General features: G+C 39.7%; 173 protein-coding genes, 3 tRNA genes, 2 pseudogenes and 1 riboswitch (2 of these 179 running past the window's edge). Of the genes and pseudogenes, 80 read left to right on the top strand and 98 right to left on the bottom strand.

What is annotated here, in order from left to right; all coding sequences use genetic code 11:
• The 7 genes from QUE35_RS11380 to QUE35_RS11350 form a co-directional block, all read right to left on the bottom strand.
• On the bottom strand, window positions 1–320 hold the 5' portion of the coding sequence (locus QUE35_RS11380; protein ID WP_022600791.1) for a GNAT family N-acetyltransferase. It extends 190 nt beyond the left edge of the window; only the first 320 of its 510 coding nucleotides appear in the window; it begins with the start codon at window positions 318–320; its stop codon lies beyond the left edge, outside the window.
• A 10-nt stretch (window positions 321–330) separates the two neighbouring features.
• A complete protein-coding gene (locus QUE35_RS11375; RefSeq protein ID WP_009318944.1) occupies window positions 331–1,362 on the bottom strand; it encodes an FAD:protein FMN transferase in 1,032 nt (343 codons plus the stop codon).
• Window positions 1,363–1,406: 44 nt separating this feature from the next.
• On the bottom strand, window positions 1,407–1,973 hold the full coding sequence (locus QUE35_RS11370; RefSeq protein WP_022600792.1) for a manganese efflux pump MntP: 567 nt from the start codon (window positions 1,971–1,973) through the stop codon (window positions 1,407–1,409).
• A 4-nt stretch (window positions 1,974–1,977) separates the two neighbouring features.
• Window positions 1,978–3,219: an anaerobic sulfatase-maturation protein gene (locus QUE35_RS11365; RefSeq protein ID WP_022600793.1), complete on the bottom strand. Its 1,242-nt coding sequence runs from the start codon at window positions 3,217–3,219 to the stop codon at window positions 1,978–1,980.
• A gap of 90 nt (window positions 3,220–3,309) precedes the next feature.
• Window positions 3,310–6,060, bottom strand: coding sequence for an outer membrane beta-barrel protein (locus QUE35_RS11360; RefSeq protein ID WP_022600795.1), 2,751 nt, complete (start codon window positions 6,058–6,060; stop codon window positions 3,310–3,312).
• Between the two features lie 46 nt (window positions 6,061–6,106).
• Complete coding sequence (locus tag QUE35_RS11355; RefSeq protein WP_081705630.1) at window positions 6,107–8,986, bottom strand: TonB-dependent receptor; 2,880 nt, start codon at window positions 8,984–8,986, stop codon at window positions 6,107–6,109.
• 342 nt (window positions 8,987–9,328) lie between these two features.
• Window positions 9,329–10,231 (bottom strand): NAD(P)-dependent oxidoreductase, encoded by a 903-nt coding sequence (locus QUE35_RS11350; protein ID WP_022600797.1) that lies wholly within the window; start codon window positions 10,229–10,231, stop codon window positions 9,329–9,331.
• A 248-nt stretch (window positions 10,232–10,479) separates the two neighbouring features.
• On the opposite strand from QUE35_RS11350, the gene QUE35_RS11345 reads away from it, so the two are divergent.
• The 6 genes from QUE35_RS11345 (at window position 10,480) to QUE35_RS11320 (ending at window position 19,202) form a co-directional block, all read left to right on the top strand.
• The gene (locus tag QUE35_RS11345; protein WP_022600798.1) at window positions 10,480–12,312 is read left to right on the top strand and encodes an ABC transporter ATP-binding protein; all 1,833 of its coding nucleotides are present in this window, start codon (window positions 10,480–10,482) and stop codon (window positions 12,310–12,312) included.
• Window positions 12,313–12,372: 60 nt separating this feature from the next.
• Window positions 12,373–12,756 carry a hypothetical protein gene (locus tag QUE35_RS11340; RefSeq protein ID WP_022600799.1) on the top strand — a complete coding sequence of 128 codons (384 nt, stop codon included), beginning with the start codon at window positions 12,373–12,375 and terminating at the stop codon, window positions 12,754–12,756.
• Between the two features lie 208 nt (window positions 12,757–12,964).
• Entirely contained in the window at window positions 12,965–13,486 is a 522-nt protein-coding gene (locus tag QUE35_RS11335) for a hypothetical protein (RefSeq protein WP_022600801.1), read from the top strand.
• A gap of 299 nt (window positions 13,487–13,785) precedes the next feature.
• Window positions 13,786–16,761: a SusC/RagA family TonB-linked outer membrane protein gene (locus tag QUE35_RS11330; RefSeq protein ID WP_022600802.1), complete on the top strand. Its 2,976-nt coding sequence runs from the start codon at window positions 13,786–13,788 to the stop codon at window positions 16,759–16,761.
• 14 nt (window positions 16,762–16,775) lie between these two features.
• On the top strand, window positions 16,776–18,380 hold the full coding sequence (locus QUE35_RS11325) for a RagB/SusD family nutrient uptake outer membrane protein (RefSeq protein WP_022600803.1): 1,605 nt from the start codon (window positions 16,776–16,778) through the stop codon (window positions 18,378–18,380).
• A gap of 18 nt (window positions 18,381–18,398) precedes the next feature.
• Window positions 18,399–19,202, top strand: coding sequence for a SusE domain-containing protein (locus QUE35_RS11320; protein ID WP_022600804.1), 804 nt, complete (start codon window positions 18,399–18,401; stop codon window positions 19,200–19,202).
• Between the two features lie 94 nt (window positions 19,203–19,296).
• Here QUE35_RS11320 and QUE35_RS11315 read toward each other — a convergent pair whose 3' ends face one another.
• The gene (locus QUE35_RS11315) at window positions 19,297–20,358 is read right to left on the bottom strand and encodes an asparaginase (protein WP_022600805.1); all 1,062 of its coding nucleotides are present in this window, start codon (window positions 20,356–20,358) and stop codon (window positions 19,297–19,299) included.
• 628 nt (window positions 20,359–20,986) lie between these two features.
• Between QUE35_RS11315 and QUE35_RS11310 the strand changes: the two genes are divergently transcribed.
• From QUE35_RS11310 to QUE35_RS11300, 3 genes are all read left to right on the top strand, one after another.
• Entirely contained in the window at window positions 20,987–24,055 is a 3,069-nt protein-coding gene (locus QUE35_RS11310) for a hypothetical protein (RefSeq protein ID WP_147404886.1), read from the top strand.
• Window positions 24,056–24,087: 32 nt separating this feature from the next.
• Window positions 24,088–25,503: a DUF5723 family protein gene (locus QUE35_RS11305; protein ID WP_022600808.1), complete on the top strand. Its 1,416-nt coding sequence runs from the start codon at window positions 24,088–24,090 to the stop codon at window positions 25,501–25,503.
• Window positions 25,504–25,623: 120 nt separating this feature from the next.
• Window positions 25,624–26,289 (top strand): hypothetical protein, encoded by a 666-nt coding sequence (locus QUE35_RS11300; protein ID WP_147404888.1) that lies wholly within the window; start codon window positions 25,624–25,626, stop codon window positions 26,287–26,289.
• 133 nt (window positions 26,290–26,422) lie between these two features.
• On the opposite strand, the gene QUE35_RS11295 is transcribed toward QUE35_RS11300, so the two are convergent.
• A complete protein-coding gene (locus QUE35_RS11295; protein WP_022600810.1) occupies window positions 26,423–27,328 on the bottom strand; it encodes a glucosaminidase domain-containing protein in 906 nt (301 codons plus the stop codon).
• A 152-nt stretch (window positions 27,329–27,480) separates the two neighbouring features.
• Between QUE35_RS11295 and QUE35_RS11290 the strand changes: the two genes are divergently transcribed.
• Together QUE35_RS11290 and QUE35_RS11285 are read left to right on the top strand one after the other, a co-directional pair.
• Window positions 27,481–27,963 carry a cytidine deaminase gene (locus QUE35_RS11290; protein ID WP_022600811.1) on the top strand — a complete coding sequence of 161 codons (483 nt, stop codon included), beginning with the start codon at window positions 27,481–27,483 and terminating at the stop codon, window positions 27,961–27,963.
• Window positions 27,964–28,059: 96 nt separating this feature from the next.
• Complete coding sequence (locus tag QUE35_RS11285) at window positions 28,060–29,874, top strand: DNA polymerase III subunit gamma/tau (protein WP_022600812.1); 1,815 nt, start codon at window positions 28,060–28,062, stop codon at window positions 29,872–29,874.
• Window positions 29,875–29,910: 36 nt separating this feature from the next.
• Here QUE35_RS11285 and QUE35_RS11280 read toward each other — a convergent pair whose 3' ends face one another.
• Complete coding sequence (locus tag QUE35_RS11280; protein WP_022600813.1) at window positions 29,911–31,326, bottom strand: hypothetical protein; 1,416 nt, start codon at window positions 31,324–31,326, stop codon at window positions 29,911–29,913.
• A 164-nt stretch (window positions 31,327–31,490) separates the two neighbouring features.
• Here QUE35_RS11280 and lpxB point away from each other — a divergent pair, with 164 nt between their 5' ends.
• Window positions 31,491–32,624 (top strand): lipid-A-disaccharide synthase, encoded by a 1,134-nt coding sequence (lpxB, locus tag QUE35_RS11275; RefSeq protein WP_009318965.1) that lies wholly within the window; start codon window positions 31,491–31,493, stop codon window positions 32,622–32,624.
• 45 nt (window positions 32,625–32,669) lie between these two features.
• Here lpxB and QUE35_RS11270 read toward each other — a convergent pair whose 3' ends face one another.
• From QUE35_RS11270 to QUE35_RS11260, 3 genes are read right to left on the bottom strand one after another with little or no spacing between them, the layout of a single operon-like run.
• Window positions 32,670–33,689, bottom strand: coding sequence for an ABC transporter ATP-binding protein (locus tag QUE35_RS11270; protein WP_022600814.1), 1,020 nt, complete (start codon window positions 33,687–33,689; stop codon window positions 32,670–32,672).
• Window positions 33,689–34,717, bottom strand: a complete 1,029-nt coding sequence (locus QUE35_RS11265) for an iron chelate uptake ABC transporter family permease subunit (protein ID WP_022600815.1) — start codon at window positions 34,715–34,717, stop codon at window positions 33,689–33,691. The genes QUE35_RS11270 and QUE35_RS11265 overlap by 1 nt, the downstream gene beginning before the upstream one ends.
• Window positions 34,717–35,844, bottom strand: coding sequence for an ABC transporter substrate-binding protein (locus tag QUE35_RS11260; protein ID WP_022600816.1), 1,128 nt, complete (start codon window positions 35,842–35,844; stop codon window positions 34,717–34,719). Before QUE35_RS11260 ends, QUE35_RS11265 begins: the two co-directional genes overlap by 1 nt.
• A 112-nt stretch (window positions 35,845–35,956) precedes the next feature.
• On the opposite strand from QUE35_RS11260, the gene QUE35_RS11255 reads away from it, so the two are divergent.
• Both QUE35_RS11255 and QUE35_RS11250 read left to right on the top strand, forming a co-directional pair.
• On the top strand, window positions 35,957–36,280 hold the full coding sequence (locus QUE35_RS11255) for a hypothetical protein (protein WP_147404890.1): 324 nt from the start codon (window positions 35,957–35,959) through the stop codon (window positions 36,278–36,280).
• 254 nt (window positions 36,281–36,534) lie between these two features.
• A complete protein-coding gene (locus QUE35_RS11250; RefSeq protein WP_031258424.1) occupies window positions 36,535–38,610 on the top strand; it encodes a TonB-dependent receptor in 2,076 nt (691 codons plus the stop codon).
• Window positions 38,611–38,743: 133 nt separating this feature from the next.
• Here QUE35_RS11250 and QUE35_RS11245 read toward each other — a convergent pair whose 3' ends face one another.
• The gene (locus QUE35_RS11245) at window positions 38,744–40,711 is read right to left on the bottom strand and encodes an LTA synthase family protein (protein WP_009318970.1); all 1,968 of its coding nucleotides are present in this window, start codon (window positions 40,709–40,711) and stop codon (window positions 38,744–38,746) included.
• Between the two features lie 352 nt (window positions 40,712–41,063).
• Between QUE35_RS11245 and QUE35_RS11240 the strand changes: the two genes are divergently transcribed.
• The 5 genes from QUE35_RS11240 (at window position 41,064) to QUE35_RS11220 (ending at window position 52,218) form a co-directional block, all read left to right on the top strand.
• Window positions 41,064–42,497 (top strand): pectate lyase, encoded by a 1,434-nt coding sequence (locus QUE35_RS11240; protein ID WP_022600820.1) that lies wholly within the window; start codon window positions 41,064–41,066, stop codon window positions 42,495–42,497.
• A 108-nt stretch (window positions 42,498–42,605) separates the two neighbouring features.
• The gene (locus tag QUE35_RS11235; RefSeq protein ID WP_009318972.1) at window positions 42,606–44,291 is read left to right on the top strand and encodes a glycoside hydrolase family 28 protein; all 1,686 of its coding nucleotides are present in this window, start codon (window positions 42,606–42,608) and stop codon (window positions 44,289–44,291) included.
• 116 nt (window positions 44,292–44,407) lie between these two features.
• Complete coding sequence (locus QUE35_RS11230; RefSeq protein ID WP_022600822.1) at window positions 44,408–45,634, top strand: DUF4861 domain-containing protein; 1,227 nt, start codon at window positions 44,408–44,410, stop codon at window positions 45,632–45,634.
• 29 nt (window positions 45,635–45,663) lie between these two features.
• On the top strand, window positions 45,664–50,091 hold the full coding sequence (locus tag QUE35_RS11225) for a hybrid sensor histidine kinase/response regulator transcription factor (protein WP_031258429.1): 4,428 nt from the start codon (window positions 45,664–45,666) through the stop codon (window positions 50,089–50,091).
• Window positions 50,092–50,241: 150 nt separating this feature from the next.
• Window positions 50,242–52,218 carry a right-handed parallel beta-helix repeat-containing protein gene (locus tag QUE35_RS11220; RefSeq protein ID WP_022600824.1) on the top strand — a complete coding sequence of 659 codons (1,977 nt, stop codon included), beginning with the start codon at window positions 50,242–50,244 and terminating at the stop codon, window positions 52,216–52,218.
• Window positions 52,219–52,771: 553 nt separating this feature from the next.
• Here the strand turns inward: QUE35_RS11220 and QUE35_RS11215 are convergent.
• The 5 genes and pseudogenes from QUE35_RS11215 to aroC form a co-directional block, all read right to left on the bottom strand.
• On the bottom strand, window positions 52,772–53,878 hold the full coding sequence (locus QUE35_RS11215; RefSeq protein WP_031258433.1) for a DUF4932 domain-containing protein: 1,107 nt from the start codon (window positions 53,876–53,878) through the stop codon (window positions 52,772–52,774).
• Between the two features lie 155 nt (window positions 53,879–54,033).
• Window positions 54,034–55,152, bottom strand: a pseudogene (locus QUE35_RS11210) (DUF362 domain-containing protein).
• 42 nt (window positions 55,153–55,194) lie between these two features.
• Window positions 55,195–56,127: a tRNA modification radical SAM protein MnmL/YtqA gene (mnmL, locus tag QUE35_RS11205; RefSeq protein ID WP_022600828.1), complete on the bottom strand. Its 933-nt coding sequence runs from the start codon at window positions 56,125–56,127 to the stop codon at window positions 55,195–55,197.
• A gap of 2 nt (window positions 56,128–56,129) precedes the next feature.
• A complete protein-coding gene (locus QUE35_RS11200; RefSeq protein ID WP_022600829.1) occupies window positions 56,130–57,488 on the bottom strand; it encodes a dipeptidase in 1,359 nt (452 codons plus the stop codon).
• A gap of 29 nt (window positions 57,489–57,517) precedes the next feature.
• Entirely contained in the window at window positions 57,518–58,594 is a 1,077-nt protein-coding gene (aroC, locus tag QUE35_RS11195; protein WP_022600830.1) for a chorismate synthase, read from the bottom strand.
• A gap of 269 nt (window positions 58,595–58,863) precedes the next feature.
• On the opposite strand from aroC, the gene QUE35_RS11190 reads away from it, so the two are divergent.
• Both QUE35_RS11190 and QUE35_RS11185 read left to right on the top strand, forming a co-directional pair.
• Window positions 58,864–59,553, top strand: a complete 690-nt coding sequence (locus tag QUE35_RS11190; protein ID WP_009318985.1) for a YiaD family glycine zipper/OmpA-like lipoprotein — start codon at window positions 58,864–58,866, stop codon at window positions 59,551–59,553.
• 226 nt (window positions 59,554–59,779) lie between these two features.
• Entirely contained in the window at window positions 59,780–60,337 is a 558-nt protein-coding gene (locus QUE35_RS11185) for a DJ-1 family glyoxalase III (protein ID WP_022600832.1), read from the top strand.
• Between the two features lie 252 nt (window positions 60,338–60,589).
• Here the strand turns inward: QUE35_RS11185 and QUE35_RS11180 are convergent, their stop codons facing one another.
• The gene (locus tag QUE35_RS11180) at window positions 60,590–61,534 is read right to left on the bottom strand and encodes a hypothetical protein (RefSeq protein WP_022600833.1); all 945 of its coding nucleotides are present in this window, start codon (window positions 61,532–61,534) and stop codon (window positions 60,590–60,592) included.
• Between the two features lie 111 nt (window positions 61,535–61,645).
• Window positions 61,646–62,533 (bottom strand): class A beta-lactamase, subclass A2, encoded by an 888-nt coding sequence (gene bla, locus QUE35_RS11175; RefSeq protein ID WP_022600834.1) that lies wholly within the window; start codon window positions 62,531–62,533, stop codon window positions 61,646–61,648.
• Window positions 62,534–62,771: 238 nt separating this feature from the next.
• Here bla and QUE35_RS11170 point away from each other — a divergent pair, with 238 nt between their 5' ends.
• Window positions 62,772–63,452, top strand: a complete 681-nt coding sequence (locus QUE35_RS11170) for a queuosine precursor transporter (RefSeq protein WP_031258434.1) — start codon at window positions 62,772–62,774, stop codon at window positions 63,450–63,452.
• Window positions 63,453–63,460: 8 nt separating this feature from the next.
• Window positions 63,461–63,910, top strand: a complete 450-nt coding sequence (gene queF / locus QUE35_RS11165) for a preQ(1) synthase (RefSeq protein ID WP_009318997.1) — start codon at window positions 63,461–63,463, stop codon at window positions 63,908–63,910.
• A gap of 127 nt (window positions 63,911–64,037) precedes the next feature.
• On the opposite strand, the gene QUE35_RS11160 is transcribed toward queF, so the two are convergent.
• Both QUE35_RS11160 and QUE35_RS11155 read right to left on the bottom strand, forming a co-directional pair.
• Window positions 64,038–64,886, bottom strand: a complete 849-nt coding sequence (locus tag QUE35_RS11160) for a hypothetical protein (protein ID WP_022600836.1) — start codon at window positions 64,884–64,886, stop codon at window positions 64,038–64,040.
• A gap of 311 nt (window positions 64,887–65,197) precedes the next feature.
• Window positions 65,198–70,864: an alpha-2-macroglobulin family protein gene (locus QUE35_RS11155; RefSeq protein ID WP_022600838.1), complete on the bottom strand. Its 5,667-nt coding sequence runs from the start codon at window positions 70,862–70,864 to the stop codon at window positions 65,198–65,200.
• A 400-nt stretch (window positions 70,865–71,264) separates the two neighbouring features.
• Between QUE35_RS11155 and QUE35_RS11150 the strand changes: the two genes are divergently transcribed.
• Together QUE35_RS11150 and QUE35_RS11145 are read left to right on the top strand one after the other, a co-directional pair.
• On the top strand, window positions 71,265–71,456 hold the full coding sequence (locus tag QUE35_RS11150) for an N-6 DNA methylase (RefSeq protein WP_218918430.1): 192 nt from the start codon (window positions 71,265–71,267) through the stop codon (window positions 71,454–71,456).
• A gap of 97 nt (window positions 71,457–71,553) precedes the next feature.
• Entirely contained in the window at window positions 71,554–72,687 is a 1,134-nt protein-coding gene (locus tag QUE35_RS11145) for an AbiH family protein (RefSeq protein WP_022600839.1), read from the top strand.
• Window positions 72,688–72,762: 75 nt separating this feature from the next.
• Here the strand turns inward: QUE35_RS11145 and QUE35_RS11140 are convergent.
• Window positions 72,763–72,836, bottom strand: a tRNA-Asp gene (locus QUE35_RS11140).
• Between the two features lie 365 nt (window positions 72,837–73,201).
• On the opposite strand from QUE35_RS11140, the gene QUE35_RS11135 reads away from it, so the two are divergent.
• Window positions 73,202–74,632, top strand: a complete 1,431-nt coding sequence (locus tag QUE35_RS11135) for a CCA tRNA nucleotidyltransferase (RefSeq protein WP_022600840.1) — start codon at window positions 73,202–73,204, stop codon at window positions 74,630–74,632.
• Between the two features lie 14 nt (window positions 74,633–74,646).
• On the opposite strand, the gene QUE35_RS11130 is transcribed toward QUE35_RS11135, so the two are convergent.
• Genes QUE35_RS11130 through QUE35_RS11120 form a run of 3 tightly spaced genes read right to left on the bottom strand, consistent with a single transcriptional unit; the run spans window position 74,647 to window position 78,112 of the window.
• Window positions 74,647–75,837: a transporter gene (locus QUE35_RS11130; RefSeq protein ID WP_031258439.1), complete on the bottom strand. Its 1,191-nt coding sequence runs from the start codon at window positions 75,835–75,837 to the stop codon at window positions 74,647–74,649.
• 49 nt (window positions 75,838–75,886) lie between these two features.
• Window positions 75,887–76,534 (bottom strand): ATP-binding cassette domain-containing protein, encoded by a 648-nt coding sequence (locus QUE35_RS11125; RefSeq protein ID WP_022600842.1) that lies wholly within the window; start codon window positions 76,532–76,534, stop codon window positions 75,887–75,889.
• A gap of 12 nt (window positions 76,535–76,546) precedes the next feature.
• On the bottom strand, window positions 76,547–78,112 hold the full coding sequence (locus QUE35_RS11120) for a DUF4836 family protein (RefSeq protein WP_081705637.1): 1,566 nt from the start codon (window positions 78,110–78,112) through the stop codon (window positions 76,547–76,549).
• A 431-nt stretch (window positions 78,113–78,543) separates the two neighbouring features.
• On the opposite strand from QUE35_RS11120, the pseudogene QUE35_RS11115 reads away from it, so the two are divergent.
• Window positions 78,544–80,109, top strand: a pseudogene (locus QUE35_RS11115) (exo-alpha-sialidase); the annotation flags it as partial.
• A gap of 75 nt (window positions 80,110–80,184) precedes the next feature.
• Window positions 80,185–80,832: a GDSL-type esterase/lipase family protein gene (locus QUE35_RS13710; protein WP_044261564.1), complete on the top strand. Its 648-nt coding sequence runs from the start codon at window positions 80,185–80,187 to the stop codon at window positions 80,830–80,832.
• A gap of 85 nt (window positions 80,833–80,917) precedes the next feature.
• Here QUE35_RS13710 and QUE35_RS11110 read toward each other — a convergent pair whose 3' ends face one another.
• The 5 genes from QUE35_RS11110 to QUE35_RS11090 are packed head-to-tail and all read right to left on the bottom strand — an operon-like array spanning window position 80,918 to window position 85,087.
• Entirely contained in the window at window positions 80,918–82,387 is a 1,470-nt protein-coding gene (locus tag QUE35_RS11110; RefSeq protein WP_009319013.1) for a sodium:solute symporter, read from the bottom strand.
• A gap of 34 nt (window positions 82,388–82,421) precedes the next feature.
• Window positions 82,422–83,198: a hypothetical protein gene (locus QUE35_RS11105; RefSeq protein WP_031258443.1), complete on the bottom strand. Its 777-nt coding sequence runs from the start codon at window positions 83,196–83,198 to the stop codon at window positions 82,422–82,424.
• An 18-nt stretch (window positions 83,199–83,216) separates the two neighbouring features.
• Window positions 83,217–83,630, bottom strand: coding sequence for an ExbD/TolR family protein (locus tag QUE35_RS11100; RefSeq protein WP_022600846.1), 414 nt, complete (start codon window positions 83,628–83,630; stop codon window positions 83,217–83,219).
• 15 nt (window positions 83,631–83,645) lie between these two features.
• A complete protein-coding gene (locus tag QUE35_RS11095) occupies window positions 83,646–84,347 on the bottom strand; it encodes a MotA/TolQ/ExbB proton channel family protein (protein WP_009319019.1) in 702 nt (233 codons plus the stop codon).
• Between the two features lie 26 nt (window positions 84,348–84,373).
• Window positions 84,374–85,087 (bottom strand): pyridoxine 5'-phosphate synthase, encoded by a 714-nt coding sequence (locus tag QUE35_RS11090; RefSeq protein WP_031258445.1) that lies wholly within the window; start codon window positions 85,085–85,087, stop codon window positions 84,374–84,376.
• A gap of 196 nt (window positions 85,088–85,283) precedes the next feature.
• Here QUE35_RS11090 and QUE35_RS11085 point away from each other — a divergent pair, with 196 nt between their 5' ends.
• Window positions 85,284–86,162, top strand: a complete 879-nt coding sequence (locus QUE35_RS11085) for an NAD kinase (RefSeq protein ID WP_022600848.1) — start codon at window positions 85,284–85,286, stop codon at window positions 86,160–86,162.
• Window positions 86,163–86,242: 80 nt separating this feature from the next.
• Window positions 86,243–87,088, top strand: coding sequence for a helix-turn-helix domain-containing protein (locus tag QUE35_RS11080; protein WP_022391098.1), 846 nt, complete (start codon window positions 86,243–86,245; stop codon window positions 87,086–87,088).
• 90 nt (window positions 87,089–87,178) lie between these two features.
• On the opposite strand, the gene QUE35_RS11075 is transcribed toward QUE35_RS11080, so the two are convergent.
• On the bottom strand, window positions 87,179–88,276 hold the full coding sequence (locus tag QUE35_RS11075) for a PspC domain-containing protein (protein ID WP_022600849.1): 1,098 nt from the start codon (window positions 88,274–88,276) through the stop codon (window positions 87,179–87,181).
• A gap of 35 nt (window positions 88,277–88,311) precedes the next feature.
• Window positions 88,312–88,638, bottom strand: coding sequence for a PadR family transcriptional regulator (locus QUE35_RS11070; protein WP_022600850.1), 327 nt, complete (start codon window positions 88,636–88,638; stop codon window positions 88,312–88,314).
• Window positions 88,639–89,050: 412 nt separating this feature from the next.
• Between QUE35_RS11070 and QUE35_RS11065 the strand changes: the two genes are divergently transcribed.
• From QUE35_RS11065 to QUE35_RS11010, 12 genes are all read left to right on the top strand, one after another.
• On the top strand, window positions 89,051–89,755 hold the full coding sequence (locus QUE35_RS11065; RefSeq protein WP_022600852.1) for a M48 family metallopeptidase: 705 nt from the start codon (window positions 89,051–89,053) through the stop codon (window positions 89,753–89,755).
• A gap of 231 nt (window positions 89,756–89,986) precedes the next feature.
• Complete coding sequence (gene rimP / locus QUE35_RS11060) at window positions 89,987–90,454, top strand: ribosome assembly cofactor RimP (RefSeq protein WP_022600854.1); 468 nt, start codon at window positions 89,987–89,989, stop codon at window positions 90,452–90,454.
• 2 nt (window positions 90,455–90,456) lie between these two features.
• Window positions 90,457–91,713 (top strand): transcription termination factor NusA, encoded by a 1,257-nt coding sequence (gene nusA, locus QUE35_RS11055; protein ID WP_022391095.1) that lies wholly within the window; start codon window positions 90,457–90,459, stop codon window positions 91,711–91,713.
• 118 nt (window positions 91,714–91,831) lie between these two features.
• A complete protein-coding gene (gene infB / locus QUE35_RS11050) occupies window positions 91,832–94,726 on the top strand; it encodes a translation initiation factor IF-2 (RefSeq protein WP_022600855.1) in 2,895 nt (964 codons plus the stop codon).
• Window positions 94,727–94,871: 145 nt separating this feature from the next.
• Window positions 94,872–95,510, top strand: coding sequence for a CvpA family protein (locus QUE35_RS11045; protein WP_009319029.1), 639 nt, complete (start codon window positions 94,872–94,874; stop codon window positions 95,508–95,510).
• The gene (sufB, locus tag QUE35_RS11040) at window positions 95,491–96,942 is read left to right on the top strand and encodes a Fe-S cluster assembly protein SufB (RefSeq protein WP_022600856.1); all 1,452 of its coding nucleotides are present in this window, start codon (window positions 95,491–95,493) and stop codon (window positions 96,940–96,942) included. The genes QUE35_RS11045 and sufB overlap by 20 nt, the downstream gene beginning before the upstream one ends.
• 39 nt (window positions 96,943–96,981) lie before the next feature.
• Window positions 96,982–97,740 carry a Fe-S cluster assembly ATPase SufC gene (sufC, locus tag QUE35_RS11035; protein WP_009319031.1) on the top strand — a complete coding sequence of 253 codons (759 nt, stop codon included), beginning with the start codon at window positions 96,982–96,984 and terminating at the stop codon, window positions 97,738–97,740.
• 36 nt (window positions 97,741–97,776) lie between these two features.
• On the top strand, window positions 97,777–99,120 hold the full coding sequence (gene sufD, locus QUE35_RS11030; RefSeq protein ID WP_022600857.1) for a Fe-S cluster assembly protein SufD: 1,344 nt from the start codon (window positions 97,777–97,779) through the stop codon (window positions 99,118–99,120).
• A gap of 21 nt (window positions 99,121–99,141) precedes the next feature.
• Window positions 99,142–100,356: an aminotransferase class V-fold PLP-dependent enzyme gene (locus QUE35_RS11025; protein ID WP_022600858.1), complete on the top strand. Its 1,215-nt coding sequence runs from the start codon at window positions 99,142–99,144 to the stop codon at window positions 100,354–100,356.
• A gap of 203 nt (window positions 100,357–100,559) precedes the next feature.
• The gene (locus QUE35_RS11020) at window positions 100,560–101,732 is read left to right on the top strand and encodes an efflux RND transporter periplasmic adaptor subunit (RefSeq protein WP_423767135.1); all 1,173 of its coding nucleotides are present in this window, start codon (window positions 100,560–100,562) and stop codon (window positions 101,730–101,732) included.
• Window positions 101,729–104,836, top strand: coding sequence for an efflux RND transporter permease subunit (locus tag QUE35_RS11015; RefSeq protein ID WP_022600860.1), 3,108 nt, complete (start codon window positions 101,729–101,731; stop codon window positions 104,834–104,836). The genes QUE35_RS11020 and QUE35_RS11015 overlap by 4 nt, the downstream gene beginning before the upstream one ends.
• Window positions 104,833–106,248, top strand: coding sequence for an efflux transporter outer membrane subunit (locus tag QUE35_RS11010; protein WP_031258447.1), 1,416 nt, complete (start codon window positions 104,833–104,835; stop codon window positions 106,246–106,248). Before QUE35_RS11015 ends, QUE35_RS11010 begins: the two co-directional genes overlap by 4 nt.
• 51 nt (window positions 106,249–106,299) lie before the next feature.
• Here the strand turns inward: QUE35_RS11010 and QUE35_RS11005 are convergent, their stop codons facing one another.
• The gene (locus QUE35_RS11005) at window positions 106,300–108,888 is read right to left on the bottom strand and encodes a hypothetical protein (protein ID WP_147404893.1); all 2,589 of its coding nucleotides are present in this window, start codon (window positions 108,886–108,888) and stop codon (window positions 106,300–106,302) included.
• 248 nt (window positions 108,889–109,136) lie between these two features.
• Here QUE35_RS11005 and QUE35_RS11000 point away from each other — a divergent pair, with 248 nt between their 5' ends.
• From QUE35_RS11000 to QUE35_RS10985, 4 genes are all read left to right on the top strand, one after another.
• Complete coding sequence (locus tag QUE35_RS11000) at window positions 109,137–111,038, top strand: portal protein (protein ID WP_031258449.1); 1,902 nt, start codon at window positions 109,137–109,139, stop codon at window positions 111,036–111,038.
• Between the two features lie 316 nt (window positions 111,039–111,354).
• On the top strand, window positions 111,355–112,578 hold the full coding sequence (locus QUE35_RS10995) for a sugar MFS transporter (RefSeq protein WP_022600865.1): 1,224 nt from the start codon (window positions 111,355–111,357) through the stop codon (window positions 112,576–112,578).
• A 133-nt stretch (window positions 112,579–112,711) separates the two neighbouring features.
• Window positions 112,712–112,913: riboswitch (cobalamin riboswitch) on the top strand.
• A gap of 44 nt (window positions 112,914–112,957) precedes the next feature.
• On the top strand, window positions 112,958–114,985 hold the full coding sequence (locus QUE35_RS10990) for a TonB-dependent receptor (protein WP_022600866.1): 2,028 nt from the start codon (window positions 112,958–112,960) through the stop codon (window positions 114,983–114,985).
• A 12-nt stretch (window positions 114,986–114,997) separates the two neighbouring features.
• Window positions 114,998–116,140 (top strand): DUF5074 domain-containing protein, encoded by a 1,143-nt coding sequence (locus QUE35_RS10985; RefSeq protein WP_022600867.1) that lies wholly within the window; start codon window positions 114,998–115,000, stop codon window positions 116,138–116,140.
• A 256-nt stretch (window positions 116,141–116,396) separates the two neighbouring features.
• Here QUE35_RS10985 and QUE35_RS10980 read toward each other — a convergent pair whose 3' ends face one another.
• Window positions 116,397–117,032: a hypothetical protein gene (locus QUE35_RS10980; protein WP_022600869.1), complete on the bottom strand. Its 636-nt coding sequence runs from the start codon at window positions 117,030–117,032 to the stop codon at window positions 116,397–116,399.
• A gap of 1,064 nt (window positions 117,033–118,096) precedes the next feature.
• Between QUE35_RS10980 and QUE35_RS10975 the strand changes: the two genes are divergently transcribed.
• On the top strand, window positions 118,097–120,784 hold the full coding sequence (locus QUE35_RS10975) for an ATP-binding protein (RefSeq protein WP_022600871.1): 2,688 nt from the start codon (window positions 118,097–118,099) through the stop codon (window positions 120,782–120,784).
• Window positions 120,785–120,818: 34 nt separating this feature from the next.
• Window positions 120,819–122,783 (top strand): sensor histidine kinase, encoded by a 1,965-nt coding sequence (locus QUE35_RS10970; RefSeq protein WP_244925460.1) that lies wholly within the window; start codon window positions 120,819–120,821, stop codon window positions 122,781–122,783.
• A 32-nt stretch (window positions 122,784–122,815) separates the two neighbouring features.
• Here QUE35_RS10970 and QUE35_RS10965 read toward each other — a convergent pair whose 3' ends face one another.
• On the bottom strand, window positions 122,816–124,801 hold the full coding sequence (locus QUE35_RS10965) for a terminase large subunit (RefSeq protein ID WP_022600874.1): 1,986 nt from the start codon (window positions 124,799–124,801) through the stop codon (window positions 122,816–122,818).
• 81 nt (window positions 124,802–124,882) lie between these two features.
• Complete coding sequence (locus QUE35_RS10960; protein WP_009319048.1) at window positions 124,883–125,134, bottom strand: hypothetical protein; 252 nt, start codon at window positions 125,132–125,134, stop codon at window positions 124,883–124,885.
• Window positions 125,135–125,258: 124 nt separating this feature from the next.
• Here QUE35_RS10960 and QUE35_RS10955 point away from each other — a divergent pair, with 124 nt between their 5' ends.
• From QUE35_RS10955 to QUE35_RS10945, 3 genes are read left to right on the top strand one after another with little or no spacing between them, the layout of a single operon-like run.
• The gene (locus QUE35_RS10955) at window positions 125,259–125,783 is read left to right on the top strand and encodes a hypothetical protein (RefSeq protein WP_009319049.1); all 525 of its coding nucleotides are present in this window, start codon (window positions 125,259–125,261) and stop codon (window positions 125,781–125,783) included.
• Between the two features lie 35 nt (window positions 125,784–125,818).
• The gene (locus QUE35_RS10950) at window positions 125,819–126,385 is read left to right on the top strand and encodes a hypothetical protein (protein ID WP_147404894.1); all 567 of its coding nucleotides are present in this window, start codon (window positions 125,819–125,821) and stop codon (window positions 126,383–126,385) included.
• Window positions 126,378–128,744 carry a hypothetical protein gene (locus QUE35_RS10945; protein WP_022600876.1) on the top strand — a complete coding sequence of 789 codons (2,367 nt, stop codon included), beginning with the start codon at window positions 126,378–126,380 and terminating at the stop codon, window positions 128,742–128,744. Before QUE35_RS10950 ends, QUE35_RS10945 begins: the two co-directional genes overlap by 8 nt.
• A 77-nt stretch (window positions 128,745–128,821) precedes the next feature.
• Here the strand turns inward: QUE35_RS10945 and QUE35_RS13760 are convergent, their stop codons facing one another.
• The 7 genes from QUE35_RS13760 to QUE35_RS10915 all read right to left on the bottom strand — a co-directional run bounded on the left by QUE35_RS13760 (window position 128,822) and on the right by QUE35_RS10915 (window position 140,003).
• Window positions 128,822–129,796 (bottom strand): SEC-C metal-binding domain-containing protein, encoded by a 975-nt coding sequence (locus QUE35_RS13760; protein WP_433996958.1) that lies wholly within the window; start codon window positions 129,794–129,796, stop codon window positions 128,822–128,824.
• Complete coding sequence (gene secA / locus QUE35_RS10940; RefSeq protein ID WP_433996957.1) at window positions 129,747–132,119, bottom strand: preprotein translocase subunit SecA; 2,373 nt, start codon at window positions 132,117–132,119, stop codon at window positions 129,747–129,749. The genes QUE35_RS13760 and secA overlap by 50 nt, the downstream gene beginning before the upstream one ends.
• A 197-nt stretch (window positions 132,120–132,316) precedes the next feature.
• On the bottom strand, window positions 132,317–133,897 hold the full coding sequence (locus QUE35_RS10935; protein WP_009319053.1) for an alkaline phosphatase family protein: 1,581 nt from the start codon (window positions 133,895–133,897) through the stop codon (window positions 132,317–132,319).
• On the bottom strand, window positions 133,894–135,108 hold the full coding sequence (locus tag QUE35_RS10930) for a lipoprotein N-acyltransferase Lnb domain-containing protein (RefSeq protein WP_022600879.1): 1,215 nt from the start codon (window positions 135,106–135,108) through the stop codon (window positions 133,894–133,896). The genes QUE35_RS10935 and QUE35_RS10930 overlap by 4 nt, the downstream gene beginning before the upstream one ends.
• Before the next feature lie 111 nt (window positions 135,109–135,219).
• Window positions 135,220–136,443 carry a mechanosensitive ion channel family protein gene (locus tag QUE35_RS10925; RefSeq protein ID WP_022600880.1) on the bottom strand — a complete coding sequence of 408 codons (1,224 nt, stop codon included), beginning with the start codon at window positions 136,441–136,443 and terminating at the stop codon, window positions 135,220–135,222.
• Between the two features lie 845 nt (window positions 136,444–137,288).
• Window positions 137,289–138,554 (bottom strand): DEAD/DEAH box helicase, encoded by a 1,266-nt coding sequence (locus QUE35_RS10920; RefSeq protein WP_031258453.1) that lies wholly within the window; start codon window positions 138,552–138,554, stop codon window positions 137,289–137,291.
• 123 nt (window positions 138,555–138,677) lie between these two features.
• Window positions 138,678–140,003 carry an MATE family efflux transporter gene (locus tag QUE35_RS10915; protein ID WP_022600882.1) on the bottom strand — a complete coding sequence of 442 codons (1,326 nt, stop codon included), beginning with the start codon at window positions 140,001–140,003 and terminating at the stop codon, window positions 138,678–138,680.
• 178 nt (window positions 140,004–140,181) lie between these two features.
• Here QUE35_RS10915 and QUE35_RS10910 point away from each other — a divergent pair, with 178 nt between their 5' ends.
• The 7 genes from QUE35_RS10910 to QUE35_RS10880 all read left to right on the top strand — a co-directional run bounded on the left by QUE35_RS10910 (window position 140,182) and on the right by QUE35_RS10880 (window position 146,907).
• Window positions 140,182–141,525, top strand: a complete 1,344-nt coding sequence (locus tag QUE35_RS10910; RefSeq protein WP_009319058.1) for a glucose-6-phosphate isomerase — start codon at window positions 140,182–140,184, stop codon at window positions 141,523–141,525.
• Window positions 141,526–141,736: 211 nt separating this feature from the next.
• Complete coding sequence (gene rplU, locus QUE35_RS10905) at window positions 141,737–142,048, top strand: 50S ribosomal protein L21 (RefSeq protein WP_009319059.1); 312 nt, start codon at window positions 141,737–141,739, stop codon at window positions 142,046–142,048.
• Between the two features lie 20 nt (window positions 142,049–142,068).
• Window positions 142,069–142,326 (top strand): 50S ribosomal protein L27, encoded by a 258-nt coding sequence (rpmA, locus tag QUE35_RS10900; RefSeq protein WP_009319060.1) that lies wholly within the window; start codon window positions 142,069–142,071, stop codon window positions 142,324–142,326.
• Between the two features lie 105 nt (window positions 142,327–142,431).
• Complete coding sequence (locus tag QUE35_RS10895; RefSeq protein ID WP_009319061.1) at window positions 142,432–142,911, top strand: low molecular weight protein-tyrosine-phosphatase; 480 nt, start codon at window positions 142,432–142,434, stop codon at window positions 142,909–142,911.
• Between the two features lie 172 nt (window positions 142,912–143,083).
• On the top strand, window positions 143,084–143,779 hold the full coding sequence (locus QUE35_RS10890) for a DUF4919 domain-containing protein (RefSeq protein ID WP_009319062.1): 696 nt from the start codon (window positions 143,084–143,086) through the stop codon (window positions 143,777–143,779).
• Between the two features lie 390 nt (window positions 143,780–144,169).
• Complete coding sequence (gene lysS / locus QUE35_RS10885) at window positions 144,170–145,897, top strand: lysine--tRNA ligase (protein WP_031258456.1); 1,728 nt, start codon at window positions 144,170–144,172, stop codon at window positions 145,895–145,897.
• Window positions 145,898–145,911: 14 nt separating this feature from the next.
• The gene (locus tag QUE35_RS10880) at window positions 145,912–146,907 is read left to right on the top strand and encodes an NAD(P)H-dependent glycerol-3-phosphate dehydrogenase (RefSeq protein WP_022600884.1); all 996 of its coding nucleotides are present in this window, start codon (window positions 145,912–145,914) and stop codon (window positions 146,905–146,907) included.
• 354 nt (window positions 146,908–147,261) lie between these two features.
• Here the strand turns inward: QUE35_RS10880 and QUE35_RS10875 are convergent, their stop codons facing one another.
• On the bottom strand, window positions 147,262–147,810 hold the full coding sequence (locus QUE35_RS10875; RefSeq protein WP_009319066.1) for an FKBP-type peptidyl-prolyl cis-trans isomerase: 549 nt from the start codon (window positions 147,808–147,810) through the stop codon (window positions 147,262–147,264).
• A 325-nt stretch (window positions 147,811–148,135) separates the two neighbouring features.
• Between QUE35_RS10875 and QUE35_RS10870 the strand changes: the two genes are divergently transcribed.
• Together QUE35_RS10870 and asnS are read left to right on the top strand one after the other, a co-directional pair.
• Window positions 148,136–149,416 carry a pseudouridine synthase gene (locus tag QUE35_RS10870; RefSeq protein ID WP_009319067.1) on the top strand — a complete coding sequence of 427 codons (1,281 nt, stop codon included), beginning with the start codon at window positions 148,136–148,138 and terminating at the stop codon, window positions 149,414–149,416.
• An 84-nt stretch (window positions 149,417–149,500) separates the two neighbouring features.
• Window positions 149,501–150,907, top strand: a complete 1,407-nt coding sequence (gene asnS / locus QUE35_RS10865) for an asparagine--tRNA ligase (RefSeq protein WP_009319068.1) — start codon at window positions 149,501–149,503, stop codon at window positions 150,905–150,907.
• Window positions 150,908–151,006: 99 nt separating this feature from the next.
• On the opposite strand, the gene QUE35_RS10860 is transcribed toward asnS, so the two are convergent.
• The 11 genes from QUE35_RS10860 to QUE35_RS10810 all read right to left on the bottom strand — a co-directional run bounded on the left by QUE35_RS10860 (window position 151,007) and on the right by QUE35_RS10810 (window position 158,865).
• On the bottom strand, window positions 151,007–151,447 hold the full coding sequence (locus QUE35_RS10860; RefSeq protein ID WP_022600885.1) for a hypothetical protein: 441 nt from the start codon (window positions 151,445–151,447) through the stop codon (window positions 151,007–151,009).
• Window positions 151,434–151,895 (bottom strand): phage holin family protein, encoded by a 462-nt coding sequence (locus QUE35_RS10855; RefSeq protein ID WP_009319070.1) that lies wholly within the window; start codon window positions 151,893–151,895, stop codon window positions 151,434–151,436. Before QUE35_RS10855 ends, QUE35_RS10860 begins: the two co-directional genes overlap by 14 nt.
• Window positions 151,880–152,110: a hypothetical protein gene (locus QUE35_RS10850; protein ID WP_022600886.1), complete on the bottom strand. Its 231-nt coding sequence runs from the start codon at window positions 152,108–152,110 to the stop codon at window positions 151,880–151,882. Before QUE35_RS10850 ends, QUE35_RS10855 begins: the two co-directional genes overlap by 16 nt.
• Window positions 152,107–152,373, bottom strand: a complete 267-nt coding sequence (locus QUE35_RS10845; RefSeq protein WP_009319072.1) for a hypothetical protein — start codon at window positions 152,371–152,373, stop codon at window positions 152,107–152,109. Before QUE35_RS10845 ends, QUE35_RS10850 begins: the two co-directional genes overlap by 4 nt.
• Window positions 152,374–152,386: 13 nt before the next feature.
• A complete protein-coding gene (locus tag QUE35_RS10840) occupies window positions 152,387–153,847 on the bottom strand; it encodes a hypothetical protein (protein WP_286260833.1) in 1,461 nt (486 codons plus the stop codon).
• Window positions 153,844–154,110, bottom strand: coding sequence for a hypothetical protein (locus QUE35_RS10835; protein ID WP_022600723.1), 267 nt, complete (start codon window positions 154,108–154,110; stop codon window positions 153,844–153,846). The genes QUE35_RS10840 and QUE35_RS10835 overlap by 4 nt, the downstream gene beginning before the upstream one ends.
• A gap of 18 nt (window positions 154,111–154,128) precedes the next feature.
• On the bottom strand, window positions 154,129–155,493 hold the full coding sequence (locus QUE35_RS10830) for a hypothetical protein (RefSeq protein WP_022600722.1): 1,365 nt from the start codon (window positions 155,491–155,493) through the stop codon (window positions 154,129–154,131).
• Window positions 155,494–155,524: 31 nt separating this feature from the next.
• Complete coding sequence (locus QUE35_RS10825) at window positions 155,525–156,160, bottom strand: hypothetical protein (RefSeq protein WP_022600721.1); 636 nt, start codon at window positions 156,158–156,160, stop codon at window positions 155,525–155,527.
• A gap of 14 nt (window positions 156,161–156,174) precedes the next feature.
• Entirely contained in the window at window positions 156,175–156,561 is a 387-nt protein-coding gene (locus QUE35_RS10820) for a hypothetical protein (protein WP_009319077.1), read from the bottom strand.
• Between the two features lie 71 nt (window positions 156,562–156,632).
• Window positions 156,633–158,021, bottom strand: coding sequence for an SU10 major capsid protein (locus QUE35_RS10815; RefSeq protein ID WP_022600720.1), 1,389 nt, complete (start codon window positions 158,019–158,021; stop codon window positions 156,633–156,635).
• A 76-nt stretch (window positions 158,022–158,097) separates the two neighbouring features.
• Entirely contained in the window at window positions 158,098–158,865 is a 768-nt protein-coding gene (locus tag QUE35_RS10810) for a hypothetical protein (protein WP_244925468.1), read from the bottom strand.
• A gap of 456 nt (window positions 158,866–159,321) precedes the next feature.
• Between QUE35_RS10810 and QUE35_RS10805 the strand changes: the two genes are divergently transcribed.
• Window positions 159,322–160,968 (top strand): fumarate hydratase, encoded by a 1,647-nt coding sequence (locus QUE35_RS10805; protein ID WP_022600718.1) that lies wholly within the window; start codon window positions 159,322–159,324, stop codon window positions 160,966–160,968.
• A gap of 114 nt (window positions 160,969–161,082) precedes the next feature.
• On the opposite strand, the gene QUE35_RS10800 is transcribed toward QUE35_RS10805, so the two are convergent.
• The 12 genes from QUE35_RS10800 to QUE35_RS10745 all read right to left on the bottom strand — a co-directional run bounded on the left by QUE35_RS10800 (window position 161,083) and on the right by QUE35_RS10745 (window position 171,520).
• Window positions 161,083–161,775, bottom strand: coding sequence for a Bax inhibitor-1/YccA family protein (locus QUE35_RS10800; RefSeq protein WP_009319081.1), 693 nt, complete (start codon window positions 161,773–161,775; stop codon window positions 161,083–161,085).
• Window positions 161,776–161,901: 126 nt separating this feature from the next.
• Window positions 161,902–162,384 carry a hypothetical protein gene (locus QUE35_RS10795; protein ID WP_022600717.1) on the bottom strand — a complete coding sequence of 161 codons (483 nt, stop codon included), beginning with the start codon at window positions 162,382–162,384 and terminating at the stop codon, window positions 161,902–161,904.
• A gap of 11 nt (window positions 162,385–162,395) precedes the next feature.
• Window positions 162,396–162,860 carry a hypothetical protein gene (locus tag QUE35_RS10790; protein WP_022600716.1) on the bottom strand — a complete coding sequence of 155 codons (465 nt, stop codon included), beginning with the start codon at window positions 162,858–162,860 and terminating at the stop codon, window positions 162,396–162,398.
• Window positions 162,857–163,264 carry a hypothetical protein gene (locus QUE35_RS10785; protein ID WP_009319084.1) on the bottom strand — a complete coding sequence of 136 codons (408 nt, stop codon included), beginning with the start codon at window positions 163,262–163,264 and terminating at the stop codon, window positions 162,857–162,859. The genes QUE35_RS10790 and QUE35_RS10785 overlap by 4 nt, the downstream gene beginning before the upstream one ends.
• A 271-nt stretch (window positions 163,265–163,535) precedes the next feature.
• Entirely contained in the window at window positions 163,536–164,423 is an 888-nt protein-coding gene (locus QUE35_RS10780; protein ID WP_022600715.1) for a carbohydrate kinase family protein, read from the bottom strand.
• Window positions 164,424–164,427: 4 nt separating this feature from the next.
• Window positions 164,428–165,189 (bottom strand): NYN domain-containing protein, encoded by a 762-nt coding sequence (locus tag QUE35_RS10775; protein WP_009319086.1) that lies wholly within the window; start codon window positions 165,187–165,189, stop codon window positions 164,428–164,430.
• 691 nt (window positions 165,190–165,880) lie between these two features.
• A complete protein-coding gene (locus tag QUE35_RS10770) occupies window positions 165,881–167,263 on the bottom strand; it encodes an ATP-binding protein (RefSeq protein WP_031258379.1) in 1,383 nt (460 codons plus the stop codon).
• Between the two features lie 4 nt (window positions 167,264–167,267).
• A complete protein-coding gene (locus tag QUE35_RS10765) occupies window positions 167,268–168,017 on the bottom strand; it encodes a DUF4145 domain-containing protein (RefSeq protein ID WP_022600713.1) in 750 nt (249 codons plus the stop codon).
• Entirely contained in the window at window positions 168,014–169,147 is a 1,134-nt protein-coding gene (locus QUE35_RS10760; protein ID WP_286260825.1) for a zinc ribbon domain-containing protein, read from the bottom strand. Before QUE35_RS10760 ends, QUE35_RS10765 begins: the two co-directional genes overlap by 4 nt.
• A gap of 2 nt (window positions 169,148–169,149) precedes the next feature.
• A complete protein-coding gene (locus tag QUE35_RS10755) occupies window positions 169,150–170,259 on the bottom strand; it encodes an HNH endonuclease family protein (protein WP_022600711.1) in 1,110 nt (369 codons plus the stop codon).
• The gene (locus QUE35_RS10750; RefSeq protein ID WP_022600710.1) at window positions 170,256–171,302 is read right to left on the bottom strand and encodes an adenine-specific methyltransferase EcoRI family protein; all 1,047 of its coding nucleotides are present in this window, start codon (window positions 171,300–171,302) and stop codon (window positions 170,256–170,258) included. The genes QUE35_RS10755 and QUE35_RS10750 overlap by 4 nt, the downstream gene beginning before the upstream one ends.
• Window positions 171,303–171,307: 5 nt before the next feature.
• Window positions 171,308–171,520, bottom strand: coding sequence for a helix-turn-helix transcriptional regulator (locus tag QUE35_RS10745; RefSeq protein WP_022600709.1), 213 nt, complete (start codon window positions 171,518–171,520; stop codon window positions 171,308–171,310).
• A 244-nt stretch (window positions 171,521–171,764) separates the two neighbouring features.
• On the opposite strand from QUE35_RS10745, the gene istA reads away from it, so the two are divergent.
• Window positions 171,765–173,330 (top strand): IS21 family transposase, encoded by a 1,566-nt coding sequence (istA, locus tag QUE35_RS10740; RefSeq protein WP_031258373.1) that lies wholly within the window; start codon window positions 171,765–171,767, stop codon window positions 173,328–173,330.
• A complete protein-coding gene (gene istB / locus QUE35_RS10735) occupies window positions 173,320–174,093 on the top strand; it encodes an IS21-like element helper ATPase IstB (RefSeq protein WP_031258371.1) in 774 nt (257 codons plus the stop codon). The genes istA and istB overlap by 11 nt, the downstream gene beginning before the upstream one ends.
• Before the next feature lie 260 nt (window positions 174,094–174,353).
• On the opposite strand, the gene QUE35_RS10730 is transcribed toward istB, so the two are convergent.
• Window positions 174,354–174,426, bottom strand: a tRNA-Phe gene (locus QUE35_RS10730).
• 184 nt (window positions 174,427–174,610) lie between these two features.
• Between QUE35_RS10730 and QUE35_RS10725 the strand changes: the two genes are divergently transcribed.
• Window positions 174,611–174,683 (top strand) — tRNA-Pro (locus QUE35_RS10725).
• A 173-nt stretch (window positions 174,684–174,856) separates the two neighbouring features.
• On the opposite strand, the gene QUE35_RS10720 is transcribed toward QUE35_RS10725, so the two are convergent.
• The 4 genes from QUE35_RS10720 to QUE35_RS10705 form a co-directional block, all read right to left on the bottom strand.
• The gene (locus QUE35_RS10720) at window positions 174,857–175,267 is read right to left on the bottom strand and encodes a hypothetical protein (RefSeq protein WP_022390576.1); all 411 of its coding nucleotides are present in this window, start codon (window positions 175,265–175,267) and stop codon (window positions 174,857–174,859) included.
• Between the two features lie 246 nt (window positions 175,268–175,513).
• Entirely contained in the window at window positions 175,514–176,491 is a 978-nt protein-coding gene (locus QUE35_RS10715; RefSeq protein WP_022600706.1) for a metallophosphoesterase, read from the bottom strand.
• Between the two features lie 253 nt (window positions 176,492–176,744).
• On the bottom strand, window positions 176,745–177,656 hold the full coding sequence (locus tag QUE35_RS10710) for a DMT family transporter (protein ID WP_022600705.1): 912 nt from the start codon (window positions 177,654–177,656) through the stop codon (window positions 176,745–176,747).
• Window positions 177,657–177,694: 38 nt separating this feature from the next.
• Complete coding sequence (locus tag QUE35_RS10705; protein ID WP_022600704.1) at window positions 177,695–178,921, bottom strand: MFS transporter; 1,227 nt, start codon at window positions 178,919–178,921, stop codon at window positions 177,695–177,697.
• A 344-nt stretch (window positions 178,922–179,265) separates the two neighbouring features.
• Here QUE35_RS10705 and gad point away from each other — a divergent pair, with 344 nt between their 5' ends.
• Both gad and glsA read left to right on the top strand, forming a co-directional pair.
• On the top strand, window positions 179,266–180,705 hold the full coding sequence (gene gad / locus QUE35_RS10700; RefSeq protein ID WP_009319109.1) for a glutamate decarboxylase: 1,440 nt from the start codon (window positions 179,266–179,268) through the stop codon (window positions 180,703–180,705).
• Between the two features lie 152 nt (window positions 180,706–180,857).
• Complete coding sequence (gene glsA, locus QUE35_RS10695; RefSeq protein WP_022600702.1) at window positions 180,858–181,823, top strand: glutaminase A; 966 nt, start codon at window positions 180,858–180,860, stop codon at window positions 181,821–181,823.
• A 45-nt stretch (window positions 181,824–181,868) separates the two neighbouring features.
• Here the strand turns inward: glsA and QUE35_RS10690 are convergent, their stop codons facing one another.
• Window positions 181,869–182,636 (bottom strand): potassium channel family protein, encoded by a 768-nt coding sequence (locus QUE35_RS10690; protein ID WP_009319111.1) that lies wholly within the window; start codon window positions 182,634–182,636, stop codon window positions 181,869–181,871.
• Window positions 182,637–182,963: 327 nt separating this feature from the next.
• Between QUE35_RS10690 and gadC the strand changes: the two genes are divergently transcribed.
• Window positions 182,964–184,493, top strand: a complete 1,530-nt coding sequence (gadC, locus tag QUE35_RS10685; RefSeq protein WP_022600701.1) for a glutamine/gamma-aminobutyrate antiporter GadC — start codon at window positions 182,964–182,966, stop codon at window positions 184,491–184,493.
• A 73-nt stretch (window positions 184,494–184,566) separates the two neighbouring features.
• Here gadC and QUE35_RS10680 read toward each other — a convergent pair whose 3' ends face one another.
• The 6 genes from QUE35_RS10680 to QUE35_RS10655 all read right to left on the bottom strand — a co-directional run bounded on the left by QUE35_RS10680 (window position 184,567) and on the right by QUE35_RS10655 (window position 192,962).
• The gene (locus QUE35_RS10680) at window positions 184,567–185,508 is read right to left on the bottom strand and encodes a family 43 glycosylhydrolase (RefSeq protein ID WP_432416278.1); all 942 of its coding nucleotides are present in this window, start codon (window positions 185,506–185,508) and stop codon (window positions 184,567–184,569) included.
• Between the two features lie 89 nt (window positions 185,509–185,597).
• On the bottom strand, window positions 185,598–187,868 hold the full coding sequence (locus tag QUE35_RS10675) for a glycosyl hydrolase family 95 catalytic domain-containing protein (RefSeq protein ID WP_022600699.1): 2,271 nt from the start codon (window positions 187,866–187,868) through the stop codon (window positions 185,598–185,600).
• Window positions 187,869–188,214: 346 nt separating this feature from the next.
• On the bottom strand, window positions 188,215–190,254 hold the full coding sequence (locus tag QUE35_RS10670; RefSeq protein WP_022600698.1) for a cation:proton antiporter: 2,040 nt from the start codon (window positions 190,252–190,254) through the stop codon (window positions 188,215–188,217).
• An 81-nt stretch (window positions 190,255–190,335) separates the two neighbouring features.
• Entirely contained in the window at window positions 190,336–191,433 is a 1,098-nt protein-coding gene (meaB, locus tag QUE35_RS10665) for a methylmalonyl Co-A mutase-associated GTPase MeaB (RefSeq protein ID WP_009319116.1), read from the bottom strand.
• Window positions 191,434–191,471: 38 nt separating this feature from the next.
• Window positions 191,472–192,560: a DUF1573 domain-containing protein gene (locus tag QUE35_RS10660; RefSeq protein WP_081705616.1), complete on the bottom strand. Its 1,089-nt coding sequence runs from the start codon at window positions 192,558–192,560 to the stop codon at window positions 191,472–191,474.
• Window positions 192,561–192,575: 15 nt separating this feature from the next.
• Entirely contained in the window at window positions 192,576–192,962 is a 387-nt protein-coding gene (locus tag QUE35_RS10655) for a DUF1573 domain-containing protein (protein WP_022600696.1), read from the bottom strand.
• 223 nt (window positions 192,963–193,185) lie between these two features.
• Here QUE35_RS10655 and QUE35_RS10650 point away from each other — a divergent pair, with 223 nt between their 5' ends.
• On the top strand, window positions 193,186–194,991 hold the full coding sequence (locus tag QUE35_RS10650; RefSeq protein WP_022600695.1) for a MutS family DNA mismatch repair protein: 1,806 nt from the start codon (window positions 193,186–193,188) through the stop codon (window positions 194,989–194,991).
• A 69-nt stretch (window positions 194,992–195,060) separates the two neighbouring features.
• Here QUE35_RS10650 and QUE35_RS10645 read toward each other — a convergent pair whose 3' ends face one another.
• Together QUE35_RS10645 and hisS are read right to left on the bottom strand one after the other, a co-directional pair.
• Window positions 195,061–195,561: a GNAT family N-acetyltransferase gene (locus QUE35_RS10645; RefSeq protein WP_022600694.1), complete on the bottom strand. Its 501-nt coding sequence runs from the start codon at window positions 195,559–195,561 to the stop codon at window positions 195,061–195,063.
• Window positions 195,562–195,567: 6 nt separating this feature from the next.
• Window positions 195,568–196,929, bottom strand: coding sequence for a histidine--tRNA ligase (gene hisS, locus QUE35_RS10640; protein WP_022600693.1), 1,362 nt, complete (start codon window positions 196,927–196,929; stop codon window positions 195,568–195,570).
• A gap of 389 nt (window positions 196,930–197,318) precedes the next feature.
• Here hisS and QUE35_RS10635 point away from each other — a divergent pair, with 389 nt between their 5' ends.
• Window positions 197,319–198,191 (top strand): nucleoside phosphorylase, encoded by an 873-nt coding sequence (locus tag QUE35_RS10635; RefSeq protein WP_022600691.1) that lies wholly within the window; start codon window positions 197,319–197,321, stop codon window positions 198,189–198,191.
• Between the two features lie 60 nt (window positions 198,192–198,251).
• Here the strand turns inward: QUE35_RS10635 and QUE35_RS10630 are convergent, their stop codons facing one another.
• Window positions 198,252–199,823, bottom strand: coding sequence for an Rne/Rng family ribonuclease (locus QUE35_RS10630; protein ID WP_031258368.1), 1,572 nt, complete (start codon window positions 199,821–199,823; stop codon window positions 198,252–198,254).
• 279 nt (window positions 199,824–200,102) lie between these two features.
• Window positions 200,103–200,375 (bottom strand): HU family DNA-binding protein, encoded by a 273-nt coding sequence (locus QUE35_RS10625; protein ID WP_009319124.1) that lies wholly within the window; start codon window positions 200,373–200,375, stop codon window positions 200,103–200,105.
• A gap of 487 nt (window positions 200,376–200,862) precedes the next feature.
• Between QUE35_RS10625 and QUE35_RS10620 the strand changes: the two genes are divergently transcribed.
• Window positions 200,863–202,149 (top strand): hemolysin family protein, encoded by a 1,287-nt coding sequence (locus QUE35_RS10620; protein WP_022600688.1) that lies wholly within the window; start codon window positions 200,863–200,865, stop codon window positions 202,147–202,149.
• 18 nt (window positions 202,150–202,167) lie between these two features.
• Here the strand turns inward: QUE35_RS10620 and QUE35_RS10615 are convergent, their stop codons facing one another.
• The 4 genes from QUE35_RS10615 to speA all read right to left on the bottom strand — a co-directional run bounded on the left by QUE35_RS10615 (window position 202,168) and on the right by speA (window position 206,631).
• The gene (locus QUE35_RS10615) at window positions 202,168–202,797 is read right to left on the bottom strand and encodes a DUF3256 family protein (RefSeq protein ID WP_169721119.1); all 630 of its coding nucleotides are present in this window, start codon (window positions 202,795–202,797) and stop codon (window positions 202,168–202,170) included.
• Between the two features lie 136 nt (window positions 202,798–202,933).
• Complete coding sequence (locus QUE35_RS10610; protein WP_022600686.1) at window positions 202,934–203,836, bottom strand: EamA family transporter; 903 nt, start codon at window positions 203,834–203,836, stop codon at window positions 202,934–202,936.
• A 107-nt stretch (window positions 203,837–203,943) separates the two neighbouring features.
• Window positions 203,944–204,702, bottom strand: coding sequence for a tRNA pseudouridine(38-40) synthase TruA (gene truA, locus QUE35_RS10605; RefSeq protein WP_031258367.1), 759 nt, complete (start codon window positions 204,700–204,702; stop codon window positions 203,944–203,946).
• Window positions 204,703–204,735: 33 nt separating this feature from the next.
• Window positions 204,736–206,631, bottom strand: a complete 1,896-nt coding sequence (speA, locus tag QUE35_RS10600; protein WP_009319137.1) for a biosynthetic arginine decarboxylase — start codon at window positions 206,629–206,631, stop codon at window positions 204,736–204,738.
• Between the two features lie 277 nt (window positions 206,632–206,908).
• Here speA and QUE35_RS10595 point away from each other — a divergent pair, with 277 nt between their 5' ends.
• The gene (locus tag QUE35_RS10595) at window positions 206,909–207,916 is read left to right on the top strand and encodes a class II fructose-bisphosphate aldolase (protein WP_022600684.1); all 1,008 of its coding nucleotides are present in this window, start codon (window positions 206,909–206,911) and stop codon (window positions 207,914–207,916) included.
• 101 nt (window positions 207,917–208,017) lie between these two features.
• On the opposite strand, the gene QUE35_RS10590 is transcribed toward QUE35_RS10595, so the two are convergent.
• Window positions 208,018–210,327: a two-component regulator propeller domain-containing protein gene (locus QUE35_RS10590; RefSeq protein WP_022600683.1), complete on the bottom strand. Its 2,310-nt coding sequence runs from the start codon at window positions 210,325–210,327 to the stop codon at window positions 208,018–208,020.
• 297 nt (window positions 210,328–210,624) lie between these two features.
• Here QUE35_RS10590 and QUE35_RS10585 point away from each other — a divergent pair, with 297 nt between their 5' ends.
• Window positions 210,625–211,608 carry an aminodeoxychorismate synthase component I gene (locus QUE35_RS10585; protein WP_022389804.1) on the top strand — a complete coding sequence of 328 codons (984 nt, stop codon included), beginning with the start codon at window positions 210,625–210,627 and terminating at the stop codon, window positions 211,606–211,608.
• Window positions 211,592–212,182, top strand: coding sequence for an aminotransferase class IV (locus QUE35_RS10580; RefSeq protein ID WP_009319141.1), 591 nt, complete (start codon window positions 211,592–211,594; stop codon window positions 212,180–212,182). The genes QUE35_RS10585 and QUE35_RS10580 overlap by 17 nt, the downstream gene beginning before the upstream one ends.
• Window positions 212,183–212,257: 75 nt before the next feature.
• Here the strand turns inward: QUE35_RS10580 and QUE35_RS10575 are convergent, their stop codons facing one another.
• The 6 genes from QUE35_RS10575 to QUE35_RS10550 form a co-directional block, all read right to left on the bottom strand.
• Window positions 212,258–213,910 (bottom strand): tetratricopeptide repeat protein, encoded by a 1,653-nt coding sequence (locus QUE35_RS10575; protein ID WP_286260790.1) that lies wholly within the window; start codon window positions 213,908–213,910, stop codon window positions 212,258–212,260.
• Between the two features lie 31 nt (window positions 213,911–213,941).
• A complete protein-coding gene (locus QUE35_RS10570; RefSeq protein WP_022600682.1) occupies window positions 213,942–214,901 on the bottom strand; it encodes a PstS family phosphate ABC transporter substrate-binding protein in 960 nt (319 codons plus the stop codon).
• Between the two features lie 347 nt (window positions 214,902–215,248).
• Window positions 215,249–216,079 (bottom strand): energy transducer TonB, encoded by an 831-nt coding sequence (locus QUE35_RS10565; RefSeq protein WP_009319145.1) that lies wholly within the window; start codon window positions 216,077–216,079, stop codon window positions 215,249–215,251.
• 23 nt (window positions 216,080–216,102) lie between these two features.
• Window positions 216,103–216,771, bottom strand: a complete 669-nt coding sequence (locus QUE35_RS10560; RefSeq protein WP_022390511.1) for an ExbD/TolR family protein — start codon at window positions 216,769–216,771, stop codon at window positions 216,103–216,105.
• Between the two features lie 24 nt (window positions 216,772–216,795).
• Complete coding sequence (locus QUE35_RS10555; protein WP_009319147.1) at window positions 216,796–217,413, bottom strand: ExbD/TolR family protein; 618 nt, start codon at window positions 217,411–217,413, stop codon at window positions 216,796–216,798.
• Between the two features lie 19 nt (window positions 217,414–217,432).
• Window positions 217,433–218,263, bottom strand: a complete 831-nt coding sequence (locus QUE35_RS10550) for a MotA/TolQ/ExbB proton channel family protein (protein ID WP_022390510.1) — start codon at window positions 218,261–218,263, stop codon at window positions 217,433–217,435.
• A 614-nt stretch (window positions 218,264–218,877) separates the two neighbouring features.
• Between QUE35_RS10550 and QUE35_RS10545 the strand changes: the two genes are divergently transcribed.
• The 7 genes from QUE35_RS10545 to creD all read left to right on the top strand — a co-directional run bounded on the left by QUE35_RS10545 (window position 218,878) and on the right by creD (window position 227,578).
• The gene (locus QUE35_RS10545) at window positions 218,878–219,264 is read left to right on the top strand and encodes a DUF6769 family protein (protein ID WP_022600680.1); all 387 of its coding nucleotides are present in this window, start codon (window positions 218,878–218,880) and stop codon (window positions 219,262–219,264) included.
• A gap of 109 nt (window positions 219,265–219,373) precedes the next feature.
• On the top strand, window positions 219,374–220,525 hold the full coding sequence (locus QUE35_RS10540; RefSeq protein ID WP_022600679.1) for an efflux RND transporter periplasmic adaptor subunit: 1,152 nt from the start codon (window positions 219,374–219,376) through the stop codon (window positions 220,523–220,525).
• A gap of 15 nt (window positions 220,526–220,540) precedes the next feature.
• Window positions 220,541–223,630 carry an efflux RND transporter permease subunit gene (locus tag QUE35_RS10535; protein ID WP_022600678.1) on the top strand — a complete coding sequence of 1,030 codons (3,090 nt, stop codon included), beginning with the start codon at window positions 220,541–220,543 and terminating at the stop codon, window positions 223,628–223,630.
• On the top strand, window positions 223,627–224,802 hold the full coding sequence (locus QUE35_RS10530; protein ID WP_022600677.1) for a TolC family protein: 1,176 nt from the start codon (window positions 223,627–223,629) through the stop codon (window positions 224,800–224,802). The genes QUE35_RS10535 and QUE35_RS10530 overlap by 4 nt, the downstream gene beginning before the upstream one ends.
• A gap of 446 nt (window positions 224,803–225,248) precedes the next feature.
• Window positions 225,249–225,866, top strand: a complete 618-nt coding sequence (locus QUE35_RS10525; protein ID WP_031258362.1) for a hypothetical protein — start codon at window positions 225,249–225,251, stop codon at window positions 225,864–225,866.
• The gene (locus tag QUE35_RS10520) at window positions 225,866–226,168 is read left to right on the top strand and encodes a winged helix-turn-helix domain-containing protein (RefSeq protein WP_009319153.1); all 303 of its coding nucleotides are present in this window, start codon (window positions 225,866–225,868) and stop codon (window positions 226,166–226,168) included. The genes QUE35_RS10525 and QUE35_RS10520 overlap by 1 nt, the downstream gene beginning before the upstream one ends.
• Window positions 226,169–226,231: 63 nt before the next feature.
• Window positions 226,232–227,578: a cell envelope integrity protein CreD gene (creD, locus tag QUE35_RS10515; RefSeq protein ID WP_022600676.1), complete on the top strand. Its 1,347-nt coding sequence runs from the start codon at window positions 226,232–226,234 to the stop codon at window positions 227,576–227,578.
• Between the two features lie 66 nt (window positions 227,579–227,644).
• Here the strand turns inward: creD and phoU are convergent, their stop codons facing one another.
• Entirely contained in the window at window positions 227,645–228,313 is a 669-nt protein-coding gene (gene phoU / locus QUE35_RS10510; RefSeq protein ID WP_031258360.1) for a phosphate signaling complex protein PhoU, read from the bottom strand.
• A 162-nt stretch (window positions 228,314–228,475) separates the two neighbouring features.
• Window positions 228,476–230,686, bottom strand: the 3' portion of a protein-coding gene (locus tag QUE35_RS10505) for a glycoside hydrolase family 95 protein (protein ID WP_432416277.1). It continues 195 nt past the right edge of the window; only the last 2,211 of its 2,406 coding nucleotides appear in the window; the start codon falls outside the window, past its right edge — the gene reads right to left on this strand; the stop codon is at window positions 228,476–228,478.

Genomic DNA, 230,686 nt, shown 5'->3' with positions numbered 1-230,686 from the left:
CCATACCCTTTCCCCCAATAAACAAAGTCTAAAATATACCCTAACTCAAAAATTCTATTTTCCCGATCGAAAGAAAACAATCCGGCCTCACCGATAACCTCACCCGAATCTTTAAGCTCAACTATAAAAATACCGTATCCATAAGAATAGCTTTTGTTTATCCGGGAATATTTATCCCTAAGCTCGAATATTGTCCAATCATACCTACCGTCAGAAATATACCTCATATTTTTTTCTTGCGTATAAATAGAGAACATAATATCCATATCTCCCTCTACCACATCCCTGACAACCGCCCGATCTGTTTCAAATCTGACCATGAGAAAATTATCAATGAGTATCCCGAACAATAAGGTCTTTCATACCCGGAGTCATTTTAACTTGCGTATTTACAGAATCGACTGCATAAATAAAATAAGCATTCAATTGCAACTTTTCTGCTAATTGCAGGCTTTTATCAATCCCCATAACCATGAAAGCCGTAGCATAAGCATCGGCTGTCATGCAATCGGGCGCAATCACCGTAGCGCTGAGTAAAGAATGCTGCACAGGATATCCGCTGACCGGATCTATCGTATGGGCTACTCTTTTACCGTTTTCATATCTGAAATTACGATAATTACCCGAAGTAGCCATCGCCCCGTCGCAAATCGCCACAATCTCTTCTATTTCACCCATTACACTTTCACTATCTTCTTCAGGCTTATTGATTCCCACCTGCCAGCACTCGCCTTTGGGATTACGCCCTTTGCCGACCAACTCGCCTCCGATTTCTACCAAGAAATTCTCGATGCCTTTCGACTCTAAAAGTTCAGCAACGACATCAACGGCATACCCCTTGGCTATTGCCGAGAAATTAAGCGACATGCGCGGATCTTGTTTTATCACCTTCCCGTTATCTAAAGATATCTTATCCATCCCGACAAATTGAAGCAGACTGTCTATATCGTGCGATGATAACGAATACCCTTGTTTAAATCCGAATCCCCAAGCATTGATCAAAGGCGACACCGTAGGATCGAAAGCTCCGTCCGTCTGCGTCCAGATTTCCCGAGAACGGCTGAAAACATTGACAAACCATTCATTCAGCACTACGGTAGAATCATTTTCATTTACCCGAGTTATGACCGATGTTTTATTAAACGGGGAGAGCGTCGCATCGAAAAGATGCAGCTCATCTTCTATTTCTGCTTGCAAATCAGAATCATACTGATAAGTTATATGATAAATCGTATTGAAGATAATTCCTTCATTCTGTTGATAAACGGCTTCTTTTGTCTGTTTTGTTTCCCGATATATTGTCACTATGGCAAAAACGATAAGAAACAATATGCATGCAACCAATCCTCTCTTATTCTTCATTCGATAAATTATTTATCCGGCAGAAAACCGGCAAAAAGATACTTTTACTGAAAAAATAAATGCTCTATTAAAATTTTAGTTCCGATCAAAATCAAAATAACTCCGCCCAGCATTTCTGCTCTATGTTTCAACCGTCTTCCACAATATCTGCCCAAATAAAGGGCTATCATAGAACAGGCAAAAGTAACTCCGATAATAATAGCCGTAGGCGTAAGCATATTCATGCTCAAAAATGCAAACGATACCCCGACTGCCAATGCATCGATACTCGTCGCAACCGACAAACCGAGCAAAGTTTTTGTCTTTGCAGGATTAAAACAACAAGGAGTCTCTTCGTCTTTAGAACGCCCCTCACGAATCATATTTATCCCGAGTATGAGCAGCACCCCGAAAGCGACCCAATGATCATAATCTTGTATATATTTTTGAAACTCTCGCCCAATAAACCAACCTATCAAAGGCATAGCCCCCTGAAATAAAGCTAAAAAAGAAGCTATTTTTAATGCCGAAGATGTCCGGAAAGGCTTTAACACCACCCCTGAAGTCACCGATACGGCAAAACTGTCCATCGAAAGTCCGATTGCCAATATTAGTAATTCAAAAATACTCATCCGTTCATTTTTTGTTTAAATGTTCCCGGGCATATTGCATCACATTTGCAGGAGGCCGTTGATTTTTTAATTCCTCCGCCATATAATTCATATAAGGCATGACATGCGCATAATATTTTTGTAATCCGGCACAAAGATAGTTCAATCCCGGCTCTCCTGTTACAGTTTTCGAAATCCTGTTTTTAGGACATTCTCCGTTACATAAATTCAAGAAACGACATTCACGACACTGCCGGGGCAAAGTATTTCGTTTGGCATTGCCAAATGCCATTTGTTCAGGAGACAACATCATACTTACCAAAGTATCTGTTTTTATATTCCCTCGCTTATATTCGGGAAAAACAAAATGATCGCAAGCATACACGTCGCCGTTATACTCCATAGCTGCCGCATGTCCGCAAGTCTTCCCGTAAATGCAAACTCCCGGAGCTGCTCCGACAACGCCCGCTAACGTGGCATCGAACATCTGTACAAAATAACGTCCGACATCATTGCAAACCCATTCATCGAAAATGTCACAATAAAACTGGCCGTAATCCAGCGGATCAACACACCAAGGAGGCATTTCCGTATCCGGAAATTCGCCCGGAGGAAGCAATTCCAGCCCATCGGGACGATCTCCCCAACGCTCTACAATAGGAGAAAATTGCATATAACAGCTTCCTATTTCTTTAAAAAAACGATACGTTTCCAGTGCATAATGAGCATTATAATCATTGACGACCGACAAAGTGTTAAATTCGACTTGGTGCTTCTGCAACAGTTCGATTCCTTTCATCACCCGGGCAAAAGAACCTCTTCCTCCTTTATCTTTACGATAACGGTCATGCACATGTTCGGGTCCATCGATAGAAATACCGACAAGAAAATTATTCTCTTTAAAGAAACGACACCACTCATCATTGAGCAGAATTCCATTGGTTTGTATCGAGTTAGCGATAGGACGACCTTTTGCATAACGTTTTTGCAGAGCAACTGCCTTTCGGAAAAAATCGAGACCTCTCAACAACGTTTCACCACCGTGCCATGTAAACAAAACTTCAGGTGTAGTCTGACAATTGATATATTCCTCCGTAAATTTTTCCAGCATTTCATCTGTCATCCGATTAGACCGTTGTCCCCGATAAAGTTCTCCTTTCTCCAAATAGTAACAATAACTGCAATCGAGATTACACATCGCTCCTACCGGTTTTGCCATAACATATATCGGATAATCCAAAGGATTATACGCAATTGTTTTTCCCATGTAGATTCCTCTTCTTTGAAAGGTCAAAGATACTAATTTGTCCCGACATTAATAGAAATCCGGATTCAAAACAAAGAATATCTGCAAATTTTATTTCTGACGTGCAAAATAATTGAACCGATAACTGAACTGCAACATAAAATAACGAGGCTGGGTACTATAAGCTATATCCTCGATATAATTAGACCGAACGACACGAGATACGGATATTCTCTGATTCAACAGATCAAATCCTTTCAAACTGATCGTTCCTTGTTTCTTTTTAAATACCGACACATTGAATTGTGCTCCCAAAAGATGTTGCGGACGATCAAATCCATCTGTATACCCGGTTTTAAAATTATAGTCATAATCAAGCGATAACGTAATATCTTTAGGAAAACGTATCTCGACATTTCCGCCATTGCTTATATCGAATGCGTTGACATTCATATTCGACTGAAGCGAATACTTTGCCGTATTATATCGTATAAGACTTTTTATCCCTACTTCCAGCCACTCATTCGTATAGGTAACACGCAAACGCTCATACAACCGCATTTCATTGCTGATGCTTTTTTCTCCCAACACATCCTTATCCGATAAAAAACTTATGCCACGACTATAATTTCCGGTCGTATAAGAACTCAATCGAAAATAGGGGTTTAACGGCATACTGTACATAAAATTAAAATAGCCGTCACAAACGCCGTTTACATTGATCGGCATTGTTTTCTGCACTCCCTCTTCTATATACTCGGTACGGTTTGCTATAGAATTCTGCTTAAAATTCATACCCATGTTCAAAACTATAGTCCGCTGAGTAACTTTATTATAATCATTATAGCGAAGCCTGAAACGAGTAGTAAAGGATTGTTTCAAGTCGGGATTACCTACTCTCAAATGATTCGGATTGGCATCATCGACAATAGGCTGCAACTGAGAGGGAGAGGGCTGCTGACTATTTCCCCACACATCGATTCTCAAAATCCGCTCTTTACTGAACGGACAGACAAAATTTACATAAGGCGCTATATTGAAACTTTTGTTCGCAATCGTATAAAATAGAGTATCGGCTCTGAAACTGGAACTTCTCATATCGGTAGGTTCTAATGTCGCACCGATCCTTAAATTTATTTTTTTCCAAAATTTCCGGATTCCCGCTTCTATTCGATGAATGTAAAAAATGTTTTCGGAACGGTTAGTCTGATTCGGAGATAATTCGAACTCACCCGTTTCTCTATCCATGCTTTCCGTGCGCCTGTCCTCTTCCGAATTATTTCGCTGGAACTGATACGACACATTTATTTGCCATGTAGGAGATAAAGGTTCGGTATAATAAAAACGGACACGATAATCATTTCGACTTATATCTCTATTCATGAGCTGATAAGTAGGTTCGGGATTCTGCATCTCCGTACCATTCTTGAATTTCCATTTATCCGTACGACTATCTGAACTAATGTTCGTATTTGAACGAGTTCCCGAAATATCGACCGAAAAATTCCTCCCGCGTTTATCAAAATTATGCCCGTACGAAAGAGTCCCCTGCAAATAATAATTTTTCTCTTTCGCCCAATAATCTACATAAGAACTATCGAGTAACATCGTATCTCCTTTTAACGTTCTATAATCAGCCCACTCTTTGCGATTACCGTCCCCCCAAACGATATTAGGACGGAAATACAAACGGTTCTTCTTATCTATCTGATATTCCCATTTCCAATTTGTACGGAACTGTGTAGATTTATTGTTATTCCACTGATTCCGATGCAAGGTATTAAATCCCGATGTTTGAAAATTCTCGCGATAAAGAGAGCGAGATTCATCTTGATTGAAATTCGCCACAAAAATATTCCCGTTCAGTTTCATTTTTCCATCAAGATAACGATCGGCATAATTGACCCCTCCCATGTGCGTACGCATAATTCCTCGTCCAGTACGGGCTGCTTGAGACGCTTGAGCTGCAACTTGAGAAGGAATGCCTTTCAACATATCCGAAAAGCCCATATTATTCGTGTTGTTCGATCCCCCGAGTACGGTCAACTGTGTCTCTTTTGAAAATTTATTAATCAAGGCATTCGCTTCATATTTTTCCTGAGTCCCGCCTCCGGCAAGAGCCGTACCGAACACTCCCCGCTTCTTATCTCGTTTTACCTTCAAATTGATAATATATTGTCTGTTTCCATCATCGATTCCGGTCAACTCTTCCATGTCCGACTTTTTCTCTACAACTTGTAAACGTTCGATCATATCGACCGGCAAATTTTTCGTCGCAACCTTAGGATCATTTCCGAAAAACTCTTTACCATCCACCATCACTTGAGTTATCTCCTGCCCGTTTACCAGAATTTTTCCTTCCTCATCAATTTCTACACCCGGAAGTTTTTTAAGCAAATCCTCGATAACAGCATTTTTCGTCGTTCTAAATGCAGTCGGCGAATACTCTAACGTGTCGTTATTAACCATCACGCCCGGTTGTTTTCCTACAACGACAGCCTCCTTTAATTGCGTATCAGCCGAATACAGTACCAATCGGCCCAAATCGACCCTATCCGAAAGAGCTTTAATCTCGATATTTTTATAAACAGACTGATATCCCAAATAAGTAATATGAATAAAATATTTTCCGGGAACGAGCCCGGACAATTTAAATAATCCGTCTTTATCCGAAGCCGTACCCGATATAAAAGTACTGTCCGGTAAATGAGAAAGGCGTACGGTCGCCATTTCGACCGGTATCTTCAACGAAGCATCGAATAGAGTTCCTTTAACCTCCGCATCTTTAGAAAATGCAGAAAACGGTATAAGCAAAAAAAACGATATAATCCAATATTCTATATAATGGCATGTGCGTGTCATGGAAATTTGTGTATGTGTGTGTTATGTGTGTTTCGTACAATCAGTATCAGAAAGGTCTCATTCCACCGACCGGTGGCCTGCCCCCTCCCCTTTCTCTCATCATTCCGGGAGGGCCGTCCGGTCTTCCCGATCGTTGCTGTCTTTTTCCCATCGTATTGAAACGATAAGAGAAATAAAGCATACAATAACTGGACAACGTATTATATTCTACATCCTGAATATAGTTTCCGGTTGCTGTTCTTGAAATATTAGAAACCTGTCTCAAAATATCATATATCTTAAACATGAGAGTAGCCTGTTTTCCCTTTAAAAATTGCCATGAAACCTGAGCATTCCACATCCACTGATTCCGGTCATAGCCGGCAGAATATCCCGAACTTCCCGAATAACGAAGATCTGTACCGACCGTTACATTCCCCGGAATATAGACAGCGACATCCATCCCTCCTCCAAAGTTCATGGTTTGCTGTCTCTCTCGACTTTGAATACTGTTTCCGGTAAGAGCATACGAATAATTTCCGGTTATTCCGACATCAAACAAATCAGAATTATAATTCAACCCCAGGTTTTCATACACGTTCACAGTCCTCGAAATATTTCTTTCACTCTCTTTCCCCCCGGTATTCACAAAGCCTATATTATGGTTATACGATGCGTTCGTCATGGTATTGAAGCGGAACTTTTTATTCTTAAACGGCATATTATACATTACCATGCCATTTACATTCCAGACACCGTTTACATTGACCGGCATAGTCGTTTGAACTCCCGTATTATTATCATAAGTCGTCTGATTGACAATACTGTTTAAAGTAAAACTTCCGTTCACAAAAGCCATTAATCCCCGCTGTTTTTCGGGTTCGAAAGAGTTATATCGCAACCTGAAATTATTGCTGTATGATGGATTTAAATCAGGATTACCTTTACTGATCCTCAAAGGATTCGTAATATTTTGCACCGGTTGCAATTGGCTGACGCTCGGCTGCCGGGTTCTTCCCCGATATTCAAGATTAAGGCTTTTCTGCTTACTGATACGATATGCGGCATTGAACAGCGGAGAATAATTAAATACCATTTTACCCGGCACATCCCGTGCATGATCCATGAGATTCTCCGACTCCGAACTGGACGGATTCATGTCGAATCCGACATTGTATCTAAATTTGGGATATGTTCCTCTCAATCCCACACTAATGCGATGCGACTGAAAGACATTCCGGAAACGGTTACTGTACAGAGAATCCAATTGCAACTCTCCAGAACCGTCAGCCGGTATATTATAAGCCATTCGGTCGGCATTGCTATAATTGTAGTTATAGTTATAAGCAAATGTCAAAAAATGATTTTTAAATATCGGCTCTACATAAGTTACCCTCACTCCGAAACTTCCGCCCCAATTGCGGTTATCATCTTTTTGATCTACAACACTGACACTATCATTCAGATAGAACAAGTTTCTACTATAACTCATTCCATCCTCTTCATTACGATTAGAACTGAAGTTAAAAGAGAAAGTCATCTGTCGCCCTTGCTTAGAACGAAAACGGCGGCTCAGGCTCAAACGACCAGAAAAATTATATCCGTGACCGTCGCTTGACGATAACATCTCTCCGCTGTTGATGCTATCACGCAGGCTTTCCTCTTCACCCGAGTGTCCTCCCAATGTAGCAGATGTACTGTGATTATACATTTTCGATTTATTATAACCGAAAGTCGGCATAAATTCCAATACGGTAAGGGTATCTATTTCCCAATGCAAACGAAAATTCATATTTATATTATGACTTTTCGTATTGTATGTTTTCTCCGAATTATCATAAGAAATACTGTCTTTCAGAAAGTTTTGTTGTTCGCTTTTTTGCCAAACATCGTTATTCGAGTAACCATACCGAATATCTCCTCCAAACCGCAATTGATCGGTTTTACCCATATTGAAATTAGCGCCTGTAGTAGTAGATGTCGTTGTTCCCTTTCCTCCTCCACCGCCAAAACGGCGAGAACTTCCCGAAAACATCGACGCTCCCATATCTCCCGCACCCATATTTCCGGTATTGTTAGTTCCTCCTAAAAGCGAAATTTGAGTCTCATCCACCAATCGGTTCAGCATTCCGTTGAATTCATACCGTTTATCAGTACCTGCACCACCCATCACATGGCCGAACCAGCCTTTTTTCATTCCCTTCTTTACGGTCAAATTAATAATGGTTTCATCCTCCCCGTCATCTACTCCGGAAAAACGGGCTTCGTCCGATTTCCGGTCTATCACCTGTAATTTCTCTATAATATTAGCCGGGAGATTTTTAGATGCAACTTTAGGATCATCCGAAAAAAACTCTTTACCGTCCAACAATATTTTCTTAACCTCTTTTCCCTGAGCTTTTATCTTTCCGTCTTTATCGACCTCTACTCCGGGAAGTTTTTTCAAAAGATCCTCGATAACCGCATTGGGTTGTGTTTTAAATGACCCGGCATTATACTCTACAGTATCTTCTTTTGTGACAATATCCGGAACTTTTCCGACAACAACAGCTTCTTTCAACTCTATATTCGCAGGCTCCATCATAACAGTCCCCAAAGAGACAGAAGAGTCTTGAACAGAAAATTTTACTAATTTAGAAATAGTTTTATATCCCAAATAAGAAAATACGATCCTATAATTTCCCGCATTTATCCTGGACAGTAAAAAACGACCGTTTGCTCCTGTAACGCCACCGGTAACCATAGAGCTGTCCTTTTGTACCAATAGTTTGACGACAACAGCTTCCATCGGTTGCCCCGACTCATCTTTTACGAGTCCGTTAACCGATATTTTCCCCACTTTTGCATTTTGCGTTACCTTTCCGGAAGATTGAGATTGCTGAGCTGTCACAGAAACAATCATCAATAAACAAAGTAAAGCCGCGATTAATCTTTTTCCTTTCATCATTTATTTACTCACAAGACATATTGTCATTATATTGTGTTGTGTAGTATATTGTGTAGAATCGTGATCTTTTTAAACTTAAATTTCTCTTAACCGCACCGATCTCCTCAAAAAAAATCAATTCCGAACTATTGGACAAAAATAAATTATAAAGGTTTAAGAGACTGTTTAAATTTTCCGATAAAAAAATATTATCAGATCATTTTTGCGTTCTCTTCCGGTCTATAACGATGTCGACGATATCGGTACGCCTCCCCTTTCGAGAAAGAAACGACTATTTATGAGGCTTCCCCTCAAACTTCATCCGCGCAAAATTTAGACAGATTTTCTACAAGATATAGTGAATTAATGAGAAGAGAGATAATCCTTCATATTAGCCAGAACTTTTTGGGACAAGCGCTCAATACTTTGTATTGATTTGCCAGAAATATAAGGCGTATAAAGCACATTAGGAAAGCCATTCAGTCTATCTTGCAAACCTCCCATACCCGTTGCATCGCACAAATAAAAACTATCCGGACAATTTCTCAACCAATTACAAATCGCCTCCGTTTGAAAAGTTTGACCCACTGATGTATTTACCAATATTTTGCCATTTCCCATTAATTCAAATTCCTTTTCACCCAATATATAATTATTTCGAGGTAAACAAGTACAAACGATTTCTACATCTGCAAGTAATTCTTCTAACGGTCTATAGACTATACCGACTTTCTCTGCTTCAGGTTTTCGAGTTCTGCTATAATAACTAACATCCGCACCTAAAAACGACAGCGCATCGGCGATCATTCTACCTGTCTTTCCTAAACCGACAATCCCGATTTTACGTTGCGTCAGTTCGGTACTCTCCTTCAACCATCGTACCCCTCCGAAACCATGTAACAAACGAACCAACTCACAAATTACATACTCGACAACCCCCTCATCTCCATAATCTTTCACCCCCAATACAGTAATGCCTCTCCTATATGCTTCTATGACATCAACATTGCAACTACTCGGATCATAAAGTGTACAACACATGCCTATATAACGAATATTAGGACAAGCATCAAGAACAGCACGTGTAATTAATGTTCTAAAAGAAACCAACAAGCAATCGGCATTACCAATGCGATCAATAATCTCTTTTTCTTGAAGAGGAAAATCATGATACATAAAAACTTCTTCTCCTAAAGAACGCAATTGTTCAAGAGCACAAGCATTTAATAAAGTTTCATCAACTCCGACTATTTTCTTAAATTTCATAATTACAGCTATTCTTTAAAATAGGTTTTAATAAAAAAACAAGTAAAAATACGATTTTCATATTTAATTATGGCTTCTGCCAAAAAAATTTTTATACATTTTTCCCAAAATCAAATTTATCAAATACTATATAGAAAACCAAACCGTAATATTCTTTCCGTAATCTACATTTCTTCTCGTTTCTTTGTTGTATCTTTACCACCGAATAATCAAAAACAAGAACTCACAATCAGATCTCAAATTTTATGATGAAAGATTTTATACAGATACTCAGACGTTTTGTTCCTCCTTATAAAAAATATCTGTTTCTAAATATTTTCTTTAATATATTTTCTACCGTTCTAAGTCTATTCTCTTTTGCTCTGATCATCCCGATTCTAGAAATTCTGTTCAAGATGAAAGAGATTTCCTATAATTTCATTCCATGGGAAACTACAGGTATGGATTTGAAAGATATAGCAATAAATAATTTTTATTGGTTTATCACCGAACAGATAAATACCCATAGCGAAGCATGGGCTTTAATGATATTAGGGGCTTTTTTGGTTGTCATGACATTCGCCAAAACATGTACCAGCTATCTGAGCTCATACTTTATGATACCGATCCGTTCTGGCGTAGTTCGGGATATCCGCACATTCGTATTTAAAAAAGTAATAAGCTTACCTATCGGATTCTTTACAACCGAACGAAAAGGAGATGTAATGTCGAGAATGACAGGAGATGTAGCCGAAATAGAAAATTCCATTATGGCTTCATTGGACATGATGTTTAAAAACCCGATCATGATTATCATATATTTAAGCACCATGTTCGCCATAAGCTGGCAGTTGACTATTTTCGTTTTAATCTTACTGCCTGTTGCCGGATTTGTAATGGGACAAATCGGGAAAAAACTGAAACGGACATCTCTTGAGGCACAGCAACAATGGGGCGGTTTAATGTCCCAAATCGAAGAAACTCTCGGAGGGTTGCGCATCATCAAAGCTTTCAATGCAGAACATAAGATTTTAGATCGGTTTATCAAATCGAACAATAAATTTTTCAAAATTACGAACCGGATCAGCCGAAGGCAAGCAATGGCTCATCCGATGAGCGAATTTTTAGGAACTTGCACTATCGCCATCGTCCTCTGGTATGGAGGTTCTTTAATTTTATCGGGCGACAACACAATAAGCGCAGCAGACTTTATTTACTATTTAGTTATATTTTATAGCATTATCAATCCGGCAAAAGATTTGTCAAAAGCAGCTTATGCCGTTCAACGGGGGCTTGCATCCATGCAACGGGTCGATAAAATCTTATCAGCAGAAAACCCCATCAAAAGTCCGACCAATCCGGTACGCATCGACTCGCTCAACGACAAAATCGAATATCGAGACATATCATTCAAATACAATGCCGACTGGGTTATTAAAGATGTCAACTTAACCATAAAAAAAGGACAGACCGTCGCCCTTGTGGGACAGTCAGGATCCGGTAAATCGACAATGGCCGATTTATTGCCGCGGTTCTATGATGTAGAAAAAGGAGGAATATTCATAGACGGAGTCAATATTAAAGATATGGCAGTATTCGATCTTCGTGAAATGATGGGAAACGTCAATCAAGAAGCGATACTGTTCAACGATTCCTTTTATAATAATATCACTTTCGGAGTGGAACATGCAACGAAAGAGCAAGTGATAGAAGCAGCAAAAATAGCCAATGCTCACGATTTTATCATGGCAACGGAAGAACAATACAACACTAATATCGGAGACAGAGGATGCCGTCTTTCCGGAGGACAACGCCAACGGATCAGCATAGCCAGAGCCATTCTTAAAAATCCTCCGATATTAATATTGGACGAAGCCACATCCGCTCTCGACACCGAGTCTGAACGACTGGTACAAGAAGCCTTGGAAAATTTGATGAAAAACCGGACAACTTTAGTCATAGCTCACAGATTATCTACTATTAAAGACGCCGATCTGATATGTGTCATGCATGAAGGAAAGATCGTAGAGTCAGGACGTCATGACGAGCTGATAGCTCTCAACCGTTACTATAAACGGCTGGTCGATATGCAAAAATTCTGACAAAACCCAAAGTAAAAATTGTTATTACAGTAAAAATTGATATTTTTGCGACCAGAGTATATGAAACGGAAATACAGACATATCGTAATCTTAATAATAGCCATGCTGGTAAGCAGTATGGCGGGTATTACGAATGCTGTGTTGAATTCGAAAATACAGGATTCCATAGCCGTTTCCCAAGACCTTTCGCATCATAATACTCACACGACTATCGATGTATTGGTACATCATACACTATACATCCTTACTTCCCATGAACACTTTTCGTCTTTTTTGTTTCAATGCGGATCAAAATTTCAGACTACATATCGAGCAGATGCCCTACATCTGCAAACATATTTATACACAGCCTATAAGACAAGACTACAAGAAAATGCCCAATACTTTTCTCAACTGAGAAGTGACGGACATTATCTTTATGCCCTCTGTCAAATGCGCATTTAGAGTTTATTTTTATTTTGTTTTTGAAGTAACTTATTCGGTGTACTTCTTGTTATCCAATAACCATAACTCCTGAAGAACAGAGATTTTCTTAATCTCCCATTACAGGTATAGGTCTTTTTGGATATACGATTTATTACATCATGATATTCACTTCCCTTTTGGATATCTATAAAAACAATTATAAAAATAAACTCTAATTATATTAAAAATGGAAACAAACAAAAAAAAAGAATTTATCAACGATAATATCATTTACAAAAAAACTCTCTCTATTTCAGGGATTATTTACTTGGCGGTGGCTATAGCCATATTTTTCGGAAATACGCTTATACAAGGTGACAATACTTCATTAAAAATGGCTATGATGATTGCCGGATCTGTCTTTGCAATCGTAGGTCTCGTAAAACTCATGGCCGGGAAAAAGAAGATTATATATAAAGCGAACGGATGTCCGATGAAAAGATGCGATTTGTACTTCGACAATCATGAAATGCATCGATTGCAGCAATCATTGGAAAACAAACAATTCGACGTATTGCCCAAATTAAAACCTGCAGAAGGGAATAAAGCCGGGATCAAGCTTAATTTATTCATTTCCGAAGACAAAAAATATGCATCGGCACAAGTGCTACAATTCATCCCGTTCGATTATGAACCGGTTTCCGCTCCTATCAGTTTCTACGATGAAGATGTAGTAGCTTTGACTCAAGCCATACCTAACGGCAAATAAGCTTATGTGATTACTATATAAAATAAACCATAAAATCGGGGCAAGGGAATTTAAAATTCCCTTGCCCCGATTTTATAACTAATCCTTATAGTAGATAAAACATATAACAACCCTTCGTCTTTCTTTATATAGTCTTAAATAAGCGACATACAAAAACAAAATCTGTACAAACAGTGTTCTAAGGAAGAATAAGAACCTCCCGCGTGTCTGTTTTTCATACAAATCCCGGGAACATAAACCCAACACACGTTTTTTTGATTTACTTAATTAATTTATAAACTTTAAAACGTAATTCTTGCATGGAGCACATGAATTTTAAACCGGGATGGAAAATTTTCCTTATTTTATTATCCGGGATTTTTCTTTCTCTCGACATCCAAGCACAACGAATCAAAGTGCATGGTAATGTAAAAGATTCCTATGGAGAACCTGTGGTAGGAGCGAATGTTATAGTAAAAGGCACAACATCCGGAACAGTAACTGACATTGACGGAAATTACCAGATAGAAGCGCCTAAAGACAGCACTCTTATATTTTCTTTTGTCGGATACATTTCTCAAAGTATCCCTATAAAAAATAGGGCTGAAATATCTGTTATTCTTGAAGAAGATGTTATTACTTTAGGAGAAGTGGTCGCTATCGGATACGGAACCGTAAAGAAAAGCGATGCCACAGGAGCAGTTACACAGGTCAAACCGGATGAAATAAACAAAGGTATGGCAACATCTGCACAAGATTTGCTGGTAGGTCAAACTCCGGGCGTTGTCGTCACCTTGACCGGAGGCAAACCTGAAGCCGGAGGAGAAATCCGTATTCGAGGAGGTTCATCTTTAAATGCGACAAACGACCCGCTGATCGTTATAGACGGTGTTCCAGTAGATAATTCAGGAGTCACCGGAATGTCGAATCCTCTCAGTATGATTCCACCCGATAATATAGAAAGTTTTACGATTCTAAAGGACGCGTCGGCAACCGCAATTTACGGATCAAGAGCATCGAATGGCGTTATCATCATTACAACTAAAAAGGGAATGAGCGGAAAACCTCAAATAAATTTCAATGCAAACATGTCGGTCAGTACTTCCCGCAGAACTACCGGAGTTCTAAATGCCGATGAATTCAGAAGACTGATTGCCGAACAGACCGGAACTTCCAGTCAGGCATACCAGTTATTGGGAAATGCCAATACGAACTGGCAAGATGAAGTACTGAGAACGACTGTCAGCTCAGACTACAATTTAAGCGTAGGCGGACAATATAAAATACTGCCTTACCGTGTATCGGCAACTTTTACAAATCAAAACGGTATCTTAAAGACATCTTCGATGAACCGTACTACGGCATCTATTTCCCTTACTCCTAAATTTTTCAACAACACGCTAAGTGTAAATATGAATGTCAAGGGATTATATATACGCAACGAATTTCCTGACGAGGCCGCTATCGGAGGAGCTGTAAGTTTCGACCCGACTCAACCGGTTAAAGTTCCGGGACAAGAAATCGGAAATGGATATTTCATGTGGTTGCAACAAAATACAGGAGCAGTTATAGGAATTGCCCCTCTTAATCCAGTTTCTTTACTGGACGATCGTTCTATGATCTCTCATGTTTACCGCAGTTTGGGAAACATCCAACTCGATTATATCATGCCTTTCCTCCCTGAGTTGAGAGCAAATCTGAACTTAGGATATGATGTGTCGAAAAGCCGACAATGGAACAAAATGTTCCCTAACTCTCCTATAACTTATAAAGAAAACAAAAAGTTGGGGATCGGACAAACCGAAACGCTGAAACAATTAAAGAGAAATCAATTACTGGATTTTTATTTGAATTACAATAACGATTTCCGCCAAATATACAGTAAAGTAGAGGTCATGGCAGGTTATTCATGGCAAAAATTCTATAAAGACGGAAGTACCATAACAACACTTATGCCCGATAATGAACCTTGGTATGACAAAACTTATGCCGACCACCTGCAATTACTTTCGTTTTTCGGACGAATCAACTATACATTCAAAGATACATATCTGCTAACATTCACTTTACGGGGTGATGCGACTTCCCGTTTTTCTAAAGATCACCGTTGGGGAACATTCCCGGCTTTGGCTTTGGGTTGGAAAATTATCAACGAACCGTTTATGCAACCTGTTGCTAATGTAATGAACGAATTAAAATTACGGTTAGGATATGGTATCACCGGACAGCAAGACATCAGTGACAACTATTTTCCGTATATGCCATTATATTCGATGGGATTTCCAACAGCTTCTTATCCATTCGGAGACCGATATTACAATACTCTACGACCAAACGGATATGACCCGAACATAAAATGGGAAGAAACGACTACATGGAACATCGGTTTGGATTTTGCTTTTCTGGATAATAGGATCAGCGGATCTTTCGACTATTATTATCGAGAAACGAATGATCTGATCAGTCGTATTCCTGTTCCGGCAGGATCGAATCTGACAAATGAAATATACACGAATATCGGAAGTTTGAGAAATGAAGGCGTAGAGTTCAGCATCAGTTCAAAACCAATTGTAACAAACAAATTTATTTGGGATCTGGGATTTAACATTGCCTATAATTCGAACAAAATTACAAAGTTAAATAAAAGTAACGATGCCGATTATTATATACCTGTCGGAGGTATCAGCGGAGGAACAGGAAATACCGTACAGGCTCATAAGGTCGGATACCCGGCATTCAGTTATCTTCTATATGAGCAGGTATATGACAAGGATGGAAACCCGATAGAAGGACTTTATGTCGATAGAAACGGAGACGGGGTTATCGATGAAGCGGACAAACGATTATATAAAAGCAGAGATCCAAAAGTCGTAATGAGTTTCACATCACGGATGGAATATAAAAATTTCGATTTCGGATTTTCTCTTCGCGCCAATCTCGGAAATTATGTCTATGATAATGTGCAATCCAATAATTCAAGTTATTCGGCAATATATAACAGTGCCGGATATTTGAACAATTTGATAAGTCGCGGAACAAAATTTCAAAATCCGCAATACATGAGCGATTACTATCTGCACAATGCAGGATTTTTGCGCTGCGATAACATCACACTCGGTTATACATGGAATGAGTTGGTACAAAATAAACTGAAACTCAGACTATACGGAGCTGTACAAAACCCCTTTGTCATCACCAAATACAAAGGACTCGATCCTGAAGTATTTTCGGGTATCGACAATAATGTGTACCCTCGTCCCGTAACCTTTTTGCTGGGAGTTATAATCACTTACTAATAAAAAAATACGATATGAAAAAAACAATATATAGCTGTCTTATTGCACTGTTCGTTGCAGGCTCATCTACTCTTGTATCGTGTTTAGGAGATCTTGACCTAAAACCCATCGATAAAAACCTGATCCAAGACTCCGATTTCAAATCACATCACGAATACTATACTCAGTTTTTGGCAAAAGTATATGCAGGATTAGCAGTTTCCGGTCAAGAAGGCCCTGCCGGAAAACCCGATATAGAAGGCTTCGATGAAGGCATGGCACAATATATCCGGTCATACTGGAATCTTCAGGAATTGCCGACCGACGAAGCTTTATTAGGATGGAACGATGCAGGCGTACCCGAATTAAGCACTTCAAAATGGTCTGCTGCAAACGGGTTTATATATGTCATGTATAGCCGCATCTTTTTTCAAATAGCTCTTTGCAACTCTTTCTTAAAAGCTACCACACCTCAAGCTTTAGCTCAAAACAATATTACAGGAGAGCTTGCAGAACAAATATCCAAATACCGTTCAGAAGCCCGCTTCCTACGTGCATTTTCTTACTGGCATGCAATAGATATGTTCGGGAATGTGGCTTTCGTAACCGAAAATGATCAAATTATGGAAGCTCCTAAACAAAAATCGAGAGCCGAAATATTTCAATTTCTACTGAACGAACTGAATGCCATTGAAAACGATCTACCTGTAAATCCGGAATACGGACGTGCAGGAAAGGGTGCTCTATGGATGCTAAAAGCCAAATTATACTTGAACGCATCTGTTTATACAGGAACTCCGATGTATTCCGAATGTGCTTCAACTTGCCAGCAAATTATCGGACAGTACGGAAGCGGTACTAATCACGGATTGGCGCAAACATATAAATTTTTATTCTGTGCCGATAATGATCAATTCGCAAGAGGCGGAGAACAGGGTGAAATTCTGATGGTCGTCCCATACGATCGAGACCGGACGAGAACATACGGCGGAACGACATATCTTACTATCGGTGCTTATGGAGGCACCATGATAAAAGAAAATTATGGAGTCAATGACGGATGGGCAGGACCAAGATCGACATCAAATCTGGTAAAAAGTTTTGAAGACGGAGATTCCAGATATGCATTCTACAGCGACGGAGCAAATATCGAAAATACCGATCTGGGAAATTTTCAAGATGGGTTTGCCGTTACTAAATTTACGAATCTGCTATCGACCGACTGGGAAAACACGAGCAAACGTGCATATCCTTATCCAGACACGGACTTTCCCATTTTCCGACTTGCAGATACTTACCTAATGTACGCAGAATGTGCCTACCGAGGTTATGGAGACCAGAATTTAGCCAAAACTTATATGAATTACCTGAGAACTCGGGCAGGTATCTCCACTTACACTTCTACTACGGATATTACTTTAGATGAAATTCTCGCAGAAAGAATGAGAGAACTTTATTGGGAAGGTCACCGACGTACCGATCTGATACGTTTCGGAGTCTTTACATCCGGAAGTTATTTATGGGCATGGAAAGGCGGAGTACTGACAGGAAAGTCTCTTGAAACCAAATATAATTTGTATCCGATTCCGGCAAAAGAAATAGCAGCGAATCCGGGTACTCAACAAAATTATGGATACTAAATATAACTTTATACGATTATGAATCATACGATAAAATACTGGCTATTTTTCAGCATCGGAATATTTCTGCTATTGCAATCTTGTAATGACGATAAATCTCCTGTATATGAATTTACAGCCGCCCCGGAATTAAGCCCGCTTGATAATTCCAGCCTTGTACTCAACGAAGAAGCTGAAAATTTCATCGCTGAAACATTTTCATGGAGTGCCGGGAAATACGGATTTCAAGCTGCACCTCTCTACACTCTCCAAATAGACAATACCGAGTCGTTTTCCGACCCTATTTCATTGGCAGAAACTCACAACTTATACCTTCCTGTCAATGTAGGGAAACTAAACATGGCAACTCTGATTTTAGGAGGAGAAAGCGGCATTCCTCTCGAAACATACGTACGGTTGAAAAGCGAACTTACCTCCAGTATTATCGTTTACTCCGGGTACGTTACATTAGAAATTACACCATATCCTATGGTAATCGTCTATCCCAAATTATATGTTCCGGGATCTTATCAAGGATGGAACATTGCCAATGCTCCTACCCTGCTTTCTTACCGAATGAACAACAAATACGAAGGTTATCTGAATCTCGTCGATGAAAATAATCCCGATGCACCGATTACATTCAAATTAACTACAGAACCGGTATGGAACAAAGGTGAAGAATATGGCAGCGGAGGCGCTCCGGGAACTTTAGCATTGAAAGGGGGCGATATTTCTATCTCTCCACAAGGTTATTACCATATAAGTGTCGATCTCAATACGCTAACCTATACTTTGACTCCGGCAACCCCGGGAGAAAAAATGACAACGACTGACAAATAAAATACATCTTGGGAGGAGACGAGATGTATAAACTGAAAGAGCTGCTTACAACTCCGATAAGTTGCAGATGCAGCTCTTTCTTTATAAAAAACATTCAAGCTTCTATCTGATCTTCCAAATGTTGGGTAGAATATTCACCGGTCAACGGTAAACGCATTCTGTCTTTCACCTCTTCCGAAGATAAACCATGCCCGAATAGAAACATCAGTTTCGTTATTGCAGCCTCCGTAGTCGAATCATATCCGCTTATTATCCCCGCTTGAGCCAACTTATTTCCAGGCCCATATAAACTCATCTGTACACTACCGCTGGAGCATTGAGTCACATTCACGATCACGATTCCCCGAGCAACCGCAGCCCTTAACATATCCAAAAACCAAGGTTTTGAAGGGGCGTTTCCCGTACCGTATGTTTCCAAAACGACACCTTTTAAATGAGGGATATTCAAAATACTATCTACCGTTTGCGGAGTAATGCCCGGAAAAATTTTAAGAATCACAACATTAGTATCCATTAAATAATGCGGTTTCAGCGGTTTGGGAACACGTACTTTGTTAATAAGATTATTGTCATACCGTATATGCATCCCGACCCGCGCCAACGCCGGATAATTCAGAGAACGGAAAGCATTGAAATTTTCAGCGCTAATTTTCGAGGTTCGGTTTCCTCTCATCAAATGATTTTGAAAAAAGATACACACTTCCGGAACAACAGGAAATCCGTTTTCTTTTGCCGCTGCAATCTCAATAGCCGTAATCAGATTTTCTTTTCCGTCCGTCCTCAGCATGCCGATAGGTAATTGAGATCCGGTCAGAATAACAGGTTTTGCCAGATTCTCAAGCATAAAGCTAAGCGCTGAAGCCGTATATGCCATTGTATCAGTTCCGTGCAGAACGACAAAACCGTCATAAGTATCATAATTGTCTGCTATGATTTTTACCAAACGAATCCAAGATGCAGGATCGATTTCCGAAGAATCTATCGGAGGTTCAAATTGAATTGATGAAATCAAAAAACCCAAACGCTTCAACTCCGGAACATTATCTAACAAATGATCAAAATTAAACGGCATCAAAGCTCCGGTCTCAGGGTCTTGTATCATACCGATTGTCCCGCCCGTGTAGATAATCAATACGGAAATTTTCTTTTCGGACATATTCCTCAGAATTATTTTCTGACAAAAATAGCAAATAATACCATAATAAATAACCTTTTGCCGGTTAAAATTATCACATATCGATTATATGAGTATTCATTCATAGCAAAAAGTCAATATCAATACCTAAACGGGAGCTTAGCAACAGGGTTCATCGTTTTCAAAACTTGTTAAAAAATTTATTCGAGATAAAATAGAAACATCTTTACCAAAGTTCCGAATCATTTGAAACAAAAAAATTACCGGACTATTTCGAATTTTAAAAACTTAAAGAATTCGAAAACCATCTTATCACAACCAGAACAGCAATTAAAAATATTTCTATTAAATTTAAACAGTCTCTAATATTCATTTAGAAATCTTTATTGTAAAATCTCACAAATCGATTATTTTATATTCAAAAAGATTCCATAATAACACAAAAACCGATTATCTGAAAACCCGGAAAATTCAATAAATGAAAGGTATATGAAAATTTCAATACTCGTAAAGTTAAAAAGTTAATATACGGGATCATCCATAAAATTTTACAAGAATGTTACATTACTTAATAAAAAAAATACTATGTTTGCAAAACATTGATTTATATCAAAATTAAAATCATCAATTATCAAAAATGAGATTACGCATGAATGCGAAAAAATTTACTATCGGCAAGATAATTATGTTATCTCTGTGCCCAAGTTTCCTTATTTTCGGATATTCTTGTATAGACAAAAAGTATGATCTTACCAAAGACATTTCTACAATCGTAGGAATTGGGGGCGAATTAGGGTTTCCTTTAGGAGAGACCGAAACAAAGCTCCTCAGCGATTTATTAAAACCGGAAGATATAGAAGATTTAACCACCGATGACGATCAATACGGCATCCACAAAAAAGAAAATGTAAAAGCTGATATTCCGACATTCGATCCGGTATCGATCAATGCTATAAACACATCTACCGACTTTAACATTTCGTTCGAAAAGCTGACAATAGATCCTATAAAAATCGATGAGACTCAACCGGATATATTGTTGAAAAAAAATATAATCGACAAACCTGAGATCAATCAGTCTTTTACAGGAAGCGTACCGATGATGATCACGGAAAACGTTCCGATAAACGTTCCTAACAACGGAGAAGTTAGTATAATGGATAAAGAATTCCGGCTCGATGAGCATCAGACTTCTTTTGTTGTTGCAAAAGGAACGTGCCCTGTAGAAGTAACACACATCTCCAATATCAAATTCAATGCTACAACCGCACAACTGAAAATGGATATGGACCAGCTGAAAAATACACTAAATCTGTCCGAGGCAACCGTAACATTGAAAAATTTTACAATAACATTTCCCAATACATTCGAGATTTCAAACCCGACAAAAGGCTCACTGACCAATAGTCATACTTTGAGTCTCGACAATGTAAATCTGACACTAACCGATAACATAGTAAACTTCAACCTGATAAGTTATAACAAAGAAATCGATGCTGCACAAGGCGAATTTTCGGGATTCGAAGAAAAGATCAACTATTCTCAGTCAGGATATATCAGCATAAAAGGTATTACAAAAGGGGTTAATCTATCATCAATAGATGTCTCTATGCCTATAAGCATAAGCAGCTCTAATATCAATATCGATGATATGGATCTTGCCATCTCAGATGTAAAAATAGATGTAGAACAGACAAATTTCAGTACCGATATCAACGTTACCAATATAAACAAAGATGTAAAAAAGATAAACAAGGTATATTTTGACGGCAATTCTATACTTACTTTGAAGTCCGAACCCATTACTCTTGCCGGATTAGACCTTTCCGGTGGAGAGGTAACGATTAACCTGAACGATCCGAATACCCCTTTCGAATTTGATAAAACAGGTAACACATGGAATGGAGATAACCTCGTTATTACGATCGACGAACTGAAAAACGGATTTACCAAACAAGTAAAATTAAAATCGATAAATCTCTCTCAAAAAGTACTAAAGTCCGAAACAGACGGAACAAAATCACTGTCTTTCGAGCCACAATTTAAAGTTAATACCTTTACTACATATGCTAAGGGCAACACAACATTCAAGAAAATAGAAAGCTTCAACAACAATTCGAAAATTAATTTCAAACTTCAGAAAAGTATATTGAATATTGCTGACGCCGATGTCGAAACAGAATCGTTTACCGCCGATCTCGGAAATAATACAGCCAAAATAGAAGTTGATGAAACTGATGTTCCTAAAGAACTAAAAGCCCTAAAATGGGTTAAGCTGAAAGGGAACACTGCCGTAAATCTGCAAGCGAACATCAATATAACAGACGGAGCTGGAGATTTACAATTCGATGAATTGATAATCGATTTTCCTCAATACATTATTTTTGATGAAAATTCAGGTGTAATAAACTATACTAATCCTGAAACCGGAGAAAAAAGCCAACGCCTGATTTTGAAAAACCAAAAATTTATCAAAGGTTCTTCTACGGAACGGACATGGAAATATAATAATCAACTGCATATTACAAAGCTTGATTTCACAGACAGTGAATTCCAAAACATTCTGACAGAAGATCACAAACTCATATTACCTGAAAAGAACGCGGTAATAACCGGTCGAGCTTCCGTATCGTCCGGAAACGTCAGCCTCGACGATCTTCAAAATCTAAATGTCAAAACATCTGTAAATGTAGAACAGATGAACATACAATTGGCAGCCGGAGAAGTCAACGAAGACGTTATCTCCGATAATCCGCACACATCGATAAATTTAGGAGATCTTTCAGACTACCTGAAAGAAGGATCAGCCTTGTACCTTCCGAATGCTAATTTCCAATTGACTACGACAAACCCGATCGGAGTACCTATCAACGTCGATCTGATTTTTACTCCCTATAAAAACGGAAATCCTTTAGCTTCAGGCGGATTAAGACCCGATAAAACCATGACCATCGCAGCTTATGACGATTTAAATTCTTCAGAAGAAGAAACAGCTAAAACTTCAAAATTCATATTAGCGACACCCGAATACATAGCAAAAGGTATTCCTGAAGGATTCGAAGCAATTCCGTTCAGTCAACTGCAAAGCGTAATCAAAGACGTTCCGGACAGTATAGTAATAGACGCTATTCCGACTCCAAAAGCCGTAGAAGGAGAAAACTGGCACACGGTAGATCTCTCAAAAGGAGGCTCTCAAGTACTGATCGACTGCAACGCAGATGTACCTTTCGTTTTAGGTAAAGATGTCAATATCGTATATAAAGACACGATCGATAACATACAAGACGATACAGACGACATTTTTGAAAAAGCGACAGCGAGCGAAATTTCGATAAAAGCAACCGTATATAACGGCCTGCCTTTAGAATTGGCATTGAAAGTTATCCCGCTATCGACAGGTTGTGTCAGCACTATTGATTCAAACGATCTATCTTTCACGTTCGACAACGGAAAAGAAGAAGGGTATGTTGCTGCAGGCACATATAATAGCGAAACAGGATCGACAAATACTTCTGAAACTACTCTTTTAATTAAAGTCAGAGAGCGAGAAGGCTCAGGAGCTTTAAGACGTCTGGACGGTTTGGAACTGTTAATTACAGGTGGACTGGGGGCAAATGAAGGTACTGTAGGCGGTGTTCCGTTAAAACCCAGCCAATCCATTAAAGCGAAAGTCGCCTTAAAGGTAAAAGGTATTCAAGCTGATATCGATAACTTCTAAAATCAATGTCGAACTCTTTACAAATACATAAAATGAAAAAGAAAATCATCATATTCATCCTATGTTTGGTCTCTGCAGGAGTATCGGCACAGACCTTATATTCATCATATTTTTTAGAACGGATGCCCTATCGCCATAGATTGAATCCGGCTTTAATAAATGATTACGGATACTTCAGTTTTCCCGGATTAGGAAATCTCGATATTCAAATAAACGGCAACATGGCCTTATCTCACTTTTTGTATCCGTCAGGAGACGAATTATTAACAGGATTCCACCCGAGCATCTCATCAAACGAGTTTATAGGATCGTTAAAGAACCGAAACAACCTGAGTTTAAATATCGATGAAACGATTTTATCATTCGGATTTTTCGCATTTAACGGATTCAATACTTTTGATTTATCAGTAAAAAGCAGTACTGATATATTCTTGCCTAAAGACTTATTTGCCTTTTTGAAAAATGGCCAAACCGGAGAGGTTACTCAATACGAAATGAAAGATATACGGGCGAAAAGCAACAATTATGTCGAGCTGGCATTAGGACATGCTCACCGCATAAACGACAGGTTAACGATAGGGGCTAAACTGAAAGCGTTAATCGGTGCAGGGAATCTGGATGCAAGAATAGACCGCATGACTATGACATTATCCGATGAACGATGGATGATACAAAGTAAAGGTATAGCCGACTTGTCTCTTGCCGGAGTGACCCTGGAAACCGACAGTAACGGTGAAATCGACGGATTCGATTTTGACACAGGAAAATTAGGAATCGCCGGTATCGGTGGTGCTATCGATCTCGGTGCAACTTATAAAATCTTTGACAACCTTACTGTGTCCATGGCTTTAACAGATATAGGTTTTATCCGCTGGAATAAAAATAAAAAAGCAGAAACCCCTGAAGGAGAATTCGTATTCGACGGATTCAAACACTTAGGAGCTGAAGATGATGATAACGGCAATAACGCCTTTGACGACGAAACCGATAAAATCGGAGATGATCTCGAAGCTTTATTCAAATTTAAAGAAACTCGAGCTTCTTCCAGAAGTACTTGGTTGAAAACGACTATGAATATAGGGGCAGAATATGGCATTTTAAATAACAAAATATCATTCGGATTATTATCCTCGACCCGATTCAGTACTCCAAAAACATGGACAAAACTGATGGCGACAGCCAATTTCCGCCCGGCAAAATGGTTCATGGCAGCACTCAACGGAGCGGTATCGAATACCGGATGCACATGGGGAGCTTTGATAAATTTATGCCCCAGAGGATTTAACCTTTTCTTGGGAGCTGATTATATCGCTGCAAAATATACTCCGCAATATGTACCTGTAAATACGACAAACATGAGTTTCAGTTTTGGTATAAATTTCCCGTTAGGAACCGACCCGAAACTGAAAAATAAAAAAGTCTATAATCCCGTACCTGCAGCATATTAATAAAATAAATAAAGCGAAAACGGCAGATGATTTCGTCTGTCGTTTTCGCTTTAATATCTATAATCTCTCTGTTAAACAGTGAATATCCGCACTTTTTTAATTAAAATAAGATTGAGAAATATGAAGAAACTCTTTTTATCAGCATTTATCGCGATTCTTTGCCTTTTATGGTATTACTATTTTATGAACAGCTCAAAAGAAGTTATAAATGAAGAACAGAAAGAGGTGGCTATAAACGTAGAAGAAGATGATGCAACTATGAAAAAAAGCACTCATCTTAAATTTAAAGGCGTACCCATTGACGGAAAATTGGACGAGTTTAAGTCACGCATGAAGCGCAAGGGATTCAAACATATAGGTACACAAGACAATGCAGAGATACTGCAAGGTGATTTTGCCGACTTCAAAGAATGTATGATCTATGTAAGCACACTCGATAATAAGGACTTAGTTTCAAAAATCTCCGTTGTTTTTCCGGAACAAAAACAGTGGAAATACCTTTATGGAGATTACACGCATTTGAAAGAATTGTTGACAGAAAAATACGGCAAGCCATCAGCATGCACAGAAAAATTCCAATTTTTCCATGAACCTCGTAACGATAGCGAAAAAATGAGTTATGCCCTATTGGGAGGATGCCAGTACGAGAGTCGATTTACAACCGACAATGGTGAAATCACCCTTTGGATCGAACATGAAAGTTCCTTATCATGTTTCGTAATGCTTTCTTATAAAGATAAAGATAATAGCAACATCATTAGAGAACACGCAAAAGATGATTTATAATAAATTTTGAAGCACTCCAATACCAATAAACGATAGACACAAAAGCCGATCATTATTATTTAGAACCTATCTAAATTTTATCTATGTCATTTTTGTGTCGGAAAATTTAGACAGGCTTTTAGGTGTATTGAAATCAACGAAGGATCAACACATCCCCTTCTGACGGGACATAGTCTTTATCTTTATGATTCATTTTATACAAATATTTCATACGAATGCCATAAATCTGAGAAATATCATGCATCGACTCACCTGCCGAAACGATATGTCGCGTATAGGCTTTGTCCGCTTTTTTATTCTTCTTCTCAAGATAAATCACCATTCCCGGATCTAAAGGATAATCTTTGGGAATCTCATTATAACTACACAGTTTTTTTACGCTGATACCGAACTCCTTCCCTATATTTTTAAGATTATCTCCCACACGAACTTCGATGTAATACAAGCCCGAAGAACGATACACCTGATGAGGCTTATATCCTACCGGTAATTCAGAAACTTCTTGTGAAGAACGCCCCTTACGGTCATATCGATACAAATCATACAATTCTATAATCTGAATCAATTTACTTGCATACGCCTTATCGGTCGCATATCCGCAACGCTGCAAGCCTCTTGCCCAACCTTTATAATCGGTACTTTTCAGTTCAAATAACTGAGCATAACGCATATTCCGAGTCAAGAATAAAGAATGATCTTCGTATGAATCTTTAGGATGCTTATATTTACGAAAGCACTCTCCTTTAGCATCATCATCGTGATAAACCCGAGCTCCGGTCCATTTATTGTGACATTTTATACCGAAATGATTATTCGATTTACGTGCTAATGTTCCTCTTCCAGCGCCAGATTCCAATAGCCCCTGAGCCAAAGTAATACTGGCCGGTATTTTATATTTTTTCTGATGACTGATTGCCAAATCCTTATACGTATCTATATACTGCATATAAAGACGATTCCGACTCTGAGCACTCACATCCCCCCCCCAAAAAACAGAAATGGCAAAAAGCGAAAACAGTGTTAATCTTTTAAAACTCATACTCAATATCCTTATTATAACTCGAAAAAAGAACGTAAAACTCGCACGAATATTTCAAAACTTCTTTATATTTGTATTATTACCGAATTATTTTACCAATTAGTGATAAGCATATATTCGAATAACCTTAACGCTATAAAATTAGTCCTGATATGAAAAAGTTAAATCTCGATACAAAGATAACAGTTTGTTCTTATGAAGAATTGAGCCCCGAAGAAAAAATTCTGATCGATCGGGCAAAAGAGGCGAGCAACCTCTCATACGCACCCTATTCTCAATTCCAAGTAGGAGCAGCAGCCCTACTGAATAATGGAGAAATAATACAAGGAAACAATCAGGAAAATGCCGCATATCCTTCGGGATTATGCGCAGAACGCGTAACACTTTTTTTCACCAATGCCAACTATCCCGATATTCCTGTGAAAATGCTGGCATTGGCAGCTCAGACAGGCGGGAGCTACACAGACGGTCAAGTTGCTCCGTGCGGAGCTTGCCGACAGGTAATTTTAGAAACAGAAAATCGTTTTAATCAACCTATACGGATACTGATGTACGGTAAAGACGACATTTATATCGTAGATTCTATAAAAGCGCTATTACCGTTGCATTTCGATAAATCGAGTATGGAAAGATAAAATGAATTTCACTTTTTAAATTTTTTCAAGATACAAACCTGTTACTTTTTATTACTTTTGTAAATACAGAATTACAAGACAGAACTTTCAAGATAAATGGATAATTATATTGTTTCGGCACGGAAATACCGCCCGTCCACATTTCACTCCGTCATAGGACAAAAAGCGTTGACCCAGACTTTAAAAAACGCGATCAGTTCAGGGAAATTAGCTCACGCTTATCTTTTTTGCGGTCCGCGGGGAGTAGGAAAAACAACGTGCGCCCGAATCTTTGCCAAAACAATCAATTGTTTACATCCTACAGCCGATGGAGAGGCTTGTAACGAATGCGAATCCTGCAAAGCATTCAATGAACAGCGATCTTACAATATTTTAGAATTAGACGCTGCATCTAACAATTCGGTCGACGATATACGGCAACTGACCGAACAAGTCCGCATTCCGCCTCAAATAGGAAAATACAAAGTATTCATCATCGATGAGGTACACATGCTATCGACCGCCGCATTCAATGCATTTCTAAAGACATTGGAAGAACCGCCTCATCATGCACTATTTATATTGGCAACTACCGAGAAACACAAAATTCTGCCGACGATACTGTCTCGATGTCAAATTTACGATTTTCAAAGAATCACGACAGCCGATACCGTAGAACACCTGCAATATGTAGCTTCTCAAGAGGGGGTTGCCGCCGAACCGGAAGCGTTGAGCGTCATTGCCCAAAAAGCTGATGGAGGAATGCGGGACGCATTATCTATATTCGACCAAGTTGTTAGTTTTTCTAACGGAAACATTACTTATCAATCGGTGATAGAGAACCTGAATGTCCTCGATTATGAATACTATTTCAGCTTGACCGATACATTTTTACGGAATGCTGTTCCCGAAGCACTAATTCTTTTTGACAAAATACTGAAAAAAGGATTCGAGGCTCAATATTTTATAAGCGGATTAAGTAATCATTTCAGAGATCTGTTAGTCTGCAAAGATCCTATAACCCTACCTCTACTCGAAGTAGGTCCGGCAACAGCACAACGCTATGCCGAACAAGCGAAGCAATGCAGCAACGAGTTTTTGTATAAAGCAATCGAGTTGAGTAACCGATGCGATTTGAACTACCGGAACAGTAATAATAAAAAATTATTGGTAGAATTGACACTGATACAGCTCTGCCAATTAACTGCGGCAAAAAATTCACAGCCCGAACAACAGCCAACGTTGCAAAAGGTTTCTCCTGCGGCACAGACTGTCCCCCAAAGAAGTTTTTCACCGATCCAGAATGCTCCGACAGAACAAAAGAGGACCGTTACGACAAATGCTACTGTCGCATCATCAGCCCAAACAAGCACCGGTACTCGGGCAACAGAAACAATACAGACCGATAAAACGGTGGTAAATAAAGCTCAATTAAACGAGTTACCGAATAATCAACATCCTGCACAAAAGCCGAAACCCCGAACGATTCCGATCCCTTCTATATCGATAAAAAAACCGATTATCGAAACAAAAGAACAGGTTCAGGAGACAAGGAAAGATGTGGACATGAATAATTCTTTCTCTGAAGAGGATCTGCAAAAAGCGTGGATTAAATTCACCAACACGATTCCTACCGAAACCGTTCTGGTGAATACGATGCGCACTTGTCCGCCTAAAATGCTGAATGCAACAGACTTCGAAGTTGTAGTCGATAACAAAGAACAATTAGACCGGCTGAACGAAAGAGGAACGGACTTAATGCAATTCTTGAAAAAAGAATTAAAAAACACCCGTATCTCCATGCGTCCAAGAGAAAGCGAGAAACAAGAAAAGCACAAGGCATTCAGCCAACGGGAACGATTTGACCTTATGGTTCAGAAAAATCCTAACATTATGCATTTAAAAGACAAATTCGGCTTAGAACTGGCATGACGATATCCCCAATAGGCTTTGACTAAGAGTGTATTTTTATTCTGTCGGAGTCATATACTGATAAGCGCCTACGTCCGGATTTACCCCTTCAGGGCGAGGATTGCCTAAAAGATCCGTACGTGTATTCTCATCGACAAATTCAGGATTTCCTGCTCTGTAAGCTGCCGAAGACTCTGAAGCCAATCTGAAATCATACTGATAGTTATCTCCTGTAGCCACAAACATCGGATCTCCATTCCATATACACTGAATGAAATTCTCATCGTCCGAACCATTCACCCTGAAAAGACAAGTTTTAAAATAAATCTGGGTATTCAACAATTCTAAAGGCTGCATCAACGTGTTGTTACCGATAATAATACAATTTTCAAATGATGCTTTCAACGGCAAATTTTCTTCTGTCTGAGTATATCTGTCAAAAACCAGTAAAGGGGATTTTATGACATCCATCAATTGAAAATAATTGGCAAATGTACAATGAACAAATTTTGCTTCTCCTCCCGACAAACTCATTAAAGCACCGCTGGCATTAGAAAATTGACAATTCCAGGCCTCAATCCTGCTTTCCGTCGAAGAAACCAGATTATTGCTGGAGTTATGAATCACCGAATTGCTGAATATGATTTTAGTTCTCGAAACATCAGACGAATCAATAACGATTCCGGTAGAAGTGCCCCTCATGGCAACATGGTCGAAACGGTTATCGTAACTATCCGTATGGATACGAATTCCTCCCCACTGTCCAGGCAAATAGTCATACGGCAAATCAGCGAACATACGGTCGAGACGATCTCCTCGAAAAGTTACAGGACGCGAAGCCGTGCCGCGAGCGTCTATCTTTCCCTTGACCTCAAGCGTCGCCTTACTATGAAAATAAAGCGTAGTGCCTTCGGACAATGCCAAAGACGATGATGCCGGAATCACAAGACTGTCATAAACCAAATAAGGTTTTTCTCCGGTAAATACATTCTCTCCATCCGGCAATACTTCACCCCGTAAAACATTGACATCTTGTCCGTATGCCTCTAATTTGACATCCTGACGAATTCCATTCGTAACAAATACGATAGAATCTTTTATCAATAGAGGAGAGTTTTGGTTTGTCGGATCGACATTTGCTTCCACAAAAACATATAAACTATCTTTACCCCTTATTTCCAAATCTCGTATTACCGGACCTTTAGAACCATCCACATTAATAAAGAATCCAGAATTAGCGGCATCTGCCAACGTAACGGACTCTATTTTCAACGATTTTTTCGCATGGTTATAAACTTTAAAAGATAGTGTAGCCGTACCGCGCTGCGTAAAAATCGTATCAAACTTTACAATGTTTGTAGAAAAAGTCAAACGATCGTTAGGATCATTCGAAAAACTCTCGTCGAAACATCCTGATAAAACAAATGAAAAAATGAACAGGACAAAAACTATATGGAAAATATTTTTCTTCATTGTTGTATATTAACGGAAAAATCCGGTTGTTATTGCAAAATATCAGATTAAGAGAAACAATATTCCGGAAACAAAGGTAATCAAATCGACAAAAACAACCTTATTTTCAGATAAAATGAGAAAGTTAATGTACATTTGTAAAAAGAATTTATACGATTTGCGCAATGAAGTATTATCTGATAGCCGGTGAAGCTTCTGGAGATTTACACGCCTCCAAACTTATGAATGCCCTTAAAAAAGAAGATCCGCAAGCTCAATTCCGTTTTTTCGGAGGCGACCTGATGCAGGCAGAAGGCGGAACACTGGTCAAACATTATAGTGAAATGGCCTATATGGGATTTATTCCCGTATTGCTGAATATCGACAAAGTACTGCACAATATTCGTTTATGTAAGTCAGATATAGAAGAGTTTCATCCTGATGTACTGATACTTGTCGATTATCCCGGATTTAACCTGAGAATGGCAAAATTTGCTAAAACCCGGCTCAATATTCCGGTACATTATTACATTTCGCCTAAAATATGGGCATGGAAAGAGTATCGTATCAAGGACATTAAACGGTATGTAGATAAAATGTACTCGATACTTCCGTTCGAAATTCCGTTTTATCAAAAACATCTTTATCAGATCGACTATGTAGGAAATCCCACTGTCGATGAAATGGCGGTGAGACCGTTTGCCGATGAAAAGTTCGACTCTTTCATTTCCGAAAATAATCTTGAAAACAAACCTATCATTGCTCTATTAGCCGGTAGCCGGAAAGCTGAAATCACAGCAAATTTGCCGACTATGATCGATGCGGCCTCCTCATTTACAGATTATCAATTAGTCATTGCTGGAGCTCCGGGCATATCTCCCGATTTTTATCATACATTTATTTCAGGCAAACGGGTTTCCATCGTCTTTGAAAAAACATACAGATTGCTCCAACAATCCTCGGCAGCATTGGTAACTTCAGGAACAGCAACCCTCGAAACCGCTATACTGAAAGTTCCTCAAGTCGTATGTTACAAAATGGGAGGAGGAAAAATCGCATATAATCTTTTTAAGCATATACTGAAAGTAAAGTTCGTGTCGTTAGTAAATCTGATTGCCGACCGGGAAATCGTAAAAGAACTGCTGGTACATTTGTTCACTACGGAAAATGTAAAAAACGAACTGGACAAAATATTAAACGATCCGGACAAACGGAAACAGATGTTGCAAGGATATGCCGAAGTAGCCGAACGATTAGGAAATCCGGGTGCTCCTCAAAATGCAGCAAAAAAAATTGTCGCAACCATAAAAAGTTTATAAAAGGCTTTCGATCTACCGCTTTAAAGTGTATTTCGAATAAAATTTTCAAACTGAAAGATCACCGAGCGCTGTCTTCAAAGCAGCAAATGAAGACAGCGATAGTTCCTCTCCTCCTTTATACATCAGCCTGATCTTCTCAGGAGATACGAAAAAAAGAGAAACATCAGTACCGGGAGTTCCCGCAGGCAAACATTCATATCCCGCCCTCATCAGACAGTTACGAACCCAAAAAGCCATATTATCCGGAACTGAAATTGCAGCTCTCTTGTTTAACTCGTATCGTGGGAAAAAACTCCCGGTAGAGACATCAAAATTTACGGACGAGTGAGAAAAAAGGTCACCGACTGCTCCGGATAGAACCATATCTTCCGTAACACCGCATTGCAATCCGTTCTGACGGGACAAAAGCCACAAGCGATCGCTCAATAACAATGCCTGTTCCATATCATGTGTCGAGAAGAGAATTGTCTTTTTTTCGGCAGTAGCAAGTTCACGCAATAAAGATATAATCTCTATACGACTCGGAACATCCAAAAAAGCCGTAGGCTCATCTAACAGTACGACAGGACACTCTTGAGCCAAGGCCTTAGCAATCATCACTTTTTGTCGTTCACCGTCAGAAAGTTCCGAAAAATAATCCGATGCCTTATGTTTAATGCCTACCCGATCGAGAGAATACTCCACGATTTTTTCATCCGAGCGGTTTAGCCGTCCGAAAAAACCGGTATAAGGATAACGACCCAAAGCTACCAGTTCCCTGACTCGGAGTCCTCCCGCCAAAGAACGATCAGTCAACACCAGACCTATTCTTCGGGAAATTTCAGTTGCCGAATAATCATATAATGATCTTCCCTCTAAAAACAATGTCCCAGACAATGCCGGTTGCGAAGCGCCTAATGTTCGCAACAGTGTCGATTTCCCGGCTCCGTTAGTTCCCAACAGGCAAGTAAGTTCTCCCCGATAAAGAGAAAATGTCAAACTGTCATACAGTTCCTGACGTGCTTTACTCCCGTCTCGATAACCAATCGATAAATTTTCTGCTTCAATAACCGGTACTCTGTTCATCAATTGAAATATTGTATTTTCTTTTGGTTTACAATCACATAAATAATTACAGGAGCCCCCAACACCGGAGTTATTGCATTCAAAGGAATAATCCCTGCTTCTCCCGGAAGCACACACAACAAATTGCAAATCAATGCAATTACAGCACCGATAAGAATCGTTACCGGTAACAAGATTTTATGATTGGAAGATCCCAAAACAAGTCTGGCAATATGGGGTACAGCCAACCCTATAAAGGAGACCGGGCCGCAAAATGCCGTAACCACAGCAGTCAACAATCCGGTCGTTAATAACAATACAATCCTGACACGACGGACATTCACCCCAAGATTTTCGGCATATCTTTCTCCTAACAAAAGAGCATTCAAAGGCTTTATCAGCAATAACGAAAAAACAAGACCTACCGTAACGGCAATACAGAAAAAAGGTAATCTCTTCACCGATATTCCTGAAAAATCTCCCATTCCCCACAATGTATAAGAAAAAACATTTTCAGCCGTAGCAAAAAAATTCAACAGAGATATTGCCGAAGAAGTTATGTATCCAACCATAATCCCGACAATAAGCAACATTACGTTACTGCGTACGATCGTAGAAAAAAGAATAATAATGCCTAATATTAATACAGCTCCGATAAAAGCACCTGCCAAAACCGCCATCGTCCCGGAAAGAGCGAATGACCCCAAAGAACCTAACGAACCACCTAAAAACAACATCACCAAGGCTACTCCCAAACTCGCTCCGGAGTTGATTCCTAAAATCGACGGTCCGGCCAACGGATTATTGAATGCAGTCTGCAACATCAAACCTGAAACTGCCAAAGCCGCTCCGGCAAAAAATGCCGTAACCGCCTGAGGAAAACGAGACTGCAATACGATATAAGACCAACTGCTTTTCTCCACCTCATTTCCCAAACAAATATCCCAAACCGCACTCGCCGGAATAGAGACAGATCCCCAAAACAGATTTCCGATAAACAGGCAAAAAGCCAAAAACAATAATCCTCCGATATAAAAATAAGGCTTCATCACTTCAACAAGTTAAAATAACGAAGTGTATCACCGGGTAACAAATCCGGATGAAATATCAAAATAAAATCTCTCAACAAATAATCAGGATGTAAGGGAACTTCTTCATAAAAAGGCACTTTCGCACTATTACTACCCCACACATTCTTATCTTTAAACGCTTTGAAATTAGCATTAGCGGCATAATCTTTTCTCAAATCATCCAATGTCATATCCCGATCCCGATTATATTTTACCAGCCAAAAATCAGCCTGCTGAGCTTTGTCGAAGACAGCTTCGAAAGAGAGAGACATAGATCCCGTTTGCGGAACATCCTTCCAAAAATAATCTGCCCCCGCATCGGCAAAAAAACGTGCCATATAGCTATTTCCTCCGGGCACATACCAAACAGGACCAGTTTTCATCTCCGAAACAACGGTAGGGCGCTTAGAGACGTTCTCAACTTTCTCTTTTAAAGTAAGATATGACCTTTCCGTCTTTTCAAATATCGAATCAGAAAGCGATTCTTTTCCGAAAAACAACCCCAAAAAACGAATCCATTCGGCACGTCCCAAAGGCGTAGTTTCCATATAATCAACACCCTCTATAATGGGAATACCCAGTTTTTCGACTTTTCCGTAACCCATATTCTGAAAAGGAGAAGAGATTATCGCTTCAGGATTCAGATCTATAATTTTTTCTATATCCGGAGCATACGATTCTCCTAAATCTATAATTTTCCCTTCTGAGACGCCTTTCTTTATTTCCGGGATAATTATATAACGAGATTCGCAAACTCCCGCAATATCGGAGAGATTTCCCAATTGCGCCAACATACTGCAATGCACCGATGAATACACGGCCACACGAGACAAAGGTGTACGTACGACTGTTCCTTCAGGCAAAGATGCCGGTAAAGAAGAAGCTTTCGGTATCAATATATATTTTTGAAGCAAGCGAGTCGTATCCCAAGGATCTCGCACCTGCACTTCCGTATAATCGGGAAAACGGTTCACACGGAACATCTCTGCATAATTCACCCGATAAGAAGCCGTATCGACCTCATTACCGGAAGAGGTATTCCCTTTTTTATTACAGGAAATTAATAAAGAAATTAAAATTAAACCGCCGAATATTTTATTTCTCATTTTTATATTTTTAATCTCCAAACTTACATAAAATCGAAGAAATAATCTAAAAACAGACACAAATATACTGTATTTGTCTTTTTATATTTACCTTCGCAGCCAAAGGATAACTATGGCAAGAGGGGGCAAACATATCGTATTAGTATGGCTTTTGATCGCATCACTAATGCCTGTACACATTGTGAAGGCTCTTCATTTCCACAATGTAACAGAAGATATTTCCTCCCATTCGAATATTCCACACAGCCATGATCCGGATAATTGCTGTATTTGCCAATTTTTCTTGTCTCCTTTCATCGAATCCGAACGAATACAAACAGACTTTATTCTTCCGTTTATTTCCTTTGAATGGATTTCACCTGAAACTAAAGTCCGTAATTCCTATATATGTTCTCTATCTATCAGAGCTCCTCCTGTATATTCTGTTTTCAGTTGATATAATTATTAAAGCATTAATCACCAAAGCTTGTTTAACAGCCTGTATAAATTTTATTCGGGTCAGGTTTAGGTGTTTCTTTCAAAGATGTTTTTCTGTCTTTACGAAGTTGATAGCGAGTTATCTGACAAGTGAAAACGGGAAAAAGACCGAAAGAAAACACAAAAATGACCTGATATAATATTTTTTTGTTGGAAAATTTAGACCAGCTCTTAGAGTGACTGTTAAACAAGCCTTAAAAACAGAATAAAAAAATGAAAGCAATAAAAATAACATGTTTGTTGCTCTGGAGTATTTTATGCATACGCGCAGAGGAACAGGATAGTTGTGTACACCTAAAAGAAATCACTGTTACAGGACTCACAGGCAGTACACACATCAAACAAATACCGTCTCCGATATCTATTATAAATTCCGAATTTTTAAAGACACACCAATACACCAATATCATCGATATTATTGCCAAACAGCCCGGTATATCTCAAATAACGACAGGTAGCGGAATATCTAAACCGGTTATTAGAGGATTAGGTTATAACAGAGTACTGGTCGTAAATGACGGTATCCGTCAAGAAGGTCAACAGTGGGGAGATGAACACGGAGTCGAAATCGATGCGCAAAACATACATTCCGTAGAAATACTGAAAGGTCCGGCTTCTCTAATATACGGTTCGGACGCTATGGCTGGAGTATTGATTTTCCATGATAAACCGATTTTATCTCCGGGAGAAATGAAAGCCAATGTCTTTAGCGAGTATCAAACGAATAATGGACTGTTTAACTATTCCGTAAATTTTGAAGGAAACAAGAAAGGATTTGTATATAATTGGAGATACTCGGACAAGATGGCGCACGATTACAAAAACCGGTATGACGGTTATGTTCCGAATTCCCGTTTTCGTGAACGGGTTCTTTCCGGGATGTCAGGATTAAATAAGGATTGGGGATATTCCAGACTGAAATTAAGCTATTATCATCTCACGCCGGGAATAATAGAAGGTGAACGTAATAACGAAACCGGAGAATTGGAAAGCTCGAGCGGAGGCAAACATTACGGCAAGCAACTTCCGTTCCAACAAGTACGTCACTATAAAGCCGTATTAGATAATTCCTTTTTATTAAAATCCGGAACTTTAAAAATTATCGCTGCTTATCAGCAAAATCGCAGGCAAGAATATGAAGAGAGTAAAAATGAATGTGGTCTCGATTTTATGTTGCATACCATAAATTACGATGTACGTTATATTTTGCCTGAATACAATGGATGGAAAACAAATGCAGGTATTAACGGCATGTATCAAAAGTCTCTGAACAAAGGCGAAGAATTTCTTATTCCGGCATACGATCTGTTTGATTTAGGGGCATTCATAACTGTTAGCAAATCAATGTTCCAACGTCTTCATTTAACCGGAGGACTCCGTTTCGATATCCGACACTTGCATAGTCATTCTCTTATGGATGGAGAAAAAGAACGTTTCATTGCTTTTTCCCGTACATTCAACGGTTTAACAGGAAGCATCGGAGGCATTTATAATGTCTCGGAAAAGTTAGACATAAGATTTAACGCATCACGAGGTTATCGTGCGTCGAATCTGAGCGAACTGGGCAGTAATGGGGAACATGAAGGCACTTTGCGCTATGAAATCGGGAACAAACGACTTAAGCCCGAATACAGTTGGCAATTCGATGCCGGAATAGACTACTCGTTCGAACGCATGTCTTTTCAACTTTCATTATTTGCCAACCGCATAGATAATTACATTTTTATACAGAAATTGGGAAATATACAAATCGAAGATGTTCCCGCTTATCGATATACTGCGGGCAACGCACGCATAATGGGAGGTGAGGCTCGCATCATCATACATCCAGTCCGCCATCTACATTTCGAGAATTCTTTTTCCTATATAAATAGCGTACAATTACATTCGCCCGAAGAAAGCAGATTCCTCCCATTTACTCCTGCACCACGCTGGCTTTCGACCCTGCACTATGATATCAATATAAACAGCAAACTATTGGATAATACATATATAGAGGTCGAAATGGATTATAATTTCAAACAAAACCATGTATATAGAGTAAACAACTCAGAAACACCGACACCGTCATATACCTTATTCAATATGTCGGCCGGTACAAACATAACATATCGTAAGAAAAACCTTTTCTCATTTTATATTATGGTAAATAACATATTCAACAAAGCTTATCAAAATCATCTAAGTAGATTGAAATATGCCGACACAAATGTCATAACAGGCAGAAAAGGGGTTTTCAATATGGGAAGAAATATCGGATTCAAAATACTTGTTCCGATCAATCTATAAAAAAGATTCTGACCTCATTATGCCGGCAATAAAGACTTCATTGTCGGCATAATTATAAGTATCTGCATAAACTTCTAAGAGGCTGTCCAGATTTTCCGATGAAATAAAAAACTTTTACTATAACCGCTTTCTATCATTTCGGAACATACCCTTTATACTTTCCTGTTTCTTCATTATCAATAATAGACTGCGCTGTTTGCAGTACAGAAAAAGCATAATTTCTCAACTTATTCCGAATCGTGTCGTTTGTTACGGCACTCCCCTCCTCTCCGTCCTGAACCTTAAACAACCATTCCTGTTCGTCTCCGGGACGATATATATAAAAATAATCTCTATCCATACAGCCGACAGCATCATCCGAAGTGAAAAGAATACAAGAACGGTTTTGACGGAACAAGTCGATCCCGAACATATTATTTATATACGAGATACCCAACATTCCCAAAATTGTAGGACCGACATCTATTTGTCCGCCCAATACTTCCGACTTGCAGGGAGACTGTCCCGGTTCATATATAATCAACGGTATATGATGATAAGTCAGCGGCATATCGGATTTCGGACTTCCTACTAATTTCCCGTGATCGGCAAGAAACACAAAAATCGTATTTTCATACCAAGGCTGGCGAGATGCCTCATCCATAAATTTACGCAAAGACCAGTCGGCATATTCGACAATTTGTTCTTCTGTCTCTTTACTATGCGGCTTAAAATACGGAGGAATTATATAAGGAGGATGATTACTGATACTCAATAACGTAGCAAAAAACGGTTGTACAGAGGCCGATCGTTCGGTCAAAACAGGAATTGCATATTCATATAAAAAATCATCCTGAACCCCAAAACTGTTGACGACCTTTTCTGACGGATAATTTTCTTGCGCATAAATTTCGTCATATCCGTTCGATCGCAAAAAACCGTTCATATTATCATATTGCGACTCATGGGTCATAAAAAAAAGCGTACGGTATCCATTTTCTTGCAAAATACGAGGCAATCCCGTGTAAAAAGGAATAACAGCGCCTTTCATCAAATTCTTTTTCATCATTGCCGGATAACCGTATAAAGTAGCATATAATCCGTGATTCGTATGCGTCCCGGCAGAATAAAAACGGTCAAAACAAGTCGCCTGTCCGGCAAGACTATCCAAAAATGGAGTCAATCCTCGTTTATCGCCATAACGCTCCATGAACTTTCCGGACATAGACTCCATCAATACCAGTACGACATTCTTTCGGACAAATGACGTATCGGCATTTATTGTCCGGGCAATAGGCGATATATCCGGAAATGACTCTTCGATAGCAAGAAATTCCCGGACATTCTCGATCGCTTCTTGTTCATTCATAAGCCTCAGGCTCTTATTCTCTTTTTTTGTCGATTCTAAAGTACTACGCAACAGATTAAAAGTCGGATTTATCCCTAACTGGTTCAAAAAAGTATTATTGCAATAATATGCCGCACTCACACGAATAGGATTATACCCCATGCGTCCTCGTATGCCGAACATACAAGCCCATAAAGTCAAAGCCGTTAAAACGACGATTCCTCCGACAGATTTCCATGATCTGAAACGATTCTTCTCAAAAGAAGCGACCGTCAGTTTACGCATCCGACGTAAAAAAACAGAAAATATGGCGACTGCCACTACAAAGAAAAAGATCGGCCAACGGTATGCCGGTTCACCGAACATCATTTTCAAAGTAGTCTCTCCATATCCCATCCAATTAAATATGGATGCGTTGAGATGCTTAAAGAAATATTCGAAATAGGGTATGTCCGATGCACTGATAGCAAAAGTGATTCCGTACATAATACCCATAAATATAGTTAAGCCTCTATACAACCGAGCGCCATAATAACCGAACCATGCAGAAATGGAGGCTACAGCCAACGGCAAAAGCAAAATATAACAAGCAACGACATTATCGAACCACAATCCTCTTAAAAAAGCTTCGGACTGCAACAGATATTCCCCGCTCTCATCTCCGAGATTAGCTGTTCCCCTAAAAAACAAGATCAGCCGGAAAAGAGATAACAACAATAACCCTGCAATATGTATTGAAAACAGAAATCGAAGAGAATAAAGATAATTCTTCATAATACGTGATAATTTTGACAATTTGCTAACGAATTGCAAATGTATCTTTTTTCTATGAAATAGCAGTAATCTTCGTTAAGAGCCTATTTAAATTTTCCAATATAAAATTATATACCTGAACTTTTTGGCTCTCTTTTCAATCTGTTTCTCCGTTCCTGCACGTCATATAACCCATAGTCCTTATCAAAAACAGAAAACCTCTCTAAAAAAATGTAGGTGAAAATTCAAACAGGCTCTGAAAGGATAGCATAAGTAACAATATTTACTCTTATTCAGCTAATTTGTGCACCTTAGTTTTATAAATAGTATATAATATTGCACTCATAAAATTAGCTCTTAAATCCATAACATTATGACACATAAAATTATTTTGTCGATTTGCTTATCACTTTGCTTAAGTTTATCTATACAAGCTCAAACTCCCGCTTTCCCCGGTGCTGAAGGATATGCCCGTTATACAACTACCGGAGGCAGAGGCGGGGCTGTCTATCATGTAACTTCTCTGGCCGACACGAAAGAGCCGGGAACACTGCGTCATGCCATCGGAAAAACAGGTCCTCGTACAATTGTTTTCGACGTATCCGGAACGATAGAACTCAACGAACCTCTCAGTATCAATAAAGGGGATATTACCATCGCCGGACAGACAGCTCCGGGAGATGGTATCTGCCTGAAAAATCATTCTCTTGCAATAAAGGCCGACAATGTCATCATCCGCTTTATCCGATGCAGATTAGGCGATCAGGAAAAAGACGAGAATGATGCATTGTGGGGACGAAATCATAAAAATATTATCATAGACCATTGCAGTATGAGCTGGAGTACCGATGAGTGTTCTTCTTTTTATAACAACGAAAATTTCACTCTGCAATGGTGCATCCTAAGCGAAAGTCTGAGAACATCGATCCACGCTAAAGGAAATCACGGATACGGAGCAATATGGGGAGGCCAAAAAGCAAGTTTTCATCACAACCTTTTAGCCTGTCACGATAGTCGCAACCCCCGTTTTTGCGGAAGTCGTTATACGAACCGTCCCGATCTGGAACTTGTAGATCTCAGAAATAATGTCATTTATAACTGGGGATCGAACAGCGGTTATGCTGCAGAAGGCGGGAATTACAACATCGTAAACAACTATTATAAACCAGGACCGGCAACATTGAAAAACAGAAAACGTATTTTTTCTCCGGGGGTAGATGATGGAAAAAACAATCAACCTGCTGGCGTTACGGGAAAATTTTATGTTGACGGAAACTATATGGACGGAGCTCCCGATGTAACCAAGAATAATTGGAAAGGAATAGAACCGAAACCTAAAACTATGGACAAAGATATTTTCAAATCAGACACTGAATTTCCATTCGAAAATACGACAACCCATGATGCCCAGAAAGCTTTCCTCGCTGTTTTACGTTATGCCGGAGCATCTTATGCCAGGGATATTATAGATACACGCGTAACTAACGAGACTATGACCGGGACATTCAAATACAAAGGATCAAAAGGCAGTACAGGAGGAATTATCGACAGCCAGAACGATGTAGGAGGTTATATCACTTATCAATCGGCTCCAGCGCCTAAAGACAGTGATGGTGACGGTATCCCTGATGAATGGGAAATAGCTCACAATCTGAATCCGAATGACAAAACAGACGGGGCTAAAACCCATTCGAGCGGTTACACTTACCTGGAAATTTATTTAAACAGTTTGGTCGAAGAAATCGTGAAAGCCGGTAACAAAAACGCTATCATCTCTGTAAAAGAGATTTATCCGGTAATAAAATAACGTTTTTCATGATTATCCACCTAATAGCACAAAAAATACACGTTTATACTAAAATAAAGGAGTTGTTTTGCAATATAAATATATAACACCTTTTTAATAAATAACATGATGAACAAATTTTTCAAACCGATACTATTCGGTACTATTATTTTTTCAATGTTCACCACATCCGTTTTAGCAAAAAGTAAAGGAGTGTCATCTCAAGAACTCTATAAGAATCTCCCTTTCAAAATGGATCCGGTACAACGCCCTGTATTTCCCGATTATAAAGTTACTATAACTCAGTTCGGAGGTGTAGGAGACGGGACTACACTCAATAGCGAAGCCTTTGCCAAAGCAATAGAGGCCTTAGAAAAAAAAGGAGGCGGAACTCTTGTTATACCTCAAGGAATATGGTACACAGGACCGATCGTATTGAAAAGCAACATTCATATATATCTCCAAGGAGGAGCTATAATTTTATTCAGCGACGACTTCGATTTATACCCGATCGTACATACGTCTTTCGAAGGATTGGATACACGCAGATGCCAATCGCCTATAAGTGCCAAAGGAGCTGTCAATATTGCTATAACAGGGAAAGGAACTATCGATGGAAACGGGGATGCTTGGCGTCCTGTCAAGAAATCGAAACTCACGGCAAGCCAATGGAAAGCCTTATTGCAAAAAGGCGGAGTATTGAATGACAAAAAGGATATTTGGTATCCCTCGGCAAAATCGAAACTCGGAAACGAGCGTAGTGACATGAATGTTCCTCGCGGGCTGAAAACCGACGAAGAATGGGAAGAAGTAAAAGACTTTCTTCGTCCGGTACTACTAAGTTTTATCGATTGCACAAACGTATTGTTACAAGGAGTAACCTTTCAAAATTCTCCCAGTTGGAACCTCCACCCTCTCATGTGCGAAAACGTAACGATAGAAAATCTTACCGTCCGAAACCCATGGTATTCTCAAAACGGTGACGGATTAGATATAGAGTCTTGTAAAAACACAATCGTTACGAATTGCTCTTTTGATGTCGGTGATGACGGAATCTGTATAAAATCGGGGAAAGACGCTGACGGACGCAAACGTGGAATACCTTGTGAAAACGTTATTGTCGATAATTGTGTCGTGTATCACGGACACGGAGGCTTTGTCGTAGGAAGCGAAATGTCTGGCGGTGTGAAAAACATATCGGTATCGAACTGTCAATTTCTTGGAACAGATGTCGGACTGCGCTTTAAAAGTACTCGGGGACGCGGAGGGGTCGTAGAAAATATCTTTATCAAGAACATCGACATGATCAATATCCCTACCGATGCGTTACTGTTCGATCTGTACTACGGAGGTAAATCCGCTTCTGAAGTTCTCGCCGACGGGGATGAAGTAAAAGAAGAAAGCAACATCCCTGCCGTAACCGAAGAAACTCCGGCTTTCAGAAATATTACAATTTCAAGAGTCAACTGTCAAGGTGCTCGCCGGGCGATGTATTTCAACGGACTCCCCGAAATGAACGTACAAAATGTAACTGTCAGCGATTGCAATATCACAGCACAATTGGGAGCAGAAGTTGTCGAAACTACCGGAGCAATATTCAAGAACGTAAAAATATCCCCTTCTAAAGGAGCTGCATTGACAATTAAGAACTCGAAAAATATTCTTGTAGATAATTTTTCTTGTCCGACAAAAGAAGGAGCACTTACTATCAGCGGTGAAAAGACTGAAAATATTCAGATCAAAAACTCTTCCCGGCTGGAAGCAAATGCAAAAATCGGAACTGAAGTTTCCGAAAAAGCAATTGTTTTGAAATAATAACTTCGGACAAATTACCGGAATTATCCTTTAATATCATATTATTTGTGTGTTGACAAAACCATAAGCCGAGACAAATCGTGCTTATGGTTTTACCTCAGAACCAGTTTAAATTTATGGAAACTCTTTTTAATTATCCGTCCCGACAAATTTATTACATGAAATATTTAACCGTTTTCATTTTCATATTCTCAAGTCTGTGGGTACAAGCTCAAGTAACCCGGACATGCAGAGTCCGGAACAATTCGAATGAGCAGATTTACGATGCAGCTATCGTTCTACCTGTAAAAGACAATAACGTAAAAGGAGTCACCATCTATTATAAAGGAAAAGAAATTGCATCTCAGCTCGATGATCTCGACCAAGACGGCATAGCCGATGAAATCGTTTTTCTTTCGGATTTTAAAGGTAAAGAAAAAAAGGAATTCACTATTACATTTTCTGAAAAGCCATTCCCGACAAACAGATATGCAGCCCGCGTACATGCTCAAATGTTCAAAAAAGAGAAAGATAAATCCATTACTCCGATTACGGAAGCATCTTCTCCGACCGGAACGCTCTACAAAAATCTCCATCATCACGGACCGGCATTCGAATCTGAACTAATGGCTTACCGCATCTATTTTGATAAAAAACAGACTGTGGATGTATATGGTAAATATCATAAACAATTGGAACTGGCACGTTCGCTTTGGTATCCGACAGATGAACAACTTGCCGAAGGATTCGGTGATGACATCCTGAGAGTAAGCGGAAGTACCGGAGTCGGGACACTAAAAGGTTGGAACGGGAAAAAGGCCATACATATAGAACCGGTAGATAACCGTGAAGCCCGCATCATTGCAAGCGGCCCATTAAGAACGGTAGTAGATATGAACAGCTACGGATGGCTTTACAATGGGAAAAAAATAGATTTGAAATCTCGCTATATTTTATATGCAGGACATCGCGATGCAGAAGTTTACAATACATTTACCGGAGATACGGACAGTCTTATTTTTTGCACCGGAGTACAAAAAATCAAAGACTGCGAAATGGATCAAAACGGAAAAAACAGAATTGCCGTTTGGGGTACGGATTTCCCTGTAAACGATACAATAAAATACGAGAAACAGACTCTCGGCTTAGCGGTAGATCTTCGAAAAGCAAAATGCATCAAACCCGCTGAAGACAAAGCGAATTATTTATACTTGGTCGAACCGGACAATAACAATCAAATAAACTATCGCATAACCGTATGTTCACACAAAGAAACTTTCGGATATCACAATTCAAAGGATTTTTTCAAATATGTCCGAATTTGGGCTTCCCGGCCTTGCAATTTGTTAGAAATAAATTATTAAATTTGTTTCGAAACCAATTATAAAGAGCCTTGAAACTTAAATTTACTATCATCCTAACACTATTATGCTGTATTAAAGGGCTATCATACGCCCAGCCAAAGTGCAGTTTCGCTCATTATGCTCCTGACGACGGACTATCCGGAAAAACGGTTATGAGTATTACTCAAGACAAAAAGGGGTTCATGTGGTTCGGGACATGGAATGGGTTAAGCAAATTCGACGGGTATCGGTTTAAAACTTATAAATCCACGCCTTCTGATCCTGAAAGCCTGATAAACAACCGGGTAGACTTGATTATTGAAGATAGTTACCAATACATTTGGGTACTCTCCTATGACGGTCAGGTACACCGATTTGATCCCCGCTCAGAAAAATTCAACAATATTCCGATAAATGCCCATGAAAGGAGCAATCGTGGAAAAGGGATTACACATATTCAACATGCCGGAGAAGGAAAGATGTGGTTATTATCCGATACCGAAGGCTGTTTCAGAATCGAAACCGATCCTGAAACGCACAATCTAACCAGCCATTGGTATTCTACAAAAAATAAAAAACTGCCGAGTGACATCGTAAACAAAATTTATACTGATCCTCAGAAAAACAGTTGGATCATGACAAAGCAAGGTATGATTTCGGTAGATTCCGTAGGAAATTCGTATCCTGTACATTATCCTTCATCTGTACATCAACCGATTATATACGATGCTTTATACAGTGGAGGACACATGTGGTTTTCTTCTTCTTCCGGTCAAATATTCAGGCAAAGCGACAACGGAATATCAGAACTGATTCAACTTCCGACCGAAGACATAATCTGTTCCATTAAACAACTTAAAAACAAACAGCTTCTTTTTCTTACCGAACGAGACGGATTTTTTATCTATGACATAACGACCCGACAAATATCCCATGTAAAACAAGACACATTTCCGTTACAAGCCCGTCATCAGCAAATGATTTCGGCTTTTATAGATTCCCATAACGAAATATGGTTACTACTTTCCGAAACCGGTGTTTTGCATCATAATCTCAAAAACGGTACTACCGATTATTTCTGGCTAAAAGGAGATGTCATTAATCCCTACTCATACCCCCCTACACCTTTTATTTCAGAAGATTGCAAAGGCAGATTATGGATACGCCCGTCCGGAGGTGCATTCTCTTATTACGACAGACAAGAAAACAAACTAAAATATTTTTATAATGCACCGGAAGACCCGGCAAGAAAATTTTCGAATATCCTGCACACCGCCTTCTCAGACCGCCAAGGAAACCTTTGGTTGTGCACACACTCGAAAGGCCTTGAAAAAATAAGCTTTGTAGAAACTCCCGTTGAAATACTCCGACCGAACACTTCGGCAAACTCTTTCTCTGTAAACGAAGTGAGATTTCTATTCAAAGACGATCAAAATAATCTATGGGTAGCGACAAAAGAAGGCTCGTTATACCTGTATGACCGCAACTACTCCCCCATAGGCAAATTATTAGATAACGGAAAAATAGGTAACGGCACCCCGTTCAAAGGGATCGTTTACTGTATTTTTCAAGATAAAGATAAAAATATCTGGTTAGGGACAAAAGGCAACGGTCTTTATAAGTTAACCGGAAAAGATATTCATTCCGGATTTCGTATGGTAAATTTCAAACACGATCGGAAAAACCCCTTCAGCCTGAGCCATAATAATGTATATTGCGTCACACAAGATACAGAAGGACGGATATGGATAGCCACTTATGGTGGCGGTATCAATTATATCGATACCGCCAATGGCAAAACACGATTTATCCATCCGGGAAATCAATTGAAAAACTATCCGATGACCTCCTGTTTCCGTACACGTCATATCTGCTGCGATAAAAACGGTAATATGTTTGTCGGAACAACAGGCGGGCTTCTCTGTTTCTCTACACATTTCACGTCTCCGGAATCCCTTGAATTCAACCATTTGCGGCAAGACAATATGTCGAAAGACGGCCTTACGGCCAATGATGTACATTACATTTATCCGGCATCGGATAACACAATTTATATCGGTACTTTCGGAGGCGGACTGCTGAAAATAACACCACCATATCAATGGAATGAGCGTTTCAAATTTGAAAATTATATTTCTCAAGTTCCTCAACCGAGCGACATCGTGTACAGCATTACCGAAGATAGCCGAGGGTATATATGGATGGGAACAGAAAGCACCATTACCAAATTTAAACCGAAAGAAAATACTTTTGAGAACTATGGCATCGAGTCGGGAATTGACGTCCGTTATTTTTCAGAAGCGACAATCTGCAAAATGGGTAAAGATATTCTTCTCGGCAGTGATGACGGAATTTATATCTTCTCGCCCGAGAAACTAAAAAAACAAGATTACTTTTCGCCTTTGACATTCAGCCGTTTTCTTTTGTTCGGGAGAGAAGTAGATCCGACAACAGAAGACTCCCCGTTAAAGGAACTTTTAGATGATCAGGAAGAAATGACACTGACGCACAAACAATCCGATTTCAGTATAGAGTTCTCAACCTTGGATTTCAGAGATCCTTCATTGATTCATTACGCATATAAATTAGAAGGATTTGATAAAAATTGGACATACGCAAATAACCAACGGACTGCAACTTATACCAATTTGCCCAAAGGAGAATATACCTTTCGTGTAAAATCAACAAATAGCGACGGAAAATGGATCGATAACGAAAGAGAACTTAAAATAAAGGTTTTACCGTCATTTTGGAACAGCACAGCCGGATATATATTTTATATCATAGTATTGCTTCTTATTATGGGAACAGTCATGTATGTGCTGTTCACCATATATCGGTTGAAACACGAAGTGCAGATGGAACACACTCTAACCCAAATGAAGCTTCGCTTTTTTACGGATATTTCTCACGAACTCCGCACCCCTCTGACATTAATTGCCGGACCGGTAGATTATATTTTACATAATGAAAAAGTAAATCCCGAAGTCAAAGAACAGCTCCAATTAGTAGAGCGGAATACAAATCGTATGCTTAGGCTGATCAATGAAATCCTGGATTTCAGGAAAATTCAAAACAAAAAAATGCGTCTAAGCGTAGAAGAAATTAATTTCGGGGTTGAAGTACAACGAATCTGTGAAAATTTTTATCCGTTAGCAGAAGAACGTCACATCCATTTCTCTGTCGAAGATCATTCGCACGGGGCGATTTTATGGGCTGATAAAGAAAAACTCGAAACGATCCTGAGCAATTTGCTTTCGAATGCCTTCAAATTTACATTCTCGAATAAATCTATTACGGTCAAGACCTCTGAAACAAATGATAACTTAATCCTTCAAGTTTCGGACGAAGGTATAGGGATCAATAAAGATAAAATCAATTCGATTTTCGACAGATTTTCCAGTTCCGAAAAACAAAATCTCTCTAAGCAGCCGGGAACAGGAGTAGGCATGCACTTAACAAAAGAACTGATCAATATGCATGGCGCTACCATACAGGTAAAAAGCATTGAAGGTAAAGGCAGTACATTTACTGTAACTTTCAGAAAAGGATACAGGCATTTCGGGAACGAAGCCGATTTAATCAAAAAAGAACTGACAACCGAAACAACAGATAAGGAAACTAAAAATATTCAAGAAAATATCGGATATACGGACAATGCAGGAAATCCGATGCAAGAATCTACCGGAAAACCAGTTATACTGGTCGTTGAGGATAACACCGACTTGCAAGAATTTCTTCGCACCATCCTATGTTCCGAATATGAAGTTCATAAAGCCATAAATGGTGCAGATGCTTTGAACCGGCTAAGCAATTTACAACCGGATATTGTTATTTCGGATGTTATGATGCCCGAAATGGATGGAATAGAGTTTACCCGGAAACTCAAAGAAGACATTAATACGAGCCATATTCCTGTAATTTTGCTCACAGCAAAATCATCGCTTGAGAATCAAATGGAGGGTTTGGAAAACGGAGCAGACGATTATATCACCAAACCGTTTAGCGCAACTTATCTGAAAGCCAAAATCGAGAACATTTTGCGAGCACGTAAAAAACTTCAGGAATACTACGCTTCTCACTCTACCGATAACAAAAATTCTGAAACAAAAAGTCCCGATCAACCGGTACTGAACTCCCGCGATCAAAAATTCATTGATACAATTACCGTCGTATTGGAAAAGGAACTCGATAACAGCGACTTCACAATCGATGAATTAGTATCACAAGTAGGGTTGGGAAGAACTGTCTTCTTCAAAAAGCTGAAGGCGCTTACCGGTCTTTCCCCCGTAGAGTATATAAGAGAATTTCGCTTGACAAGAGCTACCGAACTGATTTGTAACGATGAATACAACATTTCTCAAATATCTTATATGGTAGGGATCAGCGATCCTCGCTATTTCAGTCGGTGTTTTAAACAAAAGTACGGAATGACTCCTACTGAATATAAAGATAAGATACAAGGAAAAAACAAGTAAATAAAAAACAAAAAACTCTCACATCAGGGAGTTTTTGTTTTTATTATTCCGAATGTATCAAATATTCCACCGTTTATACCGAAAAATACGCTCTTTTATCTCCTATGTGATATAATATTGCATTTAGAAAATACCTAAATAAACAAAATCATGCGGAAAATTTTATTTTTAGCGTTCCAATTCTTGATTTTACACGTTTCTGCAACAACGTATTATGTGTCGACAAATGGAAAACCGGAGGGCGACGGAAGCAAAGAGAACCCCTACAACATAACGACTGCCGTAAAAAAAGCAAATCCGGGAGACGTTATCTATCTTGCCGGAGGGACTTATTCTCTATCGGAAACCGTTAAAATAAGCAGAAACGGAACAACCTCTTCTCCAATCAAGATGCAACCCGAGCCGGAAACTGGACGTCCGGTTCTGGACTTCAGCGGACAACCTCGCTTCGATAGTAATGCCCGGGGAATTCAATTGTCGGGAGATTATTGGCACATTACAGGATTGGATATTATTAAAGCCGGTGACAATGGACTTTATATCGATGGGGGAAACTACAACACAATAGAATTTTGCAGGTTCAGTGAAAACGGAGATACCGGATTACAAATCGGAGGAGGTGCGACATATAATCTTATCCTGAACTGCGATTCATATTATAATGCAGATAAAAATATGGGAAATGCAGATGGTTTTGCCTGTAAAACAAGTGCCGGAACAGGTAACATATTCAGATATTGCCGTGCATGGATGAACTCTGATGACGGATATGACGGATATTTAAAAGACAGCAACGACATCACTACGACTTACGAAGGCTGTTATGCTTTTATGAACGGAATATTGCAGGACGGAACTGCGGCTGGAGACGGTAATGGCTTTAAAATGGGAGGATGCGATGCCGATGCTTTACGCTCGCATAATGCCATATTAAAAAATTGCGTAGCGGCCAAAAATAAAAAAAACGGTTTTGACCGGAATAGCAATATAGGTAGTATGACTCTATATAATTGTACATCCTATGCTAATGAAGGAAACGACTATATTTTCGTAGCAGCCAAAGAAAAACAGCAAGATCTGGCTGAAGGGAAAAAAATAACGATAAAAAATTGCATTTCAGTATCGAATACGACACCGAATATAAGCTGTCGTACAGATCAGATAGATATGAGTCATAACACATGGGACGAAAATCTGAATTGCAACACAGATGATTTTGTAAGCCTGAACATAAATCAATATTTGGCAGATCGTGACGAAAACGGGAATTTACCGGATTTCACCTGTCTGCATTTGAAATCGACCAGTTCGCTCATCGACAAAGGCATCGTCATTACTGGTATTTCCTATAACGGTAATGCCCCCGATTTAGGCGCATACGAATATCAACCGGGAGATATAGATATCGATCCGTCCGACCCTCTCGAAGATTATACGGTAAACTTCAGTACGATTCCGGGAATCTTTTCGGCCGAGACAGTAACAGGAGGAACTACCGGAACACAGCACGGAATTACCATAGGAGGAACTGGCAGTAAATCGGGAAGTTTTATTCCATCACAAGCAGCAAACGCACCAGGATCTTCCGGAGCTGTCAAATTAGACGGCAACGGCTCTTATGTACAATTCCCCAAACAACCTAAAGTAAAACAAGTAATATGCCATGTTGCGGCATCAGGTATCAATATCAATCCCCGTTCCCTATCATTGCAAAGTTCTATAGACGGCATAAATTTTTCCGACATTCCAGGAGGATTGTTGGAAGTAACTAACGATGCAACAGGAAAAACAATCTGCATTGATTTCGACGGAACAAAAGACCTGTTTTTTCGCCTTATTTCCAAATCTTCGGGATGGAATATATATGATTTTATCGTAAAACCTGATAACATGACCACCGGTGTTCCCGAAACGGAAGTAACCGATATAACGAATATTCATTTAACCGGGAACATTCTATATCTTCCTGAAAACAAATCCGTTACTATATATAATATATCTGGAAAACTTTGTTTTCAAAATAAAAATACGACAACAATCGATTTTTCGGCTCAGAACCGAGGATATTATATAGTTCGGATAAAAGATATGAAAGGGAACACCATTATTTCAAAAATAATGTATTGAATATTACTTAATAACTAAACATTTTTATGAAGAATACTACTAATTTGTTTCTTCGTATTAAGACCAAGATATAAAATTGTGTCATAATACAATGACAATAATCAAAGTATTATAAATCAAAAAATTTGTCATATCAAAATTTTTAAACTTAAACGAATACATTTTAAATACGCAAAAACGATCTGAAATAATTTATTATCGACAATCAGCAATATTTCTTGCAAAAAAAGTGAGCAAGACTTTCATTCTTAAACTCTGTCTGAATTTCATCGGATCAAAGTCAAGAGCAATCCACATGAATAGTCGGAGACTTTCTCGATAAGGTAACCGTACCGATAGCTCAAAAACGTTATGGTATAGAAGATAACACAAAAAGAAGCGAATAATATTTCTCTTATCAAAAAATATTATTCGCTCCTAAAATAAATTTTTACATCCAAAACATTTCAATTTAGGATATCCAGAAAAAAGATACAAAACTTATCTAAAAAAGACTGTTCTCTAAAAAAACAACTTATTATCAAGATATATATTACCGAAGAAAAATTTCCTATTACTTTACATTACTCAATCTTTTATTTTCTTTTTCAGCATAATTTACAAAAAAATCTATTATTTGTGGATAGAAATTCTCAAAATTACCGTATTTTTTTTGCTTTCTCTCATATTTTCTTAACAACCCGACCAATTCCGGCATCCATCTGAAATTACGCTGCATATTATACAAAAGTTCTTTTCTCACGTCTTCCGGTTTGTAGTTCTTATCCAACATATAACAAATTACGGCAGCACGCACCAATGATTCACTAATCATACTTTTCCACTCTCCATATGCCTGTTGCGACATAGCCCACATTGACGATTCAAGCAAATAACTTCCAGAACTTTCAAGAGCCTTTACATGATTAGGATACCTGCTTTCATCCAACAAATAGTTGATAAAAGAATGGTTAAACTCATGTACTAAAGTCAATAAATCCTCCTTAACGTATAATGGTTTATTCTCATTGTTGTTTACAAAATAAGCCACAAGAGCAAACACTTCTTTTTGTTCCCCTTTTATATGACGACTTACGCCATAGTTTGCGCCACCGTTACAAAAACCGATGATGATAGAAAATTTCTCGTTCAACACATTTCCATAAAATGATTCGAACCAATTCTCATCAATATATTTAGAAACTTTGTCCTCGTAAGCTTGTATACCTTTCTGGTAAAACTCTTGATGAGCTTTAAAGAAGTCATGGAAACGACTTTCTTTATAGAAATCAGCAAGTAAATTCAGGAACTTATTCTTGTCCACTTTATCCCACTGCTCTCTCAGCATGTTTATTTCTTCTTCTATTAGAAAAAATTTTCCTTCTTTCTCTTTTACGTGAAGGGCCATGGACATAACAGCATCATACGATATCCCATGTTGCTTCCTAAGGTCTTTCATGTAGATTACAGCCGGATGTTCAAATGTATTTTTGAAATGTAAGTCAATGTCCGTAATATATTGTCCGGCCATGTCCATATTATATTCCGGATATCCAGCCAAGCGCGCCAAAATACTCATAAGTTCTACATTTTCATTAACTTGTGGTCCTATAATCTGAGCCTTAGAATGAAAAATACAAAAAGACCAGAACAAACAATACATGAACAATCTTATTCTCATATTATTTTATTTTCTAGAAAACTTACTATTTATACAACTAAATTTCTCTCAAAAAAACTCTTTTTAAAAACGTCCATACAAAATTTAGACTGCCTCTAAAACATTTTTTATATTCAAAACATTTTAATTTATCCGTTTTTGAATATGTCTGTCGATCAAACCTTTATCAGTTCATAATCACGTATACCCAAACCGATTTTTTCGGCATGTTCCAATCCTGCCCGCCAATTGGTATCCGGATGCAGACAGGCGAATTTATCTACACCTTCAAGATGTTCATGCGGATGTTCTTCCGCTAAACGACTGCCCGGAATCAACGGAGCATTCATTACCAAATCGGCACAAGCCATATCCAAAGCAACCGGATCGAGGGATGCAGCCATACCTAGATCGGGAACAATAGCCGCATCATTATGATTCCAACAATCGCATTCAGGCGATACGTTCATAATAAAACTGATATGAAACTGAGGTTTATCTTGCAATACGGCCAAAGAATATTCGGCAATCTTATAGTTCAACCGTTCCGAAGTATCACCTTCACCCAATTGTGCGGCATCATATTGGCACAAGGCTACACATTGCCCGCATCCGACACATTTTTCATAATCGATTTGAGCGATATGACGATCATTTAGGTGTATCGCATCATGAGCACAATGTTTTACGCAAATATTGCAACCCTTACAATTTGCTTCCTCTATTCTGGGTGATGAAGCAGAATGCAGCTCCAGCTTTCCTCCGACACTGGCACAACCCATTCCGAGATTCTTCAAAGCACCTCCGAACCCGGCTTGTTCGTGACCTTTAAAATGATTCATTGTCACGATCACGTCTGCATCAGCAATTGCCGTTCCTATTTTTGCAGTCCGACAATATTACTGATTTATTTCGATCTCCTTATAATCAGTTCCTTTCAGTCCGTCTCCGATAATTACATCACACTGCGCCGAGATAGGATTGAAACCATTCTCCATAGCACTGCGTAAATGATCGACCGCATTGGAACGACGTCCCGAATAAAGGGTATTACAATCGGTCAAAAAAGGTTTCGCTCCTAAACTTCTTAACAAATTAGCCATACGAGCTGCATAATTCGGACGGATATAAGCTAAATTACCCGGTTCGCCAAAATGAATTTTTATTGCAGTAAACGGATTCGAAAAATCCAATCCTGCAATACCTGCCCTACGGCAAAGACGTTCCATCTTATCCAACAAATTACTGGACGGTGTCGTGTGCAGATCGGTAAAAAAAACTTTAGACTTTTCCATATCGATAAATTTATGACTGCAAAAATACAATTTCAAAATATATTACAGTACAGACGGAACATACATTTTCCCCTGTCTACTATTCCTCTGCAACATACGTTTCAATAAACGAGCAGTGAATTCATGATTTTTTAATCCCCATTTCGGAGCTATCAACAAATCATCGGGAGACTGGGAAACAAAACGTTCGACTGTAATATCCGGTCTCAGATGTTCGATAAAATCAATCACCAAATCGATATATTCATCGACATCGAACAGGTGAAATTCTTCAGGATTCTCCACCTGCTCGTACGCCATACGGGTATTGCGGATCAGTTGCAACTGATGTAATTTCAATGTCGACAATGGCAACTGAGACAATCTTTCTGCATGAGAAATGATCATTTCCCGATCTTCTCCCGGAAGTCCCAAAATCATGTGAGCTCCGGCTAAAACTCCGGCATTTGCCGTACGCATTACCGCATCCGCAGAATCGGAAAAAGTATGTCCCCGGTTTATTCTTCTCAACGTCTCATCGCATGTCGATTCTATGCCATACTCGACCAAGACAAAATATTTTTTCGACAGCTCCGATAAATAGGAAAGAAGTCGATCCGACATACAATCGGGACGTGTACCGATAATCAACCCCACAACACCATGAACGCTCAAAGCCTCTTCATACTTACCCTGCAACGATCGCAAATCTCCGTAAGTATTGGTGTAGGCTTGAAAATAGGCTAAATATTCCATATCGGGATACTTGCGCCCGAAAAAACCGATTCCTTCCTGCAGTTGCTCGGTAATAGACTTGTCGGTATTGCAATATTCAGGACTGAAAGTCTGATTATTGCAATAGGTACATCCCCCTTTTCCTTTTGTCCCATCTCTATTCGGACAGGTAAATCCGGCATTTATAGAAATTTTCTGAACTTTACCTCGAAAATATTTTTTCAGAAATACCCCGAAATCGGCATAAGGTTTATCATCCATTCTTATCTTCCGTACTCCCTATAAAATCCGACAATCGCTTCTATTCCTTTGTCCATAATATCTATCGGCATATTTTCATTCGGTGAATGCGTCGCATCCGACTCCAGACCGAAACCCATAAGAATAGATTTTACTCCTAAAACTTTCTCGAAAGCTGCGATAATAGGAATGCTCCCCCCCCGACGAACAGCCAAAGGTTTCTTCCCGAAAGCATCCTCATAGCCTTTTTCCGCAGCTTTATATGCCGGAAGATCTATCGGGCATACATACCCTTCTCCCCCATGCATCGGTGTCACTTTTACCCGTACATAATCAGGAGCAATACGATTGATATAATCGATAAACATTCCTGATATTTTTTCATGTTCCTGATGCGGAACCAGACGACACGAAACTTTAGCATAAGCCTTAGATGGAAGAACCGTTTTCGACCCTTCTCCCGTGAAGCCGCCCCAAATTCCGCAAACATCGAATGTCGGACGAATCGCCGTACGCTCCAGCGTCGAATACCCTTTCTCTCCGAAAAGAGCTTTTACATCCAATGATTCACGATATTTATCTTCACTATAAGGAACGGCAGCCAACATCTCCCGTTCCCGAGCAGAAACTTCTTCTACGTCATCATAGAAACCGGGAATCGTAATATGTCCGTCATTATCGGTAATTCCGGCGATCATTTTACACAAAACATTTATAGGATTTGCCACCGCACCTCCGAAAATACCTGAATGTAAATCCCGATTAGGTCCGGTCACTTCTATTTCCCAATATGCCAATCCCCTCAAACCGGTAGTAATAGAAGGGACATCCGCTCCCACCATACTCGTATCGGAAACCAAAATTATATCCGATTTCAAAAGGTCTTTATGAGCAAGGCAAAAATCTTCAAGCCCGGGAGAACCGATCTCCTCTCCGCCTTCAAACAAAAACTTAACATTGCATTTCAACAGCTTCTCCCGCAAAGCAATCTCAAATGCCTTGACTTGCAAAAACGATTGACCTTTATCATCGTCAGCCCCCCTCGCCCACAAACGTCCGTCCTGAATTACGAGTTCAAAAGGATCGGTATTCCACAACTCCAAAGGCTCGACAGGCATCACATCATAATGCCCATAAACCAAAACCGTAGGAGCTGACGGATCGATAACTTTAGAAGCAAATACTACCGGATTTGCTGAAGTCGGCATCACCTCTGCCATATCGACACCGGTCTCCAGCAATAAATTTTTCCAGCGCAAAGCGCACTCTTGCATATCGTTCTTATGTGAAGGATCTGAACTTATAGAAGGTATTCTAATCAAAGAAAACAACTCCTCCTGAAACCGTCCGCGATTTTTCTCAATATATTCTTTTACATTCATACTTTCAAATCTTTATTTTTCAAATACATTCAATCCATATGTCTCGTTTTATTTAACAAATAATGATCGAGAATAACCATTGCCGCCATAGATTCGACGATAGGAACTGCCCGAGGCAATACACAAGGGTCATGACGTCCTTTTGCCTTCAGATTTATCTCATTGCCGGCATAATCCAGTGTTCGGATATCACGCAAAATAGTAGCAATAGGTTTGAATGCAACTCTGAAATAGATATCTTCTCCATTGGAAATTCCTCCTTGTATTCCTCCCGAATGATTTGTCATTGTAGAAACTTTACCGTCCTTTTTTATAAACACATCATTCATTTCAGATCCGCGATACTGAACACCATCGAATCCCATACCATATTCGAAACCTTTTACCGCATTAATGCTCAACATGGCATTACCCAAATCGGCATGTAATTTATTAAACACCGGATCACCCAATCCCACCGGGACGTTCTTAATGACACAGGTAATGACCCCACCAATCGTATCCCCTTCGGACTTGACATCTGCAATCAATTCTATCATCTTTTCTGCCGTATCGGCATCAGGGCAACGTACGATATTCGATTCTATCTTATTCAAATCATAATGAGTATAATCCTTAGGCAATTTGATCGGTCCTACCTGAGAGGTAAATGCCCTGATATCGACAGAAAGTTTTCTTAATGCCAACTTTGCCAAAGCCCCGGCGACACATCGGGCAATCGTCTCTCTTGCCGAAGAACGACCGCCTCCTCGATGATCCCGGTATCCGTATTTCTGCTGATATGTATAATCTGCATGGGACGGACGATAGGCTTCTCTTAAATTATCGTAATCACTGGAATGCTGATTTTCATTATACACGACAAAGCCGATAGGTGTTCCTGTAGAATATCCGTTAAATATGCCTGAAAGAAACTCTACCTTATCTCCTTCTTTTCTCGGAGTAACAATCGAAGACTGTCCGGGACGACGACGGTTCAACTCTTTCTGTATGAAATCCATATCGATCTCAACTCCTGCAGGCATCCCATCGATAACGCCTCCTACTCCTTTTCCATGAGACTCACCGAATGAAGTAAGCCTGAATATTGTTCCGAAACTATTCATCGTCTAAATATATTACTAAAATATATGCAAGTAAAGATACGACTTTTTCCTGAATAGAAAAACATGAAATTAAACTTATCTAACGGTAAAATCTTCCCGATTTTTTTATTACTCTGATAAAAACGGTACTATTTAGAACTTTAAATTTTCCAATAAAAAAATCTTTTTATTTCTATAAAAAAGAAGAATGAAACAAAGTACAATAACTAAAAAAATACCTACATTTGTAATCAAGATTTTAATCTTTTATCAATAAAAAACAGAGAAAAATGAAAAACCTGAAATTTACAGCGCTGTTTTTAGCTGCGATCATGATGCTCGCCAGTTGTGGTACAATGAATAATACAGGTAAGGGTGCTCTCATTGGCGGGGGTGGCGGTGCTGCTTTAGGTGCCGGAATCGGTGCTCTTATAGGAAAAGGTAAAGGCGCGGCAATCGGTGCTGCCGTGGGTGCTGCGGTAGGTAGCGGCGCAGGAGCTCTTATCGGGAAAAAGATGGATAAGCAAAAAGCCGAACTGGAAAAAATAGAAAATGCTCAAGTTTCTACCGTAACAGACCAAAACGGACTTCAAGCTATTAAAGTGACTTTTGACAACGGTATTCTATTTAAATTGAACAGTTCAACTTTGAATGCAGTTTCAAAAACAGCATTGTCTCAATTTGCCGCATCTCTAAAAAATACTCCGGAAACTGATATTACAATATGGGGACATACCGACAATACCGGGACTTTAGCCGTAAACGAAAGGATTTCCGCTCAAAGAGCTGAGGCTGTTGCCGACTTTCTCGTACAAAATGGTATTCCCAGAAGCAGAATGACTACAGCCGGCAAAGCATACCACGAACCTGTCGCCAGCAACGATACTGAAGCAGGACGTGCACAGAACCGTCGGGTGGATATCTATATCACAGCAAACGAAAATATGATTAAACAAGCCGAACAAGGGACTCTACAATAAAAACAGTTCTTTAAAAATTTTGAAACGCCTCCAAAAATTTTCTCTTAAATTTTCGGAGGCGTTTCCATATAAAGAAAAATTTTTGCCGATTCTCACAATCCCGAAAGTCAACCGGAATAAATTGTTGTTAAAAAAAATTTTCATCGAATTTAATTTTCAAAATCCCAAAATCTTTATTGTATATTTGTTATATTCATTAAAATACAAGAATTAATTCAATACGACTATGAAAGTATCTTATCTCTTATTAGCAGAAGGTTTTGAAGAAATCGAAGCTCTTGCTACTACAGACATGTTACGCCGGGCCGGTATGGAAATAAAAACAGTATCTATCTCTCCGAAATTAGAAGTCAAAGGTGCCCATGACATCATTGTCCGTGCAGATATGACTTTCGATACACAAACTATATCTGACGCACAATGGATCATATTACCCGGAGGATTGCCCGGTGCAAAACATCTTGAAGAGTATGCACCACTAATCGAAATGCTGAAAAAAAGGGCAGCTTCAGGAGAAAATATCGCTGCAATTTGCGCGGCACCGGCTCTCGTTCTCGGGAAGAACGGAATTTTGAAAGGTAAACGGGCCACTTGCTATCCGGGATTCGAACAATTTCTCACCGAAGCTACTTACACAGCTCAACCAGTCGAAATAGACGGAAACATTATTACCGGAAACGGCCCGGCTTCTACGATAAAATTTGCTGCAAAAATTATCGAAAACACATTGGGCAAAGAAACCGCCGACTCTGTTTTAAAAGGAATGATGACAGAAAACGCATAGTAAAAATTTACAAAAAATGCCGACAAGATATTTTGTGAGGATTGTCGGCATTTCTATTTCCCCGACTTTATAAACTTTCTCTGTTCTCATCTGAATTTTACTCGGGTTAGATTTGAAAGTTTCTTTCGAGGATGTTTTTCTGTTTTTATAAGAAGGATAACGGACTATCTGACGAATGAAAACGGGAAAACAGACTGAAAGGAAACACAAAAATGGCCTGATTATATTATTATTAGAAATCCACACAGGCTCTTAATCAACAAAGAAACTTTTATCCTTAATTTTATTTTTTATTATCTCTATCAAATCTTTGTTTGTACAATCCATAAAATCCATAAAGGGACAGATACTCTCAACATTAACCATACACCAGTCCCCGATAAACTGGATATAATTATTTTCATCTACGATCAACTTAAATCCCAATTCCGTATCAGAGTTTCTTAATGTTGTCACTGCCAACTCACTAAATTTCCCATCATAGCTTTTATTTCCGCAACATAAGCGCATTTTACCTTTTCTACTAAGACTGATCGATGCAGGTTCATTCACTTCTTGTAATTTACCTTCAGCATCAGCGACTTTATAATATTTGAAATAAAGCATATAATCGTACTCCGAAGCAACATCGTATATATCGGTCGTGTTATAAATCACCTTCCATTCGCCATTTTTAGAAATATAAAACTTATTGTGCTTTTTCTTTGGAACACAAAGAGAACATTTCGAATTATTTATATAGTAATAATTTTCGTCTTCGTCATATTTCATATAAGAAGCCCATACCCCATCCTCAGATTGAGGACGGTATTCTGCCCAATTATTCCCGTCTTTTACAAAATACCCTCCTTCGTAGCAATATATTTGACGCCCGTTTGCTTTAAAATAGCTATAAATCTCTTTTGTATAATAAATCACCTCCCATTCGCCATTTTTAGAAATATAAAACTTATTGTGCTTTTTCTTCGGAACACAAAGAGAACATTTCGAATTATTTATATAGTAATAATTTTCGTCTTCGTCATATTTCATATAAGAAGCCCATACCCCATCCTTAGATTGAGGACGGTATTCTGCCCAATTATTCCCGTCTTTCACAAAATACCCTCCTTCATAAGTAAATAAACCGGTTATTTGGGCTGCCAACTCTACGATAAAAAACAATGTACAAGAAATTATCAGATAAAGTTTTTTCATGGTAATACCTCTTTATTTATACAATAACAAATATAGAAATAAAAAAAATATATATAATATACTTATACTTAAATAAATACAAAACAATTTGCTTATTAAAGCCGACTCTTATTACTTCTTTGCAATATAATCATAAACAACTTTTGAAACAGAGGCTATTATAGCTGCATTTGTTTTATCATCTTCTTTCGAATCCCGTATAAAAACGGCAATACAATAGCACTGTCCGTCGGGTAACTGTACAAAAGCCAGATCATTGTCTCCCGCCTTTACCCCTTCAACATTCCGGTCAGAGCTTCCGGTTTTATGCCCCATTACCACCCTTTCAGGAAGTCCGGCTTTTATCTTATCATTTCCCGTAGATGTTTCTATCATGATTTTTCTTAAATAGTTCCCATACTCGTCTCTGAACAAATCTTCTTTTAAAAATTTATCCAACAACAGAACGGCAGAAGACGGTGTAGCCGTATTGCAGTATTGTTTCTCAAACGACTCATGCATCACCGCTTCCGTCGCAACAACAGACATTCCCGAAATGCCCAACCGCTTAATATAATCATCGACAACTTTTGTCCCGCCGATATACCCGAATAATATATCACACGCATTATTATCGCTCAACGATACCGTGTAAGAAAGCAACTCCTGTATCGACATCTTAATATTACCCTGAGGATGCCGATCTCTCAAAGGACTATATGTATCAGGTAATAGATCCGATTCCCGAATAAATATCTCGGTATCGAGAGAAAGATTATTTTTATGAAGATAATCAAGAACTGCAAGAGCCAATGGAAATTTGCAAACACTCATCATCGGATAATCACCCCTATTCACTTCAAAAAGCCGGTTATCCCCATATAAAACAGCAATTCCGACGGTTGCCTTTCTCTCTTTCAGAACAGAAGCAATACGCATCTTCAGCTCTCTTTCTTCCTTTGAAAAAGCCTCTGTAACGGCAAAACATGCGATTAAGACCCCAACAATAAAATATTTCATAATTATCCGATAGTATTTATAAGAAACAAAAATAGAGAAAAATATACTCAAGCTGATGTATTTTATAAAAATATATCAATGTTCCTCAAAAGCGATGACACACCATTGCATTATCAGAGTTCCTTCTTTCAGAAAAACACAAGCATAAATATTTTTTCATTTTTAACAATTAAGTATTCCTTAAGATCGTACCTTTGCACTCCCGTGTGCTTGATAAACCACGTAAAAAACAAGATGTATGAAAAAAACAGTCAGCCTCCCCTTTATGGTGTTGAGCATACTTTTCTGTGTATGCCTCATCATTTCCAACATTCTGGAAGTGAAAATGATCTCTTTAGGTCCTGTCACGGCAACTGCCGGACTTATCGTATTTCCTATCTCGTATATTATAAATGATTGTATTGCCGAAGTATGGGGTTATAAAAAAGCCCGGTTGATCATTTGGGCAGGATTTGCCATGAACTTTCTCGCCGTAGCGCTTATACAGTTGGCAATACTCTTGCCTCCGGCTTCATTCTGGAACGGACAAGAAGCCTTTTCTTTGGTATTTGCCGCAACTCCTCGTATCGCTGTAGCCAGTTTGATCGCATTTTTGGCCGGATCGTTTTTAAATGCTTACGTCATGAGCAAAATGAAAGTAGCCAGCAAAGGTAAAAGATTTTCGCTTCGGGCAATGGTATCGACACTGGTAGGAGAAAGCGCCGACTCTTTGATCTTTTTTCCTGTGGCTTTCGCCGGAGTCGTACCGTTTAACGAGCTGCTGATACTCATTGTAACTCAAGCAATTCTGAAATCGGCCTACGAAGCTATTATTTTACCGGTTACCATACGAGTGGTAAAGCTAATCAAACGAATTGACGGAAGCGATGTATATGACACCGACATTTCTTATAATATACTAAAAATAAAAGAAGTATAATATTTAATATGGAAGAAACGACACTAAGCCTATTAGGAAAAAAGACAGAATATCCCCAAGATTATGCTCCTGAAGTATTGGAAGCATTCAATAATAAACACCCGGAGATGGATTATTGGGTACGTTTCAACTGTCCTGAATTTACAAGTCTTTGTCCTATTACAGGACAACCGGATTTTGCAACTATACAGATCGATTATATTCCGGATATAAAAATGGTAGAGAGCAAAAGTCTGAAGCTTTACCTATTCAGTTTTCGCAATCATGGAGGATTTCATGAAGATTGCGTCAACTTGATTATGAAAGATCTCATCAAACTTATGAATCCCAAATACATCGAAGTTACCGGTTTTTTTACACCGAGAGGCGGGATCAGCATATACCCATATTGCAATTACGGACGTCCCGGTACTGAATATGCCGAAATGGCAAAAGACAGAATGAGAACCCATCGATAAAGCTGTTATAATGCCAAAAGTAGCCGTTATCCTGACATTTATCGGAAACGGCTACCTTTTTTAAATTTTATTCAAGTCTGCTTTGAGGATTCCTTTATGGGAAATTTTAATCAGGTTACTCTACAATCTAATTTTTCACAGGTCGTACCGACCGTCCGTAATAGCTGGCATTTCCCGCCCAACGAATCCGAGTCGGTTGCAACTCTAAATAATAGGCATAATCATTATCTCCGGCACTACGATACTGAGATGTCCAGTAATAGCCGACTTCTCCGCTTTTAGAAATCGTCGATCCCGGATAGATACGATACCCCGTTGCCGGAAGGAAAAGCCCGCCGACCAATTCTTCATCGGTAATCTGACGTGCTGAAGTATTCTCTACACGACCGCTTTTCATCGGAGGAGTAAACAAATATCCATATACATTTTTACCATCCTCTGTCGTATAATATCCATATTGATATGAAGCTTCATTATACAATTTCTGCAACTCCGCTTGTGTCGGCAGTCTCCATACCCCTTGTGTTGCCCAATAAGCAATATCTCCGTATAATGCGGCAGCAAAATCAGAGGTCTCGGCCGTACATGCCTCATCGGTAAACATTTTACCGCTTATATCCTGCGACACATTCTTTGCACAAACACTAGAACTGGTAGTCAAAGCATTTGCACCGCATACTCCCCAATTGAAATGATCCATTTGCGAAGAACTTTGTGAAATAGACGACCCGGTATTACCATCGACATAATTAAAGTATTCCCACTGATGATCGGCAATCCTCCAATCTTCACCTAAATGCTGAAGGTTACCTCTTGCCCATTTTATTCCGCAAACACTGACATAGTCATTATATTCCGAATTTACATCATCATAAAGCATTCCGTCTTTATCATCATCGTCATCGGAAGAACATGCGGCAAATCCGAACGTCATCACAGACATCGCCGCCATAATCAATAAATTTTTCAAGTTCATATCTTTTTATTTAAGCAATCAGTTACAGACATAAACATATAAATTTCAAAAAGAAACATATATAATATCGACAAATGTAAGCAGGTTGTTAACGTTTTCAAAATCTATGTACTGAAAAAGAGATTTTCGATGTTTTTTTAACATTTCATCCTCAAAAGACAAACTATCGCGATAACCGGGCCATATATAAAAGTCCTGCCGGTAAGAATTCTTACCGGCAGGACTTTTATATGCCTCCAAATTGTTCGTGTAAAATTTATATAGATTCTCAAACTAAACGACTCTCGTAGATTCCGATGCGATTACCAATTTCACTTCACGATTATCATACGCCCTTTTGTATTGGCAACCCACTGAGGAGCATACAGACACTGTATTGTAGAAATACCGTTATGATAACTTCCGGGACGATCGGCCCACACATCATAACTAACTACATAAGTACCTTTCGGAAGAAAATCGAAATAGAGATTCGTCACCGCATCTTTTGTTTCCTGATAATAGCAAACTCCGTCTTTACATTCGTAACGCGACAACTGATCGACCGGTTCGAAACATGCAGGACGTTGATCTTTTACATGGACAAATTCCAAATCACGATCTGTCCTTATTATCAAACGGATATTGACCTTATCTCCGCTCTTCAGCGTTACTTTATTCAAAGGCTCATACACTTTTTCTTTTCCCGACATTTGTTCCACAAAAAACTGCTTATCGATAGAAAAACCTTTGACCGCCTTATTTCGTATCTGTGTAAAATCGGCAAAATACTGTCGGTATAACGCTCCCCATGAAGGTTGTTTCTGATCGGCCGATACTTCGACATTTGCCAAATCAGGAGTAATCTCCGCTCCCTGACGGATATACCGTTCATATCCGGTGAAACCATCCGTAATCTCCGGTTTTAAAACGGTTTTCCCCCATGTGATTTTTACCGTATTTCTCGATGCTGACAACATATAGTCTCCGGTATTCAATATTGCATTGACAGCATCTATCGTCGAAGGCACAGATCCCCAATTCTGTGTCTGTTTCTGCATAATCAACCAACGTTTCATCTCATTCAACTCAGATTTTGAATTCGGATCTATCTCTGCAAAAGCATTCATTATTGCAGTATGTACCTGTATTGCACTATTTCTGTAAGCATAAGACGACTTATTATTTTGCCAAAACATACCCAGCTCCTCTGTCGTTGTAGAATATTCTCGCAAAGACTCCAATATCTCTTTGGCCTCAGCGGTAAAACCGTAACGATACAATGATACTGCGGCAACAGCTTTTTCGTACAAAGAGAAAGAAACCCACTCCCTCTTTATATACTCGATGATCTCTTTATGAGCGCTCAGCGCTTTCGCCAACGGCATATCCCGATAGCTGCTTCTCACATATACATAAAGAAGCTTGCCATATTTAGATACCACACCCGACTTATTAGCTTTCCTCCTTTCCTGATCCAAAATAATGCAACTATCCAAATAATTGATCGCCCGCATCTGCATATATTTAGAAGCCTCGTCATATTGTATTCCGCCTAATTTCGTCAAGCGAGACAGACCTTCTAAAGTATTAACCGTCATCAGGAAACTAACCGGCATTTTTTTCATCCAACCCCAGCCGCCTTCGGGCTTCTGCAAGTCACGAAGCAATTCCAATGCTTTATTTTGCAACTGCTCAGCACGGGCAACATCCAACAAACCGGAAAGTGATTGTAATCGTTCCGTTTCATTTTGTGCATCCAACGCCCAAGGCGTCTCTGAAATCAATACAGATTTTAACTCTTCATTTTTCTCCAAAGGAGATGCTAAAGATGAACCGGTCTCATTTTTAACTTTCCAAGTCTGTAATGCCGAAACGATCTCAGGATTATTGCGAGCTAAAACCGAAGCGACCGTATTGCCATATAAAGCGGCCGTAATATTAATAACGTCGGTACCCGAAACTTCATTTAATTGAGGAAGAGCCTGCACTACATACCAAAGTGGATTAGCCGTATACTCCAATACCATACGATAATTTTCCTCTGCATCATCAGAAAGTCCTTGCATCCGTATGTTTTTTATTTCCTTCCCGCCTTTCAACACAAAAGGTTCAGCCTCCGTCACCAACGTCCGCGACGGCAATATCGGAATAATATGCTGTTCTCCATCGCTTACTCCGGGAGTCACCGCGTTTACACGGATACCCAACACATCCAACCCCTCAGGAACTGTAAAATCCATACTCTCCAATTTTGATTTTCCGGCTTCAAGAATAAACTCCTGCTTTTTCTGTTCCAACACTTTATCAGTATATGGATCGAACAACTCGAATGTGAAACCGCCGCTCATCAAACGATCTGATATATTCTGCATTAATGTAGCAATCGAAACCTCATCTCCTCTACGCACAAAACGAGGTATGTTCGGGGCTACCATCAACTGTTTTTGAGAGATCACATTATTTTTATACGAACCGTATTTCAGATCTTTCGTATAAGCCAACGCCTGAAATTGCCATTCGGTATTGCTTTCGGGAATCGTAAATTTAACAGACACTTCTCCCTGCTCATTTGTTGTCAATTGAGGATAAAAAAATGCCGTTTCATTGAAATTCCGCCGATATTGCACAGGTGTTTGCTCTAAATTTCCAGAACCGGCCGCATCCTCCGGGACAGCAGGAGCTGCTACATCTTCAACAGACATATAGGGCCGACTTTTTGCCATTGTATTCATCTGTGTCGCAAAAGTCAAAGAGGTCATTCTTCTGTAAATAGTTGAATAAACAAACCTTCCGAAATAAAGCGGAAAACAAGAAGTGCTTATCTGCTCGGATTTCCAGATATTCCGCCCGCCTATATCCCGCAAAAACAGGCCATAATCTATCGGATTATATACCGGTCTGAAACTCCAATCATGAGGCATTATCTCATTTAAAGAAGCATCGAACATCTCGGTCATAAAGCGTGCCGAAACGGGCTTCCCCGATGCATCCTTCACTGTAAAGCTCCAAGACTCTTGACTGCCCGGAACTGTTCTGTCCCGGAAAGTAGAAGTCGTTATCGACAATTTCATATCCGGCTTTTTCCGATGTATATTTATCACAGAGTTATAAGAACATCCTTCTTTTATAAAAGATACGAAAAGCTTAAGACGATCACCATATTCCGGTTTATATAAAACAGGGAATCGGTAATTTTTATCCGATATTTTTACTCTCCGGGAGTCTACCAACCGAAATCCATCATATAAATTATACAAAACGTATGCCTGCTTGATAGAAGTCCCGTATATGACATCGACAGACTCTCCGTCCGAAACTTGATACAAATCTTCAGGTATCCATTCATACGTTTTTATCGGAGGCTTTTTATCTTGCATACTATATAAAGCAAAATCGGCATTTCTGATAACCAAGTTTCCATTAGTATCCGTCACCTGAAGTACAAGACGGTATATGCCCGAAGGCAATTTTTTCCAACTTTCCAAAGCAGGAATATTATCCGACACGAAACTCTTTTCTTCTACCTGCATCCGCACTTTCAACGAATCGGCACTTATAATATCATGCTTCGATATAGGATTTTCCAAACCATACATCGAATATAATATATACTTACATTTCACCGAAACCGGCATCCCTGCCATATTCGTTATCCTGAACTTGACCGGATTGGGCGCATTCTTGTCAATCATTTCGGGAACTTCCATCTGCACCGACAATGGACTTTCTCCCACCGTCACCCAATAAGATTGAGATTGCGTTTCACCATTAGCAGATGTTACATTCACATCAATCCTGAATCGATAAAAAGTTCCGGTTTTCAACACATCCTTATCGCTTTTCCGAGCAACAAATCGGAGAGTAAACTCACCGTCTTCTCCCGTAAACAATTCCCCTTGAGCTATCTGTTCACCCTTATTTCTCCACCAACTGTTCGCAAGACGTTGCACCGTATAAGAAACATCCGCTCCCGAAACAGGAACTCCCGAAAAGCTGATGACTTTGCCGTTAACCGAGACCACCTGCCCTAAAGATACGGCATCCTTTACCGGCTCGAATAAAATACGGAAAGTGGGTCTTTTATATTCCGACACTTGTACAGATAAACTTTCGTTACGACCTTCTACCCTAATCCGGCAATATCCGTTTACCATATCCGAAGGAAGCACGAAAGATCCGGTAAACGAACCGAACGAGTCGCCTTGAACCGTACAACGAGCAATATCTTTACCTTGAGCCGAAAGAACGACTGTATAACGTCCGTCAGGCACGACTGTCCCGACTTTTTCTCCCACCCGATAATCAATTCCGGAAAAATAAAGTGTCTGTCCGGGACGATAAACAGAACGGTCGGTAAAGAGAGAAATCATTTCACGTTCCGTATCCGCATCACCGCTCCAATATCCGTATCTCAAGTTCTGAAGTGGATAATAAACATCATTCTTCATTTCGGGTTTAAAATACATTACCGTATCTTTCTCACCCAAACGAACCAAACCCAAACGATCTGCCTTTACCGTATTCACATAAGAATCCTCAGAATCTGAACGAAACAATTTTACCGGAATCCCGGATAACGGTTTTCCGCTTTTAGAATCAGTCAAGATAACGAGAGTCTCTTTTTCTGTCGGAGCTAAAGTCGCCGCGTAGATGCGGGAAACATAAAAACCGATTTTTCCAAGATCAGCTTTCTCTTCCGAAAAAAATCTCAAGAAATACTCTCCGTTATTCAGTGCCGGAAGAACACATTTCCCGGTACGATCTGCCAAACTCAACGTATCACTCAAATGCAAAGTATTTGCAAATTGCAGTATGCTGTCATTACCCTCCGTACGATACAACGTCAAATAAAGCTGCTTGATATTCTTATACTCAAAAGAGAGTGTATGCGGTTCTCCCGGATATAAAACCTGACCCATATTCAGATTGAAGCTATACGCCGTCAATTGATCTCGTTCAGATTTAAGACAATCCAAACGGGGATATTCCGGGAAACGGGAAATCAACCGATCAGATAACTTTACCAGATAGGCTTTGGTTTCGGGAGATGTATTCCATATCCGACTATAATAATCCAATAAATCTATCGCTATTTCTACCGAATAGGGACTATCTTTATAAACATTCAGTAGATTCTCTAATTTTTGAGGGTATTCAACCCCGGAGTTGTTATCCTGTAAAAACTTCAACCGTTTCAAATCAGCTATAAGGTAAGAGGGCGATCCCGGATCGGAAAATCTCAACAACAACTGATACACGGCAATTATCTGATGTCTCAACTGATATTTCTCAGGGAAATACGGATAGTTTACAAAATCCGCCGCCGGCATATTCAATTCTTTCAACAAAGGCTCTTCAAGAATAAGAGGAAGCACCGGATTCGACAATAATCCCTCATATATATCTATTGCACGGTACGCCAAAAAGTCGAGCATGGTTGGGGTCAATATTTCCCAATCTTTATCAGTATCCAGAGCTTCCTTATAAATCTGAGTAGAAGTTTTATGTAAAATTTCTGCCGGTTTGACGGAAGACTGCAACAGATCGGATATCTTTCTTACAAAAGCTGCTCTATCCCATTCATCGATCTTCGCAAGATCGGGAGCTACATCTGTCAGAACACCATTCTCCAATACCCCCCGAGTATTCTCATAATAATCAAAGATCATCTGAGCCTCAATAGAGCTGAGCACGGCACGTTGCACCGAATCGGTAGAAGACTCCCTCAAATGTTCGGCAAACCGTATCAACGAAGGGAAACTATCTCGTGAAATCAGTAACTGATAATGCACATATTCGAGCAGATACTTTGCTATCAAAGGATTGTTCTCTTCTTGTATCGCATTCTTCAAATTCTCATCAGCTTCAACCAAAGCCGTACGCGGTTTCGCCGTTTTGTTCCGCATAGCAACAACCTCATTTTTCGTAATCCCCTGAGAGAAAACTGTGCATATCCCCCCGATTACCCATAAAAAAACAAGAATAAACTTTTTCATAATACATTGCCCTCCTAACCTATCTGTCATACTACAAATATAATAACTAAAAGGTAACCGTTAATTAAGAAAAGCCAAAAGATAATTACAAAACATTAACTATATTATCCTACTCATTACCGAATATATGTCTGAAAATGTCCGGGATATATAATTTCTTATCGAAAAAATTAGAAACTATCCGATTTTACACAGATCATATTAGAGAGTTTTTTCGAGTGTATATTTTTGTCTTACTACTCAACAGCGCTAATATAATAAATTATTATTTGAGTAATTCCGAACAAAAAGAAAGAGTTTTTCTTATTCTCTACTTATTATATAATGCAGCATTTTATATCTTTGTAAACAAAGATAAAACTAATGTATAACCCCCAAAACAAAAAAATGGCTGACAAACATGGAATCAAATAGATATGGAATTGTAGAAACTTACCAATACAGAAAAGAAACAGAACGTTACTCTCGTTCTGTCTCTATGTGTGAGATCATTGATAATGACTATAATCTGAATATATCTCGTTACGTAAGTATAGCCAAAGAAGAAATCCCCGTTAACTTGGCTGAAGTTCACAAACAACTAAAAAAATAGAAGAAGATATTAAGATTGCCAAAGCCAAACATAATCGTTTTTTAGAAGAACTGGGACTACCTCCGATTCAATAAATGCAATAATGACGTGAACAAAGATGAACAGAATAATCCTCATAGGCAATGGTTTTGATTTAGCACACGGACTTCCGACCAGATACAAAGATTTTATCGATTGGTATTGGGAACGATGGTTTAAGACATTAAGAAAAAGCTTCAAAAATACGGAATCCGACGAATTGTGCTCGTTCACGTTAAGAGACGAGTTTTTTAAATGGAATAATTTTATTCAGAGGGAAATATCAATTTTAAATCCGCCAAAAGGAAAAAATGTTATCGATTGTATAAAAAATAAACCTAATTATTATATAGTTAAACAGACTCCTTTTATGGAAAAAGTGTGTCGGTCCATCGACACTAAAGGATGGGTGGATATAGAAAACGAATTTTACAACATTTTGAGATCATTTGCTCAAAATGAATGTCCCCAAGGATACGATACTCCTGAAAAATTAAATAGCGAATTAGAACTCATCAAATCATTGCTAATAGAATACTTAGTCGAAATTCAAAATAATCAATTAAATAATAACAATAATATTTATCCTGAAATAGAAAATATAATTACCGAACCTTTTGATGCAAAAGACATTTCTATCGAAGGGGCTTCTAAGTTTTATAAAGAGTCGCAAGATATAAAACTGAATGAATGTAAACCAAGTCAAATAATGCTCTTGAATTTCAACTATACAAAAACTGCAGATATCAACACTAGCTCGACTTCAAATTTCATTATAAATCACATTCACGGAGAACTAACACATCCTCAAAGTATAATTTTCGGCTACGGAGATGAATTAGATGACGATTATAAAGATCTACTCAAACTTAACGATAATACTTTTTTAAAAAACATCAAATCAATACGATACTTAGAATCTGACCGTTACCGGAAACTCCTTGAGTTTATCGAACATACCCCATACCAAGTATATATCATGGGGCACTCTTGCGGAAATTCAGACCGAACATTACTTAACACATTATTCGAACACAAAAATTGTATATCTATAAAACCTTTCTACTACCAAAAGGCTAATGGATCGGACAATTATCTGGAAATTGTTCAAAATATAAGTAGAAATTTCACCAATATGAAATTAATGAGAGATAGGGTTGTCAACAAAGAGTTTTGCAAACCATTACCACAAAAGGAACAGAAAATCAAATAACCACTCCTAAAAAATATATTCAACTTTATTATAAAAAAACTCTGACTCTCTACAGAATCAGAGCTTTTTCTTTCGCGGTGCGGACGGGACTCGAACCCGCGACCCCATGCGTGACAGGCATGTATTCTAACCAGCTGAACTACCGCACCATTTTTGTCATAAGGAACTCTCCTGTTCCCTTTTGCGTTTGCAAAGATAGATACTTTTTTTTATTCTGCAATAGTTTAATGAAAATTTTTACCTTCATAATTCCTTTAATAAAGCGACAATTCTATAGTTCAACTCATAACCGATAAGTTTACAGAAGCTTAGAGGCGTCTAAATTTTTCAACAAAAAGATTTATTAAGAAATACTCAGCCTTAATTTCATAATAACAAGAGACCTTTTACCCTGTCTCTTCGGTCGCAACGAATATCCTCGACATCAGAGCAAACGAGAATAAATCAGAAGGCTTTTCGGCAGATCGATAAAAATAGCTATTTTTGCAATCGAAAAATCAGATTCTTAATAAAGATGTTACTTGACATTGCCCTGCAAAAAAAACATTTGAGCCATTTTATTTTCCCGAAGATTTCCGAGACCGCAGACGAGATGAACCTCCCTTGCTATGTTATCGGAGGATATGTTCGTGATATTTTTCTGGAAAGGGATTCGAAAGATATCGATATCGTTACCGTAGGAAGCGGTATCGAATTGGCAACGACTTTCGCCGAGAAATTGGGAAAGTCGGCTCGACTATCGGTATTTAAAAACTTCGGTACGGCACAAGTCAAGTACAAAGATATCGAAGTAGAATTTGTCGGAGCTCGCCGTGAGTCTTACACCCATGATTCACGCAAACCGATCGTAGAGGACGGTACTCTTTGCGATGATCAAAACCGTAGGGATTTCACAATAAACGCATTAGCGATTTGCTTGAATAAAGAACATTTCGGAGAGTTGATCGATCCGTTTAATGGAATGGAAGATCTGAAAGCAGGTATTATCCGCACGCCTTTAGATCCGGATATTACATTCAGTGACGATCCGTTACGCATGATGCGGGCCATACGATTCGCCACCCAATTAGAATTCTCTATCGAAAAAGAAACTTTCGCTGCAATAGAGCGAAACCGTAAACGTATAGAGATCATTTCAAAAGAACGAATCATCGATGAGCTAAATAAGATCGTAACATCTTCAAAACCCTCTACGGGTTTTATATTACTGGACAAATCGAAACTATTGCCCTTAATTTTCCCCGAGCTGAATGCGCTCAAAGGAATAGAAACCATCGACGGTCGGGGACATAAAGATAATTTCTATCACACACTGACCGTTCTGGACAATGTTGCAAAGAAAAGTAATAATTTATGGCTACGCTGGGCCGCCATATTACATGATATTGCCAAACCGGTAACAAAACGGTACGACAAAAAATCAGGATGGACTTTTCATAACCATAATTTTATCGGTTACAAAATGATTCCGGGTATTTTCCGACGTATGAAACTGCCATTGAACGACAAAATGAAATTTGTCCAGAAAATGGTCGACTTGCACATGCGTCCTATTGTATTGGCCGAAGAAGAAGTTACCGATTCTGCCGTTCGGCGTCTATTATTCGACGCCGGTAACGATATAGAGGAGCTCATGACCCTTTGTGAAGCGGATATTACATCTAAAAATCAAGAAAAAGTAAAAAAATTCTTAGACAATTTCACACTGGTACGAGGTAAACTGAAAGAGATAGAGGAAAAAGATCGAATAAGAAATATGCAGCCCCCGATCAGCGGTGAAGAGATCATGGATATTTTCGGATTGACACCTTGCCGGGAGGTCGGAGATATAAAAAGCGCCATCAAAGACGCTATTCTCGATGGTATTATCCCGAACGAAAGGGATGCCGCTTTTCGCTTCATGCTCGACTTTGCCGCTTCCAAAGGTCTGAAACCAACAAAATAAACACCCTGAAATCATTATTTTATCCGCCACAAGCTCATGACCTTTCGATATATTGCACGGCAATTAAAAAACGATACGGCCAATAAAAGAGCGCACCCGATAAAGACGGTCGGCAAAAACGATCCCGGCTCATATCCGGGCCACATACGGGAAAGCAAGTCGGTATAATATCCCCTACTTCCCCACACGGCAAGCAACGAAAAAAGAAAAACCGACAAATTCAGCATTATCGTAAGCATCCTATAAGGACGGGATATTTGTGCAGGAGTATAACCGATCAATAACAGGTTTTGCAATTTCCGTGTATTCTTCTGCAACAGCAAATAAATACTCAGCATCAAAATAAAAAATGACAATGCCGTAATCAACAGACCGATTGCAATGACCAGCCCCGTGACGATCTTGAGAAAATAAGTAGCTTTTCCGGCATCCAGATTTCCGCCTTCGGTTTCATAACCCTTCTTTTGTAAAAAAGTCACAATTCGCTCGTCAGACGGATTACCGACTTCCACTATCAAGCGAGAAGGATCTTTCACTTCTCTGTTTCCGAACTCTCCATTTGCCCATTGCATAAATCTGTCCGGCACTAAAATCGTATTAAGTCGATTGGAAAAACCAACGATGTTCCCTTTAAAAGATCTGCTTTTTCCATTTCCCGAAATATGGATATCCACATTGACCAAACCCAACACCCCTTCGGAAAGTTGCGGAAGATTCCGAGACTGGGCAAATCCGAAATTATATAAATTCAAATAATTACGAGGAAGGATTATCGGAAGAAAATCTGACCGCTCATCAAAACGCCAATCGGCAAATTTTACATCAATATAGGCATCGGGAACTGACTCGAAAAACATCTGTGTACTCATCCCCATGCCTCCGGCCATCGAGACTCCCGCAGATACATTAAAATGTCCCGGAGTAAAAGCTCCGACATTTTTCACAAAAGGCTGGTTCTTAATTTCGTCAACATCTTCCGAAGTGAAGCCCGAACTCTTTTTTACAAGAGAACCCAACGTACTGACCCGCTTGGACAAGATCATATACTCTTTTTTCATAAGACCGTCTTCTTGTGAAAAAAGAGGCTTCACATCTTGATAAAACTGAATGCTGAGAAGCACAATGAACATACCTAAAAGGTTTGCCAAAAAGAATCCTACAAATTGGACTATGCTCAGATGCCGTCTCAAGAGTTTCCACACCATAATTTCAAAACCATTTTTTAATTATATACTCATGCAGCCGTAACACCCCCTATAACCTCAGTACCTTATCATACCTTATATCCAAATGTTTGCCGATGGATGTCACAATTACACCGGCCTCCCGATTCTCTGCCTCTTTCAATAAAATAGAAGAGAGAATGTGACCGTTCTCCTCATCTAAATGACTGATCGGCTCATCCAAAAAAATAAAGTCGAACGGTTGGCACAACGCTCGGATAAAAGCAACCCGTTGCTGCTGTCCGAAAGACATCTTTCCGACCAAAGAATTTTTCTTATCGGCTATTCCGAGCTGCTCGAAAAAGGCTTCTATCTCCTTATCATTTTTATAACCGGTAAGATTATTCTTTATCATGACATTCTCCCAAGCCGTCAATTCAGGGAAAAGTCGAAGCTCTTGAAAAAGAAGGCTTAACGAATGACGGCGAAGATCGATCCACCGGGACACAGACAACCGCCTTATATCTTGATCGTCAAAATAAATCTGCCCGGAATAATCGTCCCGGTAACCGTACAAATAGCTGCAAAACGAAGACTTTCCCGTGCCCGAAGCAGCCTCTATCAGATAAACCTGACCTCTCTCTAATGTTACGTCTTTTTTCCAGACGTCCGAATCAAGAACATCCCCACTCTCCGAAAAGACATGGGGAAGTACTTGTTTTAAAATAATTCTTTCCATAAGAAAATACGACTACCTCTCTTGTGAAGCCACAACCGTTATCCAGTCAAGAATAGCAGCAAAAGCATTCTTACTGTCATCAGACAAGAATATTTCAATATTGCCATTCGTTCCGTTGCCTGAACCGCTCAAATAAGTAAAAGGACATTGTTCAAATAACGAAACATACTGTCTTGAAGAATAAGAGCCCATAACCATCGGCATAAGGTTAGCGATTCCTTCTTTCATATTAATAACAAGGCTATAAAACTGTTTATCAAAAGCCGAAGCATAAGGAGTATTTGCCAAAGACTCCGGCATACCGTTGCTAATATTCTCGAACACTTGCGTACTGTTCGTAATGAAAAAATTCTTCTTATTTTCCAACCCGAAATATAACGATGCTTCTCCCATACTCAGTTTATAACGGTTTTTCCCGATCTCTTTTACTCCCAATATACCCAAATTACGTTTTATCAACTCTACGGCATAATCATCATTTACTTGGGCAAAAACAGCCACATCTGGTATTGCAGTCCCCATAAATCCGGATGCGTTTCCGGACAAACCGATCACAGATAATAACAGATCTCCATCGATAGAACTTATTATTTTTTTTGTATCTTCACTCTGAATTGCATTCATCTGTGTCTGGGTGAGCCCGGGCAATGCCGAAAGAAACTTATACAACTTTTGCCCATCCAAATTCATGCCGACAGCATAAAGAGCATTTGCCGGAATTTGTTTCAAGAACTTACCGGACTGCTTTCCTCCCATCTTAAAAATTTCTTCCAGTTTCTTCATCGAATCTTTATCATCAGAACGCAATCCGGATGTTACTTCGATTTTTCCTTTTTGAAAATCACAATACCCGATCGAGTAAAGTGATCCCAACAAAATCCCATCCGGCAAATAAGCGCTATATACCGAACGGAAAAATACCGGCAGAGCCCCCATGCGATACCAATAATTAACGTCTTTTCGTTCCTTCAAAAAAGCAGAAAATTCTCCATTCGACAGAAGACTGTTCTCTTTCTTTTGCGTAAACCATCCGGCCGCCGTTTTACTCTCCAAAATACCTGTCGCATCCTGTCCTATTAACAACAACACTCGGTTTTTGTCAAAAAGACATTTGGCTCTCTGACCGATAAGAGAACTTTCTACATTGTCCTCCTTCGATATCGGAGTCGCAACACCTTCAGCCTCCATAGCCTTCATAACTTCCCTCCATTTATCGACATCGGAAATCTTGGCTAAAATACAAAGTACAGGATTTGTCTCTCCGGCAGCAAAACAGACCCAATTATCCGTAAAAGAAAGTCCTGAGATTTCCGGATCTTCTTGTATCTTTTTCCAAAGTTTCACAGTTCCTTCACCCATACCGCTGCTAAAAGCGTTAAAAAGAGATGCGTTTTTTTCTGACTTTATCCAATCGGCAACATCTCCTTTTTCCGATAAAGACTTCATATCAAATGTCATGACAAAAGCGGCATCCGAAGGAATAGTCTGCATATATTCCGATTTTTCACTACATGAGAACAAAAATAAAAAAGTACACAATAGTGCGCACAAGCCTGTAAAAGAGATCCGATTTTTCATATTTTTATTTTTTTAGTCTTATAACATTCAATCCCGTTTTCAAGTTCTCTAAAATCTCGATAGCCTTAGAATCCGTCCAGATTTTCCGATAAGAAAACACTATCAAGTTATTTTTGCGTTTCCTTCCATGACTGTTTTCTCCCTTTCGCTCGTCTGATAATCCGTCATCATCTTCATAAAAACAACAGAACACCCCTGAAAGAAACATTCATACCAGACCTGAGCAAAATTCAAGCCGACCCTTATTGCAAAGGTAGTATTTCCTCATCGAAATGCAATCTTTTAGCATAATAAATAAATATTGAAAAATATTACAAACAGAACTTATCGGAAATATCCGTTTCGATTAATAAAATGCAAAAAACAAAATATTTCTCTTTAAAAATTTAATCATTATTGTATATTTGCAATAATATATCAGATTTAATGCTATGATGAACAGATTTTTAACATTCGCATGTCTATGCTTGTTTTCTACACAAGGTTTCTCCGGGACTTACTGTAATGCAATACCTGAATATCTGTCGGTCGGACAAGAATATTCCACCCGACCAACGGAGTGTACACAAAGCAATCGACCATCTGCAATTTGTGATGTCACGTTAAAACGAACCGCTACTTTGGTCGGAAGGGGCTCTTCCGAAGCGATATTGTCTTTCAACGTCAGAACTACCGATACAGAAAATCCGCACCGGCTAAAAGGCATAAATATCGATCTCAAAGGATCTACGAACATAACAGATATTACTGCACTAAAAATTTACAGTCAAAATACAGACGACCGGTTTAAACCGGAGACGGCAACGTTATGCGCCTCTGTTACCGACATTTCATCCGATAATATTCATATCGCATTTGACAAACCGCTCTCTTCGGGTAACAATTATTTCTATATCGTAGCTTCGGTAAGAAACAATGCTTATGAAGGAAACTGTATAAACATCAGATTATTGTCTTTAGAATCGACTATCGGATTTTGTACGCTATCGCAAAATGAAGCCGGAGGAACAACAGAAATCATTCTGGAACGTAAACTGCTTTTCGCTCCCGGAGATGAAGGTTCGAAATACTATCGTATTCCCGCTTTAGCAACAGCCGCAGACGGCTCTTTGATCATGGTCGCAGACAAAAGATGGACGCAATTGAACGACTTGCCCTCACATATAGACATTGTCGCCAAACGCAGTGAGGATAAAGGGAAAACCTGGTCGGCCACATCGATTGTAGCCGGAGCTGATGATGATTCAAAGGGATATGGAGATCCGCTATTGATCGTAGATAAAAAAACGGGAGATATTCTGTGTATCTATGCCTTCGGACAAGGATTATGGCAATCTACCGCATCCGATCCTATCCGTATAGGGTTGTCACGCAGCAAAGATAACGGGAAGACATGGAGTCCTACCGAAGATATTACCTCGCAAATATACGGCGCGGAATGTAAAGACCCCGTACGCCGTAACTGGCACGGAGCTTTTGCCGCTTCCGGACGAGGCCTACAACTGAAAGACGGACGCTTGATGTTCGTCCTTGCCGTACGAACTCCTGATACACGACCATGGGGCGGCAATTTATCAAATTATGCATGCTACTCCGATGATGGTGGCAAAACATGGGCCGTATCAGAAAATGCAGCCACATCTGCCGGAGACGAGGCCAAACTGGTAGAGCTGAACAACGGCAATATAATGATGAGCATTCGCAGTCCTAAAAACCGCACGTTCAGTATTTCGACAAACCGGGGGGTCAATTGGTCGAAAGCTTCGAAAAACACCGATTTAAAAGAGCCTGCATGTAACGGAGACATACTTAACTATGCATCGATTCTCGGGCTAAGAAACAAATCCTGTATTCTGCATTCTCTCCCCAATGACACAATAATACGGCAAAACGTATCTATAGCTGTCAGTTATGATGAAGGAGCGACCTGGCCTATAAAGAAAACGATATGTCCGGGCTATTCTGCTTATTCTACAATGACCGTATTACCGGACGGAACGATCGGCATTGTCGTCGAGGAAGGCAAATGGGACAAAAATCTACCGGGAGAAGACGGATTCAGCCTGTATTTTATGCGGTTCTCATTAGATTGGATCACGAACGGCACTGACAGATATGCTCTACCCCGATATTCTACCTATTATTATCAACGTGCGTCTTTATTCGACATATTGCCAATCACGTCCAAAGACATCGTTTTTTTAGGAAACAGTATCACAAACGGCTGCGAATGGCACGAACTTCTTAAAAACAAAAATATTAAAAACAGGGGAATAAGCGGAGACGTCATTAATGGCATAAATGATCGCATAGACGAAATTCTGAAAGGGAAGCCATCCAAAATATTTTTAATGGCAGGCATAAACGATATTTCTAAAGGTCACAGCATCGCAGAAATTACCGGGAATATCGACAAATTAGTAAAAAAGATCAAAAAAGTTTCTCCCAAAACGAAATTATATTTACAAAGTCTACTGCCTGTAAACGACTATTTCGGGAAATTCGAGGAACACACATCCCGCTGGCAAATAGTTGTCCCGATCAATGAAGAACTGAAAAAAATCGCAAAGGAAAATAAACTGACCTATGTCGACGTTTACTCCCTTTTTGCCAACTCTTCAGGCAAAATGAATATTCAATATACCAATGACGGACTACATTTATTAGGACCGGCTTATGCCATGTGGCGAGATCTTATAAAACCTTATGTAGAAGAGTAAGTATCTGTTTAAATTTTCTAAATAAAACCGGAAATGAATATTACGAGATTTGTTTCCGGTTTTTTATATTTATATCTTCCGAATATCAAGATTCCGGACAGAGGCTCTTTTTCCCGTCTCTACCCAAAGCGACCAGATAAAGCCCGGCAAATGTCAACGCCCCATTTATCATCAGCATCTCATATCCCAGTTTATAACCATATAATTCTCTCAACAAGAAATCGAGACCGAAGCAAAGAGCCGGAGACAACAAAGCGATGTAAGGAATCCATTTATCCCGAGGATTTCCGTGCATGAAAAGTCCATAAGAAAAAAGACCGAGCAACGGACCGTAAGTATAACCCGCTATCATATAGATAGCATCGATAATACTTTTATCATTCACAGCCCTGATCACGCAAATAATAATGACAAAAAGCAACGAAATGAAAACATGCGCCCGCTTACGCCATAATACCGCTTTTGAGGCCGGATATCTCCCGACCTCGAGAATATCGACACAAAACGAGGTGGTGAGAGCCGTCAATGCCGAGTCGGCACTGGAAAAAGCAGCCGCAATAATTCCTATGCAGAAAAACAACAGCACCGGAAATCCTAAATATTGCGTAGCAAAAAGCGGAAGCATTTCATCGCTCAGAGCAGGTATAGCGATTTGCTGCTGACCGGCAAACGTAATCAGCAAAATCCCCAAAACAAGAAACAAAAGATTTACCGGAAGAAAAGCGACTCCGTAAAAGTACATGTTTTTCTGAGAAGCCTTCAAGGTCCGTATAGAGAGATTTTTTTGCATCATATCCTGATCGAGCCCCGTCATAACAATCGTTATGAATATGCCGCTGAAAAATTGCTTAAAAAAATTCTGTTTTGTCTGCCAATCATCAAAAACAAATATCCGATCCATACCGCTGTTCCTGACCGTATTCACCACTCCGGGAAAATCGAGCTGCATCTTATCGGTCAACTGCCAAATTATCAACACTAAAGCTCCCAATAAAAAAGCTGTTTGCAGAGCATCCGTCCAAACAATCGTCTTTATTCCGCTTCTGTGGGAATAGAGCCAAATAAGCGCAACGATCACAGTCGATGTAACGACAAAAGGCACATTCCATGCATCGAACACAAAACGTTGTAAAATAAGTACGACAATGTAAAGACGTGCAGCTGCACCTATGATTTTAGAAAGCAAGAAAAACGATGCCCCGGTTTTATAAGCATTTCGACCGAAACGCTTTTCAAGATATGTATAAATAGACGTAAGATTAAGCTTATAATAAAGCGGCAACAATATCTTTGCAATAACGAGATATCCTACCGTAAACCCCAAAACGGTCTGCAAATAAGTCATGTCGATACTCAACGGCATACCGGGAACAGAAACAAACGTCACTCCGGAGATAGATGTACCGATCATTCCGAACGCAACCAAAAACCAAGGAGATTGTTTCCCTCCCAAAAAAAATGTGTCATTATCGCTTTTACGCCCGGTCAAATGCGATATAAGCATCAGAAAAGCAAAATAGATGACAATAATAAGTAAAATAACCGTACCGTTCATTCTTTCTCGTAATAAAGGCCGAAATTACCCTAAATCAATTTTGTCTGAAATAATAAGTAATCGTTCCCCTCTCGGTAACCGCACCCGGTTTTCTTTCAAAAACAGCTTTCCGTGCAGCCGCTTCGGCTCTTGCCCGTAACGTAAGATTGGCGTATGCCGTTCCGCGACTGCCGCTCGGCGTAGCCGCAGCCTGAGTCACCTTTCCCTGAGCATCGACATATATCGAAACAACGATCGTTCCCTCATCGTTACTGGCGTCATATTGAGGAATAGGCAATTCCCCTTTTAAACCTCGACCTCCCAAATCATAATCCCCATAACCGGGAGAACCGTGTTTAGCACCGGTAGTACTATTTCCGTTAGGGCTTCCCTCTGCTCCAGAACCCCTATCCGATGTTCCTCGATTAGATCCGGCATTCCCTTTACTGAAAGCATTGGCCACTTGATTTTTAATTCTATTATCTACCTCAGGCTTCGGTTGTGTTTTTTTCTCGGGCTCAGGCTGTTTCTTCTCCTCTTTCTTTTTATCCGGGACAGCCACACTCTCCTCTATATCCTGTGTGATAGATTCTTCGGATGCTTCATCCGGTATCTCGGCCTCCATCGCATCAGCAACGTTCTGCCCGCTCATTTCGGGTTGAAAAGTCCCGCTCGCCTCATCGATTGTTCCCAACTGAACCAAAACACCGCTTGCCTCATCCGGAATCTCCGGACGGGGAAAAGTAAAATAAAACAACATAAGAAATAACAGGAGATGGAATAACACCGTCCCCGCTATACCACATAATTTATTTTTCGTCTTGTCTTTCACAGATCATAATTTTCGGGACTACTCCTTTATAGGACGCGTAGCCAATACCATTCTCAATTTATTCTCTCCGGCAATATTCAACACCTTAACAACTTCTCTATAAGGTACGCTTTCATCAGCATAAAGAGCAACATACATATCTGGTTCTTCACTCAATGCACTCAGCAAATAAGGAGCTATTTCCTCCAACTGAACAGGATGTTCCGCTTCATTGCCGAAAGAGACATAATAATTGAGCTGTGCATCGATTGTCACCCTTGCCAAAGGCTTTGCGGCCGTCTGCTCTTTACTTTGCGGCAACAGCACTTTTATCGCATTCGGAAAAACAAAAGTCGAAGTTACCATGAAAAAGATCAGTAACAGAAAAATCACATCGGTCATAGAAGCCATACTGAATGAGGCCTCTATTCTATTTCTTCGTTTCAGAGCCATACTTTCACCTCCAACTTAATCTGCAGGTTCATTCAGCAGATCCATAAATTCCATAGTTTTGGCTTCGAGCTGATTGACCACTCCATCTACACGGGCTACCAAATAATTATAAGCGAACAGCGCTATAATCCCCACGACCAAACCGGCAACAGTAGTAACCAACGCTTCATAAATACCTCCGGACAAAGTTGTGATATCGGCACTCGTTCCGGCAGATGCCATATTGTAAAAAGCTCTTACCATACCGGTCACCGTACCGAGAAATCCGAGCATCGGCGCGCCCGCCGCAGCCGTTGCCAACCAAGGAAAACCTTTCTCCAGCTTCGCAACTTCGAGATTACCGACATTCTCTATCGCTACCAGCACATCATTCATAGGCCGTCCCAATCGGGTAATTCCTTTTTCAATCAAGCGCGCATAAGGAGTATCGGTCTTTTTACAAAGATTCAAAGCCGCATCTACATCTCCTTCATGGATATAGTCTTTGATGCGATCCATAAACGTACGGTCTTCCCGTGCCGCTTTACGGATGACCACAGCCCGTTCTATAAAGATATAAATTGCCAGAATAGACAATATCAGAAGCGGAATCATAATAACACCGCCTTTCAGCGACAAATCCCACATATTCAACTCAGCAACAGGAGCTGCAGTCGTCCCGGCAGAAACCGGCATTACCATATTAGCATCAGCTAAAAGAGAAAGCAACAAATTCATATAATTTTATTTTTCGGTTATCGATGTTATTTAAGACAATCTTTATATTGGCGAATAGTCTCCTGCAATCCCAAATAAAGGGCGTCAGTGATAAGAGCATGCCCGATAGAAACTTCATCCAAAACAGGAATCTGCTCATGAAAATATCGCAAATTCTCAAGATTCAGATCATGTCCGGCATTGATCCCCAAGCCCAATTTATGAGCCAATGCCGCAGCCTTGATAAAAGGAGCGACAGCTTTTTCACGATCCGAAGCATAAGCCGAAGCATACGGTTCGGTATATAATTCGATTCTGTCCGTCCCGGTTTTGGCGGCAAACTCTATCAATTCAGGATTGGTATCCACAAAGATCGATGTTCGAATACCGACTTGATTAAATCGGTCTATTATCTCGCTTAAAAAATCGAAATGCGTACGTGTATCCCAACCGGCATTGGAAGTGATCGCATCCGGAGCATCGGGAACTAACGTCACCTGATTCGGTTTGACCTGCAACACCAAATTTATAAAAGGATCGGACGGATAACCCTCTATGTTGAATTCAGTTCTTAACTGAGGTCTGAGCTCATACACGTCAGAATAGCGGATATGCCGTGCATCCGGACGAGGATGTACCGTGATTCCGTCAGCACCAAAAGCTTCACAGTCCAGCGCGACTTTCAAGACATTAGGCATATTGCCACCTCTGGCATTACGCAATGTGGCAATCTTATTTACATTTACACTTAATTTGGTCATTTTTCCAAAATTAATTCTACTTATGATAAAAAGAACTTTTTTCGACCCGGTAAGACTGAAAAATATCTCCGAAGCCAAAAATTTTATGTACGTTTGCAAAAGAACTTTGTGCTGATGCAAAATTAATAGGTTTTACAGAAATCTAAAGAAAAACGTTAGCAAAAGATCAAAAAGCTTATAAAAAATGTAAATAACGATGAGAATAGCCATTTTCGGGAATTTATATCAAGCAGAAAAAAGCATACAGGCAAAGCATCTTTTCAACGCATTAAGCAAATATAATGCGGAAATTCTTATTTGTGAAGAGTTCTACCGCTTTCTGCATACTGTAATGAAAATAGAACCTCGATACAGCAAGCTGATTACAGACAATAATTTTTCGGCAGATATGGCTCTCAGCCTCGGCGGAGACGGAACATTCTTAAAAACTGCCGAACGGGTCGGGAACAAACACATCCCGATATTGGGAATCAATACCGGACGTCTCGGATTTCTTGCCGATGTAGCCGAAAATGAAATAGATGAAGCTGTAGCAGAACTGTTTAACGGCGATTACCGAATCGAAGAGCGTTCTCTACTACAACTAAAAGCAGATGCTCTCCCCGTTAAGTTTTGGCCTTTTGCACTGAACGAAGCCGCCATTCTGAAAAGAGACAGTTCTTCAATGATCACCATCCGCACATATTTGAACGATGTATTTCTGAACACCTATCAAGCTGACGGGCTAATTGTTTCGACTCCTACCGGATCGACCGGATATTCATTGAGCGTAGGTGGCCCGATACTCGTTCCGCAAGCTCCGAACTTCGTAATAGCACCGGTTGCTCCCCACAGTTTGAATGTCCGTCCTTTGGTATTCAATGACCAAGATACGATCCGTATGCAAATCGAAAGCCGAAGTAACAACTTTTTGGTAAGTCTGGACGGACGTTCCGCCATGATGGGTACAAATCATGAATTAATTATTTGCAAAGCCCCTTTCACTACCCCTATCGTGAAACGAAACAATCATGTTTTTATTGATACCTTACGAGACAAACTCATGTGGGGAGCAGATAAACGATACAATATATAAATTGATCTATTTTTAATATTTTCATAGGAATATCGGTTTTATTTTCTTATTTTTGCAATCGAATATTAAAAATACAAGATATGCTTAGAACCGATTTACCACAATTCGACATATCTGAAAATATCATTATAGGAACAGATATCACCGAAGAAATCTTGGCATTTTACAAACAACCGTTCCGATTAAAAGCCGGAATCTTCGTGTTATGTTTAGAAGGAGAGATACATGCTTCCATAAAAATGACCGACTATTATATAAAGAAGAATGATTTCGTCTCTATTTTACCGGGAAATATCCTTCAGTTTATCGGACAACAAGGAAAAGTCCGATTGTGTTTCGTCGCTTTTTCATCGGAATTTCTGAGCCAAACCAACATGGTAAAATTTTCAGCAGATTTCCTGCCTCAAGTCATAGAAAATCCGGTAATATCCTTAAAACAAGAAAGCGCAGAACTTCTTGCGGAATATTTTTCTTTACTGGTGAAAACCCAGGAACAGATCACAGAAATATTCAATACGGAAATTACCAAGAGTATCTTACAATCAATGCTGCAAGGAATCGGATACATGTATCAGAAACATACATTGAATCCGCCTGCCCTTACCCGGAAAGAAGAAATTCGGAAACAGTTTGTCGGACTTGTCATGCAACATTATACACGAGAACGTTCCATCTCATTTTACGCCGAACAACTGAATATCACTCCGCAACACTTGTGCACGACCATAAAGCAAATCACAGGATTTACCGCATCCGACATTATTGCCCGAATGGTAATCCTCGACGCTAAAGCCCAACTAAAATCGACAGAATTGACAATACAGGAAATTTCTTACTCCTTGAATTTCCCGAACGTATCATTTTTCGGGAAATATTTCAAACGCCATGTCGGCATGAGTCCTCAAGCTTATCGCAACAGCCAATAAGATTATACTAAAGAAGAAAGCCCTTGTCCGAATCAAACGGACAAAGGCTTTTAATAACCCCTTAGAACCAATCAAGATCAACCGATCCGCCTATATTATATTCCCCTGATACTGATTCAATACAGTATGTATTCCGGGTAACGAAATAAACCACATTACCATACCGGCAACAAAAGCTATGCTCCACAATATAACCAACAAGACTGTCACCCAGCGGGATTGGGGAGGGAAATTAAATACACGCCCTAAAACCATTCTCAATACGGCATATACCGGAATGGCCAACAATACCAGCAAAACGGCAGTCAACATCCACGGATAGTGAACGGCAGAGAACATCTGCATAAAAAACGGATCTATGCCTTGCGTAACAATTCCAACCGTGCCTCCGGCCGCCGCCAATAACACAAACAATAAAGAAGACAAAAGAACCAGCAAAATAAAACCAAGACATCCACCGAAAATTATAAATACGAATTTCAATACGATCTTAATTGCCGAAAGCACATAATCACCGAAAGTTTTTTTCTCCGGTCCTAATTCCTCTTTTGCTATCGTTTCGGAAACAAATCGTTTGATATTATCGACCGTCGCCGCCTCCCCTCTCATCTCTAATTTCTGTGCAGCAGTTTTAGCCTCCGGAATACAAATCCACAAAACCAAATAAATCAGAAGCGCATATCCGGTAAGAAAAGTAAACAATACGAACAAAATGCGGACAAGCGCTGTGCTGACACCGAGATAATATCCCAATCCTGAAGCTACACCGCCAAGAAAAGCATCGTCCTTATCCCTAAACAGACGCCGTCGGTTTCTCTCGGGAATTTTTTCCTGAGGTGTCGTTCCATCCTCCCCTTTTTCAGTATTCTGATTTTCAACTTCTTTTTCTCCGACCTCCTTATCATCGGTTTCAATATTCAGCGTATCAGAAGCAAAATCTTCGGGATGTCCCATGACAGAGATGATTTCATCCACCTCGCGCACCGTAATTATCTGCATACCGAAACGCATTCTTTCTTTAAACAACTCGGCAATACGAGCCTCGATATCGCTCAATATCTCGCTTGCTCCTTCTTCATTCCGGAAATAATCGTTCAGACTTTCCAAGTAATCCTGCAACTGGCTATAAGCGTCTTCATCGATATGATATACCGTATTATTAAGATTTACCGTTAGCGTCTTTTTCATATCTATTATATATATTATTTATCATCTATATAAAACTATATCTCCCGAATATATTCGACTGTGCGGTTCAATTCTGTCCAAGCACTTTCCAACTCATTCAGGAACGCTCTCCCGGTCTCTGTCAAACGATAATATTTTCGAGGAGGACCTTGAGGAGATTCTTCCCATTCATAATCAAGCAGACCGGCATTTTTCAAGCGTGTCAACAGCGGATAAAGCGTACCTTCGACCACAATAAGACGAGATTCTTTCAAAGATTGTATAATATCTGACACATACGCCCGCTTTTTACTAAGAATCAAGAGCGTACAATACTCAAGAATCCCCTTGCGCATCTGAGATTTTATATTTTCCGTATTCATACATTACACCTTTACGCTACAAATATAACACAAAATATAAATACCTTGCAATACAAGGTACTGATTTTAACCTTATATAGACGTTAAAAACATTTATATAGAAAATTTCCGATACATATAAATATTCTTAACCCCAAACAGATCAGAACAAAACACGATAAAGAAAACTACTTATGCAAATTTAGTTCACCTAAAGTCTGTTTAAATTTTGTTCAGGTCAAGTTTAATACCTTCTTCTAATTTTTTTGTTCTTACGAAGGAGATAGTAGAGCACCCGATGAATGAAAGCGAGAAAACAGAGTAGAAAGAAACACAAAAAAAATAACCGGATAAAATCTCTTTGTCGGAAAATTTATATAGACTCTAACATTTATAGACACACAGTATCTGATAAAAACAATATATTTGCCACATGAAAAAATATCAATACGAAGACCCCGAATTCGGTACAATAATTCTGTATCTCCACCCGACAGCCCGGCATCTCATTTTCAAGATACGGGATAATTCACTACAGATAACCGTTCCGGAAGGTATTACCTATGCACAGATAACACAATCCATAAACAAAAACAGAGAAAACATACGAAAAATATACGTACGCAAGAACGACAAAATATTACGTCCGGGAACTTTGCTCGAAACCCGAAACTTTACTATTGCCATACAAACACATAACAAAAACAAATACCTGTTCAAGCTACACAACAATACGCTATTTATATTCTGCCCCGACACGACAGATTTCGAATCTCCCGAAACCCAAAGAATCATATCTGCCGGTATCAAACGATTCATCAAACAAGAGGCCGAAAAGTACCTGCCGGAACGCCTCGATTTATTAGCCAAACAATTAAACCTGACCTATAACAGCGTATCGGTTTCCCACGGACGGAAACGGCTCGGCAGATGCGATATGCGACGCAACATACTCCTGTCCTATCATCTCATGTTCCTACCCGATCGTCTGATCGACTACGTGATCTTTCACGAATTAGCTCATTTATCTGAAATGAATCACGGAGAACGTTTTCACCAACTATGTAACCGATATTGTCAAGGCAAAGAGAAAATTTTAGAAAAAGAGCTCAAGTCTTTCCCGTTTCCTATTGAATAGAATCCAATATATTAATACATATAAATATATATTAAAATAATAAAATAATTTTGCATTATGATAGGAAAATGCAACCAAACTATTTGTTGACGTACCTATATTTTGTATATTTGCAACGCAAAAGGGAGAAGAAGGAGGGGGCACATTGCCCCCTCGTTTTGTTCTAATATAAAACTATCGCTATCGAAAAATATATTAGACATCATCTCCTTCCCCATTAAAAGAAATTGAATGATAGAAAAAGATTTTGTAAAGGAACTTGTAGAAAAAGGATTGTCGGGTACAGACTGCTTTATAGTAGATGTTCAGGTAAAGCCGGGTAACAGCATCATTATCGAAATAGATAACGAAGACGGTATAGATATAGAACAATGCTCGACCTTGCACAGATTTATAGAAGAGCACCTCGACCGGGATATAGAAGACTATGAGCTTGAAGTAGGGTCGGCAGGCATTACATCTCCGTTCAAAGTTCGGAAACAGTATAAAAAAAATATCGGTAATGAGGTCGAAGTTCTTACAAAATCGGGACTAAAACTCAACGGAATCCTAAAGGAAGCGGATGAAGACAAATTTACTGTTACGATAACGAAAAAAGTAAAGACAGAAACCAGTAAACGAAAAGTAGAGGTATCGGAAGATCTCGTTTTCGGTTATGATGAAATAAAGTACACAAAATATTTAATCAGATTTAAATAAATATGGCCAAAAAAGAGGAAGCAATCAGCATGGTCGACACGTTCTCGGAGTTTAAAGAACTGAAGAACATTGACAGAACGACAATGATCAGCGTGTTGGAAGAATCGTTCCGCAACGTATTAGCGAAAATGTTCGGTACGGACGAAAACTTCGATGTTATTGTAAATCCCGACAAAGGGGACTTTGAAATATGGAGAAACCGCGAAGTAGTCGAAGACGGACAAGTCAGCGATCCCAATCTGCAAATCTCTTTATCCGAGGCCAAAAAAATCGATAACGATTACGAAGTAGGTGAAGAAGTTACCGATGAAGTAATTTTCGAAAAATTCGGACGCCGGGCCATTTTAAACCTGCGTCAAACATTGGCATCAAAAATTCTGGAACTGCAAAAAGATGCCATTTACAATAAATACAAAGATAGAATCGGACAAATCGTCAGTGCAGAAGTTTACCAGATCTGGAAAAAGGAAATGCTTCTTATCGATGATGAAGGGAACGAACTTCTTCTTCCGAAAACAGAGCAAATTCCTTCGGATTTTTATCGTAAAGGAGAAACCGCAAGAGCGGTAGTCGCCCGTGTCGATAACAAAAACAATAATCCGAAAATTATCATATCCCGAACTTCGGAAGAATTTCTGAAACGGTTGTTCGAACTGGAAGTTCCGGAAATACATGACGGTCTGATTACTATTCGCAAAGTAGCACGTATCCCGGGAGAACGTGCTAAAATTGCGGTAGAATCTTATGACGATCGCATCGATCCGGTAGGCGCTTGCGTCGGGGTAAAAGGCGCTCGCATTCACGGTATCGTCAGAGAATTGAGAAATGAAAACATCGATGTAATCAATTATACTGCAAATACATCTCTTTTCATCCAAAGATCGCTGAGTCCGGCAAAAATTTCTTCAATTCGTCTGAACGAAGAAGAAAAAAAAGCCGAAGTATTCTTAAAACCGGAAGAAGTTTCTCTCGCTATCGGCAAAGGAGGACTGAATATAAAATTAGCATGTATGCTGACCGGATATACGATAGATGTGTATCGTGATATCGATGAAACAGAAGAAGAAGACATTTATCTCGATGAATTTAAAGACGAAATCGACGGTTGGGTGATAGAAGCCCTAAAAGCTATCGGATGTGCTACGGCCAAAAGCGTATTGGCAATGTCTCGAGAGGAATTGATCGAAAAAGCAGATCTCGAAGAAAATACCGTTGATGAAATAATTAATATATTAAAAGCAGAATTTGAAGAAGAATAGAAAGGAAATCCGTCATACTGCGAAGTAAGACGGATTTACCCTGTTTCCTAGTCTGGAAAATCTCCCGGAATCCGACTAAATATTCTTCTTTCATTTTGTATAACGCTAAAAAACGATTATGACGATAAGGTTAAATAAAGTAGCAAGAGATTTAAATGTAGGAATTCAGACAGCTGTCGATTTCCTGCAAAAGAAAGGATTTTCTATTGAGTCAAATCCCAATACGAAAATCAGTGACGAACAGTATGCCCTGCTGGTAAAAGAGTTCAGTACGGATAAAGATCTGAAAATCGAATCGGAACGTATCAGCCAGGAGCGCCATAATAAAGATAAGAACAAAGCAACCGTCGCTCTCGAAGGCTATGAAGAACCCGCATCGGACAATGAATCGGGAAAAACGGAAATAGCGACAACCATAGACGAAGAATTAAAGCCGAGAATAAAACAAGTCGGAAAGATAGATTTAGATAATCTATACCGTCCGGTAGTTCCTAAAAAAGAAGAACCGGAAGAGACCGTAACGGACAAAGAGGAAAAAACAGTTACCGAAGAACCCGTACAAGATCATAACGAGATCGAAAAGGAAATTCAGGAAGAAGAACAAATTTCTATAAAAGAACCCGAAATTACAGAAGAACCCCAAACTGCAAATATCGAAGAAGAGGAAGAAAATCTGACTTCAGAAAACGATATTGACGAGAATTCCGAAGAAGAAGAGGACGATGAACCCATCCATATGAACGAAGAAACAAAAGAAGACGAAATATTTACGCTAAACCGGCCTAAACTGACTACGAATATCAATGTTGTCGGGAAAATAGACCTTTCAGCACTAAATCAACAAACTCGTCCGAAGAAAAAAACAAAAGAAGAAAAAAGAAAAGAGCGCGAAGCTAAAGATAAACAGCGCAATGATCTGAAAAAGCCGCTTATTGCGGACGCAAAAACGGCCGAATCTCAAGAAACGGATATGGAACGTAAAAAACGGAAACGTATCCGCAAAGAAAAAATCGATATTGAGAAGAATGCGCCGACCACAAATCCGCAATCTCGAAACAACGGTAACCCAAAAGGTCCTAAGTTGAAACTGAAAAAACCGGTAAAAGCCGAAATCAGTGAAGAGGATGTACAGAAACAGATCAAGGAAACACTGGCCAGACTGACAACTAAAGGACAGAAAAAGAGTGCAAAATGGCGTAAAGAGAAACGCGAAGCTTTTGCCAACAAAGCTCAGGAACTGGAAGAGCAGGAGATGGAAGAAAGTCGCATTCTGAAACTGACCGAGTTCGTTACCGCTAACGATCTGGCCGTCATGATGAATGTACCGGTAAATAACGTTATCGCAACCTGTATGAGCATCGGTATTATGGTATCTATCAACCAACGACTCGATGCGGAAACGATCAATATCGTAGCAGAAGAGTTCGGATTCAAGACAGAATATGTCAGTGCGGAGGTAGTAGAAGCGATCAATGTAGAAGAGGATAAAGAAGAAGACTTGACTCACCGTCCCCCGATTGTCACGGTTATGGGACATGTCGATCACGGAAAAACCTCGTTACTCGACTATATCCGTAATGCGAATGTCATCGCAGGTGAAGCCGGAGGTATCACCCAACATATCGGGGCTTACAATGTAAAATTGAGCGACGGTAGAAGAATCACGTTCTTGGATACACCCGGACACGAAGCTTTCACCGCCATGCGTGCACGAGGAGCTAAAGTTACGGACATCGCAATCATCATCGTTGCCGCAGACGACAGCGTGATGCCGCAAACCGTCGAAGCAATCAACCACGCATCGGCAGCAGGAGTACCTATCGTATTTGCCATTAACAAAGTCGATAAACCCAACGCCAATCCCGATAAGATTAAGGAAGAATTGGCCAACATGAATTACCTTGTCGAAGAATGGGGCGGAAAATATCAGTCTCAAGATATTTCGGCAAAAAAAGGTACAGGCGTGCACGAACTGCTCGAAAAAGTTTTACTCGAAGCCGAGTTGCTCGACTTAAAAGCAAATCCCGACCGTAGAGCTACCGGTTCGGTAATCGAATCGACTCTGGATAAAGGACGAGGATATGTAGCTACCGTATTAGTAGAAAACGGAACTCTTCGCACCGGAGATATTGTTCTTGCAGGAACACACCACGGTCGTGTCAAGGCCATGTTCAATGAGCGAAATGCTCGGATCAATGAGGCCGGACCGTCTGCACCCGCATTGATCTTAGGCTTGAACGGCGCTCCGCAAGCAGGAGACATTTTCCACGTAATGGAAAGCGAACAAGAAGCGCGTGAGATTGCAAACAAGCGAGAACAGTTACAGCGAGAACTCGGATTGAGGACACACAAGCTACTGACTCTCGATGATATAGGAAGACGTATTGCCATCGGTAATTTCCAAGAACTGAATGTGATCGTAAAAGGAGACGTTGATGGTTCAGTAGAGGCATTGAGCGATTCTCTGATCAAATTATCAACTGAAGAAATTCAGGTAAACGTATTGCATAAAGCCGTAGGACAAATTTCCGAATCGGATATTACCTTAGCGGCGGCATCAAACGCAATCATCATAGGATTCCAAGTACGTCCGTCTATGGCAGCCCGCCGTCTTGCAGAAAAAGAAGGTGTGGATATTCGACTCTACTCGATTATTTACGATGCGATAGAGGAAGTAAAATCTGCTATGGAAGGAATGCTTTCTCCGGAAATCAAGGAAGAAATTACGGCGACTGTCGAAGTACGGGAAACTTTCAAGATCACAAAAGTGGGAACTGTCGCCGGATGTATGGTTAAAGAAGGTAAGATCAAACGTACCAACAAGATTCGCCTTATCCGTGACGGTATCGTCATTTACTCCGGAGATCTCGGTTCGCTGAAACGATTCAAAGAAGATGTAAAAGAAGTTGCTACCGGATATGAATGCGGTCTCAACATTGCCAACTACAACGACATCAAGATAGGTGACTTGATCGAAGCGTATGAAGAGGTCGAAGTAAAAAAGACATTGTAAAAACTCTGCACAGGCATTACCGAAACAATCGGGTTACCTATTTGCAGCAAGAATATAAACACGGATGTAAAAGAAGTAACCCGATAAGTCGGAACTTTTTGACATCTGTGTTTTTCTGTTCGGAGACAAATGATTTAAAGGGAGTATGAGAATCGAGATTATAGATATAGTCATTGCCGTACTCATTTTGTACAGTATTTTCCGAGGCTATCATTTAGGACTTATTCGTCAGATCGGGGCTTTGGGAGGCATACTGTTAGCTATTTTGGGGGCTAATCTCTTATCTCCTTTCATGGGTTTACTATTGAATAAAACAGAGCTGTTTCCCGAATACGTCAACCATAAAATCGCATATTTGGTAACTTTCTTGATCATTCTCTTCTCCTGTAAATTTATCACCCGACTGATGCAACGCTTTGCCCGGATGCTACATCTCGGACTTCCGGACAAATGGGCAGGTGTTCTTTTCTGCGGATTTAAATATATTCTTGTAATCAGTGCAGTTCTGAATATTTATGATTTATTACACAAGGAGTTAGATCCGAAAGATACAAAAATGCAAGAAAATTCATACTTTTATTCCGAAATAATAAAAGTCGCTCCTTTTATTCTCGATTTATCTAAACAAGCATTCCGTAACGAGAATAAAAACAAAGAAACAGACAAACCAAAACAGATAAGTGTTTGTTTATTAAAAAGATATTCTTACGACATCCCCATTTTATCCGATATAAACGATAATGGGCTAAATGTAAAATATATATATGAAACAAGAAGATCCTAACCAAATATTAAACGACGTTACATCCAACGATTATAAATACGGATTTGTAACCGATATAGAAACGGAAGTGATTCCTACCGGATTATGCGAAAATGTAATCAGGCTTATCTCTCAAAAAAAAGGAGAACCCGAATGGTTACTCGAATTCAGACTAAAGGCTTATGAACACTGGAAAACATTGAAGATGCCGCATTGGGCACATTTAGACATTCCTTCTATCGACTACCAGGCAATCAGCTATTATGCTGCACCTAAGAAAAAAGAAGGACCGAAAAGCCTTGATGAAGTAGATCCAGAGTTACTGAAGACATTCAACAAATTAGGAATCTCTTTAGAAGAACAGATGAAACTTTCAGGAATTGCCGTCGACGCTGTCATGGACAGTGTTTCGGTAAAAACGACATTCCGGGAAAAACTCGCCGAACTGGGCGTAATTTTCTGTTCGTTCAGCGAGGCGGTCAAAGATTATCCCGACTTAGTAAAAAAATATCTGGGTTCGGTGGTATCTTATCGTGACAATTTTTTTGCAGCGCTCAACTCCGCCGTATTCAGCGACGGTTCGTTCGTGTATATTCCCAAAGGGGTACGCTGCCCTATGGAATTATCAACCTATTTCCGTATCAACGCAGCCAATACGGGACAATTCGAACGCACCTTAATCGTAGCCGATGACGACAGTTATGTAAGTTATCTCGAAGGGTGCACTGCTCCGATGCGTGACGAAAACCAACTGCATGCGGCAATAGTAGAGATAATCGCCCACGACCGTGCAGAAGTAAAATACTCTACTGTTCAGAACTGGTATCCCGGTGATAAAAACGGGAAAGGCGGTATTTATAATTTTGTAACGAAACGGGGCATGTGTAAAGGAGACCATTCGAAAATCTCATGGACACAAGTAGAAACAGGCTCTGCCATTACATGGAAATATCCGAGTTGCATACTTGCCGGAGACAATTCGATCGGAGAATTTTATTCGGTTGCCGTTACCAATAACCACCAACAGGCAGATACGGGAACGAAAATGATCCATTTAGGAAAAAATACAAGAAGCACGATTGTTTCCAAAGGTATCTCTGCAGGATACAGCCAAAACAGCTATCGGGGACTGGTCAAAGTTTCCCCTCGTGCCGATAATGCCCGTAATTATACACAATGCGACAGTTTATTGCTGAGTTCTCATTGCGGAGCACACACATTTCCGTATATGGACATAAAGAACAATACCGCAGTCATAGAACATGAAGCTACTACATCCAAGATCAGCGAAGATCAGATATTTTATTGCAACCAAAGGGGTATTCCGACAGAAGATGCCGTAGGTCTGATTGTAAACGGTTACGCAAAAGAGGTTATGAACAAGCTCCCGATGGAATTTGCTGTCGAAGCCCAGAAACTTTTACAAATCTCCTTAGAAGGCTCGGTTGGATAATTGAATATTTTAATTTGAACATAAAAAAGACGACATACGATGTTAGATATTAAAGATTTACATGCCAGTATCAACGGCAAAGAGATATTAAAGGGAATTAACCTGACGGTAAAACCCGGAGAAGTTCATGCAATTATGGGGCCTAACGGATCGGGGAAAAGTACATTATCTTCGGTTCTGGCAGGAAATCCGGCCTTTGAAGTGACCGAAGGAAGTGTAAATTTTTATGGAAAAGACCTGCTATCTCTTTCTCCTGAAGACCGTTCACACGAAGGCATTTTCTTGAGTTTCCAATATCCGGTAGAAATACCAGGTGTAAGCATGGTGAACTTCATGCGTGCCGCTGTAAACGAACAACGCAAGTATAAGGGTTTAGAACCTCTATCCGCAACAGACTTTCTGCGCATGATGCGCGAAAAACGCGAAATCGTAGAGTTAGATAACAAACTGGCGAGCCGATCGGTAAACGAAGGCTTTTCCGGCGGAGAAAAAAAGAAAAACGAAATTTTTCAAATGGCTATGCTTCAGCCTCGTTTGTCGATTCTGGACGAAACGGACAGCGGACTGGATATAGATGCCTTACGTATCGTTGCAGAAGGCGTGAATAAGTTGAAATCAGATCAAAATGCGACAATCGTAATTACTCACTATCAAAGATTGCTCGATTATATCGCTCCGGATTTTGTTCACGTGCTTTATAAAGGTCGTATCGTAAAATCAGGCGGTCCTGAACTGGCCTTGGAGTTGGAAGAAAAAGGATATGATTGGATCAAAAAAGAAGTCGATAAACAAATCTGATCCTTTTAATCAGACGTTTCATTATCATTGTACATCATGAATATAGAAAAACAATATATAGAATTGTACGACCAGTACCATTCACTCATCGACAATCATGCTTCTCCCATACTTAACGCATTGCGGGAAAAAGCGATGTCCGAATTCCGGGAAACAGGATTTCCCTCCCCAAACGATGAAGAGTATAAGCACACGAACATTCCGGATCTGTTCGCTCCCGATTACGGATTGAATCTGAACCGTTTAGAGATACCCGTAAACCCTTACGAAGTATTTCGATGCGATGTTCCGAATCTCAGTACATTGCTTTACTTTATAGTCAATGACAGTTTTTATACAAAAGAAAATCCTAAAATAAAACTTCCCGAAGGAGTTCTTATCGGAAGTCTTAACGAAATGGCTCGTTCTCATCCCGATCTGGTACAGCGTTATTACGGGAAACAGGCTTGTACCCGAAACGATGGAATCGTCGCATTAAATACGGCATTCGTACAAGACGGATTTTTTCTTTATGTACCGAAAGGCGTTATTATAGAAAAGCCGATACAACTGATCAATATACTACGGGGAGACGCAGATTTTATGGTAAACCGCCGCCTGTTGATCATTTTGGAAGAGGGTGCACAAGCTCGTCTGCTGGTTTGTGACCATACGATGGATAAAAAGAAATTTTTGTCATCGCAAGTAACCGAAATTTATGCCGGTAAAAATGCGGTATTCGACTATTATGATATAGAAGAATCATCACTGAACACTAACCGGATAACCTCTACTTTTGTAGATCAAGCTGAAAAATCGAACGTCCTTATTAACGGCATTACCCTTCATAACGGCACAACTCGCAACAATTACCGGATGACATTCTCCGGAGAACATGCCGAAGCCCATTTGTGCGGAATGGCGATAGCAGATAAAAAACAATCGGTAGATAACCATACGTTCATCGATCATGCCGTTCCTCACTGCACCAGTAATGAACTGTTCAAATATGTACTGAACGATTCATCGACAGGCTCTTTCAGCGGACGTATTCTCGTACGGGAAGGCGCACAGAAAACCTCGGCTTATCAAACCAACCGGAATCTTTGTGCTACAAAAGAAGCCCACATGTACACGAAACCGCAATTAGAAATATATGCAGATGACGTAAAATGCAGTCATGGCGCTACCGTAGGACAATTAGACGAAAACGCGCTGTTCTATCTCCGGTCACGGGGAATCCCCGAAGCTGAGGCACGAATGCTGTTGATGTTCGCCTTTACCAACGATGTAATCGAGAACGTCAGGATGGATGCCTTAAAAGACCGACTGCGCCAACTGGTAGAAAAAAGATTTCGCGGAGAACTCGACAAATGTGCAGGATGCAATATCTGTCAATAAAATAAAGGAGACCATATAACTATGTTAGATATTCAAAAAATACGAAATGACTTTCCTATACTCGAACAAAAAGTATATGGGAAACCATTGGTTTATTTTGACAATGCTGCAACCTCTCAAACTCCCGAATGTGTCGTCAATACGATCAGAGACGGATATGACCGTATCAATGCAAACGTACACCGAGGTGTGCATTTTTTAAGCCAGGAAGCTACCGAAGGTCACGAGAATGCACGAAAAAGAGTGCAGCAATATTTGCATGCAGCACACGACTACGAAATTATTTTTACGCGTGGAACTACCGAATCCATAAACCTGGTCGCAAGTTCGTTCGGAGACGCGTTTCTGAAAGACGGAGATGAAATAATATTGTCGGAAATGGAACATCATGCCAATATCGTTCCGTGGCAATTGCTCCAAAACCGGAAAAAAATTATATTGAGAGTCGTGCCTATCGATGAAAACGGAGAACTGAAGATGGACGTTTTCCGCTCATTATTCAATGAAAAGACAAAACTCGTATCACTCTCACATATCTCTAATGTTTTAGGAACTGTAAATCCCATAAAAGAAATAATTTCAATATCGCATTCGCACGATGTGCCCGTCTTGCTGGACGGAGCACAAGCTGCTCCTCACACTCGGATAGACGTGCAAGATCTGGATGTCGATTTTTATGTTTTATCAGCTCATAAAATGTATGGTCCTACCGGAATCGGAGTATTATACGGTAAAGAAAAATGGTTGAACGTCATGCCTCCCTATCAAGGTGGAGGCGAAATGATCTCGCATGTTTCTTTCGAAAAAACGACATTCAACGAACTGCCTTATAAATTCGAGGCCGGAACTCCCGACTATATCGGAACAATGGCTTTTGCGACAGCCCTCGATTATATCGAAAGCATCGGGATAGAGAATATCGCAGCACACGAACAAGACCTGCTTCGTTATACAACCGGACAATTGATGCAGATAGACGGCATGAGAATTTTCGGAACTGCACATGAAAAAAGTGCTGTTATCTCGTTTCTTGTAAAAGATATTCATCATTATGATATGGGAATGTTACTTGACAAACTCGGTTTTGCTACCCGGACAGGACATCATTGCGCCCAACCGTTGATGCAGGCTTTAGGTGTGGAAGGTGTACTTCGTGCATCTTTTGCTGTTTATAATACTAAAGAAGAGGCCGACGCATTCGTTGCAGCCGTAGACCGTGTTGCAAAAATGTTTTGATCTGATATATAAAAATTCAACAAGGATGTAGAAAATATCTACACCCTTGTTTTTTTACCAAGACCGAAATAGGGTATCTGATACCCTATTTTCAATAAAATGATAAATATACCTGCTTTTTTGCACGGATATTGTTATATATTCAGTTATTTGAATCATTTGAAAAACTATATATGAAAAAATTTGTAGAGTCAATCGCCAAAATGGAGTTTAATCGAAAAAAGGTTCTGATCATTATTATCGGGATTATCGTCATCGGAATCGTCTATTACTTCCTAAGCCGTCCCCCCAAAACAGCGGCCTCTGAACCTACGGTAGTCATAGAGACCGTAACGACAGACGATGTCGAAATCTACGGAGAATATGTAGGACGCATTCGAGCACAACAGTTCGTCGAAGTTCGTGCACGAGTAGAAGGCTACCTTGAAAAAATGCTCTTCGAAGAAGGTACTTATGTCCCTAAAAACCAACTATTATTTATTATCAATCCCGACCAATACAAAGCAAAAGTCGATAAAGTAAAAGCCCAGCTTACCAAAGATAAAGCTCAAGCACTGAAAGCTAAACGCGACTTAGAACGCATACAACCCTTGTACGCTCAAAATGCGGCAAGCCGCTTAGACCTCGACAATGCAATTGCCGCATACGAAAGTGCGGCAGCTTCGGTAAACATGACCGAGGCCGATCTGTCGCAAGCCGAAATGGAACTGGGATATACGGCAGTTCATTCTCCCCTTTCCGGACGAATAAGCGAACGTCATGTCGATGTAGGAACATTAGTCGGTCCGGGAGGAAAGTCTCTATTGGCGACCATTGTCAAAAGCGATACGGTATTAGTCGATTTCAGCATGACTGCCTTGGATTACTTGCGCAGTAAAGAGAGAAATGTCAATCTGGGACAAAGGGACACCTCCCGCACGTGGCAGCCTTATATAACGATTACGCTCGCAGATAACTCGATATACCCGCAAAAAGGTTTGGTAGATTTTGCCGAGCCGCAAGTAGACCCGCAAACCGGAACATTTTCCGTGCGGGCAGAGATGCCTAATCCTGAACAGATATTGCTGCCGGGACAATTCACCAAAGTAAAATTATTGCTCGATGTCCGTGAAGATGCCATCGTTGTTCCCAACAAAGCTGTAATTTTAGAAAAAGGAGGAGCTTATATCTTCGTTATGCGCAAAGACTCTACCGTAGAAAAACGATTCATAGAAATAGGCCCGGAAATCGGGAACAAAATGGTTGTAGAACGAGGTCTTGCCACAGGCGAGAAAATCGTTACCGAAGGTTACCACAAATTAACTCCGGGCATAAAAGTCAAACCGGTCACCGAAGCCATCAAGCCTGAAACACCGGAAGAAAGGAGCGAATCATGAAAAGCGAATTTTTTATCGACCGCCCCGTCTTATCGATCGTTCTGTCCTTAGTCATCGTTATCGTCGGGCTTATCGGGCTTTTCTTGTTACCGATAGACCAATATCCGCAAATTACTCCTCCGGTGGTAAAAATAAGCGCATCCTATCCGGGAGCGAGCGCAACGACCGTGTCACAAGCGGTAGCTACACCTATCGAACAAGAATTAAACGGAACTCCGGGAATGCTTTATATGGAATCGAGCAGTTCCAACTCGGGAGGATTCTCCGCCACTGTGACTTTCGATGTTTCTACCGATGCCGATCTTGCTGCCGTAGAAATACAGAACAGGATAAAACTGGCAGAATCGCGACTACCGGCAGAAGTCATACAAAACGGAATATCTGTAGAAAAGCAGGCGGCCAGCCAATTGATGACGATTTGTCTTACATCGAACGACCCGAAATTCGATGAAATATACCTAAGCAATTTCGCAACGATCAACGTACTCGACTTATTACGTCGAATCGAGGGTGTCGGCAGAGTATCGAATATCGGAAGCCGCTACTATGCCATGCAAATATGGGTACAACCCGACCGTCTTGCAAACTTCGGATTAACGGTACAAGACCTGCAAACCGCACTGAAAGATCAGAATCGGGAATCGGCTGCCGGTGTCTTAGGTCAGCAACCTGTAACCGGGCTGGACATAACGATACCTATCACTACCCAGGGGAGATTATCATCCGTAGGGCAATTCGAGGATATTGTCATCCGGGCCAATCCTGACGGCTCTCTTATCCGGTTGAAAGATGTCGCCAGAGTTTCCTTAGAAGCCTCTTCATACAATACCGAAAGCGGTATCAACGGTGAGAATGCCGCCGTATTAGGAATATACATGCTTCCCGGAGCAAATGCGATAGAGGTTGCACAAGCAGTAAAAGATGCCATGAAAGAAATCAGCAAGAACTTTCCGGAAGGCATGAGCTACGAAATACCGTTCGATATGACGACTTATATTTCTCAATCGATTCACGAAGTCTATAAAACATTGTTCGAAGCATTGGGATTGGTTATTCTCGTCGTATTTTTATCATTACAGAACTGGCGTGCGACCCTTATCCCGGTAATTGCCGTACCGATCTCATTAATCGGAACTTTCGGATTTATGCTGATATTCGGTTTTTCTTTAAACCTTCTGACCATGCTCGGTCTTATCCTCGCCATCGGTATCGTGGTAGATGACGCCATCGTCGTCGTAGAAAATGTCGAGCGGATTATGGAAGAAGAACATATTGGGGCATACGAGGCGACAAAAAAAGCGATGAACGGACTGACAAGTGCCCTAATCGCAACATCATTAGTGCTTTGTGCCGTATTTATTCCCGTAAGTTTTCTTAGCGGCATCACCGGACAACTTTATCGGCAATTTACGGTAACCATTGTCGTATCGGTACTCATATCGACAGTCGTGGCCTTGACATTAAGCCCGGCAATGTGCGCTCTGCTGTTAAAACCGAGCAACAAGAAAAAGAAAAAACACATTCTATTCCGATATATAAACCATTGGTTGGTTACCGGAAACAGAAAATATTCTAATCTCATACAAAAAGCGATGATGAATCCGAGAAGGATATTATCCGGATTCGGAATCATGCTGGTCATTATGTTCGTTATTTCCCGTTTTATTCCCACCAGTTTTATGCCGCAAGAAGATCAAGGTTATTTTAAAGTAGAATTAGAACTTCCTGAAGGTGCAACTTTGGAACGAACTCGAAAGGTAACCGAAAGAGCAGTCTCCTATCTGCTGGAGAATCCGTTTGTCGCATACGTGCAGAATGTCACCGGAAGCAGTCCTCGAGTAGGAAGCAACCAATCGCGAAGCGAACTCACGGTGATCCTTAAACCTTGGGAAGAAAGAGAAGGAGTAGGTGTAGAACAAATTATGGAAACCGTACGAGAAGAACTTTCTCAGTACCCCGAATCTAAAGTATTTCTAAGTACTCCTCCCGTCATACCGGGACTCGGATCTTCCGGTGGTTTTGAAATGCAACTTGAAGCACGGGGAGACGCAACATTCCAAAATCTCATACAGGCTGCAGATACGTTGATGCATTACGCATTGCAACGGAAAGAGCTAACCGGACTGTCTTCCTCTCTACAATCAGAAATTCCGCAACTCTATTTCGACGTAGATCGGGACAAAGCCCGCATACTGGGAGTACCGCTAACCGATATTTTCTCTACAATGAAAGCTTATACAGGTTCGGTATATGTAAACGATTTCAACATGTTCAACCGTATTTATAAAGTATATATTCAGGCTGAAGCTCCTTATCGAGCTCATAAAGATAACATCAATTTATTTTTCGTGCGAGGAAGTAACGGAGCTATGGTTCCTCTCACCGCTCTCGGAACGACCGATTACACGACCGGCCCGGGAAGTATTAAGCGATTCAATATGTTCAATACGGCCATTATACGAGGAGCGGCGGCACAAGGATACAGTTCGGGACAAGCGATGGAAATCATGGAAGAAATAGCGCAAAAACATCTGCCTGCCAACATCGGAATCGAATGGAGCGGACTCTCGTTTCAAGAAAAAAAAGCAGATGGTAAAACGGGTATAATAATGGCCCTCGTTTTCTTGTTCGTATTCTTATTTCTAGCAGCACAATACGAAAGCTGGTTAGTCCCTATTTCGGTACTGTTATCTCTTCCCGTAGCTGCTTTCGGAGCTTATTTAGGAATATGGGTCTGCGGAATGGAAAACGACATCTACTTCCAGATAGGACTCGTCATGTTGATCGGATTAGCTGCTAAAAATGCGATTCTGGTAGTCGAGTTCGCAAAAATTCAAGTAGATAAAGGTGCCGATATCATATATGCCGCCATTCATGCAGCACGTCAACGATTCCGCCCCATCGTCATGACCTCTTTCGCTTTCATCTTGGGTATGCTCCCGATGGTATTGGCAAGCGGGCCGGGCTCGGCAAGCCGGCAATCTATCGGAACAGGAGTCTTTTTCGGAATGATATTCTCCATCACATTCGGGATTATCCTTGTTCCCTTTTTCTTTACTTTAATATATAAACTCAAAGCGTCAATCAAAGAAAAATGGTCATGAAAATAGTATCCAAAATATACATAGTATTCGTTATTCTGATAATGACCGGACTCTATTCCTGCAAAATAGGGAAAAAATACAGTCGTCCGGAATTACACCTGCCCGAAAGAATTACGGAACAACATTCCGACTCGTCAACTCTGGCCGATCAGGATTGGAAAACTATATATACGGACACTTTATTGCAGTCTCTTATACAAAAGGCTCTCGATAATAACAAAGACATGCTGATCGCAGCGTCCCGTATAAAAGAATTGGCATATAGAAAAAGAATAGCTACCGGAGATTTATTCCCTACCATAAATGCGGCTATACATCCTGAACGGGAACATACGAATGACGGAGGAAATAACCCCGACAACGATGATTCGTTCGAGGGAAAACTTTCCCTATCATGGGAAATCGATTTATGGGGGAATCTACGCTGGGCACGTGCTGAAAGTATTGCCGAATATCTCGCATCGGTAGAAGCAAGACGTGCTTTACAAATGTCGATGATCGCACAAGTCGCACAATACTATTACGAACTGGTTGCATTGGACAACGAGCTGGACATCGTCCGCCAGACACTGGATACATGGGAAAAAGGTCTCGATCTGGCGAGAATCCGTTTTGAAGGGGGATTGACTTCGGAAACGTCTTTTCGTCAGGCTCAAGTAGAACTTGCCCGTACAGCGACATTAGTACCGGAACTGGAAAACAAGATTTCTCAAAAAGAAAACGACTTGTCGTTGCTTGTCGGAGAATATGAAGCTGTTATTACCCGGGCAAAAATGAATCCCGATATCTATTTGCCCGAACAACTGCCCGTAGGATTACCCTCGACCCTTTTGGAGCGACGTCCCGATCTGAGACAAGCCGAGCAAGAGTTAATTGCGGCGCATGCCCAAGTCGGTGTCGCCTTTACGAACATGTTTCCGAAATTAACTCTCACAGCTACTTACGGGATAGAAAGCTCTTCTCTGAATGATTTTTTACGTTCTCCTTACGGATTTATCGGAGGGACATTACTTTCTCCCATTTTCGGCGCTGGAAAAAACATCGCAAAGCATAAGGCTCAGAAAGAGGTATTCAGACAGACTTGTTATCGATACGAAAAATCGGTTCTGACAGCTTTTCAAGAAACAAAAAATGCAATTGTAAACTTTAACAAGGTAAAAGAAGCCCGTATCCTGAAAAAAAATCTTTACGAAGCATCAAAAGGATATGTAGAACTGGCCCAACTACAATATATTAACGGGGTCATCAACTATCTCGACGTATTAGATGCACAACGAGGATTTTTTTCTGCACAAACAGGTCTTAGCAATGCCATAAGAGATGAACAGATTGCTGTCGTTTATCTCTACAAAGCGTTAGGAGGAGGATGGGACAACTTATCTCCATTCGATAAAGAAGAGACTAAGCAATAATTTATCGAACAAAATCTGCCGGAAAATTTTTCTTCCGGCAGATTTTGTTTTCTAACGTAATTTCTTACCCGAAGATACCGGATCGAAACCTAAATCAATTACATCGAAATGAGCATCGGAAGAGACCGTTCCGCACCACGCTATCCGATGATACTTGAAAGGAGGCGAAAGCGGACGCATTCGTATTTGCCCCGACACATCTCCGGCAATACGAAAACGATAAAGTAACGAATAACGTCCTTCTGCCTCTTGTGCACCCCACACCTTACAAACCAAATCAGCCCTTTGTACCGAACAACGTAATGCAATGTGAGAAACACGTTTATAAATATCGGGCAACAATTTTATAGGTCGGGTTATCACACTTATTTGCATATCCGATTGAACTTCGGAGCACAAATCATACAACCTACCGTTTTCATCTCCGGCAAGCAAACCCGGGTAGAGATTATATAAATATTTCCAATCAACAATACGACAGTACCAACTCGAAAAAGATAATCCCAATACATAGCAAAAACGATAATCGGCATTCAAGAAAATAATTTCCTGCCGGATATAGTTATACCCGGCGGTACATTTTCCTTGGATATACTCTCTAAACGGGACGAAAGCCTCCGATAACGATATAAAACCACTATCGGACGAATCTTGAGGAAGTGCATCCGGAACTCCGCCGAACACAGGAGAAAGTAAGTTGGACTCTGCCCCCTGTAAAGCCATAACCCCTTGTTCGGAAAGATAAACGACAGCATTATCTATCGGAACAATCAAATTCGAAGACAAACAGACCTCCCGATTTACAGGATGTTGATTGCTGTAAAGGACTCCCTCACTCCCCTGCTGCAAAGCCCATATACCTTCTGTCGTAAACACATATAACGGAAACTCTCCATACTGACCTTGTGACAAGGCTGCCGTAGCAGCCGCTAAGGCGGTAATCTCTCCTCCCGATAAAATATAAGTAAACTCTTGAGGAAATACAAAAGGATTATTTATTTGCGATACTCTCAACTTATTGGGAGTATGCTCCACAGCATTTATCTCTTCCGGAATCTTGCCTTCATCAGGTTCGGATATTTCAGAAAAAGTAATAGGTTTTAAATCCGGAGAAACATAATAAGCCATATTCTGATCTTGAGAAGATTTTAAATCAACCGTTATTCCATATTGTTTTCCTCCGGCATCATCGCATATCCTCACTTTCATCTTATATGCTCGGCTGTCAGGATAAGAAATCATAGCCGAAAGACCTTTAAGAGACATACGAGACTCAAAAGAATTTACCAGACGCCTCTCCCCGTCAGAACCGTTCATGTACACTTCGATATATCCCCGTTGCACATCGATATCGATTAAGTCTACCCCATTATAACGATTCTGTGTCAACGCAAAGACCGAAAGGGGAAAACCGCTGGAATAGTACATAGATATTCCTCCCAAATGTAATCTCCCGTTATACACATAAGAGGTCTTCGCCGTAATACGATGATGAGAAAAATTATCCAAAGGCAATACATCTTGTTGTTCGAGATTATTCAAATCACAATTATATTCCAATGAAAAGGGTTGTGCAATCTGTTCCTTTCCGGAAAAGGATGCCACTTTAAAGAATACGACCTCTTCCGACAGCCTCCGTCTGACCTCCTCCTCTGTCAATTGCGGCACATCGAAAATAATAATCCGAGTCTGTTTACCCCCAATATTCCGTATCTCATACCGATAGTCATTTTCTGTCATGGCAACCTGCTTGACTACCGGTATCTCTTTTGAAATAAACACATCTATCCCAGTAACAATATCCGACCATTTCGATAAATCGCACTTGCCGATATTATAATAAAGCGACTCTCCCCTTAAATTGAACTTATTTTCGACAAATCGCCTCAAATATCCGTCTTCCAGCTCGCAAAGTGCTTCAATATTATTCAACGTATCGGCTTTATCCGATTGTAACATGACGACAGGCGGAGACGGAAGAATATAAGAACCGTCATACATTCGGAGTGCATACCTCACCAAAAAAGGATGGGCGAAATAACCGTCCGACAGCAATTTACTCTTACATTTACTATACGTACCATATATCCAAGAAATAAACGCCCTCTTGTCTGTATCGGAAAGACGACAAACTCCGTCATCCCGAGTCTCTACCTTCAAGGTATAAGTATCGAAGATCTCGGTACTCTGAATACTTCCTCCCAAATAAAACGATATTTCGGGCATATCCGGACGTGTCCCCAATATCTCATAAATTCCGTTTCTGTACAGTAAATAAAATATTTCCGTATCGGTAATTACAACAAGCGTATTTCCGACCGACTCTATTCTCGACAGTCCGGAGATCTCACACAATGCCTCCAATCTAGTCGGAAAGACCTCTCCATCCTTTTCCTCCGCCTCAAAATAAAGATTCGTGCCGTCATACGAAATATAATGCTTATAGGCTTCGTTACAATGCAAAAATATGACTTTACGGGAAGTTTCTTCCGGAGTATATAATAAGCGGGGTTCACCGATAGCTTCCCAAATACCGTCCCGGCATCTCAAGTTCACGATCCGGCTACACTCCCCGTCGCCACACATTGCCGGAGGTAACTGATGCGACATACCCTTAATTTGTAATCTGTTCTGTTGCATAATATTATCTTTCAATTTCTTTTTCGGTAAAAATAGAATAGAGAACATTCCGGCTCGTGGGATATTTATAAAAAAGAATTCGTTCCGGCAAGATTTTATAATTATCGCATAAAACCAGAACGATTCAATATTTTTTTTGCAATCGAGAAAGTAAATCCAGAGTCTGTTTAAAATTCTTTATAATACTCCAATACAAAAAAAGGACTGAAACAGACTCTCCGACTTATAACCGTAAAATAAAAATCATTATGAATGACTGCAATTACAAAATCTTTAACAACAAACGGTTAATGCCGAAACAGGAAAAGAGAAAAGAAAAAGAAGACGAAACATTCGACCGTTCTCAATACGAAATTTTATGGACGGCAAAAAAGGCATGGGAAAATATAGAACCATACCGCAGGCGTCGCAAACGAAACAGAAAATATACATTCGGACAACAATGGAGCGATAAAGTAACGTTACCGGACGGAAGAACGATAACCGAAGAGCAATATTTGAAAGAACAAGGGAAAGTCCCCTTAAAAAACAATCTGATCCGTCAACTGGTAAAGAACGTCATCGGACAATTTCGAAGCAATCAGACTCAACCGGTATGTATTTCCAGAGACCGGAACGAACAGCAATTAGGAGAACTGATGAGCATAGCCCTCGAATATGTTTATCAACATAACCGAATGTGGGAAATCGACGGCAGGACTCTCGAAGAATTTCTGATCTCGGGAAGTTGCTTTCACAAAATAGTTTACGGAAAAAGGAGAAATAAAACGGATGTATGGATTAATGAAATAAATCCGAACCGAATCTTTTTTAACAATATGGAAGATAAACGACACTGGGATTGCACAATGATAGGTGAATTGCATGACGTACCTATCGCAACGATTTTATCCAATTTTTCAGGAGGTTCTCGTAAACGGGCTTCCCGCCTCCGAGAGATTTACAGCAATGCCAATCAAGAAGAACTATACCGTCAATATTCAAACCTGACCACGGAGCGGATCGACAATCTCGACTTTCTGATTCCCGGAGAAGACCACCTCTGCCGGGTAATAGAAATATGGAGGCTCGAAAATCGTGAACGGTTAAAATGCCATGATACTTTGAACGGAAAACTTTATAAAGAAGAAATAGACCGTTTACCGGCCATCGAAGCGGAAAACAGAAAAAGAATCTCCGACGCCGGAAAAGCAGGGATCGACAGTAAAGACGTACCGCTGATCCGCACCGAATGGTTTATCGACCAGTTTTGGTATTATCGCTTTTTCTCCCCTTTCGGAGACATTTTGGATGAAGGAGAGACCCCGTACTGGCACGGAGAACACCCTTACAGCATGCGGCTTTATCCGCTTATCGACGGAGAAATTCACTCTTTTGTCGAAGACATCATCGACCAGCAACGATATATAAACCGACTGATTACATTGGTTGATTTTATCATGGGATCAAGTGCCAAAGGCGTATTGCTTTTCCCAGAAGATCAAGTTCCCGACGGAATGACCATCGAAGATGTAGCTGAGGAATGGACACGATATAACGGAATCATTTTATTCAAACCGAAACCGGGAGCGCCCCTTCCTCAACAAATTGCCGTAAATTCGACCAATGTAGGCGCTTATGAACTTCTAAACCTGCAAATGCGACTGTTAGAAGATATCTCAGGCGTACATGGTGCTATGCAGGGAAAAGACGCTCCTTCAGGAACTCCCGCTTCCCTTTATGCACAACAAACCCAAAATGCAAGTCTGAATCTCATCGACCTGTTCGAATCTTATAAAACTTTTCGGGAAGACCGAGACACGAAAATGATGAAAACCATCCAGCAGTTTTATGACGAAAACCGATATTTGGAAATTGCGGGAGATAAAGCTACCGAAGGACAAATACTCGCATCTCCGGATAAAGTCCGTAACGCAGAATTCGATATATCCATCACCGAATCCGTTTCCTCTCCGGCATATCGGGTAGCATCGAACGAGTTTTTGCTGGAACTGTTCCGAATGGGACAGATTTCTTTGGAAATGCTCCTTGAAAACGGTTCATTCCCATTTTCCGACCGCTTGTTACAGAGTATAAATAAATTAAAACAAGAGACTCAACAACAAAATTCTAAAGATACTCTACCGCTCAAAAAAACAGAAAACATTTAGACTCCATTTCAATACGTCAAGTGAGAAGGTGCAATATTTATTACACCTTCTTTTGATAATTATTTAAAAAACATGTTTTAAACATCCATTAAAGCCTGTCTAAATTTTACTCGGGTCAGGTTTGAAAGTTTTTTTCGAAGATATTTCTCTATTTTTATAAGGAGGATAATAACTATCTGACAAATGAAAACGGGAAAAAAGGCCTGATAATATTTTCTGCATCGGCAAATTTAAACAGACTCTTAGTATTTCAAAAAATTCGTATATTTAGCAACTAAAAGAAAGGGATTATTTTGATATTTACTGAATACCGATCATGAAAAACAAAATCGATAATACAACTATTTTCAGAACACCGAACGGCAGATCTTATCTCGTCCCATTTATTTTGGTCACCAGTTTGTTCTTGTTATGGGGATTTGCTCACGGATTGCTGGACGTGCTGAATAAGCATTTTCAACTTGCATTTACCATGACAAAAGCAGAATCGGGATTAGTACAATTCTCGACTTATATCGCTTATTTCCTTATGGCTATTCCTGCAGGAATCTTCATGAAAAAATACGGATATAAAAAAGGCATCATTCTGGGTTTATTACTCTTCGCAACCGGAGCATTTTCTTTTATCCCGGCAGCACTCATGCACTCTTCTACTCCGTTTCTGATCGCGTTATTCATAATTGCGTGCGGTTTATGTATTCTGGAAACAGCAGCAAATCCCTACTCAACAGTTTTAGGCCCTAAAGAATCGGCCGCACAAAGAATAAATTTGTCCCAATCATTCAACGGTCTGGGCTGGATACTCGGGCCTCTGGTCGGAGGTGCTCTGATTTTCGGTACTCCCGAAGGAGACTCCTCCGCTCTTACCAAACCCTATATTCTTGTGGGCAGCATCGTTCTGGTAATAGGTATTTTATTTTTCTTTACGAAGCTTCCCGAAATCAAGGAAGATGATGAAAGAACTCCGGTTACGGAAAATATTCCGGACAAATCGGTTTGGAAGCACCGCCATTTCGTACTTGCCGTAATAGCTCAGTTTGCCTACTGTGCCGCCCAAACCGGCATATTCAGTTTCTTTATCAATTACGTCACCGAACAAGACCCGAGTATCGATCCTGAAAAGGCATCGAGGTTTCTGGCTTTCGGCGGAATGACTTTATTCATGGTAGGAAGGCTTTCGGGGAGTATGCTGATGAAATGGACTACGCCCAATAAACTGCTTGTCCTATTCTCTTTGATTTCATCCGTATGCATGCTTCTGGTAATTCTCGCTCTGGGAAGAATATCATTATATGCCCTATACACGACCTTCTTTTTTATGTCGATCATGTTCCCTACGATTTTCGCACTCGGGCTTTCGAATATGGGAACTCTTACCAAAAAAGCTTCGTCATATATCGTTATGGGCGTAGCAGGTGGCGCTTTCAGTCCTATGCTTATGGGATTGATCGGAGAGAATAACATGGCTGTCGGATTCATCGTCCCGTTCGTTGCTTTTATATATATTCTGTTTTTTGCAGCCAAAGGTTATCGCTCGTAAATAAGAATACGACTATTATCGCCCAAACTTATTTAAATTTTTGGATAAAGAAATTCTCAAGCCAGCCCGAACAAAATTTAGACAGGTGCAGAGCGAACAGTCAGAAAATTAGACAGATTCTCAATAATTCTTCTTATCTTTGTCCCCGTATCGGTTCGAGATGCCTGCAACAGGATATCGATGAAAAGGGAATCCCGTGAAAGTCGGGAACAGTCCCGCTGCTGTAATTCTCCTATATTTGCGGTAAACTACCCCCTGCCACTGAATAGAATTATTCGGGAAGGCGTTTACCCACAGAGATAAGTCAGAAGACCTGCCATACACACAAAATGCCGTTTCTTGCGAGGATGAGACCGGCAATACAAAAAAATTTCAGTGAATGCGTAATTTCCGATTTTGCGACCCTGCGTTATTGTACGGGATAATCTTATGGTGGATTATTCTGCCGATTCGCATATCCGGACAAACGACTGCCAAAATCGATACGACAAAAACCTACCAACTAAAAGAAGTCGTATTCACCGGAAAAACGATAAACAGAGATGTAGTTCCGGCACAAACGCTTTCAGGCAAGCAATTAGAAAGACTCAGCGTGCATTCTGTCGCAGATGCGATCCGATACTTCTCGGGAGTACAGATAAAAGATTATGGCGGAATCGGCGGATTGAAGACCGTCAACATCCGAAGCATGGGAACAAATCATGTGGGTGTATTTTATGACGGCATCCAACTGGGCAATGCTCAGAACGGGACAATCGACCTGGGACGTTTCTCATTAGACAATATGGAAGCGATCACCTTATACAACGGACAGAAAAGCAGTATCTTTCAACCGGCAAAAGATTTCAGTTCGGCAGGTTCGGTTTATCTGCAATCCAGAACTCCACGCTTTGAGGAAGGTAAAAAATATAATCTGAAAGCAACATTCAAAACCGGTTCGTTCGGAACGGTTAATCCGGCAATTCTTTGGGAACAAAAGCTGAGCGAGAATATAAGCGGATCGGTAAGCGGTGAATACCTCTATACCACGGGACGATATAAATTTACGTACCGTAAAGAAGGCGGATATGACACTACTGCCGTACGACACAACGGAGATGTAAACGCTTTACGGATAGAAACCGGTCTTTTCGGAAAAATAAAAGACGGCAACTGGAAAACAAAACTCTACTTCTATAATTCGGAACGGGGTTATCCGGGTGCTGTTGTCAGGAACAAATTTTCCAATGAAGACCGGCAATGGGACTCGAACTTTTTCGTACAATCGTCATTCCGAAAAAGTTTTGCAGAACGTTATCATCTTTTAATCAGCAGTAAATACGCGTATGATTATCTCCATTATTTAGCAGATCCGAGAAAAGATGCTTCTGTCACGTACACAAACAATCATTACCGGCAACAAGAAGTTTACTTATCGGCAGCCCAAATGTATTCTATATTCGATTTCTGGAACATCAGTTTATCGACAGATTTTCAATGGAACAGACTAAACGCCGATTTGATCAATTTTGCCTATCCGAGACGTTACTCGGGATTGATAGCGATAGCTTCTTCTTTTGAAATGGAGTCGGTAAAATTACAGGCAAGTCTGTTGGGGACTTTCACAAAAGAAACCACATCTTCTGCAGTCGTACCGGCCTCACACAAACCGCAATATACCCCGACAATTATTGCATCTTACCGTCCATGGAAACATATCGGATTAGATATAAGGGCTTTCTATAAAAAGATCTTCCGAATGCCGACTCTGAACGATTTATACTATACATTTATCGGCAATGTAAAACTAAACCCCGAATATACGACTCAATATAATGTCGGTGTTACATACAGCAAAAGCTTCAACGGAATATTACGCATATTGGAGATACAAGCAGACGGGTACTACAATCAGGTGCGGGACAAAATAGTCGCAATGCCGACATCCAATTTTTTCCGCTGGACAATGGTCAACTTAGGAAAAGTAAAAATTAAGGGAATCGACATTGCCGCCAATGCAGGATGGCGATTCGGAACACAATGGAGCATCGACACCCGCATAAATTACACTTACCAGAAGGCACAGGACTACACTTCTACCGACGATCTTTATTACAAAGGACAAATTCCGTATGTCCCCCTGCATAACGGATCGGCAGTCATCAATGCCGGATACAGAAACTGGGAACTGAATTACAGTTTCATATATACCGGAGAACGATATGCTTCGAGAGCCAATACCGAAGAAAACTACGTTCTTCCATGGTACACAAGCGATTTATCTCTATCGAAAAATCTCCGATGGCACAAAACCGGAATAAGAATAACCGCCGAAATCAACAACTTATTTAACCAACAATATGAAGTCGTGCGTTCTTATCCCATGCCCGGCACTAATTTCAAACTGATATTGAATGTTACACTTTAACCGGATAATTTTATGAAACGAATGAATATGCAAAATATTTACCGTATCTTTCCACTTATATTTTTGTTACTGACAAGCTGCCGGGGCGATGAGCCTGTTCCCGTTCCACGAGAAATCACCATAAGTTCGGGATTCTATCTGCTCAACGAAGGAAATAAAGGTAATAATATGGCTACTCTCGACTATTTCGACTACACCAATAATACCTATTATCTGAACATATATGCAGAGAGAAATCCGACTGTAGTCAAAGAATTGGGAGATGTCGGCAATGACCTGCAGATATACGGAAACAGGCTATATGCCGTAATTAACTGTTCTAATTTTATAGAAGTTACAGACCTGAAAACGACAAAACACATCGGTATGATCCAAATTCCGAGTTGCCGCTATATCGTTTTCCACAAAAACAAAGCATACGTATCATCGTATGCCAGCATAGACGGAAGCGATTTATACGCCAGACAAGGATATGTCGCCCAAATAGATACCGCTTCTTTACAAGTCGAAAAGAGAGTTGCCGTAGGGTCGCAACCGGAGGAGATGGTCATCATCGGAGATAAATTATATGTGGCAAATTCGATGTGCGTTTCGACCGGAGAAATGGATCATACGGTTTCGGTAATCGACCTGAATACATTTACCGAAATAAAAAAAATAGATGTTGCGGTAAACCTGCACCGGATGAAGGCAGATCGTTACGGTTACATTTATGTCTCGTCCAGAGGAGACTATTATGACGGGAAGTCCGATCTTTATATGATAAACAGTCGTACAGACGAAGTAGAAGGTCCTTTATCGATACCTGTCAATAATATGTGTATATCAGGAGACTCCTTATACATTCTTGCAAAAGAATTCAATTATATTACAGGATATGCAGAAAGTGTTTATGGAATCATAGACACCCGTACTCACAAAATCCTTACCCGAAATTTCATATCGGACGGAACCGATACCCGGATAGATATGCCATACGGCATCGCGGTAAATCCTATCAGCAAAGAAATATTCGTCACAGATGCCAAAGATTTCATCACACCGGGAAAAGTTTACTGTTTCTCTCCAGATGGCAAAAAGAAATGGGAAGAAATAACCGGAGAAATTCCATCGAACATTGCATTTGTGTTAGAAACTCAAACAACAGATAATTAACAATATAATGAATTTATATTGCTTAATCGGTGAGAAGCCCATTTAAACGGATAATAAAAATATTTCTATAAGAGCCTATTTAAATTTTAGACAGATAGATTTTTGAAAATTTCTTTTGAGCTTTGCAAAGATAATAGCGGAGTATCTGACGAATGAAAACAGGAAGACAGACCGAAAGAAAGCATAAAGACAATCTGGCGGATTTCTTTATCGGAAAATCCAACGCTCCCCAACAAGGATAAAATAAGCCCGATACTCAATCCAAAATATAACGAATTCCCGAACGTTTTTTTAAATCGGCCATATCTTCCGGAGAGAGCTGGTTATCTCCGATATCCAAAACCGAAATTGCAGGAGAAGTTTTTAATGACCGCAAAGCATTATGTTGTGTATATAAATAGGTCAAAGAAGAGCACAAACTTACATCAAGAACCGACAACATATTATCGGAACTGTCGAGATAAAGCAGAAATTCCTGATTTCCTATTTTCAAATTGTTTAACGCATTGTGAGAACAATCCAAAGAGACCAAATAAGATAGTCCGGATATATCCAACTCCTCGATCCAGTTAAAAGAACAATCAAGGTGTTCGAGCCATTTGCAAAAAGAGACATCGATATTCTCCAAACAACATTTCGGGACACGCAATTCATTGATACATTCTCCGCAAATACGTATCACATATTCTCCCTTTCGGGTATATGTATGAATCATATTTTTATCGCAAACACCATCTCCCCAGTCGATCATAAAATCACGTGCCGATACAGAAAGTTCGATTTCGGAATTTTCCGGAATTAAATATGTAATAAGAGTAATTACACCAAAAGTTGCGGCCTTCTTATTAACAACAGATGTTTGTCTCCTATAAATTAACGGCAAGATTTTCATATCACAAAAAATATGACTTCTAACACAATACCCGATAAACTATTTAATTAGTCTAAAGATTATTAAACTCAATATAATTGCCTGTTGCTTTAAAAACATATAAAATCTAATTATCAGGCATTTCATTGTTAAATCAGACAAATATACAAGAATTATTTATGAATTTCATCAAAAAAATTAAGAAATCAAAATACTAATAAATTAGTATAGCGAATAATAATTTCGATCACTAAGACAAATATCTAAAAATCAAAGACCAACATTTCATGAAACTCTCAAAACTGACCCGAGTAAAATTTAAACGACTGGCTCTAAGATTTTCAGAAACAAGTAAGACGAAATTATAAAATACGGCTGATTCGTATTTATTAATTGAGTTGAAGCTTTCTCTAAAGAAAAATTCGACTTCTTTTCTGATAATAAAAATATGAAAAAACGTATAAAAGCCTTATTAATCTTCTTGTGTTTTTTCTATAATAAAGATTACAGATAGATAAACAATAGTCCGGACATTCCCAAGCATACTTTGCTAATTGCCGAAAATTTGAAAGATAACCATAATCTATATGAAGTTTCTGCTAAACAAAGAAAAAATTCTCTCTTCAGGATTCAATATGTATATGGCTGAACCCATCGTCTCCAAAAATCTCATGGAAGCATTAGCCGCTATAAATGTATAGATCCCTATTTGAGAAAACACAATAGGGAATATGCCGAGGACTTTGCCTCACATTTACTTCGGGTAAATCGTTTTGACTTAAAAATTGCTCAAGATTTTCACATAAAAATAAAAAACACATTGCAACTTAATGTTAATATTCTTAACTTTGGGAATCTGTTGAATAATTCATGGGGACAAACAAAAAGCATTGCAGCCTCGAATTGGAGGGGAGACATTGCATTACAAAAAAACGAGACCGAAAACAGACCTATGTTTTCTATGAATACACTGGCAAAAATACAAAAAAACGGTACGCCATACCGAAACGTCCTCCAGACAAAACATTGCAGATAATTGTTGACAAACACATTTGAGTATCAAAGTATATCTTCAATTAATAAGAATGAAAAGGATTCATTTCATAGCATTCAATATCATGGCTGCTATTTTTATTATAACAGCCGTATTGGGTATAAACGGTTGTCATAAAAACAAGTCTCAAACCGATTATAACATTCTTGTCATCCATTCATTCGATTCTCTTTATACTTGGGGGAAAGAGATTAAAGAGGGGATAAACGATGCTTTTTCTCACCATAATCTCTCGGTAAAGATCAGACATTTTTATCTGAATTGTGAAATGCTGAACGCCCGGCAAGAAATCGATACGTTATCCCGCTTATTAGATGAATATACCTACGACCCACCCCACATGATTCTAATAGAAGACGACCAGGCTACTTTTTCTCTGATCACCAGCAATCACCCGATTACACATATTGTACCTATTATTTTTTCAGGAGTAAGTTACCTAAACTGCGATATACTTACCGGATATAACAATATTACCGGATTCGAATGCAAGCGGGATTTTATCGCTTGCTATAAATTAGCAAAACACATTATTCCAAACATTACGAGAATCAATATTCTGACAGACAGTACAGTTTTAGGTCAATCTTCACGAAAAGAATTTCTAAAACAATGGCAAACTGTTTCCCAAACAGAAAAAGAAAAGATCAAAATAAAATTTATTCCATACCGTGAAATGAAAACATTCAGAGTATTATATCCTTTCTATAATGCATCAAAAGGGGATATTTTCATTTTACCCAAATGGGATTTTATAATTTCACAATTCTCCAATATTTCAGCACAACCGTTTTTCACGGTTTGTAATGAAGGGATAGGGGAAAATATAACCGGAGGAATTCTCGGAGGGATTTTTACACTCCCGTATCAACAAGGTTTCGACGGGGCTAATCTTGCCGCACAAATACTGAAAGGCGAGAAAACCATAACCAATGTTCCCCTGCAATACCACAAAGACCGTCCCGTTTTTGATTGGCCTCAAATAAAAAGACTGAACATATCCAAATCCCAACTACCGGAAAACAGTTTCATATACAATATTCCGATATATGAAAAATATAAAACAGAATTTATCATCATAATCCTGACAGCATTCATTTTGCTCTTTTTTCTGATATTTTTGTACTTACTCGAAAAGAAAAAAAAGAAACGTATACAAATCCGGTTACATAATAAACAGGAACTATTGGAACAAGCCTTGCAAGTCGGAAATTTCCATACATGGTCATACGATCTTATTACACGAAAACTCACATTCGACAAACATTTTTTTCAAAGCACAGGACTGCCTCTTACCGAGAATTACAAAATAAACCGAATATCGTTAATCAGAAGAATACATCCGGATGACCGAAGAAACGTTTACAATACTTTACTCTCCTCTATATATGGAAAAGACGCAAAAGTAGTAGTACAATTCAGAATAAGTCTCAATTCTCCGGATGAATATGAATGGAGGGAAACCCATTTTTCTTTATCTCCGTACATATCCTATTCTAATGCTCAAATATACGGACTTTGTTCCTCCATAGAACACATCAAGCAGCGGGAAATGGAGCTTATCGTCGCCCGCGATCTGGCCGCAAAAGCAGAACTGAGACAATCTTTCGTAGCCAACATCAGCCATGAAATCCGTATTCCGCTCAATGCAATTATCGGATTCACCAACCTACTATCCGATGAGAACGCTTTCACACCCAATGAACGGCAGTCTTTTATAAAAACGATAAACCGAAACTGCAACATTTTGCTGAAACTAATCAATGATATTTTGGAACTCTCCAAATTAGAAGCCAATACAATATCCTTAGTTTCCGAACCCTGCAATATGGAACAAATTCTGGAACTCGTATATTCCCAACACAAAATGAGAATTCCTGAATCTATACAATTCTCAATAGAGACACCTCATAAACAGACAATTATAAAATCCGATTCGATACGTCTGACTCAGTTACTATCCAATATTCTCGATAATGCGATAAAATTCACGCAAGAAGGAAATATCACGATCGGTTACAGTATCGATCACAACCAATATCTCACACTGTTCGTAAAAGACTCAGGTATAGGAATCTCAGAAGAAGAGCAAAACTTGATCTTCGACAGATTTTATAAATGTAACGAATTTACACAGGGACCAGGACTCGGACTTTCTATTTGCGCTGCCATCGCCCAACTATTCGAAGCCAATATCAGCGTAGAATCCAAACCTGGAAAAGGAAGTTGCTTTTCCATTCATATTCCAATACGCAAAGATGACCAGATATCATTTGGTGAAGATAGAGAAATAAAACCCCTATTCCCGACCAATGCAGATCATAATACAGAAAACAACGAAAATCAATCCCAAGAAACAACACTGTTAATAGCCGAAGATATAGAAAGTAACTTTCTTTTGTTAAAAACGATAATAGGCAACAGGTGTCGCATCTTATGGGCAAAAAACGGAAAAGAAGCAATCGAATTATACCGAAATAATTCGGTAGATCTCATTCTCTTGGATATAAAAATGCCCGAAATGAATGGTATAGAAGCATTAAAAGAGATACGAAAATTATCTGCCGACATACCTATAATCATGCAAACCGCATATGCATTCGACTCAGATAAAGATATTGCAATAGAAGCCGGCTGCACCGGTTTTATTACCAAACCCATCAATCCGGTAGTACTAAAACAAACAATCAGTAACTATATTTCAGGCATTATCTGGTAAAAATCAATTATGCCGGGAACCAAAAAGACGAACAATGAGATCGCATTATATGACAAATATACTTAGAAATCACAAACGTTTTCTTTACAGCTTTTTCACAATATTGCTCATAGCTTGCAATTTTCCGGTACAGAAGACAACGGCATCCGAAAGTTCAGCTCCGATATTGATTATCAGTTCATACAATCCGGATACACAATTCACGACTTCCACCATCATATCTTTCAACGACACGTATCGACACCTCGGCGGAAAATCACCGATCTCTATCGAAAACATGAACTGCCAAAGTCTGTCCGAATCTCAAACATGGAAAAAACGACTTAAAAACATACTACTAAAACACAAGCAATTACCTCCTAAACTAATTATTCTCATAGGTCAAGAGGCATGGGCATCATATCTCTCTCAAGATACACTACTGTTCAAAAACACCCCTGTACTATGCAGCATGGCAAGTAGAAATGTTGTTCTTCTGCCCGACAACAATCAAGATATTAAACTTTGGAATCCTGAAAGTATCGACGTCTTCAAAGATATGCCGAACCGGAATATAAAAGCCGGATTTGCATACGAATATGATATAAAGAAAAATATCGAACTGATCATGAACCTTTATCCGCTGACCCGCAATATAGCATTCATATCGGACAATACATACGAAGGTATCTCTTTGCAAGCATTAGTAAAAAAAGAATTCAAGAATTTTCCGGACCTCAACCTCATATTATTAGACGGCCGATTAAAAACAATCTATTCGATCATTGAAGATATCAAAAATCTGCCTCCTAATACGGTCATCTTATTCGGGACATGGAAAGTCGACGCATCAAACGCTTTCTTCATAAAAAACGCCATATATACGATGTCCGGCGTTAATCCCAAAGTTCCGGTATTCTCAATTATATCATTCGGATTAAACAATTGGGTATTAGGCGGATATTCTCCGAATTATCGACAGCAAGGCCCCGACATGGCAAAACAGGCTATCAATATAGAAAAAGGGGAAGAAGCCAACATCAAATTTATTCCTAACGAATATATCTTCGATTTCAATAAAATCAAAGAATCTGATATTCCGATCGAAAAACTTCCTCGAAATTCTATTCTTCTCAATAAAACATTGCCATTGTGGAAAGAATATCCTGTCGAGTTCATTTCTATCATTTCGGTATTAATTATTCTTGTGATCGCTCTTTGCTGTACTCTATTCTTTTATTTCCGCACAAAAAAAGTAAAAGAACATCTGGAAATGTCTGAGAAAGAATTAATCATCGCTAAAGATAGAGCAGAAGAATCGAATCGGTTAAAAAGCGCCTTTTTAGCAAATATGAGTCACGAAATCCGAACCCCGTTAAATGCTATTGTAGGATTCTCGACCGTACTCGCCGAAGAAAATAAGAACAAAGAACAACAAGAATATCTGGATATTATTCAAAAAAATTCGGATTTATTACTTCGGCTCATCAACGATATTCTCGATTTATCACGTCTTGAATCGGGAAGAGTTCAATTCAATTTTTCCCTCTGCGACATTACACAGCTATGTCGTGACCAAATTGCAATAATAAACCGGGTCAAAAAAAATGCAATTGCTTATATATTCGAAGCAGACGAACCGCTTTCTATGGTAACCGACCCTCAACGATTACAACAAATCTTCATCAATCTGCTGAATAATGCTGGAAAATTTACCGATACCGGAACAATCACTCTTTCCTATAATATAGAACCAGACAAAAACAGGGTGATATTCTCCGTATCCGATACCGGTTGCGGCATTCCTAAAGAGAAACAACGGCAAGTATTCGAGAGATTCGAAAAACTAAATGAATTTGCACAAGGCTCTGGGCTCGGATTGTCTATTTGCAAATTAACCATCAATAAAATGGGAGGAGATATATGGATAGACCCCGATTACACAAAAGGTTCTCGGTTTTGCTTTTCTCATCCTCTTAATCTCAAAATGCCTCTGGAGAAAAAACATCGTTTCATCTGAATTTTCCATATTCACCCTTTAAAATAAGCTCATCAGATCGTTGCTTCTCCGATAGGAACAGAACCGGAAACCTTTACCTGCATTTTTGTAAATCGGTACGGCAACGGCTCGGTATAACATATATAATTACCGATACAACGCGTTATAAGAATATCATCATGATGCCCGTCCATCGCCCCGAAACTTCCATTCGGTTTCCGTTCAAAAACATCATGTTCATAACATGCCTGAATATCCCTTTCTATATACCCGTTCTCCCTTAACATCTGTATTTGATGATTTACCACCATTGTTTTGGTAGAACGATTCATGTGAAATCCCCATTTAGAAGGAACTTGAGATCGGATCATTTCGGCAGATACACGAGCATACAAATGTGTATAAGAATCGGCAATAGTATCCAGAATATATTCCGTATGTTCCCCATCCGTATGTTCCGTTTCCAAAGTATTGCTTTCTATTACAAGTAACGCATGGTGATAAAAAGCTGCAATCTGGACAGACTTCCATGCCAACAAATCATGATCAATATGCCCCCTCCATTGAGCGACAATCTCAGGTACACCCCCAAACAACATCCAATAACGGTCATAGACGACAATAACCGAATAATCGGCTTTTGAAGAGCGGCCTCCGATATCGACAACGACCAGATAGCGATCCTTTACAGACATATCGGAATCCGGAAAAGCCCAGATATGAAGGCGTCCTCCCGCCTCTTCCTTAAAACCGAGCCCTTCCAATGCCGACTTTCCGGAGAAAGCTTTCCCATAAACTTCTCCGACCTTATCTGCCGGACGACATGATTCCCTAAGTCTTTGCACCTGTCGTATATCGAATACCCGTTCTCCGGTATGGTTAAACGCCTCAACATCATCAGAGGGATACTCCGCCATCATATCGGCATGATCTCTATACTCTTTTCGTTTCATACGATACCAAGCTATCGCTTCAAGAGTCGCACCTTTATCCCAAAGATCCTTTTCATAATCTGTCAAAGATGTTATCAATGCGTCATAATCTTCTACCGGAACAGAATACATTTCTATTTCGAACCACGGTATAAATAAAAAACGTTTATCACTCTCCCCCCTCTTTGCCCTTTCACATTCCTGATGAAAATAATTCCCCGTTCCGTTCGCCGTACTTTCCATAACAACAACCGAGTCGGGCAACAAAGCAACCGAACCGCATACCGAACGGATCAACGACTCAGGAGATTTCAACCGCGTATGAGGCCAGAAAGCCACCTCCGACAAATGCGCCATAACAGCATCTGACCCACGTACCGACTCCGGAGTTTCTGCCGACCCGATCGTGACTTTACAACTCGTTTCGGCAATCACAGAGGTATTCCCCATTTTCTCATACGGTTGAAACTTCAGAGGTTTATCTGCATCTATCAACCAAGCCGGATAACTTTCCAACAATTTAGAATACATCCCTTTAATATTTGCCGCTGCATCTTTTAAATGCGCGCAGATCACGCTATTCCAGTTTTTCCGGTGTACCAGCTGTATCCAAGCCATATACATCTGTACCAGCGTAGAACCGCCCCATTGTCTTGCCTTCAACAATATCAGCCGTATAGGCAGACGTTTCGTCCTCATATCTTCAAGCTCCGAAAGCAGGCGACGCTGAGGCCGATTGAGTCGAAAAGGAATATCTGAATCACCCGTCTTATTCTTAATACGGACAAATAAAACCGCCCAAAATTCAAAATCATATTTAATCCTGACCTTCACCCACCGTCTCCAGACTTCTTCCTTAATAACGGGTGAAGGGGATTCTTTCAACTCGTTCAGAATAAATTTTTCTATCGAACCATGCCGACGTAAAAGTTTTACGAGTTCGACCTCTTCCAGCATCATTTCCGGGATATATTGTATCGGAATAGGAGCATCCGGAAGATGAAAGCAAAAACGCTTTCCGGTTATGCTTCCCTCTCCCGTCTCAGGACGATAAGGTCTATCGATCTCTTTTTTCCGCCTTTCGTTTTCAATCACTGTAATTTCCATTTTATCTAATATTTTCCGATAATTCTATTTTCCGCAAAATAGCACATCGAAAAACGATATTTCGTGCGATAAATATAAAATCTATCGCAACCCCGCCAGCCTGTCGAGCGTATCGGCTATGGCACACAACGCTTGTCTTTCATCTCCGGCATCATTTCTACTCTCATGTTTTTCCAGAATTTCAATACACTTGAGCAGATTGACTTCACTGGTACATTCAGGTATCATTTCCTGCAAACGTTTATAACACAAATCCAATATCTCCCGTCTTTTCCGGATATAATCATCGGCCGGAATATTATTTTTTCCGGTAAGAGCATTTTTTTTCGTCATATTCTATACGATTTTATAATTATAACACCATACGACAAATATATGAGGTGATATTTGTATGCTGATGTTATAATAATAAATTCGTTCACTAACCAATTAAAAAAATTTAGAAGGAGAAACAAAAATGTTTGCATCAATATTCAACGGGATCAAAGCCCGAAAACAGAGAAAAGCAGCTGAAAAGGAACAAAAAAACGCATTACAGGCCCTCGACAGCCAACAAACACAGTTAGACAACCTTTTCAACTCGGAGTATTACGGTGATTATATAAATCGATCGGACAGCCAAGCCCTATTAAAAAATCTCCGGAAACAGACTCAACAACTGAATCAACAAACACTGACTCAGTCTGCCGTCACGGGAACGACACCCGAAGCTATCGCCGCCCAACAAAAAAACAATGCGGAAACGATAGGCAACACATATAGTGCGATTGCGGCAAATGGCGCACAATGGAAAAATAATGTCCTGAATAATTACATCAATCATTCGGCAGCAATAAATGACAAAAGATACAACACCTATATGAATGCCAGCAATATGTTCCGGAACGCATCGGAAAATGCGTTACAGAACGTAGGTCGAAGATTGGAAAATCTGGATAATACAATATTAAGTATGGCACAACTGTCGTCAGGAATGCTTTGAAATCATTTATCGGAAACGGATCAAAAGATATGATAATGGAAAATAAGACAACCGAACTACAAAATAAAAAAAATACGGCAGCGATTTTCTCCGACATCAAGCAACAGGTAGAAGATGGGAAAGGCTTTCTCTCGGTATGTCTGGAAAATCGAAAACAAAAAAAGAGATCTGCCGCCCGCAAGTCGATTGATGATCTGGAATATGCGTTGAAACTTTTAGGACAAAAACCGACAAAAGAAGAATACGGAAAAAAAGAAAGGAGTTTTTACTGGAAAAAACTCACCCGGTTATTTGAACCGGAATCCGAAATTATAGATAAACAAAACGTCCGATGCAGAAAAAAACAAGAGTTGCGGAAAAATTTTCTCGAACTAACAGAGAGGATTCCGGTCATCCCGAATACTCATGCCAAACTGCCTGCAAAAGGATTAAACACAAAAGAATTTCCAGAGGTATGGCAAGATAATGCAGAAAATACCGATAAACAAAAATTCTTGCTTTTCAACTATCTGACAGCTCAAGGTATTTCTCCCGAAGAAGCCCGAGTACAAATAGAAAACTTATTATTCGAAAACACTCAAAACAATACTCTCAATGAATAAAAACAATAGATGGGATTATATCGATCCTCAATTACAAAATATGTATAAACGTCAATTCGCCCGGACAATAGATAACGGTCAAAGCACAACAACTCAACCATTTATGCAAAAACAACCGGAATATATCGATTCCGATTTAATAAAGCAGACAATGGCCGGCAACCCTCTGACCGGTCAGGAATGGAGAACTCCCATTCCTGCACAAAAGCTGTATCCGACCATACCCTACCCGTCCATTCCCGATACCCCATATAACCGAAAGATTTTGTCTTCTTTATTCAATAACGATCCTGAAGGAAAACCTTTGACAAGCTTTAAAGACGGACTGGCCCAATACGGGAAACGGTTAGCAAACGATTTTTCCTACAATATCGGAAAATTAAAAAGCTGGTGGAACAATGAAGACGAAATGCAAGCTGCATACCGAAACGTACAAAAAAATTTCGGCAGTTTATCTTCTGTAAACAATGAAGATTTATTAAAAGAAATCGAGCGGAACAAACAAGAAATTTCTGAAAAAAACATCCGAAAACCCGACAAAAAATTCGATTGGAATAATAACGAGCTTTATGATCCGGAAACCGGAGCTGTCAATGAACAAGAGTACATGAATACAAAAGCCCGATACATCGATGCTTTAAAAAATATCATGGAGATGAAATCGGAAGGATTATCCCCCCGGCAAATAGAAAAAGCAGTGAATGATTACATCATCAACGGAGGTGAAGGAAAAAAACAAATGAGCAAAGCTCTGGAACAAAATGACAGTTTCAAAGAAACCGAAGGCTGGGCAAAAGTTGCCGAAACGGGTGCAGGAATAGCTCAGCAAGCCCTACCCATAGCCGCAGGACTGGTCTTTCCACCGGCAGGAGTCGCTTTGGGTGCAGCCAATGTCGGTAGTTTAGCAGCACAAAGTCACGCTCAGGCACAGATGGATATAGACCGGTATGAAAAGGAAAACGGCGAAAAAGTACCGGATTGGAAACGTGCCGCTTATGTGGGTTCTTATACAGGAGCAGACCTCCTCATAGAAGGTCTCATGCAGGGCAGATATCTAAACAAACTCTCCGCTCCTTTGAAAGAATCGATGCGAAAAGGCGTTATGTCTCAAATGATGAAAAATCCGCAGGCATCCAAAGAGTTAACCGACTTGCTAAAAAATTACAAACATATCGACCTGAAAAAACTGGCGGCAGAAATCGGTTCGGATGCCACTATGGAGGGATTGAGCGAAGCCGGCACTTCTGTTGCTCAAGACATGGCAGCACGCATTTATCTGGATAGAGAAAATTACCCGGCATTAAATGAAATTCTTCAAAACGCAACCCGATCCGGCATAGAAGGAGGAGTCTTCGGAGGGGCATTAGGCGGAATAAGCCATACCGGAGGAAAAGCGGTGCAACATCTTCGGAGAAAAAATGATGGAAAAGTGACAATACTCAATACCAAATACGGAGAGCCGATGGAGGTAATCGGGCAAACCGAAAACGGACTGTATAAAGTCATTACACCGGAAGGAAAAGAAGAACTCATATTTCCTGATTTCGCAGAAGGCATATATTCTATTCCTTATGAAGATTATAATCGGATTACCCGCAGCAGTGCGGACGAATACGAAAAAATGCTATCCGCGACAGAACAGAATAAAAATCTGAAAAAGGAAGATTCCGGATTCAACATTTCGATCGTCAACCCTGACAATCCGTGGTTGAACAAATACGATACGCAATTTCAAAGAGACAGACGCCGACAGGAAGCCGAAAAAATAAGCAAGGAACTTGGCATTGATGCTCAAATATTTGACCGACAATCGGAACTTCCTCTCGACGTACAGCAAAAACTGCCGGCTAAAGACGTCCTACCGGGTTATTTTTCTCCCGAGAATGATCAGGTGAACGTTATATTAGACAATATCCGTTCTGAAGCTGAACTAAAAAAGACACTAATGCGTGAAGCTGTCGCCAAAAAAGGAATACGTGCTTTATATGGAGAACATACCGATAGTTTTCTGGATCAGGTATTCCGGTCAATGCCTTCAGAAGTCAGGGAAACTTACCAAAAAAACAACAGATCAAATCGTAAAGCTGCTGAAGAATACCTGTCCGATATGGCAGAAAAGGGGATCGATAATCCCGGACTATGGAACAACATCCGGTCATATACCCGACAAATAATAAGGGATAAATTAGGACAGGACTTCGATTTTGACGATAACGAATTGCAATATATCTTATGGAAAGCCCGCAACCGTATCACAAACAAAGATACAATGAAAGAGATGCTGAAAAAAAACAATAAAGAACGACAAATCCGAGAATCGATGTTCCCGACTCACTACCCGCCTAAAAACAAAAAATAACCGCAACCTTCATAATGACAAACGGGAAAGATTGTAAATCACCTTTCCCGTTTTGTCATTTATATTAAAGCAATAGCTTATGCTTCTTTCCCGTGGCAGTTCTTATATTTCTTACCGCTTCCGCAAGGACAAGGGTCATTACGTCCTACCTTAGGCCCGACTTTGATCGGTTCGGGTCTTTGCGGGGCTTGCTGTGCAGAAGCTGCCGAGGAACTGCCTCCCACCTGATCTTTTTGTGTACGGTATTTGCTGTAATCCTGACGCACTTCAGGAGCAGCTTCACGCACCTGTTCCGGCTCTCGTACAGGAATCTGGCCTCTCATCAGAATAGCTACTGTTTTTCGGTTGATCGTATCGATCATATCTTTAAACATACCGAAAGACTCCAATTTGAAGATCAATAACGGATCTTTTTGCTCATAACTTGCGTTCTGTACCGATTGACGCAATTGATCGAGATCGCGCAAATGTTCTTTCCATGCCTCATCTATCGTATATAACAATATGGCTTTCTGGAATGCTTTATTGATTGCTTTCGACTCCGATTCGTATGCCTCTTTCAAATTACAAGAAATATTATACATTCGTTTTCCGTCTGTAATCGGTATCATTATATTCTCATACCGGTCACCCTGATTTTCATAAACCTGCTTAATCACCGGATTGGCAACAGCCACCATATTATCCGTTTTACGCTTGAACGCAGCGATGACCGCATCATACAGCATATCTACCAATCGCTCGTTCTTTTCACTTCGCATTGCCGTTTTATCGAAAGGTATTTCAATGGCAAACGTCTTGAACACATCCTCTTTAAGCGCATCGTAATCCGAATTTTGAGAATGAGATTCGATCATAGCCTGTACGGCATCATACATCATATTCACAATATCGATGCCGATACGTTCTCCTAAAAGAGCATGATGACGTTTGGTATATATTACCTCACGTTGTGCATTCATCACATCATCATATTCCAATAAACGCTTACGAATACCGAAGTTATTCTCTTCTACCTTCCGCTGAGCACGTTCGATTGATTTGGAAATCATGTTCATGTTCGATCATCTCTCCTTCTTCAAAGCCCAAACGGTCCATAACTTTAGCAATACGTTCTGAACTGAACAGACGCATCAAATTATCTTCGAGAGATACATAAAATACCGAAGATCCCGGATCACCCTGACGTCCGGCACGACCTCTCAACTGACGGTCCACACGACGAGACTCATGACGTTCAGTACCGATAATGGCCAACCCACCGGCAGCACGAACCTCAGGAGAAAGCTTGATATCAGTACCTCGACCGGCCATATTGGTAGCAATAGTCACCGTTCCGCTCTGACCTGCCTGAGCAACAATATCCGCTTCTTTCTGATGTAACTTGGCATTCAATACGTTGTGTTTGATCTTACGCATGGTAAGCATCTTACTGAGCAATTCTGAAATTTCAACAGAAGTCGTACCCACAAGTACCGGACGGCCAGCCTCGACCAATTTTTGTATTTCATCGATTACCGCCGTATATTTTTCCCGTTTGGTCTTATACACCCGGTCGTTCATATCGATACGGGCAACAGGTTTGTTTGTAGGAATCGTAACGACATCAAGTTTATAAATATCCCAGAACTCCCCTGCCTCGGTCTCGGCAGTACCGGTCATTCCCGCCAACTTATGATACATACGGAAATAATTCTGTAAAGTAATCGTTGCAAAAGTCTGTGTCGCAGCCTCGACTTTGACATGCTCTTTCGCTTCGATAGCCTGATGCAATCCGTCCGAATAACGACGGCCTTCCATAATACGTCCGGTCTGCTCGTCGACGATTTTTACTTTATTATCGATAACGACATATTCATCGTCCCTTTCAAACAAGGCATAAGCCTTTAAAAGCTGGTTCACGGTATGCACCCGTTCTGCCTTGATCGCATAATCCTGCATCAGGGTATCTTTCTTCGCCTGTTTTTCCTCATCGGACAGTCCCATATTTTCCAGCTCGGAGAGTTGAGCACCGATATCGGGCAATACGAAGAATTGCGGATCATCGGAATTTCCGGTAATCATGTCCAGACCCTTATCGGTCAGCTCCACACTGTTATTTTTTTCATCGATTACGAAAAGCAGCGGGTCGGTAACAATCGGCATATTACGGTTGTTTTCCTGCATATAATACTCTTCTGTCTCGAGCATCAACGCTTTTACACCGGGTTCACTGAGATATTTAATCAATGCAGAGTTCTTAGGAAGCCCCTTAAACGACCTGTATAACAACAAAGCACCCTCTTTACGCACCTCCTTATCGCTCGAAGCTATTTTAGTACGAGCTTCAGCAAGCAGCTTGGTCGTATAAGCCCTCTGTGCTTTATACAAAGCTTCTACTTTCGGACAAAACTCCTCGAAAAGTTGATCATCACCTTTCGGTACAGGACCTGAAATAATCAACGGCGTACGGGCATCATCTATCAATACGGAGTCCACCTCATCGACAATCGCATAGTTATGTTTACGCTGTACAAGATCCTCGGGAGATGTCGACATATTATCACGCAGATAATCGAAACCGAACTCATTATTAGTTCCGAAAGTAATATCCGCATTATACGCTTTGCGTCGTTCTTCAGAATTGGGCTGGTGCTTGTCGATACAATCGACAGACAAACCATGAAACATATATAACGGGCCCATCCATTCCGAGTCACGTTTGGCAAGATAATCATTCACGGTTACCACATGCACGCCATTCCCGGTAAGAGCATTCAAAAATACAGGCAAAGTCGCGACAAGAGTTTTTCCTTCACCTGTCGCCATTTCGGCAATTTTGCCCTTGTGCAAAACGACACCGCCGAACAACTGGACATCATAATGAATCATGTCCCATGTCACCTCATTGCCTCCGGCTACCCAGTGATTCTGATAGATGGCTTTATCTCCTTCGATATGTACAAAATCATGAGTCAATGCCAATTCCCGGTCAAACGGTGTAGCAGTCACGGTGATCGTTTCATTTTGAGCAAAACGACGGGCAGTATCTTTTACTACCGCAAATACCTCGGGCAATACCTCATCAAGAACTTTCTCATATTTTTCAAGAATCGTTTTCTCGATCTTGTCTATTTCTTCCCAAATGGCTTCACGTTTTTCGTAATCTTGTTCTTCTACCGAAGCTCTTAACTCCGCGATACGGTTTTTCTCAGGAGCGACAGCGTCCTGCACCCGTTTTTTAACATCATCGATACGGGCTCTCAGCTCATCTTCGCTTAGCTTTTCGATAGCCGGATATGCCTCTTTGACCTTGTTTACATAGGGGAGTATCTCTTTTAAATCACGTTGCGATTTATTTCCGAAGAGACTTTTTAAAAAATCATTAAATCCCATAGATTATATATTATTTTATTTTTTGCTGAATGAATAAAAACATTTCTCAAGAAAATACTTGGAGAACGGTTACAAATGTAATGTAAATAACCCGAAAACAAAAAGTCCGGAAAAGATTCGATAAATTCAATATCGGAACAATTCAGAATTTCACATGGATTCTATCCGATTTATTTCACCGAAACGACTTTCTCATTTTACCGGATTTCGGGAAGCGCCGGTTGAGATGCGGCATTCGGAGAACGTATCCGCAAAATACGTGAAACCGTAGGTGCGATCATTGTAACCCGAACAGGCCGGGCGATATGCTGAGGTTTTATGTCTTTACCAAAGAAAATAAGTGGAGCTGGAATCGCATTCTCCCGAACATATTCACGTGGATTATCCGTATTTTCATATACGATTTCCCAACCGGGCTGAACCTCGAGAAGAAGATCTCCGGATAATTTACGATGATACCCCCGACGAATAGCATCGATCCGGTTATTCCAATTTCCGTGCAACATCTGGAACGATGTCGTCACATCCTGTATCCCTGTCATTTGAACAAGAAATTCAGCAGCTTTGAGCTGAACATCTTTCAAACTCATTTCTTTATCCGAAATCAGTTTCCGATTCAAAAATATCTGACGGTCATGATAACCGAGTACCCATTTCTCCTGTCCGTAAACCGCCATCAAATACATATTGAGTAAAGAGGTAGCCCGCTCAGGATAAAACTCTCCTGCAGGAATTTCATATATCCCCACCTCTTTCGCCTCTCCGTTAAAATATCCGGTAGAGGTCAGGAAAATCACCGTATTCTTCAATCCGACATTCTTGTCGATCATCTCCAACAAACGAGCGATTTCCTGATCAAGGCGCAAATAAGTATCTTGAATTTCAAGACTATACTCCTGAATGCTTTTTCCTTGGTAATTGGCAGCAGAATACCCGATATTCAACATATCGGGATACATTTGTTTCCCCAACTCGCCTTTAGTAAGAAAAGCCTCCACGACCCGGTTTACCTCTTCATTCACCAAACCGCTGGTCTTAAAGTAATCGTATTTCTTATGCTTTCCTTTATCGAATATATGCTTAAACATATAGTCGCTACTCAGATAAGACAAGCCTGTATAATCCGTTGCCGAACGCAATGGTTGCCAGACAATCGTATCTATACGGCGGTCGAGTCCCGATTCTATATTATATTGGTCGATATAAGCCGGAATATCTTTGTAATGCGTAGAAGATGCCCATTTCCCGTTGTCATTATCAATCCAGAATACGGCGTTTGCAGCATGTCCTCCGCTCAGTATCGCCTGTTCGAAAGTCGGTGCGACGGAAAAAACACGAGAGACACCTTCTGTCGCGATTTTCAACTCATCACAAATCGTCGAGGTCAACAAATTCTTAGGAGAAACCGTTTCATTCGTATAATTTCCCATTTTAGCAGGATCATACAAGATAGATTCCACCCTATCCTCCCCAACATTATATAATGTATTGGCCACAATTCCATTATAAGCCGGGTACGTTCCCGTATAAATAGATGCCGTTGCAGAAGAACGATCGATATTCGGGAAATCGAATGTAACTTGATCATATAGCAAGCCCTCGTCCATCAAACGCTTGAAGCCTTTATCCCCGAACACATGCCGCATCATCTGCAAATAATCGGTACGCAACTGATCTATAGTAATACCGACAACCAACTTAGGCACATCGGCCGGAACCTGAGCCCCCAAAGGCGCGGTCATCAATACTAAAATCAAGGATGCTATAACTTTATTCATTTTTCTATAATTTCTTTTTCTGCAATCTTTTCCTTCCTGCGATTCACCCATATATAGGTCACAGACCTAACGGCCAATACCAACACTAAAGGCAAGAATGCAATATTCATCTGTTGAGGCAACCAATACCAACTTGCCAATAAACAGAAAAGCACCGCAAAGTTAATAAAATGATAATAACAGACGACCTTTTTCATAGATTTTACCCAAATGATTGCAGGTAATATCAATAAAAAAGGATTAGCCCAGAATCCCGAATAATTCGGATAGGTAGCCGGATGGGTAGATATAAACATCAAGAAGAACAATAGACACCCTACCAACCCGTAGATCGAAAACAAAACCGTATCTACAATACGGTAATGACGACGTTTTATAATTTCTACGACAGAAATTATAACTACCACCGACAACAGCAAAGATGCAGCAAATAAAGGAGATATACCGGTCGGTCGAACAGTTGCAGACGTCATACGCATAGTATCTGCGGCGAGCAATAAAACCGGCTCTCCGGACAAATAGCGCACCGAGTCGCCTTTTACGACACGGGCATCTTCAAATGCACCCATAAGCACATCCGGAAGAAACATCTGTTCTTCATAACTAATCGTCCGGTCGAGGGGTGCTCCCAAAGCCAGATCTATTCCGAAAGTAAGCCACGGATAATTATGCGTGCAATCGTGAATCATCTCACGGAATGTCACTTTTTCGTCCGGATCTTTATACTGTATCTGCCCCGATAAATTTTCCGTTATCACATTACGAGGACGAGTGGCGCAATTATCATACAGAAAGTTATACCGATATATACGATTATCGGGCATATTATTAATAATCAAAGCCTGAAATACGCGCTTACTCTCTTCTGCCGTCAGCTCTAAAGGAAGTTCTGAAACTTTACTTCCCCGTACAGCATAGTTATAGACAAAATCCCTGAAATCGGCAAGCCCTATACTATAATCGGTCTCTCCTTTAGTAAAACGATAGATAAAATGCGGGGTATTGAAACTGAACACGCCATAATGAAAAACGACATCTACATTTCGTGATACATCTTGCACACGCAATCCCGTATGCCCGAACAGCTCATATACTTGAGATCCCGGAGAACAGGTTATCAAACTGATTTTTAAGGAATCGTTTACGGAAGAATATCCTGTTGCCAGCGAACATAAAAAAAATAAAAATGCGAGTATCTTCTTAATATCCATAATCTTAACCCGACAAGTAATACAATACTGTCTTCAACGGGTAAAAATACGACATTTTCACGAGACGACTTCTCCCGTGTTTATTTTTTATATTTTATTAGAACAGAACTTTCATCTGCTTGACAAAAAACGAAAATCAGCGCCGGAAGGACTCTGAAATACTCTTAAGTCGAACTCTGGTAGAACAGCCATAATATGATCCAAAACATCCGCCTGCAATGCTTCGTACAACGGCCATTCTTTTCTTTTTGTGAAAAAATAGATCTCCAAAGGCATTCCTTTATCCGTTGCTTCAAGATAACGGACAAGAATCGTCAGGTCCTCATTGCACTCGGGTAATGCCCGGATATAACGATCGAGGTAAGCCCGGAACAGTCCGATATTGGTCAAACGGCTCTGAGGCGAAAGTTCTTTTTTATAATCGACACATTCGCGAACACCGTCTAAACAACAAAAACGCTCTAACATTTCGGGAGTACAAAATTTCACACTGTTCATGTCGATATGTACCGCACGCTTTATGCGACGCCCTCCCGACTCCTCCATTCCTCTCCAGTTCTGAAAAGAATCACTCACCAATGCATACGGAGGAACGGTAACGATCGTATTATCGAAATTTCTGATTTTTACAGTATTTAAAGTGACCTCGATCACTCTTCCGTTCGCCCCATGTTTCGGAACGGTAATCCAGTCTCCGGGGCGCAACATATCATTTGCAGACAACTGTATTCCCGAAACGAATCCCATGATCGTATCTTTAAACACTAACATAAGAATTGCGGCAGAAGCCCCTAACCCGGCGAATAAAGATAACGGTGATTTGTCTATGATTATACTGATAATAAATATTGTACCGACAAAAAACAATAAAACCTGTAAAGTTTGGAACAGGCCTTTTACAGGTCGGTCTCGCAGTTTTTCCTTCCGGTTGGTCAACTCAAGCAGAATATTAAGAAATGAATTGAAAAAACGCAGAACGACCGCAATGATATAAACAATACAAAGTTTCAGTACCCATGATAAAGCGACCGGTTGCTCGGGAAAAGCCAGAGGTATTAAAAAATAAATCATTACGGCCGGCACGGTCAATGCAAGTTTATTGAGCAATTTCCGGTCAAACAGCATATCGTCCCACTCAGCTTTCGTACTTTTCACAATCCGATGCACCACACTATTTATAAAATAGCGACAGATATAATCGGCAATTACTGCCAACAATAAAATCGCAACGAGTATGATAACCCGGGAAAAAAACAAAGAACGAGCTGGGCTTAACGACGTATTATCAAACCAGCCCGATATCCAATACAATATATTTTCTGCTTCTAACAACATTCCACATTTATTTGCAACGAAACAAAAATAAGAAATTTATCGAAAACAGAAACTGCCGGCCTAATCTTTTATATAACATTCTTCATATCAAAAAAAAAACGGGAAACCGCATCTTGGCAGTACTCCCGTCTTCACAATTTCGTATTCATTACTTTTTCGACAAAAAAGTAAGCAGTATTATTCCTAATACTGCGGCACACACCCAACCAATTGGACCGAAAAATAACAAAATGATAAATAAAATTCCAACAAGACAACCTTTCATATTTTTTACGTGTATTTAAAGATGAATAATGTAATAGCACACCTCTATCATTTGAACACGCAAAAAGCGTGGACTTACTTTGTCTGACTAAGAGGTACGACCAAGCACCCAACAACCATGACAGAAGTAATGCCCACGCCATAGACGCAGGCACTAACTAATGTTTTTCGAGGTTGTTTTTGAAATTTGGTCGTTTTCTTAGTCCTCAAAACAATAGCTAATGCTATCAATATTTTAACTTTGCAAAGATAATTACTTTAAAAGAAACAACAATTATAAATAAGAACAATTATAAAAATCCATCAATTGGTTAATTCTAATAATAGACATCTTATATACATTATATTCATCAATAAGCTGAAAGAAATACAAAGATATTCTGATTAAATTTTATAATCGAAATACTTAAAGTTGGCTCTTTCGTATTTAAAAATCACTAATCTTAAATATAAGATCTATTCTTACCGTGTTAGAGGAAAACTCCTGAAAAAACCGATCAAGATCATTAAAAATATTTTTTTATGAAGACTGATTTGCCATCGTCAATCTAAAATTCTACTTCGATTAAATATTACCTAATTTACGCCCGCACATCTGAACGACTTCCAAGACTATTCTGAAAACGATTATTCCGGTAACTTTTCCTATCCTCACGTCTTACGGTTCTCTTCAATTCTTCCTTCTCCGAAAAAACGGGTACAGGTCTTACAACACCTGCATTAAAAGGATGTTCTTTAATCTCGACGATATGTTTGCCGGTCAATTTTTCTATGTCCCTCAGATAGACCTTTTCCTCAGAGTCGCAAAACGAAAATGCAGCGCCACTGCGTCCGGCACGTCCCGTACGGCCGATACGGTGAACATAAGTTTCGGGAATATTCGGTAAATCATAATTTATAACATGAGAAAGATGATCAATATCTATCCCCCGAGCCGCTATATCCGTAGCAATTAAGACCCGGGTAATATGATCCCGAAAATTATTCATGGCTTTTACCCTCGCATTCTGAGATTTATTTCCATGAATAGCCTCCGCTTTAACTCCCGATCTACCCAATATTCGGGCAACCTTATCCGCCCCGTGCTTTGTCCGAGTAAAAACCAAAACCGATTCGATATTCTTATCTTGTAAAAGATGAAGCAGTAATTTACTTTTATCAGCCTTCTCCACGCTATAAACATGCTGCTCAATTACATCAACGGTAGATGAAGCAGGCGTTACCTCGATCATCTCCGGATGATTCAATATCTGTCGTGATAATTTTTCGATTTCGGCAGGCATCGTAGCCGAAAAAAACAGAGATTGTCTCTTACGAGGCAACAACGGCAATATTTTCTTTATATCATGAATAAATCCCATATCCAACATACGGTCGGCCTCATCGAGAACAAAGAAACGTATCGTCTGTAAATCGATAATCTTCTGATTTACCAGATCGAGCAAGCGTCCGGGTGTGGCAACCAATATATCGACACCTTTCCGTAAAGCCTCTACTTGAGATTTCTGCGATACGCCACCGAAAATAACAGTATGTTTCAATCGGGTATGACGACTATAAGCATTTATATTGTCTCCGATCTGAGCCGCCAATTCCCGAGTAGGGGTTAATATCAATGCCCGGACAGACTTCCGTCCGTTTCCTCCGGCTTCCGCTAAGAGATTCTGTATTATGGGAATCGAAAATGCTGCGGTCTTACCTGTTCCGGTCTGCGCACAACCTAATAAATCTTTACCATCTAAAACACAAGGAATTGCTTTTGCCTGAATCGGCGTCGGGGTAATATACCCCTCATCTTGAAGAGCTCTAAGAACAGGCTCTGTCAATTTCAAATTTTCAAATATCATTAAATAATCGTTAGTAATCCCGATGTATTCCGGAATCACATTTCAAATGTACGCCTTTATATCGGACTTTCTATCATCGCCCGACATATAAAATGCTTTATTAACAGTTCGGACATTATTTTATCATAATCGTTTTTCACGCCAATCGGACTTTTTCAAATACAAAAAAGAGAACAACAGCATAAAAACGGCATATACATGATCCGAAGTCCAACATACCGCAACATCGGCTTTAAGCCCGATAGCGACATACAATACATAAGCGACATATATAGACAATGCCGCAAGATCGAGCATAAATGCCTGACGAGTATTTCCCGTACCGGAAACAATCGTAAACCAAATCATAGCAGGAACAAAAAACAAATAAGAAGACAACATTACCCACAAAGATGGTACGGCATTCTCTATCAAACCTGTATTATCGGTATAAATACGCAATACCTCCGAAGGGAATAAAGCGATAAGCAACAATATCGGCAAACAACAGAAAAAACACATTCGGGTTATCCTCATTCCTAAACGGGGAACTGCACTTTGCTCCGACGCTCCCATAAGATTACTCGTCAGCGATCCTGCCGTCGAGGAGAATGCATTGACTACGATAAAAAGTAAAGAAGAAACACTCCTGACTATATTCGTGACCGCAAGAGAACGCTCTCCCAAGTGCTCGACCGAAACAAAAAACAAAAACCATGTGCTCATAGACAAGAAAGTCTGCAACATCGTCCAGATAGAGGTCGAAAGTATCCTCCCCAGCATCTTCGGATGAAATTTGATATTGAAAGAAAAACCGTACTTCTTCCAATCGATCTTAATCCAAGTATATAAAATATAGAATAAAGCAGACACCGCTTCGGCAGTACTGGAAGCTATGGCCGCTCCGGCGATACCCAACTGGGGGAATCCGAATTTACCGAAAATCAACACATAATTCAAAATAATATTTGTCAATACCATAACAACGGAATTGATCGTCAGAATACGGGTATAAGTAATTCCGACATAAAACGCCCTGAATAAAACAGCGATAAAAGAAAAGAAAAAACCGTAAATACGCCAGTTCATATAACTGACCGTTGCTTCATATACAAGATCAGATTGTATTATCGAACGTAAAAATATCGGAGAATAGAGCTTCGAAATCACAAACACACCCCCTGCCAACAGCATAAGGAACATCGCCCCTTGCAAAAAAATTCCCCCGATATCGGAATAACGCTTCTCCCCGTTACGACGGGCAATTATAATCTGCACTCCGATACTGAAGCCGAATCCCAACATGAAAATCGCCAAATAATAAACTCCGGCCAATGCAGAAGCTCCCAGCTCTACCTCTCCGACACGTCCCAAATATGCCGTATCGGTAAGTCCGATTAAATGTTCCATCAGCAAACTGATGAGAATGGGATAGGCCATTTGCCAAATTTGTCTGTTGGTAAAACGCATACGCTTATTATTATGCAAAAGATAAAAGATTGATCATTTTTATTCAGACGGCAAAGATAACACATACATCCGTTCTCACTACCCGAAGTATATATAAAAAAGAATTTTAGCCTTTATAATTGCATTATTTCGATTATAATTTATACATTTGAGAATTAATTAATTCTTGTTAGCCCGTATGGAAACTATTAACTTAAACATTGAAAAAGCCCTTGGTAAAGGTGCAAAAGAGCAACTTCTTTCTGCCGCTCCAAAAGCAGAAGATGCTATAAAGACATTACATAAAGGAAACGGAAAAGGAAATGATTTCCTCGGATGGCTGCATCTGCCCTCCTCGATCAGTGAAACAGAATTATCGGATATCGAAGCCGCGGCCAAACAATTGAAAGACCGATGCGAGATTGTTGTTGCAATCGGTATAGGAGGTAGTTATTTAGGAGCTAAAGCCGTGTTAGAAGCGCTGTCGAACACATTCATACAAATGCAAACCAAGCAAAGTGCTCCTTTAGTCTTGTTTGCCGGACAAAATATCGGAGAAGATTATCTGTACGAACTACAACATATTTTGCAAAATCGTCAATTCGGATTAATCAATATTTCAAAATCCGGAACAACGACCGAACCGGCATTAGCTTTCCGGCTGTTGAAAAAACAATTGGAAGATCAAGTCGGCAAAAACGAAGCTAAAAACCGCATCATCGCCATAACCGATGCATCCAAAGGTGCTTTACGAAAATTGGCGGATAAAGAAGGATATAAGACATTCATAATTCCGGATAATGTAGGCGGACGTTTTTCGGTACTCACTCCGGTAGGGCTGTTACCTATCGCCGTAGCCGGATATGATATTCGCCAATTGGTAAAAGGCGCAGTTGCAATGGAAAATAAATGCGGGGAAAATGTACCGTTTACAGAAAATCCGGCAGCCGTTTATGCTGCAACCCGCAACATATTATACAAAGCCGGAAAAAAAATAGAAATACTCGTCAACTTCAATCCCAAGCTGCACTTCTTTGCAGAATGGTGGAAACAGCTATACGGAGAAAGCGAAGGTAAAGATCATCTAGGGATTTACCCGGCATCGGTAGATTTTACCACCGATCTGCACTCTATGGGGCAATGGATACAAGACGGAGAACGCACGATTTTCGAAACGGTTCTTTCCGTAAAAAAGATGAAATATAAAGTCGAAATTCCTGCCGATGAAGAAAACTTAGACGGACTGAACTTTCTTGCCGGCAAACGAGTAGACGAAGTGAACAAAATGGCCGAACTCGGAACTCAAATCGCCCATGTCGATGGAGGTGTCCCCAATTTGAAAATAGAAATTCCGGAGATCACCGAATATTACCTGGGACAACTGATTTACTTCTTTGAAAAAGCCTGCGGCATCAGCGGTTATATATTGGGAGTAAATCCCTTTGACCAACCCGGAGTAGAAGCATATAAGAAAAACATGTTCGCTCTACTCGGAAAACCGGGATATGAAGCAGAAACAAAAGCCATAAAAGCAAAACTCTGATTTATAAATCCATTGCCCGAACAAGAAAAAGTTCTAAGAATCTATCTTGTTCGGGATGAAATAAAAATACTGTTCCGAATTTTGAATAGAAAGATTTGGAAATACAAAAAATAAGCATTAATTTTGCACCCTCATTCCGTGCTGGGTATAAATAAGCGGTGATAAAAATCACCCACCCACTGGAGGTAACCTGAATAATAAATTATATCAGATGTACGCAATTGTTGACATTCAAGGACAACAATTTAAGGCCGAAGCAGGCAAAAAATTGTATGTTCATCGTCTCGCAGCCGAACAAGGCGCTTCTGTCGAATTTGACAAAGTATTGTTACTCGACAACGACGGAACGGTAAAAGTTGGCGCTCCTACCGTAGAGGGCGCAAAAGTTGTATGCGAAGTACTTTCTCACCTGAAAGGAGAACGCATAATCGTTTTCAAGAAAAAAAGAAGAAAAGGATATCGCAAACGCAACGGACACCGTCAATGCTTTACACAAGTGTTAATTAAAGAAATTGTTGCTTAACTTATTAAATTCTAAGAAAAATGGCTCACAAGAAAGGTGTCGGTAGTTCGAAGAACGGTCGTGAATCGGAAAGTAAGCGACTGGGTATTAAAGTATTTGGCGGACAGTTTGCAAAAGCAGGAAACATTATCGTACGCCAAAGAGGTACAGTTCACCATCCGGGTGAAAACGTAGGTATGGGTAAAGACCACACATTGTTTGCATTAGTGGACGGTATGGTAGTATTCCGCAGAAAAAAAGATAATCGTTCTTACATTTCTGTAGAACCCAAAAACTAATCAGTTCGATTTGTACGAGGCTATTATACCTCGATTACAATAAGAGACTTACATGACACGCATGCGAAAATCGCATGCGTGTCGCTTTTAATACAAACATCAACGATGGAAAAAAAATACAAAATATTGTTTGTTTGTCTCGGCAACATTTGCAGATCCCCGGCTGCCGAAGGAATATTGCAGAAGCTATTGCAAAAAGCAAAACTGTCTGAGAATATCGAAGTAGATTCTGCAGGAACGTACGGAGGTCATGCCGGAGAACTGCCGGACAGCCGAATGCGTGCCCATGCCGCCCGCCGAGGATATAAGCTGACTCACCGATCAAGACAAATAAAATGGGATGATTTTGAAAAATTCGATTTAATTCTCGGCATGGACGATACAAATATCAGCAATCTACAACGATTAGCCCCCGATCCGGAATCGCTTGCAAAAATACGGAGAACTACCGATTTTTGCAGAAAATTACCATACGATCATATCCCCGACCCCTACTATTCGGGAAGCGACGGGTTTGAACTCGTACTGGACATTTTGGAAGATGCTTGTAACGGACTGATAGAAGAACTGAAAAACCGTAAATAATATCATCTGGCAGTACTAAAATTCAGAAGTTCTTTCTCCTGCTATACAAAATAGCAGAGATCTGCAAATAGCCTCTAAAAAAGGTAAAAATATACAGTCTTTACATTGAAATTTATCTGTCAAAGAGAGATTTTTACCTATCTTTGTTGAGATAGCAAAATCCAATCAGGCAATGAAAAATAGACTCATTATATTTCTCCTTTCTTTATTTCTGTTCATTCCGTCCATAAAAGCGGAAGACAAAGATTTCAAAATTCCGAATTTAAAAGAAATACATAAAAACATCCGTAACTACAATTCCCACCTCTATTACCCTTATTTGATAAAACGCTTTCTGAACAACGACACGACATTTACACTGAAAGAGTTAAGACATCTATATTTAGGATACAGTTTTCAAGAGGGTTATAATCCTTATCGAGTAAACAAACACCCTGAAGAGATCATGAAATTATACTCTCAACCGACACACACAGCAGCAGAATGCGACACAATCATCGATTACGCAATCCGGTTGTTGGATAATTTTCCGTTCGACCTAAGACAGATGCATCTATTGGCGTATGCATACAAGACTAAAGGTGATAAGGAAAAAGCCCAAATATGGACTACAAAAATGCGACAACTTCTCGAAGCTATCCGTTCTACCGGAGATGGGAAATCTCCGGAAACAGCATGGTATGTAATCAATTCGACGCATGAATATGACATTATCAACAGCATCGGATATAAAGCTGACAAATATGTCTTCGTTGAACCTAACTACGACTTTATCGAAGTAAGCGAAAATCCTGATAAAACAGAAGGATTCTATTTCAATGTAAGCCGTATGTTGAAAGAATATGAACGAAAATACAAAGAGAATTAAACTTCTGTCTAAAATTTGCCCGAATAAAGATTGAGAACAATCCACAAGAGAATGGTCGGTTTCTATCTTGATAGGAGAACCTGCCGATACCGTCAACATCGTTATTGACCGGCAGAAAACATAAGAATGACCGGATAATATTTTTCTATTTAAGATTCAGATAGGCCTTAAGAAGTTATAATAAGTCTTTCCTTTCAAACAAACAACACAGCTTTTTTTTAGGAAGAAACACTTTTGTAATAAATTAGACATAATCATACACAGGTTTCGCATAAAGTTTTGTATTTTTGCAAAATCCGTATAATGCACAAAAAGATGTGCAGTGAAAATGGTATGTCCTTTAGAACGATGGATATATGTTACGGCAATGAAACGATAAATTTACGACACATGAACTTACTTGATTTAAGCGAACAAGAAATCATAAGACGAGGGAGTCTTGAAGAAATGCGGAAAATGGGAATAGATCCCTATCCTGCTGCCGAATATAAAGTCAATGCTTACACAACCGAAATAAAATCTTCTTTTAAAGATGAAGATGCTCCCCGGCAAGTATCTGTTGCGGGACGTATCATGAGCCGCCGTATCATGGGAAAAGCATCGTTCATAGAATTAAAAGATTCTACGGGACGTATACAAGTTTACATATCCCGGGATGATCTCTGTCCGGGAGAAGACAAAGAGTTGTATAATACGGTTTTCAAAAAACTTCTGGATATAGGAGACTTTATCGGAATTAAAGGTTTTGTATTCCGCACTCAAATGGGTGAAATAACCGTTCACGCTCAAGAACTTACCGTTTTATCAAAATCTTTACGTCCGTTACCGATCGTCAAAATGAAAGACGGCGTAGCATACGATGCTTTCGAAGATCCTGAACTCCGTTACCGTCAACGGTATGTAGATCTTGTTGTCAATGAAGGGGTAAAAGATATCTTCATCAAACGAAACAAGATATACAATTCTATGCGTGAGTATTTCAATGCGCAAGGATACATGGAGGTAGAAACGCCCATTCTTCAATCGATTCCGGGAGGAGCTTCCGCACGTCCGTTTATAACGCATCATAATGCGCTCGATATACCGTTATATTTGCGTATTGCCGATGAATTATATCTGAAACGTCTTATCGTAGGAGGATTTGAGGGAGTATATGAATTTTCAAAGAACTTCCGTAACGAAGGGATGGACCGTACTCACAATCCGGAATTCACATGCATGGAAATATATGTTTCATACAAAGATTACCAATGGATGATGAATTTCACCGAACAGATGCTCGAAAAAATATGTTTGGATGTAAACGGAACGACCGAAGTCAAAGTAGGTGAAAACATAATCAGTTTTAAAGCTCCTTTTAAACGCGTAACGATGATCGATGCCATCAAGGAATTTACAGGTATCGACATTACCGGAATGAACGAAGATCAACTACGGGAAGTTTGCAAAAAGATAGGTGTCGAGGTGGACGAGACAATGGGTAAGGGAAAACTTATCGATGAAATATTCGGAGAAAAATGTGAAGGGAACTATATTCAACCGACTTTTATCACAGATTATCCTATCGAAATGTCCCCTCTTTGTAAACGTCATCGTAACAATCCTGAATTGACAGAACGTTTCGAGCTCATGGTAAACGGAAAAGAACTGTGTAATGCTTATTCGGAATTAAACGATCCGATAGATCAACGATTCCGTTTTGAAGAGCAATTACGGCTCTCTGAAAAAGGCGATGACGAAGCGATGTTTATCGACAACGACTTTATCCGTGCTCTTGAATACGGAATGCCTCCTACATCCGGCATGGGGATAGGAATGGACCGTCTGGTAATGCTTATGACCGGACAATCGACCATACAAGAAGTATTGTTATTCCCACAAATGCGTCCTGAAAAGACTCAGAAAAAAGATGCAGAAAGCAAATACACTGCAATCGGGATACCGTCAGAGTGGGTAGCTCCAATACAAAAAGCCGGATATTTAACCGTTGACGCCTTGACCGAAGCAAACCCGAATAAACTGCATCAGGAAATTTGCGGAATCAATAAAAAATACAAACTTGAATTGACCAATCCTTCAGTAGATGATGTAAAGGCTTGGGTAGAAGCAGCTAAATAAAAAAAGCAAAAAAAATGAATCTACCGGGAAAAATAGCTATCATAGGGGGAGGTACATGGGCTACGGCCATCGCTAAGCTTATCCTCAACAATACCGATTCTATAAATTGGTATATGCGGAGAAAAGATCGTATCGATGATTTTAAACGTCTGGGGCATAATCCGGCTTACCTGTCGAGTGTCAAATTCGATATAAGTCGTATTCATTTCAGCAATAATCTGAATATGACGATCAGAAATTCGGATACGCTGATTTTCGTTACGCCGTCTCCTTATCTAAAACAACACCTGAAGAAATTAAAGACTCCGCTATATAATAAATTTATTGTTTCTGCGATCAAAGGTATCGTTCCCGACGAAAATATGATCGTCACGGATTATCTGAAAAAGATATACAATGTACCTGCGGAAAATCTGGCTGTAATCGGAGGACCTTGTCATGCCGAAGAAGTTGCCTTAGAAAGGCTGTCCTATTTGACTATCGGATGCGCCGACACAGAACGGGCAAAGATTGTCGCAAACATGTTAAACGGCAATTTCTTGAAAACAAGCATCTCTCAAGATGTCGAAGGAATCGAATACGGTTCGGTACTGAAAAATGTATATGCCATTGCTGCAGGAATTTGTTACGGATTAAAATACGGTGATAATTTTCAGGCAGTATTAATTTCAAATGCCATTCAAGAATTAAATCGTTTTGTCAATGCCGTGAATCCGATAGACAGAAACATCTGTGAATCGGTTTATCTCGGAGACCTGCTTGTAACGGCTTATTCCCGATTCAGCAGAAATCACACATTCGGCACGATGATAGGCAAAGGGTATTCTGTAAAAACAGCACAAATCGAAATGGAAATGGTGGCAGAAGGCTATTACGGCACTAAATGTATTAAAGAAGTAAATGAAAAATACAATGTCGAGATGCCTATACTCGATGCTGTATATAATATCCTTTACAATAAAAAATCATCTTTTACCGAGATACGGCAACTCACCGAAACATTCAGATAAAAATAGAACGGGAAATGAGAAACTAACAAATCTATCATTTCCCGTTTTTTTGATCCTTTTCCGAACAAAAGAATCAAAAATACACACAAAACAACTTTAATAACAATATCTATCAAAAAACATTCAGAGTCTAAATTTTCCGATAAGATAATCATCATCAAGTCACCGTTGCGTTTTTTTCAGTCTATTACATTGTCGGTATTCTCCTCTCGACATGGAGTACTATTCTTGTGGATTTCTCTAAAACTTGGTCTGTGTAAAATTTAAACCGACACTAAACGATTCAACAAACGGTAAAAAAAAGAACTCTGAAAAATCAGAGTTCCTTTTTCTCAATAAACCGAGAATAATATCTTAATGACAACACCCGCCGCCGCAATCGTTGTGATGCTCGTCACCACAATTGCAACCGCCACCGCAGCCGCCACAAGACGGATGCAATTCTTCAGGTGTAGCCGGGCGCACCGTTACAATTTCACCTACAAAATGCAAATCTTCTCCTGCTAACGGATGATTAAAATCCATAACCACGACATTTTCCTTAACTTCGAGGACAGAACCATTCAGTCGGTTTCCGCTGGCATCCATCATCGGAACTGTATTTCCCGGAAAAATCATCTCCTCATCAAACTTGCCGTCAACGATGAACATATCTTTATTCAATTCAAGGACATGTTCCTCATCTCTCTCTCCGTAAGCATCATTACAAGGTATTACAAATTCAAATTTATCTCCGGCTTTCAGACCTTTCAGTTTTGCCTCGAAAGAAGGTAACATCTGATCAGCACCGAAAACAAAACGAAGAGGAAGCTCTTTAGTTGCCCGTTCCATAAGTTCATTTTCAGCTCCGACAAAAAGATCGTAAGTTGCCTCAACAAACTGTCCGGGTTTAATAATTTCCATAACCTATTTCTTTTATATTATTATTTCGATTCATAAACATATAACTTTGCAAAGTTAGGAAAAGGTTTCTATTTATTCTTTCGTGTTTCTCTTTTTTAGATCACTTTTTCAGATTATTAATAGCACGCTACGTTCTCAAAAGTATTTTTTTGCAAAGAACCGAAATTTACACGTTAAGAAATGCAGAAAAACGGCTGATTATTACCATAATTAAAAAAACATTTGCATCTTTGCAAAGAAATAATTATCTTTCAAATTAAATAAACATTTGGAGGTAGGCCGAGAGGCTCACTCTTTATATTAATTACAATTCAAAAGATTCCCTATGGAAAGAGAAAACAAACCAAGGCGACCTCGTATTGGAGAGAGTAAAAGTGTCGCCGGCCGTGACGGTAGTGTAGAAAGATACGAAAAAGTAGATTATTCTCGAAGAACCGAAAACACGTTCGATCCGGAAAGAAGACCCCGGATCAATAATGGCGAAAGAAATTATAATCGCCCTTCTTACGGAGAAAACAACAAGAGACCTTATAACGGCAACAGGCAATCATCCGGTTATAACCGAACCAACAATTATGGGGATGCGGGAAACCGTTCCTATAACAATGATCGCCCGTACAATAAACCGTATAATAACAGGCCTTATAATAACGACCGTCCCCGTTACAACAGTGAAAACAACGACCGCCCCTATCGTCCGGCAAATCGTCCGGCATACGGGAACAATTCCAATAACGGGAACAGGCCTTATAATAACCGTAACAACGGCTCATACAATAATAACAGAAACGGTAACAGACCATATAATAACAACAGACCGCAACGTCGAGACGACTATTCTCAACAACGCAAACGGATCATCTATGAAGAAATAAACGTAGATCCGAACGAACCTATACGTTTAAATAAATATATGGCCAATGCCGGAGTATGTTCTCGTCGTGAAGCTGATGAATTCATACAGCAAGGTCTCGTAAAAGTAAACGGAGTCGTCATGAACGAACTCGGGACTAAAATTACCCGTAGCGACGTCGTTACTTTCCAAGATAAAGTTGTGACTTTGGAACATAAAATATATGTCTTACTGAATAAACCGAAAGATTGCGTGACGACATCAGACGATCCTCAAGGCCGTCTGACCGTAATGGATATTGTCCGAAACGCATGTACAGAACGTATCTATCCGGTAGGTAGATTAGACCGGAATACCACAGGAGTCCTATTATTGACAAATGACGGAGATTTGGCATCAAAACTGACTCACCCGAAATTTATCAAGAAAAAAATCTATCACGTGTGGACAGATAAAGATGTTTCGGAAGAAGACATGCAACGGATTGCAGATGGCATTGAATTAGAAGACGGACCTATTCACGCCGATGCTGTCAGCTATGCAACCGATACGGATAAGAATCAGGTCGGAATCGAAATTCACTCCGGACGAAACCGTATCGTCCGCCGTATTTTCGAAGCTTTAGGATACCGAGTGACAAAACTCGACCGGGTTTATTTCGCCGGACTGACTAAGAAAAACTTACCCAGAGGACGCTGGCGTTATCTTACTCAACAAGAAGTCACCATGCTTCAAATGGGTTCGTTCGAATAAAACGAATATAAAATCAAAAAATAAATCTGCACGAATATCGGAAATTTCCGACATTCGTGTTCAGGCATAAAACAAGAAGGACAAATGGAAACAATCAGCAGAACCAAAATCGCAGATCTGTTCAAAAATAAACCTTTCGGAACTCAAGTTAACGTAAAAGGATGGGTTCGTACTCGTCGCGGGAACAAACAAGTCGGGTTCATCGCTTTAAATGACGGATCGACAATTAAAAATATGCAGATAGTCATCGACCTGCAAAAATTCGATGAAGAACTCTTAAAACCGATTACAACCGGTGCTTGTATCAATGTAAACGGACTATTGGTCGAATCGCAGGGAAAAGGCCAAGATGCAGAAATACAAGCAGAAGAAATAGAAATATACGGAACTGCCGATCCGTTGACCTATCCGTTACAAAAGAAAGGTCATTCCATGGAGTTTTTACGAGAAATAGCACATCTGCGTCCTCGTACAAATACGTTCGGAGCTGTATTTCGGATGCGACACCACATGGCAATGGCAATACATACATTTTTCCATGAAAGAGGTTTTTACTATTTTCATACTCCGATCATTACCGCTTCCGACTGTGAAGGAGCAGGACAGATGTTTCAGGTGACTACCATGAATCTGTATGATTTGAAAAAGGATGAAAACGGATCGATTATTTATGATAATGACTTTTTCGGTAAACAGGCGAGCCTGACCGTTTCAGGTCAACTTGAAGCCGAATTAGCAGCGATGGCGATGGGAGCCGTTTATACATTCGGTCCTACATTCCGGGCAGAAAACTCCAATACTCCCCGTCATCTCGCAGAATTTTGGATGATCGAGCCGGAAGTTGCATTTATCGAAATTGCAGAAAATATGCAATTGGCAGAAGACTTCATAAAATATTGCGTTCGCTGGGCCTTAGACAACTGTAAAGACGATCTGCAATTCCTTAACGACATGTTCGACAAAGGACTTATCGAACGGCTGCAATCGGTTCTTAAAGATGAATTCGTACGACTGTCTTATACCGAAGGTGTCAAGATATTGGAAGATGCGGTCGCTAAAGGTCACAAATTCGAATTTCCGATATATTGGGGGGCAGACCTCGCATCCGAACATGAACGGTATTTGGTAGAAGAACACTTCAAACGTCCGGTCATCCTCACCGATTATCCGAAAGAAATAAAATCATTCTATATGAAACAGAATGATGACGGAAAAACGGTCCGCGCCATGGATGTCCTATTCCCTAAAATAGGAGAAATCATAGGAGGTTCGCAACGTGAAGAAAATTATGACAAACTTTATACTCGTGCTAAAGAAATGGGTGTTCCGGAAAAAGATATTTGGTGGTATCTCGATACACGACGCTTCGGGACTGCCCCGCATTCCGGTTTCGGTTTAGGATTTGAACGACTTTTATTGTTCGTTACCGGAATGACAAATATTCGAGATGTCATTCCGTTCCCAAGAACTCCGAAAAATGCAGAATTTTAAATATTCCTATAAAATAAAGACTTCCCGAAAAATTGAATTTTTCGGGAAGTCTTTATTTTATACCTATTTTATAGCCTTAATCTATTCAAAGTTTTCGAATTATACCTTAAACAGATGTACTTTCCCTTTATCCGCATCATACACATCCAAGTGCAGCCAAGAAACGCCATCCTCCAAACGAATCGGACAGGGCAGCAGAATTTGATTTTTTATGATCAATCTTCTCGCTTCCTCCACTGTCATCCCTTCTATCGTCGCATCTATGGCCTTCCCGAAATTATGCGCAGACAAATAGAGTTTCCCGTTTTTTGTCTTATCCCTTACCAGTTGACAAATATTGCACCGAAGTCCTCTTTGGGTATAACCTCCTCCTGAAACCCAATTATTAACAATCATCGGTTTGTCCAATATTTTCTCCCGGATTATATCAAGCGTCTCTATCAATTCCGGATCGATAAACATCCATGCCCGTTCTCCATATTTTTTATAGACTTCGGGACAAACAAGTTCTTGTATTTTAAAGTGCTTACTTTTTTTCATTTCCTACTCCTTTTAATTTTTCGATTAACTCTTTCGCTTTTTCAATGTCTTTACAATTGATGATCTCTTTCATAGCTTCGGGGATATCAGCGGCGACTGACCGCTTCTCTTTCAAGTTCTCGAAGACACTGCGCAGTTCTATATACACGATACAGAGCGTCCCGAACATGGAGGCATAAGGAAGATTATAAACCGTGATAAACGAACCGACAATGTCGAATAACAGGAACATTATCTGAACTCTCCAATATTCTCCGATCTTTGCTACCGTTCGCCTAAGTTTATCGCTATAAATTTGCTCGTGTCGGGCTCTGGCTTTTTCAACTCCCGTCCACAAATCGATAAATACGGCTATAACCATTATGATCCAAAAAACTAAAATAATGACAGCTCGACGTTTTAATTCTCCGATCTGATCGCTGCTAATAAAATCTAAAATAATATCCATATCCTCCATATAATAAATAATTGAACAATTTGTCCGGCAATACCGCCTATCAGTGTTGCCCATAAATCGAGCCGGTCGAATTTCCCGCTCCATGCCTTGTCTCCATATTCCTTGCCGATCGTCAAGCCTATGGAAAACAGTAACGTGCCTATCAACGCCCCGAGAAATCCATATAAGATATGACGAGGACGGTTACTTTCTCTCAACCATTTCATCGAAGACCTCCTTCCTGATCCGGTGTCCATTCCGGGCTGGCCAACAGTTTCTCCAGCTCTTTCCCCTGATAGACGGGATAATTCTCCCACTCTACGCTATCTTCCGATAGGGGCATTATTTCCTTATTTCTCTCCGATACCAGCGTATCGTATGTTTCTACGTGTATGATCGCTTCTGTTGCGTCTACGTTCTTTCTTCTCGTTTCCCAATCCGGGTCTATATCTTTAAGTTCCGAAATCGGGATTTTGTAATATCTGTTCATCGTATTTTGGTTTTTAGAATTCGTTATTTTCTCCGGCCTTGCCGTCTATATCTTCTCCGTTGTATTGACACGAGGCCTTATAGTTATGCTTTATTTCTTCTTCGGTTAACTCCCTGTTATATATTAATGCATCATATATTTTCTGTTTACATGCGTAAATAGGGGAATTATTTATTGATCCTAATGTAATCCCGATTACTTTGTTTTCTTTTCCGCCATTAAAGCATCCTACAACGAATATCTCTTTTCCTTTATTGGCAATATTAAAATTTGTTTTACTGATATTGCCATTCATTATATATCTATTCTCTGACGAAAAACAAATACCCTTGTTTATTCCTAAATAATAGCTACTCCCATAAATAAGTCCGCTCCAACTATTACCGGTTAATAATTCAACATCACTAATTGTAAAAAGAATTGTAAAATCTATATTGGTCATTGCTTTTTCAACACTTGAAAAGTCATCTACCCCGTCATATTGAATATATCCGTCTCCGTAACCGGAATCGGGTGTATATGCGAAGTTTTTATTTTCAAGGTCGTTCCCGTTGCCGGATAGATCCGGAAGAATGTTTTTATTCTCATCCGTGTTGCTTCGTCCTCGACCGGTATAGTAACCGATCAGACCCTCCCGGATGTAGTCCAATGCTTTCGATACTTTACATCGGGCTATCATACGGGGTTTTACTTCGGCGGCATTGCTGGCGAAATAGGTCTGTTCGTCGTAGGTCGTTATTACCGGTAAATCAAGAGAATATTCTGCCGGAGTAAATAATACATAATAATAGATAGTACTTTCATCCTCGATCATGGCTTTTAATGCTTCTTCCGTTGGATAGTCGGTTATATCATATACAACTGTAAATCCGTATCTCAGACTGTTTGTCCATACTCCATACACTTTATTCCACTTATTGGATGTAGAATCTCCTGTATAATAGAATTTATTGCTGTAAAAGACAGATATGTCAGGGGTTACTTGTGTTCCTTTTACCGATCCTCTTATAAGGACTTCTCTTAAATCTCCGTTACTATTAAGTGTTGAGATTGAAGTGACGGTGAATCCTGTACTCACACCTATCCGCTGTATCAGTTTCCATTCTTTTCCGTTATACACTACTTCATCGTATATGCCGTTTACTGATCGAAGGATACCGTCATGTCCCGCCTTTTTCATTGCTTCTTTGATGTTCAACAACTGGTAATCGCTTCCTGCTTTATCCGGCATGACTGACAAAAACAGCCCACTGTCTCCTACCGATCGCATAGGTACGGGATTCTCCGGAGTCGGTGTGCCGATATGTTCCGTAAGCCCATGTATCGATAGGGACAACAGTTTATCGTCTCCCGGTTTCGTGTTCCAGATCGGAAAAGCTCGGCCGGAGGCCTCTACTTCCGGATGGTTCGTCCCGGAGGTTGAAGCGTGACCAAGCTTCCCTAAATGTCCTAAGTTCCCTAATCCGTTCATCATTCCATTACATTTGCTGTTCCCGATATCTCTATCGAATACCCCTCATATACCGAAAAGTATTCTGTCTGTCCGGACGGGAGGAGAACTCCACTGCCGGTTTTATCTCCTCTATATTGCCAGAGCCGGCAGTCGGTAACGGCCGTTATCCGGATTATACGGCTTGCTCCTGACGGAAGTGTCCCGTCCGTGATGTCTTGGGCTGTTCCTATCGGCAATACCGGTACGGGATTGAGGTTCTTATCTAAGGGCATGATATTGTTCATATTGTTATGGTTTTATCGTTATGGTAATGTTACTGCTATTTGGATTGGCATATCCGGTCTTATTTTCTCTATTATCATGGAGACGAGAGATTCCGGATTGGTAAAGGTTATTTTACCGGTTTCTCCGTCATTTTCTGTCGCAAAAACAAAATTTCCTGTATAGGTCGTATCTTCAACGGTATATTTATAATAGAACAGGTATCTTGTCCCCGTTTCAACATTCGTGATTATATCATTGAATGTGTCGTTTCCTAAAAACGGTATGGCGGTATCTGCATCGGCTATTTCTTCTGTACCATCAGCGGTATTGAGATCGATATCTATGATTTCGATCGAGTCCAGTTTCCGCTTGTCCGACGAAGGCATCAGACCGGCTTCCAAATCACTTGCATTTTTTGCAAGGGCAAGAGGTATCCGTTCCGGGTTTTCCTCCGGATCCAACAAGGTTATGAACGGCTCTCCTTCCGATGTGATGCCAATACTGCGGTTATTATCGGCATCGTCCCAAACCTTTAATGCTATAAAGCGGCGGGAATCATCCGTATCGTTGGTATATTCCGATTCATAGATGCCAACTTTCTCCTGAATTGCTTTTTTATCTACATTCGTCAGATCTACGGGGACAAAGGGGGAGGACCATTCGCTCCATGCCGAGTCTCCGGATTTTTCCCTTACTAATACTTCGCCGGACGAGTCTCCGAATAATTTCTGTGTATATGTTTTTTCCCTGTTTATCGTATTTACACTCATATCTACCAACAGCAGCAAATACGAGCTATCAGTTTTTTGCTTATCGATGACAATATAACTGCCGGAAGATGTGGTATTGTCTATTGCCGACTTGTTTATTACTTTTAGCGATTCCGGTACTGTCGTGATAAATTCCCTGAATGCTTCCGTACTGCTGTCATAATCCGGTCCATAAAGAACCTTGACCAAATCTTCTTCCGAAACATTAGACAAGTCTTTGTCGGCTTTGTCCGACACATCTCCATAAATAGGTACGGCAGACGTCTCCCAATAATCGCCATTCCAAAATAACATTATAACAGCATTCGTTTCGGTAGAGACCTCTATCGGAACACCCGCATTTAAAAAATTGGCAAATGTGATGTTACCCGGCTTATTCGACACATACAAATATGTCGTTTTTATTCCCAATTTAGCATTCGGCTCAAACGTTGCCGGATCATCTACCACTCCTTGCAACGGACCTTCCACCCGGTTACTGTCTATCCATTTCTTGTTGAGAAAATCCCATACCCATATCGAATTGGTCTCTCCGTTCACGAAAAAACCACCGGGGATTCCTCCGTTAGGGTGTCTGGACAAAAATGCGCCGACTCCCCAATAATATCCCATAAATTTTCCTTGTGTAAACATTTTTCTGATCTTAAATAACTTATTTATAATTCTATAATTCCGGCAATGCGACTCTTCCAACCATTTGTGCCGCCATATCCGGTTGCCCCAATATCTCATAAACCATAGCTGCGCAGACATATCCAACAGCATCCGCCAACCTGGCCGGGACATCATAACCGCCATCCTGCATTTCCGGGACAGGTATATACACCGCACTATCGACCTCATGAACACGTAAAGACGCAGGTAACGAATAATAATCCAGAACAACCCTATCCGATGCAGACATAGATAAAACGGCAACAGGCTTATTCACCCCTCCTCGCACATACCGATTATATTGCAGTTCGCTTTTTGCATGGCAAGAATTTATAAACCGGGTTACCGGACGATTCCAACCTTTCATTTTAAAAGAAAGCACTCTCAACACCTTTTCCGGGAAAACCACTCTGCCGCTGCCATCCTGGCGTTTTTCCGGAAATAAAACATCTTTACACTCCTTTCCTTCTAACAGATGAACCGGAGCTGTAATAAATACCCGGGCAATCGCATCCGGGAGTTTAGCACGAATATACTCTCCCACATCGACTCCAAAAATGTCTATTTCAACAGTCTCATTCTCCGGAAGCAATTCTTCCATATTCGTCCGGATTCTCTTCAACCACTTTTCTTCCGATTCCAGCATATCTACTTCTGTTTTTATAGATTACTCTTCAACAAAGGGAACACTATTCCATTCTTCTTTGCAGACTTTTCAATTCTCTCAGGAGAAGACAATTCATATTCAGGAACAGAATATGGCTTTTTTCTCAACAACTCTTTGGCATTCTGCCAAGTTTTAATATAAGGGATCGGCTTTAATTCAATCTCTTTTTCATCACAAGAGCAAGTCTCCTCCAGCAAATAAAATTTGCGCCCATATCCACTATCCGACTCGATTGCTCTTTGCAAATCGACATCTGTCGTCGCATAATAACCGTGAACATTGTCCTTCGAGATAAAACGAATACGTACGTTACGGTTCCCGACTTGTACAACCGTACTTAAATTTCCATGACGAGTCTCGTATGTTTTTATATTCTTCATATTCTAAAATCTGAAAATTAATAATCGAGATGATGTGATCCGGGACAGATCACATCATCATTACAAAAAAATTATGCTGTTTTAGGTACAATACGCATATGAGCTGCCGGATAGCGCAGGGTCAAGCAACTTGCTTCTGTAAGTACAAGAGCATCGGTATTCCGGATACCAGCACCCTTCAGATCGAGTTTCTGACTTCCGAATGGTACGTGAGCCCATTTTGAGATAAACTCCGGATCGAAAATAAACCCGTAATCGCTCATACCACAGTCATCAAAAACCTCGGAATACAAGATAAAGAGCTTACCGAATTTTGATTTAATTTCAGAAAAGTCTATTCCCCATTTTACAAAATCATCATTAGCTGATACCACTTTGGTAATCTCCAGCTTGTTTATGCGACCGATAAAGTCCGAACCGCCGATCAACACTTTTCGTTTATTTCCCCCATTCCCGGTAAACGCCTCTTTCATAATATCGATAAGATCATTTTGAGTAAGCTCTGATTTCGGATCAAATTCATATTCTTTTCCGGCTTGCCACCAAATCCCACCTGTCAAAGAGACATTTTCTTTTTTCTTAGAATCATATATCATACGTTTTACACCGAACATGAATGTTTTTTCCATTCCCAAACGCATATCGTAAATTGCGGCCTCCTCAGAATCAGAAAAGTCCCATTCAACCTCTTTATTCGCAATTTTCTGGAAAGTAGATTGTTCTACCTGCATTTTAAAGATCTGACAAAAATTCTGTTCTTTCACCGGAAGCGCTTCGAATTGCGCAGTCTGCACATCCAACTCCGTAGCGGCACGTCCCATCCGTATAAATGTCGTACCTTTATCGATAGATGGAACACAATTCTCAATCGATCCGATCTTTTTCCCGTTGATTGCATAAACATTCAATTCTCCATTTTCTTCTTTACTGGAGATATAAAGTACCAAATCGGCTTTCGATTTCGTCACACCGTCTGCTTCATACCCTTTAACTCCTTGAACGAGAATCGTCTCGGAAACTTCGAAAATGTCGTTATTCGTTGTGTTCAATTTGACTTTCTGAGAAGCAGCCGTAACATCAGAAGAGGTCGGTTCTGTATAAGCGACATTCAATGTCGCTTTAGTAGGTTTTACATCTACCGAATAATAGTCGACAATCATAGATCCCGAACGGCGAGCTCCCGTCCAACGAGATAATTGATCTATCGGAGTGGACATAGGTCGTATTTTGGTAATCCGTTTATCGACCTCACTCATGAGAAGCCCTTCGCTCTCACGACGACTAATATCCGTAGTCAGCGGTTCTCCGGTCAATATTTTTCCACCCGAAACACCCGGTATTACCGCCGCCATTGCAAACGTACAATCCCGATAAATCACGACCAATAAAATCATGACCAGAATTGCAACCATCCAAAACCAGAAATCTTTCGATTTCAAAAACTTAAATACTTTATTCATTACTAATTGTTTTTAAAAGATAAATAATCGGTTAATTATACTTGCTGATGTTAATTCATTAAATGTTTATTTGATTTTACATGTCCCACACACTGCGACGACGTCTCAATCCGAATCCCGGAGTCAGGTTCTCTTCCTCTTCACTCCTTGACGAACGGTTATTATGCAATCCCGGCAAGGCGTCTCCATCCGATTGTCTTTTCTCCAGCAAAATGCGTTCGTTACGACCTCTTACTTCTGCAGCCCTCTCTGCACATCCCAGATCATTGTCATAATTGACCCCTTTGAATAATATTTCCAAAACATCCGGTGTAAAGTCGCTCATAAACACATGTTCACAGATATGATGCACTCTCTCGAGAAAATTATCGAAATCATTGTCACTCATATTTTTCGATTCCTTAAACCGGGTGATCGCACGCTTACTGTGTTCCCAATTTTCGGCCATCTCCTTTTCAAGTTTACGGTTTGCCGACATACGGGCAAGAAACTCATCATTCTCTTTTTGTAATTGCGCCATACGATTTTCATCATTGGCACACTCCAATACATCTTTTCCGAAATACCTCACACAAGCGACCAATGCGTCCTCTCCGGATATTACATCAGAAATAAATCCTCCCATTTTCGGATTACTGATAAAAAGTGTGGCAAGTTTCGTCTGGTCATCCCGCAACTTTTCATACCGGTCGCACAAATGCGTGTCATACTCTACTAAAGCATCAAAAAACGTATCGTCGCTGTCTAAAAGACGGTCGGGAAAACGTTTTCTCAATTTCTCCAGAATAATCTGGTGCGAACTCGCTTTCGGTCGTTCATTCACTCTTTCTTCAAAACTTCTCATAATCGTTTGTTTAATAATAAATAATAAAAACCATACAATTGTAGTATTTTTACAACACAAAGAAAACAACATAATGAAGAAGTTCTATGCTATAATTATAAAAAATAGCATATCTGAGCAAAAAAGATGGTTTATATACCATTTAAATAACCCCAAAAAAGAGAGACTCCATTCAAAGAATATTAAATTATAGGTTTTATATACAGAAATTATCCTGAAGCGACTTTCTTGTTATGAAAAGATCGTGTACCTTTGTAAAAACAAAAGTCTGTCAAAATTTTGCACAGACATTTTTGGGATTGTTTTGAGGACATTTTTCAGTCCCGACAAGGAGCATTGAGAACTGCGTAACATGCAGATACAGGGAAATAGTTCCCAAAGGACAGATAGATTTTTTGCTATCGGAAAATTTAGACAGGCTCTTAGAACATTCAAATTATTTAAACATAAAAAAGTATGGCGACAAAACCTTTTAAGTATCAAGAACCTTTTCCTCTGGGAAAAGACACTACCGAATATTATTTGCTTACCAAAGATGGTGTATCGGTAGAAACCTGCCACGGTAAAGAAGTTCTTGTGGTAGAGCCCGAAGCGCTTACCCATTTGGCTAATACGGCAACCCGTGACGTAGCATTTATGTTGAGACGCGAACATAACGAAATGGTAGCCAAAATACTTCATGATCCTGAAGCCAGCGAAAACGACAAATACGTAGCGCTCACCATGTTACGAAATGCAGAAGTTGCATGTAAAGGACAACTTCCATTCTGTCAGGATACCGGAACGGCAATTATTGTCGGGAAAAAAGGCCAACAGGTGTGGACAGGAGGTGGCGATGAAGAAGCTCTTTCTTTAGGTGTGTATAAAACCTATACCGAAGAGAACCTTCGTTACTCGCAAAATGCGCCGTTAGACATGTACAAAGAAGTAAATACCGGCTGCAATCTTCCCGCACAAATCGACCTTTATGCCGTAGACGGGATGGAATATAAATTTCTTTTTGTAGCCAAAGGCGGTGGTTCTGCCAATAAAACTTACTTGTTTCAAGAAACAAAAGCTCTGCTTAACCCCGACACTCTGGTTAAATTCCTTGTCGAGAAAATGAAAACTTTAGGAACGGCAGCATGCCCTCCTTATCATATAGCGTTCGTAATCGGCGGAACTTCAGCCGAAACCAATCTGAAAACGGTAAAACTGGCATCGACCAAGTATTATGACAATCTTCCTACAAGCGGGAATGAATATGGTCGGGCATTCAGAGATGTCGAACTCGAAAAAGTAGTTCTCAAAGCTGCTCAAGAATCTGGTATCGGAGCACAATTCGGCGGCAAATATTTTGCACATGATGTACGAATCATACGCATGCCCCGACACGGAGCTTCTTGTCCGGTAGGTATGGGAGTTTCTTGTTCGGCAGACCGAAACATTAAAGCTAAAATCACCAAAGACGGACTTTGGATCGAAAAACTTGATGATAAACCCGGAGAACTGATTCCGGAAGAATTACGTCAGGCAGGAGAAGGCAATGCTGTTAAAATAGACTTGAACCGTCCGATGAAAGAGATTCTTGCCGAACTCGACAAATATCCGGTTGCTACGCGACTTTCTTTGAATGGAACGATTATCGTCGGTCGTGATATCGCCCACGCAAAAATCAAAGAACGCTTAGATGCCGGTGAAGATATGCCTCAATATCTGAAAGGCCATCCGATCTATTATGCCGGTCCGGCAAAAACACCTAAAGGAATGGCATCCGGATCTTTCGGTCCGACAACAGCAGGCCGAATGGATTCTTATGTCGATCAATTCCAATCAAAAGGAGGATCGATGATCATGATAGCAAAAGGTAACCGCAGCCAACAAGTGACAGATGCATGTAAAGCTCATGGAGGGTTCTATCTTGGAAGTATAGGCGGACCGGCAGCTATTCTGGCTCAAAACAATATCAAAAAAGTAGAATGCTTAGAATATCCTGAACTGGGAATGGAAGCCATTTGGAAAATTGAAGTAGAAGATTTCCCTGCATTTATCCTCGTAGATAATAAAGGCAATGACTTCTTTAAACAGATAAAACCCCGTTGCAACGGAGGTTGTAAACTCTAATTCGGTCATTCCATAAATCACAATAAAAAAGGCACGAATTGTAATCGCGCCTTTTTTATTGTGATAGAAAAAAACAGGAAAACTCTTTCCAGCTTTCATCCATAAAATACTATCTTATTTCCTGTCCCCGAAAATACGCAACAAATACAAGAACAAGTTAATAAAATCAAGATATAACGACAGAGCTCCCAGCAATGCCAGCTTCTGGGTCTGCTCATTTATTTCCTGATTAGCCAACATCTGTTTGATTTTTTGTGTATCATAAGCTGTCAGACCGACAAAAATCAACACTCCTGCATAGGTTATGATCCAATATATCATTGCGCTCTGCATAAAGATATTAACCACCGATGCAATAATCAAACCTATAACCGCCATAATCAAGATATTTCCCCAAGAAGACAAATCTTTTTTCGTAAAATATCCATATAAACTCATCGCTCCGAAAGTTCCGGCCGTAATAAAAAAGGTTGAAGCTATCGAACTACGAGTATAAACGGCAAAAAGGACAGACAGCGTAAGGCCGTTTAATAAGGAATAAAGCATAAACAAACCGGTCGCCGTAGTAAAGGATAAGGACATGATTCGCGCCGAAACATACCATACTAAACCGAGTTCTGCTATTAACAAAATAAAAAACGTAGCTCTACCGCTGAAAAGCAAAGATGACAATGTCGGAGAGTTTACTACGGCTAACGCCGTAATTCCCGTAATAGCCAATGCCACGGTCATCCATAAATAAACATTTTTGAGAAGAGTCGCTTGTGCGGCTTTCATCTCATAACTTGAAACATAATTCGTATCCATATTCTATTATTATATAGTTATTTCTATTTTGTACTACCGCAAATATAAGATTTATTTAATTGTTAACATTATACTCTTGAAAAAAAGGTCTTATTTTGAAGAATATAAGAGTTTATTTAATATTTTTCAAGACCTTACAGGCCGACGTATCGGCACACGTCTCCTATTAAGACGCACCCTCAATAAGCTCAGATTTTCCTCAAATTGAGATAATTGATAGGATGCCTTATCGGGAATGCGATCGATATACCAGTAAAACAACACATAGGAAATAAAAGCCTCACGTATCGTACGCTTTATTATCCCATCCGTTCCCGGAAATACTTCGTCAGGCAATACCAGAACAAAACTAAATGTATCCTCCTGAACAGGAGGTACGCATGTCTCCGAAAGATATGCAGAAACAACACCATTAATTCGGTCACAAGCTTCCTGCATACGATCACGGGCCCACAACAACTCATCACCGGTTAATATCCAGCGATCACTCCACCCCTCAGTAGCCGCCCCATCAGAAGATAAAGAGACCGCCATATAAGATGTCCGCTTCAATAATTCCTGCATTAATTCATCTACTCCAATGACGACATGTACACATATTTTTTTCATAACATCTAATTTTACGATTTCAATACACGAATACAAATACCCATAACCAATAAAACAAGCAATATCCAAAATAGATTAAGAGAAATGGAAAACGGTTCTTTTTCCACACTTTCTTTTCGATCTACTTCCACATGAACACTATCAAGCCGATCATATAGAACATCCTTTATAGATTTACTCTCCGACATAACTTCCTGTTTAGCCATAGATTGCGAACGCAACGTGACCGTACGCTTCTCCTTGACAGGCAAACAAGAAGCTGTATCATCACTGCCATACAAGACATGTTCCCAAACAATATCCCACCTCCGAGAATCAAATCCGGATTTGAAAAACAAATCTTTTATCGAGTCTCTCACGATAAACTGCGAAACAGAAACCGTATCCGATTCTATTTTCTGATCGGACAACCGATGGGTTGATCTGCAAGAAAAAAAAGAAAATAGAATACATAACATACAACATAACTTCGTCATACAGTTTCTCCCCGCTGATTACGATATAAAATGAGACGTGCTGTCTGCATTCCGAAAAAGAACCGGGAAGCGTTCTCCTCAGCCAATATAGTAAACAAAGCATCTTTAAAAGAAGCCAAAGGCTTTTCTTTCATATACTCTGCCACCCGCTGTGCCAGTTCCTGATACATAGATACTTTGAGCTCGTTACGACGAGCCAAAGGCAAACGGTTCATAATGCGACGGACATTACGTGCCGCTTCTTCAAAAGAAATATAATACCGGCCCTTACCGCTATGCAAAGCCCTAAGTATTACATCATCACGAGATACATACGGAGCTGATGTTCCGAGTGATTTCAATTCATCTTCATAAGCCCGAACAAAATCTTGTTCTTTGAATTTTCTAAAATAATCTTTTTTCATCCTCTATCATTTTTTTGATCGAGGTATTGGGTTCTGCCGTTAATCACTAACGGTATTCATGTTATTGGGATATGGCAAAGATAAAAATAATATTGTAATTATACAACAATATAATGGTTATTTAACAACAAACATATAAAAGGTATGACTTATTGTGTAAAAACTCAATATACATTATTATATAAAATGCATAAAAAAGAGGTTTCTGTCAACAGAACCTCTTAAAAGCTGATCAGCAACCTCCACAGTAAAACATCAGTGAATGATAACCTCAAAGTAATCGGGACTTTATCGAGATCGGCAACTCAGGCATAGCCCCATTTTGAGTACACACATAAGCAGATACCTCAACCGCCAGTTCATGAGCTTCCCGTATACTTTTCCCCTTTAAAATCGAAGAAATGAACGTTGCCGTAAAAGAATCACCGGCACCTACTGTATCGGCAACCTCAATTTTCGGAGTATTCACAAAAGAGACATTCTCCCGAGTAAAAACATAACTTCCATTTACACCACATGTCAAGATAAGAATTTCTAAACCATACTCTGATAAAAGAGCTCGACACTTATCCTCCAAATTGATGCCCGGATATTCAAACATACGACTCACCGCGATCAACTCTTCATCATTAATTTTCAAGATATTGCATCTTTTCATAGAATTACAGAGAATTTCCTTATCATAAAACCCCTGCCGCAAATTCACATCGAATACTCTGTATTGTCCTGCCGCATCGGACATAACATCAAGAAAGCGGTTTATCGTTTCACGAGAGACAGTATTCCGTTGGGCCAATGAACCGAAACAAACCGCACGAGTCTTCTTTGCCAACTTTTCCAAATCAACCGTAAAGGGAATATTATCCCACGCTACATTCTCCTTTATCTCATAACAGGGAATTCCGGCTTCATCCAACTCGATCTGTACCATACCGGTCGGATAAGGAACTCTTTGAATCAGATAATTAAGACGCCTGTTATTGAAACTTTCTAAAATTTCATTACCTAACTTATCATCACCGACAGCACTCACGACATAGCCGTCAAAACCATATTGCGACACATGATAAGCAAAATTTGCAGGAGCTCCGCCAATCTTTTTCCCTTCAGGCAGCATATCCCACAATACTTCTCCCATTCCTACAATAACATCATTCATGGCATTATATATTCTTCACATAAATATGTTTGATACGTTTGTTCTCAACCTCACGTTCCTCTATCTGAAAATATTTATCCAAAGACTTCATCAACGGAGTCAGTTTTAAAAAACCATAGTTGCGGGGATCAAAATCAGGTTTCTTCTTCATAATCAAACCTCCCACCTCAGCAAGAAATGCCCAACCGGTATCATCGGCCAAATCATCAATAGTCGTTCTGAACAAATTGATCAGATCCTTCCCGATAACCTCTTTTTCTGTAGCTTCCGACTGAACCGAAAGATCAACTCCAAAGTCTTTTTTACCCGGAAGATCAGTATCCCCGACCTTCAAAATCTCCAAATAAATAAATTTATCACATGACACGATAAAAGGATTCGGAGTTTTCTTTTCACCGATACCGATAACAAGCATCCCCGATTCCCGTAACCGTGTAGCCAATCGGGTAAAGTCGCTATCACTGGAAACAATACAAAAGCCATCGACCTTTTCGCTATGCAATATATCCATGGCATCGATAATCATTGCCGAGTCGGTAGCATTCTTTCCTGTAGTATAACTATACTGCTGAATCGGAGTGATTGCATTCTCCAAAAGAGAAGATTTCCAACCGGAAACTGTAGGTTTCGTCCAATCTCCATAAATTCGTTTAATTGTCGGAATACCGAACTTGGCAATCTCATTCAACATTCCTTTTACATTCGAATACGGGATATTATCCGCATCTATCAAAACCGCCAACTTCAAGTCTTTATTATCCTTCATCTCTTCACTCTTATATTAAACCATAAACAAATATAGTGAATATCTACCGACAAAACAGAAAATAAGATTGATTTTCAGCCTATTTTTTATATCCAGATCTTCAAATATTCTTTTTGTTCCATAAAAACACTAATCATCAGGCAAAACTTCAGAACTTATCTAAATTTTGTTCGGATCAGGTTTGAGGGATTCTTTCGAAGATACTCGTCTGCATCTACGAGGGAAATAGCAAACTATCACAAGCGAAAACAGAAAAACAGAGCGGAGAAAAACGTAGGATAGCCTGATAATACTTCCGTATTATAAAAAGCTCAATATATTAAGTAATTACATCATAGTGAAGCATTTTTGCTTAAAAGAAGTTTCTCGAACAAGGGCGTAAGTTTGCTCTAATCCCACCTATTCTGCCTATGTTTGGAAAAGAAAGATCCCTGAACTTCGATGAGGTTCAGGGATTTTATATCGTTCTTCTTTCTTAGAAAGTGATGCCACCAGGAATCGAACCATCTATCCAAGTAGCTGAATATCTTTGATTTATGAATCAGCAAGTAGTATAATCTCCCGCTATTGCTCCACCGAATTGTTGCAGCGTTCTGCGACAGATTGCGTGGAGGTTTCCTTTATCAATTACAAATATACTGCTTTCTTTTGAAAGTCAGGCATGTAATCATGAAAACTTCTCCACCTTGGTTCAAAATCCTTTTTGGACTTCCCAATAACCGCCTTTATTCGGACCGACATGTCTGATTATCCCCTTTTTTTGGAGTGAAGCCAACCGACGTTTTACGCTACTTTCATGTATGCCTAAGCGACTTACTAATTCTTTTCTTTGTATATAAGGATTCTCTTTAATTAGTTCAAGAATGACGTTTTCTTGCTTTTGCTGGTCGGTTTCTGGTCGGTCTCTGGTCGTTTCTGGGTCGTTCTTTTGGGTCGTTTCTGGGTCGTATTGGGTCGTAGCCCTTTCCGGGTATTCAAACTTGAACGTTGTCCAGATACCCGAAGCATCATAACGGAATTCCGGCGTGGAGAATCCGTCATTCTTACAAGCCATAATAATACGCTCGATGCCGCGCCCCCACGCCTCAATCTCACCTGCACGGAAGAACGTATTGGCAATATCAGGGTTGTAAGGCATACTCCGATGTGAGGACAATAAGGTTTCCACAGTCCAACCTTCGGGCAATACTCCACCGTTTATTATCTCCAACTTGTTTTCATACACACGGATTTGAATGGGAGAAGGTTCTGCATAGTCTTTGTTGATGCAAGCATTCAATAACGCCTCACGCAGCGCCTCACGAGGTATAGGCAATGTCTCTATCCGATGGATGCCTTCGTAAGTAATGACGGCTTTCATGTATTTAGTACACAGCAAGTCCATTAACTTCACAATTTGCTGGAACAGATTGCCATGCACTTCGTCTTGATACACCAAATCCATACCTTCACGGAAGAAGCCGACCTTTACAAACGCTCCGGTCACATACTTTTCCGGGTCGGGATGGAATAGTAAGGCAGCAGCACGTTTCAAGTAACTGCCTTCATAAAGTCGGAGCTTCTCCAACAGTCCATGATTATCGTCCATTAAGTCCGCTTCCTCCATGCGTCCGCTCCGTTTGGCATACTTGCGGAACAAATCAAACGTGGCGTTGTCCAAGTCCTCCGCTTTCAGATAAGGTACAGGCACACCGTCCCATGTCTTTCCTTGTTTACGAAGCATAAAGCGGTCGAGTGCCGCCCCTTTCAGTTCCTGATTGGTCGCACCGCTCCGTTGATAATACTTGCCACGGAAACTGACGGGATAAGGATAAGCCTCCGTCACAATCTCCAGATAAGCCCTCCCGTCTTTCTCTTTCAGATTGACATCCAACAAGATACCCATCATGTCGCGCACCTTGTTCGGAATGTTTTCCATCAGTTTCTTGGCATCATGCACACCGCACACCTCGCCATTATCCTTTACGCCCACATAAAGGATACCGCCTTGTGCATTGGCAAAACCACAAATCCATTTCTGGTATTCGTCGCGCCAAGACTCTTTGAATTCTATGTTTTGAGATTCGGTTAGCATATACTTACTTTTTTTTGCTAGCATTCCACTGTTCATAGTTTATTAGATGGACAAGTTCTTCTAAAACTACTCTCAAACCAACCTTAATAGTATCGATATCAGTTTTAATTGCATTAAATCGTCTATTATGTGCACTTAAATCGCCTTTTGTTTTAATATCAGGGAGAGCTTTAGCTGAATTGCGACCGATTGTCCATAACTTTTTCTCAGATAATAACCTGTCTATTAAGTCAGAACAAAACAAATAGTTCCCTTTTGTATCTTGTATTTGCTCTTTTATCTCAAATCGTTCATACAATTCTATTATCAAAGTCTCTATCAATCGTCTAATCATAACCAAACAAGCGTCATATATTTGATAATCGTAACATAATATAGCTTGCTTAGCTGTTTTCTGCAAATATGTGCGTGTGTTATTAAATAACTCAAGGGGAAATAAATTCCCAGATGGTTCATTCACCTTTACTTCTCCTATGGTATTAGATATTTGATTTTCAACGGTTCTAGTTAGAATATATCCTCCGTTTTTATGAGATAACATATGTTTAGCTTTCTTTTCTTTCGAGAGATATGCCGAAATGTTGCTATAAGGTGTAATGTGAGTTTCTGCAAAACATTTTTCGATCTCTTTGGCTGTAAAAGATTCTTTATTTTGGTATTTCAAAATATAATATCCAAAATACGGAATTTGTTCAGAGGATTTCAAAGATAGAAAGTTGTCAATTCTAATAATAAATTCTTCTAATGTCATCATTTCTTCAAATCTTGTTCTACACAATTTTCACCACTTATTGTAACCGTTATATTATTCATATCTGAGGTATCTATCCACCCCTTCTTATTTTTTGTATCAACAAGACTTTGATATAGATTATTTGGTATTTTCACCCCTACATTTTTATAGCACGTATATATGTGATTTGCGTTAATATTAGTTTTGCCAATAACTTTTTGTAAGTAATATGCAAATAATAAATTGTATTGAAAACCATTTGAAGCTTTGAATTTCCCTATAAAAGATTTAAGAGACTCATTATCTGAAGGATTTAAATTCAAAGAGCCTTCTATTGAATAAGAGTTCTTTGGAATATTGTTTGCCTTATTGTTAAATCTATAATTTCCCTTTGAAGTATCTCCGAGTTTCCAATTATCAACTTTGTCTCCATCAAAAATATCTTTAAGATATTCTTTTGCACGTTCTTCTCCAGCTCTACATAGACAATAGCAATTATTGTTGATATTATATAAAGCTTTCATTTTGGACATCCAACCGCGATAATTTCCATCATTATTGAAACCTATTTTCTTCAAAAAAGCAATTACTTCTGTTTTGGGAACTTCAGTAGTTCCATTTGACTGCATATAAAATAAATACAGTATTGTTAATCGCCCCGCATAATCAACTTTGCTATTGGCTTTTAAGCTTGTTTCATGCAAATATATATCATTGTCTCCTCGTACTTTGAATATATCATTAATATTTGGATTTTTATCAGCTAATTCTTCCTGCTTTACAGGAAGTAAAGCTTTGGCAGGCGTTATATCTTCTACATCTTCAATTTGTGTATCATGAAAAATTTCTTTCGTATCACCAATAATATTCTTTTTCAGAGGAAGAAATTGTGCGAATGTTTTGGCTACAGCACCCGCAGTTTCATTTGAAAATGTCGCTTCAAATGATTTTAAAGTTTTTGTTTCTTTGTATTTTATATGATTCTGTTCAATATTATTGTTTGGTATGCTTATTTCATTTCCGCAAAAAACACATATAGAAGCTCCTTCAATAAGCCTTTCTCCACAGTTCATACAAATAATTTGTCTTCTACACTTAAAACAGAACTTGGCATTTTCAGGTAATTCCTGTCCACAAAATTGACAATTCATACTTATTTTCCTCCTTTAATTCTATTACAATTCTTACAAAGCATTTGGCAATTTCCCGCCACAGTCGTACCGCCTTCTTTCCAAGGCGTAATATGGTCAGCTTCCATTTCCTCCAATTCAAAGTGCTTGCCGCAATGAATACAGATACCGTGCTGCCGCTCATAGGCTTCGCGTTTCTGCTTCTTGTCGAAAGTGCGGAAACTGAGGTCGCGCAGGTCGCCGCTCAGCACGTAGCGATAGATGCCGGACTTCTTCATGATTTCATCATCCTCCATCAAATCGTGTATCTGCTTTTCGAGGACGACCGTATCATATACGTTTTCACTAAACTCATCATACATGGCTCCCCAATCCAAACCTTTCATCTCACGGCGGTATTTGGTAAAGGTTGAACGTATCCAAGTGATAATAGATACAAAGTAAGCCCAAAGTTTATTGGCATTAGGGTCAAACTGGTGCAAAGCCATATACTTGTCGATGCTTTCCACACCGTCATGGCGAGCCGCCCATTTCAAGATAGTAGCCAAATATGCCTGCTCTATGGCATTACCGCTCAAAAAATCGGCTCCCATCTTATAAGCAGGACATCCGTTCTTTGAAAAATGCCTGCGGGCATCTGTTACAAAAGGTCCGGCATAAACGGCATTCAGCAATTCTTGGTCAAGAAGTTTTTCTCCTGCAATGTTGATTACACGAAACCAATCAAGTTTCTCCTTATCTGTTCCTTCACAGAAATAAACCGTCAACTCATAGTTAAGGAATTTGTTTTTTTCTTCATCCGTAAGAGTGGAGAAATAGAGTGTACCTCGGTCAGGGTCAATGATATTAAAATCGTGGGTGTAAAATCCGCATATTGAAAGGGTGCGCTGTTGTCCGTCTATCATTTCGAAATTACCGTCAGCATTTGCACTCCAATACATGATATTGAGTGGAAAGCCTTTAAGAATGGTATCAACAACGGCTTGCTGTTGCTTTTCATCATAACGGAACTCGCGCTGATAAGGCGGACGAATGTCCAACTTTCCATGAAACCCTTTTACCCCTGTTTCGGGGTCGTTTATATAACCGTCAATTAGGTCCGCTATTTTTATGGACTGTAATTCTATTTTCATAATTGTTGTTTTTTTCTTATTAAAATACGAGCATAACAACCTATTAATTCCCCGTTTTTATCTCGATAACATAGCTTTCCTCTTCTAAAACTTTTATCTTCTTTAAATAATTGTTCGCATTCAGCATTTGTTAAGTTTGAACTTACTCCACATGCGACACCTAATTCTCCACCATTTCCAATGCCAATAATTTCAAACTGTTCTGGGTTATATTTATCCATGAATGTAATAGGAACTCCCATTATGCCGTCATAATCCATTGGTATAAATTCTGTTTTCGATATTTCTATAGCATCATAATTTATATAATGAGGATATTCTTCTGGAGAATATAATTTAAATAATATGATATCTTCGTGACGTTTCTTTATGTCTAAATTAGTAAACCACGTTACACCTGAAACTCTTATCATTCCTTGCTTGTGGTTGCTTGCTGTTGCTGTATCTTCATATTTTGAAATAAAATGTCCTGCGCCTCCTTTAAATCCGTATCCTAACCACATTTTATTATTCTGAATCAATGGAAATATTTCTTTATATGATAATGCATTTTGATGACCGATAATCAAAAATTCTTTTTTATACTCCATCAATTGTGCGACATATTCACGAAATAAAGAAAAGGGTGGGTTCGTTACCACAATATCTGCTTCTTTGAGAAGTTCAATACATTCCTTGCTTCGGAAGTCACCGTCGCCTTTTAAGGGGTGTACTCCTATTTCATCGGCTGTTGGGATATGGTCTCCGTTTTTGTCCCCCTCATATACCAAATATACGGCTTGTTCGCTTTTGTTCTGGCTGAACAAATCCATGTTCTGATTTTTATAGCAAGTAGTAATCAACTTTTTCAGTCCAAGAAACTCAAAGTTATAAGCAAAATAAGTAAAGAAGTTGCTTACACGTGGGTCATCGCAATTACACAGTACCGTTTTACCGCGAAAATGTTCACGATAGTGCCGCAGTTCATTGTTAATATCTTCAAGTTGAGTGTAAAACTCGTCCTTTTTTGCTTCTTTAGCTTTATCTATAGTCCTTTTTGCCATATTCTTTATTCGTCTTTTCCGTTGTCAATCAATCGTCTTGCATCAATGTCTAATATGGATGCTATCTTCATTAGCATTTCCAAAGAAGGCTGGCTTACATTGGAACACCACCGGGAAATGGTTGCCTCGTTCTTTCCTAACTGTCCAGCCAGCCATTTCCCTGTCTTGCCTTGTTCTACCAATACTATTTTTAATCTGTTTATCTTTGCTGTTTCCATATTTGGCTTATATTGCAAATGTACGATAATTGATTGATGATATTTGCAAAGTTAGTGATTAACTGGAAAATATAAAGCCCGTTGACCCACTATTATAAAAGTCTATTGACCCACCTTTATAATCTAAACTGCTCCATTGAGATTATAATAGAATTTGACCCTATAGAGACATCTTATTTTACTCTTGTTTTTGTACATTAAAAAGCATTTTAACCCGGTATAATTTACCAAATATTTTTTAAGTATGAAAATAAGAATCAAACACATCCTTCGTTGCTATCAGTCAGGAATGAGTATCCGAAGTATCAGTTCTTCTCTTCTGATTTCACGAAATACAGTCAAACGGTATATCCGTATATATGAAGATATGGGTATAGAACTGGAGCGCCTGTTAAAAATGGACGAACAGCATCTGCATGAACTTTTCGGTGTAGATATTGATAATGCATCAGCCAGATCTGCAGAGTATAAGTATCTTGAAGAACATATACCTGAGTACCTTAAACGACTTAAATCTCGTGGAACAACAAGAAGGTTCTTGTATGAGGAGTATCTGAAAAATCGTCCTCAAGGTTACAGCTATTGTTCATTTTGCCTATATCTCAGACGTGAAAGAGAAGTAAAAGTACCCGTTGGGCGCATAGATCATATAGCCGGTGATCAGATGTATGTGGATTTTGCCGGTGACAAACTTTATCTTTCAGACGAAAAGACAGGTGATAAGGTTCCCGTAGAAGTTTTTGCTGCCATACTTCCGTGCAGTCAGATTACTTATTATGAGGCTGTACCATCGCAGAAGAAAGAATATTTTATCCAGGCATGTGAAAATGCTTTCCATTATTTTGGAGGTGTACCTAATGCTATAGTTCCCGACAATCTCAAGTCTGCCGTAATAAAGCCCGGAGGGATTGAACCTGTAATCAATGATGACTTTGCTGCATTTGCAGACCATTACGGTTGTGTTGTCTTTCCGGCAAGGGTACGTAAACCAAAAGACAAGGCCTTGGTTGAGAATGCTGTAAGATTGCTCTATAGGGAGGTCTATTCAAAGATGATGGGATTGAAGTTCAATGACCTTGAAGCCTTGAACATAGAGATTGTAAAACATACAGATGCGTTGAACAACCGAAAGATGTACAACCGCAGTTACAGCCGCAGGGAGCGCTTCCTCGAAGTCGAGAAAGACAGGCTGCACACTTTGCCCGCTACAAGGTTTATATCAAAAAACCGGAAAACGGCGACTGGCATGAGAAACAGTTATGTCTCGCTTAACAATCACTATTACAGTGTCCCCAAAGAGTATATCGGCGATACTGTAGAATTGCTGTATGATGGGGACACAGTGGAAATATATCATAAATTCAGACATATAACGACACATCGCAGGGATGATACACCTTTTACTTATTCAGAAAAACAGTCCCATAAACTTCCGGGAGTACTACATGAATGTAGAAGTAGAATGGATGATATATACCGTAAGGCACGTGAAATCGATTCGGTAGTGGAAGAGTACATAAAACTAGTGGCCGTTGCCAAAAAATATCCGATTCAAGCCGTACGTTCATCCGATGACATATTAAGTCTTGTGGAACGTTTTGGGCGCGACAGATTGGTTCTTGCATACCAGATAGCAATGGAATCCAATATGTTTGGATACAACGAAATTGAAAGCATTCTGATAAACAGGGAAGATGAAAAGTATCATGTCCAAATGGAGAGACAGGTCCCTGAGCTTACTCCTAAACATAAAAATCTCAGAGGTAAGGATTATTTTAACTCTAAAAACAGTGATGAAAATGACAAGTAATAATAAGACAAATAGAACTGTCGAAAAAAATATGGACAGAATAATGGAACTACTCTCCAAGCTACGTTTTTACGGTATGCTTGAAACATACAGAAACGACTGCAGGACTACATCTTCAGATGGTATGACAAATGATGAGTTTCTTAAATGGCTTCTAGAAAGCGAGAATGATTACAGGCGCAATGTAAGCATTGAACGACTGATAAAGTCTGCAAACTTCAGATATAAGGCATATATGGAGAAAATAGACTATACAATAAAACGTAACCTTGACCGGAATCAGCTCGAAAGACTTGCCTCTCTTGATTTTATAAGAGACGGACAGAATATTTTTATAACAGGCAGCTCTGGAACTGGTAAAAGCTACCTGGCTTCAGCCATAGGATATGAAGCGTGTAAAAATGGAGTCAAGACGTTGTATTCCAATGCATCAAAGCTTATGGGACATCTTAAAATGGCCAAAAATAAGGGTACAATAGAATCTGAGATGAAAAAAATTGAAAAGTGCCCACTGTTGATTCTTGACGATCTGTTTCTTATTGGGTTGGACGCAAAGGAAAGGTCGATCCTTATGGAAATAATAGAAGACAGGCACGGACTAAAATCAATCATAATAACATCACAACTTCCTGTCGAAAGTTGGTATGATGCAATTGGTGATCCTACCGTAGCTGACGCAATACTGGACAGAATTGTACACTCTGCACACAAGATTGAACTTACTGGAGATTCTGTAAGAAAAATAAATGCCAAAAAGAAGTAACATCTGTGGTAGATAATTATAACTAAAACTGACCCGGGTTAAAATGCATTTTTCTTTTCATAAATCCAATGTTTTTTGATGGATCAATTGGGAATATAATAGTGGGGCAACGGGCTTTATATTTTCCAACCTATTTTGCTCCACCTTTTGGAACACTAGCAATCGTAATATTCTGCCGATTTTTGCGTTCCCCCGGAAAACAAAAACTCCCGATTTCGCTTTGGAATCAGGAGTTTACTGCTATTTGCTTTTCTTCAAAGTGGTGCCACCAGGAATCGAACCGGGGACACAAGGATTTTCAGTCCTTTGCTCTACCAACTGAGCTATGGCACCATCGTTTTTGCGTGTGCAAATGTATGACAAGTTTTTGAAACTACCTAATTATACAGAAACTTTTTTGTTGAAAAAGTCCATTTTTATGCCAACTGATGAAAAATTGAGAAAAGAATAAAATTTTTACCTTATGTTTTTTGTCTTTTAAAAGGAATACATTACATTTGCACTCGCAATTGTCAATCGGGGTGTAGCACAGTTGGCAGCGCGCCACGTTCGGGACGTGGAGGTCGGAAGTTCGAGTCTTCTCACCCCGACACACATGGGCATAACTTATTAATACTCAATAAGTTATGCCCATGTCGCTATTTTATGCCGGGAGAAATACGGGAGAGAGTATTCTATATTTAAGTATCTTCTACAAGGGAAATAGAAAATACCCAAGTAACAAAATTTCCGTTATTGCTCATTTCTCAGAGTATTTACCCTTTCAATCTTCCAGATCTCTCTTGACAGTCAATCCATTCTTTACATCAGAAAGAGTTCCTTTTTTACTTAAAAGATAATGATAAACAAGTTGATTCTGCGTAGAAACGACATACGCTTGTTCAAACTTCCATCCCAATTTAGCCATATAATTCAAAGCGTCGATCATAGAATTGAACTTTATCCTCTTCCCATTTTCATCTACAAGAAATTTATCTCTATACTGAGTCCAATAATTTATTTCTTGTCCGAAATCAACGGCAACTCTTACCTTTGTTTGCAACAAGTTACTTTCACCAACAATTTCACAATAGAGAAACTGGTTACTTTTTATAGTATCGTTCTTCTCCATTTGACCATAAGAAGCAAAAATACAGTTCACAATAATGAGTGATGACAATAATAGTTTTTTCATAAAACGAATGCTTTAATTTAATAAATATGTTTGTTATTTATAATCACTGCAAATCTACAAGGAGAATTAACGTAACAAAATAAGAAGCTGTTTAAAAACCTGTCTAATTTTTACACAGATTTTTTGAGACTCTCTTTAAGGGAGTTTTCAATTCCGATAAAGAGCATGGCGACTTACGTGACGTAAAGGAACAAGAAAATAAGCCGTAAAGAGATTCATAAAATCCGGATATATGTTCTTTTAAAATCAATTCTGTTTATAATCGTACACATCGACAATCTTTCTATTCGATAACCGGATATAAGAAGAAAACCCCCGCACACCTTCTCGAATCTCAATAACTCTTGCACCATTAGAAGTTTTCGTATAAGTCGTCTTTCCACCGGAAAAACGTCCATAAGCCAAAGCTATACCGTTATATAATGCTATATAATCATTTCCATGATCATGTCCGGTAAACATCCCCATCACATCTCCATTCAACAGCATTGCCGCATACATTCCCGTATTTAGTTCTGGTGCACATTCCTTTTCTCTACGTTTTCCGGATTGCCTGTTTTCTCGAATATTATAAGCAACACGATACTCCGGAAGAGGGATATGAAAAAATGCCAATGCAGGAATAGGTTTTCCCCCATTCAGTCCGGTATAATAACGACTCCATAAATTATAACATTCTATTTGATCGGGAGTGAACCAAGCATACCCCTTTATAGCTTGGATAGAGGAATAACTATTAGAATCCAGCCCGTAAAGCAATAAAGCCGGTTTATCCGATAAATGACCCAATACGGGAAACACTCCATTCAAATATCCGGTCACACTATCTACACGCACCGTATTCAAATTTAAAGGATATGAAGTAACCAGCTCAGCTACCTGTCTACGGGACAGATCCTGCTCATCATCATGATTTCCCAATGTCACAATAAAAGGGATATTCCGCCGTAATATCGGATCGAGCACACTGTCCCAACCTATCCGAGCAGGACGTCCAGTTACTATATCCCCGGTCAACACGACCAAATCAGGGTTTTCTAAATCCAAAACCTTTTCGATCAGATGAATGGCAGCTTTCGATTTCGGATTATTCGGGACATAATGGACATCTGTAAACTGTACAATTTTAAAATGCCCTGCCGAGTCGAATTTCAAATTTTGTCCCCAAACCGGTACAATAGCACCTAACCCAATAACAACAATAAGCCATATATATCTACCCATATTTCAACAAATCATTATCTTATTTATCATCGATAAAGATAATGTTTTTCTCTGTCTAATACTTATAAGCAGCCTAAATTTTCCAATAAAAATACTATCCAGATATTTTTATGTTTTCTTCCGATCTATAGTTATCAGTGTTCCACTCCCCAGAAGAGAACAAATTATTCTTGTGGATTTTTCTAAAACTTTGCACAGATATTTTTATAAGATCTGTTCTCAAGGATGCTTCAGCTCCGATAAGAATTCTTTTTTATTTCTCAGTAACAGGAGTCTTTCGTTCGGCAATCTCCACCAAATATACTCCAATGCAAATCAAAAGCATAGCAGAAAGTTGAGTCCAACTAAACCGATCTTGCCCGATAGATAAAGAAACAATAGTCGCTACTATCAAAATTAAATAACCGTATATGGCAACAATGGTCGTATTCAGATATTTCAATCCTAGCGGTATCAGCAAATAGCTGATTACCGTCGGAAAAATAAGAACAAATAATAAAACACAAAGCGGTAACCAATGTATCGGAAGCGTTAAAACCGGCGCATCAAATTTTATAAAACAGGCCATGATAAGGCTTGAAAAAGCAGCTCCTGTAAATACATATTTCAATAAAGTAAACATCCCTACCGATTTCAATATTCGATTACTGATGACCAGATACACGGCATACATTACAGAACTACCCAGACACAAAAGATTTCCGGTCAAAGCATCCGATGCCAAATCATCGCTCTGTTGCGTAGAGATACAGAGTAATGCACCTCCCAAACCGATAAGGATTCCCACTACTTTCATCCACGTTACTTTCTCCTGATAAAATAAAACAGCAATTAAGAATACCCATACCGGCTGCAAAGTCGAAAAAATAGAACTCGATACCGGTGTCGTCTTACTCAACCCGACCAAATACAAACACATATATCCATACACCCCCAAGGCTCCCAATAAAAAAATCTGAACTTTTTGTTTTCCCGTAGAATGTTCCGACGGTACAAAAAAACTTATAATCCAGAACGCAACGGCAGCAAATACACAACGCAACGCAACACCTGTAAACGGGCTTATCCAAAAAGGGAGTAAATATTTCAACGCATTCATATTCAATCCGCTAAACCCTTTAGATATAACCATACAGATATTTGCTTCAACAATTTTATTTTTCACGACTCATTCCAAATTTATAGTGCAAATAACCGATATTCCTATTCTTCCGTATTTTCGCTAAACACAAACGAATTCCGCTTCCAATATGCCCATCCGGCAGCCAAGACAGTTACAACCAGATTAAAAATAAATGCAAATTGCTGAGTATGTACTCGAAAAATAAAACCGGCCCAATCAATAATAAAAGGACATAGCAAAATCGCCAGATAATTCATCGCCATTACAAACGCCAATGCCAAAGTCACCTTTCGAGAAGATGCGGTTCTTGTCGTCTTATCATATACAACAGGCTGTATCACTCCATAACCAAAACCGGCAAAAAGACACCCCGATCCGATCCACCATTCCAACCGGGAAAGTATAATAAGTCCCAAACCTACAGCGATACATAACAAACTATAAAATTCCGTTCTTTGCTTCCACCATCCGATAATTTGGTTCAAGAATAAACCTGGTGTCATAATTGCCAAAAAGAAAAGTGAAATCATTATGCCCGAATTACCGCTCGAAAAATGATACTCTTCCATCAAAAACGGTAAATTAAAGCTAACAATAATGACCAAATAAGTACAAAGTCCATAAAAAGCCATTAACTGTACGAGTCTTTTTCTATTTATAAAATCTCCCGTATCTGACTGTTTCCCTGCAACGATGGCAGATGTTCGATTACTTTCGGATATTTTTTTTGTCGTCCCCGAAGCTTCTCTTAAATAAGATGAGAGAAATATCGAAATAATCGGTAATAAATACACGATAAAGGGCAAATGCCAGTCAACCTCTGCCAAATAACCGGTTATAACAGTTGCGATTACTAAAGTGATATTCGTAATAGCCGAACTCAATCCGAACTGCTTTACCCGGTAAGAACCTTTAAAAAAACGAGTAATGAATCCGGTAGATAACGGCACGATCAATCCCGATCCAGCTCCCAGCAAGGCACTTACGGCAATCAGCTGCCACATTCGATCCGAAAGCAAATATAACACCCCGCTGGCTGCAAATATTCCTAATCCTATTTGCAACAGCCGTATGTTATTCACCCGTTCGGTCAATGTTCCCGAAAGAAGTATGAACGGAATTATCAATAAAGAGGGTAACGAAGTCAGCATTTGAATATCCAGCTCCGTAGCATGAGGAAAAATCTGTGACAGTTGACCCAAGATAGGAGAAACTGCCAATCCGGGTAATGCATTCAAGGCCGAAATAGACCAGATGCCGATCAGGGTAACGAGAGGTATAGTTCCCTCTCCGGTTTTTATTTCCATATTCAGTTTTTATTCAACAATAAAAAACAAACAAAAACTTCGAATGTTTAGAGAGTCTGGCTGAATTTTGCACAGACAAAGTTTGAAAAAAATACCCCCCCTGCCTCTCCCAGGAGGAAACTCCAACATCGTTATGGACCGGAAGAAAACACAAAAATGGCCGGATAACATTTTCTCGTTTAAAGATTCAGAAAGGTTCTCAGAAATCTGTTTTTTAATAAACCCCAAATAGTGTAGCAATATTCAAAACCGGGAAACATTACGCAATCACAAGTGTTTTGACTATGATATGAATAAGTATCATATCGGCAATTTATGTTGAACCCTATAAAAACAATTCAATGATGAAAGATCAAAATTTCAGAAACGGAGATGCCAAAACCGCTATTTTCGGATCAAACGAGATGTTGCAACCCTCCCCTGTCGATAAAATTCCCGATGGTCCTACCACACCGCAGATCGCATACCAGATGGTAAAAGATGAAACATTTGCGCAGACGCAACCCCGGTTAAATCTGGCAACATTCGTAACGACTTACATGGATGATTATGCCACCAAATTGATGAACGAAGCTATCGACATCAATTATATCGATGAGACGGAGTATCCCCGCATAGCCGTAATGAATGCGAAATGCATCAATATTATAGCCAATTTATGGAACACTCCCGAACAGGCAAAATGGAAGAGCGGAGCTTTAGCTATCGGTTCTTCCGAAGCGTGTATGTTAGGCGGAGTGGCAGCCTGGCTACGATGGCGTAAAAAAAGGCAGGCACAAGGTAAACCGACAGACAAACCGAATTTCGTAATTTCTTCCGGATTTCAAGTCGTGTGGGAAAAATTCGCCCAATTATGGCAAATCGAGATGAGACAAGTTCCTCTGACTCTCGAAAAGACGACGTTAGACCCCGAAGCTGCACTGAAAATGTGTGACGAAAACACAATTTGCATCGTCCCTATCGAGGGGGTTACTTGGACAGGATTGAACGATGACGTCGAAGCTCTCGACAAGGCTCTCGACGCATATAATGCCAAAACAGGATTCGACATCCCTATTCATGTAGACGCAGCCAGCGGAGGTTTTATTCTACCATTCCTACAGCCTGAATTAAAATGGGATTTCCGGTTAAAATGGGTATTGTCAATCAGTACATCGGGACATAAATTCGGATTGGTATATCCGGGACTCGGCTGGGTTGTCTGGAAAGACGCCAAATATTTGCCGGAAGAAATGTCTTTCAGCGTCAACTATTTGGGAGCGAATATTACTCAAGTAGGTCTGAACTTCTCCCGTCCGGCAGCACAAATATTAGGTCAATATTATCAATTTATCCGACTCGGATTCGAAGGATATAAGGCTATTCAACAAAACGGCATGGAAATTGCCAAATACTTGCACCAGCAAATCGGACAGATGAAACCGTTTGTTAATTATAGCCCTGAAGTAGTCAATCCGCTGTTCATCTGGTACATGAAACCGGAATATGCAAAAACAGCAAAATGGACTCTCTATGATTTACAAGATAAACTGAAACAAGGCGGATGGATGGTTCCGGCATATACTCTTCCCGAAAACATTCAAAATTACATCGTAATGCGTATTGTCGTACGTCAAGGATTTAGCCGAGATATGGCAGATATGTTGCTAAATGACATTAACAGTGCAATTGCCGAGCTCGAAAAACTCGAATACCCGACTCCGACCCGCATTGCGCAAGAAAAAAATATCGAGATCAAAGGGTCTGTATTTACCCATACAGGCTCAGGCCGGAAAAAGAAATAATAAATATAAGAACTCTCGGGAGCTGTTCTAAGAGCCTGCCTAAATTTTCCGGCAAAAAATATTATCGGTAAAATTTAGATAGGCTCTCAAACGGGACAATAACATTCCCGGATAAAAAAACAGCTCCCGTTTTTTTTAATTACAGAAAAGGTATGCAAAAGAAAATTTCCATTTCCCAAATCAAAGATGCGGCTCAAGAGGCTTTTGACCTGTATAAAACAAATACCGACGGGAAAAACGCCGATTATATCCCTTACTTGGCCAATATAAATAAAAATCTGTTCGGGATCAGTATATGCCTGCTCAATGGACAGACCATTCAATTAGGAGACACGGAATATAAGTTCGGAATAGAATCGGTCTCTAAAGTTCACACAGCCATTTTAGTTCTCCGGCAATACGGAGCTCAACAACTCCTCGAAAAAATCGGAGCAGACGCCACCGGATTACCATTTAATTCGATATTCGCCATTTTATTGGAAAATGATCATCCCTCCACACCTTTGGTCAACGCAGGAGCAATCGCTGCATGCAGTATGGTAAAACCGATAGCTGATCCCGAAAACAAATGGAAAGCAATCGTCGATAACATTACCGATTTATGTGGAAGCGCCCCTCAATTGATCGATGAGTTATACAAATCGGAATCGGAGACAAATTTCAACAACCGGTCTATAACATGGCTACTTAAAAATTATAACCGCATCTATGACGATCCGACAATGTCTCTCGACCTTTATACCCGGCAATGTTCATTAGGAATCACGGCAACCCAATTATCGATATGCGGGGCTACGATTGCCAATAACGGAACAAATCCGGTTACCCGGAAACAGATATTCGATACGGCACTCTCTCCCAAAATAACTTCACTTATCGCTACCGTAGGGTTCTATGAACATACAGGCGACTGGCTTTATACTTCCGGCATTCCTGCAAAAACAGGAGTCGGGGGCGGTGTAATGGGTACACTTCCCGGATTATTCGGGATTGCAGCTTTCGCACCACCCATCGACAATGCCGGAAATTCGGTAAAAGCCCAATTAGCAATTAAACATATTATGAATAAATTAGGGCTATCGGCATTCAGTGGAGACCAAGTTACAATAGTCGAATAGGCGTAAAAAACATTCCGAAACAAACCTGTAAACAGAAATTCCTGTTTACGGGTTTGTTTCTGTTTGGGTCTGAGTAGACCTTCCTGCAGATACAGAATTGTCACTTGTTTGTTGAAGATATTCTTTTTTATCCAAATTCGCCTTCTGTACCAAACTCGTCACATATACCGTAAATATAGGGAACATCATCATTCCCAACGCGGCCAACAGCACCGAAAGCACTTTTCCTGTAACCGTTACGGCATAAATATTCGAACCCACCGTCGTCACATCCATAAAAGCCCACCACAAGGCTTCACCATAATCGGGAACAAGAGGATTCACCTTATGTTCCAATACGAAAAATATAAGACTCGAAAAATATACGGTAGCCAACAACATCGTCAGATATGAAGTAAACAGGCTCGAAGCTTTATTATAGGATAACCAGCCCACGACTATCGCCAAGGCATAGCCTCCCCGTATCAAAGGTATAAAACGTAAAAAATAACGGATTTCCGGAGAAAATGCTACATGATAATAATCAAATATATTAATATACGGGATCGAAATAATCAAAAATACAAAATGAGTACGTAAATAATGAAGCTTCCGATGTGAAAGGAAAAATTCCAAGATAAAATCGAATATAAAAAAAGTACATATCCATAACTGAATTTTCAAATAACTGCCCTGTGTCAAAAAAGGCAGATTCTTGAACGTATCGATAGAGATACTTATGATCAAAAATAGAGACAGTAACAAGATAATGACATGCAAAATGCCGTATATTCCCTTCTTCTCATAAACAAAATCAGATAACGCAGACTTCATATTTATTTTTTAATATAATAATATTCAATATTGTTTTCCCTAAAAACAACCCTTCCTGCAAGTTTGTTTAACCAAAGTGGTTTTATCCGACTAGTAGCCTATCTAAATTTTACTCAGACCAAATTTGAGAGTTTCTTTCGAAGAAGTTTTGTCGTTTTTACGAGGAGGATAGCACAGGCTATCTGACAAGTGAAACACGGAAAAAAAATGCAAAAAAGAACTGATAATATTTCTTTATTGGAAATTTTAGATAGGCTCTAAACCAACAGTACAAGAATTTGTTATACCAAAAGCAGATATACAAATAATTTCTTTAATACATAAATTATGGCAAATATTGGAAAAACAGTAAAACTCGGAGTCTTCACTTTAGCGATCATGAACGTCACGGCTGTAGTATCACTACGGGGACTTCCGGCAGAAGCAGAATATGGATTAAGCTCGGCATTCTATTATCTGTTTGCAGCAATCGTATTTTTAATCCCGACGGCATTGGTCGCGGCAGAACTGGCAGCCATGTTTCAAGATAAACAAGGCGGAGTATTTCGATGGGTAGGGGAAGCGTTCGGTAAAAAATTCGGATTTCTCGCCATCTGGTTACAATGGATAGAAAGTACGATCTGGTATCCGACCGTGCTTACCTTCGGAGCTGTCTCTATTGCATTTATAGGAATGGATCACTCTCAGGACATGTTGTTGGCATCTAATAAAATTTACACGTTGGTCGTCGTACTGATCATATACTGGTTGGCTACCTTTATCTCCCTGAAAGGATTGAACTGGGTCGGTAAAGTCGCTAAAATCGGCGGTATGGTAGGGACTATTATCCCAGCAGCCTTGTTGGTTATACTTGCCATTGTCTATCTGGCAATGGGCGGACAATCTCAAATGGACTTCTCCGGAGACTTTCTTCCGGACTTTTCAAAATTCGACAATCTGGTATTAGCAGCCAGCATATTTTTGTTTTATGCCGGTATGGAAATGGGCGGGATACATGTTAAAGATATAAACAATCCTGCAAAAAATTATCCTAAAGCCGTATTTATAGGTTCAGCCATTACGGTTATCATTTTTATATTAGGAACATTTTCTCTCGGAATCATCATTCCTCAAAAAGATATCAACCTAACCCAAAGCTTACTGGAAGGATTCGACAACTATTTCAGCTTTATCCGCATGTCATGGTTATCGCCGGTCATCGCCGTAGCGCTGGCTTTCGGAGTATTAGCCGGAGTACTAACTTGGGTTGCAGGTCCGTCAAAAGGTATATTTGCCGTAGGAAAAGCCGGGTATCTGCCTCCATTCTTCCAAAAAACGAATAAAATAGGCGTGCAAAAAAACATTCTGTACATCCAAGGGCTTGCCGTCACTCTTTTAAGCTTGCTTTTTGTCGTAATGCCCTCTGTTCAAAGTTTTTACCAAATTCTCTCTCAGCTCACCGTTCTGCTCTACCTCATCATGTACTTGATGATGTTTGCTGCAGCCATCTATTTGCGGTATAACATGAAAAAAGCAGACCGGCCTTTCCGCATCGGAAGTAAAGGCAACGGATTGATCTGGTTTGTTGCCGGACTCGGATTCTGCGGATCATTACTCGCTTTCATATTAAGTTTCATCCCTCCCAGTCAAATATCGACAGGAAATAATACCGTATGGTTCTCTGTTCTTATCATAGGCTGTATCGTCGTTGTAGCAGCTCCGTTTATCATCTATGCCGCTCGTAAACCATCATGGAAAAGTGAAGACACCGAGTTCGCACCATTTCATTGGGAAGAAAATACGACAGCACCCGAAACCGGAACAACAATAGCTACACAAACAGAGCAAAAACCTGTCAACAAAAATACGACCGAATAATATTCAATTAATCACAACAAAGGGACTGTTTTTTCTGAACAGTCCCTTTCTCTTTCCGATTCAATACAAAACTTTATTTCTTAATTCCGCCCTTTGTTTGTTTTACCAATTGAATGCTTCCGTCTGGATTATAATATAATTTATCTACACAGATCGAACGCAGATTTCCCCTTCCTGAAATAGAACAATCATGATAAAACAAATACCATTCCCCTTTATATTCCACGATAGATCCGTGACTTGTTCCCGAACCCGTAGCCTCCAAAATCACTCCGCGATAAGTCCATGGTCCTAACGGGCTCGTACTGGTGGCATAATACATTCTGTTGCCATTGGGATGAGGGACATTATCAGAATAAGACAAATAATAAATACCGTTTCTCTTATGTACCCAAGCAGCCTCGTGAAAATCGGAAAGCCCCTCCATCTTACGCGGCTTTTCTGCCAATTCTACCATATTATCTTTCAGTCTGGCGCCGATACATCTTCCGCCACCGCCATAATAAAAATACGCCTGACCATCATCATCCACAAATACACAAGGATCGATCATGGCAAAAGCATCACCGAGTCCCTCGATATATCCCTGTACTTTAAAATCTTTTGCCGGATACTTGCTTGTCGCAATTCCGACTTTCCACGTATTGTTCCAATCCGTACCGCTCGGATGAGGAAAATAAAAATAATAAGTTCCATTCTTATAAGCACAATCGGGAGCCCACATAAAACCGCCCTCAGGACGTCCCCACGGCACTTGACTCGAATTCAAAATCTCCCCGTGATCAGTCCAGTTTACCATATCATCCGTAGAAAACACATGATAACGATCCATCAAGTCACACCCTCGAGGCGGATCTACGTCGTGTGAGGGATATACATACAAACGCCCGTCTTTCCATACATGGGCAGAAGGATCTGCTGTAAATATATGGGTTACAAAAGGGTTAGGGCCCAAAGTCACCGATGCTTTTTTCTTTTTCTTAGCATCCGCTCCGGACACCTCGAAAACCGTCATTCCGGCTACTGCTACCATAAGCAATGAGACAAACAGCAATTTTTTTTTCATATAATCATAATTTTAATGTGAATTAAATAATCTCTTCATCAGTTGTAAAAACCAAAAGGTTTTTTGTTTTCAGTACCGGAAACAGGTCCTATTCTAAAATCTTTAAAAGACGGATCTCCATATAGAACGACCTCTTCTCCGGCTTTCAGGTCCAAGCTAAAAAGAGTATCGGAAATTCGATCGATCTTATATCTCCGCTTCCCTTTTTGATACAGTTCTCCCGAAAAATCACACTCGACCAAACACGGTTCTCCCGCCAAACTGTGAATACGTATCCATGCGACCTTACCGTTTTTACGAACGGCACTCACTTCAAAGGCTCCTTCTGCCAGTAAATTATCAAAGGCGAAGTCCCTCCATATTCCGGGAATCGCCGGAAAAATACGAATTTTACCGTCCCAGCTCTGCAATGCCATATCCAATAAAGCCCGAGCACCTGAAAGAGGTGTCTCTATCACCGGATTCCCGCCCTCCTGATAGCAAGTATTCGGCTGCATCGACTTTTGCATAAATTCCTCCAAATAAGCTAAAGCCTTATCCCCTTCCCCGACAGAAGCATATAAAGAAGCCGCCCCTGTACGCGAATATCCTTCAAGAGCACCTTTTATACTTTGCCAATGGTTTACACTCCTAACGATCATCTCTTTACCTCCCGGTTGGTCTCGGTTTACAAGATATAGCGGATAAGCCATCAACAAATGAGAATAATGTCTGTGCGACATATCATACGGTCGATTCCGACCTATCATCCAACCTTCATCCGGATCGGAAGGGAAATCTGCCAGTCTTGCATAAACATCTTTCCAACGAGAGCGCAAACTATCATTTTTGCCAAGAATAGAATCCGCTTCCAAAAGTGTTTTACACCCCCATTTCAACAACGACAAATCAAAATTGCAATCCGAGGCGCTGCCGTATTCCGGAGAATAAGTAGAAGGCAGATGAAACCGCTTATCATCTTCTTCTTTCAAAAAATGCAGATAATAGTTGACCGAACGTTTCAATATAGGAAACAACTTTTTTAAAATTTCCTTATCCATAGAATAACGATATTCCAGCCATATATTATGACAAACCCATGTCAATAAACCGATCTCCGGACCGTCTTTCGAAGCTCCGGCTTCACGTACCCATCCGACCAAATCAGGAGCTGTAGCCCGTGCTAAAGCAGCAGAATTATATCTATATTTCTTCGGAACATTTAGAATCAAGTTCTTTTCTCCTGCAAAAATCGTATTGGACAAAGAGCGGGAAAGTTCCAAATGATTAGAAGGATAAGTTGTCCAATAAGAAAGCTGCACATTCAAATTCCACCATGCAGCAGGCCATTGCGTCAAAGCCATCCAAGGTCCTGTATTATCGATAATCCCCCGATCCGCACGGGTAGCCGATCCCAATTTATATAATTGTATCCAATAAAAATTCTCGATTCTCTTATCCGGTAAAGAAACAAAACTTTTCTGATAAAAGTTATTCCACCACTCCCGATGCGTTTTTTTCAACTTCGAATATGATGGTTTCAAGATTCGGTCAAGGTATTCTCGAGACAATTGCAAAGCATTATGATTAGGATAAGAATGGGCGCAAGTCACATATAGACTCCGGGCACTGCCTTTTCCCGAAATATGCCAACGGACAGCAGTCTGCCCGCCATTCAAATAAGTAAACAATGCCGTCCGGTTTTCTTCATCTACAACAGCCGGAGCATTTTCTTTATATTCCCGTACCACCTTTGAAGTATTCCCGCTTGCTTTAAACTTATCATACCGAGGAGAATTCGGAGAATCCGAGACCCATTGCCATGTAAACCCGTTTTCTCCGGACGACGCATCAGTCTTTACGATAATCCCCATATCAAGCGAATGCACAAAAACTTCAAATCGTATCGAGCCTTTATCCGTTATAATTGTCCCTGACGTCTCCGCATTATAAATATCTGTACGCATGTCACACTTCAGAATGCGACCGCACGGCTTCATCAAAAAATGTCCGATCATAAGACGGGAACGATTGAACAATATATTCCCGTCTCCTGTCTCAGGTACGGCACGATGATCGTGAACATCGCTCCGGCACACCTCAAAACGCATCGAATTACAATCTTCCTCATACACGATATACGTGCCTAACATTCCATTCCCCATAAAAGGAGACTGCCAGAGTTTCTCCGGTAAACGATTCCAAAGCAAGTCATATTTTGCCAGATAATTTTTCCAATCCAGATGTAGAAGCGTGGAACTCGCAAAAAGACATTTCGGGAATAAAAACGCAATGAATAATAGAGAGAAAAAACGTAATTTTAAATTCATAATCGTATATGTGTGTGTTCATCATTCCGGTACGAAACGAGTACAAAAAAAGAACGCAACAATTAAAATCCCGATTAAAAAAAACTTAGCAGGAAAAGATTTTATATATATATCCTGCTATTTAATCTATTTTAAGAATCTGAAAATATTCTACCTCGATTTCTTCCCGAAAAAATTATCTGTATCGACAATTAGCAGACCGCCATTTCAAGAAAACAAATAAAATTCATAAAAGAGTAGAATCTTAGACGGTAGGCATTAAGAATACACGATAAAAACTGACCGGAAGAAAACGCAAAGAAGACCTGACAATATTTTTTTGTCGGAAAATTTAGACGACTGGCTCTTATTGCTGTTCCCCATTCTGTTCAGGGAAAAGCAGTACGACACTATTATTGTTAAAATATCGGGATATTTGTCCCGGGAGCTTTTCAAAAGAAGAGTCGTAGGAAATCGCTCCCCGCCGTGCCGAAACAATCACCAACAAACATTCATAATTCATTTGCCCGGTCAGTATCAGCAAATCTTCCCAACTGACAAGGTCGGTATAAACAACATTTATATCTTTATGTTTCTTTCGAATATATTTACGAATATATCCCGATGTTTGCGGATGTGCATAAAAATGAATCTGACAATCTAAATGCTTACTCATACGACACAAATGGGAAATCCACTTAACAAACCCACATTCAAATTCCGCCTTCGGAGGAACAGCAACAATAATACATTGCAAAGAAGTGACCGGAATATGAAAACGAGCTATCATAACTTGCATACACGTTTTTTTCAACAGATTTTCAGACAATGTCCCCAGAAACGAATCGACAATACTCTTCCTATGATGCAATCCGATAACAATGTCCGTTACATCATGCTCTTTTGCCGTATGAAAAATACCGGTCGCAATATTCAGGTCAAAACGCATTACGGTTTTCGGCTCTACATCCACTTCTGTCATTATTTGAGCGGCCCTTTCCAGAGAATGTTTCCCTTGAAGTTCTTGTTTCAATGAATCGTTATCGTCATTTATAACATTAAGAGCAACAAGACTGTCTTTATCTTTTTTATCCCTTAACAACAAAGAAAAACCGACAAGCTGTTCCAAAGTTCTGGGATTAGCCAGAGGAATCAAAAATTTCTCTTTTTTCTGTATTTTTTCACTGACCACTTCAACGGCACGATCCATCACAATACGTTTCGCAGCATATTCGGTAATAAACGAACTTACTACACATGTTACAAGAATCAATAAAATCGTACCATTCAGAACATCTTCATTCAGCAAACGCTGTCCATCAGGAAGAATAATATTATACCCTACCAATACGGCAGCTAATGTTGCGGCAGCTTGCGCATTACTCAATCCGAACATCAACTCCCGCTCGACAGCCCGCATTTTATATATCTTCTGAGTCAACCAAGAAGCAATCCATTTTCCCGAAAGAGCTACGACAATCATTACAAAAGCTACTTTAAGTGAATCAAAATGTCCGAACAACACTTTAATATTAATCAACATTCCTACTCCAATCAGAAAATAAGGAATGAACAAAGCATTTCCGACAAACTCCAAGTGACTCATCAAAGGAGAAACATGAGGTATCAACTTATTTAAGACCAATCCGACAAGGAATGCGCCGAGAATCCCTTCCATTCCGATAAGCTCCATCAATCCTGCGCCCAAAAACACAAGAGCCATGACAAAGATATATTGCACAATGTTATCATTATAGCGATGGAAAAACCATCGACAAATGCGAGGGAAAAGATACATGATAACCAAACTCAATACAACCACCTTCACAAGCAGCCATACCCAAAACAGATCAGATGCTTCTTCCTTATATAAACCGCTTATTACCGCCAATACCAACAATGTCAACGTATCGGTGACGGCAGTTCCCCCCACGGCAATGCCGACAGAGCGCTGGCTATTGATGCCATATCTGAGAACTATCGGATAAGATATCAAGGTGTGCGAAGCATACATACTGGCAAGTAGCACAGAGGTCACGAGGCTATATTCAAGCAAATGCATATTAGTCCAAATCCCTATACCCAGAGGAAATATAAAAGCAAGAAGCCCCAATACCGTAGCCTTAACTCGGATACTTTTAAAATCCTCCATATTCATTTCCAGACCTGCCAGAAACATTATATAGTACAGCCCCACTTTCCCGAACAAATCAAAACTGCTATCTTGTTTCAAAATATTGAAACCATGCTGTCCTACAAGGACTCCTGCCAAAATCAGCCCGACAATATGAGGAATATGCAAACGCTCCAATATCACCGGAGCGAAAAGAATGATGACAAGTACGAGAAAGAATATTAAAGTCGGATCGGTAACAGGTAACTGTAAACTAAATTCTGAAAACTGCATACTTTTAAACGGATTGCGAATCGATTTTGTAAATAACTACCCGACAGATTATTATACACCGGAACTATACTCTCCCCAATATCAAAGAATTTTACCGAAATAAAAATCCAACACCTCTTTAGCTGCAGTAAAAGGACTTTGTATCGAATGCAAAACTCTATTTTCTTTTTCTTGGAGCAACGATACTATTTCAGAATTTTGATAAAAATGAGATTTCAACTGATCATTTATGGTTTCCAGCATCCAATATTTTGCCTGTTCTTGACGTTTATGCTCAAAATAACCGTTCTTCTTAACAAAAGCGATATATTCATCAATCATATTCCACACTTCTCCGATACCGATCTCATAGTACCCGGAATAAGTCAGCACTTGCGGTATCCAACCGGACGGAGTCGGTGGAAAAAGATGCAACGCATTGCGAAAATGTGCTTGTGCAAGTTTCGCCTTTTCGATATTACTGCCGTCTGCTTTGTTAATCACGATTCCATCAGCCATCTCCATAATTCCCCGCTTAATTCCCTGTAACTCGTCACCTGTTCCGGCCAACTGTATTAAAAGAAAAAAATCGACCATAGAATGCACCGCTGTTTCAGACTGCCCGACTCCGACAGTTTCCACAAATATATTATCGAATCCGGCAGCCTCACATAAAACGATCGTTTCACGGGTTTTACGAGCTACACCTCCCAAAGATCCGGCAGAAGGTGAAGGCCTTATAAAGGCATTATCTGCAACAGAAAGTTTTTCCATCCGGGTTTTATCTCCCAAAATACTTCCTTTTGAAAGCTCGCTACTCGGGTCTATCGCCAACACGGCAAGTTTACCTCCTTTTTTAAGGACATGAAGTCCGAACGCATCGATCGATGTACTTTTACCCGATCCGGGAACACCGGTGATGCCTACTCGTACCGAGCTCCCTGCATAAGGCAGACATTTCTCGATTACTTCTTGCGCAAGTATCTGATGATCGGGCAAATTACTTTCTACCAACGTAACAGCCTGACTCAACACCGTAATATCACCCTTTAAAATATGCTCGGTATATTCGGCTGCCGTATATTGCCGCCTGCGAACCTTTCTGATTTTATTTAAATACGGATTTACGGCAGGAGGTTGCGCTACACCCTTATTAACCGCTAATCCCTCATATTTATTATCGTTCTCGATGTGTTCCATAGTAATAATTCTCCAATAAAATAAAATAATATAATATATTATTCAAATGTCGCAACAACAGGCAATGATATCGTAGGCCTTGCAGGGTCGTTAGTAATAATGAAAATGCGATGGTTCAATAAGCGGCTGCGAGATTTCGAAGGCCTCACCATTATTTTCATATCTATCGATTTTCCTGACTGTATACTCATCTGCGGGAGAGATACCGAAACAACTTGCGATTCGTTATTGACCTTGCGGATCTGGAGATTAGAAACGCCTGTATTAGTCAAACTCACCGATTTAGAAACTGCAGTATTTCCTTTTATAGTTCCGAAATCCACTAAATCGTTACCAATTTCAAGATGAGGAGCTTTTGCAATTTGGTCGGGAGTCATTCCCGAATAATCTTCCTGAATATCTGCAGAAACAGTTATTTTATTTTGAGGCTGCGGTTTATCGGAAGAAGGCAGTTTTACCCAAAACTCATCCCGGCGGATTCCCCAATCCTTAGCCCTGTCGGCATGATAAGTTATCAATATCCGGCCTTTTTCTCCCGGAGACAAAGTCTCAGGCAATACCGAAACGTCCAAATGGCGAGGAACTTTGTCAAATTCTAATGTGAGAGGCGTCTTTCCGTTGTTTATAATATCGATCTTCTCTACTTTGGTTTTATTGGTATATACTTCAAAAAAGGGAACATGTACGGCTTTCAGCCCCAAAGTCCCCATCGTATATCCGTAAGCCGGAGCGACACTACGTTGAACCGGAATCACACTCCCCTTAATTATCAAAGTCGTACGTTCCGGATCGGTATTGGCATACACCGAAATATTCTTCTCAAAACTGCCGGGACGTCCTACTGCATTATAAGTCACTTTTATTTGCCCGCTGTCTCCCGGAGCTACCGGCTGCATCGGAAATTCAGGACGAGTACACCCGCACGATGCCGTTGCACGAGTTATAATCAATGGCGCATCCCCCGTATTCACAAACGAAAAAACACAACTTACACTCCCCAGTTTTTCAGAAAAAGAACCGAAATTATGCGTTGTCTCCAAAAAAGATATTTTAGCCGTCTTTTGTGCATAAACTCCGGAAACGAACAGAACTGCAAATAGCAATAAGGTAGTACTCCGTCTTATCATAAAATTCGTTTTTTTTTAAGGTTTTGGGATCACTGTTCCTGTAATTAACAATACCACCCGTTCCGGCTCTCCATTGGTATATACATAAATATTTTTCGAGAAACTGCCGGGACGGCCTTTCGGCTGATAAGTCACTTTGATCTGACCTTCTTTACCGGGGGCAACCGGCTTTACCGGATATTCGGGCTTGGTACACCCGCAATTTGCCGAAGCACGGGTAATAATCAACGGGGCATTTCCTTTATTGATAAATGTAAATACATGGGACACATCACCATTTTCCTCAGCTATCTCGTGAAAATCATACTTTGTCTGCTTAAATTCTATTTCAGCTTTTTTTTGAGCCAAAAGGACAGATGTTGCACACAACAACAAAATCATCAAACAATAAATACGCTTCATAATCGTTTTTAATTACATTAGACAATCACAAAAATACAATTTTATGTTTTAAAGACTCTCCTCTTTGCAAAGTTTATCATAAATAAACCGAAAAAGGGAAGCCTCATATATGCCGGTCTGAATCTTAGGACAAAAAATTATATATTTAAACTCTTTTGATTTTGTGTAAAATGCAGACAGATGCTAACAAATTGGTATCTTTACCGACAAAATAAACAACAGTATGACCGATAATTCAGTTCACTATTATAACCATTTGCTCGAAATAACGCAGCAAGCCCTTGTTCGTATTCGAAAAAAAATCTACAGCATCGGAACTTTACGTCTATGCTGGGTTATTCTGACTTTAACCGTTCTTTATTTCTTATGGGGATACAATACCGGAATTATTATCGGTGTGATTATTGTCGGTATAGCTTGTTTTTTAGGAATGATGCGTATCCATGATCGTTTTTTTGCCCGAAAAAGTTTTTTGGAAGCAAAGATTTCCATTTGCAAAAAAGAGCTGCAACTGAAAAGATACGATTTTGAAGGAATCGATACCGGAAAAGAATATATAGATCCGACACATGACTTTTCGAACGATTTGGATATTTTCGGAAAAAAATCTCTTTTCGCCTATCTGAACCGAAGTGCATCTATCATCGGACAGCAAAAACTAGTCGAATGGATAACCCATCCGCTAACCGATCCCGATAAAATACGCAACAGGCAACAGGCGGTCGAAGAACTTTCTCTATTGACTGAGCTCCGAATCGACTTCTTGGCAAACGGAATGACCTCCCGGGAAAGTAAAACAGATGCACAGATCATTTCAGAATTATCGAACGATTCACCGATTTATGTTTCTAAATGGCTACACATAATCTTGTCTTTTATCCCTTGGATTTTCGGAATTCTAATCCTGATGTGGATCTTCGGTGTCGGGACGGGAAACTATATTCTTTTCCTATTTTTAACATGTTTCTGCTATGCGACAATCCTTTCCGGACGAGTAAGCCGTACACAAAACAAACTGAACGAAGGGCTGAAATCTTTAAATACTTACGCCGGACTTATCGAACAACTCGAAAAATCGGAATTCTCGAGTTCGCTACTTCAGAACATCCGTACAGATTTGCACACAGAGGGAATTCCCGTATCATCCCGCATAAAACAATTAGGAAAATATCTGCGTAACCTCGATCAAAGATACAATGCCATAGGATTTGCAATATTAAACGGATTTTTCCTCTGGGATTTCAAACAGTTGGCAGCAATAGAAAAATGGATACGCAACAACGGGAAATTTCTACCCGGATGGATAGAAACTATTGCCCGTTTCGATGCTCTCTGCTCTCTCGCCACATTCCGGTTCAATCATCCTGAATATATATTTCCCGTATTGAACGACAACGATAATCCGGTAATGAAAGCAACGGAATTAGGACATCCGCTGATAGAACCCGAACGATGTGTTTGCAATCCTGTAGAGATGCTGCAACGCCCTTCCTTCCTCGTAATAACAGGAGCTAATATGGCAGGGAAAAGCACTTATTTGAGAACGATCGGAATCAATCATCTTTTGGCATGTATCGGTGCACCGGTCTGTGCAAAAGAAATGCAACTGTCTCCATGCAAATTATTTACAAGTTTACGGACAACAGACTCCCTGAGCGATCAGGAATCCTACTTTTTCGCTGAATTGAAACGGTTGAAACAAATTATAGACAGACTTGAATCGGGAGAAAAACTGTTCATCATCTTAGATGAAATATTAAAGGGAACAAATTCCACAGATAAGCAAAAAGGCTCTTTGGCTTTGGTTCAAAAACTGGTAAAACTCAATGCTGCCGGAGTTATTGCAACTCATGATCTGCTATTAGGAAGTTTAGCCGAAAAATGGCCGGACACTATCGAAAATTTCAGATTCGAAGCAGATATAAACGACAACGAGTTATCCTTTTCTTATAAATTGCAACCGGGAGTCGCACAAAATATGAATGCCTGTTTTTTAATGGAAAAAATGGGAATTATCCCCAAAGAATAGAAACTTACTTAAGAATCTGTCTAAAATTTTCCAATAAACCTGAGCTCGATATAATCTATTTTTTAAATATCAAGACAATTTAATAGCCATTATATAATCATTCATATAATAACCGTTCCCTATCGGAAAGTCCCCGCTACGGGCAACGGAAAATCCCATGTGCTCATAAAAAGACTTGGCTTTATTATTCCGGTTTACATTCAACTCTACCGTACTACATTCTCCGGGACAAAGAGATTTTACATAATCAAATACCAACTGCACGAGATACTGCCCCACATGTTTCCCCTGAAAATCGGGAAGAACATATATTTTCTGCAAATGAAACAACGCATCTCCCTGCCGCTCGACCGAGACGTAACCGCAAGGCAAATCTCCTTCATAAGCGATGAAGAAAACATGACCGTCCTCAATCTGTTGCTGAAGACTATCAACAGAATACATCCAGTCAAACATCCAGTTAAGCTGATCGGCAGAAAGAATTTCTTTATAAGTAGGCAAAAATGATCTTTCCGCCAAATTCCTGATTAGAGGAATATCTTCTATTCCGGCTTTTCTCGAACGTATCATAATAGTTTATTTCAAAAAATCCGCTAATTCACTTACGGTCAACATTTGCTGTTCCCCGGTAGTCATATTTTTTACCGTAATTTTACCGGCTGCTATTTCGTTTTCCCCGACAAGAGCCACGTACGGAATCTTCTTTGAATCGGCATATCCCATCTGCTTTTTCATTTTGGCCGCCTCCGGATAAATCTCCGTACGAATACCGCAACGACGCAACCGGAATGCATGTTCCATACAAATCGACTGTTCTTTTTCTCCGAAATTGACAAACATTATTTGCGTTGCAGACAAAGAATCTTTCGGATATAGGTCGAGCTGATTCAATACGTCAAAAATACGATCTGCACCGAAAGATATGCCTACACCCGAAACACCCGGCATCCCGAATACCCCGGTCAGATTATCATATCGCCCGCCTCCGGTAATACTTCCTATCTGAACATCAAGAGCTTTTACTTCCACAATAGCCCCGGTATAATAATTCAAACCTCTTGCCAAAGTAAGATCGATTTCCAAAGCAGAACGCAAAGGAGACGGTTCCAAATGATCCAGAATATACTCCAATTCCGAAACACCCTTCAAACCGGTATCCGAATCGACAAGAACATTTTTCAAAGTAGCCAGTTTCTCACGATTCGATCCCTCCAGCAAGATAATAGGTTGCAACATGGCCACCGCCTTTTCCGATATACCTTTTTCCCTCAACTCTTCGTTGACCTTCTCCAAACCGATTTTGTCGAGTTTATCGATTGCAACGGTTATATCGACAATCTTTTCAGGTTCTCCGATGACTTCAGCAATACCGCTCAATATCTTGCGATTATTTAACTTGATGGCGACACGTATTCCGAAGCGGGAATATACCTCATCCATCAATTGCAACAATTCTACCTCGTTCAACAACGAATCAGAACCGACAACATCGGCATCGCACTGATAAAATTCACGATAACGGCCTTTTTGCGGTCGGTCGGCACGCCAAACCGGTTGTATCTGATACCTCTTAAAAGGGAAACCGATTTCATTCCTATGCATGACGACAAAACGGGCAAAAGGAACGGTAAGATCATAACGCAATCCTTTCTCGCACAACATGGAGGCAAGTTTGTTCGTATTACGAGCAGACAACTCCTCATCCGTCACTCCTGAAAGAAAGTCTCCGGAATTCAGCACTTTGAACAACAGCTTGTCGCCTTCTTCTCCATACTTTCCCATCAAAGTAGAAAGATTCTCCATCGCGGGAGTTTCGATCTGTTGAAATCCGAATAAATGGAAAACTTCGCTGATCGTATCGAATATATAATTCCGTTTCGCCATCTCTTCCGGAGAAAAATCCCGGGTTCCTTTAGGTATTGCAGGTTTTGTTGCCATATTTTTATTTTGAAATCTCCCAATAGGGATATTTTACATAACTAAAACAATCAAAAATATTTTTATATATGATTGCAAATATACGACTTTTTTATTTTCACGATATAGGGACATATAGATAAACTTTTTAACCTTCGGGACTTCCCGTTCCAAAATCTGCTTGAATCTTGCACAGACATTCTTGAAAGTCGTCTTCGCAGATGTTTTTCCTTTCCGATAAAGAATAAACAGCCTACCTGATGTATAAAAGACGGTAGAACAGAGCGGAAGAAAACACAAAGACTCCCCGATAGTATTTTTTATTGGAAAATTTATACATATTCTCAACCGGGCTCTTAAAAATAATGCTTATATTCGTATTTTAAGTTATAAACATAAAACCGAAAGCTATGAAACATTTTCCGGAATCAGAACTAATTATCAACCAAGACGGAAGTGCTTTTCACTTGCACGTACGTCCCGAACAATTATCGGATAAAATCATTCTGGTAGGCGATCCCGGCCGAGTAGATCTTGTAGCGTCATTTTTCGACACAAAAGAATGTGATATAAGCAGTCGTGAATTCCATACCATAACAGGTACTTATAAAGGGAAACGCATCACCGTCGTTTCTCATGGAATAGGAACAGACAATATCGACATTGTTGTAAACGAGCTGGATGCTCTTGCCAACATCGATTTTGAAACCCGGAACGAAAAGCCTGAATTCAGGCAACTGACAATGGTGCGTATCGGAACTTCGGGAGGTTTGCAACCACATGTCCCCATAGGAACATTCGTCATATCAGAAAAATCGATCGGTTTTGACGGAGTATTGAATTTTTATGCCGGGCGCAATGAAGTTTGCGATCTCGAATTCGAAAAGGCTTTCTGCGATTTTGTCGAATGGAACTCTCTTTGGGCCGCTCCTTATGTAATCGATGCAGACAAAGAACTGGTAGAGCAAATTGGGAAAGGCGAGATGGTAAAAGGTGTAACGATTTCTGCAAACGGATTTTACGGACCTCAAGGACGGGAACTGAGGGTTCCTCTGGCAGACAAGAACCTGAATAAAAAAATAGAAGCGTTCAAGTATAAAGACGGACATGTGATCACTAATTACGAGATGGAAAGCTCTGCTCTTGCCGGGCTATCCAAGCTTATGGGACATAAAGCCATGACCGTATGCACGATTATCGCCAATCGCGTAGCTCACCATGCCAATAGCAATTATAAAAATTCGATCAAAGATCTTATCGAAATAGTTTTGGATCGTATATAACAAGACGGACTCTTTTCCAAAGAAAAGAGTCCGTTATTTTTTCTTCGAAGAGAAATTTCATCATTTAATCTCGATCTCTTCCTTTAAATCTATCTCACTGTTATTCCCATCATAAAATTTATACTCCAGAAACGCGAGAGATTGATTCGGTATCAACTTGAAGCGGAATGCATATTTGCATCTCCATTGCCATTTCAGGGAAAAAAATCCCTTATTAATAAACGCCGCAATAAAAGGATGTACATGTAAAGAGAACTTCTTTACTTTGAGCTTATGTACTAAATAAGATATCTTATCTTCAAGACGGTCGGTAAAAAGGATTGAAGGGCGAATCGTACCCTTCCCATAACAAGTAGGACAATCTTCACTGGTATTTATATCCAATGCCGGACGTACCCTTTGACGGGTAATCTGCATTAATCCGAATTTACTTAACGGCAAAATGTTATGTCTGGCTCTGTCCTGTGCCATTAATTCTTTCATCCGGTCATACAACTTCTGACGATTATCAGGCTCCATCATATCGATATAATCGATAACGATAATCCCCCCCATATCTCTCAGTCGCAATTGACGGGCAATCTCCTCTGCAGCGGCAAGATTCACATCCAATGCGTTACTTTCCTGGCCGGCGGTCGATTTTGACCGATTACCGCTATTCACATCGATGACATGCAATGCCTCGGTATGTTCTATAATCAGGTATGCCCCGTTCTTAAACGAAACCGTTTTTCCAAATGAAGATTTTATCTGTTTGGTAATAGCAAAGTTATCAAAAATAGGGAGATCCCCCTTATACAGTTTGACAATATCCTTCCGTTCGGGAGCAATCAAGCTCACATAATTATAGATCTGCTGATAGGCATCCTCATCATTAACATATATATTTTCAAATGACGGACTGAAAATGTCCCTCAAAACGCCCACCGTACGACCGGTTTCTTCAAAAATAAGAGAAGGAGTTTTAGCCTTTTGCAATTTTACCAGACAATCTTCCCAACATTTGACCAAAGTCTTTAACTCATTGTCCAGCTCGGCAACTCGTTTATTTTCTGCAACAGTACGCACGATTACTCCAAAATTCTTTGGCTTAATACTCTGTATCAACTGTTTCAGACGCGCTTTTTCCTCGTTAGACTTTATTTTCTGAGAAATCGAGACCTTATCGGAAAAAGGCAGCAACACCAGAAAACGACCTGCAAAAGAAATTTCCGCAGTCAACCGAGGGCCTTTGGACGAAATCGGTTCTTTAGATATTTGCACCAAGATTTCTTGTCCCACTTTAAGCGTTTCGCTTACCGTACCCTCTTTATCGATCTCCGGCAACATGTTAAATTTAGAGATCGACAAAACCCGCTTACGATCCGAAAGCGACTGCTTAATAAACTTCTCGCATGAGTTAAATTGAGAACCTAAGTCCAGATAATGAAGAAAAGCATCTTTTTCATAACCTACATCCACAAACGCGGCATTTAGTCCAGGCATCAGCTTCTTCACCCTTCCCAAATAAATATCGCCTACCGAAAACGATATATTCCGGGCTTCTTTCTGCAACTCTACAAGACGTTTGTCATCGAGCAAAGCGATCGAAACCTCCTTGGGTTGGACATCAACTACTAATTCAGTGGACACATCAATACGTTTTAGGTTATTGTTAAATGCTAAATACAAATAATACGACTTGTTAAAACAGAGGACTATAAAGAACAAAGAACAAACTTTTGAATGTTCTTCCATAAGTTTGCTCTTTGGGTTCTCTGTTTTTTTATGAAAAGACAGACATTATTTTTTCTTCTTATGTCTATTTTTTCTCAGTCTTTTTTTGCGCTTATGCGTGGACATCTTGTGTCCTTTTCTTTTTTTTCCGCTTGGCATGATCTTATGCGTTTAAATAATTAATACTATAATAAATTACTTCACTTCTCCCATGAAAGTTTTAGCAGGTTTAAATGCCGGGATATTGTGTTCCGGAATAATAATCGTCGTATTTTTAGAGATATTTCTTGCAGTTTTCTGAGCTCTTTTTTTCACAATGAAGCTTCCGAATCCTCTCAGATACACATTATCACCTTTTGCCAACGAGCTTTTTACCGAATCCATGAATTGTTCTACTGTTGCCAGAACGAGCGCTTTTTCAATTCCTGTGTTTTTTGAAATCTCGTTTACAATGTCTGCCTTAGTCATTTTTCTACGATTTTTTTATTATGATTATATAATTCTTTGTTTATAATTTTTTGGCTTGCAAATATATAGCTTTTTCTTTTCACAAGAAAAGGAAACTCCCATATTTTTACAAAAACCATTATTTCTCCATGTTCCGAACAGAACGTGACTGCAAATATCGTAATAATTTTTCAAACAAACACCCTTATATACAATAATTAAAGAATATTTCACCCTTGGAGACTGTCTAAATTTTACTCGGACCAGATTTGAGAAATTTTTTCGAGATTGTTTTTCTGTTTTTATAAAAAATAACGGACTATCCTCCTCATAAAACAGGAGAAAGACTGGAAAAAAATGCAAAAACGACCAGATAACATACCCTAATCGAGAAATTCAAACAACAGGCTTTAAACAGACCTATTAAAATAAAGTTTGCAAATTATCTTTCTGAAATTATGAGTTTTTTTATGAATTGCATTATCTTCGGGAAATTAAAGATTAATTTATGGAAATTATCATTATTCTTATTCTTATCATTTTAAACGGAACTTTATCTATGTCGGAAATCGCCCTCGTATCGGCAAGGAAATCCCGACTTGAGGCTGACGCCAAACGGGGTAGCAAAACTGCCCGTACTGCATTAAAATTGGCTAACGAGCCTGACAGATTCCTTTCTACCATTCAAATCGGGATCACTCTCATCGGAATTCTTACAGGTCTTTATTCCGGAGAATCTTTTGCCGGGAACTTTGCCGTAATAATCGCTCAAATAGAGCCGTTAGCTCCATACTCATTAGCCATAGCCAAAATAATAATCGTTACGATCGTCACCTATCTGACTTTAATCATCGGGGAACTTGTCCCCAAACGAATCGGTATGGCAGCAGCCGAACGTGTTGCCCGCATCGTATCCAAGCCGATGTATTTTATATCGAAAATTGCAGCTCCGTTCGTAATATTATTAACAAAAAGTACAGCCTTAGTTTTGAAATTATTAGGCATAAATCCCAATGAAGAAGGGAAAGTCACCGAAGATGAGATTAAAGCGATTATCAGAGAAGGGACTGAAGACGGTGAGGTACAAGAAGTAGAACAAGATATCGTCGAACGGGTCTTTAATTTGGGAGACAGAAATGTCGGCTCTATCATGACTCACCGAAATGAACTCACATGGATAGACATTTCTACCGATAAAGAAACTTTGAAAAAAGAGATAAGCCAAAATTTTTATCATGTATATCCTGTATCCGACGGAAAGCTTGATCATGTCGTAGGTATACTTCAATCAAAGGACTTGTTTGGAAAAATAGACTCTCCCGATTTTTCAATTTGGCAGCATATTATCCCGCCGCATTATATTCCCGAAACGATGAGCGTATATAATGCACTGGAAAAAATGAAAAAAGAAAGGATAAAGTACGGTCTGGTAACAGATGAGTTCGGAAGCATTCAAGGAATCGTCACTTCGGGAGATATTATGGAGGCCTTGCTCGGCGCACTTCCCGAATTGGGAGAAGAACCGGATATCGTTGTCAGAGAAGACGGGTCATGTCTCGTAGACGGACAATGTTCTTTCTATGACTTTTTGGCACACTTCGATCTGGAGGGTCTATATAATGAATATAATTATAATACGTTAAGCGGGCTTATCTTAGGGGTATTGGAACATATTCCCACTACAGGAGAAAAATTCCAATGGCAAGGATTCGAATTCGAAATTGTCGATATGGACTCAGCCCGTATCGATAAAGTTCTGGCTACCCGGATAAACGATCACGAAGAAGACGAATAAAAAACACGTTTAAGACGATCAATTTTTTAATTCATATCGTTTTCCGTTCCAATAATATTGTAACGCCTCTTTTTTCAAAAAAGGGGCGATTTGTTTATAAATCTCATCCGGAAGATAATCTTTTATCGTACAATCAACCGTCAATACATCATTATCCGGAGAAAAACGATATTCGGCAAGCATCATATCTACCATTCCCAAAGCTTCATCTCTGCCGGAAACTTCTTGAGCGACAAAAAAATCGGCATTGACGGGAAGCTGTAGAAAATCTTTCGTGTCGAGAAGCTGCCACTGTTCATCATAAAAGCTTATCCGACTATCGCATGCGGGAGCACACACCGTACGAACTACCGCAATAATATCCGCCGTATCTTTAGACAAAACACATATCTCCATTTTAGAGACATCAGAAAGAGATACAGACATATATTTATCCGACATCGCCGTGATCTCGGAATTTCCGCCCAAAGCATTCGTAATGCCTCCTTTCTGTCCGTGTTGAAAAAAATCTATCATATCCTTACGGCGGTTCGGCTCTATCTGAAGCAACAATTCTTCCGGCATAGAGACAAAATAAGCGGCGACTTGTTGGGCTTTCAGCCCCGATATACATAATAGAAAACAAAAAGCAAGAATAACTCTGTTCATAACATCTTTCTTTGAAAAACAAAGATAAACAATAAAAACGAGAAGACGGTAAAACGGAAAAAGAATAAAGACATAACTCTTGTTCAAATCTTGTCCGACAGCCATCTGCCGTGATCGAAAACGAGTAACAAGATGTTTACCGGCTTCCCAAATAGAGAAAATACATACCGATCAATACCAATATCAAATCGATAGCTTTATCCTTGATATTCTTCTCCCGGAAAAAGAATACGCCGAAGACAAAACTGACTACGACTCCGCTACGTCTCGCCATAGAGACTATAGAAATCATGGAATCGGGAAAACTCAGCGCATAGAAATAAACAAAATCTGCGACAACAAGAAACAGGGAAATAAGAAAAATACTGTTCCGCCACCGAAACGGCGTAGTCTTTTTTCGATGAGGATACCACAAGAACAGTAAAATAAAAAACATGATCACCATTTGATAATAGGTGTACCACACTTGAACAGTCATACGGTCAAAACCGTTTGACATCAGATATTTATCATACAACCCGCTCATCGATCCCGTTATAGTCGCCAGAACAATAAACCATATCCAACGATTATGAACGAAACTGATTCCTTCCTTTTTCCCGGCAGACGACAACATAAAGAAAGAGACAATGGCGATCGTAACCCCGATCCACTGATACAAATTCAACCGTTCTCCAAAAACCAATAAAGCGCCCAACAATGTAAGAACCGGCTGGGATGCTTTGATCGTTGCTGCAATCGTAATAGGCAAATGCTTCATCGCATAATATGCAAAAATCCACGAAGCCAATACGATTACGGCTTTTAATATTATAAAAAGATGCGTTTCAAAAGAAACTTTGGGAACATATACAAGGGTATCCTGCATCATTTCCGGACAGAAACGAGATAATAAAATAACAGGAAGAAACAACAAACTACAAAATACCGTATTCAGAAAAAGTACGGGAATCACAGCGTTTCCTTCCAACGCCATCTTTTTAAAAACTTCATACATCCCCAAAAGGGTTGCCGAAATAAAAGCAAATGTAAGCCACATATCGATTAATCATTCAAAAGCATAACGTCTCTGCGATCACAAATTTTCTCAAAAAACATTCTCGAAAGAAAATCACAAACCTGACCCGAACAAGACTTAAACAGGCGCTAAAATTGCACATCGAATATTTCTTCAGGATATTCTATATTCACAAGAAAGAGAGCATTCCCGGGAGCTGAAGTTCCGGCTTTGCAACGATTCTTATCTTCTATAACCCGACAAAAATCCCCGACCGAAAGTCGCCCTCTTCCCACATCATAAAGAGTGCCGACAATCGCTCTCACCATATTTCGTAAAAAACGGTCTGCCTTAATTTCAAACACCCACAAATCGTTTTCTTTTTTCCAACAAGCCTTCATAATACGGCAATTATTGGTCTTCACATCGGTATGCAACTTACTGAAACTTGTAAAATCGGTATAACGGAACAAACAAGAGGCTGCCTCATTCATCTTTTCGAAGTCGAGATTTCCATGATAACGCCAAGCATACATCCCGAAAAACGGATCTTTACGGTCGATCAGATAATAACGGTAAGTGCGGGACAAGGCATCGAACCGACTATGAGCATCCGCCCGTACCGGAACGATTTTATAGACAGAAATATCAGAAGGCAATACCCGGTTCAACTTCTCTACTAACCCTTGAAGATCCTGAAGCACATCTTCCGTATCAAAATGTGCGACCATCAAACGGGCATGTACTCCGGCATCCGTTCTTCCCGCCCCGACAATCGTCGTCTCTCTCCGTAATAATAAAGTCAAAGCTTCCTCTATACGCTCCTGTACTGTCACACCATTAGGTTGTACCTGCCAACCGTGATATCGAGTACCGTTATAAGCCAAATACAAAAAATAACGTTGCACTGTAACCTCTCCTTTGATCTGTACCGTTTTTTATCAATCTTTCTCAAGATAGGTATAGCCGTATAATCCCGATCTGTAATTCGATAAAAACTCACGTCCCTCCTCCGGTGTTATAATACCGGATTTCATAGAAGTCGTTACCCAAGTCTCTACACTCCGAACCATCTTTTTCGGATTAAACTGTACATAATCCAATACTTCTGCAACCGTCTCTCCGTCAATTACCTGGTCGATTTCATAATGATCTTTATATACACTTACATGCACGGCATTCGTATCTCCGAACAGATTGTGCAGGTCTCCCAGAATTTCCTGATAAGCCCCGACAAGAAATACTCCTATATAGTAGGGATCTTTAGTAAGGCTATGTACCGGAAGGTGATAATTAAAATTCCGGGTAGAAATAAAGTTATCGATTTTACCATCCGAGTCGCAAGTTATATCCTGTATGGTTGCGGTACGTTCAGGTTTCTCATCCAACCGGCTTATCGGCATTATCGGAAATATCTGGTCTATCGCCCAAGAATCAGGTAAAGACTGGAATAATGAGAAGTTACAGAAATACTTATCCGGCAACATTTTGGCAATCTTCTTCAATTCTTCAGGAGAATGCTTTATCTCATTAGCCATTTCATATACTTCGCGCGCTATCGACCAAAAAAGACGCTCCACTTGGGCACGGGTACGTAAATCGAGCATTCCGAGTCCGAACAAGTCGAGAGCTTCCTCCCGTATCTGCAGGGCATCATGCCAAGTTTCGATAAGGCGGGGTTGATTCATTGTATCCCACAATTTATACAACTCCTGAACCAATTCATGATCTTTTTCCGAAACAGACTCATCTTCTGACCACGAAGGTAAAGTCGTCGTTTCAAGAACTTCAAATATAAGGACAGAATGATGGGCGGTCAGGGAACGTCCCGACTCCGTAATAATATTAGGCTGAGGAATATCGTTCTTCACACAAGCATCCACTAATGCAGAAATAGAGTCATTCACATATTCCTGTATCGAATAGTTCATACTGCTCTCGCTCGAAGAAGAGCGAGTCCCGTCATAATCGACTCCCAATCCGCCTCCGATATCGACAAAATCGATATTGAAGCCCATATTATGAAGCTGTACATAGAATTGAGAAGCCTCGCGTAGAGCATTTTTTATACGACGGATTTTGGTAACCTGACTACCTATATGAAAATGTATCAGATGCAAACAATCTTGCATTTTATTCTTTTCCAGAATATCCAATGCTTCAAGCAATTCGCTGGAATTAAGTCCGAATTTACTGACATCACCTCCCGACTCTTCCCATTTGCCGCTGCCCGAACTCGCAAGTTTTATACGAATACCGATATTCGGACGTATCTTCAACCGTTTAGAAATAGAAGCGATTAATTTCAGCTCATTCAATTTTTCCACCACCAGAAAAATACGACGACCCATTTTTTGCGCCAACAAAGCCAACTCGATATAATTCTCATCCTTATAACCGTTACAGATTATCAGGGAATTTTCATCGATATTAATAGCCAAAACAGCATGCAATTCAGGCTTAGACCCCGCCTCAAGTCCGATATTGAATTTTTTACCGTGGCTAACGATCTCCTCCACTACCGGACGCATCTGATTTACTTTTATCGGATAAATGATAAAATTCTGTGCCGTGTAGCCATACTCCTCCGCAGCCTGCTCAAAACATTTTGAGATTTTCTCGATCCGGTTATCCAGAATATCCGGGAAACGTACCAGAACAGGTGATGTAACATCTCTTACCTGCAACTCATCCATTAACTCCTTCAGATCGACCGAAGCATTCCCCTCACGAGGTGTTACCGCCACATGACCCTTGTCATTAATAGAAAAATATTTCAGCCCCCATCCGTTAATATTATACAGCTCGGCCGAATCCTCAATACGCCATCTTCTCATTCTCTTTTAATCTGAAATGTTTTATAAATTAATAACGAACTTAATTACAGAAAATTAAACCATTAGACACTCTAAACGGTTTTTATAATTATTAAGTGGGCAAAAATACTTATAAAAAATGAAAGGGAAAAGAAGAAACCTAAATTTATCGGGCTCTATCATGATATTGCAGGCCAGAGTGCTTTCACATATTTTTTTAAGTTTCGGATGTTTCGGTTTGTAAGAATTTTAGTACCTTTGTGTAGTTTTTATTTATTAACGCAAATACATTAAAAAAATGGTTAGTTACAAAGATTTAGGCCTCGTAAACACCAGAGAGATGTTTGCTAAGGCTATTAAAGGTGGCTATGCGATTCCGGCTTTCAACTTCAATAATATGGAACAGTTGCAAGCTATTATCCAAGCTGCAGTAGAAACCAACTCTCCGGTTATTCTTCAAGTTTCAAAAGGAGCTCGTCAATATGCCAATCAGACGTTGCTTCGCTATATGGCCGAAGGCGCAGTTGAATACGCCAAAGAATTAGGTTGCAAAAATCCTCAGATTGTTCTTCATCTTGATCATGGAGATTCTTTTGAATTATGCAAATCCTGTATCGACATGGGATTCTCGTCTGTAATGATCGACGGATCTCACCTTCCTTACGACGAAAATGTAGCACTTACTAAGAAAGTAGTAGAATATGCTCATCAGTTCGATGTAACCGTAGAAGGAGAACTCGGTGTATTGGCCGGTGTCGAAGATGAAGTTTCTGCAGAACATCATACCTACACCAAACCCGAAGAAGTAGTAGATTTCGTTACCAAAACCGGATGCGACAGTTTGGCTATTTCTATCGGAACATCTCATGGTGCTAACAAATTCAAACCGGAACAATGTACCCGTAATGCTGACGGAATCCTCGTTCCTCCCCCCTTGCGCTTCGACGTATTGGAAGGTGTAGAAAAAGAACTTCCGGGATTCCCCATCGTTCTTCACGGTGCATCATCTGTACCTCAAGAAGAAGTCGCTACAATCAATAAATATGGAGGTGCTTTGAAAGATGCAATCGGAATTCCCGAAGAACAATTGCGTAAAGCAGCTAAATCGGCAGTTTGCAAAATCAACATCGACTCTGACAGCCGTTTGGCTATGACTGCTGCTGTTCGTGAAGTATTTGCTACAAAACCGGCAGAATTTGACCCTCGTAAATATTTAGGTCCGGCTCGCGACAACATGAAGAAACTGTATAAACACAAAATCGAAGATGTTTTGGGTAGCGCAGGAAAAGGTGGTTGTTGCTGTTAAGCAAAAATAGTAAATAAAGAAATAGCGGTGATAAAATCTTATCATCGCTATTTTTTTACAACTTCGAAAAACTTCACGCATCAGATAATCTCATTAGAAAATCAATTCTTAGTTCGCACTTGTTCATCAACATAAGACATCGGAGAAACACCAATCTCTCTCTTAAAAACCTTACTGAAATATTTTGCATCATTAAAACCGGTCATATCAGCTATTTCCGAAACAGTATATATATTTAATTTCAACAATTGTACCGCTCGTTTAATTCTCATCTCTTTTATGAAATTCGCCGGAGTCTTATCAAGCAAATCTTTCATACGGTTATACAAAATCGTACGACTCATCCCCATATAAGCAGCAAAATCATCAACAGACAATTCCGGCTTATCCATATTCGACTCTACAAACAATTTTGCCGCTTCCAAAAATTGCTCGTCAGGAGAAAAGTCCACTTTTGGCAATGAAGGAGATATATCTGGCAATGAATTCCTCGAAACAAAAGGTAGACGATTATAAAACAAGAAAATCGAAACAACGACCAATAAGCCTATCACAATAAACCATACTACTCCTTTATAAAAGGAAGAGCGTACGTCAATTATAAACGCACGATCATTATTCATCCACATACCGTAACTATCCGTAGAACGGACCGTCAACACATGGCTGCCTTCTGACAAATTATCCAACTCTATAACTTTACCATAATCAAGATCTCGCCAAACGGTATCAGCATCCAAACGATAACTATAACGTATAGTTCCCGGCCGATAATCCAGAGCCACAGGACTTATCCGGACATGTTCTCCCAAACGAACGGTCAACAAACTATCTGTCGGGACAATCAAAGAGTCCTCGACCTGAATATATCTCCAATATAAAGGAGGAAGAAATTTTTCCGAAGATTCTAAACTCATTTCTATAAAACCGTCCGCCGTACCTAAGAAAAGCTTATTATCCTTCAGCATGGGAATACCTTCTGAGAAAGTGATATTTTTCCCGAAAAAATCTTGATTGAAAGTTTGTATGTTTCCATCTGTAAACAACCGCACCAGACTATTATCAGACACAAACCAAATATTTCCCGAAAGTTCTTCTGCAATGGATAATACGACATCATAAGAAACATTTCCTAATCTAACAGGAATAAGCTGCCAATGTCCGGATTCTGAACACAATCTGAAAATACCCGCCCCAATCGTAGAAACATATATATCCCCTCTATTGGCCTTATGAACAAATGTAAAATCGGAGTTCCCGATTTTTTGCAACACCCTTCCTGAGCTGTCAACAAGATACAATCCATTAGTTGAGGCACAAATAAGACCCGCCTCAAAAGGCCCTATACACCTGATACGCTGTCCGGGAAGTCCGTTCTTTAATAAATTCACACTATTCCCCCTCACAGAGACAATAGAAAATCCATTACCAAACGTCCCGATCCACAATCTGTCCGAATCATCAAAAAACAAGGAATATATCCGATCATCAGCCAACCCATGAGACTTTTGCGTATAATGACTGACAGTATATTTTTTATCTTCCTCAGGGACAAGGCTATAAAGGCCATCTCCTTTTGTCCCGATCCATATTCTTCCCGATCTATCCTCTTTTATCACATACGCATTAGCACCGAAATGGACAGGAACTTGCGTTACAGACCCATTTTTCGAAAGATACCCCTCAAAATCTCCCTCCTTACTATAAACATAAATATCTCCGCTTTTAGCACCGATCCACAATCGTCCGGATTTTGCACTACATGCAATCGCTCTGATCTCATCTCCAAAAAGTAAAGAATTCTCTGTCTTTATATGTGTCCGGTAAGTATAAGATTCCGGTAAAAACGATAATTTATATAAAACATCATCAAAATTGACCCAAAAATTACCCTGTCTATCAAAAAATGAGGCATGCAAAGTATTCTTCAACCGTTTATTACTCTTCACAGGAAGAAAATATCGCTCTCCAGAATCACGGTGGATAATAAGCAATCCGCCTTGCTCGACTTGCAATAAATAAGGATTAGGCGGATAAGAAATTAATTGCTCAGCTCCTGTACACTGCATAAATCTACAAGTAACTGGATCAAAAATATAAACGCTATCATTATAATTATGACAATAAATATGCCCGTCTTCTGTTTCTGCTATTCGAAGTAATCTTCCTATCGTCGAACCGTTCGGTAACATATTCCATGTTTCAAAACGAGAAGCGTCATAGCGGCACAACCCATTCCATGTCGCCATCCAGATATATCCTTTAGAGTCCTGTATTATATTAGATATCACTCGATGAGATAATCCGTCGTCAACAGTATAAGAACTGATTTGCAATACCTTTTTCCCCTGAGATAAGCAAACCGGAATATTTATAATAGCCAATGATAAAATAAAGACTAAGAGTTTCATGGGGAATAGTAGTTTGAGACAAATATAAAAATTATTCTCAAGAATCAACACAAATCATACATCTAAGAACCTGTCTAAATTTTATATGGACATATTTTTTGAGAACTGTTTCGAGAATATTTTTTCTGCTAAGAAACGCAGCAACATGACTGCGAAGTAGGGAAAATAGGCCGAAAAACAATAGATAACTTGATAGTATTTTTCATTGAAAAATTTAGACTGGCCTTAAAATTCAAATATATTTTTCATAAAAATCAGAGTACAGCCCTTATTTTTGCAAAACAAATCTACCAACTTATGCACTTATTCTCACAAACCGATATTATTAAAGAGTTAAATAATCTCGGAAAATACAGAAAAGAATTTATATTTATCATCAATTATCAAGGAGACGAAGCCTACATTCTCGAACTATCCGATATTGATCCCGACTTAATTCTATATGACTTTAACGGAGTAACGAACTGTCCGAAAGGTCACAAAAATATCTCTTTACCGATAACATGGAAACCTCAATTTATCCCTTTCAGTGAATATCGGCACTCGTTTTCTATAATAGAAGAAAATATATTACGAGGTAATTCGTATTTAACGAACCTGACTTGTGCAACTTCGGTAGAAACGAATCTTTCATTAAAAGAAATTTTCGAACATAGCCAAGCCCCTTATCGCCTTTGGATAAAAAATCAGCTAACCGTATTTTCTCCGGAAATCTTTATTCAAATTTGCAATGATGAAATATCTTCTTTTCCAATGAAAGGAACGATAGATTCCAGAGTTCCGGATGCCGAAATGCAAATATTAAATGATCCTAAAGAAAGTGCAGAACATGCAACGATCGTAGATCTCATACGAAATGATTTGAGCAAAATAGCCAATAATGTACACGTACCCCGATATCGGTATATAGACAAAATTATAACCAATAAAGGAGAACTTCTACAAGTCAGTTCCGAAATACGAGGAAAGCTTAAGCTCGTCTTCCCTGAAAAAGTCGGAGATATTCTCTACAATCTTCTCCCTGCCGGCTCAATTACAGGTGCACCTAAAAAGGCTACCATGAAAATTATACGGTCTGCCGAAACTTATAATCGAGGATTTTACACCGGGATCATGGGATATTGCAATAAATCGACATTAGAAAGCGCCGTTATGATAAGATTTATAGAACAACAAGGAAATAAAAAGATTTTTAAAAGCGGAGGAGGCATAACCGCACAAAGCGATGTGATTAAAGAATATAATGAAATGAAACAAAAAGTATATGTCCCTATTCATTGAAACCATACGAATTATTGACGGTAAAGCGTTCAATATCGATCTACACAATCAAAGATTAAATTCTACTCGACTACACTTTTTCGGAAAGATAGATGAAATAAATATCGATAATATAATCGACCCTTCCCCTTATAAAGAATTAACTAAATGCCGCATTATCTATAACAAAGAAATAGTATCCATAGAATATATCCCTTATCAAGTACGTCCTGTATCGTCTTTGAGACTGGTAAAAGATAATACTATCGAATATTCATGGAAAACAACGAATAGGGAAACAATAAACCGATTATTTGCATCCAGACAAAAATATGATGATATTCTAATCGTCAAAAACGATCTGATTACCGACACCTCTATCTGCAACGTGGCTTTTTCGGATGGGAACAGATGGGAAACTCCGGAAAGCCCTCTACTGAAAGGGATACAAAGGGAATGCCTGCTAAAACAAAGCACAATACATGAAGCTCGTATTTCTACCGATGATATTAGCAAATACAAACATATTTCTCTATTTAATGCAATGATCGGTTTCGGAGAAATCATCTTACCCATAACAAGTATAAATATTTAAAAACTCCCGACAGACAATATCTACCGGGAGTTCTTAATATTTAATTATCGGAACGATTCCGAAAGAAAATGATTTTTATTGAGGCAGTTGATCCAAAAGAGCTTTGATCTCATTATTAGGATCGATAGTCAACATCTTACTCCACCATTTGCGGGTCTCAGGATAAACATTCTTTCCTGCAGCATACTCTTTTTGATAATTATAGAAACCGATATATTTATAAGCCTCTAGTAACGCCGCCTTATTCGGATTCTGAGCCTTTTCAAGAACAGTCAATAGAGCTTCGTAATATGGCTTTGCCAATCCTTCTGTCGTTTCAGGATCAAGACCGGAATTCGCACGGGCTCTCCATAAATGTCCACGATAATCTTCCGGTGCTCTCTCTGCTACAATAGCAAATAAACTGTCGGCTTTTTGATATATCGGCTTTTGAATAGCAAGTTTTGCAGCCTTTTCCTCTGGAGTCGCTTCGGCAGCCGGTGCTTCGGCAGAAGCGGCACGATAATAAATCGTACCCAAGAAGAAGTAATCTGTCAGGCTGACATCCTGATTCCGTTTCATATATTCATTATATGCATCAGCACTTTTCAACATATCTCCGGCAGCACGATATGCCTCGCTCAGTTCTTTATAAAGTTCGATTTTTTCCTGATCGAGAGAAATCGCTTTTTCCAATACCGGAATAGCTTTATCCGCCAATTTGTTTTCAATCAATATATTTGCATAAATAATATAATCTTGCGTATTGAATTGGGGATTTCCCGGAGTATTCATAAATGTCTCTGCTGCAGTGAGAGCTTTATCATAATTTTTCAGCTCATAATTGTCATACATCGCCAAACGTTTCAAAATAAAATCATTTGGATTTTTTACAATCATTTTATCTACAAGATCCAGAGATTCTTGATACTTCTTATCAAAGAAAAGCAGTGCTGCATAACGAGACTGATCGCTTTCGAAATGATTGGGATTAGCCATATAACGTGCATAAGCTTCTACTGCTTGATTATATTTGCTATCCTTAAAATATGCTTCGGCCAATTCGCGTTGTGCAATAGCAGAATTAGGTTTCAATTTCAACAGATCTTCCAACTTGGCGATAGCAAGACTCGCATTAATAGGGAAATAAATATTCGAATATTTCACATAAGCTTCCAGACAGTTTTCATCGAAGTTTTGTGCCATTTCATAAAAACCGCACGCTTCGCCATATTTCTTATCTTTAACCAAAATATCACCTTCGAATACATAAATAGGTGCATACTCTTTATCTGCATCCAAGGCTTTATCCAAATATTTCTGATATTCAGGCATTACATTCTCATGATCTGCTTTTGAAATGGCCAGATAAATCTCCGGATTTTTTTTATCCGATTTGATTACAGCTTTGAAAAGAGCTTCAGCCTCTTTTTTATTATTTTTCAACATCAATTTGCCCTTACCGATCGAATTATAAGGATAAAGAGGATCTGCCTGCAAGCCCATGTCATAATACATTCCGGCAGAATCCAATTTATTCATTCCCGAATAAATTTCTCCTAAATAAAAATATGCTTCGGCCTTTTTAGTAGACGGGTCATTCAAAGTTTTATCCAAAATTATCTTCGCCCTGTCAGGTTGTCCTGATTTAAAATATTCGATACCATCCGTATACGATTCTGCAAAAGCAGAACTCACCACCCCTCCAACAAAAAGGAAAGAAGCAAGTAACATTGACTTAGTTCGCATAATTTCTATAGTTTTCTATTATATATTATTATTATAAATTTTCTCTCACGTTTACGATACGGATTGCTTGTGTCGCCGGAACAATCCCGGTCTTCAAAATAATCCGCTGACCTTTATCCGATCCGACAAATGTAGTAAACCCACTTGGCAAACCGCTTTTGGGATCGGTAGTTATTATATAAACATCTCTGGTCAATGGATATAATCCCATTGCCAAATAAGCCTGATAAGGCTGATAACTGTTCGATGGATAAGCCACATCATCCCGACTAATACCCATCACCGTAATTTTATCTGAGAAAGAGAGACGCGTCGAATCATTTTTATTTCCGATCCAACTAGCTCCGATTACACCAATAGCATTAGGCACTTCCGAAACATAATCGATTACATTTTCATTATTATCCTGAGCATTCAGATTCTTCGACAAAGGTTTTCCCGCACAAATAGAATCTATTGCAAAACGCACCGTACTCGAATTCGGATTATCGAATACAAGTTGCAATTTACCTAATTTAGATTCAGGATAAACCTGATTCCATTCCGTAACTTCTCCCGTAAGAATCCGCCGAAGCTGATCCATAGTAATCAATGTATCAGGATTTGCTTTATTTACGATAAGGGCAACTCCGTCCGTAGCGATTTTTACTTCTTTCGGATAAAGTTTCCGAGCATTCAAAGTCTCTACTTCTTTCGGAGAAAGCCTCCGAGTCGTAACTGCCAATCTCACACTATCTTGCAAGAGAGAGGTTATAACATCCACCTCGTCGGCATAAACCGGTATTATATTAGCTTTAGGATATAGTCCTTCAAAAACATCTATCTCCTGCTCCATAATCGGCTCAAAGGTTTGGTCCGCACTTATTTTAATAAGTCCTGACGTAGGGGTTTCGGTAATCCCTTTTTTCTTAGAGGAGTTACATGCTGCAAAAATCCCAGCAAGGATAAATACCGCACAAACTGAAAAACAAAACGATCTTTTTATTTTCATTATAAAATCTCCTAACTATACCTCTGGTTTCTAATTTGTCTATAGGCCCTAAAGATACCATATATTGCGAAAACAATTCCTATACTATACCGAAATATTTCTGAAAAAGTGTTTTCAAAAAGAGGTGTGAAGATTAAAAGATAAGCCATCCCAAAGTAAATCAAGATCATAAATATCCCGAAAATATAACCCATATTAATTTTTTTTGTGGGTTTCTGCGGCTTTTGAAGATCATTTTCTGTTTCCATAACTATAGGTATTTAATCTAAAATACCCGCAGCCCTACATCTGGAGACATAGAGGTGCGGAGTATTTTAGGTGATATTGTTAATATAATAACAACAATCTTACTGCATAAGTTTAAACACTACAGGAACTGTAAAATAAACAGCAACATTATTACCGTTCTGTTTCCCCGGAATCCATTTAGGCATCATTTGGATAACTCGTACTGCTTCTTTATCCAAAGAGGATTCGACGCTTCTCAAAACCGTTACATCCTTGATTTCACCGGTTTTAGAAACTACGAAACGTACTACCACACGTCCCTGAATACCCGCTTCCTGTGCAGGAATAGGATATTTGATCTTTTCATTGATAAACTTCAGCAATGCTGCTTCACCACCAGGGAACTGAGGCATCTGTTCTACAGCCTGATACGGTTTTTCTTCTTCTACCGGAGCTTCAGGCTGAACGAATTCCTTGAAATCCGCAATATCCTGTCCGTTGATCTCATCATTACCTTTTACATCGGCGATAGAAATAGCGATCTTACTGTTAGCAGCCAATTCATCCTGCGATTTGATATCTTCTTCATCGGAAACCTCACTATCATCTTTTATGACCGGAGCCGTAAATTTGATAGAGCTCTTCAAAGGAGGAGGAGGAGTCGTCGGAGCCATCGGCTTCAATTCTTCGTTTTTCTTGACTTCTGCCTTAGGAAGATCTGACAACTGTGTTACTTCTGTAACTGTAAAATCTTCTACTTTTTCAGGAGTCATAATACGAATCAAAGAAGGGAGCGAGAAACCTACAACTGCTACAATCAATATAATAAGCATTGCAACATTATGTCGTTTCGAAGAAGTCATACGCAAATCGTATGCTCCATAGCTCTTATTACGTCCTTCAAAAACCAAATCGCACCATTCTTTCGAAGTTAAATCTATTTTTGCCATTTTTCTTCTTTTTTAAATGAGTACTAATTAGTTTTCTTAATTTGATCCCGATCGATATTTTCCGTCAGTTTTCCTTTCTGTTCAAGGTTATCCAACAAAAACTCATCACCTTCGGTTATATCAACAATCGCATACTTACTGATGCTGCAAATCTGCATCTCATCAAGAGCATCTACAAGATTCTCATAAGTCGCATCATCTGTTGCCTTTATCATTACTACGGGAGCAGTATTTACATCCTTGATCTTCATCGCCCTTTCATTATACTCTTCATCTGAAAATTTCTTTTCCAACTTTTCAGCTTTCAAAGCTTTTATTTTGGCAACGATATCTGCATTACGTCCCATCAACATAGCTCTCAGACCATCGGCTTCATACGTAGTTTCTTTCAATGAGGTGTAATCCTCATAATTAGGCTCACCGGTATAATAAAATACTCGGTCATCTCCTCCCAAAATCAACGTAATAGCACGAGATGCTTTAACTTTCGTCTGGTCTTCTTCTGTAATAGACTTATCATTGGAAGGCATACTGATTTCCATCGTCTGCGGCTTACTCAATGATGTACAAAGCATGAAAAATGTGATCAAAAGCATATTCATGTCCACCATAGGAGTGAAGTCCACGCGAATCGTCATCTTCTTCTGCTTACCTTTGCCTCCCCCGTTATCTTTTTGTTGTACTTCTGCCATAATATTTTTCCTTTATGACTGTTATTAATTATCTGCGGGAATACTCTTAAGCGTAGTAATCAGATTATAACGATTCTCCCTAATATCCTGTAAAGATGACATAATCTCTTTTATTCTGGAATAAGGAGTCGTTCTGTCCGCCTTAATTGCAATTCTCAAATCTCCGTTTACATTCCTTGCCGTTTTAACCCAAGCTTTAAACTCGTTAGAAGGATTGGCCGTCGTATCGATAGGAATCCCGTAATCTTTCAAGATAGCGTCCTGCCTGTCCGTCGGAAGAGCTAAAAAAGACTTCATCTGGGCAAGAGGAACTCCGAAAGAATTCATCAGTTTAAATTTATTGATCTCTTCAGGAGTAAACTCAATACCGTATTCTCTGCCTACATTTTGCAATACATCGACCCGATTATCCTGATTATCCAGACTCATAAAGATTTTACCTTTCGGATCTACCAGAATCTGCAATATATTTGTTTCGGGGATCTTAATTTCCGAAACAGATGCCGGAGTCGCTACTTGCACAGGTTCTTTCTGTACGAAAGTAGAAGTCAACATAAAAAACGTAAGCAAAAGTACAGTCACGTCACTCATCGCCGTCATGTCGATGAACGTGCTTTTCCTTTTTACTTTTATTTTTGGCATAATCTCAACAGGTCTTTAATTATTTGTGAGTTGCTGCATAAGTTTGTACGATAGAGAAACCTACTTCATCAATAGCATAGGTAATTTTATCGATTTTGCTGGTAAAGAAGTTATATGAAATAACGGCTAACGCACCAGTACCGATACCGAAAGCAGTATTTACAAGTGCTTCAGAAATACCGGTTGACAGAGCGATTGAGTCGGGAGCACCAGCATTTGCCAAAGCGGCGAACGCCTTGATCATACCTAACACAGTTCCGAGAAGTCCGGTCAACGTACCCAATGTTGTCATTGTAGCCACAACCGAAAGATTTTGTTCCAATGTCGGTAATTCAAGGGCGGTAGCTTCTTCAACTTCTTTTTGGATATAAGTAAGTTTTTGTTCTTTAGTCAAAGTATCATTAGCTTCCATTTCAGCATATTTTTTCAATACTGAAGTAACAACACTTGCTACAGAACCTTGCTGTTTGTCGCAAATAGCTTGAGCTTTTTGAATATCACCGTCTGCCAAAGCAGCTTTAATGTTTTCAACAAATTTAGTCGTGCTTCCTTTACCTTTAGCTTTCATAAGAGCAAATGCACGTTCAACACTTAATACCAATACGGTAAGTAACAAAGTTTGAAGGACAGGTACGATTACACCTCCTTTATAGATAGTACCCAACATATTTCCAGGCAGAGGGTGTCCTGTAGGATCATTATCCATAAAGTTTGCAGGATTTCCCAAGATGAAATGGAAAATACACAAAGCAATAATAAAGCATGCTACAATCACAAGAAATGCAGACTCAATGCCACGAAATGTTTTCTTTTTAGCTTTAGCTTTAGTTTCAGTTTTTTTAGTTTCCATAATAAAAAAATTCTAAGTGGTTGACTGTTAAATTAAAATAGTTTGATAATTTATTTTCTTTATTATTTTGAGTTCCTATAACGCTATTTAAAGAGCTTTTAATCTTCCGTGTTCTTCAAATTCCGCAATAAAAAACCGTTTTTTCATATTTGCAATATCGGCAGCCTCGAAACAACACCTATTTTATAAAACAACGGAACCTCAGGCAGGATATTGTTTTACATGGCATTTTTCCAAATTTTCCAAAGAATACCGCTATTAAAGCAACTTTTGTGGGTCAAATGTAGTACATTATTTTCAAAGAAAAAAATTATGCGTTTTTTTTGTCAGCAAGCTTATATAGGATTATTTTCAAATATAAACTTTAAATTAGTGTTTTTCTTACCATAAAAAATTTTCAGATAACGAATTTCTGCATCTTGTAACAAAATAAATATTTAATTATAAGCTACTTTACTTACAAAAAATGCAGACACGAACACCGACAAAAGTTCTTGACCCGAATGGATCAAACATTCTTGTTAAAAATAAAAAAACACGAGTATCCATTTTCCTAATCCGATCTTTTGTTACTACCTTTGTACACAAAGAGCAATTGCACAGGAACTATTTTAATGAAAAAAAAAGTACTTCTACCTTTTCTTTGGTTAGCGGCATGCTGCATGTTGCTCGTTACAATTGTGCCTCATCACCACCATATCGACGGTAGAATATGCTTGCAATTATCCGAAATTCCCGAAAACGGACAAAATCGGGATATTACACACCGGCCTGACTGTGAAACTGACTGCCTTGCGCGTTTTGCCGCTTACCGGACTTCTACCGGAAATCCTGACCTCCAGTCAAATATTTTCATTGCACTTCCCGCAACAATCACTTCTTTCGATTTCAGACCGGACGAAACGGAATGTACAACGTTGCCTATTCCTCATAAAGACTTTTGCATTTCTGAATACAAAGGCCTCTCTTCCGGATTACGAGCTCCACCCCATTTAATCTGATTATATATAAAACGACAATTTTCAATTTTATCGTGTCGAGATTTTATTGTGTACGATAAGTAACGAGTAGTCCGTCACGAAATATTATCAGATTAAAAACAAATTTTCAATGAAACATATTATAATATGTATTATTGCCTCGGCTTATTTTTTTGCCGGATGCAATAACAATACCCCCAAAGATGTCGATCACGAACATCAACAAAACGAAGTCGATACTGATCACAAACATGAAGACGAAATAATTTTTACCGAAGAAAAAGCTCAAGCAGCAGGTATAGTCATATCGGAAATACAGCCCAAAACTTTCCGAAATGTCATTAAAACATCCGGACAAGTTCTTGCTGCACAAGGAGACGATATGACTATTGCAGCAACTTCTTCGGGAATAGTTGCTTTCGGAAAAGTATCCCTTACCGAGGGGTCTGCCGTAAATAAAGGAACAATATTGCTTTCTATTTCAGCCCAGAACATACAGGACGGAGATCCGGCGGAAAAAGCTGAAATAACTTACCGAACCGCTCAAAAAGAATATGAACGTGCGGCAATTCTTTATCGAGATAAGATCATATCCGAAAAAGAATATAATCAAGCATTGAGTAGTTATGAAACGGCTCGTGTCGCATGGAAAGCCACAGCCGGACATCAGGGGAACAACGGCATTGCAATTACATCTCCGATGAACGGATTCATCAAAAGTAGGCTGGTTAATGACGGAGATTATGTCGAAATCGGTCAACCGTTACTAAACATTTCTCAAAATCGCCGGTTAATGTTGAAGGCCGAAGTTTCAGAACGATATTATCAATTCCTTCCGACACTAACCTCCGCCCATTTTAAAACTCCGTATGATGACAAAGTCTATACATTAGAAAGCCTCAATGGAAAATTAAAATCATACGGACGCTCCTCCGACAACGGGTCTTTTTATCTTCCGGTCATATTCGAATTCGACAATAAGGGAGACATTATACCCGGATCTTATGTCGAAGTCTTTCTTTTATCCGGAAATATAAATAATGTAATAACTGTTCCGGTAACAGCCCTCACCGAAGAGCAAGGAAGTTATTTCGTATATCTCCAACTCGATAAAGAAGGATACAAAAAACAAGAAGTTACTCTCGGAGTCAATGACGGGAAAGAAGTACAAATCCTTTCAGGAATAAAACCCGGAGACCGTGTCGTAACCAAAGGCGCTTACCAAGTAAAACTTGCGGCAAACAGCAGCATTATTCCCGAAGGTCATTCTCACAGCCATTAACAAGAGGAACAGATTATGCTAAATAAAATTATCAGTTATTCGCTGCATAACAGGTTATTAATACTTTTTGCAGCCATACTTTTATTTTTTACCGGCAGTTATACTGCCATGAAAATGGAAGTGGATGTATTTCCCGACCTGAATGCCCCTACGGTCGTAATTATGACCGAAGCTCCGGGCATGGCCCCTGAAGAAGTAGAACGCCTCGTTACTTTTCCGGTAGAAACGGCTGTTAACGGGGCTACAGACGTACGCCGCGTGCGCTCCTCCTCCACGACAGGGTTCTCTGTCGTATGGGTAGAATTCAACTGGGGCACGGACATATATCGAGCTCGCCAGATTACTTCCGAAAAATTGGCAGTAATGAGTGAAAGCTTACCGGCAAATGTCGGGACTCCTACTCTCGGACCGCAATCTTCTATATTGGGAGAAGTCATGATACTCGGCATTACATCCGATTCTACGTCTTTACAGGATTTACGTACTTTGGCCGACTGGGTAATCAGACCAAGACTTCTCTCCACTGGTGGTGTCGCCCAAGTAACAGTTATCGGAGGTGAAATCAAAGAATACCAGATATTGCTCGACCCGGCCCGCATGAAACATTACGGCATAGGACTGAACGAGGTCATGAACACGACCCGGAATATGAATCAAAATGCAAATGGTGGTATATTATACGAATTCAGTAACGAATATATCGTCAGAGGTATAGTTTCAACAAATCATATAGATGAGCTGTCTAAAGCAGTAGTAAAGACAATAAACGGAATCCCGGTTCTACTTGAAGACATTGCAGACATTCAAATCGGAAACAAAGCGCCCAAACTCGGTATGGCTTCGGAGAAAGGAGAACCTGCCGTATTGATCACGGTTACCAAACAACCGAATACCAGTACGCTCGAACTGACAGAAAAACTAGATCAGTCCGTTGCAGAATTACAAAAAAATTTGCCGGCAGATATTCACATCTCCACCGATGTATTCCGGCAATCCCGTTTTATCGACAATTCGATCGATAACATACAAAAATCTCTGTTCGAAGGTTCTGTTTTCGTCATAATCGTTTTATTCTTTTTCTTAATGAATTTAAGGACTACCGTTATATCTTTAGTTGCCTTGCCCCTTTCCTTATTAGTATCGATACTGACTCTTCACTTTATGGGACTTACTATAAACACGATGAGTCTGGGAGGTATGGCAATTGCAATCGGCTCTCTGGTCGATGATGCGATAGTCGATGTAGAAAATGTATATAAACGATTACGAGAAAACCGCCTGTTACCGGAAAACGAACGCAAACGTCCGATAGATGTAATTTTCGAAGCATCCAAAGAAGTACGTATGCCGATACTCAACTCAACACTCATCATTATCGTCAGCTTTGTTCCCCTATTCTTTTTAAGCGGTATGGAAGGACGAATGTTGATGCCTCTCGGTATTTCATTTATCATAGCTCTATTTGCTTCTACAGTAGTAGCTCTTACCCTGACTCCGGTACTTTGCAGTTACCTGCTGACCGACAAGAAAAATGATAAAAAACTCTCCCGTGAACCGTGGGTCGCTCGAAATCTGAAACAGGTATATGAACGTGCTTTAGTGTGGACTTTACACCACAAAAAAGCGGTTTTAGGATCGACTATCGGATTATTCATCGTTTCTTTGGCACTATTCTTCACATTAGGACGAAGTTTTCTACCTCCGTTCAACGAAGGTTCGTTTACCATAAATATCAGTACGTTACCGGGAATTTCTCTTGAAGAATCGGATCGAATCGGACAGAGGGCAGAACAATTACTGTTATCTGTCCCCGAAATCAAAACTGTAGCCCGAAAAACCGGACGTGCAGAACTGGATGAACATGCCTTAGGGGTAAACGTTTCTGAAATAGAAGCTCCTTATGAACGGGGAGAACGTTCTCATGAAGAAATGATTGCCGACATCCGAGAGAAATTGGGAAGTTTGCCCGGAGTAAACGTAGAAATAGGGCAACCGATATCTCACCGTATCGATGCCATGCTATCCGGAACGCAAGCAAAAATCGCAATCAAGCTGTTCGGTGATGATCTGAACAAAATGTTTTCTTTGGGCAACCAAATAAAAGCGGCAATAAAAGATGTCAAAGGAGTCGTCGATCTGAATGTAGAACAGCAAATCGAACGCCCACAACTTAAAATTAATCCGAAACGCGACATGCTTGCCAAATACGGCATCACACTGCCCGAATTTACCGAATTCATCGATATTGCATTAGCCGGGGAAGTTGTATCTCAAGTATACGAAAACGGACGGTCATTCGACCTTACGGTAAAGGTCCGGGATGACGAACGGGACAAAATCGAAAAAATAGCAAATCTGATGATCGATGCAAACGGGACAAAAATACCGTTGTCTTATGTAGCAGACATCTCTTCTTCATCCGGCCCGAATACGATAAACCGGGAGAATGTCAAACGCAAAATCGTAATTTCTGCAAATGTTGCCGACCGGGATTTGCACGGGGTCGTAAAAGATATACAAGAAAAGATAAATGCAACAATAAAGCTACCAGAAGATTATCATATTGAATACGGTGGTCAGTTCGAAAGCGAACAAGCCGCATCCCGGACGTTATTACTGACGTCAATGATTTCGGTATTGGTAATATTCCTATTACTCTATCACGAATTCAGAAATGCAAAACAATCAGGCATTATCTTGCTAAATCTCCCTTTAGCCTTGATCGGCGGAGTTATCATGCTGAAACTGACATCCGGAGAAATAAGTATTCCTGCAATTATCGGATTCATCTCGCTATTCGGTATCGCTACCCGTAACGGAATGCTGCTGGTATCGCACTACAACCATCTTCAAAACGAAGGCTATAATCTGAAAGATACCATCATACACGGATCATTAGATCGTCTTAACCCAATCTTAATGACAGCCCTGTCTTCCGCTCTTGCTCTCATTCCGTTGGCAATAGGTGGAGATCTACCGGGAAACGAAATCCAAAGCCCGATGGCAAAAGTAATTTTAGGCGGATTATTAAGCTCTACCCTATTGAACGCATTTATCGTTCCCATTGTTTATCAGATTATGAACCATAAAAAAAGCGACTTATGAAATTCTATATAATTGTCTTCTTGTTGTTCTGTGCCGGAAATTTAGCGGCACAGAACAACATCGAATCGATACTCATATCTATCGAAAAAAACAATAAAGAATTACAAGCCAGTGAACAACTGACCCTTTCTAAAAAACTGGAAGCAGCAACAGAAAACACTCTGCCCGACCCGAATGTATCATACGAACGGAAATGGGGAAAACCGGCCTCGATAGGAAAAACCGGAGAGCTGTCGGTATCGCAGAGTTTTGACTTTCCATCGGTATATGTTCATAAAAACCAGCTCTATGATCTAAAATCAGACTTGTATGATCAGCAAAAACAGATCATCCGCCAGCAAGTGTTGCTTAATGCAAAAACAATCTGTCTCGATCTGGTTTCTCTCTTTCAACAACAAAAGTTACTGAGCCTCAGGCTTCAGAATGTACAGAAACTCTCGGCCCTGTATCAGAAACGGTTATCTACCGGTGATGCAAATATCTTGGAGACCAACAAAATAGAATTAGAACTTTATAATATAAAAACACAAATGCGGTTGATAGAAACCGAACGGAATAATAAACTTAAAGAATTACAAACTTTAAATGGAAATTTACCGATCGGAGAAGAGCTAACCGATTATTCCCCTGTGGATTTTCCGGAAAATTTTGAAATTTACAGTCAAGAAGCCATAGCCGCTGACCCTGAATTACGTTCACTCGAAAACGAACTGAAAGTAGCTCGAAAAAATATTTCGCTAAGCAAATCCCTATGGTTTCCTAAATTCGAGATCGGTTACATACGAGAAATGGAGCCCACAGACAAATATAACGGCATATCGTTCGGTATTTCTATTCCGCTATTTGAAAACCGAAACAAAATAAAACAGGCAAAAGCTTTAAGCGGATATACTCAAATGCAAATAGAAAACACCCGCCTGCAAAGTCTTTCTACTTTGCGACAACTCTATGATCAGGCGACCAATTTAAAAGTCTCTATGCAAGAATACAACAAACTGTTACAATCCCAAAAAACACTCTCTTTACTCAACAAAGCCCTTGAAAACGGTCAGCTCTCGATGATAGAATATTTTATCGAAGCAAATCAGGTGTATGAGAGCATGCAAAATTATTTACAATTAGAAAACCAATATCAGCAAATCGTTTCTCAAATGTATCGATACAAGTTGTAAAAATTAACAAAAAGTTGCGCTATAACATCAAAATGTAGAAAACGGTTGTTTTCCTTACTTCTTTTTTTATATCTTTATAACTTGATCGTTATATCCGATGGAATAACATGATTTTGTGAACAAAAGAGATTAGCATCATCTGATTTTTGCATGGCAGTGATTATCTTTCATAATCGGACTACTAAACTTTCGCTTCAAAAACACTGTAACCGATAGATGAGTTTTACCGACCAATAGCAAAACAGAAAAATGATCTTGTTTCTTTTGTAATGACAAGTAAAGACTGTTCCGGAATTTCGGAACAGTCTTTTTATTTTGCAAAAAGATTCTATACGATACATACTTCTCCAGTTCTTTTCTCAGATAAAAAAATACGTAAAAATTTGTTTTTACAATTTTTTTATGCAACTTTGCAAAACAAAGTACTTTATTATTACAGAAATAAAATGGAAAATAAAGAAGTAATAAGCACATTAAGCGAAATAAAAAACCTGATGGAGAAGTCTTCCAAGTTTCTCTCATTAAGCGGTTTATCTGCAATTTTTGTCGGCATATACGCCTTTATCGGAGCTTACATTGCCTATTACATACTTGACCCTACAAAAATTACGACCTTAAACATTAACACACCCTACCGATTACAAATCATCGTCATTCTGGCACTGATACTATTAACTATATCATTAATAACAGCATTTTATCTTTCTTGGATAAAAGCAAAAAAGAATGGTCTCAGGCTACGATTAGATTCAATATCCATACGTCTGTTAATCAACTTCTTTGTCCCGTTATTAGCTGGAGGAATCCTTTGTTTCTCTTTACTGCTGCAACAACATTACGGTCTCACATCTTCTATCATGTTGATATTTTATGGTATAGCTTTAATCAACGGTTCGAAATATACCTATTCAAATACCCGTTATCTGGGGTACGCAGAATTGATATTAGGGTTGATAGACAGCTTTGTCCCCGGATACGGATTGCTTTTCTGGGTTGCTGGATTCGGACTATTTCATATCATCTACGGAGTCTTCTTTTACCTGAAATATGATCGAAGAAAATAATGAAGCCTAATCTCGAACATATCAATAAAGCCTTTGAAAGCAAAGCCCGATTAGGGATTATGTCGATCTTAATGGTAAATGATTCCGTTGATTTTACCACCATCAAGAATTTGCTCGATCTGACCGATGGTAATTTGGCAAGTCACTCCCGAAATTTAGAAGAACTCGGATACATAAAAAGCAATAAACAATTCATAGGGCGCAAACCCAATACCAGATTTTCCATTACTGCCGAAGGACGGGAAGCTTTCATTTCCCACATTCGGGCTTTAGAAGATTTTTTAAAAAGTCAAAACCTATAATTTTTTTATTTATAAACTTTGTAATGCAAAGTACTTTTTAATTATTAATTAAAATATTCGACTATGGAACAGACCGAATTGACTCCGATTCAGGAAGAAGTAAAAAAGAGAAACAACAAAAGCAATGCTCTGACAATCAAGATTATTCTAATCGCTTTACTAATTATCGCCTTGATCATACCGATTACGATGGTACAGAACATGATCACGGAAAGGAATAGAACGGCAAATGAAGCATCTGCAGAAGTACAGCAAAAATGGAGTAAACCTCAAAACATAACCGGCCCGATGTTAGTAATTCCTTATAAAGAATATATCGAGCAAGAAAATAAAACGAGACAAGCCGAAATACGGTATTTATATATCTTACCGGAAGAGCTGCATATTTCAGGAAATTTAGAAACAGAAGACCTGAAAAGAGGATTATACGATATTGTCGTTTATCGTTCATCTCTCAAACTTACCGGCTCATTCGATATTGCATACTTACAGCAAAAAAAGATCACCGGACAAGAATTTCTCTTAAATGAAGCAAAACTGATAGTAGGTATCTCAGATTTACGCGGCATCACTGAACAAGTAGAAGGAAAATGGAAAAACGAGACTTTGTCTTTTAATTCCGGAGTAGATAATCTTCTTATCTTTTCAGGGGTATCTTGCTCCGTATCATTATCAGATAGGGACGAAGATGTACCGTTCAATATAGATCTCCGGATAAAAGGTTCTGAATCGGTGATGTTCACCCCATTGGGAGAAACGACACTCGTCTCCCTAAAATCAAACTGCTCGACACCCAGCTTTACCGGAGCATTTCTTCCTGAGAGCAGACAAGTTTCCGAAAACGGATTTTCAGCAACTTGGAAAATCTTGAATCTGAACCGGAACTATCCGCAAGTCTTCACCGCCGAAAAATGGAATATAGACTTAAATGATTCGTCTTTCGGAGTAAATCTTCTCCTACCCGTCGATCAATACCAAAAATCAATACGTTCTATAAAATATGCATTCCTAATCATCATTCTCACTTTCGTAATCTGCTTTTTTGCCGAGGTTTTACAGAAGAAAAATATCCACCCGTTCCAGTACCTGTTAATCGGTCTGGCGTTATGCCTGTTTTATACTCTTTTAGTATCCATCTCCGAACATCTTAACTTCTCCCTTTCCTATGCAATAGCGACAATAATGACAATCGGGTTGCTCACATTCTACCTAAGCGGAATATTAAAAATCAAAAAAACAGCGATAACAATAGGAGGGATGTTACTATTATTATACATCTATATATTTATTCTCATCCAAATGGAGATCTATGCACTATTAGTCGGAAGTATAGGATTATTTATCATACTGGCGATCATCATGTATTGTTCTCTGAAAATAAACTGGAATACTCCTATAAATAAAAGATAAAATATAAAAAATACGGGTGATCATCTTTTAAATAATCACCCGTATTTTTTATATCAAACATATATCCTATTTTTTAGTAGAATGCTTCAAGACTTTAGCGTCCAAATAAAAAATTATCTCTTCCGCCATATTATTGCAGTGATCGCCTATACGTTCCATTTTCCGGATAATTCCTATCAAATGAAGACACTCATCTGCCCGGTCGGGTTTATCTTGTATATAGCGAGCGACAATATGAGTAGCCTGACGATTAATCTCATCGACCCTGTTATCCATATCGAAAATTCCTACGGCAATAGAAGAAGATTCCTCCGTAAGAGCTTCTTTTCCTTTTTCCATCATTTTCTTAATCGTATCCAGCATCTCACGCAAATTGGTTTTATCCAATAATTCCGCATCTACGCTGATTTGCGGATAATCGATAACAAATCGAGACATTCCCTCACAAAAATCAGCGATACGTTCCAGGTTAGTATTGATTTTAAGCATCGCCAATACAAATCTCAAATCTACAGCAACAGGAGTATACAAACCGATAATATCCTCACAATCACTATCTATTTTCAACTCAAAAGCGTTCACTCTTTTTTCCCGGTAAATCACCTCTCGTGCAAGGTCTTTATCTAAAGATAGCAACGCCTCTCCTGCCCGATTCAACTGCGAATAAACCAAAGTCCACATTTCAAGGACTTCATCTTTCAAATTTTCCAGTTCTTTCTCTATATATCTCATTATTTTCGATCTTTTATCGCATTATACTAAAATAATGCAAAAGGACAAAATAGATATTACAATACAATGACAAAATCAAAAAAAATATTATCAAAAAACTTAAATGCTCTTACAATAAAACAAGAATAACCTCCTATAATCCTACCCCCAAAAACATTATTACTCCTAATTTTCCAAAATTCGGAATAACGAATTATCATAAATTAAAGAATAACTTTTGCCGGCTTTTGTATCGAAATTCACCATAGAATCTTTATAACGAATGCTACACATTCCCCCTGATCCAGACCGAATAACAGCCTTAACAAGCTCTCCTTTTTCCCAATGAATATCAACCTCAAAATTTCCTCTTGCGCATAACCCTATGACATCCCCAGAAGCCCATTTATCCGGAAGCGCCGGCAACAAATGAATAAATCCCATGTGGCTCTGCATCAACATCTCTATTATTCCGGCAGTCCCTCCGAAATTACCATCGATCTGAAAAGGCGGATGCATATCCCACAAATTATCGGCCGTGCCGTTTTTCAAAAGATTCTGAAATAAAAGATATGCATGGTTACCGTCATGCAGACGAGCCCATTGATTTAACTTCCATCCCATACTCCAGCCGGTAGCACCGTCACCTCGTTTTTCCAATACGATTCTCGATGCCGTGGAAAGCTCCGGAGTCGTAATCGGAGAGATAGTGCGTCCCGGATGTAGTCCGAACAGGTGATTTACATGACGGTGTTTATCCTTAGGATCATCTATATCTGCAGACCACTCCATCAGTTGTCCGTAACGACCGATCTCATAAGGCATCAGTTTATTAAGAACCTCTTGCCACTCTTCTCTCTCCGAAGCATCGACATCAAGAATCTTGCTCGCCTCGATAGCATCCAAAAGAATCTCTCTCACAACAGCATGAGCAAAAGTAGCACCCTGATCGACAGGTCCATGTTCAGGAGACGTTGATGGCGCTGCTGCATAACTCCCGTCAGGTTTATGCCATAAATGGTCCACTGCAAATTCTGCACTGCCTTTAATCAGCTCATACCCCGTAGTTCGCAAAAAATCCTCATCCCGAGTATAATCATAATACTCCCATACATGAGTCGCCAGCCAAGGCCCTGCTACAAAGCTGAAATTCCATGACATGTCCCGACTGCTCAATGGAGAAGTGAAGCCGAATATATTCGATGAAACAGATGTAGTCCAGCCTCGAGTGTCCGGACCATAATAAGCTTTTGCCGTACGTTCTCCCGGTTTTACCAATGTACGAATATACTCGATCAACGGAGTTTGACATTCGCTCAAGTTAGCCGGACAAGCCGGCCAATAGTTCATCTGCAAATTAATATTATTGTGATAATCTACTCGCCAAGGACCTTCTACATTATTATGCCAAAGTCCTTGTAAATTTGCCGGGAGATTACCCGCACGAGAAGACGCGATAAGCAAATAACGACCGAATTGAAAATAAAGTTCTTCCAAATAATGATCCGAAATGCCATTCCGATAATTCGACAGCCGCATGTCGGTAGGAATATCGGAAACAAGTTTACTCTCATTCAAGTCTATCTTCACTCGATCAAAAAGAGCGGAGTAATCTGCCCGATGGGCATTATAAACCGCATCATACCCTTTTGCCAATGCAAAATCAAGATTATTCTGTGTCGTCATAACGGGATCGACTCCTACATAAGCTCGGTCATCGTTAAAATCCGGGTTATAATTCATTTTATAATCGGTATCTCCCGCCACATAGAATGTTACATTATCAGCCCCGATTACCTTAATCGCGCCATTTTCCACTGTCACCGTACCACTTTCCGCTACCGCTCTTACCCGAATGACAAACTGCATACCGTTACTGTCGAGACGACCGTTATAAACAATACCGGTAGTTCCGTCTGCTTCAACCGATCCGGAAGCCTGAGGATTCGCCACATACCGGAAAGTCAGAATTTGTCGCCCCGGTCTTGTACATTCAAATCGATATATCATTATACTGTCAGGATATGAACTGAAAAACTTACGGTAAAAACAATCCCCTCCTGCATTGAACTGTACGACCACCAAAGCTGAATCGAGAGAGAGTATCCGACGATAATCGGATATTTCGGACTCTGCTATTCCCGTATCGATATGAAACTCACCCATAGTAGTAAAACTCCCGAAACGAAAAGACTCCTCACTATCCGGTTCATACCCGCATTTTCCATTAAAATTATTCCGGGTCAACTCCGTAGCAACGGAATTAATTCCTGAAAACTGAATAAAAGAATGCCGTATCTGATCCAAAACTTTATACCCCTCCTTATTGGCATCCCAATAATATCGTGCACCTCCCGAGACACTAGGTCCGCCTTTCCATAAAGATTTCTCATTCAG

Source organism: Coprobacter fastidiosus (assembly GCF_030296935.1).
Lineage (GTDB): Bacteria > Bacteroidota > Bacteroidia > Bacteroidales > Coprobacteraceae > Coprobacter > Coprobacter fastidiosus.
This window is presented reverse-complemented; position numbering and strand designations above follow the sequence as displayed.

What these genes read in the sequence shown, in the direction of transcription:
- QUE35_RS11375 (WP_009318944.1), bottom strand. Translation starts at nt 1,362, where the DNA reads ATGAAGAATAAGAGAGGATTGGTTGCATGCATATTGTTTCTTATCGTT.
- QUE35_RS11370 (WP_022600792.1), bottom strand. Translation starts at nt 1,973, where the DNA reads ATGAGTATTTTTGAATTACTAATATTGGCAATCGGACTTTCGATGGAC.
- QUE35_RS11365 (WP_022600793.1), bottom strand. Translation starts at nt 3,219, where the DNA reads ATGGGAAAAACAATTGCGTATAATCCTTTGGATTATCCGATATATGTT.
- QUE35_RS11360 (WP_022600795.1), bottom strand. Translation starts at nt 6,060, where the DNA reads ATGACACGCACATGCCATTATATAGAATATTGGATTATATCGTTTTTT.
- QUE35_RS11355 (WP_081705630.1), bottom strand. Translation starts at nt 8,986, where the DNA reads ATGATGAAAGGAAAAAGATTAATCGCGGCTTTACTTTGTTTATTGATG.
- QUE35_RS11350 (WP_022600797.1), bottom strand. Translation starts at nt 10,231, where the DNA reads ATGAAATTTAAGAAAATAGTCGGAGTTGATGAAACTTTATTAAATGCT.
- QUE35_RS11345 (WP_022600798.1), top strand. Translation starts at nt 10,480, where the DNA reads ATGAAAGATTTTATACAGATACTCAGACGTTTTGTTCCTCCTTATAAA.
- QUE35_RS11340 (WP_022600799.1), top strand. Translation starts at nt 12,373, where the DNA reads ATGAAACGGAAATACAGACATATCGTAATCTTAATAATAGCCATGCTG.
- QUE35_RS11335 (WP_022600801.1), top strand. Translation starts at nt 12,965, where the DNA reads ATGGAAACAAACAAAAAAAAAGAATTTATCAACGATAATATCATTTAC.
- QUE35_RS11330 (WP_022600802.1), top strand. Translation starts at nt 13,786, where the DNA reads ATGGAGCACATGAATTTTAAACCGGGATGGAAAATTTTCCTTATTTTA.
- QUE35_RS11325 (WP_022600803.1), top strand. Translation starts at nt 16,776, where the DNA reads ATGAAAAAAACAATATATAGCTGTCTTATTGCACTGTTCGTTGCAGGC.
- QUE35_RS11320 (WP_022600804.1), top strand. Translation starts at nt 18,399, where the DNA reads ATGAATCATACGATAAAATACTGGCTATTTTTCAGCATCGGAATATTT.
- QUE35_RS11315 (WP_022600805.1), bottom strand. Translation starts at nt 20,358, where the DNA reads ATGTCCGAAAAGAAAATTTCCGTATTGATTATCTACACGGGCGGGACA.
- QUE35_RS11310 (WP_147404886.1), top strand. Translation starts at nt 20,987, where the DNA reads ATGAATGCGAAAAAATTTACTATCGGCAAGATAATTATGTTATCTCTG.
- QUE35_RS11305 (WP_022600808.1), top strand. Translation starts at nt 24,088, where the DNA reads ATGAAAAAGAAAATCATCATATTCATCCTATGTTTGGTCTCTGCAGGA.
- QUE35_RS11300 (WP_147404888.1), top strand. Translation starts at nt 25,624, where the DNA reads ATGAAGAAACTCTTTTTATCAGCATTTATCGCGATTCTTTGCCTTTTA.
- QUE35_RS11295 (WP_022600810.1), bottom strand. Translation starts at nt 27,328, where the DNA reads ATGAGTTTTAAAAGATTAACACTGTTTTCGCTTTTTGCCATTTCTGTT.
- QUE35_RS11290 (WP_022600811.1), top strand. Translation starts at nt 27,481, where the DNA reads ATGAAAAAGTTAAATCTCGATACAAAGATAACAGTTTGTTCTTATGAA.
- QUE35_RS11285 (WP_022600812.1), top strand. Translation starts at nt 28,060, where the DNA reads ATGGATAATTATATTGTTTCGGCACGGAAATACCGCCCGTCCACATTT.
- QUE35_RS11280 (WP_022600813.1), bottom strand. Translation starts at nt 31,326, where the DNA reads ATGAAGAAAAATATTTTCCATATAGTTTTTGTCCTGTTCATTTTTTCA.
- lpxB (WP_009318965.1), top strand. Translation starts at nt 31,491, where the DNA reads ATGAAGTATTATCTGATAGCCGGTGAAGCTTCTGGAGATTTACACGCC.
- QUE35_RS11270 (WP_022600814.1), bottom strand. Translation starts at nt 33,689, where the DNA reads ATGAACAGAGTACCGGTTATTGAAGCAGAAAATTTATCGATTGGTTAT.
- QUE35_RS11265 (WP_022600815.1), bottom strand. Translation starts at nt 34,717, where the DNA reads ATGAAGCCTTATTTTTATATCGGAGGATTATTGTTTTTGGCTTTTTGC.
- QUE35_RS11260 (WP_022600816.1), bottom strand. Translation starts at nt 35,844, where the DNA reads ATGAGAAATAAAATATTCGGCGGTTTAATTTTAATTTCTTTATTAATT.
- QUE35_RS11255 (WP_147404890.1), top strand. Translation starts at nt 35,957, where the DNA reads ATGGCAAGAGGGGGCAAACATATCGTATTAGTATGGCTTTTGATCGCA.
- QUE35_RS11250 (WP_031258424.1), top strand. Translation starts at nt 36,535, where the DNA reads ATGAAAGCAATAAAAATAACATGTTTGTTGCTCTGGAGTATTTTATGC.
- QUE35_RS11245 (WP_009318970.1), bottom strand. Translation starts at nt 40,711, where the DNA reads ATGAAGAATTATCTTTATTCTCTTCGATTTCTGTTTTCAATACATATT.
- QUE35_RS11240 (WP_022600820.1), top strand. Translation starts at nt 41,064, where the DNA reads ATGACACATAAAATTATTTTGTCGATTTGCTTATCACTTTGCTTAAGT.
- QUE35_RS11235 (WP_009318972.1), top strand. Translation starts at nt 42,606, where the DNA reads ATGAACAAATTTTTCAAACCGATACTATTCGGTACTATTATTTTTTCA.
- QUE35_RS11230 (WP_022600822.1), top strand. Translation starts at nt 44,408, where the DNA reads ATGGAAACTCTTTTTAATTATCCGTCCCGACAAATTTATTACATGAAA.
- QUE35_RS11220 (WP_022600824.1), top strand. Translation starts at nt 50,242, where the DNA reads ATGCGGAAAATTTTATTTTTAGCGTTCCAATTCTTGATTTTACACGTT.
- QUE35_RS11215 (WP_031258433.1), bottom strand. Translation starts at nt 53,878, where the DNA reads ATGAGAATAAGATTGTTCATGTATTGTTTGTTCTGGTCTTTTTGTATT.
- mnmL (WP_022600828.1), bottom strand. Translation starts at nt 56,127, where the DNA reads ATGGATGATAAACCTTATGCCGATTTCGGGGTATTTCTGAAAAAATAT.
- QUE35_RS11200 (WP_022600829.1), bottom strand. Translation starts at nt 57,488, where the DNA reads ATGAATGTAAAAGAATATATTGAGAAAAATCGCGGACGGTTTCAGGAG.
- aroC (WP_022600830.1), bottom strand. Translation starts at nt 58,594, where the DNA reads ATGAATAGTTTCGGAACAATATTCAGGCTTACTTCATTCGGTGAGTCT.
- QUE35_RS11190 (WP_009318985.1), top strand. Translation starts at nt 58,864, where the DNA reads ATGAAAAACCTGAAATTTACAGCGCTGTTTTTAGCTGCGATCATGATG.
- QUE35_RS11185 (WP_022600832.1), top strand. Translation starts at nt 59,780, where the DNA reads ATGAAAGTATCTTATCTCTTATTAGCAGAAGGTTTTGAAGAAATCGAA.
- QUE35_RS11180 (WP_022600833.1), bottom strand. Translation starts at nt 61,534, where the DNA reads ATGAAAAAACTTTATCTGATAATTTCTTGTACATTGTTTTTTATCGTA.
- bla (WP_022600834.1), bottom strand. Translation starts at nt 62,533, where the DNA reads ATGAAATATTTTATTGTTGGGGTCTTAATCGCATGTTTTGCCGTTACA.
- QUE35_RS11170 (WP_031258434.1), top strand. Translation starts at nt 62,772, where the DNA reads ATGAAAAAAACAGTCAGCCTCCCCTTTATGGTGTTGAGCATACTTTTC.
- queF (WP_009318997.1), top strand. Translation starts at nt 63,461, where the DNA reads ATGGAAGAAACGACACTAAGCCTATTAGGAAAAAAGACAGAATATCCC.
- QUE35_RS11160 (WP_022600836.1), bottom strand. Translation starts at nt 64,886, where the DNA reads ATGAACTTGAAAAATTTATTGATTATGGCGGCGATGTCTGTGATGACG.
- QUE35_RS11155 (WP_022600838.1), bottom strand. Translation starts at nt 70,864, where the DNA reads ATGAAAAAGTTTATTCTTGTTTTTTTATGGGTAATCGGGGGGATATGC.
- QUE35_RS11150 (WP_218918430.1), top strand. Translation starts at nt 71,265, where the DNA reads ATGGAATCAAATAGATATGGAATTGTAGAAACTTACCAATACAGAAAA.
- QUE35_RS11145 (WP_022600839.1), top strand. Translation starts at nt 71,554, where the DNA reads ATGAACAGAATAATCCTCATAGGCAATGGTTTTGATTTAGCACACGGA.
- QUE35_RS11135 (WP_022600840.1), top strand. Translation starts at nt 73,202, where the DNA reads ATGTTACTTGACATTGCCCTGCAAAAAAAACATTTGAGCCATTTTATT.
- QUE35_RS11130 (WP_031258439.1), bottom strand. Translation starts at nt 75,837, where the DNA reads ATGGTGTGGAAACTCTTGAGACGGCATCTGAGCATAGTCCAATTTGTA.
- QUE35_RS11125 (WP_022600842.1), bottom strand. Translation starts at nt 76,534, where the DNA reads ATGGAAAGAATTATTTTAAAACAAGTACTTCCCCATGTCTTTTCGGAG.
- QUE35_RS11120 (WP_081705637.1), bottom strand. Translation starts at nt 78,112, where the DNA reads ATGAAAAATCGGATCTCTTTTACAGGCTTGTGCGCACTATTGTGTACT.
- QUE35_RS13710 (WP_044261564.1), top strand. Translation starts at nt 80,185, where the DNA reads ATGCGGTTCTCATTAGATTGGATCACGAACGGCACTGACAGATATGCT.
- QUE35_RS11110 (WP_009319013.1), bottom strand. Translation starts at nt 82,387, where the DNA reads ATGAACGGTACGGTTATTTTACTTATTATTGTCATCTATTTTGCTTTT.
- QUE35_RS11100 (WP_022600846.1), bottom strand. Translation starts at nt 83,630, where the DNA reads ATGGCTCTGAAACGAAGAAATAGAATAGAGGCCTCATTCAGTATGGCT.
- QUE35_RS11095 (WP_009319019.1), bottom strand. Translation starts at nt 84,347, where the DNA reads ATGAATTTGTTGCTTTCTCTTTTAGCTGATGCTAATATGGTAATGCCG.
- QUE35_RS11090 (WP_031258445.1), bottom strand. Translation starts at nt 85,087, where the DNA reads ATGACCAAATTAAGTGTAAATGTAAATAAGATTGCCACATTGCGTAAT.
- QUE35_RS11085 (WP_022600848.1), top strand. Translation starts at nt 85,284, where the DNA reads ATGAGAATAGCCATTTTCGGGAATTTATATCAAGCAGAAAAAAGCATA.
- QUE35_RS11080 (WP_022391098.1), top strand. Translation starts at nt 86,243, where the DNA reads ATGCTTAGAACCGATTTACCACAATTCGACATATCTGAAAATATCATT.
- QUE35_RS11075 (WP_022600849.1), bottom strand. Translation starts at nt 88,276, where the DNA reads ATGAAAAAGACGCTAACGGTAAATCTTAATAATACGGTATATCATATC.
- QUE35_RS11070 (WP_022600850.1), bottom strand. Translation starts at nt 88,638, where the DNA reads ATGAATACGGAAAATATAAAATCTCAGATGCGCAAGGGGATTCTTGAG.
- QUE35_RS11065 (WP_022600852.1), top strand. Translation starts at nt 89,051, where the DNA reads ATGAAAAAATATCAATACGAAGACCCCGAATTCGGTACAATAATTCTG.
- rimP (WP_022600854.1), top strand. Translation starts at nt 89,987, where the DNA reads ATGATAGAAAAAGATTTTGTAAAGGAACTTGTAGAAAAAGGATTGTCG.
- nusA (WP_022391095.1), top strand. Translation starts at nt 90,457, where the DNA reads ATGGCCAAAAAAGAGGAAGCAATCAGCATGGTCGACACGTTCTCGGAG.
- infB (WP_022600855.1), top strand. Translation starts at nt 91,832, where the DNA reads ATGACGATAAGGTTAAATAAAGTAGCAAGAGATTTAAATGTAGGAATT.
- QUE35_RS11045 (WP_009319029.1), top strand. Translation starts at nt 94,872, where the DNA reads ATGAGAATCGAGATTATAGATATAGTCATTGCCGTACTCATTTTGTAC.
- sufB (WP_022600856.1), top strand. Translation starts at nt 95,491, where the DNA reads ATGAAACAAGAAGATCCTAACCAAATATTAAACGACGTTACATCCAAC.
- sufC (WP_009319031.1), top strand. Translation starts at nt 96,982, where the DNA reads ATGTTAGATATTAAAGATTTACATGCCAGTATCAACGGCAAAGAGATA.
- sufD (WP_022600857.1), top strand. Translation starts at nt 97,777, where the DNA reads ATGAATATAGAAAAACAATATATAGAATTGTACGACCAGTACCATTCA.
- QUE35_RS11025 (WP_022600858.1), top strand. Translation starts at nt 99,142, where the DNA reads ATGTTAGATATTCAAAAAATACGAAATGACTTTCCTATACTCGAACAA.
- QUE35_RS11020 (WP_423767135.1), top strand. Translation starts at nt 100,560, where the DNA reads ATGGAGTTTAATCGAAAAAAGGTTCTGATCATTATTATCGGGATTATC.
- QUE35_RS11015 (WP_022600860.1), top strand. Translation starts at nt 101,729, where the DNA reads ATGAAAAGCGAATTTTTTATCGACCGCCCCGTCTTATCGATCGTTCTG.
- QUE35_RS11010 (WP_031258447.1), top strand. Translation starts at nt 104,833, where the DNA reads ATGAAAATAGTATCCAAAATATACATAGTATTCGTTATTCTGATAATG.
- QUE35_RS11005 (WP_147404893.1), bottom strand. Translation starts at nt 108,888, where the DNA reads ATGCAACAGAACAGATTACAAATTAAGGGTATGTCGCATCAGTTACCT.
- QUE35_RS11000 (WP_031258449.1), top strand. Translation starts at nt 109,137, where the DNA reads ATGAATGACTGCAATTACAAAATCTTTAACAACAAACGGTTAATGCCG.
- QUE35_RS10995 (WP_022600865.1), top strand. Translation starts at nt 111,355, where the DNA reads ATGAAAAACAAAATCGATAATACAACTATTTTCAGAACACCGAACGGC.
- QUE35_RS10990 (WP_022600866.1), top strand. Translation starts at nt 112,958, where the DNA reads ATGCGTAATTTCCGATTTTGCGACCCTGCGTTATTGTACGGGATAATC.
- QUE35_RS10985 (WP_022600867.1), top strand. Translation starts at nt 114,998, where the DNA reads ATGAAACGAATGAATATGCAAAATATTTACCGTATCTTTCCACTTATA.
- QUE35_RS10980 (WP_022600869.1), bottom strand. Translation starts at nt 117,032, where the DNA reads ATGAAAATCTTGCCGTTAATTTATAGGAGACAAACATCTGTTGTTAAT.
- QUE35_RS10975 (WP_022600871.1), top strand. Translation starts at nt 118,097, where the DNA reads ATGAAAAGGATTCATTTCATAGCATTCAATATCATGGCTGCTATTTTT.
- QUE35_RS10970 (WP_244925460.1), top strand. Translation starts at nt 120,819, where the DNA reads ATGAGATCGCATTATATGACAAATATACTTAGAAATCACAAACGTTTT.
- QUE35_RS10965 (WP_022600874.1), bottom strand. Translation starts at nt 124,801, where the DNA reads ATGGAAATTACAGTGATTGAAAACGAAAGGCGGAAAAAAGAGATCGAT.
- QUE35_RS10960 (WP_009319048.1), bottom strand. Translation starts at nt 125,134, where the DNA reads ATGACGAAAAAAAATGCTCTTACCGGAAAAAATAATATTCCGGCCGAT.
- QUE35_RS10955 (WP_009319049.1), top strand. Translation starts at nt 125,259, where the DNA reads ATGTTTGCATCAATATTCAACGGGATCAAAGCCCGAAAACAGAGAAAA.
- QUE35_RS10950 (WP_147404894.1), top strand. Translation starts at nt 125,819, where the DNA reads ATGGAAAATAAGACAACCGAACTACAAAATAAAAAAAATACGGCAGCG.
- QUE35_RS10945 (WP_022600876.1), top strand. Translation starts at nt 126,378, where the DNA reads ATGAATAAAAACAATAGATGGGATTATATCGATCCTCAATTACAAAAT.
- QUE35_RS13760 (WP_433996958.1), bottom strand. Translation starts at nt 129,796, where the DNA reads ATGATTTCCAAATCAATCGAACGTGCTCAGCGGAAGGTAGAAGAGAAT.
- secA (WP_433996957.1), bottom strand. Translation starts at nt 132,119, where the DNA reads ATGGGATTTAATGATTTTTTAAAAAGTCTCTTCGGAAATAAATCGCAA.
- QUE35_RS10935 (WP_009319053.1), bottom strand. Translation starts at nt 133,897, where the DNA reads ATGAATAAAGTTATAGCATCCTTGATTTTAGTATTGATGACCGCGCCT.
- QUE35_RS10930 (WP_022600879.1), bottom strand. Translation starts at nt 135,108, where the DNA reads ATGGATATTAAGAAGATACTCGCATTTTTATTTTTTTTATGTTCGCTG.
- QUE35_RS10925 (WP_022600880.1), bottom strand. Translation starts at nt 136,443, where the DNA reads ATGTTGTTAGAAGCAGAAAATATATTGTATTGGATATCGGGCTGGTTT.
- QUE35_RS10920 (WP_031258453.1), bottom strand. Translation starts at nt 138,554, where the DNA reads ATGATATTTGAAAATTTGAAATTGACAGAGCCTGTTCTTAGAGCTCTT.
- QUE35_RS10915 (WP_022600882.1), bottom strand. Translation starts at nt 140,003, where the DNA reads ATGCGTTTTACCAACAGACAAATTTGGCAAATGGCCTATCCCATTCTC.
- QUE35_RS10910 (WP_009319058.1), top strand. Translation starts at nt 140,182, where the DNA reads ATGGAAACTATTAACTTAAACATTGAAAAAGCCCTTGGTAAAGGTGCA.
- rplU (WP_009319059.1), top strand. Translation starts at nt 141,737, where the DNA reads ATGTACGCAATTGTTGACATTCAAGGACAACAATTTAAGGCCGAAGCA.
- rpmA (WP_009319060.1), top strand. Translation starts at nt 142,069, where the DNA reads ATGGCTCACAAGAAAGGTGTCGGTAGTTCGAAGAACGGTCGTGAATCG.
- QUE35_RS10895 (WP_009319061.1), top strand. Translation starts at nt 142,432, where the DNA reads ATGGAAAAAAAATACAAAATATTGTTTGTTTGTCTCGGCAACATTTGC.
- QUE35_RS10890 (WP_009319062.1), top strand. Translation starts at nt 143,084, where the DNA reads ATGAAAAATAGACTCATTATATTTCTCCTTTCTTTATTTCTGTTCATT.
- lysS (WP_031258456.1), top strand. Translation starts at nt 144,170, where the DNA reads ATGAACTTACTTGATTTAAGCGAACAAGAAATCATAAGACGAGGGAGT.
- QUE35_RS10880 (WP_022600884.1), top strand. Translation starts at nt 145,912, where the DNA reads ATGAATCTACCGGGAAAAATAGCTATCATAGGGGGAGGTACATGGGCT.
- QUE35_RS10875 (WP_009319066.1), bottom strand. Translation starts at nt 147,810, where the DNA reads ATGGAAATTATTAAACCCGGACAGTTTGTTGAGGCAACTTACGATCTT.
- QUE35_RS10870 (WP_009319067.1), top strand. Translation starts at nt 148,136, where the DNA reads ATGGAAAGAGAAAACAAACCAAGGCGACCTCGTATTGGAGAGAGTAAA.
- asnS (WP_009319068.1), top strand. Translation starts at nt 149,501, where the DNA reads ATGGAAACAATCAGCAGAACCAAAATCGCAGATCTGTTCAAAAATAAA.
- QUE35_RS10860 (WP_022600885.1), bottom strand. Translation starts at nt 151,447, where the DNA reads ATGAAAAAAAGTAAGCACTTTAAAATACAAGAACTTGTTTGTCCCGAA.
- QUE35_RS10855 (WP_009319070.1), bottom strand. Translation starts at nt 151,895, where the DNA reads ATGGATATTATTTTAGATTTTATTAGCAGCGATCAGATCGGAGAATTA.
- QUE35_RS10850 (WP_022600886.1), bottom strand. Translation starts at nt 152,110, where the DNA reads ATGAAATGGTTGAGAGAAAGTAACCGTCCTCGTCATATCTTATATGGA.
- QUE35_RS10845 (WP_009319072.1), bottom strand. Translation starts at nt 152,373, where the DNA reads ATGAACAGATATTACAAAATCCCGATTTCGGAACTTAAAGATATAGAC.
- QUE35_RS10840 (WP_286260833.1), bottom strand. Translation starts at nt 153,847, where the DNA reads ATGATGAACGGATTAGGGAACTTAGGACATTTAGGGAAGCTTGGTCAC.
- QUE35_RS10835 (WP_022600723.1), bottom strand. Translation starts at nt 154,110, where the DNA reads ATGAACAATATCATGCCCTTAGATAAGAACCTCAATCCCGTACCGGTA.
- QUE35_RS10830 (WP_022600722.1), bottom strand. Translation starts at nt 155,493, where the DNA reads ATGTTTACACAAGGAAAATTTATGGGATATTATTGGGGAGTCGGCGCA.
- QUE35_RS10825 (WP_022600721.1), bottom strand. Translation starts at nt 156,160, where the DNA reads ATGCTGGAATCGGAAGAAAAGTGGTTGAAGAGAATCCGGACGAATATG.
- QUE35_RS10820 (WP_009319077.1), bottom strand. Translation starts at nt 156,561, where the DNA reads ATGAAGAATATAAAAACATACGAGACTCGTCATGGAAATTTAAGTACG.
- QUE35_RS10815 (WP_022600720.1), bottom strand. Translation starts at nt 158,021, where the DNA reads ATGAATAAAGTATTTAAGTTTTTGAAATCGAAAGATTTCTGGTTTTGG.
- QUE35_RS10810 (WP_244925468.1), bottom strand. Translation starts at nt 158,865, where the DNA reads ATGAGAAGTTTTGAAGAAAGAGTGAATGAACGACCGAAAGCGAGTTCG.
- QUE35_RS10805 (WP_022600718.1), top strand. Translation starts at nt 159,322, where the DNA reads ATGGCGACAAAACCTTTTAAGTATCAAGAACCTTTTCCTCTGGGAAAA.
- QUE35_RS10800 (WP_009319081.1), bottom strand. Translation starts at nt 161,775, where the DNA reads ATGGATACGAATTATGTTTCAAGTTATGAGATGAAAGCCGCACAAGCG.
- QUE35_RS10795 (WP_022600717.1), bottom strand. Translation starts at nt 162,384, where the DNA reads ATGAAAAAAATATGTGTACATGTCGTCATTGGAGTAGATGAATTAATG.
- QUE35_RS10790 (WP_022600716.1), bottom strand. Translation starts at nt 162,860, where the DNA reads ATGACGAAGTTATGTTGTATGTTATGTATTCTATTTTCTTTTTTTTCT.
- QUE35_RS10785 (WP_009319084.1), bottom strand. Translation starts at nt 163,264, where the DNA reads ATGAAAAAAGATTATTTTAGAAAATTCAAAGAACAAGATTTTGTTCGG.
- QUE35_RS10780 (WP_022600715.1), bottom strand. Translation starts at nt 164,423, where the DNA reads ATGAATGATGTTATTGTAGGAATGGGAGAAGTATTGTGGGATATGCTG.
- QUE35_RS10775 (WP_009319086.1), bottom strand. Translation starts at nt 165,189, where the DNA reads ATGAAGGATAATAAAGACTTGAAGTTGGCGGTTTTGATAGATGCGGAT.
- QUE35_RS10770 (WP_031258379.1), bottom strand. Translation starts at nt 167,263, where the DNA reads ATGCTAACCGAATCTCAAAACATAGAATTCAAAGAGTCTTGGCGCGAC.
- QUE35_RS10765 (WP_022600713.1), bottom strand. Translation starts at nt 168,017, where the DNA reads ATGATGACATTAGAAGAATTTATTATTAGAATTGACAACTTTCTATCT.
- QUE35_RS10760 (WP_286260825.1), bottom strand. Translation starts at nt 169,147, where the DNA reads ATGAATTGTCAATTTTGTGGACAGGAATTACCTGAAAATGCCAAGTTC.
- QUE35_RS10755 (WP_022600711.1), bottom strand. Translation starts at nt 170,259, where the DNA reads ATGAAAATAGAATTACAGTCCATAAAAATAGCGGACCTAATTGACGGT.
- QUE35_RS10750 (WP_022600710.1), bottom strand. Translation starts at nt 171,302, where the DNA reads ATGGCAAAAAGGACTATAGATAAAGCTAAAGAAGCAAAAAAGGACGAG.
- QUE35_RS10745 (WP_022600709.1), bottom strand. Translation starts at nt 171,520, where the DNA reads ATGGAAACAGCAAAGATAAACAGATTAAAAATAGTATTGGTAGAACAA.
- istA (WP_031258373.1), top strand. Translation starts at nt 171,765, where the DNA reads ATGAAAATAAGAATCAAACACATCCTTCGTTGCTATCAGTCAGGAATG.
- istB (WP_031258371.1), top strand. Translation starts at nt 173,320, where the DNA reads ATGACAAGTAATAATAAGACAAATAGAACTGTCGAAAAAAATATGGAC.
- QUE35_RS10720 (WP_022390576.1), bottom strand. Translation starts at nt 175,267, where the DNA reads ATGAAAAAACTATTATTGTCATCACTCATTATTGTGAACTGTATTTTT.
- QUE35_RS10715 (WP_022600706.1), bottom strand. Translation starts at nt 176,491, where the DNA reads ATGGGTAGATATATATGGCTTATTGTTGTTATTGGGTTAGGTGCTATT.
- QUE35_RS10705 (WP_022600704.1), bottom strand. Translation starts at nt 178,921, where the DNA reads ATGGAAATAAAAACCGGAGAGGGAACTATACCTCTCGTTACCCTGATC.
- gad (WP_009319109.1), top strand. Translation starts at nt 179,266, where the DNA reads ATGAAAGATCAAAATTTCAGAAACGGAGATGCCAAAACCGCTATTTTC.
- glsA (WP_022600702.1), top strand. Translation starts at nt 180,858, where the DNA reads ATGCAAAAGAAAATTTCCATTTCCCAAATCAAAGATGCGGCTCAAGAG.
- QUE35_RS10690 (WP_009319111.1), bottom strand. Translation starts at nt 182,636, where the DNA reads ATGAAGTCTGCGTTATCTGATTTTGTTTATGAGAAGAAGGGAATATAC.
- gadC (WP_022600701.1), top strand. Translation starts at nt 182,964, where the DNA reads ATGGCAAATATTGGAAAAACAGTAAAACTCGGAGTCTTCACTTTAGCG.
- QUE35_RS10680 (WP_432416278.1), bottom strand. Translation starts at nt 185,508, where the DNA reads ATGACGGTTTTCGAGGTGTCCGGAGCGGATGCTAAGAAAAAGAAAAAA.
- QUE35_RS10675 (WP_022600699.1), bottom strand. Translation starts at nt 187,868, where the DNA reads ATGAATTTAAAATTACGTTTTTTCTCTCTATTATTCATTGCGTTTTTA.
- QUE35_RS10670 (WP_022600698.1), bottom strand. Translation starts at nt 190,254, where the DNA reads ATGCAGTTTTCAGAATTTAGTTTACAGTTACCTGTTACCGATCCGACT.
- meaB (WP_009319116.1), bottom strand. Translation starts at nt 191,433, where the DNA reads ATGGAACACATCGAGAACGATAATAAATATGAGGGATTAGCGGTTAAT.
- QUE35_RS10660 (WP_081705616.1), bottom strand. Translation starts at nt 192,560, where the DNA reads ATGATAAGACGGAGTACTACCTTATTGCTATTTGCAGTTCTGTTCGTT.
- QUE35_RS10655 (WP_022600696.1), bottom strand. Translation starts at nt 192,962, where the DNA reads ATGAAGCGTATTTATTGTTTGATGATTTTGTTGTTGTGTGCAACATCT.
- QUE35_RS10650 (WP_022600695.1), top strand. Translation starts at nt 193,186, where the DNA reads ATGACCGATAATTCAGTTCACTATTATAACCATTTGCTCGAAATAACG.
- QUE35_RS10645 (WP_022600694.1), bottom strand. Translation starts at nt 195,561, where the DNA reads ATGATACGTTCGAGAAAAGCCGGAATAGAAGATATTCCTCTAATCAGG.
- hisS (WP_022600693.1), bottom strand. Translation starts at nt 196,929, where the DNA reads ATGGCAACAAAACCTGCAATACCTAAAGGAACCCGGGATTTTTCTCCG.
- QUE35_RS10635 (WP_022600691.1), top strand. Translation starts at nt 197,319, where the DNA reads ATGAAACATTTTCCGGAATCAGAACTAATTATCAACCAAGACGGAAGT.
- QUE35_RS10625 (WP_009319124.1), bottom strand. Translation starts at nt 200,375, where the DNA reads ATGACTAAGGCAGACATTGTAAACGAGATTTCAAAAAACACAGGAATT.
- QUE35_RS10620 (WP_022600688.1), top strand. Translation starts at nt 200,863, where the DNA reads ATGGAAATTATCATTATTCTTATTCTTATCATTTTAAACGGAACTTTA.
- QUE35_RS10615 (WP_169721119.1), bottom strand. Translation starts at nt 202,797, where the DNA reads ATGAACAGAGTTATTCTTGCTTTTTGTTTTCTATTATGTATATCGGGG.
- QUE35_RS10610 (WP_022600686.1), bottom strand. Translation starts at nt 203,836, where the DNA reads ATGTGGCTTACATTTGCTTTTATTTCGGCAACCCTTTTGGGGATGTAT.
- speA (WP_009319137.1), bottom strand. Translation starts at nt 206,631, where the DNA reads ATGAGAAGATGGCGTATTGAGGATTCGGCCGAGCTGTATAATATTAAC.
- QUE35_RS10595 (WP_022600684.1), top strand. Translation starts at nt 206,909, where the DNA reads ATGGTTAGTTACAAAGATTTAGGCCTCGTAAACACCAGAGAGATGTTT.
- QUE35_RS10590 (WP_022600683.1), bottom strand. Translation starts at nt 210,327, where the DNA reads ATGAAACTCTTAGTCTTTATTTTATCATTGGCTATTATAAATATTCCG.
- QUE35_RS10585 (WP_022389804.1), top strand. Translation starts at nt 210,625, where the DNA reads ATGCACTTATTCTCACAAACCGATATTATTAAAGAGTTAAATAATCTC.
- QUE35_RS10580 (WP_009319141.1), top strand. Translation starts at nt 211,592, where the DNA reads ATGTCCCTATTCATTGAAACCATACGAATTATTGACGGTAAAGCGTTC.
- QUE35_RS10575 (WP_286260790.1), bottom strand. Translation starts at nt 213,910, where the DNA reads ATGCGAACTAAGTCAATGTTACTTGCTTCTTTCCTTTTTGTTGGAGGG.
- QUE35_RS10570 (WP_022600682.1), bottom strand. Translation starts at nt 214,901, where the DNA reads ATGAAAATAAAAAGATCGTTTTGTTTTTCAGTTTGTGCGGTATTTATC.
- QUE35_RS10565 (WP_009319145.1), bottom strand. Translation starts at nt 216,079, where the DNA reads ATGGCAAAAATAGATTTAACTTCGAAAGAATGGTGCGATTTGGTTTTT.
- QUE35_RS10560 (WP_022390511.1), bottom strand. Translation starts at nt 216,771, where the DNA reads ATGGCAGAAGTACAACAAAAAGATAACGGGGGAGGCAAAGGTAAGCAG.
- QUE35_RS10555 (WP_009319147.1), bottom strand. Translation starts at nt 217,413, where the DNA reads ATGCCAAAAATAAAAGTAAAAAGGAAAAGCACGTTCATCGACATGACG.
- QUE35_RS10550 (WP_022390510.1), bottom strand. Translation starts at nt 218,263, where the DNA reads ATGGAAACTAAAAAAACTGAAACTAAAGCTAAAGCTAAAAAGAAAACA.
- QUE35_RS10545 (WP_022600680.1), top strand. Translation starts at nt 218,878, where the DNA reads ATGAAAAAAAAAGTACTTCTACCTTTTCTTTGGTTAGCGGCATGCTGC.
- QUE35_RS10540 (WP_022600679.1), top strand. Translation starts at nt 219,374, where the DNA reads ATGAAACATATTATAATATGTATTATTGCCTCGGCTTATTTTTTTGCC.
- QUE35_RS10535 (WP_022600678.1), top strand. Translation starts at nt 220,541, where the DNA reads ATGCTAAATAAAATTATCAGTTATTCGCTGCATAACAGGTTATTAATA.
- QUE35_RS10530 (WP_022600677.1), top strand. Translation starts at nt 223,627, where the DNA reads ATGAAATTCTATATAATTGTCTTCTTGTTGTTCTGTGCCGGAAATTTA.
- QUE35_RS10525 (WP_031258362.1), top strand. Translation starts at nt 225,249, where the DNA reads ATGGAAAATAAAGAAGTAATAAGCACATTAAGCGAAATAAAAAACCTG.
- QUE35_RS10520 (WP_009319153.1), top strand. Translation starts at nt 225,866, where the DNA reads ATGAAGCCTAATCTCGAACATATCAATAAAGCCTTTGAAAGCAAAGCC.
- creD (WP_022600676.1), top strand. Translation starts at nt 226,232, where the DNA reads ATGGAACAGACCGAATTGACTCCGATTCAGGAAGAAGTAAAAAAGAGA.